231 protein-coding genes, 1 tRNA gene and 2 pseudogenes (2 of these 234 cut by a window edge) are annotated in these 228,865 nt (G+C 60.2%); 90 read left to right on the top strand and 144 right to left on the bottom strand.

Annotated features, from left to right (window positions below):
* Positions 1-400, top strand: partial view of an IS110 family RNA-guided transposase gene (locus NITMOv2_RS13605; protein WP_053380382.1) — the 3' portion only. The gene continues 830 nt to the left of window position 1, outside the view; 400 of the gene's 1,230 nt are visible here — the last part of the coding sequence; its start codon lies off the left edge, out of view; the stop codon is at positions 398-400.
* A 34-nt stretch (positions 401-434) separates the two neighbouring features.
* Here NITMOv2_RS13605 and NITMOv2_RS13610 read toward each other — a convergent pair whose 3' ends face one another.
* From NITMOv2_RS13610 to NITMOv2_RS13740, 27 genes are all read right to left on the bottom strand, one after another.
* Positions 435-746: a hypothetical protein gene (locus tag NITMOv2_RS13610; protein WP_053380383.1), complete on the bottom strand. Its 312-nt coding sequence runs from the start codon at positions 744-746 to the stop codon at positions 435-437.
* A 46-nt stretch (positions 747-792) separates the two neighbouring features.
* Positions 793-1,191, bottom strand: a complete 399-nt coding sequence (locus NITMOv2_RS13615; protein WP_053380384.1) for a response regulator — start codon at positions 1,189-1,191, stop codon at positions 793-795.
* A gap of 109 nt (positions 1,192-1,300) precedes the next feature.
* A complete protein-coding gene (locus NITMOv2_RS13620; protein ID WP_053380385.1) occupies positions 1,301-1,603 on the bottom strand; it encodes a Na-translocating system protein MpsC family protein in 303 nt (100 codons plus the stop codon).
* 59 nt (positions 1,604-1,662) lie between these two features.
* Positions 1,663-2,088 carry a response regulator gene (locus tag NITMOv2_RS13625; RefSeq protein WP_053380386.1) on the bottom strand — a complete coding sequence of 142 codons (426 nt, stop codon included), beginning with the start codon at positions 2,086-2,088 and terminating at the stop codon, positions 1,663-1,665.
* A complete protein-coding gene (locus NITMOv2_RS13630; protein WP_083448020.1) occupies positions 2,039-3,115 on the bottom strand; it encodes an L-threonylcarbamoyladenylate synthase in 1,077 nt (358 codons plus the stop codon). Before NITMOv2_RS13630 ends, NITMOv2_RS13625 begins: the two co-directional genes overlap by 50 nt.
* A gap of 42 nt (positions 3,116-3,157) precedes the next feature.
* Positions 3,158-4,894 (bottom strand): IPT/TIG domain-containing protein, encoded by a 1,737-nt coding sequence (locus NITMOv2_RS13635; RefSeq protein ID WP_187299210.1) that lies wholly within the window; start codon positions 4,892-4,894, stop codon positions 3,158-3,160.
* An 85-nt stretch (positions 4,895-4,979) separates the two neighbouring features.
* Positions 4,980-5,402, bottom strand: coding sequence for a response regulator (locus NITMOv2_RS13640; protein WP_053380388.1), 423 nt, complete (start codon positions 5,400-5,402; stop codon positions 4,980-4,982).
* Positions 5,399-6,802, bottom strand: coding sequence for a bifunctional folylpolyglutamate synthase/dihydrofolate synthase (locus NITMOv2_RS13645; RefSeq protein ID WP_053380389.1), 1,404 nt, complete (start codon positions 6,800-6,802; stop codon positions 5,399-5,401). The genes NITMOv2_RS13640 and NITMOv2_RS13645 overlap by 4 nt, the downstream gene beginning before the upstream one ends.
* Positions 6,786-7,013 carry a DUF2934 domain-containing protein gene (locus NITMOv2_RS13650; protein ID WP_145976336.1) on the bottom strand — a complete coding sequence of 76 codons (228 nt, stop codon included), beginning with the start codon at positions 7,011-7,013 and terminating at the stop codon, positions 6,786-6,788. Before NITMOv2_RS13650 ends, NITMOv2_RS13645 begins: the two co-directional genes overlap by 17 nt.
* Before the next feature lie 82 nt (positions 7,014-7,095).
* On the bottom strand, positions 7,096-7,893 hold the full coding sequence (gene cysD, locus NITMOv2_RS13655) for a sulfate adenylyltransferase subunit CysD (RefSeq protein ID WP_053380391.1): 798 nt from the start codon (positions 7,891-7,893) through the stop codon (positions 7,096-7,098).
* A 40-nt stretch (positions 7,894-7,933) separates the two neighbouring features.
* Complete coding sequence (locus NITMOv2_RS13660) at positions 7,934-8,158, bottom strand: hypothetical protein (protein WP_053380392.1); 225 nt, start codon at positions 8,156-8,158, stop codon at positions 7,934-7,936.
* Positions 8,159-8,273: 115 nt separating this feature from the next.
* Complete coding sequence (locus NITMOv2_RS13665; protein ID WP_053380393.1) at positions 8,274-8,624, bottom strand: hypothetical protein; 351 nt, start codon at positions 8,622-8,624, stop codon at positions 8,274-8,276.
* Positions 8,625-8,662: 38 nt separating this feature from the next.
* Entirely contained in the window at positions 8,663-9,676 is a 1,014-nt protein-coding gene (locus tag NITMOv2_RS13670) for an isocitrate/isopropylmalate dehydrogenase family protein (protein WP_053380394.1), read from the bottom strand.
* Positions 9,677-9,757: 81 nt separating this feature from the next.
* On the bottom strand, positions 9,758-12,145 hold the full coding sequence (locus NITMOv2_RS13675; RefSeq protein WP_053380395.1) for a hypothetical protein: 2,388 nt from the start codon (positions 12,143-12,145) through the stop codon (positions 9,758-9,760).
* Positions 12,146-12,161: 16 nt separating this feature from the next.
* On the bottom strand, positions 12,162-12,632 hold the full coding sequence (locus tag NITMOv2_RS13680; RefSeq protein ID WP_053380396.1) for a hypothetical protein: 471 nt from the start codon (positions 12,630-12,632) through the stop codon (positions 12,162-12,164).
* Between the two features lie 6 nt (positions 12,633-12,638).
* Entirely contained in the window at positions 12,639-13,673 is a 1,035-nt protein-coding gene (locus tag NITMOv2_RS13685) for an alkaline phosphatase family protein (protein WP_053380397.1), read from the bottom strand.
* Positions 13,674-14,045: 372 nt separating this feature from the next.
* The gene (locus tag NITMOv2_RS13690) at positions 14,046-14,345 is read right to left on the bottom strand and encodes a P-II family nitrogen regulator (protein WP_053380398.1); all 300 of its coding nucleotides are present in this window, start codon (positions 14,343-14,345) and stop codon (positions 14,046-14,048) included.
* 24 nt (positions 14,346-14,369) lie between these two features.
* On the bottom strand, positions 14,370-15,374 hold the full coding sequence (locus NITMOv2_RS13695; RefSeq protein ID WP_053380399.1) for a sodium-dependent bicarbonate transport family permease: 1,005 nt from the start codon (positions 15,372-15,374) through the stop codon (positions 14,370-14,372).
* Between the two features lie 56 nt (positions 15,375-15,430).
* Positions 15,431-16,195 carry a hypothetical protein gene (locus tag NITMOv2_RS13700; RefSeq protein WP_053380400.1) on the bottom strand — a complete coding sequence of 255 codons (765 nt, stop codon included), beginning with the start codon at positions 16,193-16,195 and terminating at the stop codon, positions 15,431-15,433.
* Positions 16,196-16,244: 49 nt separating this feature from the next.
* Positions 16,245-17,069 (bottom strand): molybdate ABC transporter substrate-binding protein, encoded by an 825-nt coding sequence (gene modA, locus NITMOv2_RS13705; protein ID WP_053380401.1) that lies wholly within the window; start codon positions 17,067-17,069, stop codon positions 16,245-16,247.
* 19 nt (positions 17,070-17,088) lie between these two features.
* Positions 17,089-18,555 (bottom strand): porin family protein, encoded by a 1,467-nt coding sequence (locus NITMOv2_RS13710; protein ID WP_053380402.1) that lies wholly within the window; start codon positions 18,553-18,555, stop codon positions 17,089-17,091.
* A gap of 559 nt (positions 18,556-19,114) precedes the next feature.
* Complete coding sequence (gene larB, locus NITMOv2_RS13715; protein ID WP_053380403.1) at positions 19,115-19,873, bottom strand: nickel pincer cofactor biosynthesis protein LarB; 759 nt, start codon at positions 19,871-19,873, stop codon at positions 19,115-19,117.
* Positions 19,874-19,875: 2 nt separating this feature from the next.
* Positions 19,876-20,739 carry a DUF6671 family protein gene (locus NITMOv2_RS13720; protein ID WP_053380404.1) on the bottom strand — a complete coding sequence of 288 codons (864 nt, stop codon included), beginning with the start codon at positions 20,737-20,739 and terminating at the stop codon, positions 19,876-19,878.
* Positions 20,736-21,515: a dethiobiotin synthase gene (gene bioD / locus NITMOv2_RS13725; protein WP_083448023.1), complete on the bottom strand. Its 780-nt coding sequence runs from the start codon at positions 21,513-21,515 to the stop codon at positions 20,736-20,738. Before bioD ends, NITMOv2_RS13720 begins: the two co-directional genes overlap by 4 nt.
* A complete protein-coding gene (locus NITMOv2_RS13730; RefSeq protein ID WP_053380405.1) occupies positions 21,512-22,342 on the bottom strand; it encodes a class I SAM-dependent methyltransferase in 831 nt (276 codons plus the stop codon). The genes bioD and NITMOv2_RS13730 overlap by 4 nt, the downstream gene beginning before the upstream one ends.
* Positions 22,343-22,428: 86 nt before the next feature.
* Positions 22,429-24,102 carry a dihydroxy-acid dehydratase gene (gene ilvD, locus NITMOv2_RS13735; RefSeq protein ID WP_053380406.1) on the bottom strand — a complete coding sequence of 558 codons (1,674 nt, stop codon included), beginning with the start codon at positions 24,100-24,102 and terminating at the stop codon, positions 22,429-22,431.
* A gap of 297 nt (positions 24,103-24,399) precedes the next feature.
* Complete coding sequence (locus NITMOv2_RS13740) at positions 24,400-24,765, bottom strand: hypothetical protein (RefSeq protein ID WP_053380407.1); 366 nt, start codon at positions 24,763-24,765, stop codon at positions 24,400-24,402.
* 123 nt (positions 24,766-24,888) lie between these two features.
* Here NITMOv2_RS13740 and nhaR point away from each other — a divergent pair, with 123 nt between their 5' ends.
* The gene (gene nhaR / locus NITMOv2_RS13745; protein ID WP_053380408.1) at positions 24,889-25,788 is read left to right on the top strand and encodes a transcriptional activator NhaR; all 900 of its coding nucleotides are present in this window, start codon (positions 24,889-24,891) and stop codon (positions 25,786-25,788) included.
* A gap of 39 nt (positions 25,789-25,827) precedes the next feature.
* On the opposite strand, the gene NITMOv2_RS13750 is transcribed toward nhaR, so the two are convergent.
* The 21 genes from NITMOv2_RS13750 to NITMOv2_RS13850 form a co-directional block, all read right to left on the bottom strand.
* Complete coding sequence (locus NITMOv2_RS13750) at positions 25,828-26,370, bottom strand: phosphate-starvation-inducible PsiE family protein (protein WP_053380409.1); 543 nt, start codon at positions 26,368-26,370, stop codon at positions 25,828-25,830.
* 44 nt (positions 26,371-26,414) lie between these two features.
* Positions 26,415-27,815, bottom strand: coding sequence for a Si-specific NAD(P)(+) transhydrogenase (sthA, locus tag NITMOv2_RS13755; protein ID WP_053380410.1), 1,401 nt, complete (start codon positions 27,813-27,815; stop codon positions 26,415-26,417).
* Entirely contained in the window at positions 27,812-28,864 is a 1,053-nt protein-coding gene (locus NITMOv2_RS13760; RefSeq protein ID WP_053380411.1) for a cytochrome d ubiquinol oxidase subunit II, read from the bottom strand. Before NITMOv2_RS13760 ends, sthA begins: the two co-directional genes overlap by 4 nt.
* Positions 28,861-30,243: a cytochrome ubiquinol oxidase subunit I gene (locus NITMOv2_RS13765; protein WP_202967230.1), complete on the bottom strand. Its 1,383-nt coding sequence runs from the start codon at positions 30,241-30,243 to the stop codon at positions 28,861-28,863. Before NITMOv2_RS13765 ends, NITMOv2_RS13760 begins: the two co-directional genes overlap by 4 nt.
* A gap of 91 nt (positions 30,244-30,334) precedes the next feature.
* Entirely contained in the window at positions 30,335-30,604 is a 270-nt protein-coding gene (locus tag NITMOv2_RS13770) for a hypothetical protein (protein ID WP_053380412.1), read from the bottom strand.
* Between the two features lie 30 nt (positions 30,605-30,634).
* The gene (htpX, locus tag NITMOv2_RS13775) at positions 30,635-31,519 is read right to left on the bottom strand and encodes a protease HtpX (protein ID WP_053380413.1); all 885 of its coding nucleotides are present in this window, start codon (positions 31,517-31,519) and stop codon (positions 30,635-30,637) included.
* A gap of 212 nt (positions 31,520-31,731) precedes the next feature.
* The gene (locus NITMOv2_RS13780; protein ID WP_053380414.1) at positions 31,732-32,622 is read right to left on the bottom strand and encodes a universal stress protein; all 891 of its coding nucleotides are present in this window, start codon (positions 32,620-32,622) and stop codon (positions 31,732-31,734) included.
* A complete protein-coding gene (locus NITMOv2_RS13785) occupies positions 32,609-33,805 on the bottom strand; it encodes a S1C family serine protease (protein ID WP_053380415.1) in 1,197 nt (398 codons plus the stop codon). Before NITMOv2_RS13785 ends, NITMOv2_RS13780 begins: the two co-directional genes overlap by 14 nt.
* A 29-nt stretch (positions 33,806-33,834) precedes the next feature.
* On the bottom strand, positions 33,835-34,833 hold the full coding sequence (locus tag NITMOv2_RS13790; RefSeq protein ID WP_053380416.1) for a sugar phosphate nucleotidyltransferase: 999 nt from the start codon (positions 34,831-34,833) through the stop codon (positions 33,835-33,837).
* 721 nt (positions 34,834-35,554) lie between these two features.
* Positions 35,555-36,739: a BamA/TamA family outer membrane protein gene (locus NITMOv2_RS13795; protein ID WP_145976337.1), complete on the bottom strand. Its 1,185-nt coding sequence runs from the start codon at positions 36,737-36,739 to the stop codon at positions 35,555-35,557.
* Positions 36,740-36,945: 206 nt separating this feature from the next.
* The gene (locus NITMOv2_RS13800; RefSeq protein ID WP_053380418.1) at positions 36,946-37,296 is read right to left on the bottom strand and encodes a hypothetical protein; all 351 of its coding nucleotides are present in this window, start codon (positions 37,294-37,296) and stop codon (positions 36,946-36,948) included.
* Between the two features lie 287 nt (positions 37,297-37,583).
* Positions 37,584-37,766: a hypothetical protein gene (locus NITMOv2_RS13805; protein ID WP_145976338.1), complete on the bottom strand. Its 183-nt coding sequence runs from the start codon at positions 37,764-37,766 to the stop codon at positions 37,584-37,586.
* Positions 37,767-37,875: 109 nt separating this feature from the next.
* Entirely contained in the window at positions 37,876-38,796 is a 921-nt protein-coding gene (locus NITMOv2_RS13810; protein WP_053380420.1) for a hypothetical protein, read from the bottom strand.
* A gap of 345 nt (positions 38,797-39,141) precedes the next feature.
* Entirely contained in the window at positions 39,142-39,552 is a 411-nt protein-coding gene (locus NITMOv2_RS23540) for a hypothetical protein (protein WP_145976339.1), read from the bottom strand.
* A gap of 76 nt (positions 39,553-39,628) precedes the next feature.
* Positions 39,629-41,041 (bottom strand): sigma-54-dependent transcriptional regulator, encoded by a 1,413-nt coding sequence (locus NITMOv2_RS13820; protein ID WP_053380422.1) that lies wholly within the window; start codon positions 41,039-41,041, stop codon positions 39,629-39,631.
* 1 nt (position 41,042) lies between these two features.
* A complete protein-coding gene (locus NITMOv2_RS13825) occupies positions 41,043-43,046 on the bottom strand; it encodes a PAS domain S-box protein (protein WP_053380423.1) in 2,004 nt (667 codons plus the stop codon).
* A 120-nt stretch (positions 43,047-43,166) separates the two neighbouring features.
* Positions 43,167-43,487, bottom strand: coding sequence for a P-II family nitrogen regulator (locus tag NITMOv2_RS13830; protein ID WP_053380424.1), 321 nt, complete (start codon positions 43,485-43,487; stop codon positions 43,167-43,169).
* Between the two features lie 17 nt (positions 43,488-43,504).
* Positions 43,505-46,786, bottom strand: coding sequence for a DUF2309 domain-containing protein (locus NITMOv2_RS13835; RefSeq protein WP_187299211.1), 3,282 nt, complete (start codon positions 46,784-46,786; stop codon positions 43,505-43,507).
* Between the two features lie 178 nt (positions 46,787-46,964).
* Positions 46,965-50,216, bottom strand: coding sequence for a DUF2309 domain-containing protein (locus tag NITMOv2_RS13840; protein WP_053380426.1), 3,252 nt, complete (start codon positions 50,214-50,216; stop codon positions 46,965-46,967).
* A 4-nt stretch (positions 50,217-50,220) separates the two neighbouring features.
* A complete protein-coding gene (locus NITMOv2_RS13845) occupies positions 50,221-51,360 on the bottom strand; it encodes a proton-conducting transporter transmembrane domain-containing protein (RefSeq protein WP_053380427.1) in 1,140 nt (379 codons plus the stop codon).
* A gap of 78 nt (positions 51,361-51,438) precedes the next feature.
* Positions 51,439-53,154, bottom strand: coding sequence for an NADH-quinone oxidoreductase subunit 5 family protein (locus NITMOv2_RS13850; protein ID WP_053380428.1), 1,716 nt, complete (start codon positions 53,152-53,154; stop codon positions 51,439-51,441).
* Positions 53,155-53,787: 633 nt separating this feature from the next.
* Here NITMOv2_RS13850 and NITMOv2_RS13855 point away from each other — a divergent pair.
* The 3 genes from NITMOv2_RS13855 to NITMOv2_RS13865 all read left to right on the top strand — a co-directional run bounded on the left by NITMOv2_RS13855 (position 53,788) and on the right by NITMOv2_RS13865 (position 54,785).
* A complete protein-coding gene (locus NITMOv2_RS13855; RefSeq protein ID WP_053380429.1) occupies positions 53,788-53,991 on the top strand; it encodes an MPN domain-containing protein in 204 nt (67 codons plus the stop codon).
* 132 nt (positions 53,992-54,123) lie between these two features.
* On the top strand, positions 54,124-54,405 hold the full coding sequence (locus NITMOv2_RS13860; RefSeq protein WP_053380430.1) for an AbrB/MazE/SpoVT family DNA-binding domain-containing protein: 282 nt from the start codon (positions 54,124-54,126) through the stop codon (positions 54,403-54,405).
* A gap of 8 nt (positions 54,406-54,413) precedes the next feature.
* On the top strand, positions 54,414-54,785 hold the full coding sequence (locus NITMOv2_RS13865) for a type II toxin-antitoxin system VapC family toxin (RefSeq protein ID WP_202967231.1): 372 nt from the start codon (positions 54,414-54,416) through the stop codon (positions 54,783-54,785).
* 247 nt (positions 54,786-55,032) lie between these two features.
* On the opposite strand, the pseudogene katG reads toward NITMOv2_RS13865, so the two are convergent.
* The 18 genes and pseudogenes from katG to NITMOv2_RS13955 form a co-directional block, all read right to left on the bottom strand.
* A pseudogene (gene katG, locus NITMOv2_RS25080) lies at positions 55,033-56,769 on the bottom strand (catalase/peroxidase HPI); the annotation flags it as partial.
* Between the two features lie 82 nt (positions 56,770-56,851).
* Positions 56,852-57,433 carry a DUF3501 family protein gene (locus NITMOv2_RS13875; protein ID WP_053380432.1) on the bottom strand — a complete coding sequence of 194 codons (582 nt, stop codon included), beginning with the start codon at positions 57,431-57,433 and terminating at the stop codon, positions 56,852-56,854.
* A 13-nt stretch (positions 57,434-57,446) separates the two neighbouring features.
* A complete protein-coding gene (locus NITMOv2_RS13880; RefSeq protein ID WP_053380433.1) occupies positions 57,447-58,715 on the bottom strand; it encodes a heterodisulfide reductase-related iron-sulfur binding cluster in 1,269 nt (422 codons plus the stop codon).
* A gap of 61 nt (positions 58,716-58,776) precedes the next feature.
* Positions 58,777-59,202 carry a rubrerythrin family protein gene (locus NITMOv2_RS13885; protein WP_053380434.1) on the bottom strand — a complete coding sequence of 142 codons (426 nt, stop codon included), beginning with the start codon at positions 59,200-59,202 and terminating at the stop codon, positions 58,777-58,779.
* Between the two features lie 86 nt (positions 59,203-59,288).
* The gene (locus NITMOv2_RS13890; protein ID WP_053380435.1) at positions 59,289-59,777 is read right to left on the bottom strand and encodes a Fur family transcriptional regulator; all 489 of its coding nucleotides are present in this window, start codon (positions 59,775-59,777) and stop codon (positions 59,289-59,291) included.
* A 1,330-nt stretch (positions 59,778-61,107) separates the two neighbouring features.
* Positions 61,108-61,452 (bottom strand): hypothetical protein, encoded by a 345-nt coding sequence (locus NITMOv2_RS23545; RefSeq protein ID WP_145976341.1) that lies wholly within the window; start codon positions 61,450-61,452, stop codon positions 61,108-61,110.
* A 47-nt stretch (positions 61,453-61,499) separates the two neighbouring features.
* Positions 61,500-62,288 (bottom strand): hypothetical protein, encoded by a 789-nt coding sequence (locus NITMOv2_RS13905; protein ID WP_053380438.1) that lies wholly within the window; start codon positions 62,286-62,288, stop codon positions 61,500-61,502.
* A 380-nt stretch (positions 62,289-62,668) separates the two neighbouring features.
* Positions 62,669-63,580, bottom strand: a complete 912-nt coding sequence (ccsB, locus tag NITMOv2_RS13910) for a c-type cytochrome biogenesis protein CcsB (RefSeq protein WP_053380439.1) — start codon at positions 63,578-63,580, stop codon at positions 62,669-62,671.
* Positions 63,581-63,606: 26 nt separating this feature from the next.
* Positions 63,607-63,966 carry a hypothetical protein gene (locus tag NITMOv2_RS23550; RefSeq protein ID WP_145976342.1) on the bottom strand — a complete coding sequence of 120 codons (360 nt, stop codon included), beginning with the start codon at positions 63,964-63,966 and terminating at the stop codon, positions 63,607-63,609.
* 777 nt (positions 63,967-64,743) lie between these two features.
* Positions 64,744-65,223 (bottom strand): hypothetical protein, encoded by a 480-nt coding sequence (locus NITMOv2_RS13920; RefSeq protein WP_053380441.1) that lies wholly within the window; start codon positions 65,221-65,223, stop codon positions 64,744-64,746.
* Between the two features lie 47 nt (positions 65,224-65,270).
* The gene (locus NITMOv2_RS13925; RefSeq protein ID WP_145976343.1) at positions 65,271-66,887 is read right to left on the bottom strand and encodes a hypothetical protein; all 1,617 of its coding nucleotides are present in this window, start codon (positions 66,885-66,887) and stop codon (positions 65,271-65,273) included.
* A 145-nt stretch (positions 66,888-67,032) separates the two neighbouring features.
* Positions 67,033-67,230: a Com family DNA-binding transcriptional regulator gene (locus tag NITMOv2_RS25085; RefSeq protein ID WP_083448027.1), complete on the bottom strand. Its 198-nt coding sequence runs from the start codon at positions 67,228-67,230 to the stop codon at positions 67,033-67,035.
* A gap of 2 nt (positions 67,231-67,232) precedes the next feature.
* The gene (locus NITMOv2_RS13930; RefSeq protein WP_053380443.1) at positions 67,233-67,496 is read right to left on the bottom strand and encodes a hypothetical protein; all 264 of its coding nucleotides are present in this window, start codon (positions 67,494-67,496) and stop codon (positions 67,233-67,235) included.
* 15 nt (positions 67,497-67,511) lie between these two features.
* Complete coding sequence (locus NITMOv2_RS13935; protein WP_053380444.1) at positions 67,512-68,030, bottom strand: hypothetical protein; 519 nt, start codon at positions 68,028-68,030, stop codon at positions 67,512-67,514.
* 182 nt (positions 68,031-68,212) lie between these two features.
* A complete protein-coding gene (locus NITMOv2_RS24265; RefSeq protein WP_053380445.1) occupies positions 68,213-68,722 on the bottom strand; it encodes a c-type cytochrome in 510 nt (169 codons plus the stop codon).
* A 33-nt stretch (positions 68,723-68,755) separates the two neighbouring features.
* Complete coding sequence (locus NITMOv2_RS13945; protein ID WP_083448028.1) at positions 68,756-69,844, bottom strand: metallophosphoesterase; 1,089 nt, start codon at positions 69,842-69,844, stop codon at positions 68,756-68,758.
* Between the two features lie 310 nt (positions 69,845-70,154).
* Positions 70,155-70,952: an anti-sigma factor family protein gene (locus NITMOv2_RS13950; RefSeq protein WP_187299214.1), complete on the bottom strand. Its 798-nt coding sequence runs from the start codon at positions 70,950-70,952 to the stop codon at positions 70,155-70,157.
* A gap of 10 nt (positions 70,953-70,962) precedes the next feature.
* A complete protein-coding gene (locus NITMOv2_RS13955; RefSeq protein WP_053380448.1) occupies positions 70,963-71,556 on the bottom strand; it encodes a sigma-70 family RNA polymerase sigma factor in 594 nt (197 codons plus the stop codon).
* A gap of 387 nt (positions 71,557-71,943) precedes the next feature.
* Between NITMOv2_RS13955 and NITMOv2_RS24480 the strand changes: the two genes are divergently transcribed.
* From NITMOv2_RS24480 to NITMOv2_RS13970, 5 genes are all read left to right on the top strand, one after another.
* Complete coding sequence (locus tag NITMOv2_RS24480; RefSeq protein ID WP_145976344.1) at positions 71,944-72,186, top strand: hypothetical protein; 243 nt, start codon at positions 71,944-71,946, stop codon at positions 72,184-72,186.
* Between the two features lie 155 nt (positions 72,187-72,341).
* The gene (locus tag NITMOv2_RS13965; protein ID WP_238590355.1) at positions 72,342-72,746 is read left to right on the top strand and encodes a JAB domain-containing protein; all 405 of its coding nucleotides are present in this window, start codon (positions 72,342-72,344) and stop codon (positions 72,744-72,746) included.
* A gap of 309 nt (positions 72,747-73,055) precedes the next feature.
* A complete protein-coding gene (locus NITMOv2_RS24270; RefSeq protein ID WP_202967232.1) occupies positions 73,056-73,298 on the top strand; it encodes a hypothetical protein in 243 nt (80 codons plus the stop codon).
* 72 nt (positions 73,299-73,370) lie between these two features.
* Positions 73,371-73,937 carry a hypothetical protein gene (locus NITMOv2_RS24275; protein WP_202967233.1) on the top strand — a complete coding sequence of 189 codons (567 nt, stop codon included), beginning with the start codon at positions 73,371-73,373 and terminating at the stop codon, positions 73,935-73,937.
* Entirely contained in the window at positions 73,916-76,465 is a 2,550-nt protein-coding gene (locus tag NITMOv2_RS13970) for a type ISP restriction/modification enzyme (protein ID WP_238590356.1), read from the top strand. The genes NITMOv2_RS24275 and NITMOv2_RS13970 overlap by 22 nt, the downstream gene beginning before the upstream one ends.
* A 4-nt stretch (positions 76,466-76,469) precedes the next feature.
* Here the strand turns inward: NITMOv2_RS13970 and NITMOv2_RS25285 are convergent, their stop codons facing one another.
* Genes NITMOv2_RS25285 through NITMOv2_RS13980 form a run of 3 tightly spaced genes read right to left on the bottom strand, consistent with a single transcriptional unit; the run spans position 76,470 to position 78,964 of the window.
* Entirely contained in the window at positions 76,470-76,880 is a 411-nt protein-coding gene (locus NITMOv2_RS25285; RefSeq protein WP_476638858.1) for a type II CBASS E2 protein, read from the bottom strand.
* Positions 76,849-77,997 (bottom strand): nucleotidyltransferase domain-containing protein, encoded by a 1,149-nt coding sequence (locus tag NITMOv2_RS13975; RefSeq protein ID WP_053380451.1) that lies wholly within the window; start codon positions 77,995-77,997, stop codon positions 76,849-76,851. The genes NITMOv2_RS25285 and NITMOv2_RS13975 overlap by 32 nt, the downstream gene beginning before the upstream one ends.
* A 16-nt stretch (positions 77,998-78,013) precedes the next feature.
* On the bottom strand, positions 78,014-78,964 hold the full coding sequence (locus NITMOv2_RS13980; RefSeq protein ID WP_083448379.1) for a CBASS cGAMP-activated phospholipase: 951 nt from the start codon (positions 78,962-78,964) through the stop codon (positions 78,014-78,016).
* 146 nt (positions 78,965-79,110) lie between these two features.
* Here NITMOv2_RS13980 and NITMOv2_RS22855 point away from each other — a divergent pair, with 146 nt between their 5' ends.
* The 13 genes from NITMOv2_RS22855 to NITMOv2_RS14040 all read left to right on the top strand — a co-directional run bounded on the left by NITMOv2_RS22855 (position 79,111) and on the right by NITMOv2_RS14040 (position 88,010).
* Positions 79,111-79,473: a helix-turn-helix domain-containing protein gene (locus tag NITMOv2_RS22855; RefSeq protein ID WP_083448030.1), complete on the top strand. Its 363-nt coding sequence runs from the start codon at positions 79,111-79,113 to the stop codon at positions 79,471-79,473.
* Positions 79,466-80,356 (top strand): ImmA/IrrE family metallo-endopeptidase, encoded by an 891-nt coding sequence (locus NITMOv2_RS13985; RefSeq protein WP_053380452.1) that lies wholly within the window; start codon positions 79,466-79,468, stop codon positions 80,354-80,356. The genes NITMOv2_RS22855 and NITMOv2_RS13985 overlap by 8 nt, the downstream gene beginning before the upstream one ends.
* Before the next feature lie 51 nt (positions 80,357-80,407).
* Positions 80,408-81,142, top strand: a complete 735-nt coding sequence (locus NITMOv2_RS13990) for a DUF5131 family protein (RefSeq protein ID WP_053380453.1) — start codon at positions 80,408-80,410, stop codon at positions 81,140-81,142.
* A 7-nt stretch (positions 81,143-81,149) separates the two neighbouring features.
* The gene (locus tag NITMOv2_RS13995) at positions 81,150-82,244 is read left to right on the top strand and encodes a three-Cys-motif partner protein TcmP (RefSeq protein WP_083448031.1); all 1,095 of its coding nucleotides are present in this window, start codon (positions 81,150-81,152) and stop codon (positions 82,242-82,244) included.
* Between the two features lie 642 nt (positions 82,245-82,886).
* Entirely contained in the window at positions 82,887-83,324 is a 438-nt protein-coding gene (locus tag NITMOv2_RS14000) for a macro domain-containing protein (RefSeq protein WP_053380455.1), read from the top strand.
* Positions 83,325-83,554: 230 nt separating this feature from the next.
* Complete coding sequence (locus tag NITMOv2_RS14005; RefSeq protein ID WP_053380456.1) at positions 83,555-83,836, top strand: hypothetical protein; 282 nt, start codon at positions 83,555-83,557, stop codon at positions 83,834-83,836.
* 139 nt (positions 83,837-83,975) lie between these two features.
* A complete protein-coding gene (locus NITMOv2_RS14010) occupies positions 83,976-84,254 on the top strand; it encodes a ribbon-helix-helix domain-containing protein (protein ID WP_053380457.1) in 279 nt (92 codons plus the stop codon).
* A complete protein-coding gene (locus NITMOv2_RS14015; protein ID WP_053380458.1) occupies positions 84,226-84,684 on the top strand; it encodes a PIN domain-containing protein in 459 nt (152 codons plus the stop codon). The genes NITMOv2_RS14010 and NITMOv2_RS14015 overlap by 29 nt, the downstream gene beginning before the upstream one ends.
* An 81-nt stretch (positions 84,685-84,765) precedes the next feature.
* Positions 84,766-85,050 carry a hypothetical protein gene (locus tag NITMOv2_RS14020; RefSeq protein ID WP_053380459.1) on the top strand — a complete coding sequence of 95 codons (285 nt, stop codon included), beginning with the start codon at positions 84,766-84,768 and terminating at the stop codon, positions 85,048-85,050.
* A 32-nt stretch (positions 85,051-85,082) separates the two neighbouring features.
* Positions 85,083-85,562 carry a hypothetical protein gene (locus NITMOv2_RS14025; protein ID WP_053380460.1) on the top strand — a complete coding sequence of 160 codons (480 nt, stop codon included), beginning with the start codon at positions 85,083-85,085 and terminating at the stop codon, positions 85,560-85,562.
* 112 nt (positions 85,563-85,674) lie between these two features.
* Positions 85,675-86,046, top strand: coding sequence for a single-stranded DNA-binding protein (locus tag NITMOv2_RS14030; protein WP_053380461.1), 372 nt, complete (start codon positions 85,675-85,677; stop codon positions 86,044-86,046).
* A gap of 68 nt (positions 86,047-86,114) precedes the next feature.
* The gene (locus tag NITMOv2_RS14035; RefSeq protein ID WP_053380462.1) at positions 86,115-87,485 is read left to right on the top strand and encodes a hypothetical protein; all 1,371 of its coding nucleotides are present in this window, start codon (positions 86,115-86,117) and stop codon (positions 87,483-87,485) included.
* Positions 87,486-87,662: 177 nt separating this feature from the next.
* On the top strand, positions 87,663-88,010 hold the full coding sequence (locus NITMOv2_RS14040; protein WP_053380463.1) for a single-stranded DNA-binding protein: 348 nt from the start codon (positions 87,663-87,665) through the stop codon (positions 88,008-88,010).
* Between the two features lie 130 nt (positions 88,011-88,140).
* Here NITMOv2_RS14040 and NITMOv2_RS24485 read toward each other — a convergent pair whose 3' ends face one another.
* The 3 genes from NITMOv2_RS24485 to NITMOv2_RS14055 form a co-directional block, all read right to left on the bottom strand.
* Positions 88,141-89,565 (bottom strand): hypothetical protein, encoded by a 1,425-nt coding sequence (locus tag NITMOv2_RS24485; RefSeq protein WP_145976346.1) that lies wholly within the window; start codon positions 89,563-89,565, stop codon positions 88,141-88,143.
* On the bottom strand, positions 89,562-89,981 hold the full coding sequence (locus tag NITMOv2_RS14050; protein WP_053380465.1) for a hypothetical protein: 420 nt from the start codon (positions 89,979-89,981) through the stop codon (positions 89,562-89,564). The genes NITMOv2_RS24485 and NITMOv2_RS14050 overlap by 4 nt, the downstream gene beginning before the upstream one ends.
* A gap of 354 nt (positions 89,982-90,335) precedes the next feature.
* Positions 90,336-90,575 (bottom strand): hypothetical protein, encoded by a 240-nt coding sequence (locus NITMOv2_RS14055; protein WP_053380466.1) that lies wholly within the window; start codon positions 90,573-90,575, stop codon positions 90,336-90,338.
* 858 nt (positions 90,576-91,433) lie between these two features.
* Here NITMOv2_RS14055 and NITMOv2_RS14060 point away from each other — a divergent pair.
* The 7 genes from NITMOv2_RS14060 to NITMOv2_RS23990 all read left to right on the top strand — a co-directional run bounded on the left by NITMOv2_RS14060 (position 91,434) and on the right by NITMOv2_RS23990 (position 97,549).
* Positions 91,434-93,902 carry a DEAD/DEAH box helicase gene (locus tag NITMOv2_RS14060; protein ID WP_187299216.1) on the top strand — a complete coding sequence of 823 codons (2,469 nt, stop codon included), beginning with the start codon at positions 91,434-91,436 and terminating at the stop codon, positions 93,900-93,902.
* 114 nt (positions 93,903-94,016) lie between these two features.
* The gene (locus NITMOv2_RS14065) at positions 94,017-94,586 is read left to right on the top strand and encodes an SLOG family protein (RefSeq protein ID WP_053380468.1); all 570 of its coding nucleotides are present in this window, start codon (positions 94,017-94,019) and stop codon (positions 94,584-94,586) included.
* A 591-nt stretch (positions 94,587-95,177) separates the two neighbouring features.
* Positions 95,178-95,942, top strand: a complete 765-nt coding sequence (locus NITMOv2_RS14075) for an RNase H family protein (RefSeq protein WP_053380470.1) — start codon at positions 95,178-95,180, stop codon at positions 95,940-95,942.
* A gap of 221 nt (positions 95,943-96,163) precedes the next feature.
* Positions 96,164-96,553: a single-stranded DNA-binding protein gene (locus tag NITMOv2_RS14080; protein ID WP_053380471.1), complete on the top strand. Its 390-nt coding sequence runs from the start codon at positions 96,164-96,166 to the stop codon at positions 96,551-96,553.
* Between the two features lie 134 nt (positions 96,554-96,687).
* The gene (locus NITMOv2_RS14085; protein ID WP_053380472.1) at positions 96,688-96,867 is read left to right on the top strand and encodes a hypothetical protein; all 180 of its coding nucleotides are present in this window, start codon (positions 96,688-96,690) and stop codon (positions 96,865-96,867) included.
* Between the two features lie 62 nt (positions 96,868-96,929).
* A complete protein-coding gene (locus NITMOv2_RS14090) occupies positions 96,930-97,259 on the top strand; it encodes a DUF488 family protein, N3 subclade (protein ID WP_053380473.1) in 330 nt (109 codons plus the stop codon).
* A 113-nt stretch (positions 97,260-97,372) separates the two neighbouring features.
* The gene (locus NITMOv2_RS23990) at positions 97,373-97,549 is read left to right on the top strand and encodes a hypothetical protein (protein ID WP_187299217.1); all 177 of its coding nucleotides are present in this window, start codon (positions 97,373-97,375) and stop codon (positions 97,547-97,549) included.
* Between the two features lie 40 nt (positions 97,550-97,589).
* Here the strand turns inward: NITMOv2_RS23990 and NITMOv2_RS23995 are convergent, their stop codons facing one another.
* On the bottom strand, positions 97,590-97,760 hold the full coding sequence (locus NITMOv2_RS23995; RefSeq protein ID WP_187299218.1) for a hypothetical protein: 171 nt from the start codon (positions 97,758-97,760) through the stop codon (positions 97,590-97,592).
* A gap of 66 nt (positions 97,761-97,826) precedes the next feature.
* Entirely contained in the window at positions 97,827-98,348 is a 522-nt protein-coding gene (locus tag NITMOv2_RS14095) for a hypothetical protein (RefSeq protein WP_145976347.1), read from the bottom strand.
* 589 nt (positions 98,349-98,937) lie between these two features.
* On the opposite strand from NITMOv2_RS14095, the gene NITMOv2_RS14100 reads away from it, so the two are divergent.
* Both NITMOv2_RS14100 and NITMOv2_RS14105 read left to right on the top strand, forming a co-directional pair.
* Complete coding sequence (locus NITMOv2_RS14100) at positions 98,938-100,050, top strand: ParM/StbA family protein (protein ID WP_053380475.1); 1,113 nt, start codon at positions 98,938-98,940, stop codon at positions 100,048-100,050.
* Positions 100,047-100,370, top strand: a complete 324-nt coding sequence (locus tag NITMOv2_RS14105; RefSeq protein ID WP_053380476.1) for a hypothetical protein — start codon at positions 100,047-100,049, stop codon at positions 100,368-100,370. The genes NITMOv2_RS14100 and NITMOv2_RS14105 overlap by 4 nt, the downstream gene beginning before the upstream one ends.
* A 14-nt stretch (positions 100,371-100,384) precedes the next feature.
* On the opposite strand, the gene NITMOv2_RS14110 is transcribed toward NITMOv2_RS14105, so the two are convergent.
* From NITMOv2_RS14110 to NITMOv2_RS14175, 14 genes are all read right to left on the bottom strand, one after another.
* The gene (locus NITMOv2_RS14110; RefSeq protein WP_053380477.1) at positions 100,385-100,618 is read right to left on the bottom strand and encodes a heavy-metal-associated domain-containing protein; all 234 of its coding nucleotides are present in this window, start codon (positions 100,616-100,618) and stop codon (positions 100,385-100,387) included.
* On the bottom strand, positions 100,611-103,106 hold the full coding sequence (locus NITMOv2_RS14115) for a heavy metal translocating P-type ATPase (protein ID WP_053380478.1): 2,496 nt from the start codon (positions 103,104-103,106) through the stop codon (positions 100,611-100,613). The genes NITMOv2_RS14110 and NITMOv2_RS14115 overlap by 8 nt, the downstream gene beginning before the upstream one ends.
* Before the next feature lie 12 nt (positions 103,107-103,118).
* On the bottom strand, positions 103,119-103,661 hold the full coding sequence (locus NITMOv2_RS14120; RefSeq protein ID WP_053380479.1) for a cytochrome c biogenesis protein CcdA: 543 nt from the start codon (positions 103,659-103,661) through the stop codon (positions 103,119-103,121).
* Between the two features lie 178 nt (positions 103,662-103,839).
* Positions 103,840-104,142 (bottom strand): metal-sensitive transcriptional regulator, encoded by a 303-nt coding sequence (locus tag NITMOv2_RS14125; protein WP_053380480.1) that lies wholly within the window; start codon positions 104,140-104,142, stop codon positions 103,840-103,842.
* Positions 104,143-104,371: 229 nt separating this feature from the next.
* Entirely contained in the window at positions 104,372-105,064 is a 693-nt protein-coding gene (locus NITMOv2_RS14130) for a hypothetical protein (RefSeq protein ID WP_053380481.1), read from the bottom strand.
* Positions 105,065-105,109: 45 nt separating this feature from the next.
* Positions 105,110-105,361 (bottom strand): hypothetical protein, encoded by a 252-nt coding sequence (locus tag NITMOv2_RS14135; RefSeq protein ID WP_053380482.1) that lies wholly within the window; start codon positions 105,359-105,361, stop codon positions 105,110-105,112.
* A gap of 15 nt (positions 105,362-105,376) precedes the next feature.
* Positions 105,377-106,714, bottom strand: a complete 1,338-nt coding sequence (locus NITMOv2_RS14140) for an HD domain-containing protein (RefSeq protein ID WP_145976348.1) — start codon at positions 106,712-106,714, stop codon at positions 105,377-105,379.
* Between the two features lie 3 nt (positions 106,715-106,717).
* A complete protein-coding gene (locus tag NITMOv2_RS14145) occupies positions 106,718-107,053 on the bottom strand; it encodes a hypothetical protein (protein WP_145976349.1) in 336 nt (111 codons plus the stop codon).
* Positions 107,054-107,331: 278 nt separating this feature from the next.
* Positions 107,332-107,886, bottom strand: a complete 555-nt coding sequence (locus tag NITMOv2_RS14150; protein WP_053380485.1) for a transglycosylase SLT domain-containing protein — start codon at positions 107,884-107,886, stop codon at positions 107,332-107,334.
* A gap of 18 nt (positions 107,887-107,904) precedes the next feature.
* Entirely contained in the window at positions 107,905-108,918 is a 1,014-nt protein-coding gene (traN, locus tag NITMOv2_RS22860; protein ID WP_238590359.1) for a conjugal transfer protein TraN, read from the bottom strand.
* 1,040 nt (positions 108,919-109,958) lie between these two features.
* Entirely contained in the window at positions 109,959-110,438 is a 480-nt protein-coding gene (locus NITMOv2_RS14160; RefSeq protein WP_053380487.1) for a heavy metal-binding domain-containing protein, read from the bottom strand.
* Complete coding sequence (locus NITMOv2_RS14165) at positions 110,422-111,438, bottom strand: prolipoprotein diacylglyceryl transferase (protein WP_145976350.1); 1,017 nt, start codon at positions 111,436-111,438, stop codon at positions 110,422-110,424. Before NITMOv2_RS14165 ends, NITMOv2_RS14160 begins: the two co-directional genes overlap by 17 nt.
* 81 nt (positions 111,439-111,519) lie before the next feature.
* Positions 111,520-112,155 (bottom strand): hypothetical protein, encoded by a 636-nt coding sequence (locus NITMOv2_RS14170; protein WP_053380489.1) that lies wholly within the window; start codon positions 112,153-112,155, stop codon positions 111,520-111,522.
* A 128-nt stretch (positions 112,156-112,283) separates the two neighbouring features.
* Positions 112,284-112,910 carry a hypothetical protein gene (locus tag NITMOv2_RS14175; protein ID WP_053380490.1) on the bottom strand — a complete coding sequence of 209 codons (627 nt, stop codon included), beginning with the start codon at positions 112,908-112,910 and terminating at the stop codon, positions 112,284-112,286.
* 66 nt (positions 112,911-112,976) lie between these two features.
* Between NITMOv2_RS14175 and NITMOv2_RS14180 the strand changes: the two genes are divergently transcribed.
* Together NITMOv2_RS14180 and NITMOv2_RS14185 are read left to right on the top strand one after the other, a co-directional pair.
* Positions 112,977-114,383, top strand: a complete 1,407-nt coding sequence (locus tag NITMOv2_RS14180) for a hypothetical protein (protein WP_145976351.1) — start codon at positions 112,977-112,979, stop codon at positions 114,381-114,383.
* On the top strand, positions 114,365-115,522 hold the full coding sequence (locus NITMOv2_RS14185) for a hypothetical protein (protein WP_145976352.1): 1,158 nt from the start codon (positions 114,365-114,367) through the stop codon (positions 115,520-115,522). Before NITMOv2_RS14180 ends, NITMOv2_RS14185 begins: the two co-directional genes overlap by 19 nt.
* Before the next feature lie 742 nt (positions 115,523-116,264).
* Here NITMOv2_RS14185 and NITMOv2_RS23565 read toward each other — a convergent pair.
* The 24 genes from NITMOv2_RS23565 to recD2 all read right to left on the bottom strand — a co-directional run bounded on the left by NITMOv2_RS23565 (position 116,265) and on the right by recD2 (position 146,256).
* A complete protein-coding gene (locus tag NITMOv2_RS23565) occupies positions 116,265-117,053 on the bottom strand; it encodes a hypothetical protein (protein ID WP_145976353.1) in 789 nt (262 codons plus the stop codon).
* A 361-nt stretch (positions 117,054-117,414) separates the two neighbouring features.
* The gene (locus NITMOv2_RS14200) at positions 117,415-117,645 is read right to left on the bottom strand and encodes a hypothetical protein (RefSeq protein WP_053380495.1); all 231 of its coding nucleotides are present in this window, start codon (positions 117,643-117,645) and stop codon (positions 117,415-117,417) included.
* A 477-nt stretch (positions 117,646-118,122) separates the two neighbouring features.
* Positions 118,123-118,887: an IS21-like element helper ATPase IstB gene (gene istB, locus NITMOv2_RS14205; protein ID WP_053378012.1), complete on the bottom strand. Its 765-nt coding sequence runs from the start codon at positions 118,885-118,887 to the stop codon at positions 118,123-118,125.
* Positions 118,887-120,425: an IS21 family transposase gene (gene istA, locus NITMOv2_RS14210; RefSeq protein WP_145976116.1), complete on the bottom strand. Its 1,539-nt coding sequence runs from the start codon at positions 120,423-120,425 to the stop codon at positions 118,887-118,889. Before istA ends, istB begins: the two co-directional genes overlap by 1 nt.
* Before the next feature lie 188 nt (positions 120,426-120,613).
* The gene (locus NITMOv2_RS14215) at positions 120,614-124,603 is read right to left on the bottom strand and encodes a conjugal transfer protein TraG N-terminal domain-containing protein (RefSeq protein WP_053380496.1); all 3,990 of its coding nucleotides are present in this window, start codon (positions 124,601-124,603) and stop codon (positions 120,614-120,616) included.
* A 25-nt stretch (positions 124,604-124,628) separates the two neighbouring features.
* Positions 124,629-125,966: a conjugal transfer protein TraH gene (locus tag NITMOv2_RS14220; protein WP_053380497.1), complete on the bottom strand. Its 1,338-nt coding sequence runs from the start codon at positions 125,964-125,966 to the stop codon at positions 124,629-124,631.
* 18 nt (positions 125,967-125,984) lie between these two features.
* The gene (locus NITMOv2_RS14225) at positions 125,985-126,890 is read right to left on the bottom strand and encodes a conjugal transfer protein TraF (protein WP_187299220.1); all 906 of its coding nucleotides are present in this window, start codon (positions 126,888-126,890) and stop codon (positions 125,985-125,987) included.
* Between the two features lie 2,473 nt (positions 126,891-129,363).
* Positions 129,364-129,693 (bottom strand): helix-turn-helix domain-containing protein, encoded by a 330-nt coding sequence (locus NITMOv2_RS14235; RefSeq protein ID WP_053380500.1) that lies wholly within the window; start codon positions 129,691-129,693, stop codon positions 129,364-129,366.
* 1 nt (position 129,694) lies between these two features.
* Positions 129,695-130,813: a tyrosine-type recombinase/integrase gene (locus tag NITMOv2_RS14240; protein ID WP_083448037.1), complete on the bottom strand. Its 1,119-nt coding sequence runs from the start codon at positions 130,811-130,813 to the stop codon at positions 129,695-129,697.
* Between the two features lie 161 nt (positions 130,814-130,974).
* Complete coding sequence (locus NITMOv2_RS14245; protein WP_053380502.1) at positions 130,975-132,111, bottom strand: TraU family protein; 1,137 nt, start codon at positions 132,109-132,111, stop codon at positions 130,975-130,977.
* Positions 132,108-133,319 carry a TrbC family F-type conjugative pilus assembly protein gene (locus NITMOv2_RS14250; RefSeq protein ID WP_083448038.1) on the bottom strand — a complete coding sequence of 404 codons (1,212 nt, stop codon included), beginning with the start codon at positions 133,317-133,319 and terminating at the stop codon, positions 132,108-132,110. The genes NITMOv2_RS14245 and NITMOv2_RS14250 overlap by 4 nt, the downstream gene beginning before the upstream one ends.
* Positions 133,320-133,351: 32 nt before the next feature.
* On the bottom strand, positions 133,352-133,897 hold the full coding sequence (gene lepB, locus NITMOv2_RS14255) for a signal peptidase I (RefSeq protein WP_053380504.1): 546 nt from the start codon (positions 133,895-133,897) through the stop codon (positions 133,352-133,354).
* Entirely contained in the window at positions 133,860-136,391 is a 2,532-nt protein-coding gene (gene traC, locus NITMOv2_RS14260) for a type IV secretion system protein TraC (RefSeq protein ID WP_083448039.1), read from the bottom strand. Before traC ends, lepB begins: the two co-directional genes overlap by 38 nt.
* A 48-nt stretch (positions 136,392-136,439) precedes the next feature.
* On the bottom strand, positions 136,440-137,144 hold the full coding sequence (gene traV / locus NITMOv2_RS14265; protein ID WP_053380506.1) for a type IV conjugative transfer system lipoprotein TraV: 705 nt from the start codon (positions 137,142-137,144) through the stop codon (positions 136,440-136,442).
* A gap of 29 nt (positions 137,145-137,173) precedes the next feature.
* Positions 137,174-138,001 (bottom strand): DsbC family protein, encoded by an 828-nt coding sequence (locus NITMOv2_RS14270; RefSeq protein ID WP_083448041.1) that lies wholly within the window; start codon positions 137,999-138,001, stop codon positions 137,174-137,176.
* Positions 138,002-138,021: 20 nt separating this feature from the next.
* Positions 138,022-139,371: a TraB/VirB10 family protein gene (locus NITMOv2_RS14275; RefSeq protein ID WP_053380508.1), complete on the bottom strand. Its 1,350-nt coding sequence runs from the start codon at positions 139,369-139,371 to the stop codon at positions 138,022-138,024.
* A 66-nt stretch (positions 139,372-139,437) separates the two neighbouring features.
* A complete protein-coding gene (locus NITMOv2_RS14280) occupies positions 139,438-140,142 on the bottom strand; it encodes a TraK domain-containing protein (protein WP_187299221.1) in 705 nt (234 codons plus the stop codon).
* Complete coding sequence (locus tag NITMOv2_RS14285) at positions 140,051-140,656, bottom strand: TraE/TraK family type IV conjugative transfer system protein (RefSeq protein ID WP_053380510.1); 606 nt, start codon at positions 140,654-140,656, stop codon at positions 140,051-140,053. The genes NITMOv2_RS14280 and NITMOv2_RS14285 overlap by 92 nt, the downstream gene beginning before the upstream one ends.
* Before the next feature lie 7 nt (positions 140,657-140,663).
* On the bottom strand, positions 140,664-140,942 hold the full coding sequence (gene traL, locus NITMOv2_RS14290) for a type IV conjugative transfer system protein TraL (protein ID WP_053380511.1): 279 nt from the start codon (positions 140,940-140,942) through the stop codon (positions 140,664-140,666).
* Positions 140,943-141,054: 112 nt separating this feature from the next.
* A complete protein-coding gene (locus NITMOv2_RS14295; protein ID WP_053380512.1) occupies positions 141,055-141,363 on the bottom strand; it encodes a hypothetical protein in 309 nt (102 codons plus the stop codon).
* A gap of 300 nt (positions 141,364-141,663) precedes the next feature.
* Positions 141,664-141,975 (bottom strand): hypothetical protein, encoded by a 312-nt coding sequence (locus NITMOv2_RS14300; RefSeq protein ID WP_145976354.1) that lies wholly within the window; start codon positions 141,973-141,975, stop codon positions 141,664-141,666.
* A gap of 414 nt (positions 141,976-142,389) precedes the next feature.
* A complete protein-coding gene (locus tag NITMOv2_RS14305) occupies positions 142,390-143,178 on the bottom strand; it encodes a nucleotidyl transferase AbiEii/AbiGii toxin family protein (RefSeq protein WP_053380514.1) in 789 nt (262 codons plus the stop codon).
* Positions 143,175-143,981, bottom strand: coding sequence for a type IV toxin-antitoxin system AbiEi family antitoxin domain-containing protein (locus NITMOv2_RS14310; RefSeq protein WP_053380515.1), 807 nt, complete (start codon positions 143,979-143,981; stop codon positions 143,175-143,177). The genes NITMOv2_RS14305 and NITMOv2_RS14310 overlap by 4 nt, the downstream gene beginning before the upstream one ends.
* Positions 143,982-144,081: 100 nt before the next feature.
* Positions 144,082-146,256, bottom strand: a complete 2,175-nt coding sequence (gene recD2 / locus NITMOv2_RS14315) for an SF1B family DNA helicase RecD2 (RefSeq protein WP_083448043.1) — start codon at positions 146,254-146,256, stop codon at positions 144,082-144,084.
* Positions 146,257-147,073: 817 nt separating this feature from the next.
* On the opposite strand from recD2, the gene NITMOv2_RS14325 reads away from it, so the two are divergent.
* The 3 genes from NITMOv2_RS14325 to NITMOv2_RS25090 all read left to right on the top strand — a co-directional run bounded on the left by NITMOv2_RS14325 (position 147,074) and on the right by NITMOv2_RS25090 (position 149,940).
* Positions 147,074-148,177 (top strand): PD-(D/E)XK nuclease family protein, encoded by a 1,104-nt coding sequence (locus NITMOv2_RS14325; RefSeq protein WP_053380518.1) that lies wholly within the window; start codon positions 147,074-147,076, stop codon positions 148,175-148,177.
* A gap of 76 nt (positions 148,178-148,253) precedes the next feature.
* Positions 148,254-149,528: a recombination directionality factor gene (locus NITMOv2_RS14330; protein ID WP_053380519.1), complete on the top strand. Its 1,275-nt coding sequence runs from the start codon at positions 148,254-148,256 to the stop codon at positions 149,526-149,528.
* A 190-nt stretch (positions 149,529-149,718) separates the two neighbouring features.
* Positions 149,719-149,940 carry a type II toxin-antitoxin system VapB family antitoxin gene (locus NITMOv2_RS25090; RefSeq protein ID WP_053380520.1) on the top strand — a complete coding sequence of 74 codons (222 nt, stop codon included), beginning with the start codon at positions 149,719-149,721 and terminating at the stop codon, positions 149,938-149,940.
* Between the two features lie 355 nt (positions 149,941-150,295).
* Here the strand turns inward: NITMOv2_RS25090 and NITMOv2_RS14345 are convergent, their stop codons facing one another.
* The gene (locus NITMOv2_RS14345) at positions 150,296-150,973 is read right to left on the bottom strand and encodes a helix-turn-helix domain-containing protein (protein ID WP_053380522.1); all 678 of its coding nucleotides are present in this window, start codon (positions 150,971-150,973) and stop codon (positions 150,296-150,298) included.
* Positions 150,974-151,551: 578 nt separating this feature from the next.
* Here NITMOv2_RS14345 and NITMOv2_RS14350 point away from each other — a divergent pair.
* From NITMOv2_RS14350 to NITMOv2_RS14385, 8 genes are all read left to right on the top strand, one after another.
* Positions 151,552-152,154, top strand: a complete 603-nt coding sequence (locus tag NITMOv2_RS14350) for a hypothetical protein (RefSeq protein WP_053380523.1) — start codon at positions 151,552-151,554, stop codon at positions 152,152-152,154.
* A complete protein-coding gene (locus NITMOv2_RS23570; RefSeq protein WP_145976355.1) occupies positions 152,132-152,755 on the top strand; it encodes a hypothetical protein in 624 nt (207 codons plus the stop codon). The genes NITMOv2_RS14350 and NITMOv2_RS23570 overlap by 23 nt, the downstream gene beginning before the upstream one ends.
* Entirely contained in the window at positions 152,691-153,890 is a 1,200-nt protein-coding gene (locus NITMOv2_RS14360; RefSeq protein ID WP_053380525.1) for a ParB/RepB/Spo0J family partition protein, read from the top strand. Before NITMOv2_RS23570 ends, NITMOv2_RS14360 begins: the two co-directional genes overlap by 65 nt.
* Positions 153,891-154,050: 160 nt before the next feature.
* Positions 154,051-154,722, top strand: coding sequence for a hypothetical protein (locus NITMOv2_RS14365; RefSeq protein ID WP_053380526.1), 672 nt, complete (start codon positions 154,051-154,053; stop codon positions 154,720-154,722).
* A 169-nt stretch (positions 154,723-154,891) separates the two neighbouring features.
* Positions 154,892-155,476: a hypothetical protein gene (locus NITMOv2_RS14370; protein WP_053380527.1), complete on the top strand. Its 585-nt coding sequence runs from the start codon at positions 154,892-154,894 to the stop codon at positions 155,474-155,476.
* Positions 155,477-155,796: 320 nt separating this feature from the next.
* Positions 155,797-156,876 carry a PD-(D/E)XK nuclease family protein gene (locus NITMOv2_RS22865; RefSeq protein WP_083448046.1) on the top strand — a complete coding sequence of 360 codons (1,080 nt, stop codon included), beginning with the start codon at positions 155,797-155,799 and terminating at the stop codon, positions 156,874-156,876.
* 94 nt (positions 156,877-156,970) lie between these two features.
* Positions 156,971-157,633, top strand: coding sequence for a hypothetical protein (locus NITMOv2_RS14380; protein WP_053380529.1), 663 nt, complete (start codon positions 156,971-156,973; stop codon positions 157,631-157,633).
* Complete coding sequence (locus tag NITMOv2_RS14385; protein WP_053380530.1) at positions 157,630-157,953, top strand: hypothetical protein; 324 nt, start codon at positions 157,630-157,632, stop codon at positions 157,951-157,953. Before NITMOv2_RS14380 ends, NITMOv2_RS14385 begins: the two co-directional genes overlap by 4 nt.
* 282 nt (positions 157,954-158,235) lie before the next feature.
* On the opposite strand, the gene NITMOv2_RS14390 is transcribed toward NITMOv2_RS14385, so the two are convergent.
* The 3 genes from NITMOv2_RS14390 to NITMOv2_RS14400 all read right to left on the bottom strand — a co-directional run bounded on the left by NITMOv2_RS14390 (position 158,236) and on the right by NITMOv2_RS14400 (position 160,649).
* Positions 158,236-159,672, bottom strand: coding sequence for a type IV secretory system conjugative DNA transfer family protein (locus NITMOv2_RS14390; protein WP_053380531.1), 1,437 nt, complete (start codon positions 159,670-159,672; stop codon positions 158,236-158,238).
* A 266-nt stretch (positions 159,673-159,938) separates the two neighbouring features.
* The gene (locus tag NITMOv2_RS14395) at positions 159,939-160,349 is read right to left on the bottom strand and encodes a PIN domain-containing protein (RefSeq protein WP_053380532.1); all 411 of its coding nucleotides are present in this window, start codon (positions 160,347-160,349) and stop codon (positions 159,939-159,941) included.
* Between the two features lie 3 nt (positions 160,350-160,352).
* Positions 160,353-160,649, bottom strand: coding sequence for an AbrB/MazE/SpoVT family DNA-binding domain-containing protein (locus tag NITMOv2_RS14400; protein WP_053380533.1), 297 nt, complete (start codon positions 160,647-160,649; stop codon positions 160,353-160,355).
* A gap of 277 nt (positions 160,650-160,926) precedes the next feature.
* On the opposite strand from NITMOv2_RS14400, the gene NITMOv2_RS14405 reads away from it, so the two are divergent.
* The 14 genes from NITMOv2_RS14405 (at position 160,927) to NITMOv2_RS14475 (ending at position 175,974) form a co-directional block, all read left to right on the top strand.
* The gene (locus NITMOv2_RS14405; RefSeq protein ID WP_053380534.1) at positions 160,927-163,182 is read left to right on the top strand and encodes an adenosylcobalamin-dependent ribonucleoside-diphosphate reductase; all 2,256 of its coding nucleotides are present in this window, start codon (positions 160,927-160,929) and stop codon (positions 163,180-163,182) included.
* 79 nt (positions 163,183-163,261) lie between these two features.
* On the top strand, positions 163,262-163,819 hold the full coding sequence (locus NITMOv2_RS14410) for a hypothetical protein (RefSeq protein WP_145976356.1): 558 nt from the start codon (positions 163,262-163,264) through the stop codon (positions 163,817-163,819).
* A 48-nt stretch (positions 163,820-163,867) separates the two neighbouring features.
* Positions 163,868-165,394, top strand: coding sequence for an AAA family ATPase (locus NITMOv2_RS14415; protein ID WP_053380536.1), 1,527 nt, complete (start codon positions 163,868-163,870; stop codon positions 165,392-165,394).
* A gap of 36 nt (positions 165,395-165,430) precedes the next feature.
* Entirely contained in the window at positions 165,431-165,745 is a 315-nt protein-coding gene (locus NITMOv2_RS14420; protein WP_053380537.1) for a hypothetical protein, read from the top strand.
* 24 nt (positions 165,746-165,769) lie between these two features.
* The gene (locus NITMOv2_RS14425; protein WP_053380538.1) at positions 165,770-165,991 is read left to right on the top strand and encodes a hypothetical protein; all 222 of its coding nucleotides are present in this window, start codon (positions 165,770-165,772) and stop codon (positions 165,989-165,991) included.
* A gap of 8 nt (positions 165,992-165,999) precedes the next feature.
* Positions 166,000-166,905: a hypothetical protein gene (locus tag NITMOv2_RS14430; RefSeq protein WP_053380539.1), complete on the top strand. Its 906-nt coding sequence runs from the start codon at positions 166,000-166,002 to the stop codon at positions 166,903-166,905.
* A gap of 98 nt (positions 166,906-167,003) precedes the next feature.
* Positions 167,004-168,026: a CHC2 zinc finger domain-containing protein gene (locus NITMOv2_RS14435; RefSeq protein WP_053380540.1), complete on the top strand. Its 1,023-nt coding sequence runs from the start codon at positions 167,004-167,006 to the stop codon at positions 168,024-168,026.
* Between the two features lie 42 nt (positions 168,027-168,068).
* Complete coding sequence (locus NITMOv2_RS14440; RefSeq protein ID WP_053380541.1) at positions 168,069-170,189, top strand: helicase-related protein; 2,121 nt, start codon at positions 168,069-168,071, stop codon at positions 170,187-170,189.
* Between the two features lie 34 nt (positions 170,190-170,223).
* Positions 170,224-170,817, top strand: a complete 594-nt coding sequence (locus NITMOv2_RS14445) for a hypothetical protein (RefSeq protein ID WP_053380542.1) — start codon at positions 170,224-170,226, stop codon at positions 170,815-170,817.
* A gap of 47 nt (positions 170,818-170,864) precedes the next feature.
* The gene (locus tag NITMOv2_RS14450; protein ID WP_053380543.1) at positions 170,865-171,953 is read left to right on the top strand and encodes a DUF6094 domain-containing protein; all 1,089 of its coding nucleotides are present in this window, start codon (positions 170,865-170,867) and stop codon (positions 171,951-171,953) included.
* A complete protein-coding gene (locus NITMOv2_RS14455) occupies positions 171,950-172,732 on the top strand; it encodes a hypothetical protein (protein ID WP_053380544.1) in 783 nt (260 codons plus the stop codon). The genes NITMOv2_RS14450 and NITMOv2_RS14455 overlap by 4 nt, the downstream gene beginning before the upstream one ends.
* Positions 172,733-172,801: 69 nt before the next feature.
* Positions 172,802-173,926 (top strand): DNA polymerase III subunit beta, encoded by a 1,125-nt coding sequence (dnaN, locus tag NITMOv2_RS14460; RefSeq protein ID WP_053380545.1) that lies wholly within the window; start codon positions 172,802-172,804, stop codon positions 173,924-173,926.
* Between the two features lie 624 nt (positions 173,927-174,550).
* Positions 174,551-174,745 carry a helix-turn-helix domain-containing protein gene (locus NITMOv2_RS14470; RefSeq protein ID WP_053380547.1) on the top strand — a complete coding sequence of 65 codons (195 nt, stop codon included), beginning with the start codon at positions 174,551-174,553 and terminating at the stop codon, positions 174,743-174,745.
* A 35-nt stretch (positions 174,746-174,780) separates the two neighbouring features.
* Positions 174,781-175,974: a tyrosine-type recombinase/integrase gene (locus NITMOv2_RS14475; RefSeq protein WP_053380548.1), complete on the top strand. Its 1,194-nt coding sequence runs from the start codon at positions 174,781-174,783 to the stop codon at positions 175,972-175,974.
* A gap of 313 nt (positions 175,975-176,287) precedes the next feature.
* Here the strand turns inward: NITMOv2_RS14475 and NITMOv2_RS14480 are convergent, their stop codons facing one another.
* Positions 176,288-177,871 (bottom strand): ankyrin repeat domain-containing protein, encoded by a 1,584-nt coding sequence (locus tag NITMOv2_RS14480; protein ID WP_053380549.1) that lies wholly within the window; start codon positions 177,869-177,871, stop codon positions 176,288-176,290.
* Positions 177,872-178,047: 176 nt separating this feature from the next.
* On the opposite strand from NITMOv2_RS14480, the gene NITMOv2_RS14485 reads away from it, so the two are divergent.
* The gene (locus NITMOv2_RS14485; RefSeq protein ID WP_145976357.1) at positions 178,048-178,632 is read left to right on the top strand and encodes a hypothetical protein; all 585 of its coding nucleotides are present in this window, start codon (positions 178,048-178,050) and stop codon (positions 178,630-178,632) included.
* Between the two features lie 67 nt (positions 178,633-178,699).
* Here the strand turns inward: NITMOv2_RS14485 and NITMOv2_RS25095 are convergent, their stop codons facing one another.
* The gene (locus tag NITMOv2_RS25095) at positions 178,700-178,972 is read right to left on the bottom strand and encodes a thermonuclease family protein (protein ID WP_420799875.1); all 273 of its coding nucleotides are present in this window, start codon (positions 178,970-178,972) and stop codon (positions 178,700-178,702) included.
* 835 nt (positions 178,973-179,807) lie between these two features.
* Here NITMOv2_RS25095 and NITMOv2_RS14495 point away from each other — a divergent pair.
* Together NITMOv2_RS14495 and NITMOv2_RS14500 are read left to right on the top strand one after the other, a co-directional pair.
* Positions 179,808-180,961 (top strand): IS3 family transposase gene (locus tag NITMOv2_RS14495; RefSeq protein WP_145976358.1). Its coding sequence is split into 2 segments (ribosomal slippage): positions 179,808-180,057 and positions 180,057-180,961, totalling 1,155 coding nucleotides; the frame shifts between segments, so codons are not numbered across the junction.
* A 296-nt stretch (positions 180,962-181,257) separates the two neighbouring features.
* Positions 181,258-181,333, top strand: a tRNA-Phe gene (locus tag NITMOv2_RS14500).
* Positions 181,334-181,352: 19 nt separating this feature from the next.
* Here the strand turns inward: NITMOv2_RS14500 and NITMOv2_RS14505 are convergent.
* Together NITMOv2_RS14505 and NITMOv2_RS14510 are read right to left on the bottom strand one after the other, a co-directional pair.
* Positions 181,353-182,156, bottom strand: coding sequence for a TrmH family RNA methyltransferase (locus NITMOv2_RS14505; RefSeq protein ID WP_053380552.1), 804 nt, complete (start codon positions 182,154-182,156; stop codon positions 181,353-181,355).
* A 61-nt stretch (positions 182,157-182,217) separates the two neighbouring features.
* Positions 182,218-182,559 carry a hypothetical protein gene (locus NITMOv2_RS14510; protein WP_053380553.1) on the bottom strand — a complete coding sequence of 114 codons (342 nt, stop codon included), beginning with the start codon at positions 182,557-182,559 and terminating at the stop codon, positions 182,218-182,220.
* Between the two features lie 165 nt (positions 182,560-182,724).
* Between NITMOv2_RS14510 and NITMOv2_RS14515 the strand changes: the two genes are divergently transcribed.
* Positions 182,725-183,186 carry a helix-turn-helix domain-containing protein gene (locus NITMOv2_RS14515; RefSeq protein ID WP_053382098.1) on the top strand — a complete coding sequence of 154 codons (462 nt, stop codon included), beginning with the start codon at positions 182,725-182,727 and terminating at the stop codon, positions 183,184-183,186.
* A gap of 41 nt (positions 183,187-183,227) precedes the next feature.
* Here NITMOv2_RS14515 and NITMOv2_RS14520 read toward each other — a convergent pair whose 3' ends face one another.
* Positions 183,228-184,418 (bottom strand): class I SAM-dependent rRNA methyltransferase, encoded by a 1,191-nt coding sequence (locus NITMOv2_RS14520; RefSeq protein WP_202967235.1) that lies wholly within the window; start codon positions 184,416-184,418, stop codon positions 183,228-183,230.
* A gap of 130 nt (positions 184,419-184,548) precedes the next feature.
* On the opposite strand from NITMOv2_RS14520, the gene NITMOv2_RS14525 reads away from it, so the two are divergent.
* Together NITMOv2_RS14525 and NITMOv2_RS14530 are read left to right on the top strand one after the other, a co-directional pair.
* Positions 184,549-186,204: an alpha-keto acid decarboxylase family protein gene (locus NITMOv2_RS14525; protein WP_053380554.1), complete on the top strand. Its 1,656-nt coding sequence runs from the start codon at positions 184,549-184,551 to the stop codon at positions 186,202-186,204.
* A 177-nt stretch (positions 186,205-186,381) separates the two neighbouring features.
* Entirely contained in the window at positions 186,382-187,215 is an 834-nt protein-coding gene (locus NITMOv2_RS14530) for an HAD-IIB family hydrolase (RefSeq protein WP_053380555.1), read from the top strand.
* A 23-nt stretch (positions 187,216-187,238) separates the two neighbouring features.
* On the opposite strand, the gene NITMOv2_RS14535 is transcribed toward NITMOv2_RS14530, so the two are convergent.
* Positions 187,239-187,433, bottom strand: coding sequence for a cupin domain-containing protein (locus NITMOv2_RS14535; protein WP_053380556.1), 195 nt, complete (start codon positions 187,431-187,433; stop codon positions 187,239-187,241).
* A gap of 134 nt (positions 187,434-187,567) precedes the next feature.
* Between NITMOv2_RS14535 and NITMOv2_RS14540 the strand changes: the two genes are divergently transcribed.
* Positions 187,568-188,101 carry a hypothetical protein gene (locus tag NITMOv2_RS14540; RefSeq protein ID WP_145976359.1) on the top strand — a complete coding sequence of 178 codons (534 nt, stop codon included), beginning with the start codon at positions 187,568-187,570 and terminating at the stop codon, positions 188,099-188,101.
* A gap of 27 nt (positions 188,102-188,128) precedes the next feature.
* Here the strand turns inward: NITMOv2_RS14540 and NITMOv2_RS14545 are convergent, their stop codons facing one another.
* Genes NITMOv2_RS14545 through NITMOv2_RS14570 form a run of 6 tightly spaced genes read right to left on the bottom strand, consistent with a single transcriptional unit; the run spans position 188,129 to position 192,726 of the window.
* Positions 188,129-188,572, bottom strand: coding sequence for a type II toxin-antitoxin system VapC family toxin (locus NITMOv2_RS14545; protein ID WP_053380558.1), 444 nt, complete (start codon positions 188,570-188,572; stop codon positions 188,129-188,131).
* A 4-nt stretch (positions 188,573-188,576) separates the two neighbouring features.
* Positions 188,577-188,822, bottom strand: a complete 246-nt coding sequence (locus NITMOv2_RS14550; protein WP_053380559.1) for a hypothetical protein — start codon at positions 188,820-188,822, stop codon at positions 188,577-188,579.
* A 58-nt stretch (positions 188,823-188,880) separates the two neighbouring features.
* Positions 188,881-190,014 carry an LPP20 family lipoprotein gene (locus tag NITMOv2_RS14555; RefSeq protein ID WP_187299223.1) on the bottom strand — a complete coding sequence of 378 codons (1,134 nt, stop codon included), beginning with the start codon at positions 190,012-190,014 and terminating at the stop codon, positions 188,881-188,883.
* Positions 190,011-191,456, bottom strand: coding sequence for a COG3014 family protein (locus tag NITMOv2_RS24000; RefSeq protein WP_187299224.1), 1,446 nt, complete (start codon positions 191,454-191,456; stop codon positions 190,011-190,013). Before NITMOv2_RS24000 ends, NITMOv2_RS14555 begins: the two co-directional genes overlap by 4 nt.
* 54 nt (positions 191,457-191,510) lie before the next feature.
* A complete protein-coding gene (locus tag NITMOv2_RS14565) occupies positions 191,511-192,122 on the bottom strand; it encodes a penicillin-binding protein activator LpoB (RefSeq protein WP_145976360.1) in 612 nt (203 codons plus the stop codon).
* A gap of 37 nt (positions 192,123-192,159) precedes the next feature.
* Complete coding sequence (locus NITMOv2_RS14570) at positions 192,160-192,726, bottom strand: LPP20 family lipoprotein (RefSeq protein WP_053380562.1); 567 nt, start codon at positions 192,724-192,726, stop codon at positions 192,160-192,162.
* Between the two features lie 158 nt (positions 192,727-192,884).
* Here NITMOv2_RS14570 and NITMOv2_RS24005 point away from each other — a divergent pair, with 158 nt between their 5' ends.
* Complete coding sequence (locus NITMOv2_RS24005) at positions 192,885-193,055, top strand: hypothetical protein (protein ID WP_187299225.1); 171 nt, start codon at positions 192,885-192,887, stop codon at positions 193,053-193,055.
* Positions 193,056-193,068: 13 nt separating this feature from the next.
* Here the strand turns inward: NITMOv2_RS24005 and NITMOv2_RS14575 are convergent, their stop codons facing one another.
* On the bottom strand, positions 193,069-194,442 hold the full coding sequence (locus NITMOv2_RS14575) for a caspase family protein (protein ID WP_053380563.1): 1,374 nt from the start codon (positions 194,440-194,442) through the stop codon (positions 193,069-193,071).
* A gap of 197 nt (positions 194,443-194,639) precedes the next feature.
* Between NITMOv2_RS14575 and acs the strand changes: the two genes are divergently transcribed.
* Positions 194,640-196,529 (top strand): acetate--CoA ligase, encoded by a 1,890-nt coding sequence (gene acs, locus NITMOv2_RS14580; RefSeq protein WP_053380564.1) that lies wholly within the window; start codon positions 194,640-194,642, stop codon positions 196,527-196,529.
* A gap of 277 nt (positions 196,530-196,806) precedes the next feature.
* Positions 196,807-197,703, top strand: coding sequence for a hypothetical protein (locus NITMOv2_RS14585; RefSeq protein WP_053380565.1), 897 nt, complete (start codon positions 196,807-196,809; stop codon positions 197,701-197,703).
* 56 nt (positions 197,704-197,759) lie between these two features.
* Here NITMOv2_RS14585 and NITMOv2_RS14590 read toward each other — a convergent pair whose 3' ends face one another.
* Positions 197,760-198,329 (bottom strand): alpha-ketoglutarate-dependent dioxygenase AlkB, encoded by a 570-nt coding sequence (locus NITMOv2_RS14590; protein WP_053380566.1) that lies wholly within the window; start codon positions 198,327-198,329, stop codon positions 197,760-197,762.
* 92 nt (positions 198,330-198,421) lie between these two features.
* On the opposite strand from NITMOv2_RS14590, the gene NITMOv2_RS14595 reads away from it, so the two are divergent.
* On the top strand, positions 198,422-198,634 hold the full coding sequence (locus NITMOv2_RS14595) for a hypothetical protein (protein WP_053380567.1): 213 nt from the start codon (positions 198,422-198,424) through the stop codon (positions 198,632-198,634).
* Here NITMOv2_RS14595 and NITMOv2_RS14600 read toward each other — a convergent pair.
* The 9 genes from NITMOv2_RS14600 to NITMOv2_RS14640 all read right to left on the bottom strand — a co-directional run bounded on the left by NITMOv2_RS14600 (position 198,631) and on the right by NITMOv2_RS14640 (position 210,274).
* Entirely contained in the window at positions 198,631-199,284 is a 654-nt protein-coding gene (locus NITMOv2_RS14600) for a riboflavin synthase (protein WP_053380568.1), read from the bottom strand. The genes NITMOv2_RS14595 and NITMOv2_RS14600 overlap by 4 nt on opposite strands.
* A 112-nt stretch (positions 199,285-199,396) precedes the next feature.
* Positions 199,397-200,596 carry an MFS transporter gene (locus NITMOv2_RS14605; protein WP_053380569.1) on the bottom strand — a complete coding sequence of 400 codons (1,200 nt, stop codon included), beginning with the start codon at positions 200,594-200,596 and terminating at the stop codon, positions 199,397-199,399.
* Complete coding sequence (locus tag NITMOv2_RS14610; RefSeq protein WP_053380570.1) at positions 200,593-201,390, bottom strand: hypothetical protein; 798 nt, start codon at positions 201,388-201,390, stop codon at positions 200,593-200,595. The genes NITMOv2_RS14605 and NITMOv2_RS14610 overlap by 4 nt, the downstream gene beginning before the upstream one ends.
* A complete protein-coding gene (locus tag NITMOv2_RS14615; RefSeq protein WP_145976362.1) occupies positions 201,387-202,676 on the bottom strand; it encodes a carboxylesterase family protein in 1,290 nt (429 codons plus the stop codon). The genes NITMOv2_RS14610 and NITMOv2_RS14615 overlap by 4 nt, the downstream gene beginning before the upstream one ends.
* Positions 202,677-202,687: 11 nt before the next feature.
* Positions 202,688-203,785, bottom strand: a complete 1,098-nt coding sequence (ribD, locus tag NITMOv2_RS14620; RefSeq protein ID WP_053380572.1) for a bifunctional diaminohydroxyphosphoribosylaminopyrimidine deaminase/5-amino-6-(5-phosphoribosylamino)uracil reductase RibD — start codon at positions 203,783-203,785, stop codon at positions 202,688-202,690.
* Positions 203,786-203,811: 26 nt separating this feature from the next.
* Positions 203,812-206,619: a pyruvate, phosphate dikinase gene (gene ppdK, locus NITMOv2_RS14625; protein WP_145976363.1), complete on the bottom strand. Its 2,808-nt coding sequence runs from the start codon at positions 206,617-206,619 to the stop codon at positions 203,812-203,814.
* Between the two features lie 33 nt (positions 206,620-206,652).
* Entirely contained in the window at positions 206,653-207,156 is a 504-nt protein-coding gene (locus NITMOv2_RS14630) for a hypothetical protein (protein ID WP_053380574.1), read from the bottom strand.
* A gap of 15 nt (positions 207,157-207,171) precedes the next feature.
* A complete protein-coding gene (gene glyS, locus NITMOv2_RS14635; protein WP_145976364.1) occupies positions 207,172-209,340 on the bottom strand; it encodes a glycine--tRNA ligase subunit beta in 2,169 nt (722 codons plus the stop codon).
* Between the two features lie 10 nt (positions 209,341-209,350).
* Entirely contained in the window at positions 209,351-210,274 is a 924-nt protein-coding gene (locus NITMOv2_RS14640) for a glycine--tRNA ligase subunit alpha (protein WP_053380576.1), read from the bottom strand.
* 249 nt (positions 210,275-210,523) lie between these two features.
* On the opposite strand from NITMOv2_RS14640, the gene NITMOv2_RS14645 reads away from it, so the two are divergent.
* Positions 210,524-210,958: an RrF2 family transcriptional regulator gene (locus NITMOv2_RS14645; RefSeq protein ID WP_053380577.1), complete on the top strand. Its 435-nt coding sequence runs from the start codon at positions 210,524-210,526 to the stop codon at positions 210,956-210,958.
* Positions 210,959-210,961: 3 nt separating this feature from the next.
* Positions 210,962-211,804, top strand: coding sequence for a sulfite exporter TauE/SafE family protein (locus tag NITMOv2_RS14650; RefSeq protein ID WP_053380578.1), 843 nt, complete (start codon positions 210,962-210,964; stop codon positions 211,802-211,804).
* A gap of 329 nt (positions 211,805-212,133) precedes the next feature.
* Here the strand turns inward: NITMOv2_RS14650 and NITMOv2_RS24710 are convergent, their stop codons facing one another.
* Positions 212,134-212,265, bottom strand: a complete 132-nt coding sequence (locus NITMOv2_RS24710) for a hypothetical protein (RefSeq protein ID WP_274519472.1) — start codon at positions 212,263-212,265, stop codon at positions 212,134-212,136.
* Between NITMOv2_RS24710 and NITMOv2_RS14655 the strand changes: the two genes are divergently transcribed.
* The 7 genes from NITMOv2_RS14655 to NITMOv2_RS14685 all read left to right on the top strand — a co-directional run bounded on the left by NITMOv2_RS14655 (position 212,264) and on the right by NITMOv2_RS14685 (position 218,872).
* Entirely contained in the window at positions 212,264-212,515 is a 252-nt protein-coding gene (locus tag NITMOv2_RS14655) for a fibronectin type III domain-containing protein (protein ID WP_238590361.1), read from the top strand. The genes NITMOv2_RS24710 and NITMOv2_RS14655 overlap by 2 nt on opposite strands.
* A 174-nt stretch (positions 212,516-212,689) precedes the next feature.
* Positions 212,690-214,555 (top strand): transketolase, encoded by a 1,866-nt coding sequence (locus tag NITMOv2_RS14660; RefSeq protein WP_053380580.1) that lies wholly within the window; start codon positions 212,690-212,692, stop codon positions 214,553-214,555.
* A 25-nt stretch (positions 214,556-214,580) separates the two neighbouring features.
* Complete coding sequence (locus NITMOv2_RS14665; protein WP_053380581.1) at positions 214,581-215,255, top strand: Crp/Fnr family transcriptional regulator; 675 nt, start codon at positions 214,581-214,583, stop codon at positions 215,253-215,255.
* Positions 215,256-215,385: 130 nt separating this feature from the next.
* Positions 215,386-216,336 (top strand): multicopper oxidase domain-containing protein, encoded by a 951-nt coding sequence (locus NITMOv2_RS14670; protein ID WP_053380582.1) that lies wholly within the window; start codon positions 215,386-215,388, stop codon positions 216,334-216,336.
* A 74-nt stretch (positions 216,337-216,410) separates the two neighbouring features.
* Positions 216,411-217,037, top strand: coding sequence for a hypothetical protein (locus tag NITMOv2_RS14675; protein WP_053380583.1), 627 nt, complete (start codon positions 216,411-216,413; stop codon positions 217,035-217,037).
* An 8-nt stretch (positions 217,038-217,045) separates the two neighbouring features.
* Complete coding sequence (locus tag NITMOv2_RS14680; protein WP_053380584.1) at positions 217,046-218,095, top strand: substrate-binding periplasmic protein; 1,050 nt, start codon at positions 217,046-217,048, stop codon at positions 218,093-218,095.
* 18 nt (positions 218,096-218,113) lie between these two features.
* Entirely contained in the window at positions 218,114-218,872 is a 759-nt protein-coding gene (locus tag NITMOv2_RS14685; protein WP_053380585.1) for a Tll0287-like domain-containing protein, read from the top strand.
* A gap of 36 nt (positions 218,873-218,908) precedes the next feature.
* Here the strand turns inward: NITMOv2_RS14685 and NITMOv2_RS25100 are convergent, their stop codons facing one another.
* Positions 218,909-219,139 (bottom strand): YgiT-type zinc finger protein, encoded by a 231-nt coding sequence (locus tag NITMOv2_RS25100; RefSeq protein WP_053380586.1) that lies wholly within the window; start codon positions 219,137-219,139, stop codon positions 218,909-218,911.
* A gap of 2 nt (positions 219,140-219,141) precedes the next feature.
* On the bottom strand, positions 219,142-219,294 hold the full coding sequence (locus NITMOv2_RS25105; protein ID WP_420799876.1) for a DUF4258 domain-containing protein: 153 nt from the start codon (positions 219,292-219,294) through the stop codon (positions 219,142-219,144).
* A gap of 251 nt (positions 219,295-219,545) precedes the next feature.
* Between NITMOv2_RS25105 and NITMOv2_RS14695 the strand changes: the two genes are divergently transcribed.
* From NITMOv2_RS14695 to NITMOv2_RS14720, 5 genes and pseudogenes are all read left to right on the top strand, one after another.
* A complete protein-coding gene (locus NITMOv2_RS14695) occupies positions 219,546-219,785 on the top strand; it encodes a hypothetical protein (protein ID WP_053380587.1) in 240 nt (79 codons plus the stop codon).
* Positions 219,782-220,078 (top strand): TA system VapC family ribonuclease toxin, encoded by a 297-nt coding sequence (locus NITMOv2_RS14700; protein ID WP_053380588.1) that lies wholly within the window; start codon positions 219,782-219,784, stop codon positions 220,076-220,078. Before NITMOv2_RS14695 ends, NITMOv2_RS14700 begins: the two co-directional genes overlap by 4 nt.
* 237 nt (positions 220,079-220,315) lie before the next feature.
* Entirely contained in the window at positions 220,316-220,633 is a 318-nt protein-coding gene (locus NITMOv2_RS14705) for a nucleotidyltransferase family protein (protein WP_053380589.1), read from the top strand.
* Positions 220,614-220,958, top strand: a complete 345-nt coding sequence (locus tag NITMOv2_RS14710) for a HepT-like ribonuclease domain-containing protein (protein ID WP_053380590.1) — start codon at positions 220,614-220,616, stop codon at positions 220,956-220,958. Before NITMOv2_RS14705 ends, NITMOv2_RS14710 begins: the two co-directional genes overlap by 20 nt.
* Before the next feature lie 271 nt (positions 220,959-221,229).
* Positions 221,230-222,379 (top strand): annotated as a pseudogene (locus NITMOv2_RS14720) (IS3 family transposase).
* Between the two features lie 830 nt (positions 222,380-223,209).
* Here the strand turns inward: NITMOv2_RS14720 and NITMOv2_RS14725 are convergent.
* Together NITMOv2_RS14725 and NITMOv2_RS14730 are read right to left on the bottom strand one after the other, a co-directional pair.
* Complete coding sequence (locus tag NITMOv2_RS14725; protein WP_053380592.1) at positions 223,210-224,154, bottom strand: class I SAM-dependent methyltransferase; 945 nt, start codon at positions 224,152-224,154, stop codon at positions 223,210-223,212.
* Between the two features lie 25 nt (positions 224,155-224,179).
* On the bottom strand, positions 224,180-224,380 hold the full coding sequence (locus NITMOv2_RS14730; RefSeq protein ID WP_053380593.1) for a response regulator transcription factor: 201 nt from the start codon (positions 224,378-224,380) through the stop codon (positions 224,180-224,182).
* Positions 224,381-224,728: 348 nt separating this feature from the next.
* Here NITMOv2_RS14730 and NITMOv2_RS24280 point away from each other — a divergent pair, with 348 nt between their 5' ends.
* The 6 genes from NITMOv2_RS24280 to NITMOv2_RS14760 all read left to right on the top strand — a co-directional run.
* Positions 224,729-225,820 carry a response regulator transcription factor gene (locus tag NITMOv2_RS24280; RefSeq protein ID WP_053380594.1) on the top strand — a complete coding sequence of 364 codons (1,092 nt, stop codon included), beginning with the start codon at positions 224,729-224,731 and terminating at the stop codon, positions 225,818-225,820.
* A gap of 29 nt (positions 225,821-225,849) precedes the next feature.
* Positions 225,850-226,935 (top strand): helix-turn-helix transcriptional regulator, encoded by a 1,086-nt coding sequence (locus NITMOv2_RS24495; protein ID WP_053380595.1) that lies wholly within the window; start codon positions 225,850-225,852, stop codon positions 226,933-226,935.
* Positions 226,932-227,759 carry an alpha/beta fold hydrolase gene (locus NITMOv2_RS14745; protein ID WP_187299226.1) on the top strand — a complete coding sequence of 276 codons (828 nt, stop codon included), beginning with the start codon at positions 226,932-226,934 and terminating at the stop codon, positions 227,757-227,759. Before NITMOv2_RS24495 ends, NITMOv2_RS14745 begins: the two co-directional genes overlap by 4 nt.
* A 31-nt stretch (positions 227,760-227,790) precedes the next feature.
* Complete coding sequence (locus tag NITMOv2_RS25110; protein WP_053382101.1) at positions 227,791-228,039, top strand: type II toxin-antitoxin system Phd/YefM family antitoxin; 249 nt, start codon at positions 227,791-227,793, stop codon at positions 228,037-228,039.
* Positions 228,040-228,339, top strand: a complete 300-nt coding sequence (locus tag NITMOv2_RS14755; protein WP_053380597.1) for a type II toxin-antitoxin system VapC family toxin — start codon at positions 228,040-228,042, stop codon at positions 228,337-228,339. It begins immediately after the preceding gene.
* Positions 228,340-228,503: 164 nt separating this feature from the next.
* Positions 228,504-228,865, top strand: partial view of an NnrS family protein gene (locus NITMOv2_RS14760; protein WP_187299227.1) — the 5' portion only. Its footprint extends 856 nt past the window's final position; 362 of the gene's 1,218 nt are visible here — the first part of the coding sequence; its start codon is at positions 228,504-228,506; its stop codon lies off the right edge, out of view.

Consider the following 228,865-nt stretch of genomic DNA (forward strand, 5'->3'; position numbering starts at 1 on the left):
GAGCCCTTTCCCGTCGGATCGCCATTTGGTCAGTTGGGCCGGTCTCTGTCCAGGCCACCACGAGAGCGCGGGCAAGCAGACCAGCGGCACGCCTCGAAAGGGCAACCGTTGGCTGCGCGCCACGTTAGTGGAAGCGGCACTGGCCGCGGTTCGGGTCAAAGAGAGTCGGCTCGCTGCCCGTTACCGGCGCATCATGCGCCATCGCGGGCACAAGAAGGCTGTGGTGGCGGTGGCCCACACAATCCTCGTGATTATCTACCATATGCTGACGCGCGGGGTTCCGTACCACGAGCTCGGGGCTGCCTATCTCGATCAGCGTGACCGTGACCAGGCCACGCGTCGGCACGTCAAACACCTAGAACGCTTGGGCCATCGTGTGATCCTTGGGCCTGTCGCTTAAGAGACAGTGGGGGCATTTTCGAAACAGGTTCTAGTTACGCGAGCGGGTCATCCGCGCCATTCCCGGCGTCGAGCCTCATGACGCTCTTGGGCGCCTTTGTCACGGCAAGCGCCCGGCGTTCGAGAATCAAAGGATCCACCACATCGCCGCAGATCACGCACCGCCGCACGGTCAGGTCCCACCCCGGACACCCGGCCGCCCCTCCAGAAAGATCTTCGACGACCGTCAAGCCCCCGCAGCGGGCGCAGCGATCTCCCCAGCCTGTGACCCCATACCGATCATGTCCGGTTCCGATGCGATCTTCGCGAGCAGGACGTTTCGACTCCGTGCGGAGATCGGCACGCACAGTCCAGTCCGCCTGCTCGTCTCTCAGGCAAGCCGCGCAATCCCCGTCACGCCTCCGACGCTCCGGGGAAGCACCACGGAAAGAGCGCCAGGGCGAGGTCCTTCCGGCCCATCGGTTTGGCCAGGCAGCTTTGCGCGCCCATCGCGCACAGATGCCGCCGGAGGTCGGGGGTCATCATCGCGCTCATCATGATGACCGGGAGTTCAGGCACTCGCTGCTTGATTTGGCGCAGTGTCTCCGCTCCATCGATCCCCGGCATCATCACATCACACAGCACCACATCCACACACCGATGATCGAGGATGTCCAACGCCTCCTGGCCCGAGGCCGCCGCGAGCGCCGCACATTTCCACGAGGCGATTGCGTCGCATGTCGCCTCCCGAATGTCCGGATCATCGTCAACGATCAGAATGCACAGCTTACGTCTCGACGATCGGCTCGCCATGGTGTGCTCCTTTTCCGCTCGAACCGGAGACCGTCCATTCCTCACGCTCCGTCGCGCGACGCGAGCAGAAAGACGCCCACCTGCTCACCGGTGGAGACGGCGAAATCCGTCAACACTCGGTCACCGCCATGCCTGTCAGCGCCGCGACCTTGTTCGCCAGGATTCGGCTCTGTTGAGCGAACAGCGTGCGGTACAGCTGTTTCACCAGCGTCCGGCCTTCCTCCGTCCGGATGAGCTGCTGTTCCGCCGCCGGCAGCGCACCCCGCGAGCGGGCAACGATCATGTCCGGAGCGACGAGCACCCGGATGCGCTCGGCGAAGCTCCCTGCCATGAATTCCAACTGAAACTGGCAGACCGCCTTGCGGATCGCCGCTTCCAGGGCCTCTTCGTGCTGCAAGGACTCGCTGTGCATCGTCTTCGGTATCCGCCCGAACGCTACGGACGCCCGAGCCCTACTATCTGATGAAACATTCACGCGTCACCCGAACCCGTCGTTGAGTGATCTGCCCGGCCCGAAAGCGTGGGAACCGACAAGAGCGCGACAGACAGCGCCTCTCGCCGCACCGGCTTCTCCATCCAGTCCTGCGCCCCCTCAGCCAGCAGCTCGCGGCCGAGCTGAGGCGTCATGAGGGCGCTCATCATGATTACCGGCAGATCGCGATAGTGGCGTTTGATCTCATGCAATGTGTCCAAGCCATCCATCGTGGGCATCACCAGATCCAGCAGGACCACATCGACCCGGCTGCACTGGAGCACCTCCAGCGCCTCCCATCCGGACGCGGCCTGCAGCGGTTCGTACCGCCAATGCGCCAGCATATCGCAGAGAAACAGCCGGATATCGGGATCGTCATCGACAACCAGCACCCGGCGCCGGGGCCTCCACTGTTTGCTCGCCATGACGACACCCTCCTTTCCCATTCAAAGGGGTTTCGCCTTCGCATTGAATCGGCGCCGCACAACGGCGGAGCCGGTCCATGATCGCCAATCCCAGGCCTTGTTCGTCGCAGGGCTCGGCGTACAGGTGATCCAGCCCCAGCCCGTCCAGCTTGCGCAACGCGGCAAAGAGGCCCCGTGCGACCTCACGGAGGTTACCCGACGGAGACAACACTTCGACAACGGCGTACCCGCCAAGGTCCACCGGACTGGACATCGCCAGCAGCCCGGCTCGCTCGCCGGGCCCGAGCAGGCGCGCCCGTCCAGCAGGCAAGATGGTCAGCGGCGTGCGCGTCGCATAATGCCGGGCGAGCCGGCCCGGCGCCGGCGGCCGCTGATCGCTCCCGCCCCGGCGCGCGACGGGACCGACGACCGCCTCAATGTCGGCAAGCGGCAGACTGCCGGGGCGAAGCAGCTCCGGCTGAGCCCCGGCCATCGAGATAATGGTGGACTCCACGCCGATCGGGCACGGTCCCCCGTCGAGAATCAGATCAATGCGGTCATCCAACATCTCACGCACATGCTCGGCGGTGGTCGGGCTCACATAGCCGAAGGGATTGGCGCTCGGCGCGGCGATCGGCACGCCCGCTTCCCGGATCAACGCCCGCGCGACCGGATGGACCGGCATCCGGATCGCGACGGTGGAGAGTCCCGCCGTCACGAGATCGGGAACCCGCTCTCGCTTCGGCAGCACCAAGGTCAACGGACCGGGCCAGAAGGCATCCATCAACCGGTGATCGTCGAAACCGATCGCCGCGACCAGATGATCGAGGGACGCCCGTCGCTCGATATGCACGATGAGGGGATCGAACGAGGGGCGTTGCTTCGCCTCGAAGACGCGCGCCACCGCTTCGGGATTCAGCGCATCACAGCCGAGCCCATAGACCGTTTCGGTCGGGAACGCGACGAGGCCGCCGCTCCGGATGACCTCTGCGGCCAACCTGATCGACTCCTCGTCGGCCGCTGGAACTATCCTCCCGGTTGAAACCATGGCCCCTCCCCTGAGACACGAGTCACCGGGCACAACCTTCTGCTACTGATTCGTGCTCGCATCAGGCCGGTTGTTGTCCCAATAGCCCCGGTCGGGCAGTCCCTTCGCCTCGATGGTAAACTGCCCGGCCTCCAGCGTGAGCCACTTTTTCGGCGTGCAGCAGGTGCCATCGGGCAGTATGTCCCACGAGCCGCGCCGGACGACGAGCGGGCCCGTCGCGAGGTTGTCGAAAAACTCGCCCCGCCTGCCGATGCCGTAGAGATTCCGGCGCGGGACTTTCACGACGATCTCGTGGTCGGACCACGACTGCACGAGCGCCGCCGTACCGTTGAACAAGACCTCCGTGCGCGAGACGTTGGAGAGCACGGTCGAGCCGGCATCAGGTTCGTTGATTTCGAAATCCTGGCGGCGTTTGTAGGCTTTCTGATTGATGTCCAACTGGGCATGCTCCGCCGTCTTCAGGAACGTCCCGAATCCCCGGCCCTTGATCGTCACGGTCTCGTCCAGACCGGCCGATGTGGGGTCGTACGATTCGATGACCGGGTTCGCCAGGGTGAACTCGCCCGCTTCCGCCGCCACGACGCCTTTCTCGGTGCAGCACGAGCCGTCCGGATTCGGCTTGTTTGCGCTCCGATACACCACGACCTTCCCGCTCTTCGCGCTGAACGGCACCCAGACGTCGATCCGGTCGTCGTGCCAGCGATAGATCACCGCCGGCACCCCGCCGATCTCGACGCGGTTCTCGCCCGTGTTGAAATCCATGAAGTTATAGGGCGTCGACCCGCTTTCAGAATAGAACCCGAAGTGCTCGCCGCGGATCGTGAGCAACGTACCGATCGGCGCGCTGACCGGGGTGATCGCCGTGGGTTTCGGCACATGAACCGTGAAGGTGGCCACAGTGCGCTCGCGCCCTTGGCTCTTCAGCACCAGCGGGCCGGACTCCGCCCCGAGCGGCACATGGACCACGATGACATCGTCTTTCCATTGTGCCACCGTGGTCGCCTGCCCGCCGATGAGGACCGCGTCATCGGCCCCTTTGCTCGCCCCGAATCCCTGCCCGAACAGCACCACCTTCGTCCCGACCGGCCCGCTCAGCGGATCGACGCGGACCGTCGGGATCAGCGAGAGGGGGACCGCGTTGCTGACGACGTAGTCCACCGGCGCACAGCAGGATCCGTCCGGCAGCGGATCGGACGAGGCCAGACGGACGACGACATCCCCGGAGGTCGCGTTCGCGGGGATCTCGACTTCAATCCGGTCGTCTTTCCACTGACGCGGCCGGGCCACCACACCGCCAATTATCACGTCATTGACACCGAACATGGTATTGGGGTCGCGCGATCCGGCAGTCGGGCCGAAATGACGCCCCGTAATGTGAAGCCGCGTTCCCCGCTCCGCTTCGGGGGGAGTGATGCCGTCGATCTGCGGGCGCACGACCGTGAAGGTTCCCGCCGGCAGCTTCTTCTTACCGGCCACGATTTCGACGGGGCCGGTCGTCGCCTTGAACGGCACCTTCACCTCGATCAAATCCGGTTCCCACCGCTGCACTAACGCCGGCACGCCGTTGAACGTCACTCTATTGCTGTACACCGATGTGAAACGCCCGAAGCCCTTCCCGCTGAGCGAGACGGTGGCCCCCGGCGGAGCCTGGCCCGGCTGGAGAGCGGCGCGAGGAACGGACGCGCCCACCTCCGGCGGAACCATGGCCAGACTCAGGCCGGCAAGAACCAGCGCCGTACCCGACATCTTCTGCATCCACTGCCGAATCGAGTGACTCACCGATCCCCTCTCCTGTTCTTGTATACGGCAACGCATCTCATCCCCTCCTCTGAGTATTTCAAGTCAGGCCTTGCTGCACGCCGCGTCAGCTATCCGCAAATCCAGACGGCGGCACACAGGCAAACAGCAGCGCCGACAGGGTTCGGGAGTCCACCGGCTTGGCCAGACATTCCATCGCCCCTCGACGGCGCCACGTGCGGCGCAACTCCGGCGTCATGGCTGCGCTCATGACGACGACCGGTAGGCCTCGGATGCGTTGCCGGACGGCATCGAGCATCTCAGCGCACTCGGTTCCCTCCAGAGCCGCATCCAACAACACCAGGTTCACAGGCTGACAGTACAGGATGGCCAGCGCCTCGCGACCGGACGAGGCTTCCAGGACATCCCATGGCGAGCCTGCGAGCAGGCCCTTGAGGTTCCCTCGATCGTTCGGATCATCATCGACCAGCAGCAGGCGCCGTGGTGGTCTCCCTGTGGAGCCTGAGGCCATCTGGCCTGAGCCCTTCATGCAAACTTCCTCAGCGTCGCCCCGGCAAGGGCGGTCATCTTCTGTCGAAGTCGGGCGATCGGCCGCAGGCAGCCCGCCAGGTGGATCGAGCCGGTCACCACCACCACGCCCTGGCCTCCCGCCGCCTGCAGAGCCCGCGCAAAGGCCTGCTCCGGCTCTTCGATCAGCTCCGCGGGCGCCGCGCTACGCCGGCGCCAGAGAGAGGCCAGCTCCGCCGGCGGAGCCGCGCGCGTCCCGGGGTAGCGCGTAAAGATCGCTCGCCGGGCGCCGCCATCGGCAAAGTGGGCGATCACCTTCCCCACCTCCTTATCGCGCGGCACACCCACCACCAATACCCGGTCGCGGCCTTCGAACATGGTCCGCACAATGGCCGACAGGCTGGCCGCCGCCATGGCATTGTGCGATCCGTCGATGACGACGGTCGGCTGTCCCGGAAACACCTCGCAACAGGCCGGAAGGGTGACGGCTTCCAGCGTCCGGCGGACCAGATCCTCAGTCAGCTCGGGAATCAGCCTCCGCCGACACAACGCCTGGAAGGCCATCAGCGCATGCGCGGCGTTCGTCGCCATGAAGGCGGCAGGGCAGTTTAAAGTCAGGTTCCGCCACACCATCTGGTCCACCCGAAGCGAGCAGATCCCTCGATAGCCCATACGCACGAAGGCCTGCGCGTCATAATCCTGTCCCAGCAGAAACACCGGCGCATGGAGTTCTGCCGCGCGCCCAAGCACCACCGCGCGGGGTCCATCCCCCATCACGCCGACCACTACCGGCACCCCCGACTTGATGATGCCGGCCTTTTCAGAGGCAATCTGCTCAAGGCTGTCTCCCAGCAGATCCATGTGGTCGTAGTCCACGTTGGTGATGACGCAGACCTCGGGAAGGATCACGTTGGTTGCATCGAGGCGGCCCCCGATACCGACTTCGATGACAGCCCAGTCGACCTGTTCGACTCGGAAGGCACAGAAGGCGGCGGCGGTCAGCAGTTCGAAGTGGGTGAGCGCTCGCCCTTCCCCCTCAAGAAGGGGCCGCAGCTCGTTGAAGGCCGCCACGAAGGCCCGCTCACCGACCGGGGTCCCGTCCATCTCGATCCGTTCGCGCAGGTGCTCAATGTGAGGGCTCGTGTAGAGACCCACGCGGGCGCCGGTCGCACGGAGTAAGGCCGCGAGCATCCGGCTCACACTGCCTTTGCCCTTGGTCCCCGTCACATGGATCGTGCGACACGCCCGATCGGGCCTGCCGAGCGCGTCCACGCAACGGACCATCCGCTCGAGCGTGAAGATCCGCTCAGGTGGAACCCGCCGGTCCAGCTCATAGTTGATACGGCTGTCCAACAGAGCCTGGACGTCGGCCAGCGACCGGAACGGGGCGGCCGGAGGCCGTGGTTCACTCGCCGGTTTCATGGAGCGTCCTCATGACGATCTCTTCGGCCCGCAGCCAATCATCCAGATCCTGCCCGTCTTGCCGTCCCCGTTGCTCGAAGAGCTCGTACGCTGTCTTCGCAATCCGGTCCCTCACCTCGTCCGAATACTTCTGCATGGACGCGGGCTCGGGCGGCAGCTCCTGCGTCACACCGTGGCGGGTGCCCGACGTGCTTGTTTTCCTGATTCTCACGGGCACCCTCCTTTGCCGCCGGAGTCCGCGACGGACTCGCCGGAAGGCTGTCGGAACGACGCAGCCGTCTCTTCAGCGGCGATCACATATGTCCCAGTTTCCGCAGCACTTCCATCCCGCGCCCTTCGTCCTGCGCCCGGCCGGCTCGCTCCGCCACGGTGGTCGTCCGCAGCTCGCCGATGATGTCCTCGACCGTGCAGGCCGTGGACTCCACCGTCGCGGTGCAGGGCACGCAACCGAGACTGCGATAGCGTCGGCCGGTTCCTTGATCGAAATAGAGCGACGGGAGCGGGATCTTCTCGAACTGGAGGTATTCCCAAATGTTGACCTCCGTCCAGTCCAGGAGCGGGTGGATGCGCAGATGGGTCCCATCGGGAAACGATGTCTTGTACTGGTCCCACAGCTCCGGAGGCTGATCCCGGAAGTCCCACTCGCCGTGGTGGTCGCGCGGAGAAAAATAGCGTTCTTTGGCGCGCGTGCCTTCCTCGTCCGCGCGGATCCCGAGGATGATCGCCGTGAATCCCTGCTCGGCGATGGTCTGCTTGAGCGCCTCGATTTTCAGCGCCGAGCAGCAGGTCACGCGGCCCATCGTAGGGTTCATGCCGGCCGCCAGCGCCGTCTGGTTCTGCCCCACGACCAGACGCAGCCGCCATTCCCGGACGATCCGATCCCGATATTCGAGCAGCTCTGGGATTTCGTACCCGGTATCGATGTGGATGAGCGGAAACGGAACGTGGCCGAAGAAGGCTTTGCGCGTCAGCCAGAGCAGGACGGTCGAATCTTTGCCCATCGACCAGAGCATGGCGAGCCGGTCGAAGTGTTTGTAGGCCTCGCGGAGAATGAAGACACTCTGGTCTTCCAATTGGCGCAGATGGTTCATGTCGATGCTCCCGCACACCGATTCGTGTTAGTCAGATGCATCATGTTTCGCGCTCCCACGACTCCTGACGGTCGATCTTACGACCCGTGCGGGGATCCTCCAGCTTGGTACTGAACCGATCCAGAATGAACTCGTCGAGAGATTGAGAGAGGCCGAGATGGAGTTCGCGTGCTTCGGTGAACGATTCAGCCTCACCCTCGTCCCGCTCACGGGCGACATGAGAAGAGGCAGAATCCCTTGCGTGAGCAGCACGATCGTGCTTCATGCGGGCACCGACCCTTTCTCTGATGCAACGATCACAACTCTTAGCCGTTGCCTTAGCACGGAGGCGGTGCACGCTCTTTTGACGAGCGCGCACCGCGCCGGTCTCTTCAAGGCATTCAATAGGCCTTGCTGAATCCCGCCTCGCCGTCGTAGTTCCACAGTTTCTGGGCCGCGGACCACCACCAGCCTTTCTTGGTCAGCGCGTCCAGGAACGCGTTCACCTCCGCATCGGTGATATCCCGCGTCGCCATAAATCGGCAGCGATACCAGTTCACCATCAGCAGGTCGGGACTCACGAACCCCGGCCAGACTTTCGTGCCGCGGTTGGAGATGAACTCGCACGTGAACGGTCCGATGTCGTCGAACTTGGGAATGCCCTCTTCCGTAATGATGTACATGTCGACGCCGACAAGCTTGATGTCCTTTTTCTTCTTCGTGGCCTTGGCCACTTCCGTCAGTGTTGGCATAGGAGTCTCCTCTATCCGTTCAGACGTTCGCCCGGTGATCAGGCCATCGCGTGCATCTTGTCGACGATGGCCTGGGCATACTCATCCGTTTTCGCCGTGCCACCCACGTCGTAGGTGACGTGCTTCCGCTCGTCCAGCACCGCAAACATGGCCTTCTCGATCCGGTCGGCAGCGGCCTTCTCGCCGAGCCACCGGAGCATCATGATCCCCGAGATAAGCACGGCGGACGGGTTGACCTTCTTGAGCCCCGCATACTTCGGCGCGGAGCCGTGCACGGCCTCGAAAATGGCGCAGTTGTCGCCGATGTTGGCGCCAGGCGCGAAGCCCAACCCGCCGACCAGGCCGGCGCAGAGGTCCGTCAGGATGTCGCCGTAGAGATTGGGCAGTACCAGACAGTCGAATTGGTCCGGGTTCTTGACCAGCTGCATGCAGCAGTTGTCCACGATCACGTCCCCGATCTCCATCTCCGGATAGTGCTTCGCCGCCGCCCGGAAGGCTTCGAGGAACAGCCCGTCCGTCATCTTCATGATGTTGGCCTTGTGCACGCAGTACACTTTCTTGCGCCCGTTCGCCTTGGCCCACTTGAAGGCGAAATCCGCGATCCGGTACGACCCCGGCCAGGTAATCACTTTCAAGCACTGCGCGACCTCGTCGGACACCATGTGCTCAATCGCCGCGTAGGAGTCCTCCGTGTTCTCGCGGAAGTTGATGATGTCGATCTTGTCCCACGGCCGCTTCAGGACCGGAATCAGCCTGGCGGGCCGGACGTTGGCATACAGATCGAACACTTTCCGGAGCGTCACATTGGCGCTCTTGTGTCCCGTGCCGATCGGCGTGGTCGTGGGTCCCTTCAAGGCCACCTTGTTCTTGGCGATGGACTGAATGGTTTTGTCCGGCAGGAGCGTCCCGTACTTCTCCAGACAGTCGAGCCCGATGTCCTCGTACTCCCATTTGATATCGACGCCGCTCGCGTCGATGACCATCCGCACCGCTTCGCAGATCTCGGGGCCGGTGCCTTCTCCCGGGATCATGGTGATCACATGTTGCGCCATAGGTCCTCCCTTAAGCAGCAAGGGTTAATAACACGGCCCTCCATCGGGGCCCTTCCTCCACACGATTTCCTAACGCATCCATCAATAGGCCGCTGGTTGGGACAGCGGTCGGTTCGACACGAGGTCCAGCACATGTAAGCCGTCGAACTTGGCTGCGGTCTTCCCGAATGTAATGAGCCCGACGAGTCCTTCTTGCGGGAGCACAGCGTCGGCGACGGCGGCCACCTGCGCGCCATCGACGTACACGCCCAGTCGTCCACGGTCGAGGTGCAGGAAATTGATCCGTTGCACACGCAGAGTGTGCCAGGGGCGCTGAGCCAGCTTGACCGTCGTTTCCCCGAGGACCGTTGCGCGGCCGTCGATCATTCGTTTGGTTGTCAGCTTGCCGGTCGCCGGATTGAGCGTGACCGCATAGAAGTTGCCGTGATCCCGCACCGCCAGCGCGATCCCGGCCTCCCCCACGCCGTCCGGCGACAGGTCCTGCACCTGGACCGTCACATCCGGATAGGTCGTGCGGATGCGATCGGCCAGCAGGAGGTGGGCACAATCATTCGGCCCTGTGGCGCAGGGGCGATCCTGGATAATCAGATGCCCCGGCGTGGGTGCCTGGATATCTGCGACGACACGCCAGGCCGGGGAATCGGCGCCGGGCGTGCTCATGACGATGAACCCCGCAGGCAAAACCCCGGGAACGTCCTGATCGAAATTCCACTGCCACACGATATCCTGCCGCGGCGGTTTGGCATGGACTTCGACGTCGAGCACGTCCGGTGCGCGCACCGGCGTGGGTAACGTCACCTGGACGCCGTCTGGGACTAGGGCTTTCACCACATCGTTGCCGACGAGGTAGGGCCAGACGCCCACAGCGCCGGAAAGGCGATCATGCCAAACCTTGGCGGCCTGCAACCGTACATCAAACCGGGCCGGATCGCGCGGCGCACGGAGCGCTTCCACCAGGACCAGCGCGTAGGCCGCCACGAGCTTATCGACGGGGGCCTCGACCATGCGTAAGGCCTCCTCGGCTTCCTGCCGGGCCTGCTCCAGCCAGGGATGACCATAGCGCCGCTCCCAGGAGAGCCACTGAATCCGGTCCCACGCAAGCTCGGAGAGCACTCGTCCACGAAACGCTTCTCCAAGCGTGAGTTCCTTCAGAAGCGCTTCGTGAACATCGAGCGCGGAGGTGGCGTCGTTGTTCCATCGATAGAGTGCGCCGAGTTGCCGCCGCCGCTCCGGCGTCGTTTGTCGGCCAGCTGCCAGACGTTCGAATGAGTCGATGGCCTGGTAGAACGCCTCGGCCGCCGTGGAGTGGCCCATGGCGACCTCGGTGAGCTCCTGCCGCCAGGTCTGTGCCTGCAGGTTCCAGTACAGCTCCGCCAGCCGTTGCGTCACCGCCTCATTCGGGCCTGAGATGCCGCTCTTGGTCAGACCTTCCCGCAGAAACGTCCGGAGGCGATCGTCGGCAAGCACGGCATGGAGCGCGGGATCGGCCGGATCGATCAGCGTCAACCGGGTCAGCAGCCGCGTCCGCTCGGGAGAGCGTGGCATCTGTTCGGCACGTGTGAGCGCGGCGGCAAAAAGCTGATCGGCATCCTTCCGCTCCCACCAGCGGGCAGACCCTAAGACCAAACCTCCGGCGCCGACTCGCGCCTTCACATCCTCAGCAGCAGATCCCGTCGCGTCACCCCGCTGCGGAAGGTAGCCGTACTGCACGCCGGCAATGACCGGCGCGCCCGGCAAGGCCTCGCTCAGGACCGCCCGATCCACCGGGTATCCCAGCTTTCGCAATCCGGAGAGCACAACAAAGCGAATCGTTACCTCTTTGACCGGACCGTACCGGCGAAGGGCCCCGCTGGCCCACCAGACCTCCTCCGGCCGCAGCGCCAAAGGGGCCGTGAGCGGATCCCGGTACGACACGAGAATTTCGACCGTCTGGCCGGCAACCCCGACGGGCTCCGGCCCCGCAAGGTTGATCAGCGCGAACTGCCTGACCGGCCAGACTTTGAGGACATCGAGGCCCGGGGGTGGCCCCACCTCGGATCCAATCACCACCGGAGAGACGAACACTGCCGGCACATACTCTCTCCAGTAATCCGCGTGGCGATGCGTCTCGGATAGCAACCCCAGGCCGACCCCGCGCCCGAGGGCGCCGAAGATTCCGGTTTCCGGCTGGTCCTGGATCAGATCACGATGGGCCTTCAGCGTCTCCTCCCAACAGGCCTTGTCGGCCTGCTCCGATGCCGCTCGCTGGCGCCGCAGCGTCAAACAGGCGAGATCGAGCGCCGCCCACTCGGCCACCCGGTTCTGGGCCAATGCCTCGGCATACCGCACGACGAATCGGCCGGGCTCACTCTCGTGGGAATGTCCCTGTTTCTTTCCTGCGGCAATCGATTCATCCACGAATATCGGCGCCGCCCAGACTGTCACCAGTATCACCAGGAGCCATTTCGCGTGGCGATATTGCGTTCTCATAGATCCTCTACTCAATTTACGGCGTGGTCGAATAGTCCGGCTGTCCCCCATGCGGGTAGGTCCGTTTGCATCGCACGATCAACGTCTGTGTGCCTCGCCCTCCCACGCACTGATCGAGCGAGGATGAAAACTCCACCGTGCCCTCTTGGGTCACCTCGAAGGGAAAGTCGAAGGTGAAGCTGATGAATTTGTACCGGCCCGGCGGCAACTGCAGCACGCGAGGCTCCGAGGTCCGATAGGCATCGGAGGTTTCCGGATCGGACGTCCAAATCGATGGGGTGATACCCGGCACGGTCCACCAGCTCTGGGACACGATCGAGGTGGCATCAATCGTGACGGGATAGGGTGTCGCCGGTGTCTCCCGCGACTCGGTGACGGCAACGAAGCCGATCAATGCACTCAACGCGACACAGCCGGACGCGAGCATCGCGCGCCGGATGTGAGGAGTGAGACGTGTTCTGGAATTGTTCTTGTTGTCAGAGACCATGAGCGATCACCGTCCCTTCGCCGAAACAGCGGCAACAGTGCCGGTGTTCCGGAACACTTCTTCGACGACCCGGCTGTCCCATTCCGTGTGGGTCTCCAGTCCGAGTGTTCGCATCACCGTCGCGCCGGTGTCGAGAATGGAGACCGGCTGACGGATGATGTGGCCGGCCTTGATTCCGGCCCCCGACGCAATCCATGGGACGAGCGATGAGCCCGTCGTGGGTTGCCCATTGACCGCGACCGGGATTGCCGCGCCGGTTCCGCTCAAGGCGGTGACGAAAACCGTCGTGCGCGCGAGCAGCCCATGTTCCTTGAAGAGATCCAGCACGGCCCCCATGGCATGATCCACCGATTGCAGCGCCTCGCGATATTCCTTCGAGGCCCACCCGTGGGCGGCGCCGGCGCGCCTGGCATCCGGCAAGTGCACGACGAGGAGATGCGGCAGCGCCAGAATGGCGTGGCCATAGCCGTGACCGCTCGACGCTTTCCGCAGGTATTGCCTGATATAGGACACGAGCCGCTCCGGGCTACATTCCGGCCTCAGGGCTCCGCACAGCTGATAATCCGTATAGGGTTCCGGCTTCGCGAGCTGGTAGAGCGATTCGTCCATGAAGAAGATGGCGCTGTCCCGCCCGCCGCTCAGGTCGAGGTAATCGAACAGCGTGGGAGGTCGAGGATACCCGCGGCTGAACTCGAAGGCATCCCAAGTGATGCCGTGCTTGTCGACCGGCAGCCCGGTGAGCAGGCTAGCCATGGCCGGCAGCCGGAGAGGGGGCGCGACGGTTTGAGCCGACCACGTCGCAGCTCCTCCCTTGACCAGTCGGTTGAGCACGGGCATCGGTCCGGCCTTAGGAGAGTCTTGACCGATCCCCTCCAGCACAAACAGAATCACGGACTCGGCATGCGCAGAGTCAGTGGTCGGCTTCACCGGAGACGTCTCGGACTGAACGCCGCGAGGCGAGTCGGCAGAGGCGCTGAGGGAGATCGACCAGGTCAGCAGTACGGCCGTGAGCAGGCAGATGACCCGAGATGTGAAGAGCATGACGTGTGACTCCTTCTGCATCGTCCAGTATACGGGTGCTGTGCAACAACGCATGATGCGCAAACGCAAGGTCTATTCCTGGTGCAATGAGGTTCGGAAACCCGAAAGACGGGAAGAGCCAAACTGCTTAATTGACAAAGGAGAATGCTCTGCTTGTCCGCGAGCAGTGGTTGGATGATCGTGGCATTCCGTAGTCTTCACCGGACCTCCCCGTGTGTGTATGCACGGAGATCTTGTGCGCTCGGTGCATCCGAGCACTTCGCTGCTCGGCTAACGTGCCGCCTCAATGTGTGGCGGCGACAACGGCCGGCACTCCGGGAGGAGCGATACCCTGAGAAGCCTTTCTACGGTTGTCGGAGAGACCTGGTTGGATTATTCGATGGCAAGAACGGCCGCGTCGGACACAAAAGCCTTCAGATGGTGCCCCTTCCGCATCAGGCGCTCGATCTCGTCAAGCAACGCCGGAACTCGCTCTTCCGAAAGGATCACATAAAGCATGATGTTGCTGTCGATATCGAGCATTCCCGTCTGGGGCCCGGAAGTGCCGGCACCGCTGGCCTGCAGGAGCGTATAGCCGCTTATTCCATTCCGGCGAAGCATGTCCGTCAGGGTTTCGGTCAGCGCACTGGGACCGATAATGGCAAGCAGCTTTTCCGGACACAGTCGCTTCATGATACGCCCTCTGTCGGTGGGACGTTACACCCAGGCGCCGACGATCGCTTCCGCGAGGCGATGGTACAATGGAATTCCAACTATAACATTAAATGGGAAGGTAATGCCCAGCGAAAGTGTGATGTACAAGGAGGGATTCGCCTCGGGAACGGCAAGCCGCATGGCCGGAGGCACCGCAATGTACGAGGCGCTCGCCGCGAGCACCGCCACCATGGTCGTTCCACCGACGCCGAAGCTGAGCGCGATACCGCCCACCAGTGCGCCGATCAAGGCGCCGACCAAGGGCATCAGCACACCAAATAGCGCCAGCGCGACCCCCATCCGGCGGAACTCCCCGATGCGGAGCGCCGCCTCCATGCCCATCTCAAGCAGGAACAAACACAACGCGCCCATGAAGATATCGTTCACGAACGGATGAAGCGCCGCCATGCGTGTGGGCGCCACAACGGCGCCGATCACCATCGCGCCGGCCAGCAGCACGACGCTGCCGTTAAGGAAGGCCTCGCGCAGAATGCCGCTCGGATGCCGCCCCTCGGCGGCTGTGCGCGCGTCGTCGGAAGCGATGCCGAGCCGGCGGCGGGACCATCCCGCAAGCAGCAACCCGATGACGATGGCGGGAGATTCCATCACCGCCAGCATGATCACCGGATACATTTCATAGAGGATGCCGTTGCTCTCCAGATAGGCTTTCGCCGTCATAAACGTGCCGGCGCTCACCGAGCCGTAGTGGGCGGCGATCGCGGCGGCGTTCAGCGCATCGACCCTGCGCGAGGAGACCAGCACGACATACGCGAGAACCGGCAGCAGTAACCCCAACATGATAGCCCAAAAGACCGCATGCACTGCCGTGAGGAGATTGGCGCGGCCGAGCTCGACGCCGCCATGGATGCCGATCGCCATCAGCAGATAGATGGAGAGCGCCTTGGCGAGGTCGGGGGGGAAACGGAGGTCTGAACGCACAACCCTGGCGAGAAAGCCGAGGGCGAAGAACAAGACGGCCGGGATCAAAAGATTCGAAAAACCGTGCATGGTCCCCTCTCCTTCCTGACTTCCCTCCAAGCACGCTAGCACCAGCCTCAGGATTCTTACCGAGAGACCGGCTCGCCGCCTTCCAGGATCTTGTAGGGCGGCACGTCGGCCAGTGCTTCCCGGAATCTGATGGCCAGGGCCTCCAAGGGGCTCGGTGCCAGCCAACCGCCCCACGAGAACTTGGTCACCGTGTACGTTTCCGGATCGAACGCCAGGGTGAAGCCGGTCGGGACCTTCGGGACGTTTTGCATCTCGCGAACGTACTGACCAATATCCGGCGCCGGCCCGTGCACGTACTGGACTTCGCTCAGCACAAGATGCAACAACGGCCCTCGAACGAAGATCCATCCGCTTGTGCTTTCTTCCCCGCCTATTATGACGGGGCGCCCGATGGCCACACCGGGCATGCCGGTCTGCGTGGGGGTCGTGCCCTTCTCGCCCGCCCCTGTACCGGGACGGCTCAGATGAAAAAACACCCGTTCGTCCGGTGTGGTTTGCGCCAAGGCCTGGGAGAGTGCAGGAGCCAAAAAGGCGATGTCATCCGAATGGAAAACCCGGCGCTTGAGCGCTTCCCCGATGAGCAGGCGGGACAGGAAGTTACGTCGCTCGCTATGGAGCACCCGGTGGAGCAGGGTGCCGATCTCGGTGGGAGTCAACGTGACGGGGTGGTCGTTCCGTTGCGACTCCTCCTCCGGTACCAGGAGCACATCGTTAAACCCGACGGCCACCACCTCTCTCCCCTTGACCTCGGGAGTCTCGACACATCCGATGAGGGTGAGGCTCAGGAAGAGGAGCACCCCTTGTCGTAGTAAGTTCATCATGCATGCACGAGTCCGCTGACGCTCCTCAACCGGGCTTGAGCACCGGCGCTTACTCCGTTCCCACCGTCCCCGCGGACACGGGCTGGAACCCGTGCTCGCGCAAGGCGCGTTGTACGGCCGGGTCGAGCATAAAATCGAGAAATTCCCGCGCCAGGGGAAGCGCGAACGGCCGACAGGTCCACACGACGGCCGCGCCGAACTCCACGGGAGGATGGAAACCCCTCGGCGCTTCGTCAAGAATCCGGACATTCGCCGCGTGTACCGCGTCGATGCGGTACACGATCCCGATGTCCGCCTCGCCGCTGGAGACGAGATCGATGATCCCGCTGTGATGGCCGTAGACGATCCGGGATCGCAAGTGGTTCAAGAAATCGATATCGATGTTGGACAACAGCTCGGCGGTGATGACTCCCAACGCATCCGTCGCCGGATTCGCAATCGCAATCCGGCCAGTGACGTCCTTGTTCAGTTTCAGGGACCGAAAGGACACCGGAGCCGGAACGGCTTCGGCGGAGGCGATCAAGACCACGGACGTCCTGGCAAAGATCCTCGGCGGCCCATCGATGGTCAGTCTTCGGGCTTGCAGATGGCGCACTTGGTCGAATGAGGCGGGAAGGAACACGTCCAGCGGCGCGCCTTCCTCGATCTGTTCGCGGAGCGTCACGGACGGACCGTAGACGACGCGCACCCTGGCCGACGGATGCCGCGACTCAAAGATCGGGAGCACGTCGCGGAGCACGGGCTTCAGACTGTGCGCGGCGCCGATCGTCAAGGTTTCGCTCCGGGCCGGCTGCGCCGTCGCGCTCAGTGCCGCCACACATGCCGCCACACACCAGATGCTTCTCCGCCGCCATCCCGTGGTATGGTCCATCATGTGTCCTCCAGACTTCGGTCTACCAATAGAACTGATACAGAACGCGGACGCTGTTCGTGACAAGATCCTGCGTACTGACGGCCGGACGACCGGCGGCAAATCCACCGGCGCCCATCGTGAGGTTGGTCAAATCGACGATCATGCGATGATCGTACGTTCCGTCAAAACTATAGTTCAGCGCCACGCCGGCCTCTTTGACCAGATCGTGAGAGTGGGCCGTGCTCGGATCGAAGACGCCATACCGGACCGCCACTTCCAGCTTCCGCGGCACCACATAATGACCGAGCATCGCGTACCAGCCCATGGCGTCTCCCAGGGGAACAATGGCCTCCGTGGGGGCTCCGCGCACCTGCTGCTGGCGATAGTAGCCCTCCGCCTGGAGGGCCCAGCCTCGATACCTGGCGATGAAGTCCAGATTCCACGTCTGGAAGTCGATAATCCCGCTACCGAGCAACCGGCCGTTGCGGGAGACCTCAAGTATTTGGTTCCGGGTTGAGGTATGCGGATGCAACAGATCCACCCCGGGATTGTACGCGTAGGCGGCGGCGACGGCGACTTGGGGGGTCTTTGACCAGAGAATGTCCCCTTCGCCGTAGAGGGGATTCCCCGCCACCCTCCAGAGCAGTCGCGCCGTATACATCAACTCGTTTGCGTTCCTGCCGAAGGGCTGGCTGAGCCGGTCCAGAGTGATCCCCATCCCGTTAAAGACGCCGATCGCATAGTTGAGCCGGTACTTGCTCTCGTCGCTGAGCAGCGTGATGCCGAAGTCACGGCGGTTGATGGCGTTGGCCATGAAGGCATCCTGCACGAACATGCGGTGGGTGAACGTCAGATTGAGGACGGACTGAATCTGCGCTCGATTGAACCAGGTTTTGTACTGACCGACCACGACATTGGCATAGGGCACGTGCCAGGAGGCCACATAAAAGTTGACCAAGGACATGTTGCCCACCGAGAAGGAACTTCCAACCGGGCGATCGGCCCCAATGGTAAAGTCGAAGCGCAAGTTCGGATCAAACGCGTACCCCAGAAACTGTAGCCGCGCGATCCGATTGCTGAGCGCCGCCGCCGACTCCCCGGCCCGTCGTGCAGGGACAAAGCGAGAGTCCTCGACGCGCGGAGTATTGGGATTGCCGATGGTGGTCCAGGCTTGATTATAGGCATCATGGATGAAGGCAAATTGCATCGCGCCGCGCACCTTGAGAAAGAAGTTGTCCTTGGTCTTGATGTTAAGCCCTTGGCCGTAGTTGATATGAAATGGCTGAGCCGACAAGCGCTCCCGCATCTCGATGATGTGGGCGCCCTTGTCGTATTCCCCCTGCGTGATGAGATGTTTTTCCAGGAGATATTTGAGAGCGGGATCCTCCCCGGTGACGTATTCCCACCGCCCGTCTTTCCGCACCAGTTCGCCTTCTTCGACCGCCCACACGACGGGAAGCAAGCCTGTAAGAGAGAAGGCCAGTCCGCCGACCACAGCCCGTAGCATGCATGCGGTATCCATTGCCGTACCATCCGAAGAACGACCCGCAGGCGGTCGGTCATCTGCCGAGTGCTGGATTCCCTCGGTGCAGGAGGCATCGGTGCTCGACCGGATCCCATCAGGAGCTTCCAACCAAAAAGATCGCTGGAACGAGCGTCACACCACCCTGCCGATCGCGACGACCATCAGGGTCAGGGGAGAGCGTGTCACTCAACGTCCGCGCAGCGTCCTGGTTTCAGGAAAGCGTCCAGCAAACGGCGTGCCTTGTGGTGAGGGAAACGGATCCGCGTGGGAAGAAGGTCATAACGTCGCACTGCCGTTGGTCATAATGCGCTCGAAGCAACGCCCTAGGCGGAACGAAGTGGAGAACGCTACCAGGGAGCCTGCTGAGAAACCGGTGCTAACGCGCACCTGGCGCACGGCTCGCCATGCAAAATCGCACGCACACCCTCCTTCGCGTGTTTCGTGCAAAGGGGTCGCAGCATGGAAATGAGTGTGCGGTTGAGGCGGAAAGACAAGGGGGTGGACAAGCGACGAGCACGTGATCACTGTGTCCTGCAAGGCTTCAGCTGCGCGTCATCCGCAGGATGCGCGCCGCGGCGAAGGCGGCGCCGAAGCCGTTATTGATATTGCAGACCGTGACCCCGGACGCACAGCTGGTCAGCATGCAAGCCAGCGCGGTGACTCCGCCGAACGCGGCCCCATATCCCACCGACGTCGGGACCGCGATCACTGGAATCGCCACCAGCCCGCCGACGACGCTGGGCAGCGCACCCTCCATCCCGGCCACCACGATGGCGAGAGAAACGTGGTTGAACAGCTCACGCCGGTTCAGCAGTCGATGAATCCCCGCGACTCCGACGTCGTAGAGCCGTTCGATCCGGATACCCAGCAGGCGCAGCGTCTCGGCGCACTCTTCCGCCACGGGGATATCGGCCGTGCCGGCGCAGACGAGCGCGACGGGGAGCTTGCCGAGCGGTTCGATCGGTGCCTGCTCCCAGGTCGCCGTCCGCGCAAGCTCGTGGTAGCGCAGCAGCGACAGCGCCTGCGTCACCGCGACCGCCTTCTCCGGATCAAGTCTGGTGATCAGCACGTTTTGGCCCGTCCGCGCGAGCTCCTGCGCGATCCCCACGATCTGCTCCGGGGTCTTCCCCAACCCGAAAATCACCTCAGGCGTCCCCTGCCGCAGCGCGCGATGGTGGTCGACCATGGCATAGCCGAGGTCGGCGAAGGGGAGATCCGTCAACTCCCGCAACGCCTCATCGAGGCTCACGCGGCCGGTCTGAACGCCCTCGAGAAGCTGACGCAGTCTAAGAACATCCATGGTCAGGGATTACAGAAGTGGCATTCGCCCGGCGACGCCGGCGCCGTGCCGGTGGCCGGCAGACGTTCTTCGCGGAAACCGCAGCCGGTACAGCCGGCGATCTCCATCCGGACCCGGCGCGTCGGCAGCCCGCACTCGGCGCAGGGCAGTCCCCGGAGGCGCTCTACAATATCGAAGCCCGGCCGTTCACAGCGCGGGCAGCCGCTCAGGGCCACCCGCACCAAATCCTGGGCGGCTCGGCCGATCGCCGTCATCCGCGTGGGATTGACATGCGCGCGCATATCACTCTCAAGATGCGCGGCTCCGTCACGTTCGAGCACGACCCGGACCGCCGCCTCCAGGGCCTCCGTCGTCATCAGGCCTTTGTACAGGCCGTTCGTGACATCCGGTTCCCCCTTCCGCACACCCATCACGACCATAGCATGGGTCGGGAATCCGATGTCCTGAGCGAAGGCCCGAGCTTCGTCCACGCTGCCGACAAGGCGGCTGCCATGATTCGTTTCGGCCGTGAGGTCCGCTCCGACGAGCTCGAGCCCATTATCCCGGCCCACCAGCGTGATGAGCTCGCGCCCGCCGGGAACCCACGGCAGCCACGGATGGGGTCCGAAACTGCCTTCGCTCGCGAGCCCATAGTCGGCTTCCGGGACTGCAGCCAGCGCCGCCTGCGCCTTCAAACGCGCCGTCTCACGTTGCGTGCCGGGGCGCGGGACCTCCCGCGTGAACGTGCCGAAGCGGTCGGTGTCGAAACCCCGCAGGACTTCGACCCGAAGCCCGAGCGCTTCTTCCAGGACGGGGGCGATCGCCTGTTCCTTGCCATGCATCGTCGCCAACACCGCAAGGCGTCCTCTGAACCAGGACTCAGTCATGCGTCTCCGGGAAGCGAGAGGGTCAGGAACCGTTTGCCGGAACGGCCCAAAGGGTGCTGCGCACAAACGGTTCCTGACCCCTTTGGCCTCACAAAAGCGTCCAGTATCGGATATAGCGCCTGCTGATAGGCAGCCAGCCGGCGGGCTGGACTCCGCATATAGGGGACCGGACCTAACACCGGCACGCCATGCCGCTGCTTGAGCCACGCCGCATTGTCCCCCTCGGACGGATCACTCGCGTCCTTAGTCTTCGTCAAGAGGACCGCGCGGACCGGGATGCGGCGACTGGCGAGCGCGTCCAATGACAGACCGGTATGGTTCAGCGTCCCAAGCCCGGCGCGAGCGACCAGAAGGACCGGGATGTTCAAAGTCTCGATCAGGTCGATGATGTCGCGCTGCGCGTCGATGGGCACGAAGAGCCCGCCGGCCCCTTCGATCACCAGCGGGCGTCCGCGAAAAGAGCGGGCAAGGGCGAGGACGCGGGCGAACGATGGGGTTTCCTTGCGCCGCGCCGCCGCCACCCCCGGCGCCAGCGGCGCCCGATACCGATAGAGGCACACACGGTCCAGCCGGTCGTCGCACCGGGCCGCGGCTTTCAAGGCCAGCGCATCGGCAGGCCGGTGCCAGTCGAGACAGCCGCTCTCGTAGGGCTTCATCGCCGCCGGGCGGAGCCCCGCGTCCGCCAACAGGGAGAGCAGCGCGCAGGCCGTTTCGGTCTTGCCCACGGCGGTGTCGGTCCCAGTGATGAAAAGGCAGAATCCGCCGCCCTGTATCATGCGCTGTCCTCGGTCGAGTTCGGCAGCACGGGAAACGGTTTCCGCAGCGCCCAATACAGTTCACCTGGCCAGCCGGGCACCACAGCTCCGAACGCAAGATTCAGACGGATCCACCAGCCATAATTCTCTAGAACTGAGCCGGTGTTGCGCATCAAGTAGGCACCGGACAGGAACTCCACAATCAGGCCATTGCGCGTGGCCAGCGCTTTGACGCGCCTTGGGGAGAACGCGCTGATATGGCCAAATGGTTGCGCGGCCCTTCGTAATTGGCGTTCTCGGTATCGGACCAGCACGTGAGGGATCCCCGGCGAGCCGCCGATGCAAACACCGCCGTCTGTGAGAAACACCAGCGTTCGCGCGAGGCATGCTTCCGGATCACGAAGGTGCTCAAGAACGTGGAGAAACACGATCACGTCGTAGCGCTGTGCGAGCTTCAAAGCTGGCCCCTCGAGATTCTGCTCCACGCATTGGGAATATCCTCTCGCGGCCATCAAGGCCCGATCGATTCCCAGACCAAGTCCATCCCAGCGACCTATGATCGTGGACCACGGCCGACGATCCGTTGCGCCAGCTCTCAGAAACGCCAACATTTCGCCAGTCCCCATTCCGATCTCACAGACAGCTAGCGGACGTTGCCTGGTCTCAAACTCCCGAAGAATCAACTGATACATGAACCAATACCGGAGCGCCCGTAGCGGAAAGCGGGACCCGCCGCCGTTCCCCTTTCGGTCTGCAGGCGAGAGTCCCTTGGCTCCCAGCTCCAACGCCGTCAGGTCCCAGCAGCAGACATACTTCTCCCCCCATGCGTCGTGCTTGGTTCTTGTCATTACCCCCTCCAGGCAAGAAGCGATGCGCCGGTGATGAAGAGACGGAGTTCCTCACCGCCTATCCCTGCTGCTGCGCCCCCATCGGGCTAGTCCGTCACGGCTCCCGTGCTGGCGCTCGAGACCTGCTTGGCGTACTTCGCCAGCACGCCGCGCGCATAGCGCGGCGCGGGCGGTCGCCACGCGGCCCGGCGGCGCGCGAGTTCCTCGTCGGAGATATTGAGCTGAAGCAGACGCCGTTCCGCGTCCAGGGTGATCGAGTCGCCTTCCTGCACCAGCGCGATCGCCCCGCCCACTGCGGCCTCCGGCGCAACATGCCCCACGACCATCCCGTAGGTGCCGCCGGAGAAGCGTCCGTCGGTGATCAGCCCGACGGAGTCGCCCAGGCCCTGGCCGACGAGAGCCGCCGTGGGCGAGAGCATCTCGCGCATGCCGGGGCCGCCCTTGGGACCTTCATAGCGGATCACCACCACGTCGCCCGGCCGGATCCGTCGCGCAAGAATGGCCTCCGTACAGGCCTCTTCCGAGTCAAACACCCGCGCTGGACCGGTGATCTTGGGAATCTTCACTCCACTGGTCTTCGCGACCGCCCCTTCTTCCGCCAGGTTGCCTTTGAGGACGGCCAGATGGCCGCGCGGGTAGAGAGGCTTGCTCCACGGCCGGATGACATCCTGATCGGCGCGCGGTTCCTCCGGCACGTCCTTGAGCGCCTCGGCGATGGTGCGCCCCGTCACGGTCAGCGCGTCGCCGTGCAGCAGGCCGTGGGCCAGCAGCAGTTTCATGACCTGCGGAATGCCGCCTGCGCGATGCAGATCCGTCGCCACATAGTGACCGGATGGTTTCAGATCGCACAGCACCGGCACGCGCCTGCCGATCGCCTCGAAATCATCGAGCGTCAGCGGCACCCCCGCGGCGTGCGCGATCGCCGGCAGGTGCAGGACGGCATTCGTGGAGCCGCCCAGCGCCATTAAGACCGCGATGGCGTTCTCGAACGCCCGGCGGGTGAGAATGTCGCGCGGGAGAATGTGCCGGGTGATGGCCTGCACCAGCACCTCTGCGGACTCCGCCGCGCTGTCGGCCTTTTCCGCATCTTCCGCCGCCATCGTGGAAGAATACGGCAGGCTCATGCCCATGGTCTCGAAGATCGCGGCCATGGTGTTCGCCGTATACATCCCGCCGCAGGAGCCCACGCCCGGGCAGGCGCGGCGCTCGATCTCGCACAACTCCTGTTCGTCGAGGGTCTGCGCGCTGTACTGGCCGACCGCTTCAAACACGCTCACGATGGTGAGATCGCGGTCTTGATATTGCCCCGGCTTGATGGTGCCGCCGTAGACAAAGACGGCGGGGATGTTGACGCGGGCGATGGCGATCATCGCGCCCGGCATGTTCTTGTCGCAGCCGCCCAAGGCGAGCAGGCCGTCCATGCTCTGGCCATTGCAGACGGTTTCGATCGAATCGGCGATCACCTCCCGGGAGACCAGCGAGTACTTCATGCCTTCCGTGCCCATCGCGATGCCGTCGGAGATCGTGATGACGCCGAAGACTTGCGGCATGGCGCCGGCCTCCCGCAACGCGGCCTCGGCGCGGACGGCCAATGCCCCGATCCCCATGTTGCACGGCGTGATGGTGCTGTGTGTGTTGGCCACGCCCACGATCGGCTTGTCGAAGTCGCCGTCGCCGAATCCGACGGCCCTCAACAACGCCCGGTTGGGAGCGCGCTGGAAGCCCTGTGTGACCGCTCGACTCCTGCGATTGTCCGGCATGCCACTCTTTTCACCTCAATGGTTCCTTTGTGTTCTTTCGCGACATCGTTCGACACGTCTTGATTGAGAGCAAGAAGAAGGCCGCGCATGCGTGTCATACCTCTCATAGAAAGAGGTGGCTTAAATGAAAGGAAACATGACGGAAGACCATCATCGTAACCGCGCTATAGCCGTTTCATGCTCGAAAGACCCGTGCGAATGCACACGCCCGTGCTGGCACGCACGGGCTCCACGCGCACGACCGGTCGCAAACTTAAACAGCCTGCTATGCATGGACTCCCTGCTCATCCACCGGGTCTACCAGCGCCAGATCGGAAGGCCGGCGGCGCCTGATTCCGGCTTGAGAATCTCGCTCGGCCTGGTCACATTCGTCGAAGGATATGCCCCGGCCACGGACCTACGATCCGTCCCCGTGCGGACCCCGCCCGTACTGAGATCCCCGTTCTTGTATGAATCCAGCGATACACCGTCACGCATCAGGGACAATGACCCGGGTGCCACCTCCGGCCCATGGGGTTCTCCTCCATCCATCACCACCAGGGGGTCGGCCGGAATCGGCGGAACGTCCCCTTGACGATCTCTATCCGCCCACGCCGGCGCACTGAAGAGGGCCACACCGAGCACCCCTGCCGACACCGCGCGCCGCATCGGTCTCGTCATCATGATGGCACCTCCATTTCGGTTCCGGATTCTCGTGTCGGCATCACGATAGCAACCGATCTGATTATTTAAAAATAGATAAATGGAGCTAGTATCATTGTATATTTCGATGTATGATCCTACATCATGGAATGGTTGAACTATCACCATCTCTTGTATTTCTGGTCGGTCGCCAAACACGGCACTATCGCCAAAGCCTGCGAGGAGTTGCGCTTGGCTCAGCCGACGATCAGCGCGCAGATCCGGGAGCTGGAGAACGCGCTGGGTGAACGACTGTTTGCGCGCGCAGGCCGTCACTTGGCGCTCACGGAAATGGGGCGCATGGTGTTCACGTACGCCGAGGAGATCTTCTCGCTGGGGCACGACCTGATGAACACCGTGAAGGGACGCGGCACGGGGAAACCCTTGCGCCTGGCCGTCGGCATCGCGGACGTGATACCCAAGCTGCTGGCCTCCCAGTTGCTCAAGTCGGCCTTCACGCCGGCGCAACCGACCCGCATCGTGTGCTGGGAAAACAAGCTGGAGCAGCTCCTTGCAGACCTGGCCACTCATGCACTCGATCTCGTCATTGCCGATACCCCGGCGCCGCCGCACATCCGTGTGCAGGTCTACAATCATTTCATGGGGGAATCCGGCGTGACGCTTTTCGGCACCGCGAAATTGGCCTCCCGCTATCGCCGGAATTTTCCGCGCTCGTTGATGGGTGCTCCGGTGCTGCTGCCCACAGTCAGCGCCACGCTCCGCCGATTGCTGGACGCCTGGCTGGTCCGCCATGAGATTCACCCCAACATCGTGGGCGAATTTGAAGACAGCGCGACGTTGAAGACGTTCGGACAGGAGGGATATGGCCTGTTTCCCGGCTCGACCACGATGGAAAAGAGGATCTGCCGGCAGTACCACGTGCAGGTGGTGGGGAGACTCGATTCCGTCACACAGCGGTTTTACGCGATCACGGTGGAGCGGCGGCTCAAGCATCCGGCCGTCCTGGCCATCATCGACAAAGCGCGTCACGAAATACTGACGTGACCGTGGCGTGGCGCCGCAAATAAATCCGGACAAGACGGGCTAGGCGCGGAACGTCGAAGCCGGTTTCAGACCGGCCTCTTGCCTCGGCCCCGCCGCCGGCACGGCGTCGTACTGGTCGGATGGTACGGGGCGCATTCGGAGCAGATAGACGCCGCCGATCAACACGATGACCAACCCCGCGTTCATGACCATGTCCTTGAGATACTTGTCGAAGAACTCATCGGGCACGTGGCGAAGGTCGCCGAGTTCCGCGCTGGCCGTCAACATGCGCCGGATGCACGCGATGATCCCGACGACCAGGTAGGGTTCGACACGCAGAATGTCGGTCTCCAAGAAGCGGACGATCGTGCGGAACAGCTCCAACAGAATGACGATCAGGAGCAGACTATTGACAAGCGTCAAGCTGGTGAACAGAAACGCGTCGGTCCTCTTGAGCGCGTCGAGAAACTCAGCCCAACCATGAAAAAACAGCAGGATGCTGACGGCAAGCAGGCTGAACCCGATCGCGATATACCCCCAGCGGTCCAGGCGCTCCATCCAGACGAAGAGCCGCTTGCCGGATTCCGTCACACGATCATACATACATGCGTCCTTCCCGCCGCGCCGACTGCCTCAGGCCGATTCGTTTACGCGGAAAGTTTATTATGCGCGTCCAGCGCCGCGACCTTGTAACACTCCGCCAGAGTCGGATAGTTGAAGGCCGTCGTCAAAAAATAGTCTAGTCCACCGCCCAGCCCCAACACGGCCTGACCGATGTGGATCAACTCCGTCGCGCTGGTCCCGATCACGTGCACCCCGAGGAGGCGCCGGTCTTCCCGATGAAAGAGCATCTTCAAAAGGCCGCTGTCATCGCCTAGTATATGGCCGCGGGCGATCTCCCGATAGCGGGCGCGCCCCGTCTCATAGGGCACTCGGCGAATCGTGAGCTCATGCTCCGGCTCACCGACCATCGAGATCTCCGGTATCGCATAGATCCCGATGGGAAAATGGGAGGCCATGGGATCGGCCTCGACGCCGAAGGTCACGCAAGCGGCCAACCGCCCCTGTTCCGCGGAGGTGGTCGCCAGACTGGGAAATCCGATCACGTCGCCGGCCGCGACAATATGGGGCACGGCGGTGCGGTACTGCCGATCGACGGTCAGGCGTCCGCGCTCGTCGGGGGTGAGCCCCGCCGCGGGCAGATTGAGTTGAGCGGTCGCCCCTTGCCGCCCGGCGCAGAACAAGACCAGCTCGGACACCAGCCGCTTGCCCGACTGCAGACGCATCACGACGCGCCGGGGTGGTCCCTCGACGATCTCCAGCTGCTCCACCTCCTCGCCCAACCGGAACGTGACGTCGCAATTCCGCATTTGAGAGAGCAGTTCGTCCACGATCTCCCGATCCAGGAACTCCAACGGACGATCCCGCTTGTCGATGACCGTCACGTCGATTCCGAGCGCGGCAAACATGGCGGCGTACTCGATGCCGATGACCCCCGCCCCGACGACGGCCAGCCGGCGCGGCAAGCGCGTCAGGCGCAGCAACTCGTCGCTCGTGACGACCAGGTCCGGCGCCGTCGCCACGCCGGGCGGCGGCGCGGGAATCGTGCCCACCGCGATGAGGATGTGCGCCGCGGTGACGACGGAAGAGGCCTCGTTGCTCGTGACGGCCACCGTGTGCGGATCGATGAACCGGGCCTCGCCCTTGAAAACCGTCACCTCATTCCGCTGGAGTTGGTCCTCGATAATGTCCCTCTGGCGTTGTTCGACTTCCGCGACCCGGGCGAACAACCCCTCCGCGGTCGGCCGGATGACCGGTCCCGCGCCCTGCCCGGCCCGCCCAAACCCGGCTCGTCCATTCAAGGAGAGGACCGCCTCCCTGAAGGTTTTGCTGGGGATCGTGCCGGTCGCCACGCAGACGCCTCCGACGACACGCCCTCGCTCGACCACCGCCGCGCGTTTGCCCAGCTTGGCGGCCTGTACGGCGCCCCGCTGGCCGGCGGGCCCGCTGCCGATGCACAGGAGATCATAGTCGTAGCCATGGCTCATCCGTGACGTCCCTCCGGTGTTCGGTCCCCGCTCGGCGGCGGACCGTCGTGGCTGAACAGCGCTCGCGGCTTGAAGAGGCCGAAGAGATACCAGAGCGACGGGAACAACACCAAGGCGCCGGCGCCCAGCGCAAGCAGCAGCCACCGGAGCGTCAACGCAGGCGCGGCGGCGGTGTAGATGGTCAGGCTCGGCGGCACGAGGTAGGGGAATTGAGCGAACGCCCAGGCCCAGAGCGTCAACGTGACCTGCCCGGCGGCGCAGAGGCGGGCCCAGCGAAAACGCCGTTGCCACAGGCACACCAGGGCGGCAAGACCGGCGGCCGCGGTCGCGAATTGGGCGACCGCTCCCCAAGCGGTGCCGGTCAACGCATCCCATGTGATGGGTGCGCCGTGTCGCGCCGCCAGCAGGACCGTCTCATCCAGCACCGAGACCGCCAATCCGGTTGCGATCGCGCGCCAGCGAAAGTCCTCCCTGAGCCCGTTGTCCTCGGCTTCGACGGCCAGATAGACGGCCGCAAGGTACGCCACCATCATGACGGTCAAGAGGCCGACGAGGAAGGGAAAGACTTGCAGCCAGGGGCTGACGAAGGTCGCGACGAAACCGCCGGAAGCGGCGGAGAGACCGCCGGCGGTCGTCCCGATGACGACGCCGAGCCAGAACGGCGTCAACAGGCTGGCGAGGGCGAACAGCCGCTCCCACTGAGCATGCAGCGCGCCGAACGGGACATCCGAGTAGCGGAAGGCGAACGCGGCGCCACGCATGACGATGCCGACCAGCAGCAACGTTAAAGGAATATGGAGACCGACCACGATGGCGGAGAAGGCCGGGGGAAACGCGGTGAAGAGGAGCACTAGCACCAGGATCAGCCAGACATGGTTGGTTTCCCAAATGGGAGCCAACGCCTGCTCGATGAGCGCCCGGTGTGCGCCGGCTCGCGCGCCGTTCGCGAACAGGTACCACACCCCGGCCCCATAGTCGGCGCCGCCCGTCAATAGATAGACAGTCAGCGCGATCAGCAGCGCGCCGGCGATGATCAGTTCCGGGCTCATTCCGGCTTCTCCGCGACGCCGACGACCGGGACAGCCAATGCGTCACCCCACGCCTCTTCGGTGTTGCGCCGCGCCGATTTTCCCGCAGGACTCGCCCCGATTTGGTGGAACAACACCCAGACCACCACTGCCGCCAGAAACAGATAGAGCGCCCCGAAGAACACCAGCGGCACGACGAGCCCGGGCATGGGCGTCACGGCTTCCGCCGTCCGCATGACGCCCGCGATGATCCACGGTTGCCGGCCGACCTCCGTGACCGTCCATCCCGCTTCAATCGCGAGAAACCCCAGCGGCGCCGTGACAACCATGGCCTGAAGAAAGCGCCGCGAACGGACGAGCGATCCACGCCGCCACCAGAGCCAGCCACCCCAGAGGCTGACGGCCGTCATCGAGACCCCGGCCAGGAGCATGATCTGAAACGCCGTGCGGACCACGCCGACCGGCGGCCACTCCTCGCGCGGCACGGCATCCAGGCCCGTCACTGTCGCATAGGGATCGAGGTACAGCATGAGGCTCAGGGCATAGGGAATCTCCACGGCGTAGCGGAGCCGGCCTTGATCGAGATCCGGAATGCCGCCCAGCCGAAACGGCGCGCCCGATTCGGTGGAGAATTGTCCTTCGAACGCCGCGAGCTTGGACGGCTGATGCTCGGCTGTCGCCTTGGCTAGGAGATCCCCGCTCACTGGCAGGAAGAGCGCGGCGACTCCGCCGACCGCACAGGCGACGGCGAAGGCGCGCTGATGGAACGGATTGTCCGGATCGCGCAGCAACCGGAAGGCATGGATGCCGGCGACGGCGAATCCGGTCGCCGCATAGGCGGCCAGCAACATGTGCGGCACTTGAAACAGTCCCGAAGGATTCAGCATCGCCGTCACCGGATCGATGTCGGTCGGGTGGCCGTCGAGGACGCGAAATCCGCGCGGGGTATTCATCCATCCGTTGGCCAGCACGACAATGACCGCGGAAGCGGCGCCGCTGAGCACGACGACGAAGCCTGCGCCCAAATGCGCCGCGGGAGAAAGCCGCCGCCACCCGTAGAGATAGATGCCGAGAAAAATGGCCTCGGTGAAAAATGCGAAGCCTTCGATGGAAAAAGCCAGGCCGACGATCGGGCCGGCCCAGGCCATGAATCCGGGCCAGAGTAGCCCGAGCTGGAACGACAAGACGGTGCCGGAGACCGCCCCGACCGCGAACAGGACCGCCAATCCTTTCGCCCACCGTTGTGTCAGCGTCAAAGAGACCTCGTCACCGGTTCGCAACCAGCGCCATTCGGCGATGACCATCAGCAGCGGCAGGCCGATGCCCACCACCGCAAAGATGATGTGGAACCCCAGCGACATCGCCATCAACGACCGGGCCGCGAGAAGATCGGTTATCATGTACCGTAACCTCCTGTTCGCCGCCGCGCCGGTCGACGAGACGCAACGGTCTCATCCCCCGCGCGATGCGACATCCGGCGTAGCCGCCGGTTCAGCTCCCCAACAATCGGTTGCAGCAGACGAACCGGTCCCATGTCTTCTCGCGATATCCTTTTCGCTCCATGCAGTCCGCCACATCTTCTTCGGTGCGTGACTCCGATCCGCCCGGAGATTCCATCCCGCGCATCGCGGCGACGCGACACTCGCGATAATCCCTCCGCGCCTGTTCGGGCGTCTTCCCGACCTGTTCCCACCTCGCATCCGGACGGGCCTGACAACCGGCGATGGTTGCCACGATGACGGCGATGACCCATGCGTACATCGGAGACCCCTGGATAACGGTCTCGCAACCTCAGGCACGTTCGAGTGCGTTGATCCGTGCCTCAATGGGAGGATGCGTCGCGAACAGGCTCAGAAACCCGCTTGTTTTTCCCGAAATCTTCATCGTGGCGAGGGCGTCCTGCGTCGCATACTCGCATTGCGCGCGATGGACCCATCTGTCGATTGCCCGCAATGCGGAGATCATGGCGTCTCGGCCGTAGACCTTGGCCGCAAACGCATCGGCGGCGTACTCGCGCCGCCGCGAAAACCAACTGATCGGAATCATGGCGAGGAACGACAAGACGATCTGGAGAAACATATACACGCCGAACGCGAGAGGGGCATTGCGTTCCGCCAGATTCCGGTACACCCAGCGACTGATGAAATAGACGAACGTATTCATCAGGCCGGCCAAGACCGTCGTCGTGAACATGTCTCCGTTGTACACATGCCCCATCTCGTGGGCCAGCACGGCTTTGACTTCCTCTTCGCGCAGGTGCTGCAGTAATCCGGTGGACACGGCCACCATCGAGTTGTTCCTGCTCGGGCCGGTGGCGAAGGCGTTCGGATCGGGTGAGTCATACACCCAGACTTCAGGCATTGCCATATGGAGTCGCTGCGCGATCTCCTGCACGGACCCATAGATCACCTGTTCGGCGTGAGAGCGTGGCTGCGTGATTGGCCGGCAGTCGAGCATGGAGCGGGCCATCTGCTTGGAAAAGGCCAAACTGAGGAATGCGCCGCCGAATCCGATCACCAGGGCCCACACAAGATCCTGCTGGTTGATTGCGCCGCGAACGTCGATCCCGAACGCGGGCAGAATAGAGTGGACCATGATCTGAAACGAGATCGAAAGGGTGACAAAGATCAGCACATTCGCGATCAACAGCAACCCGATGCCTTTCAGCTTGTTCATGCCATGCCTCCCATGAATAGAACCCTGGCCGAATGGCGACTCCAGGTCTCGCGTGTGTACCGCGTGGAAGATGGAGCGCCTCCGTACGGACCCCCTCGCCCACTCTTCCGGTTGAAAGACCGCCGCCCAATCTTCATTGCACAGTGTTCCCATCGAGCCTCGACTGTCAACCAGGCTGAACAGGGAGCCCGATTCATAGAATCTCCTGTCGTTCACGCCGCCGGATGACGATCGACTAACCTCAATGAGTCGTGAACCGGCACCGCCAGCAGCGGGCAGGGAACCTGCCGCAGGACCCGCTCCGTCGTGCTTCCCCACAGCGCATCGAGCAGGCCCTGCCGCCACTCCGTGGCCATCACGATGAGGTCGGCGGCCTGACGGTGCGCCGCCGTCAGAATCTCATCGACGACGACTCCCATTGAACACGCCCGGCTCCAGGTCCACCCGTTCCGCCAAGGGGTCAGGACCTGCGGCAGGTCGTCGGGTGACCCGACATGGAAAAGCTCGAACGACACATCGTGCGCCCCCAACCCATACGCCACGGCGCAGGCCGCCTCGATCGCGGCCTGCGGGAGGGGACGGTGGGCGACCGGAATCAGCACACGTTGCAGCCGGCAGGCGCCGGTCTCCGAAGCGATGAAGCCGGAACAATTCTCTGGGACGAATAAGCTCATGGTGCGGGATTTCCGCGAGAGCGCAGGCGCCATCGGGTGCTTGAGCCATCCGACCAGCTGATCACCTGCGTGGGTCGCCACGACCAGGAGATCGGCCGGTTTGCGCCACAGCAGTTGCACCATCGAGGCGACGGGATCACCCTCCATGGCGCGAATCTTTGAAACGCCGAGCCCCAACTGCAACAACTGCTCCTTGGTGGCGCCTTTCGGCAGCAGACCCCAACGGGACAACGTCGCCCGTACACGCGGAAAGTCCTCGAAATCCGGGTCGGCACGTTGCGGGTCCATATGCATGATGGTGAGGTCCGCCGTCAGCCCCAGGCTCAGCTTGAGCGCATGGTGGAATGCCGCCAGAGCGGCCGGCGAGAAGTCGGTGGGGTGCACCACATGTCGCAACCGAGCCTCCACGAAATCACTATTTGTCGCCATAGAATCCTCCTCCGGAGGCGACCGGCGAGTCGGCATCGGTCGCATCTCCATGCCATGCGCGCGGCAGGAGCGTCGGGCTGGATCGGTCGGGGACTGGAACAATGATGGACAGCGCATGGGGACGTTCGCCCACGACCATCGAGACCCGTTTCCGCAGTCGATCGCGGAGCAGTTCGACCGTCAGGGCGTCGCCGATCTTGAGCGTACCGAGCAATGCGACGAATTCCTCCGTCTTGCGGATCGGCTGTCCCTGCATCGACACGATCAGATCGCCTCCCATCATCCAGGGCTCGCCCGCGACGGTGACATCCACGGTTCCCGGTTGAATACCGGCGTCATCGGCCGGGCTGCCCGGATACACTTCCTCCACGAGCAGGCCGTCGGCCAAGGGTAAGACGAACAACTCCCGTATCTCCTCCGTGACGAACTTGCCGCCGACCCCGACCCAGGGGCGTCGCACCTGTCCTGTCGCCTTCAGTTTCGCCGCCACGTCCTTCACGATGTTCACCGGCACGGCAAATCCGATATTCTGCGTCCCTGAAAGCATCGCCGTCGTGATGCCGATGACGCGGCCGTCGGAGGCCACCAACGGACCACCGCTGTCGCCTGGATTGATCGGAGCGGTCGTTTGAATCAGCGGCACCCGTGCTTCGGTCAAGCTTAACCCCGGAGGCAATCGATCCAGTCCGCTGATAATGCCCGTGGAGAGGCCGAAGCCCAGCCCATAGGGATTGCCAATGACCAAGGTGCGCTGGCCGATACGCAGGGAATCGGATGCTCCGAACCGTAGGAACGGAACCTTGCCCTTGAGCTCATGGAGCCGCAGGACAGCCACATCGCTGTAGGTGTCGATGCCGAGCACCTCCGCTCGGACGCGCTGGCCGTCGTACATTTTTACTGTGACCGTATGAGCGCCGTGCACCACGTGGGCATTCGTGACGATCGTGCCTGCGTCGTCCACCAGGAATCCGGAACCGATCGTCGCTCGGCGGCCACTGCCGGAACTGAACGACGATGTAATAAAAACGGTTGCCGGCACGACCTCGCGATAGACCCGTACGGCTTGCTCCTCGTCGGGCCGGTCGGTCCCGGCGCCGGCGGCCAAGGTAAGCCCGGGCCACCAGAGTACGGCGGCAAGGATCGGGACCAAGCAGTCACGCGCGCTGAACTGTTTTGTGGTCATTGACGATGCTCCTTTCAGTGTCCTGCGCCTTAGACCGGCGTCGGTATCCGTAGTGCCGTCTCCGGAACCGCATGCGGGGCGAACGGCCGGTCGAGGCAGCTCAAGGGAAACGCCGGCGTCTTGCCGATGCGGCGGATCGTCTCCACAATTCGCTCCGGCTTGCCCCAATCGCTCCACAATACACCGGTCAGTTCCATGACCGCTACACGGGTCGGCGCCCGTTGGAGCAGGTGCGCGGAGAAGTTATACGCCGGCATCTCCCGGTAAACCGCCTCCACGGTGGCACGCTCGTCCCGCCCGTCCCAGGCGGACGCCAGCCGTTCAAAGAGAGGCATCATGTCCGGAACACAGGCGTACCCGGCCAACCATAACGTTTCCACTTTGGCCACGAGGACGAGCGTGTTCCATAAGGCTCCGAGCCGGAACGCTGCGTCCGCGATCGCCGCCGAGGGTTTTTCCACAAACGCGGACACCGCGCGGACCGGATGCGCCGGCGATCCGCCCAACGCCGCGCCGCGCATAATCCAGCCGTACTCGGTCTCCAATCGATCAGGCTGGACGCCCAACAAGAGCATCCGGTCCGGCATGGCTTCAACGGATGCGATCGCGCGCCGCACCGTGTCGAGAAATCGCGGTTCCGGCCAAATAAAGTGATCCGACGGATACACGACCACCGTCGCCTCTGGATTGCGCCTCCACACGTACGAGAGCGGCAGGAACACGCCCGCGGCCGTGTCGCGGTTGGCGGGTTGCCACAGAAGTTTGCCGATCGGCCGGCCGCGCAACTGCGATTCCACCTCGGGCCGATGGTGGCGAGCCGCGACCACGACGGTTCGGTCGCCGGGCACGAGCCGTCTCGCGCGGTCCACCGTGTGTTGAAACATCGATCGGGTTCCGACGAAGGCGCAATATTGCTTCGGGCGAGGCAGACCCAGCCATCGCCGCACGAATGGCTGGACCCGTTCCCCTTCCCCTCCGGCCAACACGATGGACCACACCGTCCTCCCCGCCGCACTTCGCTCCAACATAGTCGCCGTCCTTTCTCGGATCTTTCACCGAGTTGCTGTGTGTGATTGCCACGGCCGTCACAGGAGTCGGCCCCGCCCTCGCCGTTGCCGACAAGCAGACTTGCCTCACTGCGTGGCCCGTGTGAGGCACAGCGCCTGTGCCGTCATCGTGGCGGGGCTTCAGACTCACCCGTGGCGGTCCCTCTCATTTCGAGGCTCACGATAGCAACCCAACGCTCAATCGAAAAATAGATAAACTGACTCAGCCTCATTTGTTATTCCGATGGAATGACCCGCACGCTTCAAAACACACGCAAGGTCAATGCTGAATCGACACGTCGGCAACGGACGATTCCGGCCAGCCGCCAACGGGCCTATTCTGTGGAGGAAAGGACAAGCCGGCGACGGTGAGGTCGAACGGGAAACTGCTGCGAGGGTTCCAGAATCTCCTGACAAGCGTTTGTCCGCGCACGAGCTATGCCGCACGCCGTGCGCTCTCGCACCGGCACAAGGTCGCTACGGATGACCCGAGGCGCCACTGGCATCCTTGCGATCACCATTGATCGTGCCGATGATACACAGTGACGCCCCCGGGGCCCTCCCCGCAGCGACGGCTACTTCCCGGCTGTGGCCGCTCTGAGGCTGCCTCGGTTAAACGCCCGTTGCCCGTTTCACTTCGGCAGGGACTCCCCACGATCTTCTCGCCGCAATCAAGATGCACATGACGTCTCCCCACGCCGGCTCAAAAGTACTGGGTGATGCCGATCTGAACCAGGGAATTCGGACTCGGCGAAAACAGATGCGCGACATCCACCCGCAGGAGCGTATTGGCCAGGAACGTCGGCACGATGCGTATCCCGGCCCCCGCGTTGACGGCTCCGAGCCAGTCTCGGGGCCCTCCTTCCTCGGTGAACGATTGGAACGCCCCGAAGTCGGAGAACAACACACCCTGTATCGCCCAGCGGGGCGCCACCTGAACGGCGTGCCGCAGCTCCAGGTTCATATAGGCCTGCGCGCGGTTGCGGTACAGGTTATCGGACAGCCCCCGCACTCCGGCGATACTGCCGATCAAGAGGCTGTGATTCGGATTCCCGCTCGCGTTGACGGCTTCCGCCACCCCGTTGAGCATCACGACCGTAGTCGGCCCCAAAGGAATACCGTGGAGGTACCGCAACTTGGCTTCATGGCGCTGCTGGTTTGCGCCGAAAAAGAAACCCGGCCGAAGCTCCAGCGCGAAGCGGTACCCGGTCGGCACCAGATCGTGCCAGTGGTACTTATCCCATGTCAGCTCGGGAATCACGCCGACGTAGTATCCGTCGGGCTGGCGGCGAGCGCCGTTCACGTCTTCGATCATCTCGCGATACACTCTGACGACGACCTCGTACCGCAACGGCGACCCATATCGGTAGGGTCCTTTGAATTCCAACTCACCGCCCATGCGTTGGCGGTTCCATGTCGAAGCCGAATCGGCAAACCGGATGCTGTTCACGTTGTAGGATCCCTTGATCTCTTTGGCCCATCGGTCGGGCGCAAAGGGATGCTGTGAAAGCCATACGTCGACGTTCGGTCCCCGCTGACTGTAATTGAATTGCCCGCCGAGCTGGGTGCCCGCGCCGAACAGATTGTATTCCACAAGGCCGACGGTGGCGTTGAGATCCTTCACGCTGGTGCCGCTGGTGAAGTTCAGGATGGGCGCCAGGGTGATTTTTTCCTGGACGTCCACTCTGAGCATGGACCCGTCGCGCGTGACCCGCACATAGTCAAACAAACTGAGGTTCCGCACCCGTCGTTCGAATTCTTCAATTTCGGACCGGGTGAATTCGCCCGGAAAGGGGCGGGACAGCAGCCGGGAGACGGTGTCGTGCTTTGTATGAATCAGTCCCTCGATCTGCATGGTATCGAGCCAAGCGGGTTCGCCGTCCGCCATGCCGTTCGCCGCCAGCACGCAGCTCACGGTTGTCGGGAGGCTCGGCGCAAGGGTGACGCAGGCAGTCAGGCATAGTTGAACAAGAAGACATGGACCACGTGAAACAATACTCTCGTGTCGCATCGCAGGCCTCCATCAAAAACAGCAAAAGAACGGCGCTCTCCGATCAACGGGCCGAGCGCATGCAGCGGAGACGCTGGATGAGACTAAACGCGAAGCGGAGTAGAGAAGGAAACGGGCCTGGTTCTGGGGGGCGGATGAAGTCGAAGTACCGCTCTCGGAGCGGCGGCGCCTATGACCGTGACGGTGATGGCGGACGCATCGAGATCCGCAGCCGCCGTGCCGGCGTCTGCGGCTGAACCGCCTGCGCCCTGGCTCGGCATAAGCAGATGCTCGGCGGCATTGTCCGGTTCTTCGGTCGCGGCGCGAGCATCGGCCGCCACGTCAGGCTCTTCAAACACCAGATCGATCACGAAGTCTCCCGTGGTCGAAAGACAAATCACGAGCGCGAGCCAGCTCATGACCACGAGAGGAAACCGCGTCCGAAGATGCATCATGACGGCAAGTATAGAGAGGAGAGTGCATCCCGTCAATTTTCACCCTGGTTGCCAAGATCCCGAACCAAAGAACACGCTCCACACTTATATATTCGCCTGCTCTCCTGCCTGTTCGAGGCCCCGCTCATTCTGATTCACCGTTTCCGCCCCACAGCTGAGTTGGTTCGGGTCTCACACGCAACGAAAGGGCCTCACGGGCGGATGGGTGGAGTGAACACGGTCGGGCTGTTCGCCGCGACAGGACCCGCGGAAAGCCTGATGACAGCAGATTTATTTTCGGATTAGGGCTAGGGCTCGATCTTCTGAATGTACGCCGCGTACCCGTCTTTCGTCACAAAGACCCGCACCTCGTCTCCCGGTATGGCGCCATCCCGGCGGGAGTGCTCATCAACGGAGATCAAAAGCTCTTGACCGCTGAGATCGAGGATCACGTAGCGATTCTCCTCGATGGCGAGCACGGTGCCTCTCATCCCGTCGAGTCCGCATCCCACAAGACAAAGGCTGAGACCTGCTGTCGCCGTCAATCTAAACATGCTGAACACGCTATCCAGTCCCATCGCTACCCTCCTGGCCTCACCATCAGCGAAAAGGAAAGACGTCGTCCATCAAAAACCGTAGGCCGATCTGAAGCGTATAGTTCCACCCTGGGCCCGTCTCGATTCCAGCCCCGACGCCCGAGCCGATCCCTCCGTCGCGAACCCCTCGGAGAACAAGATCCCACTGGAGATTCGGGGTCTTGTACCAGCGGAACCCCACCTGATAGGCGGGGAATTCCTCCTCGAAGCTGAACGGATCACCATTGAAGACCTCGCCCAGAACTCGAAGTTCTCGGCTGATCGGCGTAATCACCTCGAAGCCGGCAGCCCAGTACAGTTTGTTTGTCCACCGTCCTCCGAGCCCGGCATTGTATTGCCCTTTGGTCCCCAGATTGACATGAATCGCCAGGCCATTATCGTAGGGATCGGTGCTGTCTTGCGGGGTGAAGAGGAACCAACTGACGTGCAGCATGTTATACGAGTTCCAGAGCTGTTTGTTTCCACTGAGTGGCGCCAAGACGGCTGCAGCCGCGGACACCGATGGAACGAGGCCGAAGGAACGGTAGAGGACATACTTCGGCTGAAACACGAGATCCTGCGGGGTCATTTTGTTGTTTTCATACTGAAACCCGAAACCTCCTCCAATAATCTCCAACCGGTCCGTTACGGAGCTGCCCTGCAGCGAACGAACCTCGAAACCCGGCGTACGACCCCGGCCCAGGGTGATGCCCCCGAAGTTTTCCACCTCAAGCTGTCCTGGATAGACCACCCGGGCATCGTCGGTCACGAAGGGCCGTACAGCGAACACTTCCGAGGGCGGCAAGAAGGCGACCATCATCGCGAAGAGGCTTCCCAACCAGGGATATCGCAGATATCCTTGGAGCCCCGCCCGGGCCGTAGCGGGAGCTGAGGCGCGACCGTGGGGAGGTGGATTCTTGTGAGAGAGAAGCAGAATGAACGCCATGATAAAGTTCCTATTGCCCGTCCACGCAGGCCGGGCAGGAACTGCCATGACGCTCGTGGATCAGAAAACGAGATGAACAGACCAGCCAGCGCCCCAGGATGCGGTGGCAGGCCTTGAGGTGGTTGGGCCTATGTGAGGCAGAGTACTACCCCCAGGATCCATTCTCATCACTCCGGCAACCTCCCCCTTCTGGCGCTTATCCACGGGATCGCAGAAGAGGAGGCGATTGAGTTGCGAAGCGTCTTGTACAGAAAGCGTGAATGCCTGTCAAGCACAAGCTTCCGCGAAGCGTATCTTTTCTTCAATCCGCCGGGTTGGGCGTCCGACAACGCTGGGTGATGATCGTTATGGATTGGGATTGCAGCCTTCAAAGATCGCTTCACAGTGGTCCAAGGCATCGATACCGCTCGGAACAGATCGATAGCCAATGTCTGTAACCCGATCCCTTTCCAGCAGCACGCTCGCCCAGCAGCCGCGGTGGGCACGTGGAAAACTTCCTTTCGATGTCGGAAAGGATTTTTCCAGCATTGACGTCTCCTTATAGTAGAGAAAGAGGACACTATCATTCTGGACCGCTTCACGGATTGGCTGGCCGGCACAAGACAGGAGAGTTTCTTTGGTCTTGCCGATGGTGGCTTCCCGATTCGGGACCACGCTCACTGGCTCGGGCGTTGCACACCCCTGAAAGCCACCCAGCCCCGTCAGGATGAGGAGGCATGCCGTTGGACCGGGATGGTGCAGCCGATAGAATATCACGGTCTTTTCCCGTTACCGATACACCGGAAACCTGGCCCCTGATACCGGCTTCACTCCTGCCGGGCAAGACGAATCGTCAACTGGCCCCCATATCCTTGCGCCGCCGGTCCAACATCCAGCGGTTGATCCCGAGGTGCTTGGCCGCAAGTGTCTTGTTGCCCCCGGTCCGTTCCAGCGCCTGCTCGATCAGGTCAGCCTCCACATCGAACAAGGATCGCTCCCCGAGACGAAAGGACAGATGGACCATCATCGGATCGGGACGTTGAACTTCAACGGCCGGCGCCGCTGCGGAGAGCGGCTCGGCGGGTCGTCCGGCGTCTCTGAGATCCGAAGGGAAGTGGGACGTCTCCAACGCCGTCCCGCCGCAGAACATCACGGCGCGCTCGATCAAGTTGCTCAATTCGCGGACGTTGCCCGGAAAGCGATACCGCTCAAGGAGCTGTCGCGCCGATTCGCCGAGCGTGCGCACGGGTTTCTTGAGCGCGAGGGCCGACCGCAGCACAAACTGTTCGGCAAGCGGGATGATGTCCTCCGGACGCTCGCGCAACGGGGGCATCGTCAACGTCACCACATTGAGCCGGAAAAACAGATCCTCGCGAAACTCACCTTTGGCTACGGCGTCCTTCAAATCGCGATTCGTGGCCGCCATGAACCGCACATCCACCGGCATGGTGGTGGTGCCCCCGACGCGACGCATCGTCCTCTCCTCGATGACGCGCAACAACTTGGTCTGCAAGGCCAGCGGGAGATCGCCGATCTCGTCAAACAGCAGGGTCCCCCCCTCGGCCAGCTCGATCAATCCGCATTTACGTCCCGCGGCGCCCGTGAAGGAACCCTTCTCATGCCCGAACAGTTCGCTCTCGAACAGCTCGCGTGGAATGGCCGGGCAATCCACCTCGATATACGGATTCGCCGAGCGCGGACTATTGTAGTGGATCACCCGCCCCATGAACTGTTTGCCGGTGCCGGTCTCTCCCTGCAGCAGCACCGTGACGCGGTCATTCCGGGCCACCTCCCGCACTTGCTGGATCAACGCCTGCATGGCGAGGCTCCGGGCGATAACGGCATCGAGGGCGTAGCGCTCGGCGTCCTGGCCGCTCTGCAATTTGACGCGCCGGGCCAGCGCCAGCATCTCCGTGGCCCGCTGGAGCGCGAGCAACAAATCGTCCAGGTCGATCGACTTGGCGATGAAATCGAACGCGCCCAATCGCATCGCCTCGACCGCGTCCTTCACGGTCCCGCGCGCCGTCAGCATGATGACCGGCACGTCCGGATCGACCTGCCGGACACGACCCAGCAGATCGATACCGGACATCTGCGGCATGACGAGATCGAGGACGATCACATCCGGCATCGTCTCGTGGAGCGAGGCCAAGGCCTCCTCGCCGGAGCCCGCGGTCTGCATGAGATACCCGGCATCGCTGAGCCGGAGCGCAAAGGCCTCCCGGACCGACCGCTCATCCTCGACCAGCAAGACCCTCCAAGCCATCTCACTCCTTCTGTCTCACCGGGAGCCAGATTTCGACGATCGCGCCGTGCCCGGGCGGACTCTTGATCGTAAACTGCCCCCCGTGCCGCTCGATGATATCCCGACTGATGGTCAACCCCAATCCCACCCCTTTCGCCTTGCCGCTCGTAAAAAACGGTTCATGAATGTGCGCGAGATCCTCGGGCGCGATGCCGGGCCCGGAGTCTTCGAACACAACTATCACCCCGGGCTCTCCTCTCAGGGTCGCCGGGTGCGCTCGCACCGTCAGTTGCCCGCCTTGCGGCATCACCTCGATCGCATTCATCATGACGTTCAGCCAGACTTGCTGCAGATGACCGCGGGAAGCTTCGACCGACGGCACCGCAGGGCTCAGGTCGGTGACGACCGCGACCCTCGTGGCTTCCAGCTTGTTCTGCAGCAAGGCTCTCGTGTCCTCGAGCAGCGCGGGCAGATCGCAGGGACGAAACTCGAACGACCGCTTCGGCAACTGGCCCAGATGCGATTGGAGAATCGCATCGATCCGGCTCGCCTCCTCCGCGATCAGCCGGCACCGGCCGCGCACGGATTCCGGGAGCGCCGCCTGCTCCGCCAGATGCGTCGCGAGGCTGCCGATCCCGATCAACGGATTCCGAATCTCGTGAAGGATGCCGCCGGCCAACTGTCCCACCAGCTTCACCTGTTCGGTGTGGCGCAGCGCCTCCAACATGCGCTCGCGCTCCGTGAGGTCGGTGAGAATGGCAAGCACGTACCGAATCGTGCCGTCCGGATCCTTGACCGGACTGATGCTTTCCCAGGCAAGAAATTCAGAACCATCCTTGCGCCGGTTGATGATCCGATCCGTGAAGGGCGTCCCTGCTCGCACCGCCTGCCAGATCCGTTCATAAAACTCCGGAGAATGCTTGCCCGATTTCAGGATCGCCGGGGTCCAACCGAGCACTTCAGCACGCGTCCAGCCGGCCATGCGTTCCATGGCCGGATTCCATTCCAGCAACCGGCCGTTCGTGTCCGTCAGCATGACGCCATCCTGGACCAGCTCGAACAATCGGTGATAGAGCTGGATCTGAGTTTCCTCCCGCCGCCAGCGCTCAAGCACGGTGGCGATGGTGTTGGCGACCGAGCAGAGGAACTCCAACTCCTTCGGGGAAAATTCCCGCACGGATTTGCAGTGCGCCCCCATGACCCCATAGACCCGATCTTGCACCATCATCGGGACGCTCATGCCCGCCACCCCGCCGTGCTCGGCGAGGAGCGTGGAGGGCGTAAACCGGGTTTCCGCTCGGAGATCGCGCACCACGACCGGCTGGCGCTCGCGGATCGCGAATCCCGCCTGCGAATGCGTGCCGCCTTCGACGGTGAGGCTGCCGATCAAGCCGTCCCGCCAGCCGATGCCGGCAATCAGGTAGAGATGCTCGTCCGATTCGCGCGGAATCAGGATTTTGACCAGCTCGACGTTCAACGCCTCGGCGGTCAGCCGGACCGCCTCATGCATGATCTCCTGGACCGGCGTCCCGCTCACAGCCAGCGCGCCGATTCTGGCCAACAGCGATTGAAAGCGGCCGACCGTTGCGGCCTCGGCAGCCAGGCAAGTCCGTTCCGTGATGTCCTCCAGCACGACCAAGACGGCGTTCCCCTCCGGCAGCGGCACGACCGTGACGGTGGCTTCGATGAGCCGCCGGAGCTGATCGGTCCCTCGGCTTCGGTATCGACACGTGCGCCTCGTTCCGACCGGCTCCGCGGCGATCTGCAACGCTTCGCGGAGGAGGCCCGCGCGCGTGGCTTGTGGGAGTTCCTCAGCCTCTCCCGCATCGCCCGTCTGCCGGCTGCCTCCCGGCTCGTCACCCACCAGGTCTCGCCATCGCTGATCTTCGAAAACCAGCGCGCCGTTCATCACCACGCCGACGCCGCCCCGCAAGCTCTCGCCGACCCAGACGGCGAGATAGGAGACGAAGGTCTCTTGAAGCGACGGGCGTTCAACCGCTGGTGCGGGGGGCAGTGTCTTGCTCATGGCTCTTTTATATTGTTCACGGGATGTGACATGGGGGACCTGCGTATCCCGACTTTCTACTTCCCCTTGTATGGGGCGGCACGCCAGGCGTACAACCCCGGCCGGCGAGCCCGCGCGCGATTAAAAGCGCTCCCGGCGGCTGACCGCCACATCGGAGACGAACATCACGCCCGAGTGCCGATCAAAAAGCGGCCGCAGTCCGGCAAGAATCGGCTCCACTTTCTCCTCAGGCACCACGGTCATGATCATGACCAGGCTCTCGGTGTCGTTGAACATGTAATGCGCCTCGTGAAACCCATGATGGCCCTTGCCCGAGACGTTGCCGAGAATCGTGTATCCGGTGGCGTTCACTTTCTCCAACAAATCGGTGACAAACGGCCGATTGTCCCCTTCGACGATAATGCGGACCTCTTTCATCGGATGCAATGTCAAGCCTGCCATGATCACTCTCCTTGCAGTCAGTTGACCAACGCCCCGTCCGTGTCGATGTCCTGCCATCCCCCTGCCGGTCGATAGCGATACAACCTTCGCTCCTCCCGCTCCAGCACCATGAGGTGCACCCACTCATTCTGATAAAAACGTCGCAGGACGTCATGGCGCTGGATGAGTCCCTCGACGCGCGCTCGCGGGGCTTCGACGATCGTGAGCAACCGCATCGGCTCATGGTAGGGCTGCTCCCCGTCCATCACGGTCTGCCACGGCAGGCCGATCCGGAGATCGCTCTGCGTGCCGAACATGACGCCCACCCGGCCGACCACGTTGTGATAGACCTTGCTGCCGGCGCCATACACGTCGTGATCGACCGTCGAGAAATAATGCTCCATGTTGATCCATTGCGTGACGACTTGCGGCGCGGTCAGCAGGACCTCCAACAATTTGCCGGCCGGGTCTTCGAGATACTCGTACGAGTGCAGGAACACGCGCCCTTCCAGATCCAGTCCCTGCGTCAGCGCCCGTCGCGCGATGATGAACGCGGCGTTGCGCGAAAGCCCCCATTCCGGGCGCACCTGGCTCCAGTCCGCGCTCCGCCTCCGGACGGCACGGACCGCGCGCTGCTCGCACAGAGTCGCGCTCGCGTCGGGGAAGCGACGGCAGCGTTCCAAGCTGGTGAGCCGACCGGCTTCGCGCAGGTCCGCGACGATACGGGTGAGATCCTTCCGGTGGGTCGGCGGCACGTCTTCGAGGTCGAAGAATTCCACCTCATCGGTGGTCGTATCGATCTGCGCGGCCACGAACTGCGTGTCCGGCGGAATCGCGATCCCGTTCTTGGCCAACCGCTCGCGGACCCTCGGCCTATTCGCCATGGCCGCCAGCAGGCGGGCGTTGGGCGCGCCCTGATTGCCTCCACAGGCCCCACAGTCGAGCGCGGATTCGAACGGGTTGTTGTCCGAGGTGCTGCCGTGGCCGAAGAGCACCACGAACCGGGAAAACCCGGTGGTGAGCCCCATCATCCGAAGCGCGGTTTCCACCGTGAAGACTTGTTCGTCCAGGGTGAACCCGGTCCGCGTGATGCGCTCCTTTTCGGCCGCCGCCCAGCGGCGATCGACACGGTGGACGCGCCGCAGATCGAGCACGAACGCTTCTTCCTCTTCGGCGGAGAGCCCCGGAACGCGAAGGGGCGCGCCGATCGCCGGCTCGGTCGCTCCATCTCCATTCAACGCCCGGAGCCGTAACGCTTCCACGAGCTCGGCCGTGATCGAACCGGCCGGAAGCCCCAGCCGGCTGCGGAGCGCGTGCCGGATCGCCGCACGCTGCTCACCGGCCACCATTTCCTCGGCCTCCTCCTTGGTCAGTTTGTCCACGGTCAAGGTCGTCGACACCGGTGGGGCCACCAAACGCCTGAGCCAGGCCGCGCCCCTCTGAAACCAGAGGGGCACCAATGTCTTGCCGAAGAAGGGCACGGCATAGAACCATCCGAGCGATTCCACCATGACGTACGGCGTGATCACATGTTCTTTGAGATCATGGAGCAGCGCGTGCAACCCGCGGATGATCCGCGTGCCGACGCGATGCCGGTCAAGCGCGCGCTCCTGATACGAACGCGGAATCTCCCTGACCAGATTCCTGGCCTTCATGATGACCGGATACTGGTCCGTGTCATGCTGCGCGCCGAAGGACCGATACCGAACAAAGCAAATAAAAAACCCGGCGAACCCGAAGGTCTCGTAATTTCCGATCGTCTCGAGGTGGCGGCGAAACACCTCGGAGCGCACGTCGATGCAAAAGACGGCCTGGGCTTGGGGGCGCGGGCTTGAGGGTTCCTGAGGGGCGTCACCCGATGCCCGGCGACCGTCGAGGGCGGCCCCGTTGCGCACGTTCGGCAGGAGTTGTCCCACGACACGATCCTGCCAAGTGGCTTCCAAGGCCCGCAGCCAGTACAGCCCGTGTTGCGCCTCCGAAAACATCCGGAGCCACTCGAGGACCCGGCACAATTCGGTCGGCGGCGCCGTGCGAAGGATGGCGGGATCGAGTTCCAACGCATAAGCCACCCGGAGCAGTTGCCAGGCGGCCCGCACGCCGGCCGCTCGTTGCGCGGCAGCGGCCGTCTCGCGCAGATACCGTTCCGCCAATGTGTCCCACTCATCGGCGGAAGCTCCCGGTGTCAGAGCGAGGCGGTCCACGTCGCGCGCGTACGGGTCGGGAAGGTGCCCTGCGACCCGCTCTCGCCGGAGCACATAGGCCAGCGGGTGCCAGTGCATGTAATCGCGCATCGCTGGGAAGGTACCGTCGATGCCGAGCGCCCGGCGGCAGTGCAGGGCGACCAGCTCACGCTCGTAGAACAACCGGATCGCCAAATACTTCACGAGACTCGCCGGGTAGGCCTCTTGCCAGGCATATCCCTGTTGCTCCGAACGCCACCGGATGAAGCCGCTCCACCCGACCAGCGCGCCCAGATGGAGCGCGAAATACTCCTGCCAGCTCTCGCTTGGAATACCCAGCAGCCGGAGATTCTCCAGCAGCGCATCCTCTGGGCGCTCGGGGAGCGCGGCGACTTTCCGTTTCCAGTCGGGGACGCCCCATCGAGCTCCGTTGGGCTCTTCTTGCGCCAACCGCCTCCACGTTCCGTAGAACGTGGCGTCCCGATGCGGCATGGGCCAGGCCGCCTGTCCCTCGTCCAGAAAGGCGGCGCACCACTTGCTCAGCTCGCCATCGATGAGGTCGGTGATCTCCGTGCCCAGCGTCTGATCGCACCACCCTGCCAGGGTCGGGAAGCGGCCCAATCCGGCGAGCTCCTCATCAACCCGGGCGCGCGCGCAGGCTTCCCCGGACCGGTGCCGGACGATATCGCGAAGGGCCGCCGCTAATATGGTGATCAGCAGCCGCTCTGATTCGGAAGACCGGGCCAACCAGGTCTCGGGGCTTTCCTGCGTCGGCAGGCCGATGCCATGGAGGAAGTGCGCCCGCAGCACATCCAGGTGGCTGATCGTCCTCGTTCCCCAGGTCACTGAGCCGTCCTGCGCCAGCGGGCGCAGGACCGCCTCGACATGCCGCGGTGAGATGGTTCCCTGTCGGAAGTACGCGCGATAGGCTTCGTTCGGGAGATAGCCCCGCCCTCGCAGGAATTGGTTGGCTCGCTGGATGGCGTCGTGGAACGGCAGCTCTTCAAGCCCGTGCAGGGGATTGTGATGTATGAACGTCCGCATGGGCCAGTAGGTTCCGGTGATCTCACCGGCCACCCGCACATGCGCTCGCAGTTCCAGCCGTTCGGCTTCGGTGTAGGTGCTCATGTCTGGAGCCATGCCCGCCCTCATGTGACGACGCACGCCGGAGCCTCGCCTGACGCAGCGGGCATTGTACCCAACCGTTCCAAGGCAGTCGAGACGCCGGTCACGAAGAAGGATACCGAGCGGGCCTCGTGGCCATGGTGCCGCTTTGGCGGATGGGCGGTCTGATCGCGGTGAGCACGACCAGCCGGCATCATGAGACGGCCGTCGCAAGCCCGGGCGTAATCACATCCCACTGCTGCGTGGGGCGATACCGGTACCATCGCCGTTCCTCCGGGTCGAGAAGCACCAGATGCACCCACCCGTGGTCATACCACCGCTGGAGGAGCGGATGGCGCTCGATCAAGCCGATCACGCGATCGCGGGGAGCCTCGACGACGGCCAGTAACCGGACCGGTTCGTGATACGGCTGCTCATCGTTCGCCATGACGCTTTGCCAGGGCAATCCGATCCGCAGGTCGCTCTGGGTCCCGACCATGACGCCCAGATGCCCCACGACGTTATGGTAGATCTTGTTTCCGGCGCCATAGGTCTCATTGTCCACCGTGGAGAAGTAGTACCCCAGATTGATCCACTCCATCACCTGACCCGGCGCGGTCAGGATGATCTCCAGCAACTTGCCCGTAGGATCCGCCGTATAGTCATAGGAATGGAGAAAGACCCGTCCGTCGAGATGCAGGCCCCGCGTCAGCCGGCGGCGGCCGACCACGACCGCGGCATTCCGGGCCAATCCCCACTCCGGACGGACTTGACTCCAATCGGCGCTCCGCTGCCGAACCAGCGTCTCGACCGTGGTCCGTGCGATCTCCGGCGCGATGTCCGGGAGCTGCGCCAGGCGCTCCAGCCCAGTCTGCCGACCGGCCGCGGCCAGGTCCTCGATCAAGCGGATCAGGTCTTTCCGGTGCGTCGTCGGGACATCCTCGAGATCGAACAACTGCACGGCGTCGGTGCACGTGTCGTGCCGCCCTCCGATGAAGCAGGTATCTTCGGGAATGTAGATTCCCTTCTTCTCCAATTGCCGGCGCACGTCCGGGTTATTCGCCATCGCGGCCAGGAGGCGCACGTTCGGATTGCCTTCGTTGCCGCCGCAGGCGCCGCACTCCAGAGCCGCCTCGTAGGGATTGTTGTCCACCGTGCTGCCGTGTCCGATGAAGACCACCAGCCGGCCAAAGTTATGGGTCAGGCCCATCATGCGGAGCGCCGTGTCCACCGTGACGACCTGCTCATCGAGCGTCAACCCCGTCATGGTAATCCGGCTGATCTGAGCGCCCATGCGGCGGCGGCTGACGCCATAGTCGGTCCTGAGCGCGGCGATGAACCGGGCGGTGTCCGCCGCCGACAGGCCCGTGAGGGACGCCCCCGTGCCGCCGCTTTCCTCCAGCGCCTCCCGGCGCAAGGTGTCGATCAGCCCAGGGTCGATCTGCGATCCCATCAGGCCGAGCCGTTCGCGCAGGGCCCGACGGATCACCGCGCGATGCTCGGCGGCGAGCATCTCTTCGACCTCGTTCCTGGCCAGTTTATTGACCGTGAGGGTCGTCGCGATCTTGGGTGCCAACAACTGCGTCAAGGCTCCCCCAACCCATCGCCAGCCTCGAGGGATGAGCGTTTTCCCGATGAAGGGAAGGGCGAAGAACCACCCGAGGGACTCGACCATGACATAGGGCGTAATGACATGATACTTGAGGTCGTGGAACAGGACATGAGCGGCCTGAATGAGTCGCGCGCCCGCGCGATAGCGGGACACGGCCAGACCGGACACGGACCGCGGGATTTCGCGCACCACGTTCTTGCTTTTCATGATGACCGGAAAGCTATTGATGTCATGATGGAGCCCGAAGGCCCGGAAGCGGATAAAGCAGAGAAAGAACCCCGCAAACCCCAGCGTCTGATAGTCGCCGATCTCCTCCAGGTGCCGGCGGAACCGCTCCGAACGGGCGTCGATGCAGAAGACCGCCTGCGCGAGCGGGCGCACTTCCTGAACGGGCACAGGGTCCACGGGCGGCTTAACATTGCGCTCCAACCGTTCAATGAGCGACTCCCGGAACCCCGCCTCCAGCGCCGCCAACCAGCGAGGACCATGCGCCTGTTCCGGAAAGGCGTTCAACCATTGCAAGAGCCGTTTCAGCTCCGATGGAGGACCGTCCAGCAGCGCCCTCGGGAGGATCTCCAGATGCGCCGCCAGCCTCGCCAGGCGCCAGGCCGCCGTCTTCACCGTAGCGTCGTCATGGAGGGCGCCGAGATTGGCGACATACCGGTTCGCTAGGGCCTGCCACGCCTCGCTTCGAGCCGATGGTTCCGTACAGGCCAGCCGATCGACTTGCCCCACATCCGCCGATGGGAGCCGGCCTGCGACCCGTTCCCTCCTGAGCAGATAGACCGCCGGGTCCCGATGCATGAATGCGGTGAGGGCCGCAACGGTTCCTTCCGTATCGAGATGGCGGCGGCAGGCCGCCCTCACCAACTCCTGCTCGTACCAGAGCCGCACCGCGAGATATTGCACGAGGTCGCAGGGAAAGGCCTTGGCCCATTCCGCCGAGACCGGATCCGGCTGCTCGGCTCGCCACTTGATGAACCCGGCCCAGCCCGGCAAGGCGGTAAGATGGATCGCCAGATAGTCGGGCCAGGTTGATTCCGGCAGTCCCATGGTGGTGAGGCTATCCAGAAGGGCATCCTCCGCCCGTTCGGGCAACGCCGCCAATGTGGCCTCGCCGTGTTCGAGCAGGCCATCGAGCGAGCCAGAGCGATCGTAGCCTGCAAGCGTCTTCCAGGTCCCGTAAAAGGTTTGTCGCTGCCTCGGCATGGGCCAGGCCGCCTGCCCTTCATCCAAGTAGGCGGCGCACCACTTGATCAGTTCCGAATTGATCGTCGCCCACAGATTGAGTCCAAGTGTCTGATCGCACCACTGGGCCAAGGAGCAGGTATGAGCCAGCACCGCCCGATCCGCTTGGACCTGGGCCTGGACGATCGCTTCCGAGCTTGAACGATCGAGCACGTGACGCAAGCGATCGGCAAGGGCTTCCACGCAGTCCCGCTCCGGCTCGTGGTTGACGACGGCATCGACCATCTCGTGCGCCGGGTCCGGAATGCCGTGGATCAAGTGGGCCCGGAGCACATCCAGATGGGACACCGATTTTCCCCCGATCGTCACGGGCGGCTCGCCGGCCAACGGTGCCAACGCCGCATCGACCTGTTGCCGTGTGATGCGGCCCTCTCGATAATACGCGCGGTAGTGTTCATTTGGCAGGTATCCGCGCCCGCCCCACCAGGCTTGGGCGCGTCGAATCGCGTCATGAAACTCCAACTCTTCCAGGCCTACGAGCGGATTGATGGCGATAGCCGTGCGGAGCGGCCAGAGCGGGGGAATGATGTCGCCGGCCAGTTTGACGAGCGCGCGCAGCTCAGCGCGGCGGGATTCTGTATAGGGGACGGACTCGAGCGCCTGCATCGGATCACCTCCGCGAAAGCCAGGATACCTCCGGCCCATGACCGATCTGGAATCCGTCGGCCGGCATGATGGCGCCGGCCGCCAGAACTACGAGGACGACTGCCAGCGAGCAGGCTTCAGACCAGGTGAGGTCACGATACAGCGCGTCCGTTCGAGGTGGACCAAAGAGAAGTCGTTGCAGGAGGTGTGTCATGAGCCACGACGCCAGGAACCAGAGAACCACCACGCCGGCGAGGCCCGCCGCCCCAAAGGACGAAGGTCCCAGCAGCAGCGCCATGAATCCCGAAAACACCCCGAACAGCGGAAGCCCCATGACCGCCATCATTAATAAAGTCAGCAGTGTGGCGAACCGTGGCATCGGCCGGGCGAGCCCGCGTATCTTGTCGATGTCCAGATGACCGAACCGTGTCAGGAGGAACCCGGCGGCCAGCCGAAGCCCGAGCAGCGCCAGGGCGGTCGCGGTCACATACAGAGCGGCCGGGGCGGCATTGCCCGTGACGGACAGATGCCACCACGGAACGGCGAGCAAGCTCACTCCAAGGTAGGCTGCCTGCTCGCCTACATGATGACCCGCGATCACCTTCATCACTCCATAGAGGGCGCCGAGAAGAGCCGGCACGAAGAGGCCGGTCTGCATCCACGCCGGTAGCGCCGAGCCGACGGAACCGAGTTCGATGAACCCCAAGAACGGGAGGGCGAACCCTGCAAACACCGCCACGCTCGCCGGCAGGTGTGCGACCGCGCCGACAAACAGCCCGTGAAACGGAAATAGCGGGAGGGCGGTCGCGTACCCGATGACCTGCAGCACAGTGGCGGCAGGTGGCGGGGCCCAGAGAGACGCGATCAGGCATGCCATCCCCGCGCTGCCGACGCCCAGCGATCCTCGAACCACAGGACAGGATCCCGCCCTCTTCACGAGCATCAAGCCGGTCATGCCGAAGACCATGGCCAGGAAGACCGCGCGCATCGCACCGCCACTGACAACGACACCCAGGCTCAAGCCGAGCAGGAGCAGTGTCTGAATGGACGCGGGTATCCGCTCTTTCTTGAACCCTTGCCCCATAAGGGCCACGCCTGCGGCAACGACGAGCAGCGCGATCGTCACCCCGACCGAAACATCCAGCGCTACGACCGTGCTTTGCACCACATCCTCCTAGCCTCGCCCATGCCGAACATCTCCTGAGTCACATCACACGCGAGCATCGCCTTGCCATCATGCGCGCTAGGGCAGCCACTCGGGAAGCTTCGCGTTCACCCGAAAGGCCCAGCGAGCCATCGCCTGCACGATCCTCTCGTAGAGGGCGTCGATGAACAGGCGATTCCAGAACCAGACGTACAACCGAGGCATCAGCCCCGCGATCCACCCCGGCATGAAACTGCGCTGCCCCTTGATATTGGTATAGACCACCACCCAGCCCATCACGACGAACAGCGTGACGGTCATGACAAAGAGGTCGAACAGCCAGAGCGGAAACGCGGCCACCTCAAAATAGCGCGCGGCTTCCCCCGGCGACGGGTACAGAAAATGGGTGAAGGCCTCCGCGGCCCAGAGATACGTCGCCACCACCAGCGCGATGGCGATCACCATCAGCCCGGCGACTTTCCATGATCCCACGGCTCTGAGTCGGTACAGGCTTAAGATGGCCTGCGAGGACGTCACCCAGGCGAAGAAGAGGAACACGATCGCGCCCTGCTGGCTCTGGAGCGGGATGTGCAGGAGACCGTGGGCCGCGAGCAGAATGGCCAGCGGCAACACCAAGGTCACGGCTACTCCCGTCAGCCAGGGTAGATGAGGGTGCACATCGACGTCTTCTCGCTCAAACCCCGGTGGGAACTTCGGCTCGCGGCGCGCCTGGTGCACGATATTCCCTGCGTGGAGAAACAGGGTGGCTTTGAAGATGCCGTGCGCGACGAGGTGGAAGATCGCCAAGGCGAAGGCGCCCAAGCCGCATTCCATGGTCATGTACCCCATTTGCCCCATCGTCGAGAAACCCAACATCTTCTTCACATCCGGCTGCGTCAGCATGATGGTGGCCCCCACGATGGCCGTGAGGCCGCCGATGACGAAGGCGACGTGTAACGTGTCCAGCGCCTGCCCGAACAACGGCGCCAGGCGGTTGAAGAGAAACCCGCCGGCATTGACAATGCCGGCATGCATGAGAGCCGATACCGGGGTCGGCGTATCCATGGTATCCGGCAGCCACACGTGCAGCGGGAATTGCGCCGACTTGCTCATGGCCCCGACGAAGAGCAACAACGTCACGGCCGTCACCGCGTCGATTTCAGGGCCTTGAGGCCAGAGCGACACAACCGCGGCATGCTGAGCCGCGCGTTCGAAGAGCTCCGAAAGCTCCAGCGTCCCGTACGTGTGGTAGGCCAGCACGACGCCGGACAAGAACGCCACATCGCCCAGCCGCAGTATGATCCAGGTTTTCATGGCCGACTTCACAGCGGGCCCATAGCCGTAGTTGTGGACCAGCAGCAGATACAAGAGCCAGCTCACCAGTTGCCAGCAGACGAACAGCAGAAACAGATTCGCGCTGGTCACGAGAAACAGAAGCACCGCAGTGATCAGTCCCAGCAACGCGTAAAAGCGGGCATAGCCCCGGTCGCCCTGCATGTAGTTCCGCGAGTAGAGATGAATGGTCAAGCTCACGCCCGTGATCAGCACCATCATCACGGCGCTCAGACGATCGAGTTGCAGTCCGAACCGAAACCACGGGCTCGCGGGCAGCGGCAACGACCAGAACAAGGAGGAGAGCGGCGCCTCTTGCCGGCCGACATTGAACAGCGCCCAGATCGCCACCGCGAACGCCCCTGCCACAGCAGGCACGCCGATTTTGTAGCTCTGGTCCCTGAGACGAGTGCCGAGGAGACCGATCAGCACCCCGGCGACAAGGGGCAAAAGAGGAGCAAGAATCCAGATCGGGAGGGACATGTGCACTCCTATGAGTTCTGCCGCACCTTCGCGCGGGCCAGATGCGCGACCAAAAGACCTATTCCGTATAAGACGGACCAGACTCCTGACTCTTCTTGGGGGAAACGCTCAGCAAGAAGCAGTCCACTCCATGAATGGAGAGAGCCGCCGCCATCTCACTGCCTAACTACACAGGCTCGCGTGACTCCTGAAGACCGCTCCGCAAACGCCATCCATCAACTGCCCACCGAGGGACATGGTCGGAGTGCGACCCCACACGCGACACACGTCGCCGCGTGCACCGATGCACGGCGAACAGGTTCATCCCTTTGCCGGCGCTGGATGAATTGATCCTCCTGACCCGTATAGGACATGAGCCGAGAGACCTAGCTTCTTATTATCTTTCATAGAAAGGTTCTCTTTCGCTCTCGCGACAGGGCCTGCCCACGGCCGATCGGCCATCGAAGCTCAGAGTTATCGAACGGACCGTCAAATCCGGGGAACCGTCAGTGACCACCTGAATCGCAGCCGAGTCAGATACAGGTCCTCTGCATCGCCCCCAAGTGCAACTCATGGCGCTCTCCTTGGTCAACTGCACCGTCACCTCGGGGGATTCCGCAGTGCAGCCTGTTGCTTCGTTTGGTGAGAAGAGACATGCGTTCCTACACCCCTCCCCGCTATCGCGTCATGCTGGTGAAAGAATCAGGAGCAACTGGCGGTGACGTCCGGATCAGCGATTCAAATAAAGCGCACCGGTTTCTCGCTCCGCTCTTCGAGGGACTCGACCGCGAGCATTTCCTGGTCGTGGGCCTCGACGCGAAACATGCCGTCATCGGCATCAACACCGTCAGCATCTGAGCATCGTTAATCCCCGTGAGGTGTTCAAACCGGCGATCCTCATAAACGCCAGCAGGATGAAAGTAATCCTGGCTTGTCTGTCATTGGATGCCATGCTATGATTATTATGCCACATTGATTTAGAGGTGACATATGGCTCCATTCAAGACGCATCTTAGCCAAGGGGGCAGGATTGTCATTCCTGCCGGGTACCGGAAAGCCCTCGGACTGAAGCCGGGAGATGATGTCGTCCTCGTCCTCGAGGAGAATGAAGTGCGGCTTGTCACGCCCCGTCAGGCAGTCAAGCGCGCCCAGTCGCTGGTGCGTCAGTTTGTTCCCAAAGGGCGCGCGCTGGCGGACGAGCTTATGAAAGACCGTCGCCAAGAGGTCCGGCTGGAGAGGAAGAAGCGGGCAGTGACGGTGAGTCGGTCATGAGGAAAACTGTGCTCGATGCCACGGCCGTGCTTGCGCTACTCAATGATGAGCCCGGAGCAGGCACAGTCGCCTCGTTCCTGCCACAGGCCGTCATCAGCACGGTCAACCTCGCAGAAGTGGTCGGCAAACTCGCTGAGGCTGGGATGCCTGAAGGAACGATTAAGACCGTGCTTGGCGAATTAGGGCTCGTGGTGATTCCCTTTGACGAGGATCTCGCTCTTCGCACGGGCCTTTTGCGTCCTGCCACGAGTAACTACGGCCTCTCGTTGGGTGACCGCGCCTGTCTTGCTTTAGGGCAACAGCTGCATCGGCCCGTGCTCACCGCAGACCGGATGTGGAAAACCCTCAAGCTTGACGTTGAGATTCAGATGATCCGATAACGTCTCAACGCCGACTCGGATTGTGGGACTATCCGAGCCATTGAGGCAGCCGCTTGGAAGCAACGGGTTGTCCGTTCGGTTATCCTTCACGAACAGGTCTGATAACTTATCAGTGGTTTCGCTGGATTAGAAGAACGGCTCTGCCTCTGAAAGTCCTTTGCCACTTTGTCGTTCTAGTTCTCCCCTTCTCTATCCCTTTCAATTTATTCTCAGCTTTCGTCAAACGACCTGAACCCTGTTTTCCGCCGCGCAGGCCGCCGATGAGCACGGTCATCTCGGGCGCGGTGAGCGTCAGGAGCTGCGCTCGGTGGATCAGCAACTGCTCAGCGGTGACCGGGAACTTGCCGTTCAGGTAGTTACGGAAGCCGTCGGCCATCGGCTCGAGCACCGCGAAGGACTCCACATCCGTCTGCGCCTGCATGGCGTCCGTGCGCCCGGGCGTGAAAGGAACCGTCACGTCGTGCCCGGCGGCCTGCACGGCCTTTTCGATCGCCGCACAGCCGGCCAGAACGATCAGGTCGGCAAGCGAGACCTTTTTCCCGGCGGACAGCGAAGCGTTGAACCCCTTCTGGATCTCTTCGAGCGTCCGCAGCACCTTCGCCAGCTCGGCTGGCTGGTTGACCTCCCAATCCTTCTGCGGCGCAAGGCGAATGCGCGCACCGTTGGCGCCGCCGCGCCTGTCCGACCCGCGGAAGGTGGACGCCGACGCCCACGCGGTCGAGACGAGCTGCGATACCGTGAGGTCCGAAGCCAGCACCCTGCTCTTGAGCGCGGCGATGTCCTCCTCGCCGATCAGCTTGTGATCGACCGCCGGGATCGGATCCTGCCAGATCAGCTTCTTCCTTCGGCACTTCCGGCCCGAAATAGCGGGTGCGCGGGCCCATGTCACGGTGCGTCAGCTTGAACCAGGCGCGCGCGAAGGAGTTGCTGAAGGCCTGCGGGTCGTCGAGGAAGCGGCGCGAGATCTTGCCGAACTGCGGATCGAAACGTAGCGTCAGGTCTGTGGTCAGCATGGTCGGCTTGTGGAACTTGCCCGGAATATGTGCGTCTGGGATGATCTCCGGCGCGTTCTTGGCCACTCACTGCTTGGCGCCAGCGGGCGACTTGGTCAGCTCCCACTCGTATGTGTAGAGGTTCTCCAGGAAGAGTTGTTGCTCCACAGCGCCGGGGTCTTAGTCCAGGTGACTTCGAGGCCGCTCGAGATGGTATCGGCGCCGCGCCCCGTTCCGTAGTCGCTCATCCAGTCCAGGCCCTGTGCTTCTAGGGGGGCGGCTTCCGGATCCTCGCCCTTGTGGGATTCCGGAGCGACGCCATGGCACTTGCCGAAGGTATGGCCACCGGCGATGAGGGCGACAGTTTCTTCGTCGTTCATCGCCATGCGGCCGAAAGTGGCACGGATGTCCTTGGCGGCGGCCAGGTAGTCGCCGCTCGCGTTCAGACCTTCCGGGTTGACGTAGATGAGTCCCATTTGGGTGGCGCCGAACGGCCCGAGGTCCCGATCGCCACTGAAGCGCTTGTTGTCGCCCAGCCACGCGATCTCCTCGCCCCAGTTCACATCCTCGTCCGGCTCCCACACGTCCTCACGGCCACCGCCGAAGCCGAAGGTCCTGAAGCCCATCGACTCCAGCGCGACGTTGCCGGCAAGGATGATCAGGTCGGCCCAGGAGATCTTTCTGCCGTACTTCTGCTTGATCGGCCACAGGAGGCGGCGCGCCTTGTCGAGGTTGATGTTATCGGGCCAGGCGTCGAGAGGCGCGAAGCGCTGCTGGCCGCGGCCGGCGCCGCCGCGGCCGTCCGTGACACGGTAGGTTCCGGCGCTGTGCCAGGCCATGCGGATAAAGAGCGGGCCATAGTGGCCGAAGTCCGCCGGCCACCAGGCCTGTGACCGGGTCATGAGCTCGCGGAGGTCCTTCTTGAGCTCTCTCCTTTCAGACTCTGGTTCGTGCAGCTTGCGGATTGGTTCTTCGTCGTCGATGACGACCATCGTCGACATCCATTCTTTTTGAAGAAACCGCGGCGCCAAGCCCTGATTCGTTAGAAACCCAGAGACCAGCACGGCGCTGCGGTTAGTCGAGGTCGGTCAAGAGGGCGAACCGCAGATCATCAGGGACAGGAACGACGGCGTGATAGGTCGGATGGGTGATGCCGATCTCGATCCGCGTTTGGAGATTCCTCAGCTCGGTCTTGATGGACTCGGGAACGTGGAATCGCACAAAGTGAACTGCGCTGATCTTGTCCTCCTTGCTATGACCTTCTTCAAACACCCCATAGACCATGTGCGGCCCAATGCGCAGCCAGACGGTCTTCTCCCGATCGAGGCCCCGCAATCGATCGAGGATGTCCTTCACTCTGGACTTGTCCGTGATCTCGATCATCAGGGTGGCACTTAATTCGCCCGGGCCCGGAATCAGCTGGTTATAGGTTTCAACTTCCGCCCGCACCTTCTCACGGTCCACAATTTTCTCGGCTCGGATCATTTCCTGTATCTGAAACCAGAGCGTATCCCGGTTCTCGAACACGACCGTGATGTATTCTCCAATGGAGATCCGCCGGCTGCGCTTGAGCGCGATCGTCCATCGGCGGACTTCTTCACGGGTCTGCTCATATTCATCAAGAGGCTTCAGATCTTCGACCGTCAACGGTTCCATCGACCACTTGCTTTCATAATCCGTACGCTTGTTTGACGATCTGGATCGGATGCAGCGTGGGCCGAATGGCCTGGCTGGCTTGATCGATCTGCAGCGCCGCCAGCGGACAATCGGACACGATGAGATCGGGCTGAGCTTCCTTGACTTGGCTCACCACTTTACGGGCGATCTTCATAGACATGTCGAAGAACTCTGCTTTGACTCCCCAGGTCCCGTCATGCCCCGCACATCGCTCGATCACCTCCACCGTGGCGCCGGTCAGCTCCATCAATTCCTTGGATTTGAAGCCGATGTTTTGATCCCGAAGGTGGCACGGAATCTGATAGGCGATCTTGAGTGGACGCCGTTCGAAGTCCACGTCTAACTTTCCTTGCCGTTTCAAATTCATCAGATATTCGCACACGTCGAACGTATGGGTGCTTACCATGCGGGCGATATCGGTCTTGAGCAGGTCCGGATATTCCCGCTTGAGCATCAGACTGCAACTGGGGACCGGCGCGATCACGTCGTAGCCTCGGCGAACCCATGGCTCCAGCACCTTCAGGTTCGCTTGCGCGTTACGTCTTATGGCCGGCACGTCGCCGGTGTCGAAATACGGCATCCCGCAGCACTGTTGCCCCTCCGGAACGATCACCTCGGCCCCGTTTCTTTCCAGGACCTGCACGGTGGCCCGGCCGATTTCGGTGCAGTGGTAATTCACCGTACAGGTCGGAAACAAGGCGACCTTTGGGCCGGATGCCGAGCGCGAGGGCGCGCCGGTTGCACGGGACCTGGCCCACCAGCGGGCAAACGTTTCAGATTGAAAGGAAAGGAGCTTGCGATCGAGGTGGATCCCCAAGACCACCTGCATCACCCGGCGGATGGAGCTGTTGCGGTTGAGCCAGTTCACGACAGGCGCAAACAGCGTTCCGACTCGTCCAATGAGGTCCGTCCGGATGAGGAGTCGATCCCGCAACGGCGGAGTCCGTTCCTCCGCGTAGAGCCGTTTCCACGTCGCCATCAGCCGGGGAAAGTCGAGGTCGAATTGGTGCGGCGGCGTGTAGGGACAATGATTGAAACAGAGCTTGCAATAATAGCATTCGTCGACGATCCGGCGCGTATCGACGGCCGTTAGCTTGTGGACGTCGCTGTCCACGGCGTCCAACCGGTCCAGCAGCGTGTTGAACGACGGACAGAGGTTGATGCAGCGCCGGCACCCGTCACAGATATCGAAGATGCGGAGTGTATCCTTCTCCACCGCAGCTCGATCTATGCGGTCGTCTGCCAGATCGAACCCTTTCATGCTTTTCTCGTCCGATCAGCGCCGTCGGATTTATGCACTCGACCCTCCGATTGGCTCCCCGCTACGCCTTCAACGTCTCCAGCCCCTTGTTGAATCGGTTGGCATGCGAGCGTTCTGCCTTGGCCAGTGTTTCAAACCATTCGGCCAATTCCTCGAAGCCCTCCTCCCGCGCGGTTCTGGCCATGCCCGGATACATCTGGGTGTATTCGTATGTTTCCCCTTCGATCGCCGATTTCAGGTTGGCTTCCGTATTGCCGATAGGAATGCCGGTGACGGGATCTCCAACTTCCTTGAGGAAATCCAAGTGTCCGAAGGCATGTCCCGTCTCCGCCTCAGAGGTATCCCGGAACAGACCACCGACGTCGGGAAATCCTTCAATATCCGCGCGCCGCGCAAAGTACAGGTAACGTCGGTTGGCCTGCGACTCCCCGGCAAAGGCTTCTTTGAGATTCTCCAAACTCTTGGTCCCCTTGAGACTCTTTCCCATGATTCATTCCTCCTTTGATGGTGAACGGTCCATCGTCACGGTCCGCCGGATAGGATGCCTCCATGCGAACCACCATAGTCGGCCTCTCACGATTGCGACATACTTCTGTTGCTCAACGCGGTATCTTGAGAAGCCCCCTGCTTCGCTCGGCACGCTTCGCAATACCCGCGAAACTCCACCCGATGCATGCGAATATCAAAGCCCCGCTGATTCGCAGTTGGTGGGCGCAGACAAACCAAGCTTTCGTCGTAGAGATCCTCAATCTTTCCACAGTCCAAACACACGAGATGATGGTGTTGATCCATATTGGCATCGTAGCGTGAAGACGCATGCTCGACTGGCACTTCCCAAACCAATCCCGCCTCCTTGAATGCGGTCAAGGTGTAGTAGACGGTGTTGAGCGAGAGCATGGGAAAGGTCGGCTTGACAGCATGATAAATATCATCGGCGGTCGGATGCGCTTCGGTGTTCATCAGCATTTGATAGATGGCCAATCGCTGCGGTGTGAGCTTGAGGCCTTTCTCCTGAAATCGCTGCTGAAGATGTGCAGTCGTCACGTCGCGAGGGGTCTTCATTGGGCACTCCCCGTGTCTTACTGGTTCTTAAACAGTAATCATCCCTGCTTTATTCCCGTCTCACAGGCCCAGGCCGATACGAGAGGTTAGGATTTTGGCCACAATGGCCACATATTCAGGTCTGGTTCAGTACGTTCCGATATCTTGGAACGGTCACGAGTGTCCTCAACGACGAGTGCCTTGTCCGACTCAATCTCTGTGGCTTTAAACGCATAGGGCCACCGGTTCAGAGCTGGTTCTTCGGCCTCCCTCCGGGAACGCGTGGTCTGGAGAAGGACCTGCCCTTGTCTCAGTCCAGCGCATCCGGGCATATCCTGAGTACGCAAAGGCCACCGGTTAAGTTCGGTTGTCTCTGCCGCCCCGCAAGCCACCTGGCGATCAATCTCGGACGAAGCGGCTGTCCCAGAGATTGCTGGAATGCCAAGGGCCATGAGGCCGACGATCATAAAGAAATGACTGGGTCGAATGTGTTGTAAACGTTTCGTTTTTCCAATCTTGGACATACGAGTGTTCTCCCTGTTGCTGGTTCGTTGCTTGCTCCCAAAAGGCGGCTCTATCTCATCGATTCTGACTTCTATGACTGAGGTCGCGCAGGTTGCATGACCGTCGGCCCTTGATGGTTGCCTCGCAACAGCTCATTCTGAGACTCTGCCAAGGCCTCTGAGAGATTCATGATGAGGCGTAGCAAGTCGCTAATCTGATTCGTCAATGTCGCGACACAGTGCTGGAGCCCCGCAGTGTCGGCCTCATTCTCCAGGTCAGGACAGCTACCAGCCAGAGAAGTCTCGTGCGAGTGAGTCAGTTGAAATGGAATGTCCGTTCCCTCCTCGATTTCCTGAAGAGGTTGCTTGGACAAGATGGAGCTACTAGCTGTATTGCGACGTTCCCCATCCTCATGGGCCCAAGCTGAAATACTGAAATGGGCAGGGAAGAGCGCAACCAACATGATCACCATGTTGAGTAAGAGAACAGTAGTCACCCGGCCTTGGTTCACCGATCACCTCCAACGGAATATTTATTATCAAATAGTAACTATTCATATATAGTAATAATAATCGCTATGTCAATACCTCGGCTATAGTTATTCTATCTGTTTGCTTTATAACTGCTTATAAGAGTCTGCTTATCGCGCATCGTTGCACGTGTCTGTTGCTGAACGGCAGTCTGGGTAAGGCTCTCGGCCCAGGTGAGAGGTGAAGTGATCAGGTGAAGTCCGGGTCAGGGTCGATGCGAGGTGTCATTGGAAATTCAGGTCTCAGAGATCGGAGGCACCAACTGCGGACAGGCCGTCTTGTCACCGGGCAGGAGCACATTGAGCGGAGCGAAGGATCTAGCAGGGGCCCTTTATCCAATTGCGCAGGATCTTCTCGGCGTCAAATGTGAGGTAATAGGCGGTGCAATCCTGTCTACCCCGCACACAGTCACTGACGGGAATATCTCGGCAGACCGGAATCGGGCGATTCACTCGATACTCGTAGGTCCATACAGTGACTCCATCTGCTCCTCGCTGTTCCGTCACCGGCGGACCCCACCGAGCCGCAATGTCGCTCTGCGTGGCATGATCGACCGCCTCTCGGAGATATTCCTCGGATCCCAGCGCGCATGACGCCAGTATCGAAGTAGAAAGAACGAGCCGCGCAACGGCGAGCGGCATCATGAGCGGGATCTTGGGCATCGCGGGACAGTACGACGATGGGATGGGAAGAATGCGGCGGTCGATCGCTACGGCGACGAGGATCTTCGCTGCCGGTCTGATGATTTCGTCTGTCCCTTGAGCGTGCGGATCTCTTCATCACGTGCGGTGAGCGCTTTGTTCGACTCAGCCAGTTCTTTGGTCAGCTGTTTGACCACACCCAGCAGATCGTTGACTTGTGTCTCCAGCGTCTTCACGCGCTCGCTCAGCGTCTGCATGTCCCTGGAAGATTCCACGGGAGCTGTGTTGCCGGTAGGGGCCTCAGGGCTGGGCGAAGTCGGACGACGATCGGCAATCTGGGCAGCCGGCCGTGCATCGGCCAGAAACCGGCGGTAATCGATGACGACATGGGCATGAGGATTCCCGAACAATTGCGTCACGAGCGTCGGCTCCAGAGCAACCACGTACTCCGGATAGGAGAATCCCACGGCCAGATCCCCGGGCAAGTCGCGCGTCACGCCCGGACCGCGGGTCGCGCCACCTTGAAGAGCCGACGACAGTTCAGATTGTTGAGGAGCCATGATCAATTGATGGCGTGTGAGCACGACGAATAGATTTCCTCCCTGGCCCCACAGCGCCCATTCAAGTGTTTCCGGCGTCTTGGACGGTGCCATTCGCGAAAGCACGACGGACACCCGATCCTTTGAGGATGCGCGCGACAGCGCTGCGGCAATCTTCGGAACCAGGATGGTCAGCTCTTCCTGAGAGAAGGCGGCTTCATGGAGAGGTCCCAGCACCATCGATACAAGCAATCCCCGTGACCGTTCGACGCCCACTCCACGCAGGATGCGGAAGACCTGATCCGAGGTGACCTGCATAGGATGGTCATACCGGGCCGATGAACGGGAGGCCTCCACGGAGAGGGCGGGCACCACACTCACCCTGAATCTCGAGTCCTCGTAAACCAGGATCTCGCTCGACCCAAGAACAGAGCAGCCCAAGAGCCCTGCGAATAGACACCAGACTGTGATGATCTTCCGCATGGCGGTCACTCCGTTCCGCTCCTTGTGCTTAGCTGTGGCATGCTAGCACACGATTGCTCTGGGATCGAGTAACGAGTCGGACCAGGAGGAAATCCTCTCCTCCGCATTGAAGATCCATACCATGACACTCAGGCGGATGATGAACCAGAGAACGGCAAACGCCAGCAGGAACATCCACATAGCGCATTACCTCTGGTCTTCACGCACCACGATTGCTACGCGTAGGCATGGAGACCTGACAGCAGAAAGTTCACTCCCCAGAAGCAGAAGATGACCATGAGCAGCCCGAAGACGGCGTAGATTGCTGCGCGGCGTCCTTCCCAACCCCGAGTCATCCGAGCATGGATATAGGCGCCGTAAATCAACCAGACGATGAGCGACCACGTTTCCTTGGGATCCCAGCTCCAATAGCCGCCCCACGCATAGTTCGCCCACATGGCTCCGAGAATGATGCCGAAGGCCAGCAGCGGGAACCCCACCATAATCGCCTTGTAGCCGAGCTCGTCGATGGTTTCGAGATCAGGCAGACTCGCCGCGATGCTGGATGGGGTTCCCCTCCTGTCGGCCCGTTCCTTGACGAGGTACATCACCCCGAGGCCGCCTGCCATGGCAAAGGCGGCATAGCTGCTCAGGGTCACGGAAACGTGAATGTAAATCCAATAACTGTTCAGCGCCGGCACGAGCGGCTCGGCGGTCTGATACCGGTAAGGCAGTAGGGAGGCGGCTCCCATCGCGATAAATCCGATCCCGACGACGAACGCGCCGACGGCTTTGAGCTTGTACGTGGACTCAAGCAGCACGTAGCCGAGCATGATCGCCCACGACACGTACGCCATTGCTTCAAACTGATTGGACCAGGGAGCAAAGGTGCCGGAGAGCCGCAGGCGCTCCTGCGCGCGGATCGCGAGGGCGAACGTATTCACGAGCCAGCCGATTGTCGTGACCAGAGTCGCAACCTGCCCGATCTGACCAGCCCATCCTGCCTCGTTCTCTCTCGAGTTGAGTGATGGGCCGGCGACAGCCAGTTCAACGGCGGGACGTTTCATGAAGACATACAAGACGTAGAGGCCAAATGCCGCCAAGTAGAGCCAGAACGTCATATCAAAAAGAAACAAGGACCGCAGCATGGCACCTCCGCAATGACACGGTCCGCTCAGACGACTCCTGCGTGATGGACATCGGCTCGTCCCACGATCCGGAGCCGGTGGCGGAGGACCGCTTCCACCTGCCAAACCACCGCTTCAGGTAGGACGGACCTCACATCCTTGTCCCTGAGAGCTTGAGCGACCCGCACCGTCGGAACTCCCATCGCCTCAGCGAGAAGGAGAGACTCCTCGTCGGCCGAGACCAGCACATCGATCTCAACAAGAACCGCGAGCCACTCGCGCAAGGACAGCTTGGAGAGAAGATCGAGCGCCCCGCGTTCCAGCCACTGTGGAAGAGGAGAACGTTCACAGGGTGCGCGGTCGAGGCCGGCCAGGACGAGGCTCCAGCAGGAACGCAGAAGACCCATCGCACCGCAGAGACAAGAGGGATGAACCAGGACGCGCGGTCTTGACAGGGATCTGACGCGCCGACGAGCGCGCCGCCGTTCTCGCGGCGTCAGAACTACCCATGGCCGTGCCGGCAGGCGGGATGGTAATCCCATGATCCGCAGCGCTTTCAGAACTGAGGTTTCAACCCCACCTTCCTGACACCCGAAGAACCAGGCCAGTGCGCGCTCCATTCGTTCCATGCCAGCACCACAGCAGATCCGGACGGGAACCCGAGCGAGCATTGCGGCAACAAACCATCCGGGGCTGGAAGTCAACAGGAGCACGAGGCCCGATGATTGCCGTCGAAAGAACGCCACCAGATCCCGGAAGCTGAGATCACTGAGAGCCTGGTCGACGGCCGGATGGCGCTCCAGGAGCGGAGCTGCGTCGCCAGTGACCAGACAGGTCACCCGGCACTCCGGCCGATACGTCTTCAATGCGATCGCCGACGAGACGCCGATCACAGCCCCTGTGATGCCAGGCGCGCACATCAGAATGGCATGGGTCCATTGTGGGAGCTTATCCATCTGTGGCCTCTTTTCATCGTCCCCCGTGATGACTGCTAAAGAGGGAGAGCGCGGCCAGCCCATCCGACAGGACAAGAAGGACAGGAGGAACGCCCGAACCTCTCGACTGCCGGAATGCGGGGTGGCCGGCTCTCCCGTTTTCGGAGCCCTCATCGCATCCTGACCCCCATCCGATCCGCTGATCTGTTTGCTGGATTCTCACGATCACAGACCAGTCCAACCTTTTGCTTATTCCACCAGAATGAACCCTCCGAGGTGCAGATCTTTGTGGGTCGGGCAGAAAAACGGATAGCGAGCCCCAAGGTTCTTTGCTCCCTCCAAACCGACCGGCGAGACGCGAATCTTCAATGTCTCACGGGCCTTGACCTTCACCCGGATCGGGGCCAGGACCTGTCCGGTCACCGGCCCGGTAAAGATATCCGTGCGCAGCGACCCCATTTCCTCGTCCGAAAGAATCATGAAGAGCCCCCCTACGGCAAATTCATGTTCGGTCCCGGTGGGATTCTCCAGAACGAAGAATAGCGGCTCCTTGAGATCTTGCCGTTGATCCATCATGACCATACCGGGCTGCCATATGGCCCGATCTTTCGCGAGTTCCTGAGCGATAAATGTGACGTCCCGGGCGGATGCCACACCGGCACTGAGGGTAGCGGCTCCCACCAGAAGAGCCAGCCCGACTTGCATCTTGAGCGATGTCCAGTTATGCATTCGCGACCTCCTTCCAATACACATCGGCCTTCCAGCGAGCGTAGACTCTAAAACCGATAATTCAGCTCGAGCAATCCCACTTGCATGTTGTCGGATTTCTGCGTCACGGGATTGTTGCCGACTCCCACGGTTGCGGCTGACGGGGCTTCAAAATAGTTGCCCGTAATCAGGTACCCATAGGCGAACACCGCCGTGAGATCTTTCAGGAGTTGATAGCGGAGAAAGAAGTCCAGTTCCGTTCCGATGTGGTTCCCTCCCTTGGTAAACTGCGCGCTGCCGGCGGCGGTTTGGATGGGGCGATCGCGAGCGCTCCATACCGGCAACACATCGCCCTCGATGTTCAGCTTCGGCATGGTCGGTGGCGTATAGTTGGCGGTGAATTTGAGCGCCGTCAGTCCGGAGCCGCCGTAACATCCTGGCCGTCCTCCCAGCCCCTGCGCATCAAACCAACTCGGACAGGTTCCGTCGATGGGCGCCGGCGATCGGGCTCCGACGTTCATGGTGATGATACCCATCGTATAGTTGCCGTTGATGCCGTTGATATTCGCCCGCTTACCGCTGCTCAAATCCCCGGCATCCTGGCCGGAGCTATGGAGAAACGTCGCGCCGAGGTTCAATCCGCCTCCCATGTCGAAATCGCCGGTCAAGAGAAGGTTGTAGCCTTGGAGCAACGGCGCTGGACCATTCGGATTTTGCACGACACCACGGATCAAGTCGGCTTCGAACGTGCTGTGGAATCGCCCGTGCGTGACTTCTCCGGCGACGCCATAGATGCCAGCCTGTGCCGTTGCTGCCGGACCGAATCCCGGCAGAACGGGATTCAATTGACTGATGAACGATGGGCCTCGATCTCTATAGAGACCGGCAAAGACATCGACTCGCAGATCCTTGTTCGGACTGTATCGATAGTTGGCGAGATAGAGATCCGTATCACCTCCCGTCCCACCCGCTGATCCGTTCCCGACAAACACACCACCGAAGCCGGCTGCTCGGGTCGAATCCAAGATCTTGAGGTTGGCAAGAGTGATTGTGGAAGAAGGAGTAATCGGGACGTCCAAGCGAAGTGCATCGACGGCATCCTGAACCAACAACGCATTGCCAATTGTGAAGATTTGCCGGCCGGCCCGGAAACTCACCTTGTGTATATTAACCTGCAAATACGCCTGCAGCATCGAGAACGTGTTCTGTGTACAGTTGGTCGCTGTTCCTTCATTGCCCACTCCGGTACAGGTCACGTTGGCCGAGCTGTCCGGTCCAAAGGCGACCTTGCCCAAGCGAGATTGCCCTGTCCCGTTGGAACTGGTCAGAAACGGCGTGACGTGGCCTTCGACGCTGATCGGTCCTTCACCGCTGACGACGCTGACGTCCAAGACGTACCGCTGGATGTTGAAGGCGTTGGAGTCCTTTCGCGCATTGCTCGCATCTGTCAGATTGTTGTTGTAAAAACCCCGGATGCGATAGTCGCCATTGATGGTGAGTTTGGGACTTAAACTAGAGGGGCCAGAAAACTTCGGGCCAGGACGGAAATACCGCTCATATTCCTGTTCAGCTACAGGTGGAGCCAGTATGGGCGGGCCGGCTTCCTGGGCTAGGACGTAGCCGGCAGAGCAGACCAGACCATGCAATCCAAGAGCGAGCATGACAGTGAGTGGAAACCTTTTCATAATCCTCCTTTCATGAGGTCAGCCAGCTACGTGGGACCAAATAAAAAGCCCATCCCGGAGTCACTCCGCGATGGGCTTCTGAGCCTCGATGGGCTTCCGAGTCTCGATATGTCAGCGTCGTGACTGTGTCACGACGACGGCTTCGTTAGCAGCTTGTGGGACCCCGCAAAGTGAACAAGTTCATCTCTTGGCAGCGCGGACATTTGACTTGGACTTGAGACGGTCCGCTCATATCCCACCGCAGCAACAGACGGCCGCATCGCTGACATCTCACTTCTTGGAATGCCAGCGCAGCGGTCTCACCTCTTCTTGCCTCGTGAGCAATCTCCGAACGGCTCGGCATAGTTATTTCTCCCGCGTCTGGTGGAGATCAAACGGATGAGTTCCGATTTGGGGCGTCACGGATGAAGAGCCATACCGATAGACACACCCTAGGTTCTTCGACATCCGCTCTTCGTACCTCTTAATGAGATCATCGAGTTCGCGTTGCATGCGCTTCAGGTCAATCATGTCCCAATCGTAGCCTTTCGCCTCGACTAACTTGCGCATGTCATCGAACCGCCGTTCAGCTTGCTCAATCTGATGCCGTAATTCCAAGATGGTCGTCATAGTGTCACCGCCTTCTCAACTCTTCGTCCGTTGGACGCGGATCCAGAAATTCCCGTCGGGAAATTTGCCGCCATAGTAGGGGTCGCTCGCCGAGGGCGACGGGACGCCGGGGGCTCGAAATGAAAACTCGGCTCTCAGCTTCCCATCCCGAGAGCGCGCTTCATAGAGATCATACGGCGGTTCCTGATGGTGCGTGAGATTGGTGACGGTCCAGCCTTGGTTCAGCGCGACGAGAAACTGTTGAAATTGGTCTGTCGAAAGTGCGGTAAACAGATTTTCGAAATCACTCCGCAAGTCATCCCACATCGCATAGGTCTCGCCTTGCCTAATGCGCCGCAACACCGAGTCCCGGTCGAAGCGGAACGACGCCACCACCCGGCCTTCCAGTTCTAGCGGTAACCCGAGTGGATGATATTTGGTGTTGAACCAGACCACCAAGACGGAGGGAGATTTCCCGGCCCGGAGTACCGCTTTCGACGGAAGCTCCACAGATCCGGGCAAGGATGGGGCACCGTGCTTTGCAATCATCTCCATGGCCGACTCCCCAGGGAAGGCCGCTGCCCTGGAGGGGACCCCCCCCAGGACAGCGATGACCCCCAGGATCCAGAACCAGCCAGCTGCATGTGTGTCGCTCAAGAAATGGGTGAGACTCATGTGGCGATCTCCTTTGGTTTTGGTCAGCCCCTGCGGATGGCTGCCGGTGCACTGGTATTCCGTCATGAATTGGAAGGTGCCGCTCCGATTTCCATGATCTGACCCCGGTTGTTCCAATTCATATAGGCTTCAAGGGCATTCATTTCCTTGCTACCCAGCGGATAGGGCTTGCCTTGGTTCGGAATGGCGATACACCACCCCATCATCTCTTGCACGGTCGCGACATGTCCCAACTGCGGTTTGTATTTCGGATAGGTCTCCGGATGCGTGACCGAGCCATCCGCATGGCACATGTTGCAGGCTTGACCGTTTCCACTCATGGGGAGATCACGGCTGTGCCAGAGCTTGTCCCCCAGGGCAATCATCTCCTGCAATTCCTTCGTGCCGGTTTCGACGGTTTTGCGATCGAGGATTTCCCCGCTTTGAGCATCCTTGCGCTGCACTTCAGAGGTCAGGCCCGGCAAGGTTTGAACATCCATGGCACGCTGTGCATACACCCATACAGGCACCGACACGGCAACCGCACTGATCGCCAGCCACACGATTCGTTTCACGGTTCTCTGCCCCTTCATCGTCAAACCCTCCTTCCACTGAGCCTTAGCCGCTCAGGCCTTGACCCGAGACCATTCTTCATACTTGACGGACACTTCCCCTTGATCGTCGACGCCCATCGTATCCCAACCCAAGCCGCCGAAGATGTTCGCGGGATTGGCCCGTGGCATTTTCGGCGACCCGGCCGGCAATCCGCTGGTGGGATACGGATGCGGCCATCCCGTCGACAGGCTGCTGGCAAATTTGATGCTGCCGATTTGGTTCTTGACGATGTGATGCACATGCCCATGGATCACCTGGACATGTTCGTATCCTTCCAGGAGGAGATGCACCTCCGGCGCGTCCTCCGTCCAGAAGTTCCAGGGCTTGTAGTAGTAGTACAGCGGGGAATGCGAGAAGATGATGATCGGCGTGGTCTTCTTCACCTTTTTCAGATCATCACGGAGCCAGACCAGTTGCTTCTCACCGACATGGAAGGGACCCGGCAGGGGGTGATTCAGCGTACCGGCGATATCCATTCGTTCTTGAGCAGTGAGACCACGCGCCGTCCAGAAATCCCTCAACATCACCGTGTTGAGCGCGATAAAATGGACGCCATTATGGTCCCACGAATAGGTCGTCTTGCCGTAATGTTTGCCGTAGGACTCTCCCATATCGAGATACCAATCGTGCTCCCCAGTGATGTACTTGACCGGGGCTTTCAGCGGCGCGATGAGCTCGTCAAAGAATTTCATTTGCTCATCAGAGCCGTCGTGCACCACGTCGCCGAGCGACATAATGAAGTCCGGCTTCAAGCTCAGGTTGTTGACCTCCTGCACGCACCGCTCGACTCGCATCTTCATATAGTTGTTCTTCGGCCCCATCGTGTGGTGATCGGCCATCACCGCAAAGGTGAACGGCTTCACCGTCCCCATCCCTTGAGCCTGCGCAGGCGATGCGGACAGGAAATCCAGCGATACGAGCCCGCCAAGCGATGCTGCAAGACCGGTAAACGCGGACATCTTCATGAAATCCCGCCGTGAGACTCCTGGCCCCAGAAGAATCCCGTCATTGTCTTTCTTCATAGCTCCCTCCAAGGATGCTCGCCTCAGTTGCACGTGCAATGATTCTGCACCATCGATACGACACGCCATCAATTGCATTCGATGTCTTTTTATTCTTCAGTGACCACCTCCTTCCTGACGTCAGATGCCAGCTTCTTTGCACCTACGTCCCCTTGTAACTGTTGCGTAGTATCTAACCAGTGCATCTAACAGAGGAGCGCCGTGCTTTATTCCCTTAAAAGTTCTTGCGTCTTTCGGCAGCCAACGACAGGCACGTCGGGATGGACGAATAAAACTGCGTGGAGCCCAACTCAGAGCAACGAAGAGGCGAATTGAAAAGCGATTAGACAGAATACCGGGGGAAGGTACGGGGGGCCCAGAAGGTAAACATCTTCTTTAGGCTGAACCCCTAAATGGATTTGACTTGGCGTCCAACTGGCTCCTGCAACCGGCGGGCGCTGCTATGGCAGATTTGACACGCCTGCCTATTGATGTCCTGCGCATCAGACACAAAAACATAAGCCAACCCTTCAAGCGCCCAGCTCAGGGTTTGCAAGCCATGATAGGAGGACTGGTAAAAACGGACGTCTTTATCGATCATTTCCTGGCTGCCGAACAGTCTCACCCCATCTGCGGCCGTCATCACGAGAGATAACGGTCGACCGCCTACGTCATAGGCCAGAAAAACCGCCTTCTTCCCGTCAATCTGAACCAGGCGTCCGCCCATCAGTTTGAGGTTCTTAACCGGCCCCTGAGCGAGAGCGATCGTAAAGCCCGCCTGCTCCCGCACCCATTTCGACACCTGCAGCGGGTCGCTGCTGGTGACTTCTAAAGCGAGATCATGAGCAGCATAGCTCTCATGTGTGGCCACCGCCGCATCTACAAATTCCGGCACCGACGGCTGCCGGACCAAGAAGACACTGGTCGCAAGCACAATCAGTGCAACCGCGAAGGAGGGAACAAGCATCCACTTAAGCCGCACGCCCTGCTTTCGCTCGGTCACCTTGTTCAACGCCTGCTTCACCTTGCCTTCGAGGCCAACAGGCGCATGCGTGCGCGGAAGAGAGACTTTAAGGACATCAAGATACAGTTTTTCATTCCGGTACAGAGCGGCACAGTCCCGGCATCCCTCCAGATGAGACTGGATTTCGATGGCATCCCTCGCGTTCAATTCGCCATCGAGATACGGATGAAGCAATTTCCGCATGGCCTGACAATCAAGCATTGGGACTTAACCCCTTCACGTTTGGTTCATGTTGGTTGTCCACGTTGGCATAGGCCCGGAGCAATTGGCGCAACAGATCTCGGCCTCTCGACAATCGGGACATCACGGTGCCCATTGGACAGTCGAGCATATGAGCAATCTCGGAATAACTGAATCCTTCGATATCCCGCAATACCACGACGACGCGGAATGAATCAGGCAGCAGTTCAAGCGCTTTCACCACGTCTTGCCGAAAGATCTCATCTCGCCCCCCATGAACCGCATTCATTACATTCATGTGGCTATCGAGGGACTCAATCAATTCATCATTATCGCCGTGTTGCGTCTGCTCAGGGCACAGCACCTCTCGGGCCCGTTGCGGAACGCGATTGAGAAAAATGCGCTTCATGATCGTAAACAACCAGGCTTTGCAATTCGTTCCCTGCTCATAACGGTGGAAAAACTGTAGCGCCCGAACGTAGGTATCCTGGACAAGATCCTCGGCCTCGGCCGGGTCTCTGGTCAAGACCAACGCGAAGCCATACAACGCATCGAGGTGCGGGAGAACGATCGCTTCGAAAACATCTCGTTGTTTGTCGAGATCCATAGAGGCCAAACTAATGACCCCGGGCACGATCCTCACAAAGATAGAGCGGCATCGCTGTTCGTCGTTTTCAAGAGGCCGTGGTAGTTTACACTCCGGTGCCACAATTTGTATTGACTACCTTCTACCGGCACAAATTCCTATCTGTGTCGACTGCCGACAGAGGCATACATTGCAGAATCTCCCCCTTCCTGGTTGGTTAACAGGCGAGGGCCACCATTTATTCCGGAGGCAATTACTGTGATGTTTCAAAGTCTTAAATCCGCACATGCCGTTCATGGTTCGGCGGGACAGAACCATGTGAAGAAACGTCGCGCAACACCTGGAGGAGCTTAGAAGTCTCGATTGCGAGCAGCACACTCAGTAAGAGTCAACGACCGCTCGCGCACGATGCGCGACGGCCGCCAGGCCGTCAGAGAAGAGCGTAGAGCCTATGGATTGGTCAACAATCGCGCCGAGGGTAATGCGCCGCTGACGGTTCAAGCGCTGGTGGATCGCTTTCATGGAGACACCGGTGGCGCTGCCACCCGAGCCAACCTTTTCCTCAACCATTGCTGTTCAAGCCAGTTCCCCGAACAAGTCCCTCTCTTGCCCAGTGAAACAGCCGCGATCACTTCAGGAACGGTTGCGTGATCACCACAACCTCTTCCCTGCCCATGACTATGACTCCGACTGCACACGAGACTTCTCAGGCCGACCTGTCTCCTCGTTCGGCGAGGAAAGCCCTCTCTGCCAAGCCACAGCCAAGCCAACATGCCTATGCGATTCCCCGCTACCGAGTGATGCTGGTGAAGGAGAGTCTGGCACACCCCTCGCCCGTCACGATCAGGGATTCCCAGAGCGCATACCGGCTGCTTATGCCGCTCTTCGATGGACTCGATCGCGAACATTTCCTGGTCGTCGGTCTCGACGCGAAACATGCGGTTATCGGCATCAACACCGTGAGCATGGGATCCGTCACCATGAGCATCGTCCATCCCCGCGAAGTCTTCAAGCCACTCATCCTCATGAACGCGAGCGCCGTCATCCTGGCCCACAACCATCCCAGCGGCGATGCGACGCCCAGTCAAGAAGACCGCGCCCTGACTCGGCGCCTCAAAGACGGGGGCGACCTGCTCGGCATCGCCGTGCTTGATCATCTGGTGCTGGGCGAGGACCGGTACTACAGCTTTGCCGACCACGGGGGGCTGTAGGGTTACGCCGCTGTCCCATATCGCACTGTTGCGGAATATCGCAAAGAAGTGTCTAAAGAGAGACCATCGTGACAACCTTCCGATTCTTCCGTTGTCTGAGATAAATCTATATTAAGGCGATTTCTGCCTCTCGACGATCGAGGGACACTATAAGAAATTCTCGAGCAGCAGCCTCGACAAAGTTGCTTGGAGCAATTACTCCGCCAAATGGGGATAATGGATTGATTTATTTAACGGAAAAGTGTATCCCCTCTCTGCAACGATGCCTTCACTGCCTTCTCCCAAATACAAATCAATCCGACGAGGGCAATGAACCCCCTCGAAACCTATCTCAAAGAACTCCGCGACATTCGTTCGTCAGGTGAGGTTGTCAATGAAACCTCCTACTATGGTCCCCTCGCGACCCTCCTGAACGAAGTCGGTAAATCGCTTAAGCCTAAAGTTCGCTGCATCATCAACATCAAGGATCGTGGAGCCGGACTTCCGGACGGCGGACTCTTCACCCAGGATCAGTTCCAGAAAGCGACAGAAGGCAAACCACTTCCCGGGTAAACGCCCTCCCGAGGGGTCATTGAAATTAAATGAACAAAAGACGATGCCTGGCTCGTCGCGGATGGGCAACAGGTGTCAAAGTACTGGGGCAAGTATCGTCAAGTCCTCGTCACGAACTACAGAGACTTCGTGCTGGTTGGGCAAGATGCCGAAGGCAAACCAATCAAGCTAGAAAGCTATCGCCTGGCAGAAACCGAATCCGCTTTCTGGGCTGCGGCTGCGCACCCGAAAGCAGCTGCCGAGCGACATGGCGAGCGATTCATCGAATATTTGACCCGCGTGCTGTTGCACTCCGCGGTACTGACAGACCCAGCCGACGTTGCATGGTTTCTAGCCTCCTACGCTCGAGAGGCACGAGCCAGAATCGAAGGCGCCGACCTGCCACCGTTGACCGCAGTTCGCAAAGCACTACAAGAAGCTCTCGGCCTCACTTTTGAAGACCGCAAAGGGGATCACTTCTTTCGCTCCACCCTCGTCCAAACACTATTTTATGGGCTCTCTCTGCCTGGGTCCTCTGGAGCAAACAGCATCTCCCGTCAGATCGAAAAGCTAGGTTCGATTGGAATACTACCGCGCGCTACCTTCGCGTCCCGGTCCTCCGAAAGCTATTTCATGAAGTGGCCGATCCCGGACAGCTAGAGGCCCTCAATTTGACCGAGGTACTAGACTGGGCGCAGGCCGCACTTCATCGCGTCGATCGCGCATCCTTCGATAAATTTCAAGAAGGCCATGCTGTCCAATACTTCTACGAACCATTCTTACAGGCCTACGATCCTGAACTCCGCAAGGAACTCGGCGTATGGTACACACCCACAGAGATTGTGCAATACATGGTTGCCAGAGTCGACACGGTCTTGCAGGAGGAACTCGGGATTGAAGACGGGTTAGCCGATCCTCGCGTATACGTCCTCGATCCCTGCTGCGGCACCGGAGCCTATCTGGTGGAGGTCTTACGGCGGATAGGCGAGAGACTCAAAGATAAAGGTGGCGATGCACTGGTGGCAAACGACCTGAAACGGGCGGCCATGGAACGCGTCTTCGGCTTCGAGATTCTTCCGGCGCCATTCGTTGTTTCGCATCTGCAATTAGGCCTGTTGCTGCAATTGCTCGGCGCACCACTGTCAGAAAAGAAGTCAGAACGAATCAGAGTCTATCTCACCAACGCATTGACAGGTTGGGACCCACCGGAAGGCCCGAAGACACACCTGCTGTTTCCAGAATTGGAAGAAGAGCGCGACGCAGCCGAGAAGGTGAAGCGAGAGACGCCAATTCTCGTCATCCTCGGCAATCCGCCCTACAACAGCTTCGCCGGCGTCGCTGTAGCCGAAGAACGAGAATTGACCACGGCATATCGAACGACAAAGCGCGCCCCTCCACCGCAAGGCCAAGGATTGAATGACCTCTACATCCGCTTTTTTCGTATGGCTGAACGCCGGATCGTGGAACGAACCGCGAAAGGTATCGTGTGTTTCATCTCCAACTACTCCTGGCTGGACGGACTCTCCTTCACCGGTATGCGGGAGCGCTATCTGGAGGCGTTTGACCACATCTGGATCGATTGCCTAAATGGCGACAAGTATAAAACAGGCAAGCTCACGCCGGATGGGAAACCAGACCCCAGCGTCTTCTCAACGGAGATGAATCCGGAAGGTATTCAAGTCGGCACCGCCATTTCCTTGCTCGTTCGTAAGCATACCCATAAGAATGCGGAGGCCGTGGCTTTCCGTCATTTTTGGGGGAAGACGAAACGAGCAGAGCTTGAAGAAGCGGCCAAGAACGCCGAACAACGAGGCCATGAGGATCTACTGCCCGTCTTGGAGATGGGTCTACCATTTATCCCGTCCAAGTCTGAAGCCACCTACTTCAACTGGCCGTCGTTGCAAGACCTCTTTCCCGTGTCATTTCCAGGGGTAAAAACCAGTCGTGATGACGTTGTTATCGACATCGACAAGGAAAGACTGGTTCAAAGACTGAGCAAATACTTTGATCCCAATATAGGCCACGAAGAGATGCGACGGATCGCACCCGGTGTAATGGAGAGTACTCAGCGCTTCAAGGCTGCCGAAGTACGTGACACACTACGGAAACGGGGGTTCCTCCCAGAGAAGATCGTTCGGTACTGCTATCGGCCATTCGATGTGCGCTGGCTCTACTGGGAACCAGAGACAAAATTACTAGACGAGAAACGGTCAGAGTATTTTCCGCATGTTTTTAACGGCAACATTTGGTTGAGCGCGGGCCAGAGAAATCGCAAAGAAGATTTTTATCAACCACAATTCACGACCCTGCTCGCAGACCATCATATCGTTGAATCCAATGTCGCCATGTTCCCGGCTTACCTCGACGAAAAGACGCTGGCCTCATCGCTGTTTTCCCGCAAGACCCAACAAAAGCACGTGCCAAATATTTCCGACGATGCGATCCACTATCTGACAGCGATCAAGGAAAAGGACTCCAAGCCTCTGTTTTTTCATTCACTGGCCATCCTGCATGCCCCACTTTATAGAAATGAGAATGCTGGCGCGGTGCGTCAGGACTGGCCTCGTGTCCCTCTTCCAACCGCCAAATCCTATCTGGAGAAATCCTCTCATCTGGGAGAATTACTTGCGGGCCTCCTTGATCCCGAAACTGGAGTCAAAGGTGTGACGACGGGTACCATCAGGAAAGAACTGAAAGGCTTAGGATCAATCAGCCGAGTAGGTGGAGGGGCGATCAATCCGAACGCCAGTGAACTAGACCTGACCGCCGGATGGGGTCACGCTGGCAAGGGTGGGGTCACCATGCCCGGTAAAGGGAAGCTGATCGAACGCGAGTATACGGGAGAAGAGAGAACAGCGATCAAAGAAGGGTCTGCTGTCTTAGGCCTAAGTCTCGACGATGCTCTTTCGCATCTGGGATCGACGACTACCGACGTGTACCTCAAAGAAATCGCTTTCTGGAGAAACATTCCGATCAATGTGTGGAACTACACCATCGGCGGCTATGAGGTGATCAAAAAATGGTTGAGCTATCGCGAAAGGCAATTGCTCCATCGGTCCCTAACCACCGAGGAAGCCCGCGAGCTGACCAACATCGCGCGCCGGATCGCCGCAATTCTCCTTCTGGAACCCGCTCTGAATAAGAATTACCAGGACGTCAAACAATCGCCCTACGCATGGTCGAAGTAATAATTCAGCGAGGGTGCAGCCCACCTCCACTCCATTCGCCCGTAGCAAGCCATACCTCGTAATTCAGTAACCACTCGGATGTCCAGGGGATGATGGTCTGGCTCAACATCATGGTCTTGTTCCATTCACCGATTCTAGGCAGATACAAGCAGAGCTTTTTGCCGGGGTATAGATGCGGGGGATTGTCCGATCCTCGTTTTTGAAGAAGAGGCTCCAAGACTTCAACTTCAGGGCTACCGGTTAACTTATAGCGGAGGCGCACACGATAGGTCCTACTGAGTGGAAATGGTGTAATAGTCCCCACCCAAGTCAACTCACTTCGCCGAATCCGAGCCGAGGACGCGGGGAACAGTCTGTGCAATGCTGCCTGCTGAAGTGAGAGACTAAGGCTTCTCTGCTTTGGCCATGCCGCCATAAAATGTGTGGTTCCGCACTTTGGTGATCCCCGTGGCACCTAACGTCCCCGTCCCGGACGCCATCCAGAGCTTCCCCGATTGTCGCTGTTGCGTGAAAACGTCACCGAGGCGCGTCACTGCTTTCCTGGTAACCGGCGAACCAAATGATGCACCAAGTGCTTGAGCGATTTCCGGTATTCCTCGAACATCGCCTACAGTTTTCAGGTCGACATTGACTTTGTTAAGCCAGGTGAGGAGCTTATGCCGTCGCTGAGGATGTTCCTTCCACTTATCAGCAAAATTCTCCTCCTCGTTCACCGGGTTGACGACCCAATAGACCCCTTTTCGGGACTCGATATGATCTGGCATTGTGCAAGCCATGCCGGCCAGTGCATCGAGAAGGTTCGTCTGACCCTCATACGCCCATGCTGCAAGAGTTGTGATGATGATCGATGCCGGCTTGTCATCTTGGTCGTGCTGAAAATGGAGATCGCGATGCCGTTTCAACAATTGGATCGCTCGCTGGAGCGGGGTCTTAATCTTCCAATCCGGTACAGCCTCGACTTCTGCCTGCAACGCCTTGGCAAGCGCCCGTCTCTCCTCTTCGAATATGCTCTTCATCCTCGACCAGAACCAGGCCGCATACCCCTTGGGATTGCTATGCTGCCACCGGGTCAGCTCTCGGTCTGTGATCAAGATGCTTTCAGGTAATCCTTCCTCATCTGGGATAGCCGGCAAGACATCCACATGAAGACCATTTTCAAAATTCAGCGTCCAGCACCGACGCTTCTCCTCCAAGAACACACGATACTCGGGATGTTGTTTCAGGCGGTCTCCGATTCGCTGTTTGAGCTCTTGTTGGGAGATACTCTGCTTCATGACTTGCAGCAGTGCTACGGCGTCGATGTCATACTCATCCCGGTCTGTCACAGGTTTTGTCAGCGTTCCCAGTCGGGCTGATCCTTGAGGATACACATCGGGAGTGTTCCCTTGGAGCGGCGATTCGGTATCTGCGAGCCAACGGCCGACTTCCTGGTACTTCGCGACTGCCTGTTCCTGGAGCTGTTCCGGCATGTCGAGAGAATCGGCAATATAGTGGAGTACCCGGCCCAGCTGCTCTTTCGTTTGTATCAACATCACGCTCCTCCTCTCGTTACTTGTAAAGTGGTTCATATCTTGAAGCCTTGTGCGACAAGAACATCTGTTCGAACATTGGCGACAAGATCCGACTTTCATGAGCGGCCTTGGAAAGCAGCTCCTCTGTGGTGAGGCGATCAAGCGCAAACAATCCTTCAGGCACTCGTGGATCGATCCGGATTACCTTGTCGTCACCCAGAAGATGGACTGCCTGTTTGTGGATCCCAAGGCTCTGCCCCCGCATGACGATATCAACCGCGCTTTTGGCCCAACCCAGCCTCCCGCTCCAATCCAATGAGCGTCGCCGGTATCTCACGGGATCCGATGTCCCCATACTCAGGACAGAGATGTTCTGAAACGGCACTCGCAGCAGACTCACGGCTTCGACAATGCCTACCAGCGTCGGATTGTTGGCCCAGACACCACCATCAATGAGACGGAGTGAATCGAGTTCTTGGAAGGATGAGAAGTAGGTTGGCGCTGCAGTCGTTGCCAGCCCCACTTTCCACAAGGGAACCTTGTAGTCACGTTTGAGTCTCTCGTGGTGCGGAGTCTTGAAGAGATACACGTCATCGTCCCCCAGGTTGTAGGAAGGGATCACGAGTCGAGTTGTACAGTCAGCAAGCCGTTTATCCTGAAAACATTCCTGGAGTGCGTCCCGAAGCGGAGCCTGGGGGAATTTCCGATAGACCCAATGGGTGAATGATCGAAGTCCGAAAGAGCGTTGAAAGATCTTTGGTCCGCTCTCCACATAAAATCTGACGAGTTCACGAGGTCTCATGCCCATTCCGAGTCCCAGTGCGATGAGTCCGCCTGTTGAAGTACCAACTATGAGATCAAAGTGATCCACAATCGAAACGCCAAGATCATCTTCCAACTTCGCAAGTACCGAGGCTGAGAACAGACCCTTGATACCTCCCCCGTCGAGGGACAGAATCTGGAACTTCTCCGCATCTGATTCGCTCATCTCAGCTCCCTGGTTCATTCTCACCAACAGGCTTGAATGTGCCGAACGAGTCATCTATAATTTGACGAGTTCGTCATTCATCTGGACAAAAGAAATGGTCCGCCATCGAATTGCGAACCAGTCAACATTGATCATACGGAATCGTCATGTCGCAGTCAAGCAGAACTTTGGCCAGCTTCCCCGAGAGACTTAGGGAAGCAAGAGAACGGCGAAAACTCACGCAAGGAGAATTGGCCGAGAAAGCGGGCCTGCAGGCTTCAGCTATCTCTCATTTTGAGACCGGGACGAGGAAACCGTCGTTCGATAATCTTCGAAGATTGGCCGATGCACTGGATGTAACCACTGACTACCTGCTCGGCCGTGTTGATCACCCCGAGGAACTCGCAGGCGCTGATCGTTTACATCGTGATATAGAACGTCTCAGTGCCGCCGATCGTGCCTTTGCGAAAGAGATGATTGAGAAGCTCGCCGAACGAAGCAAAGCTAGCCATCGAAAAACCAATGAGTAACGCCTTTGACCGCTATGAAAATGCTACTCGCTGCGCCGAACGATTCCTTTCTGACCACAATCTTACAAGCCTACCTGTCGACCCAGTCATCATTGCAAAGGATCTCGGAATTGAAATCCACGCAAAGCCAGCCAAATCAGAGGGCGCATCGGGTATGCTTCTTCGGGTCGGCGAAGCATACGCAATTGCGTACGCGACACATATTGAGAGTCCAGGTTTTCGAAGATTCAGTATCAGCCATGAATTAGGACATTACCTCCTTCCGGGACACATCGAAGCCGTCTTGGATGCAACCGGTATCCACGAATCCCTCGCCGGGTTTCGATCTGACAACGTATATGAAAAGGAAGCGGATTCATTTGCGGCTGGCCTATTGATGCCAAGTAAACTGTTTTCTGTTGCGGTTATGAACACCGAACCTGGTCTTGAGGCGATTGAGGAGCTTTCATCTCTCTGCATCACCTCCTTCCCGGCCACCGCAATACGCTATGTAAAATTCGCAGATTATCCTGTAGCCGTTGTGGTAAGTACCGGCCAATCAATCGATTTCTGTGCGATGTCTGACGCTTTCAAAGCCCTCCGCGAACTTGAATGGCTCAAAAAAGCACATCCAGTTCCGAGATCCAGCCACACCTATACCTTCAATCAGAACAAGAAAAAGGTTCTTGAAGCCGATCGGATAGAAGGCATATCGAGTATCCATACTTGGTTTGGAGCTGGTCCTGCATGGGAACTCATTGAAGAGGTCATCGGCCTGGGTGCTTATGGAAAGACACTCACTGTACTGAGACCCATCATTCCTGAGCAGGATGAAGTAGATGAAGAAGAGCAGGAGTTTGAACGTGACTTGATCGAGTCCTGGACGCCGCGATTCCACAAGTAGCGCCAGATGATGCTCATTCGAGTGAATATCGGCTTTGGGGGATAAACAATTGTGGGAGACAAGTCGGCTATAGAATGGACTGACGCAACCTGGAATCCGGTTACAGGTTGTTCGAAGGTTAGTCCCGGATGTAAGAACTGCTACGCCGAGCGACTCTCGGCTCGGCTAGAGGCAATGGGAAACCCGCGGTATCGAAACGGGTTTGAGGTGACTCTCCACCCGGATCAGCTGACCCTCCCGCTCAGGTGGAAAGAACCTCGTAAGATTTTTGTCAATAGCATGAGTGATCTCTTTCATGAAGCCATCCCAGATGCTTTTATTAAGCAAGCATTCGACGTCATGGCAAAAGCTCACTGGCATGTGTTTCAAATTCTGACGAAACGAGCTGAGCGCTTGGAGACAATCGCTCCCTCGCTGCCTTGGCCAGACAATATCTGGCAGGGCGTTTCTGTCGAGAGCAGCGAGTACATATGGCGAGTCTGTCATCTCCAAAAAGTTCCCGCGGCCGTCCGGTTTATCTCCGTCGAACCTCTTCTCGGACCAATTGCTCGATTACCTTTAAAGGGCATTTCTTGGGTCATTGTGGGGGGCGAAAGCGGCCCGCGTTATCGCGCGGTCCAGCCCGCTTGGGTACGAGGCATCCGCGACCAATGTCTGAGCGCAAAGGTCCCGTTTTTCTTCAAGCAATGGGGTGGATTCACCTCGAAAGCCGGTGGGCGACGATTGGACGGTAGACTTTGGAGCCAGCTACCAATGGTTCCGGATGCGTATGTGAGTGTGATGTAGGCCATTCATGCCCCCTCGGACCACTTGTTGGGACCTTGAACCTCATACCAGTGCCAAACATCTAATTCTTCGGCGTTATCTCCAAGCCTGGCTTCCCATCATGACTCGATGGAACGGGCGCGTGCTTTACATCGATGGATTCGCCGGTCCAGGGATCTACCGAACAGGCGAAGAGGGATCGCCGATTATTGCTCTCAAAGAAGCGATTCACCACACAGCCCAAATCCGATCGCAAGTGGTGTTTCTATTCATCGAGGCAGATCCGGCTCGTCTCGAAGTCCTGAAGCAACAAATTGCAACCCTTCAGGTTCCTTCCAACTTCAAGGTTCAATGTTTGCTTGGGAGATTTGATGAACACTTGACGCAGGTGCTGGACTTCGTGAAAGAACAAAAACGCAATCTTGCTCCTACATTCGCGTTCGTCGATCCATTCGGGTTTTCACACACACCGTTTTCGTTAATAAAGCGGCTCATGCAGAATGACAAATGTGAGGTACTCATCACATTCATGTATGAAGCGATTAACCGGTTCCTGTCCCATCCCGATCAACCTGCGAATTACGATTCGCTCTTTGGATGCCAAGACTGGAGAGAAGCCAGTTCGGTAGAAGACCCTCAAGCACGTAAGAAATTCGTCCACGATTTGTACCTCCGCCAGTTGCAGGTAAGTGCAGCCGTTACTTATGTCCGATCATTCGAAATGATCGACCCTGGCAACCGTACCGAGTATTTCCTCTTTTTTGGGACCAAGAGCTATGACGCTGTCAAGAAAATGAAAGAGGCCATGTGGAAGGCAGATGAATCAGGCAGGTTCCAATTCGCAGACACCACGGACATGAACCAATCTCTCTTATTTGGAACTACGCCTGACTTCAATGATTTGAAGAGTAGAATCGTCAGCAAATTCAGAGGAAGTCAGGTCACCGTGGATGATGTCGAACGATTTGTAGTGATAGAAACTCCCTATCGCGAAACTCACTTCAAGCAACAGGTCCTGAAACTTATGGAATCAGCTACTCCACCGGAGCTAAGAATTATTACAAGGACCGGGCAAAACCGCCGCGGTACGTTTCCTTCTGGTACCGTCATTGAGGTTTTGTGAGATTGTAATGGATATCGCCACCGACAGGACAGATGTTGGGCACCGCTAAGGCGGTGGACCAAGCGCACCACGCCATGGAAGGCCATGATTATCCTTCTTGCTCCTGGAACTAACTGAGCCTAGAATTTCGTTATCATGTCCCCCGCCGATCTATACATCGCGCTCTGGCTGCTTTCGCACTCTCCGCTAAGCGTGCCCTACAGCGGGTACGTCTGCTCCAACACTTCCATTCCTCCTCTCTGCTCTGCCCAGATCTCGTCCGCAAGCCTTCCCGTGTTCGGCTCTTTGTATGACGGTGACTACCCTTTTCCTGCCGCGCAGGGTTTTCCCGATTGGTTCTTCTCCTACAAAGACACGAAACATGATGCCGTCCCTCCCGTGAGTTGCAGCGACTCAACGAAGTCCTCCCAAGGTGGCGCAACACCGTCCATCTTCACCGTCTACCCAGATCCATCTTCTCGCCAGACCCATTCCACCTTGGAAACCTGCCACGAGAACATGTTCTAGCTCCCTCTGCCCCGAACCACCGCCTGACCTCTCGGTTCCCCGCAGTCGAAGGGTTCGGAGGCAAATCACAGTGGAAGCGGGCCCGCGGCGGGCAGGAATCGCCTCGATTCCGTCTGTCCGAGGAGGTCAACCGCTATGCAAGAGCTCATAGGCAACCTGTGGGACTTTCACGATCAAGGCTTCTGCATCGGTATCCCGGTCAACGGTGATCGCCGGCGGGATGGCCGAGCGGTCATGGGTGCCGGCGTCGCCTTGCCGGCTGCGAACCGCTTCCCGAACCTGCCTACTCTTCTCGGAGAGAAACTGCGCACTTCTGGAAACCATTCCTACTACTGGCATGAATTCCAGCTTGTGACACTGCCCACGAAGGAAGCATGGACGCAACCCTCGAGTCTCGGACTCATCGAACGAACTGCACGAGAAGCTGTTCATCTCGCCGACTACTACAGACCCAACACGATCTACTGCCCTCGCCTGGGCTGTGGGCTCGGTGGACTTTTGTGGAAGGATGTCGCCCCTATCTTGCACGTCTTATGGGATGATCGCTTCCTTATTGTGCATCCAGGTTCGTAACAACATCAGAAGCCTTCCCGAAGAGTTTCCTCGGCCTTACCCAAGTCAGTAGTACAGAAAATGAGCGAAACCAGAATCCCCTGGGCCGCTCTTCGTTCTTTCACCCCTTCACAAGGAGGTCTCCATGCACGGCCCATTTGATGAAGAGGAGGACGATCAGTAGCCCATAACGGCTGGACTGGTCGGTTCACTCAGCCATCCCGGCTTTATCCAAACACTATGGTCACACTATGAATCCGCTGAAAGTCATTGAGCAACACTGTCCAGATCGACCGCTGTGGGACCCTATCCTCAAGGTCCTGCCTGAGAAGACGGTCGCGCAGTTCATGTTCATGGGGGAAGTGCTCTGCGAGAGCGGAACCCGCATTTTTCTGTACAAGCACATCTGGAGCCGGCGCTATATCAATCTGGATCAGCAAGGACAGGCCTACCAGTTCCACGCTTCCGAGAAGGGCTCCCACTACGTGCCGGTCGAACTCTCGGGCGCCGTCCGCCGCGCCTCATCTTTCTAAGCGAGTGGTCCGCTGGGGATTAGCCAACAGGATCAACGATCATGACATGGGAGAATACTTCTTCCCAATGAGCTGGCGAGTGATACGAGGTTGACCTCTACAATAGGTTGATGTATAAACGATGTATAAGGAGCTCAACATGAGCCATATGGTACGAAAGCAAGTCTATCTGGAACCCGACCAGGACCGCCTTCTCAAGCAGCGATCCAAGAAACTTGGTGTGACGGAATCAGATCTTATCCGGCAGGGCATCACCCAGCTCAGCCACCAACCCGCCGCAGTTCCCTTGGACCGACAAGCCTGGCAGACCGAACTGAGATTCATCAAGCGCCGAGCCCGGGTCAAGACACGCGCCCATGAGCGCCGGTGGACCCGCAAGGAGCTCTACGATGAACGGATCGGCCGCTTTTCTCGTTGACACGAACGTTCTGGTCTACGCCTACGACGCTCAGGCGGGTTCCAAGCGTGAACGCGCCATCGCCTTGCTGGACACATTAGCCGCTCGCCAAATCGGCGCACTCACGCCGCAGATCCTGAGCGAATTCTTCGTGGTTGTAACCCAGAAACTCTCACCGCCCTTGACCGCCGCGGAAGCGGAACGCAGTCTCACCAACTATGCCCGTTCCTGGATCATTTATGATCTCACATCGCTGATCGTGCTCGAGGCTGTGCGCGGACACCAACGCCACCGTCTGGCATATTGGGATAGTTTAGTGTGGGCCGCGGCTAAGATACACGGCGTGCCGAACGTGCTGAGTGAGGATTTCAGCGACGGTTCATTGCTCGAAGGCGTGAAGTTCATCAACCCATTCAGCTCTCATTTTGAAATCGCTACCTTGAAAGTGTAGAGACTCATTGCACAACCTGCTGCACGCTCCCAGCCCGACGCTCCCTTGACGATTCAACGCCAGGAGCAGGATACTCGGTCCATGCATCCCACCGCACCCGACCAAGTCGACCTCGAATCGCAGCTCGGAATCCTCCTCCGCTCCGGCCGCGCGGCGGGATTCTCGAGCGAACGCTTCGACCAGTGTCTCCGGCTGATCGCCCAGATTCCGTCCCCCGATTCCCAGAAGGCGTGGTTCGATCTGTTCTACGAACAATGGACGGAGTTTGCCCGGACGCCGGACTGCTTGCAGGGCCCGTTGAAAGAGTCCTTCGAGTCACGGCTGGCTCGCCTTCATGCCCAGATCGAGCAGCAGCGCCGAGATTAACCTTTCCTTCTTCCCCACCAGCAGGAGTCACCATGAACAACACCCGCCCTTGGATCGCCGTTGTCAGTGTCTTTGATTGGACCCGCATTCACGAGTTTTGCCGCGAGCACGATATCGCCAAGGGCAACAGCTCCTGGCACATGTTCGATGCGCCGAGAGGCGGGGCGATCAACTGCTGGACGATCGATGAGTCGCACTGGCAACGGATGGGGGAACTGTGCGGAACCTTCTACCCGGAACGATCCGACGGCCAGCATCCGGGTATCATCATCGAGGACATCATGGCCGGCAAGGTCGCGCCGGAAGCTCTGCTCCAAGGCGGCTTCATGGCGGGGGCCGAGGCTGTGATCGTCCGATTCGCCCCCGCGAACCCAGATCCCAAGATCGAAGCAGAAGCGCGCGCTGCCTGGTCGGTCGATCAAGCCCGTGCGTTCCTCAACAAGTTGCACCTGTGTGTGTTGCAGCGGCCCTTGCCCGCGCCCTCTCCCGCGCCTCAGCCACTCGAACAATAGATCCTCCTTTGTGAACGAGACAATTCTCGGATGGCCCGCAAGCGGGCAGTGCTCCAGCCTGCCTGACATGTCTGTGCGTCCATGATCTTTATCTTTGTTGAAGGAGGTTGCCATGGCTGAGCAGGACATCAAGATTCTGACGCTTTCCGGTCGCATCACGCATAAGCCCGAATTGTTCCAGCACCAGGAAGGATCCTCCCTTGAGTTTTCGATCGCGGTGCACTCCAACGGGTTTTATGCCAAGGCCGACGACCCGGAATACTGGGACATCAAGGTCCTCGGTGCATCGGAGAAGCTAGCCAACACGCTGGAGAAAGGGCAGCACGTGAAACTGACCGGGAATCCCCAGATCCGGACCTATATAAAGGAGGGAGTCCGGCATAAGGCTGTCACCGTGATCGTCATCGATCCGCGATTGCTGATCCTCGGACCCAAAGCCAAGCAACCGAAACCGGCTGAACCTGTCGAGTCGGCTGCGGCTTGACGCGGCAAGCGTGGCCCATCTGCCTGACCGTATTGTGTGACTGATCAACTCTGTTGGAGGAGCATCCTATGGAATGTGCAACGTGCCTTGCAGACTTGTACCCGCCAGAGCTCATTGCCGAGCCAGCCTTCGATCCGGAAGACACCCTTCCCCCTCTCTACGACCGCTATGTGTTGCTCCCGACCGACGACGAAGAGGTCGTGGTCAATTTCCTGGGCGAGTTGCATACCGCCCATCTGGAGCAGTGGGCACGCCGAGACCAGGAACGCCGGCTGTCCGGAGAAACCCGGTTCGCGGACGAGGATCCCAAACCAGAGTTCCCGTTGATCATCAAACGCTCACAGAGGGCTGGCGCGCCCCGGTTCGCCGTGCTCCCCAACGGCCGGCGAGTCCTCATCCTCGACGCTCATCGTGTCTACTTCCTCTGCGGCATCGCGGGCGTCCTCTCCCTCGAAGAGGCGAAAGTCCGGAACCACAGGAGACTCGGCTACAGGCTGTGCCCGGGCTGTCAGGGGAAACATCTGCCTCCAATCGCGGCGACCACCTCTGAGGCTGGAGCAGTCGCAGTTAGCCAGTCCCCCTCGGAAACCTGCCCCAAGTGCCAGGCGCCCAAAGCCTCCTCCTATATTCCTGATGGGCCCGACCACAGCCGGTGCCTTCTCTGTGGCCGGTATGACTACTATGCTGCGGCCGACCAGCTCACCGACGAGGAAATGGACCTTAACGAGGATGCGATCGCCAGCATGCTCTTCGCCCAGGGAGAATTGGAAGTCACATTCCCTTCATCCGAAGACGACCTCAGCGAGGAGAATGTCGAGGGCGATCCCGACAGCCATCTAATGGACGCCCAGGACGGCGAAGACTGCGTCAAAGGGCTCGATCTCCATGAAGAGGAGCTTGCCGACCTCCTCGTCCACACGTCGCAAGACCTCGCCGATCTCGGCGACCGCATGCACAAGCCTGCATTCGACCTTTTCCTGACCAGCCATCCCCTCCGGAAGAAGCTGATCGACCTGGCCCTCCGTGGCGTCGACCATACCGAGTCGCGTATGGCCTTGTGGGCAGCGGCCGGCCGGATCCTTGAGGTGTCTCCGCGCTCCCTCAGCGAGGAAGACTCCAAGGCCATCTCCGAGTGGCTCCTCACGTTATCCGATGAGGACTTGTCCCTACTGGCCGGCGATCCGGACGCGCACCATCCGATGCTGCGGCACCCGAGCCCTGCAGCCTTTCAACCGACAGATCCCCTGCTGCTCCCGCTCATCAAGTATTTTAAAGAGCAGCTCCGACGTTTCCGCTCGAAGGAAGCCGGCTGCCGCCTTCTTTCGAAGGACCATGGATTGAGCGAAGAAGCGCTGCGTTCCGTCGCCGTGCAATGCGGCATGCTGCCTGGGACCACTCCCGCCCCCATACGTTCCTCTCCTCAGGTCTACGCCGCCTGAGCTCCCCAAGCGGCACAGAAGTTCACCGCAACTCTGCTTTCCCGGACCCTGATTGCCATGCGCACGCGTACTTGGGTGCGCACAACGGGTAACCGGGTCAGCCAGGTGACTGGCGTGACGCATTGAGCGTCATGTCTTGTTGTTCACTCACCACTCACATGTTGGAGGTATGTTCACATGCGTACGTTTGCCAAAGGCACCATCAACGGCCGTCTCACCACCGACCCGGTCATCCGCACGGTCGCCGACAAGTCGGTGTGCAACCTGCGCCTCGCGGTCGACGGGCTCCCGTCCAGAAAGACCGGCGAGAAGCGGCCCTCGAGCTATTTCTCGGTCGTCGTCTGGGGCAGGCTTGCCGAGAGCTGCCGCAACCTGGTCAAGGGCCAGGAAGTCTACGTGGAAGGCAACCTTCAAACCCGGACGCGAGAGACTGACGGTCAGGCCTCGGTGACGTACATCGAGCTCAACGCCAGGACGATCAACTTCGGCAACCTGCCGAGGTCGGCGATGCAACGGGCCGCGTAAGCGGACAAAAAAAAGGGAGTGCGATCCCCCGATCCTCACGATCGAGCTGGACGCACTCCCTCACCTGTAGGGAGACCGGAAGGAACTCCGCACCGCCCTGAGTGCAGAATTCCTTCAGTCTCGTCCCCTGTCACCTGCCACAGGCCTTCTGGAACACGGCCTGGGACACTCCAAACTTCGGACCCAGAATCCGGATTCCAGCCTGCGGATAGATGAAGCGCGCGAGTTTGACGCGGCAGGAATACTTCCACCGCTCGATTTTCACCGAAATCGGCGGCAGGACCCGCTGCATTCCCTCGGTTGTGATCTCGGTCAAGAGGTCAGATTCCGGCAATAGCTTCCAGAGGACATCCTCCGGCGCGGCGACCAGCCAATGCGCGACCTCACGCTGCTCCCTCTCTTTCATCCTGACACAGGATTCGGCCGTGGCCGATGCGGCCGCCCACACCAGATCCGTTCGGCTCCCCGACAGGCGGCCGAGTATCGTGGCTTCAAGAAGTCCACAACGCAAGGCCCTGACTGAGAGGCTTTGCCAGAATCGGTTCTGGAGCGCGATGAGCATGTCATCGGCATCCTCCTGCTCGGATACGTCCTCAGCTGCTGATGCTGCTCCGTCGGAGGATTCCTCGATTGGTTCCTCATCGGATCTCTCATCGGTCGAGAGGGGTGCCGCATCCGTCTTCTCTGGGTCTTGATCCTCCTCCCGATCGACCTCCGTCACCTCGCCGAAGCGCAAATCCTCCGCTTCCACTGATCCCAACGCCGCCACCTCGGCAAATTCCCTGGCGACGTCGCTAAACATTGGATCAGGTTCCTGGTCGTCATCCCGCACGGCCGCCCGCGATAACGCCAGCTCGTTCTGAGCTTGGTCTTCCGCTGACAGCAGTGTCGTTGTCTCCCTCCACCCGCACAGACAGCTGCGCTCCAGGATTCCGGATTCTGAAGTCCCGGAGACCACCCGTTCCAGCACCACCGACGCCTTGCATCGCGGGCATGCCGGTTGTGTGGATACCGATGCGCGAGCTAAGAGGTTCTGATTCTCCGGTTGTGGCCTCGGCAGGTGATATCCGAAGCACATCGGACACTGCCGAGGACCAGTGATCCACGTTCCGCCTCGTCGTTCCTCTTCCGACAACACCACCGGCGCTTGAAGGCCGCACAATGGCATCGCCCGTGAGGTATCCAACCGGCGTGCGCGACGTCCGTCGCGCAGCGTGACATACACACTGCGGTATCGACGGCGGAGAACCGGGACTCTGGGTTCGGTCGGTTGATGTTCTTCATCATAGCGATTCTCCAATGGAGTGCGAGCCGTCTGCATCAGCCGGTTTGACCAGTCCACTTCCTCCATCTCTGCCAATCGCTGTTCCAGGTTGTAGAGATTGACAGGGTGGATTCTGTGGTTCCCAGTCCGGCACTCCTCGAGCAACGCCTGCACATCCTCCTTGTCTAGACGTGCGACACGGGTCGCATGCGCTCGTGGAGCCAGAATGGCCTTGCGAAGAATGGTCCGAATCGCTGTGAGCTTCGATGTGGTTGTTGTGGTCATGGTCATGTCTCCTTCGATGGTGTGTGAGGGTGATTGGGGCAACGTTGGCAAATCGGTTCCGCATAGAGGGTCTGCCAGGCAGTCACGACCGCTTCATGAGCTTCCTGCGACAACCTTGGCAGATCCCTTGGGCTGTAACGGGCAAACGTCATCAAGGCTTCGCGCTCGAAGCGCCCAAGCCTTGCCGCCTGTGCGACAACTCTCCGGGCGAAGTCGAACTCCCAGGTTTCCGGAAGCGTCGACTGCCCTCTTGTTTGCTTTTGAATCTGGTCCACGAGCGTGCGGACCTTCACTAGCTTCCCATCGACTTCGCAGAGTACGTCCCCCGCTACCGTGTGAACCCGATCCGGTTCGAACAGCGTCGCGAGGATGAAGGCGCGATGGGACCTGAAGTAGTCGTTCCATTTGTGATGGCTCTCCATGATGGTCTCCTGATGAGTGACAAGGATGGACAATCCGCCTGCGCTGCAGTACATCGTGAATCGATGAGAGCCTACCGAGTCGAAATCCCGCTCAGCGGGCCTCTCCACGATGAAGCTGAGGTCCTGTTGAAGGAGTCACAGAGCAGTGACACCGGACGCGAGGACCTCAAGCGACGCATGCGCGACTGGTTCGATCGAGTGCTGCGCTATTGGAACTTCCAGCCGAAGCCGGTCTTGTGTCCCACATGTCAGACTCGACTCAACACGCTGCTTCCGAAAGGTTCGCGAGAAGATTGTGAGCTGTGGGAACTTGAGATGAACGGGAAGGGACCGACGATCATCTACACCTGTCTCTCATGTCGAGAGCGGGTGCCAATGCCCATTGGCGTCCTGACCTGAGACGACCTGCCGCAGTTTTCCCAACAGGCCATCTCCCAGAATCATCTCGTCATCGAGCGTACTGAGGTACAACCGCACTTTCTCCGGTTCGCTCTGCGCACGTTCCATCAAGTGCCGATAGGTTCGTCGCGCATGCCGAATGTCCCCGAGAAGCATTTCCCACGCCTGTTTTTCGTTCTTGCTCATGCCTGCCATAGGCGTACCTCCGCAATAATGATGTGCTGAGCACAACAAGGGGCCGGAGCCCAGGTTGAGTCATGCGATGTCTGTGATTGCTATGAGGTGACTGGATCTGATGCAGCAGAGAACAAATGGAAGGATGGTTTTGAGGAACTGGAAGGTTGTGAGCGGCGCTGTCCTGCCGGTGACCTGATTATGGCACTGTCATGATATCCTCCTTTCCTGTGGGTGAAGCCGCTGCCTGTGCGATTCGATTAAGGAAACGCATCCATGTGAAGACAGACGACGGGCGTCTGACTCACATGAGCCGGCGGTCAGATGAATGTTGGGGATGATGTTGAACTGTGTGAAGAGTGGAGCTGTTCGTGCGCAGGGCACGCAGTCGCTGCTGAAGGGACCGTGCGCTGTCCACGATGATCAGTCGTGAAACGACAGCGTCACGATGATGAGAAGAATTGAGAAAGGTTCTGCCGCGTGAAGTTCACCGGCAATGAGATGATTCGGCGAGTGCCTACTAAAAAAAGTAAAGTGAACTTATCCTACGGCTCTGCGCGGCCAGTTGCAAGAGTTTGGCGAATGCATCGAGAAATTTTTTCTGGCGGCCACTATGCATAACTGAGACCAACCTCGCGTGACCGGAACTGAACGCTCTTAACTCCAATCACACCTCACCCACCCGGTGCGAACACTCCGCTCACTGGCCTCGGCTGGTTTCAGATCGTTCGTGTACCGACATAGCGGCTTCACGCGACAACGCCACGCGGCTCCACGTTGTTCTTGGTCTTTGTCCGTCCTCCCTATGGCGCTCGTCCCGAGCGCAGATTCAATCACCCGATGCTCTGTGCGTTTATCTTCGGCCTCAAGGGAGATGTCATGCAGACTTCGGCAGGATGGACTGCCCCAGAAGTGCACCATGCGGACCACCACTCCCCGCTTGTCCGCATGATTGAATCCTTTCGCCAGGCCATCGCGGACGAGCTGCAGGCTCGGCAGCCCCTCGGCCATTCGGACAGCTTCACTGTCTTGATTCGCAACGGCCGCCTTCAACACCGTGCCGGGCGGACCTCCTATTTCCTCTTCGACTGCCAGCCAATTCCTGACCACATTCTGGAGGACGCCCATCCCTCTCTCATGCTGAACGACCAGCGTCATCCTTGCCGGATCGTCGGGTTCTCCGTGGACGGCCTCGCACTGGCGGTAGATACCGAGCTGACCCCGGAGATTCCACACGCTCATCTCGCCTTCGACTCCATCAAGCTCTTGCAAGCCCTGGACAAACGACTGGTCCAGATCCTCCGGCAGCCGGCCCACTTCAACACGGCGCTCGCGCTGAAAGCCTTTCAGCCCGATGCCGTGCCCCGACTCGTGTATTCCGCGGGAATTGCCGCACCCCCCTGCCTGAATACAGAACAAACCGCAGCCTTCGCACGCGCGCTACAGGACGATCTCCTGTTCGTGCTCGGTCCCCCGGGAACCGGGAAAAGCGAATTGATCAGTGCCCTTGCCCAGGCTTTCCTGCATCTTGAGCAGCGGATCCTGATCTGCTCTCCGACGAACACCGCCATCGATCACATCCTCGACCTTGTGCTCGATAAGGTGCCGGATTGTCCCACCGGAACGATCGTTCGCGTAGGAACTCCAAGCCCTGACAGCTTCGAGCGAAGCCAACGGGTCAACCTCGAGGCTCTGACGGCGGAGCACACCATGGCCATCGAGGAGACACTTGAGCCCCTCCGCAGCCAGCTCGCTGCGTTGGAAGCCGACCTGCCCGGGGTTGAAAGCCTGCTCCAAAATACTCTGCAGATCAGCACCTGCAAGCGGACCATCACCGAGCTCCAGCAACGGCATGACCTGCTCGTCGCCTATGAGGAGCGGCTCCTCAACACGATCGCAAGGGTTCGAAGCGAGTTGGAGGAGGCCCATCACCGCCTGGCGTCCCTGCGGGCCCTGCCCTTTGTGATCCGGCTACTGAAACGGCGACTGATCGCGCAGACGCAACAATTCATTCTGGAAGAAACTCCTGAGCAAGCCAGGCGGTATGCGGCCCTCCGGATGCTCGAACAAGATCTGCGCCAATCACGGCGACTCATCCAGGACGCTCAGGAACGGGAGCGAGCAACCAGAGAGCACCTCCACTTTTCCGCGGATAACTTCACCCTTGATGAACTCGAACTGCTGGTCCGCGTCACGCAGAACAAAATGCGCGAATTCCGGCAGACCGTCACTGATGGAGAGCGGCGCATTGCGGAGATCGAACGCACGATCATCAACCGAAGCCGGATCATTGCGACAACTTTGACCCGGACCTATGCCTCCACATTGCTTAGTCCCGAACGGTTCGACGTCCTGATCCTGGATGAGGCGAGTATGGGCTTGCCGCCCGCCGTCTTTGCCGCCTCGTGTCTCGCGACCAAGAAGCTGATCATCGTCGGCGACTATCTCCAACTGCCCCCAATCACAGCGGCCAAGACCGCGCACACCAAAGCGTGGCTCGCGAGAGATATTTATCAGATCGCGCAGATCACGTCCGGACAGGATCAGCGGGTCGTATCGCTCGCCACCCAGTACCGGATGCATCCGGATATCGCGCGGGTTGCCGCGCGCCTGTACGCCCGCGCCGGCCTCGCCTATCAGTCGGCCGCCCACATGGCGGCAGCCCGTCGGCCCTTGACGGCCTATGCGCCCGCTCCCGGTCACCCCTTGATCGTCTTGGACACGGCCCGCGCCGATCCCGTGACCAAACGGGACCGCAGAGGGTCGCCTTATAACCTGTACCACGCCATGCTCGCTGTGCGGCTTGCCATGCAAACCGTCTCGACCCCGCGTGAGGCGCCCACCGTCAGCATCATCGCGCCCTATCGCGCCCAGGTCCATCTGATCGAACGATTGCTCCGCCTTCAAAGGCTGGCAGACTTGGTTCAGGCCGGCACCGTCCACCGCTTCCAAGGACGCCAGAGCGATGTCGTCATTTTCGACACGGTCACGACGGCCAACATCGCACGGACCATGCTCGGGTGGGGACGCGAAGATGCGGCGCCGCACAAGCTCATCAACGTCGCGATCACGCGCGCGAAAGGAAAGCTCATCCTCATCGGCCACGCCGGGGCGCTTGAAGAACTCCAACGGAGTCCCGAACCGCTGCTCTGGGACTTTCTTGAACTGGCCCGGGAATACGGCGTCATCGTGCCCGCGACATCGCTGCTCGCGGCGGTCCCGGATATCCGTTTGGATTCCACTGACCAAACCGACCAGCTGCTGACTCAAGCGTTCGGGCGGTCGCAAACGGGAAACCAGAATCTCCGTCTGGTCGAGGCCACGTCTCGGGCCCTTCAAGTCTCCTAGCTTCCACCAGACGGTCGTGATGCCGAGTGCCCCTCAGGGCCGCAGGGCGGCCAAGCCGGTCTGCTGATCACCTCTACAGGCAGAAGCAAGTATCCAGAGAAGGAGGCGATCAGCATGGTCCTCTCCATCATGGTCTCCGGCCACAGACCCGGCAAGTTAGGCGGCTACACCGTCAATCCCATCGCCAGGCGCATCCGTAAAGAGCTCCATGACATTATGGCCAAGGCGCGGCACCGATTCGCCTCCTGTGTGGGCATCACGGGTATGGCCCAAGGCGTCGACCAGTGGTTCGCGGAAGTCTGCCGTGGCCTCTCCATCCCCTACATCGCCTACATCCCTTTCCCCGGACAGGAACGGTTGTGGCCTTCGGATGCTCAACAGCATTACCGCCAGTTGGTAGCCGACGCTTCCGAAGTCCGCGTCGGTCCGTCTGTGAGGACAAAGCCCGACATTATCGCCGCGCTTCAGCGGAGGAATTCCGAGATGGTGAGCGGATGTCATGCGGCCATCGCGGTATGGGATGGATCTTCCGGTGGTACCGCCAATGCTGTGAGAAAACTAACCGACCTAGGCCGGCCACTCCTTCGGTTGGACCCGCGCAAGCCTGTCGATCCCGCAACCGTTGATCACTGGCTCGATACATTGTCGGACTTCGCTTCATCTGCCAGGAGGCATCTTCCATGACTCTTGATCATCCGCCTCTTACCCACGACGAACGGAAAGCGGCGGAAGCTGCTTTTCAAGGACGACCGATCAATCCCATGTGGTCGCAGAAAGCTCAGCACATCTATGACGGCATCCGCGCCGCGCAAGCCAACCGCCCTACCAACAGCCGGGCTGCGGATGTTGTGCCTCCAGTTCGAACCACCATCGCCAGTCTGTCGTCTTATCTCCATTACTCCGATTCGGCCCCCTTCGCTCCTCGGATCGCACAAGTTTGGATCCTCGAATACCAGGACACGAGGGAGCGTCGCCTGGAAGTGTGTCCAGGTGCTACGTCGATCGAGCAACTCCTGAGAGTCTTTCGCCGGAGAGCTCTCGGCCGACCGTTCACGATCCAGATGGTTGATGTCGCCAGCATGCCACTCCCTGCGGACGGCTTATCGTTCTACAGTCACGACGCCCGATGCATCGACCAAGGCGGATTCCTGGCATGAGCACGACCGATGCACCACCTTGTTCACGCTTCTTCAACCGTGGGTCTCGATCTGGCCCGCTGCGCGGGCATTGTCTCCGGCCCGGCGTCTCTGGTAAACGAACAGCAAGGAGGACACCATGACGCTCCAGGATTTGGCAGATGCCATGACCAGCGGACTGAAAGAGCAAGGGATCATCGCCACGCCCGGCCCGTCGATGAATAACCAGTACGCTGCGAAACTACTTGTCCAGATGCAGAACGGACCCAGTCTCGGAGCTATCAAGCTGTATGTCGGCAAACGCGGCCCCACTCTGGTCCCTGATGAATTGCACTCCTGTCCACCGGCGATTCGATCATCCATAACTGAGGTATGGCAGTGCATTTCCGGTGGGAACTCTGCTGCTCCGAGCGGTCACGACACGCTGACCATCGAGCCGTCGGTGATCCAGGTTTGGGTGGACGGCGCCTGTCTCCAGGCACCGCTCGGGTACCGGTTCGGGTGGTCGTTCGTCATCCAGCAAGGTGATCGGGAATTGCACCGTGACTCCGGCAGCCTTCTGCAGAGCGGCGCATTCGAACATCGCAACGTCGGAGCCGAACTCGAGGCCGCCACCCGCGCGCTGACCTGGTGTGTTCTCAACGGGTACAAGCAGGTCACGGTGTACCACGATTACGAAGGTATCGCCGCCTGGCCAACCGGCGCTTGGCGGGCCAATACCCCTCCGACCCGCGAGTATGCCCGGTTCGTCAAAGCCCTACCGCTTGAGATCACCTGGCAGAAGGTTCAAGCACACCGTGGCATTGCGATGAATGAACTGGTTGATCAACTCGCCAACCGCGCGGCAGCCGAGAGTCCTGCTCTTCCTATTCCCGCGAGCTCGACTCCTGATCCCGTCATGTGAAACCCGCCCTTCCGCGCACGTCTTTTTTTCCACCGTCCAACTCCCTGAACGGACATCGGGCCCGCTGCGCGGGCAGCATGTCCGAAGTGATGACAGGGTATCTCACGAATCAGACCACATTGCATGTCGACTTCGGTGAACGGCCGAGGCCCAGGCCTGTCGTTCTCTATTGCTCTGCATTCCTGCAGGGCCTTTGTTCACCCATGAAAAGGAGTGTTGCGATGAGCACTGCTACCGTTGATTCCGGAGCAGACCGGAAACTATTCAAAGATACGAACAAGCTCGAGATGACCGGACGGCTTGCGAGGAACCCGGAGATCCGCTACCGAGCCAACAGCCAGGCTGTGACCACGTTCGACCTCTGCAGCACTGAGGAGTATCCGGTCCAAGGGGAGGTGCGGAAGCGGGAATGCTGGGTCACGGTCGTCATGTATGGCCCCGACGGCGAGAAGTTCGCCGGTGAAGGCCAAAAAGGCGATTGGATCGGCATCATCGGCAAACTCCAACAGCGTCGCTGGGAAACCGAGGATGGCCAGAAGCGCGCGAAGCATGAGATCGTCGCTTTCTCCGCCGAAGTTAAGCGCAAGGCTCGCACGACCACCCAGAGCTGATCCAGCTCAAAGCGGGCGGCTTCAGACCATGGAGCCGCCTGTTGTGTTTCGAGAGCGTGTCTGTCGCTCTCCACCCTGGGCCATGGGGACTAACATGGCCTCCCTCTCGGCACCGATTTATTCAGAGGTTCACAATGAACATCTTCGACTTCGCCTTCGCCGCTATCCTGCAATTCATGGCTGCTTCGGTCACCCTGGGTACCGTCCTCGGCACGATTGCGATCTACGCCTGCCTGGGCCAGGACAGACGAACGGCTCGTCGTACGCTCTTCATCCATATTCCGCCGCACTATCCGCTCGGCCGCTGCCGGTAGACACTGGTCAGACTCGCTGCGCTCGTAGACCACACCTCCTGGGTGATGCAAGGAGGTGCGCCATGACTGTGCTGACCCGCGGACAAATCAGGCCGGGCGTGATCGGCATCGATACGACCGTGAAGTCTGCTACCGGACTGTGGCGATCCTTCGCCCCGACGTGGCCCATGGTGATGGGGTGGAAGCGTGGGGAAGTGACTTGGGTGCAGTACGTCGCACAATACACTGCGATCCTCGCGCGTGTTCCTGATGCTGTCTGGAACACTCTGGCCGCGCAACCGGAAGTCCGATTGCTCTGCTATTGTCGTGATGGCATGCCCTGCCACACGCACCTCATTATCGAGTATGCGGTGGCAACCTGGCCCGACCGCTTTCTCGATGGACGCACGTGACATCGGTCCTTCCACCGCCCTGGATGCTGAATTGCTTCCGACCGAAAAGAAGGCCGCCGCGGACGGCGGCAGGAGATCACGAAGGTGACTATCGTCTCACCAAGGAGGCCACGATGCGGTTCGAGATGCAGATCTCACAGGGGATTCTGGACAAGCTGAAGGGGAAGGCTCATCAGGAGGTCGACTCGTTCGCCCGCCGGCATTTCCGGATCAAGGAAGTGCAGGCACGAGAAGAAGAGCAAGCCCGCACTCACACTTTCAACACTATCCGGGCGGCACTGAGTCGCTAACGCTTCTCAGGCGAGTGGACATGCCTACCATACCACGCTTCTAAGACAACCGGCTTCCCCCGGGCTGCCACAGATCGAGCGGGAGCACGCCGCTCTGTCCCAATGTCGCGGCTTCGCGCCCACGATGCGGGCACTCGCCGCTCTCCGACACGTCCATATCGCGCACATGGACGGCATAGGAGTGGGCCGGCGCTTCGCACCGGCAGGACACATAGCTCGGTGGCGCTCTCTCCGAATCGTCGGATCAGGATCCACTGCTGCCGCAATGCGCTCCCCATCATGGATCCACGTCCCGTCTGCTCACTGCTGTCTGCCCAACATCACATAGTTGCTCTTTCCCGTCGACGACACGGACTTCGATTATTCCCCGATTCCTTCTCATCCGAAACCTGGCCTTGACCTTTCTGGCAAGGTTTATGAGGAACGGTTTCATTCGTGGGTCGATTTTGTGGTAGGCGATGAGATAGTCTGCTATCCGGGTGGGCATCGTGCGGTAATTCTTTCGCAGCCACATTTCTATTTGCTTTTCCGTTTTCACCCAGCGCTGGCTTGCCATCCCGTACCTACAAGCACGCTGATACATGAACGGCACTGCCTCTGGGCACTCCGCCTCTGCCCGGACAAACAAGGTATCCACCTCCTCGCAGTACATCCGAATCCTGATTCGTTTGCCTGTGTCGCTTGAGCTTTCAGAGGGAGGTTGGAGCGCGTTCGACACCTGAGTCCCATCAATAGGCCCTACCGGCAACGCGCCGTCAGAAACAGGAGATGCCTTCACTTCCCCGGACCCGTTCCCCATCCCGATTTACTTTCCCTCCGTCGCCTCGTGAGTTCAGGACAGTATATTCATATCTGTTATGTACGAACGTCTTGAGCACAATCCCGTCAGCAACCTCGACCAGGAAATGCGAACAGCTCGCAACCCCGTACAGCCCCTTAATAAGGGGGTTCACTCTGAAGGGAACCATCGCGGTATCCCTCGGTCTTATGGCAATTCGGATGTAGAGGTATTACTGCTTTGAGACCGACCCTCCAAACTCCTTGATCTCGTGGAGCTTAGAACTGCTCCAGACAGTCGCCCTCAACCGGCTGACCCGGGCATTGAGGCAACCTCGACAGGGAGGGCCCGCCTTATACACCTATATATAAAGGATAGAGCGACCTTCCTTAGACCTTCAGCGTACATCGCTTTCACCATATAACCTATGGATGATATTCATCTTGTATGTCCATTGAACTTGTTCGCACTTCCCTGCTCCCGCTTTGGCTTGGTGACTTTGATGGTTTCCTGGAATCCTGGGAGACTCTCTAGCGTCTGGTCAGTAATACGAGAGGCGAGAAGCCAGATTATCCGTTACTACCAACCAGTCGAACTAAAGGAGCGCTATATGGCAACTCGCACAAGGGCGACCGCCAAGGCAGGAATGACATCAGGCGTTAGACATTCACCGAACCAACCGAACGGAGAGGTGTCGTTCATCGGTCTTGACGTGGGCTATGGGTACACGAAAATTGTCTTCGAAGACGGGCAACGCATCATCTATCCCTCGCTAGTGGCACCGGTTGCCGTCACCTCGATCGACCTGGGTCTCTCGCTCTCAAAGAGCGCCGTTCAGGTCGAGGGAGCCGATTATGTCGTTGGCGAGGAAGCAGTCCAGGCCGGCTGGAGGTTCCGCGAACAATATGACGGGTGGTGGACCTCTCCCACGTTTAAGGCGCTCGTGGCATTTGCCGCACGCCATGTGCCCGAAGGCGCCCACGTGTTCACAGGCCTTCCGCTCCATGTGTATGCGTCTGCAGCGGCCCAGACTCAGGTGGCAGAGGTAGTCCGGAAGGGACTTCGCACGAACCAGGTTACGGTCTTCCCTCAGGGGGTAGGGGCGTTCTTCGCTGCGATCGCTGCGCATCCCGGTTCTGAGGAAGGCCGAAACGCCTTCGTCGATATCGGCATGCGCACGACCGAGTTCGTCGGCATGTCCAATCGCCAATTTCTGAGCGACCTCTCATGCGGCAAGGTCCTGGGCGTCACAGAACTCTTCGCCCGCGTTGCCGAGAGCTTGACTCACCAGCATGAAAGAGCAATCGATCCCTACGAAGTCGATCTCGCGATTCAAGGTCTTCGCCCGATAAAGGTCAAAGGGGACAATCTCGCCCAAAAGGTCATCGATGAGACCATCCAACCCCTTCTCAAACCATTTGCCGAACGCATCCTCGGCGAAATGGCCAGACTCTGGGGACCAGGCGCTCCGTCCTTTGACCGGGTCATTTTCTGCGGCGGAGGAGCATTGATGCTCAAGCCTTATCTATCAGCATTCCGAGGGAAAGTGGAATTTCTCAGAGACTCGCAATACGCGAACGCTTGTGGCTATCTGCACTTCGGCCGTTGGGTCTACCAACGAACGGTCACGAACAATGCGGTCCATCCGACACAGTCCGAGCAGGATCACCAGGGGGAATCAATTCAAGATGAGGATATGCTTCGTGTAGGAGGGACCATATGAGGAAGGAGCCGGAGAAGGGGCATCGCATCTACCGGCTCTATTTCAACGAAGAAGATCCGTCCGACGTTGCCCTCCGGCGTTGGATCTGGTCACTGCCGGCTCGCAAACGGGGTCATATCATCAAAAGCATCTTAAGAAAACAGCTCGCGGACTGGGGAAGAATGAAAGGCCGCCGTGTGACCCGTACACCTCAACCCATCAAGCGGATGGGCTCCCAACGCACCATCCGGGCACATGAAACACCGAAACCAAGCGCCTCCAACAACGATATTCAATCCCTACTCAACCGAGCCTTCGCCTCGAAGGCATCCACCCCTTGATCAGGCCTGTAACTCTAGGTTGAACTCCCAACTCTGGTGTGGTAACCGATCTCACCTAAGCGCTCGGTGATCGCCTTGGCTTCCACCAACGCCGCGTCATACAGCACCTCGATCAGTTGGTTGCGCGCCTGAGCGCGAACCTGCCTTATCCCCTGCAGCGTTTTGAGGAGGCGCTCAACCCGCTGTTCGCACCCCTCACAAGTGAGCCGCTGCCCACCGACGACTTCGAGACCAATGGACTTAAGCATATGTCGCACCTCCCTTTAATGCGGGCACCCTGGACGGCACCTGTGGCGCACGCCCGACCGTCTTGATCGCCTCGAAGAAATAGGTGCCACGACTCCACAGGGAATTCATGAAAATGGAGGTGACGCTGGCCGCCATGGCCACCATGCCCCATATCGGATAGACCAATCCCGTCGCGGCTGCCGGAATGCCCAGCCCGTTGAACGTGAAGGCCAAGATGACGTTTTGCACCATCTTTCTATAGCTGTAACGGCTGATCGCATAAGCATCGAGCACGGCACTGACCCGCCTGTTGAGGATGATGACATTGGCGGACTCGATCGCGATATCAGCTCCGCTTCCGAAGGCAATGCCGACCTCGGCCTGCATCAGCGCCGGAGCATCGTTGATGCCGTCACCGACCATCGCCACGCGCGCGCGCTCCTGAAGCTTGCGGATCATCGCGGCCTTCTCGGCCGGCAGGACGCGGGCATGGACCTCTTCGACCCCCACGGCACGGGCGAAATGCAGTGCCGCCCGCTCGTTATCACCGGTGATCAGGCTCGTGCGGATGCCGAGGGCGTGCAGTTTCCGAACCGTCTCCGCGGCGTCGGGCCGCAGTGCATCGCCAAGCGCCAGCAATCCGAGCAGTTCGCCATCCCGCGCAGCAGCGATGACCGTCAGTCCCTGCGATTCGAGCTCATTGATCCGTGCCTGCTGAGGCGCGAAGTTCACTCCCTCGCTCGCGAGAAATGACGGGCTGCCGACCATCAACCTGGCACCCCCGAGGAAAGCTTTGACGCCGCTACCCGGGATGGCCTCGAAACCCTGGACCTCCGGCAGAGCGATGCCGCGCCTGAACGCTTCTTCGACCACGGCTCTGGCGAGGGGATGTTCGGACCCCGCTTCGACCGCCGCGGCGAGCGTGAGCAGTTCGTGTTCGGAGGCTGCGACTGGAACAAAGTGGCGCACAGCGGGACGGCCCTCTGTGAGCGTGCCGGTCTTGTCGAAGACGACGCGCTGGATGCGCCGGAGCGCCTGAAAGGCCTCGCCGGTGCGCATCAGCACCCCGCGCTCGGCCGCTTCGCCCGCCCCGCGAACAATCGACAGCGGTGCGGAGATCCCCACGGCGCAGGGATACCCCATCACCAGCACGCTCAGGCCGGCGAACATCGCACGCTGCAGATCGAGGGAGGCTCCGACGAGCAGTGGACCGAGGAGCCAGAAGAGAGTCGCGCCGGCCGAGGTGAGCAGCACGAGCGGTGTGTACACGCGCAGCACGCGGTCCACGAGGTGCAACAGGCCGGGTTTGAGGGCTCGCGCATCTTCCACGCTCCGTATGACTTGCCGGAGGAAGCTCTCCTCGCCGACCACGGTCACGCGCACGAGGAGCGAGCCGTGACCGTTCAAGGCGCCACTCAGCGTCCGGTCCCCCGGGCGCTTCTCGACAGATATCGGCTCGCCAGTGATGAGCGATTCATCAACGTCCGACTCCCCCGATTCGACCACGCCGTCTACCGAGACTCGCTCACCTGGGCGGATGCGCACCAGGTCGCCGATGCGCACGTCTTCTAACGGCACCTCGACTTCTTTGCCGTCTCTGACGACATGCGCCACGTCAGGCTGCAGATCGAGAAGCTTTTTGACTGCCTGTGAACTGCGGGTTTTGACGATGAGCGACAGCCACTCGGAAAAAATGTGATAGGTCAGCACCATCACCCCGACCGAGAAAAACGCGGTCGTCGGATAATCCGGCAGGTCGAATGCCAGGCCGATGATCCCGCCGGCAAGCCCCGCGAATGCCCCGAACTCAACCAGCACGTGCTGGTTGAGGATGCCGCGCCGTAGTGCCGCTGCTGCCATGTGTGCGATGTGCCTGCCCACGCCGAAGATGAGAGAGACTGTGAGCGCTCCGGCCAGCCAGGGCGTTGCGGCGCCGAATGCGCCGCTCAGTTGCAGCGCGTAGATGCCGGCCCCAGAGACGGCGAGCAGGGCTGAGCCGGCAAACGCCCAACCTAAGCCATAACTGCGCAACACGACGAAGGAGAAAGCGACAAGGCTCGCGATGGAAAACACGCACAGCCAGAACCAGCCGCTGTTGACTGGGTATCCGGCTAACCCCATCGCAGCAATGCTCATGGTCAATGCGGCGATGAACCGTCCGCGCTCGCGCACCAGGGCACGCTCCTCTTCCTCAAACGGACGAAGCTTGCGCGGATCGGAGACGGTGTAGCCGATGTCCTTGAGCGTCTGCAGCAGGTCGTCGGCCCGGGTCACGCTCGGGTCGAACTCGATCAGCGCCTGCTCATGGGTCAAGCTCACCGCCACTTTGTCGACACCGGGTCGCCTGCCCACCGCCTTTTCAATCGTGCCGGTGCACAACGAGCAGTGGAGCCCTCCGATATGGGCGCGGATGCGGCGCCGGCCCGGCCTTTTGGAAGGTTCCTCGTTCCAGAAGCGTGAAGTCGATTCAACGGTCGTTGTCGATGGTTGCGATCGTCTGTTCGTCATACAGGCCTCCATTTAGCTCAGTCGTAGAAAGATCCAGAGGTAATAGCCCGTGATCAGCAGCAGGAGGCTGCCGGTGGTGACTCGAATCGCGCGCGACCACGACGGCTGACAGCGCAGCCGCGTCGCAATGCCGGAACACAGCCCAAGGAGCAGAAAGGGCAGCCCCCGCCCCACCCCATATCCCAACGCCAACAGCGCGCCATAGGACGGCCGGTGTTCGGCGGCGGCGACAGTGAGCACGAGAAGCAGGGAGACGGCAGGCGTGCCGAGACTGAAAATAAGCCCATAAATGAAGGCACCGAGAACCCCTGGCCATCGTAAGGGTGTGATATCAGGCAGCCTAAGAGACGACGCGAAGAGCACCGCCAGCGCGGCGACGAACGCCAAACCCGCCATGATGAGCATCCACCACTGCCCAACCACCTGGGTGGCGACAAGGCCCAACAGCCCCGCGAGTGCGCCAAGCGCGGTCAGACTCAGGACGAGGCCGGCGAAAAAGGCTGTGGCAATCTTGAAGCCGCTGCCACGGGTTCGACTTTCTGCAGTGCCGACCACCCCGGCGACTCCGAGCCCGACGGGAAACGTGAAGGGACAATAGCGCTACTGAGCAGGCCGGCCACAAAGGCGATGCCGACAACGAGTTCCGAACCATGAAGCAGTAGGTCGCCATAGGTCTTGAGAAATTCCTCGACAATCATCCGATGTCTCGCAATGCGCTGGGCTCCCCCATGATCTATCGGGCAAACTTGAAGATCACGTCCATCAGCTCGTCGTAGATCTCATCTCCTGCTTTCGATCGGATCGCCTCGGTCGCGCACTTCTCCAGATAGTTGCGCATCATCAATTTCGTGAGCCCCCGAAGCGCCTCCTGCGTCGAAGCCAATTGTGTCAATATCTCAACGCAAGGGCGCCCCTGTGAAACCATCTTCTTGATCCCTGTGATCTGCCCTTCGATGCGATTCAATCGGACCGTCGCATCTGCCTTGCGGTCCTCACTAATGATCTGGGTTTTTTCTCCCAGGAAAGGAACTTTCATCGTGCCACCTCCATATAGGGGTACCAGGTACCCCCATTTTATAGCCATAGGGGGTATGGCTGTCAAGGGGGTGACGTGCCGGGTCAAGTCCTGAGACCGGCGCCCAAGTTTCCAGGCAGTGGACTCGAGAACAAACTCAGACCCGGAAAGAGAATAAGAGTCACAGCTAGGCCAAAGTGGGATCAGGCAATGGCTTTGGGGCAAAAGCTCGAAAGGAACCGACGCAGGCTCAGTACCCGTCGTAGAGCATGTTGCGGCGATGCTCGAGCTCGGCGTACTTCGAGCCGCGCACGAAGAAGATACGGGGGATGATGAGCGAGACAGCGGTACTGAACACCACGAACCAACTCGACAGAAGGAGCACTTCGCGGACATTCAGGATCCACGTTTGCACCTCCACTGCCGTAGCCTGATTCATAAGGACCCGCCACGCCGGCCACAACTGATCGGACTTGGCGTCCACCCAGTCCGGCGTGAGTAACCCGTACAATCCATGGAAGAGCAGAAATAGCAGGATCACTTTCAGAATATTGAAGGTGACCATCGCGCTGTAGATGCTATCGATCGCTTGCCGGCAGGCCTTCCCATAGTAGCAGTTGCCCAGATTGACCCCGATCATGACGTTGTAGCCCAATCCATACGCCATCGCGATGAGGACGGAGAAGAGCTGATCAAATAAGCTCGGGGTGAGCGTGCCGAAGATGGGCACGAGATTCGATAACACTCCCATGCTCATCGGCACGAACAAGGCGCTGATCAAACCATCGGCCAGTGCCCCTTTCACGCCCACTTCAAAATACGCGATCCGCCGGTCCAGGAGAAGATAGTTCTCAGGGATCTCCCGCCCCGTCTTGACGACCGTCGCAAGGATCTGAATCTCGGAGATTGCCTCGATGAGGCTCCGGGGCTTGGCCCTAGCCATACCCTCTGCAAACAACGGCCCCGGTCGTCCCCCTTTCTCCACAGCTCACCCCCCGCCGAAGAATCGTGTGACCGAAGTCACATAGGCAAGCAGGATCGTCAGCGCATAGAAGACGATGCCGATTGCCAGCCGTTGTTTGTAGGCTCCGTACCAGAACGCGAATCCGAGACAGGTCACCGCCAACACTTGCGCCACCACACCCTGGAACAAGGTGGTAAAGACCCAGTTCCACCAGGCCAGATATTCTTCCAGCGTGATGTAGGAGAGCGGGTTCAGATAATCGATGAGATTTTCCATTGTTGGCGTGTGCTCCTACGAGAGCGCCCGCAGTTCGACAATGATTTCGAGGATCCCCGACTTGCGGGCCTCAAGGTCCGATGCCGGCACATTGAAGACTTCGAGTTTGATCGGGACAAAGTAATTACGAGGTGGGAGCGTTGTTCTCCGTCTCGGGTTGTTCATGATGATGTGATAGCTGCGCCCATAGAATCCCTCCCCGATCGGTACTGCAAGGACGTCAGCACGCCGTACATCATCGACGATGCGACGCAGGGCCTTCTCTCGATCAGAAAGCCTGATCAAAGAGAGATCCACCACCTTGCGCTCCGCGGATAGGCGCCGGGCACCATCAAGGAGCAGATCGGGATGCACGTAGACCGTATCCTTGATCGAGATGGCGGACCACCTCCCGCCTCGCTGGAGCTGGTTGATTTTCGGCTCCATCAGTTCTAACAGGCGGGGAACCGAGAACCAGCTTTCCCACGGCTGCACTTTCAAGTCTTTGGAGAAGGCTGCCACCTCCAATTCTCGCGCCCGTCCGTCCGCTTGCCGTAGCAGAGCGTCGAACTGATCTTTACTCGCTCGATGATGACCGCGGATCGCATCCAACGACTCCTTCAGCCACGGAATGTCAGAGCCCGCAAAGAGTTCCTGCACCTTCATCGCGCTCACAGCAGGATGGTCACCCATCGTGTAGATCCCGCTTGCGCGGAACACCGGAATCTTTCCCAGATCATGGCCCAGGGCGGCCACCAGCATCTTCGGGATGAGCGGTTCGTAGTCGCGATACGTTTCCTTGAGATTCTTCACCGCCAGTAGTGTGACACGATGGGTGTGCTCCTTCAGCGTCACTTTCACCAATGTGTCGCGGATACTGTACAGATCGCTGTGTTCCTCATCCTTCTCCGGCGCAGTGACAACCACTGACGGACAGTGCCCGTACTGCTCCAGTACCTTCACCATTTCCATGATAGGCACCCACACATGCTGCGCCTCGAGAATGGCCTGATGCGGCACCAGCAGATCCCGCACCAGGGCGGAGGACTGAAGGACTTCCGGTCGGAGAGGCTGGCTCACAGGTCGGGATTGATCCGGAGGCACATTGGACAAAGCGAAGTCCTCCGATCCATGAGGATCAGCACGCTGAGCCGAGTCCGATTCGGCCACCATCGCGTGTTCGTCAGTCCGGTTCTCCTCCGGCGGGACCTCAATCCTCATGAAATCAATGTTCAAAGGTAACCACAGGCCCTTGGCGAGATCGGACAAATCGATTTCAATCGGGTCGGGCCCACGAGGATCTGGCGCCGCCAAGCTGACTGATTCCTTCCATCCCAACCCTGTTACCACCGCACTCAGCCATCGTTTGACCATGGGCTAGGCCCATTGTTCGGGCAACGGAACAGGTTCAATCGCCGGCCGCGTCACACGGACGGGAATCGCTCGCCCGAACAGGGCGACGTCCACCACTCCCTGTTTCCCGTCCCACTCTCGCAAGAACCCGATCACGGGCGTACTCGCCCAATGGGCAATACGCACGAGGTCTCCTGGAGCAAACATTTCCTCACAAGCACTAGGAGGTGCGGCCAACGTCCCCACATCGCACAGATCCTCGATCGGCATCACTCTCCTGACACCAGGAAACTTCGACACCGCCTCGATCTTTGTCCGATCCAGCTCGCACACCACATAGCCCTTCACGAGCTCAGTCATACGGGCGGTATCAAGTTGCTGCAGGTATCGCGTCACCCGAATCTCATGGCCAGGGACCGCCTCGATCCCGACGACCTTCACTCCTGCGTCTTCCACCGACTTGCCTCGACAGCCACCAACCACTATTCAACAATTCCAATTCATTCCCGGATGTATATAAGATGCTCCCCACGACCCGCTGAGATTGGCCAGGGTCCCGGCCACAGGTGCGACCATGCCCTGGAGCTGGTCAAACCCGTTCGGCAAGTGCAGGAGCAAGACCGACCTCTGATCGGAGATCATCGACGCGTCTTCCTCACCTGTTCCAGAAGAACAAGCGCGCGATAGATTTTCCACACATACTGAGTCAGCCGCTTCGAGCCGTTGTACCGTCCGATCGCGACCCAGTTGTGTCCAAACAGATCGAGCTTCTGCCGGAGCACGAAGGCGGCCCACTGCAAATTGACACAGGCATCCAGAAGATAGACGGGATGCACGCGATACTGTTCCAGATTGCGACTGTTGATCTGCCCCAGTCCCACATCAAAATTGGCACCCTGCTGCCATAAGCGACTGACCAGCTCCGCTGCTTGTGTATAGGACAGTCTGCCGCGAGACTCGCCCTCGTTTTGGCGATTGACCCCGACCGCAAGGGGATTCCCTTCGCTCTCCACGTGCACGATCGCTTCGAGAAGAACAGGCGAGACGTGGTATCGGTGCGCAGCCTGCTGAACGCAGCGATGGTTCAGGTACCAGTAGGTGTCCCGGCTGAGGGGTAATCCGCCGATTGCCTCGGCTCCTATTGGAACCAGCGCGATGACCAGGAGCGCACCAACCAGAACTGTGTGCACCATGCCGTTCAGGCCTCCGGACTAGCACTTTCCGCTGTACGCGCAGATCTTCGCATTCATGTCGGAGGCCACAGCCGCTGGATCGATATTCGCGTTGACGTGCACGTACCACTCGGTAAAGTCCATGGCGGCGAAATTCAACGACGAGAATTGCGTGATGCTGAACCCGCTGCAGTCTGGCGCGTCGGCTGACCCCCAGGGCCAACCGATTTGCCCGCGGCCTTGTTCCTGGACTATGCGGGCCAGTTCCGACTTGAAACCACAGTACACCTGCTCCTTCCTGGTGCAGACCTTTCCCAGCCCGAAGCTGATCCACTCGACGCAGCGATCGCCGACATAGTGCGCTTTGTACAACTGCCGATCCTTTGCGAGTTGAATCTCCTCGTCCGAACAGGTTCCCAACAATTTGCTTGGGTCGCTCGCGTCACAACAGTTGATCAGCACGGACGCAATGGTGCTGTAATCGCAGGCCATCCTCGTTCCGTTGAAGACTCGCAAACTGCTCGTATCCCAGTCGTTCTCGACGTCTTTGATCAGCTGGAGATACGTGGCGGACAGAGCCAGAGATTGGTCCGGCGGCGTGGACGTATTCACACAAAACGGTACATAGCTCCCTGGCGTTCCGCATTGATTGCATTGCTTCATCGTGACGGTCTTGTCGCACACGGGCGTCGATGCACAGGAATAGGTGTTGGTGTACATCTCGCAGGTTCCAGTGGCCGTATTGAACTGCGAGCAACTTGATGCGATTTGCGTACATCCCGCCGCTACATACGATTGACAGGTATCCGGAGCCTGGGTCTGAATCTGCCAGGTCTGCTGTTCATTCCAGCACCCGGACTGCGGGCTTACGTTATAGCTCTGCCAGGTGAGCCCACCTGTGATCGTGACGGTATAGGCATGGGCCTCCCACCAAAACGTAAATGGAATCTGAAACGTCGTCGGTCCCGTCCAGGTCGCCGTTCCCAGGACAAACGTCATCCCATTGCCCCAGCAGGCGCACTTGCGGTTGCAGAAGGGCGGCCTACCCACCATCGAGGCGGACCCCCCTTCAGCAACAAGCACAGATCCCGCACTGCCGTTCGCATTGGTGCACCCATACTTGTTTTCTCCCGCGGCATTCCCGGAGAAACTGAATTTCAACGTGTAGCCTCCTGCTCCATTCGGAGTCGGAATCACATAATTGATCCCGTACCACGCCTGCGACATCCCAGGACCATGATCGTGAAGCCCTCCCCAGCTTCCACCTGTCCCGATGGCGGCTCCTGTCGGTTCCGAGCATGTCAGCGTGCGGGTAGCATCATCCAAACAGGTCACCGACTTCTGCGTCGCCTGCCCACTCGCTGCCAACGCTTGGTAGGGAGAACAGCCGTCGAACAAGGTCTCGGTATCCACCGGAAGCGTCCCATTCGGGGGCGCGGAACAGGCTGCCGCCGTCAACGAAGGAAACCAGGTTCTGTAGCACATGGTTTCGGCTATCCCAGGGACTTGGCAGGTCTGGATGGAAGGCGGGCCAGGAACCCATTCCACACAAGTCGGGACATCCACACAGGTCCCGCTGAGTCCAGGTGACGGAGTGATGCTGGTTGCCACCGCCTCGGCGGTCTTGACCGGAGCAGTCGTGCTCACATCCCATCCGTCCTTTGACGATTTCTGGTCCTGGAGCGTCGAATAAGTCGGATCCGTCAACGTCGCGTTAGCGGAATCCGAATTGAGAGGGCCAATATCTCCGGTGTTGCTGAAATAGCCTTCCTCCGGCGCTCCGGAACAGCCGGAGTTCGTACAGCCGGCAGCCCCGCCGTACTGAGGCGTCTGCGTCATATTCGGCGCCAAGTTTCCAGGGCTGACCGAACCAGCAGCTTGCATCTCGCCCAACACGCATTGAGCCCGTGCATACGCATCGGCGACGCTGTCGCATGGCCCCACTGCCGTGGCCGGTTTCACCAAGGCCGCAGCACAGCTTACCGACAGCGCCGCAACAATCATGAGCCATCTCGATCGACTGAGCGGTCTGGCCGCCGACGACGGCATCACTTCGACGAATTGGAACGGAACGCGCGGCATCGACCCCTTCCCTAGCTTTTCAGAATCGGTATCGTCGGTCGCGCCACCGCTCGTCCGGAACGAGCCGTCATCTCACTCACGACTCGTTTGGACTCTTCCGACAGCGGGAGCACACCGTCCCTTCCTTCAAACTCACTTACTTCCTTCCTGAGAAATCGCACTGCCGTTCCAAATCCCACGACCTGGGTCATGGCCATCCCTTTGAAGGGAACCGGTGAGACTTCCACCGCCACCCCGATCACCGCATCAGCACCGAGAGCCCCAGCCTGGTCCTGAAGACTATCGAACACGTTCTCCATGGCCTTGCGAGCCGGCTTATCGTAGGTGTTCACCCGGCCACCCAAGATGTCCATAATCCGCGCGATATAGTCGCGAAACGTGCCCAATCCCACCGTGTGGATCTCCACGACCAGCCCTAACGCCTCGACCTCGCGGCCTGGATAACTCTGCGTACTCAGAAACTCGATGTCCTTCTTATCTCGCTTTGCCATCACCGTTCTTCTCCCCTTTTTCCGGGACGGTGGTGTCGGCAGCCGGCTGAGGCGAGAAGGTCAGTGTCCCAGATGGCGGTGCGGCAAGAGGCTCCGCTGGAGGACCAATCCGTGAACCAGACGTCTCTGTCGGAATCGATATCCCTTCCGCCACAGTGCCCTCTTTCGGACCCAGAGCCCCCTGGGCGCCTGCTTTCCTCTCTGGTTCACCTTTCTCGATCCCCTGATCTCGGACGGCACTCGCGGTGTTTTCCACAGGAGAGCGCGGCCCTTTGCCGTCGACAGTTCCCTGAGGAGTCTTCGACGCCGGTGTGATAGGACCAGTCTTCACGGTCGCAGCGGATTTCCCGGCTCCTCTCCCGACGACCGACGGGTCGGCCTTGACTCCAAGTTGCCGCATGGCCTGCTCCACGGCGGGAGACTGGGTGTTCTTGCCCTTTTTCAGTTCTTCCCCGGTGTCAGACGCAGCCGTGGTGTTCGGGCCCGCCTTCGAGACCCTTTCCTGCAGCGCACCTTCCGGCCGATCTTCGCCGTCCTTCGCGCCAGCCTCCTTGCGCAGTTCGGGGGCTCTGGCTTTGGGATCACTCGAGGCCACCGGCTTCATCCTGACCATCAGGACGCCCATCTTGGTGATCAAGGATTCGACTCGATTCGTGAGCGTCACATTGGTTTCGGCCAGGAAGCTGAGCTGGTCCAGGACCTTGCCGAATTTTTCATCCAGCGCCGCCACCTGAGACTCCTGCGATGCCACTTTGCCTGTGAGCAGCCTGGCGTCATCGCGGGCGCGTGCGACTTCTATCTTGGTCTGGTCCTGTTGCAGACGCAGGGTGCCCTGCTCCTTGCTCACGTTCGAGTAGGCCCGATGAACCGCATCCACGCGCTGCTGCAGATCGTCCTTCTCCATTTCCCACTCGGTTTTCACTTCCTTGAGATGATCATACTGAGTCCGGACTCGCTCATATTCCTCACTGCTCACGCATCCGACCAGCAGCATCGCCATCACACTGCAAATCCAAAGGCGCATCATGCGTTCCTCCCCTTGTTCACCACCACCTGGGCTCGATGTTGACTGCTGTGCGGGTTACGTCGCTATCCGAGGAGGGACAGTTCCTCCCGCCGTCATGGGCGTTTGAGCGCCTCGGTCCGGATGCTCGCGAAACAAGTCCTCCGCTTCGCGTGGCGTTCGGTAGGGCAACTCCACCTGTGCACAGAAATCCGCGATCAATTCGTGGAGGCCCCTGATCAGCTCGTGAATCTTCGTGAACACATGCTCCACCTGTGATAAATCGTCGCAACTCATCCGTGTATGAAGAATCACGCCGTCCAGCTTCTCCGCCACCCGCGACACCTTCTTCGTTTCCTCGGATCGCGGGGTGATCACCCGCGCATTCCGTTGTCCGGCGAGGGTGAGCCGATACTGATAGCTCAGGACCGGTGCTGGTGAGAAATCCTGCTCACTGACCCCCATCGCCTTCAGAAGTTCATATCCCAAGTTGACCCACTCATGGATACGATCCAGCTGCGCCTGCACCTCACCGACGGACATGGAATGCCCTGCGCTGAGCCGAAGCCGATTGACGGCCTTATCCAGGGGGAAGAGCATCCCTACGATGACTCTCCCCTCCGGCGTGCGAGGGAGGAGCAACAGGCTCTGCGGATCCTGCAGCCGTTCGCGGTTGTGCTCGGCCCGTTCCTCTGGGCTGAGCCGTCCGCGCATCGGACGTCGTCCCTGACCAGCTAGACCAGTCCGTCCACTTGCCTCCCGCTCTTCCTTCCTCGCCGAACCTGCTTGTCCATTCTGTTGGGTTGCCGTTGCCATAGAAGCCTCCTCTCCCGGACCGACTGTTACGGTTCCGTCCCCAGCTCGATCGCCATCGACGTCAGCTTGCTCGCGAGCGCGACATTCATGCCGCCCTTGCCCAGGAAATATCCCTTGCACTCGGCCGGCACCAGGACCCGCGCCATCTGCTCCTCCCTGAACACGTCGATCCGTCGGATGCGATCGACCGGAGCCGGCGCCAGCGCATTGCGAATGAATCGGCCCAGGTCCGTCGAGTAGCGGACAAACGACACCAGCAGTCTGGTATAGCTGGCGTAGCTCTGACCGTAGGGCACACACAACCTGACCGGGTCGACTCCCTCTTCACTCTCCACGGCGATCTTGACAAACGGCGACCGAAGGCCCGTGGCGACCCGACGTATCCGGACTTCACCATCCGCCAACACAGGACGGAGGATGGATTCCGAAATACGGCGGATATAATGGGGACACCGCTGGGACAGGACCGGATACATCTCACCAAGTCTGTACACCGCTGCCGAGATCGTGTCCTTGACCCGATAGGGCCGGTCAGCATACTGCTTCGGAAGCACTGCGAAGGGCTGCGTGCCATTGACCAGGATGAGGTAACTGTCCCGGTCCGGTAAGGCCTTCACAACCCGACCCAGCACGAAGTCCCCGATCTTCTCCATCGAGCCGGTTTCCTTCCTCCGTCCTTTGTATTACTCCTTCCGCTCGCGGGGACTTTCCTCAGCACGATGCACGCCTGCCTGCCGACCTGCTCCTTCCGCCCTGGCTTGCGTTTCACCTCCGCTCCTGTATTAGTGCTGCAGGAAGCTCTGTCTCGGCTGGTTGTGATCGAGGCATCAATGGGTCATCAAAAGCGGGCTCCCACTGAAGAACTACGGGTCCCCCAGACATCATTCCCCTGGTTTCTCTTCATTTCGCTGGTGCTGACGCACTGCGCGCCGATTGAAAAACCCGTCAGCCTCGACCACGTTCATCAGGTGCCGGTCATTCACCACACTGAGCCTCTAGGCCCTCCGGAACTCCGGATCTCCGCGCACACGGATGGCCTTGGGTGGTCCGTCCAGCCTGTCCAACGGATCCGACGGTATGTCGACATGACACAGCAGGAAACATGGAAGACCAGGGTCTATCCGGCTGCGAAAACCTGTAGAATTCCAAAACTCGTGGCAGGGTGGGTCACATGTCCGACGTGGGGACTTTTAGGGATGACGGGACTCGCATTCGCTGATCCCAGCGGCCCGATGTGGCGCCGATCGGCCCTCTATGAACCTTGCTCGCTGGCCAGCGGCGGTGAGGCCTACTCCTCCGAAGCAATGCTGATGCGAAACGATGTCACGCTGGATCGCCGGATTGAAGAGGAGGATCAGCCCGTGATCACTGGTTCTCTCGCGCTCGTGTGGCAGCTCCCTGGCAAGGATCCTCTCGGCATCGACATTCCTCTGAGCCCGGAGCAGACCACAATCATGTTCCGGGCTCGCTGGATCGCAGACCTGCTCATTCGGCAGGGCATCGAGGTCACCGATCACCTTTCCGGCCGCGCAGAGGTTCAGCTACGGCAACCAGGAGGCCTTCTCATCTCTCATCCGATCCCGTTGACCACCGCGATGCTCCGCACCGCCATCGAGCAGGAAGCGGCCCGCTCCCCCGCCGACCGGTGGCCATCGGCGATCAGAATCCGAACCGTCGTAGAAGCCGATGAACATGCTGCCGCTCTTGAAACGCGCGCGCTCGCAACGCATCTGCAACGACACGTTGCTCGGTCTGGTCTGGCTGTCGTCGTGCGCGACGATCTTTTCGCGGCAACCGAAAGCCTACAGACGGCTCAACATCAAGGCCGCTATAGGGACTCGGTGCGGAACGGAATCGGGCAATGGTCCGGTGCAACCCTACTCGTCCGCGTGTATGCCCAGGCTCTCCAAGAGCAAGGCTACCTCGCGACGGCGAACATCGCTTCCATCGAGACGGGCGAGGTTCTCGCTCATCTCATCGTGGAAGCCCCGCCCGGGCAGTGGGCCGAGTTTCTCGACACCATGAGCGCGCGGATCCTCGACGCCGTCAGGCCAACAGGTCGCCCACAGGCGGATATGGCGCCCCACAATGATACGAGGCGTGAGGGATGGCTCATCACACAATGACAGCCAGCCGATCCTTCCTCCTCCTTATCAGCCTGGTTCTGGCAGGGTGTGCGGAACTTATCCCCGAGGTCGCAGGCCCTCCCCAGACCCGTACGTTCGAGTTCGACCGCCATCCCACCGGCCACTACCGGATCAGGACAGAAGTGCACCCAGATCATCTGGGCTGGACTCTGGCCATCGAACAAGCGACAGTCATCACTACTGCTATTCAGACAGAAACACAGCAACAATACCGCCGCTACGCCTTCTCGCCCCTCTCGATCGTTCCCGGACTTTTCCAATGTCCCTACGGCGTGATTACGTACGCGCTCACGCTCGGCCACGCTTCGGACGAGCCGATGCGCTACGGCTGCCGCAGGTTTCTCTTGCACGAACCCCTTCAGGGCACCATTTCCCTGCCCAACACCAGTCACCGCACCCTCGAGCTGACGGAACAATGGGAGCCGGTTAAGGGAGGCGTGATCGAGGTGAAATGGGAAGGACAGGCTGGTTTACTCGCTTCGTATCCGATCTCCGTCAGGGCAACAGTTCTCCGACTGGCACATCTCGTGCGGAACGATCAGGGGCCGCTTATATCAGAGAGAATGCAGACAGGCAGATTGGAAGTGTCCTATAGGCAGGGACCACATACCGCCACGACGATATTCGAGGTTTCAGGGAAACAGCTCACGAAAGCTCACAAATCCGTGACCCATTCGATACCGGCCAAGCGCTGGCCTGATCCACTCGTCGTTCAGGTCGGCATGTTGCAAGGATTTCCTCCCGTCCTCGAAGAAGTCACCAAGGCGGCCTTTGCTAGCCACTTCTTACAGACACAGATCTGTTTCATCGCGGATGATCCAATCAAAGCCAGAATTGCTGAGGAACAACGGTTTCAACTCAGCGGCCGGGTTCATGACAGCCAGCAAATCGCGCTCGGACGTTGGATTCCTGCCACGGTTCTGATCACGGGACATCTTGAGACCACTCAGACCGCACCCGAACTTATCCTGCAAGTATCGTCGATCCCCTCCGGAGAAGTCCTCGGAACGATCCGCCTCCCAGTCATTCCTACCACCGCAGTCCCTATAGCCTCAATGCTCGACGAGGACCTGCGCCTCCTCACTACCCATGCCCCGAAAACGCCTTGCGGAAGCTGAGAATCCTTCCCGTGACCTCGCCGTGGAAAATCGTGCGCGTCTAACGCCGGCGCTCAGCGCTCGACGCAGTTGGTCCGCTCCAAGCGAGGGTTAGACGGCCTCTTGTACTACTCCGCGACCGGGGTTGGATGATCCAGGGCACCCTCTAACGAGGTCAGGCTGCGGGCTGTCCACTGCGAATTCGTCTGATCTCCGACTACTCCCGATACAGCGCCCCAACCACCTTCGCGCATATCGAGTCTTCCGCGGTCCGTGATTCGGTCCCGCTTCCACGCGGCAACCGTGCCCGAGTCGAGAGAACGCAGACGCACCTTTTTAGTTGATGTGATGCTGCCGCCGCCCGGCTTAGTGACGGCGAATGCGAGACCTGGCGTCCAGCGTACGCCCTTCTCTGGTTCAGGGGATTGCAGCCTGCGCACGTTCTCCACCGCAGCACGCATCGCATTTTCCGCGACTGCCATCCAAGTTGCCCCGTCAGCGTGGGAAAGGGTCGCCGCGGCCTGCGCCGCGTCCAACGTCGCTGTACAGAGAACTAGATTCCCGGTGTGACGAAAGAAGCCGATGACACGGAGATCGACTCTCTTCTCTACGAGGCTTCGATTGATCCGCTGGCAACGAGCTAGCATGGGTTCGCGTGCCCTTCTCCCGCGGCTGAGGTTACCGATATTCACACCGAGAGCGATGTGTTTCACGGCTTTTGCGGTCGGGTGCAACGACTTGTTTGGCGACGAATCATCCAGTTTCACGGCTTAGGGGGATACGTTACCAGACGTCGCATGTAGTGGCTTGCCACAAGGATTACCAAATGCAGGCGAAAAGTACTGTCCTCTTCATCAGATAATCCTGGGTGTGGTCCACTCGGGTGCAGACGATACCAGAAACCTTGAACAAATCCTTTGCCAGTGGGCTCCCATTCGTTGAGCAATGTCTGTAAAAATGGTGGATCAAGAGTGGTGAGAAATTCCTTACGCCCGTGACTTGTCTGCGGAAGTTTGGTCTTATCGGCACATAGCGTTTCCGCGATAGAATCGAATAAGCTTTCGACAAATGGACGCAGTTGCGAATTTGCCCCGGCCCAATCTCCTCGAGTATGCGCGCTCAATGCCTGTTCAAAATGACCCTTGGCAGTGGTAAATCCGAATCGTTCGACAAGACTTGTTAATTCATCTTCAGCTTTTGCCAATTGGAGCTGTTCTGGAAGGATCGTTTTAAGTTTGCCGTTATCAATGATGTAACCATTTCGTTTGAGCGACCGAACCAATCTGGGAAAGAGCTCATCGAAATCCCTATGGCGATTCTTTTCCACAAGAAATTCGACTATTTCGAAGACGAGATTCGCCCCATATGGCCCCTTCTTATCAGGGTTCTCAATAAGATATTTGACAATGCCCAGCTTTCGAGGGTCTAAGGTACTATGATTGTCCGCTTCTTCAATTTCAAATCGAATTAAGAAGGATTCAATGTCAGCATGTGCAGAGAATCCTAACGCGTCGATTATTTCAAGAATGGTATTCCGTGAGAATTGAGTCATAGTTGTCCTGACCACTCTGTTTCGTCGACGAACTAATAAGGCTGCTGCGGGCTTCCCCTCCACTATAGTGAGGCAACCTCATCTACTTCAAAGTCATACGTTTATCTCTCGCTCCGTCTCGCGCTATTGACCGAGATAGGCTGGGAATCCCACAGCCTATCTGAGAATCGGCCCACCATATATCCAGGCCAAAGATTGGCAGTCACAGGTGATCCGCGAGGTTCTCAGTTCCACCTCCTCCTCGCCCCTCTGTCTTCGTATCTGGGACAGCGGAACCGCCGAAGTTAACACATGCCAAGAGGTGTGACATGGTCCCTGAGCCACAAGAAGAACCGATAACAGGCATCACTTGAGGAGACGGCTAATCATCATCGCAGAGAGAGTCTTCTCCTCTGCCATAGGTGTTGCCGTGCACATCGATGACTTCATCGAGCATCGGGTAACCAGTTCCAGGATTGAGTTCCTCCCCTTTGAACTCAGGATCGGGATCCAACAGACCCAGCTCATCTCCTTTTTGAGACAGATCCCACCCCAGACCGTTCCACCACCTCTTCAACTGCCGCCACAGGACCTCTGCTCGGGTCCACATCATGATGCGTGCACCTACATGTTGTCAGGCAAAAGTTTACCTAAATTGACGAACAGTAGCCATTTTCAATGCTACCCGCGTGACAAGCGATACTGTTCCGATCCCGCTACATGCATCAAGCACTCCTATTGATGCGAGGGGATCACGGTTGAATGTGCTTACCAGCGCCCTTCGCCCCAGTAATATCGATCCCGCTTTTCTTGAGGGCATGCGTAAGATCCTCCTGGAACCTCTGGAGATCCTCCATGCTCTGCGGCGAAGTCCCAGGCCCAGGCTGCATGCCAGGCCGACCAGTGGGACCTCCTCCTGGAAGTGGTCCTCCTTTTGGACCTGCAGCGCCAGTTCCGCTTCCGAATGCCCCACCAAGTCGCCGACCCGTCATGGCCAAATTACCCGCACCCGTTACTGTGTATTCCGCTGAATCCGGCCACCGATTCCGAGCGAATCCGGCCACCCCTCGGAGCCCCGCGACGCAGGGCCTCAGTGGTCTGTCTTCAGTGGCCGACTTCCGTCCGATTTTGCCAGCCGTTTGCGCATCGATTCTCCTTTGAGCGTGATCTTATAGGCGTTGTGCACGAGCCGGTCAAGAATGGCATCGGCCAGCGTCGGCTCCCCGATCGCCGTATGCCAGTGATCGATCGGGAGTTGACTGGCCACGAGGGTGGCCCGCCGCCCGTGGCGATCATCAAGGAGTTCCAACAGATCGCGGCGCTGTTCGTCAGTTAAGGGAGCCAGCCCCCAATCATCGAGGACCACGAGGTCCGTCTTCGCGAGACTCCGGAGCAGGCGCCCATAGCGGCCATCGCCTTTGGCCACCGCCAGCTCCCGGAAGAACCGCGGCAGTCGCAAATACAAGGCGGAGCAGCCCAGCCGGCAAGCCATCTGGGCCAACGCACAGGCCAGATACGTCTTGCCCGCGCCGGTGGGCCCCACAATCAACACATTGTCATGCTGACGAATCCACTGCCCCGTAGCCAGGGACGCGATGACGCTTTTCTCCAGCCCCCGCGGATGGCGATAATCGAGATCTTCCAAGGTGGCACTGCCGGGGAACCGGGCCTGGGCCAGCCGCCGCGCCAACCGGTGATTGTCCCGGACCGTGCACTCGCGATCGACGAGCAGCCCCAGTCGTTCCTCGAAGCTGAGCCGCTGCACCTCAGGCATCTCCAGTTGTTCCGCCAAAGCGGTGGCCATGCCGGTGAGCTTCATCGCCTCCAGCGCCGTGAGTGTGGGATGACGTAACATCAGAACCCTCCTTCCTGTTGATAATAGGTGGTGCCGCGCAGATGGTCGTGCGCATGCGGGAGTGGGACCGTCGGAACCGGCTCGGGGAGCGGCTGCTGGTCGAGGCCGGTCTGTAAAATGGACTGCACGCTCTTATAGGTGAACGCCTCCAGCACCTGCGCCCGCCGACAGGCGGCCTCCAACCGCGCTGCGCTGTACGTCCGCTCCAGGCGGAGAATCCCCAGACAGGAGCGATAGCCTTGTTCGGGATGCGGCCGCCGCGCCAGGAGTTCGGCCACGACGGTGCCGGTCGCGGGCCCGACGGTCTCCGCCCACTGGATCAGCCGGGAGGGCGACCACGCCAGATAGCGTTGGTGCGCCGAGGGGAGATGCGCGGTGACCGTGGTGTGGCGGCCGCGCTCGGCACTCCGCATATGGCTGGCCACCCGCTGCCCCTTGTAGAAACACTCGATGGTGGCCGCCGTGAGCCGGACATCCAGGGCCTGATGGACCAAGGCGGAGGGGACGCTGTAGTAGTGGCCCTCGACCTCAAGATGCGAATCGATATTCACTCGGGCGATCCGCCACTCGGCATAGACGTAGGGCTCGGTCGGCAGCGGCTGCAAGGCCGGCCGATCCACGGCCTCGAACTGGGACTGCCGACAGCCAGGGAGCTTTTTGAAGGGCCGGCGATTCAGCCGGTCCAAACAGGCGGCGATGGCCGTATTGAGCTCCGCCAGACTGAAGAAGGGGTGATGCCGCAGGCAGGCCAGGATCCAGCGTTCGACGAGCAGCACGCCCGCTTCGACCTTGGCCTTGTCCCGCGGTTTGCGCACCCGCGCCGGGATTACCGCGACGCCGTAGTGCCGGGCCAGATCGGCGTAGGTGGGGTTCAGCTCCGGTTCATACCGGCAGGCCTTGGTGACGCCGCTGCGTAAATTATCGGGCACGAGGATTTCCGGCACACCGCCCAAGAAGGCGAAGGCCCGGACATGCGAGCCGGTCCAATCGGGGAGCGTTTGGGTCCAGGTCGCCTCGGCATAGGTGTAGCTCGATGCACCAAGAACCGCGACAAAGATCTGGGCCTGTCGAATCGTCCCGGTCTGCCGATCCTGGACCGGCACGGTCTGGCCGGCATAATCGACGAAGAGTTTCTCGCCCGCCCGATGCTCCTGCCGCAGACACCGATCCAGGGTGGCGCGCCAGGCCCCGTAGAGATCACAAAAGCGGCTGTACTGATAGCCGTCGGGGTGCTGCGCTTTGTATTCCTGCCACAGCAGCGCCAGGGTCACGCCCTTGCGCGTCAATTCCTGATGCACCGTGGCCCAGTCCGGCATGGCCCGCGGCGGGCTGGTCGGCGAGGGGGCCGCCGGATACAGCCGGGTTTCCAGCTGCGCGTCATCCAGCTCTTCCGGCAACGGCCAGGACAGCCCAGCCGCCGTGGCGCGATAGAGCGTTTCCGCCACCGTGCTGCGCGCCACCCCACAACTGGCCGCGACTTGTCGGTTGCTGAGCCCGCAAGCCCATTTGAGTCGCAATAGGTCTTTGATTTTTCGCATGGTCACTCGCTCCGCTGGCATCAGTCCCTCCCCCCTAGTAAATGGAGGGGACACGATACCCAGGTTGAGGAGGACCTGTGTCGCGGGCGGCTCCGACAGGAGCCCGTGGCGGATCGCCGGCTTATTCCGAGGGATGTCGGCCACCGATTCCGAGGAGACTCGAAACAGTGGCCGACTTCCGGTCGGAATCAGTGGCCGCGTTCCGTCGGAATGGGTGGCCGACTTGCGTCGGAATCAGTGGCCGGCTTGGGTCGGAATACGCACGTTACAATGTCAACAGCGGTTTTGCCGGCCCCAATCGCTTTCAAAGTTTGCTTGGCACCGCTATCTTCGTTGGTGAATTCTTTGGCATCCCAGTGCCCAAACACAGGATACTCGGCGCCGATGTTCACCCGTCGGTGGAGTTCCTGCCTGTACACATCCCATTCGATCACCTGTATGCCGCTATCCCCTTTCTCATAGAGCAGCTTTCCATCAGGCCCAATAACCTGGGTTGAAGCTAAGCCACTGGTTTCGACCTCGTTCTTGGAAAGCGAACGGAAATCGGTCAATCCCGGTCCACCATACTCGGGTTGCGCCGTCTCGGCCACACCCCATTGCGCCTTACCATCGACCACCTTGTAGTTCCACGTCTTCCCGTATTGGCCGCTTTGAAATTCAGCGTAGACAACATTCCCTTGTTCATCCATGAAGCCACGCATCTGCACGGGATGATGTTGCCCCTGATGGACGGGATCGGGAATCCACTTGGTCCCGCTGAACATGCGCGTGTTATGCAGTTCGGACAGGGTCCCACCCTGCGTCCGATGGAATTCCTCGAACCGCTCGACAAAATGGCCGCCTGTTTCATGCGTATAGTCATGGAACAGGTCGGTCTTCGTCCCGCCCGTTCCGATATCCGAGAGGACTTCTCTCGTCCCATCACCTGATTGCGGACCGAGCGTCAATGTCCGAGCAGTCCCGTCCCCACCGATCTGTTCTGTGGAGAGCGTCGTGTAGGTCGCCACGGAGGCATGCGAATCGGGATCTTGATGCATGTCGATGAAACCGGTCTCGTATTCTTTCGTCAGCGGATTTTGCTTCATTACGAACGCCTGGCTCCGCAGGTCGTTGACCACGCTTCCCTCAAGGAGACTCCCCTCCTTATCGAACAGGCCGAAGAAATGACCCTTGTGGGTCTGCCCGGTCGTCCCATCCTTCCACTCGATCGGCTTGTCTTTCAGATACTGTTCCTTCTCCTGCCAGCCCATCACATGTGACACATAGTCCCACAGTTCTGTCTTTTGGCCTCCCTCCGCGTGGCTGAAGATTGCTTCTCCCGTCTGATTGCTCTTCACGCCTCGGACGGCAACACTCTGTCCACCCTGTTCGTCAAGAGTGAGAAACTCCACGCCTTCCCTGCTCTGTCCGGCCGCGATGTGAAAATCCCCCTGGTGATCGTAGTTGCCGGTCAAGGACTTCGTCACTCCTGCAGGAATCGAATAGGACAGACTGACCGACGTGGGGACACGCCGCTCGTGGCCGTTGGCAAGCTGGATCACGTTCCCTTCCTCGTGCGTCGCCACCTGCCTGATCACCGCCTCATTCTCAGGAAGAAGCCCAATGATCCTCTGAAGTCTCACGCCATCCGCGGTATAGCTCTTGCCGCCGTTGTCGCCGGTCTTGTAGACATACTCCATCCCCGCATCGACGAAGCGATCCTTGTTGCTCCGCTCCGTGCCACCCGCCGTCGCTTGGAGAGACTTCTTTCCCTCTGCATCGGTATGGATCTCCCCTGAATAGGCAGCCTTGCGGTCGCCCTTCGTGCTTTCAATCTCATACGTGAGGGGATTGTGCTGGAACTTCCCTTCTGGTCCGAGGTTGACGCGGCCGAATTCCCTTGCCCTGCCCTGGACAGTCTCCAACTCCCCGTCCAGCTTCCGAACGTCAATGCTCTCCGCCGCGTCGCGAGTATAAAAGGTGCCGCCGTCCGCGCTGTGGTAGTAGCGGAGATTGCCATCACCTCTCAGCACCTCCCCGACCACGCCCTCTTTATAGCCGCCCTGCGAGACGGCGAAGACCGAGATCCCGTTGATCTTCCGTCCGGTGAGTCGTCCCTTGTATTCACGAGTCGGGCCGTCGCCGGAGGTCACCAGCTGCCCTTCGCCCCAGAAATCCTGCTGGCCGAGTCGCAGCCCCGACCGTGAGAGGGTGCCGGTGACCGGTTCCTGCCGGCCATCGGGATGGACCGCCCAGGCCATGACAGGACCCGTTTCGCTGACCTGTTGCGGCCCCCACTGCGTGCTCGTCTCGACCCGGCTCACGCCATCCTTGATCGATGCATCCACGCGACGGACAGTCTTTCCCGTTTCCTGGTTGTACTCTTCCCGGACCGAGTGGAAGACACCATCCTGCTCGTAACTGAAACTCTTGTCGATCGTGGCCCCTCGGACTTCGAACTGTTTCTGCACCGTCCGGCCGGCTGCATGATCGAACTCCTCGCGACGGAATGCCCCACTGTCATACCAGCCTCCGGTGGGCGATTTCTCGCTCGCTCGCCGCGAGAACCCTCCCGTCGGCCCTTGGTACGTGACCATGCCGTTCGCCCCGATGCGGGTCGTCCCGCCATCAGCGTGATGCAGGGTGGAGACCCCTGTTTGGGCATCGACGCGTAGGCCGCCGGCGCCGACGGGTACCGTGTAACTCTCTTGCACCCCGGAACGCCCTGCGGTCCCCATTCGAACCGGCTCCATCACATAGGACGATGCTTCCGACATGACCTGCCCCTGACCACGAGCGAACTGCCCTGCTTCCTGGCTGGCGGCAGAGAGGGGAGCGGAGAGACTCCCGGTGAGAGAAGACGCGAGATTCCCTCCCGCCCAGACCAGGCCCCAGGCCACGGCCGGCACCGCCAGCGTCAGATCCGCCGCCATGGAATTGATGCCGACGATGTACTCTCTGATCGGATCGAACGAATTGAACGTGATGGCGTCGGCAAACCCCGAATTGATGACGAGGTCCTTGACCTTCGCGTTGGCTTCGAAATACATGACGAAGTTCACGACCGCGTAGAGCGGTCCCCACATGGCGAGCCATGCGAAGCTCCGCCCGTAGAGGCCGAGGACCCGAGTCATGGAGCCCGACAGGGCCATCACGGCGATGAACGGGGTGACCAGATACACCACACCCTCCGCGACCGTTCGGAGCACGGGGAGGAACTTCGCGGCGATGTAGGACTTGGTATAGGCCTGATACTTCAAATCCTGGGTCGTGGCCTCCTGAGCCAGCTTCACTGCCGACGGCACATCGTTCATCGTCTTGGCCCTCTGGGCCCATGCCTCCTTCCAGGCCTTCACGATCACGATATTCCGCAGGACCTGGTCCGAGGTCTGCCCCGGCACACCGAGCAGGGTCGTACGGAGCTGATCGATGAGCGGCAACTCGTCCCCAGGTGTCGCAGGGTCCGCACCGAGCGACGAGCGCAGCTTCTGGGTGGCTTCCAGATATTCCGGAGCCGGTGTCGTAAAACCCGGCGTGATGACGTTCGCGTAGAAGTCCGTGCAGAGCTGCGCAGCCGGCTGGATATTGCCATTCTGATACCAGGGAGAGCTCAGGGCGGGATTCGTCGCAGCGATCGCGCCGAGGGCATCGGTCGCCTTCTCCACAGCCGTGCGGTTCAGTTGGTTGTAGTCGATCTCCTTCAGCGTGCAGTTCATAAGGTACTGGACGAGGTTCTTCCACAGATCGCTGTCAGGGAGCGTGAAGTCGAGCAGCTTCTGCGTCTCGAACAATGGCCGGTTGATCACCGACCCTGTGGAACGATAGCCGGTCGGCAACAAGAGCGCGGTCTCCGTGATGGCGGTCAGGTGATAGCCGACTTGACCAGAGAGGTAGGCCGGAAACGCAATCAGCACCGGCACCCCGGTCACGATCGTGTCGGGCACCGCAGGATTGACCTGATCTTCGATCGAGACGTCGGCCGTCACGAACACAGAGCCGTACAGCAGCCCGACCGCGCCGATCAGCATGGGGCCGAGGAAGCGACGGTTGAAGGTCACATGGAGCAGGGCGAAGACCACCAACCCGAGCAGGCCGAGCCTGAAGAGGCTTTCATAGGCCCCCGTGGTCATCATCAGCTTGAGGCCCGTGATCACCGCCGCGATGACATCCCCGTTCCCGAACGTAAAGATCTGCCACATTGGCTGGCCTCAGCTCACCGGCGCCCTACCGGGCCGTGCGATACTGTCCCTGCTCGATGGCCATCTTCGTGACGTTGTAGATATTCTGGAGGTGGGCCGATCGCTTGGCTGCCTCGGCGTAGGCTTCGGCCAGCACCTCGTGCGCCTCTTTCCGGAATTCGGCCGTATCCACGGCAAAGCTGGGCTTGAGCTGTTTGATCTTGGCCCCCTGCTGGATCGCGTTGTTCACCGCCCACTCCATCCATTGGATCGCCATTTCGATGGCCACCACTTCGCTCGTCATCCGGACCAACTGCGTCGCGACTTCATTCGGATGCCCGTAATCCGTCAGGATCTTGAGCACCGGGATCGGACTCATGTTCACCAGCGTCACATCCGCCGCGCTCATCGCGGTCTTACTATAGATATTGGTCACGATGTTCTGCAGCGCCGTCGCCGTCCGGCTCTTGAACCCTTCCATGGCGGTTTCATTCTGAGGTTGGATCTGGAGGCATTGGGTGGGATCATCGGTGCAGGCATAGACCCGGACGGTCTCCGCCGGGACCACGTCGATCAAGTCCGAGAACTTGATCGTGGGCGGATGATACTCGGACTGGCCCTGGTCATTCACAATGATCGTGCCGGTCGTCGACATGATGATGCGCGCGGTCTGATCGTCCACCCCCGCCTGTTTCAGGACGTTCCAGACGAGATTCCCCGTGATGTCGTATTCCGTGCCCTTCAGCGCCGCTGCCGCATCGGCCGAGGTATTGTCCTGGGCGCTGTCCCGATCTTCCCACGGATCCCCGGTGATGCCGGTTTGGGTCTTGAACTGCTGCCATTTCCTGTACGCAAACTGGTTGAGCTTGTCCGGATCCCTCATGCTCTGGGCGAGCGCTTCCCCCACTTCCTGGCCGGCCTGGCAGGGTTGAATCCGGCCCAGCGCATTCAACGACCGCGACGCGGTCTCGATCATATTCAGGACGTTCGAGCAGGTCTCGCAGAGCTCCTTCATCGCTAACTGGAAGGCATAGCCCAGCACCACGGACCCGCCGAACTGCTGGAGCATATCTACGTACCGGCTCAGCTTGGCGTAGGAGAAGCTGCCCAGGTAGGTGTCGATGCCGGCGCAGCCACGCCGGAACCGTGGCGGGTTGATATTCCAGAGCGAGAAGTTGTCGTTGTTCAGCCGGATCGAGTAGGCGCCCGCGGCGAGATACCCGCGGCTCTGGCTCTCATAGGCTCCTGGTGTCGCCGTGCTGACGACGCCCCAGCTATCGAACATGGTCTGGAGGGAATCGTTGAGGCTCTGAGCCGAGGCGACGGCCGGCATCCAGACCATCGCGCCGGCAATGAACAGGGTCCGCAGTGTGCGCGCTGTCATAGCTACCTCTTCAGGGTGTTACGAATCGCCCGCTTTGGTCATCAAGTGCGGGCGCTGCTTCAGGATCGTCAGCACGCGCTCGCGAAGCTCGTTGAACGTCATGACGCCGGAGCCGATCGCGACCAGGAAGTTCTCCTGGGGAATCGCGAGATAGATCGTCGGGACTTTCTGCAGCGAGACGCGTTCGGCCATGCCGTTGTCCGCTGCAGCCTTCGGGAATTCCTTCAGCCCCTGCCCGTCCAGGGTGACCGGAAAGACCTCGATCCGGTAGGTATCGGAGAAGAGCTTCAGAATCTTCGACTGTTCCTGGCAAAAGCGACAGGTGGACGTGAAGAAGAAGAACAGGCCGACATGGTTCGCCCGAGCGGATGAGAGGAGCCGCTCGTCTACCTCTTGCGTCGCCTGGACCTCCACGTCGTGGCCGAACTGCGAGGTCGGATGCTCGGTCGCAAAATCGAGCTGCGGGTTCGTAAACATCGCCAACTGCCACATGGACGTGAAGTCCTCGGAGCGCTTGAACACGGCGCGTTGCGCGATGATGTACGTCTTCACGGTCTCCGGAGTGGGGGCATCCAAAGCAGCCTCGCGTTTGGCCGAGGCCAACTCCCTCAGCATCCCCGCCGGCAGCGTGCTCAAGTCTTCCTGTTCGATGGGGACCCGCTTGAGGAGGCTCCGATACTTGGCTGGGTCCAGCCAGGCTTCGAGCGGAAGAGTGCCCAACGTCACCGGTGTTTGAACCGCCTCCTCTTCTTCCGTGATCGGATCCTGATACCAGAACCATCCCTCCCTGGCTCGCTCATAAAATGGGTTTGCCAATTGGGAAGAGGACGGATTCTTGTCAGGGAGAGACCCGGCCCACACGACGACCGGCGCGAGCACCGCACAGACCATCACGATGAATCCTCGCAGGATTGGTTTTCTCACAGTCCTACTCCACCTGAAACCAGGCTCCATTCTGAGTCGTCGTTGCACAGTCGCCCATCGCCGGAGAGCCATGGAGCACAACGCCGCGTCCAGCAGGGGACTGGTAAAGGGGTGATTTTCGTAATAGGGGGTATTCTTCCATTCCTAACCCTCTTTCCGGTAAGGGGCTCTCTCTCCATTCGTCCCATGGCCTAATTGAAACCTTGCGGCCCCCAACTTAGTAATACGTCCCCGTCATAGCACGCGGCGGATCGATGGCTGGCAGCAGCTCAGTGCGATCCTGACCGCCTTGGAGAGTACCGCGGCTACCTGAGGGGGGATCTGGAGGTCAGGCCGGATGCCGATCGCCTCGTATAAGGGAAATGTGGAGGTTATTTTGTAGAGTCAATGCGGGGAGAAGCCAATTTCTACGGAAATCGGGGACACGACCCCACGGCCGAGCGTCACGGCCAGAGACGACAGTACAGCTCATTTCTCATCATGCAGAGTGATGGCCGTTCTCGATCCTGGCTGTTCGAGAGGCCACATATCGATTAAAGCCACCGCCAGCATTTTGGGACCACCTGACTGCTACGTTCGGTGACATATGTAAGAGCCGTCCGAGAACTGCCGGATGAAGTTGGCTCGCTAATTGTAACAAGGCACTGTTACGGCCCCTCCGACACTCCACCCCAATGTTGTTAAGGTTCTTCTGCAAGCGGACCACGTTCCGATGACTCCCGTAATGTCGTCCCGGAAACAACCAGTACGTCCCATCGGCTCGACGACCGTTTGGATTTCCACGGCAAGCCACTAATTGCTTGGAGAGCAATCTTGCTATAACGGGTGGCATCACAACTGGTTCCCCTCCAAAGACTATCTTTACGTTCTTCTTCTCGTCGATTTGCACCATAGAATCCAGTAACGTGACGATCCGGCTGACATGTTGGCCAAAAACAAGAACGAATAGGCCGCAGAGGCGAAGTTCGAGTCTCATGGATTCATCGTTGCTTAATCGCTCAATCATTGCCCAGCGCCTGTCCTCGTCAACGAGAACCATTCCGCTCGATTTCAGAAGAGGCACCTCTAGCGGGCGTGAGAACTTGCGGAGCGATGTCCACTGCAAAAAGTCGCGGACGAGATATGGGGTCGTCACCTTACTCTCAGTGAGCCAGCATTCAACATCCTTTTGGGTGCATTGCTGGAGCGTCTTTTCCTGTCTATCTAACCACTCCAAAAACCTGACGGCGATCCGTAACCGCAATTTCATTGAGTGCAAAGCCCAGCGTGTCAGGCGTTGGTGTTGAATTTTCCCACGGAGTCGACGCACTATACGCCATTCAGCAAACATCATAATGAGAAGACGATGCTGGTCGGGCACTTCGGCTCTGAAGACCTCGAGCCAGTGGTCAATGTGGGCGGCCATTCGATTCCTCACTGGCAGTCCACCTGCTTCCACAAGGATTGAGCGCACGAACTCCGCGTGGCCGGGGGACGTATGTTTGTCAAGTGCGGAATGTGAGAGTGCTGTTTGGCCTTGCGCGATGGAGTGGAGCAGAGCCGCGCTTCCTGTTTTCAACCAATTCACCACGGAGATGGGCTTTCGGCTGAGTAAGGTCTCCATTACCCGGTTCAGATGTGGGGTATTTGATGAAGCACCTTGGAGATTCAGTAACTTCGGAAGGGCCACGTGCCGCAGATAACAGTCAACACAATACCCCTTTGCATAGCGCGGTTTTTGCTGCCCGCAGTGCACACAACGGCTTGAATCCTCCCAACCAGCGCACGGCCGGCAAATGATCTGCCGCTTCTCGAATGGGACGGCCATGCCCATATTTCTACATCTTGTACATTCCTTCGGCTTTTGCCTAAATTCTTCGGCACAATGATTACAGACGGGGCCACCTGGCCAATACGCCGTCACAGGTTTCTTTTCACCGCACCACACGCACTGCACGAGTGGACGGCCGGCGCACTCTGCACATAAGGGCGTCGGCCCTAGAAATCCTTGGCACAACTTTCGTTGACCACAGTTCGAACAGATGCGTATGCGTCCGGGTCGCCTTGGCCGCCGGCGCACGTGCAAAGGGTCTTTGCCGTCCCGGATCGCCATATAACAACACATACACAAGGCCCTTCCGTCACGTCGACTCTGGACTGGTCTCTGCTGACCACAGAGCGAACAGGGCTCAGTGTGACGAGGGTAACACGCCCCGCAGATGGGGCTTCCGGCTCTCTTCACCACAACGGGACCGAAGCTCTGACATACTGTGCAGGTAGCCAACTGAGAGGGATGGCATTTCCAACATTGGTGACAAATTGGCTGCCCATTCAAATGCCTTACGACCCTACGGGCATTGCCGCAGGTGCCACAGATTTTCTTTTGGGCCGCACGACACCGGACACACACCCGACGTTGATGAAGGATGCGCTTCAGGAGTCGTTTTTCGTTGCAGATCGGACAGATCCCAACAGGCGCCATGGCTTCCGTCTCTTACTTCGGTCGATGGACACGTGTCTTAATGAGGGACAATCGACCTGATGATTTTGTCTCTCCGGCTGCAGCAAGCTTTTTCCTTTCTTGACGGTCTACCTGTTTGATGGTGATCAGATCATTCGGTGTGCAGGCGAAGATGTCACATAACGCAGCCAGCAGATCCAGTGTGAGACGGAGAGGCGCCTGGGCAACGAGTCGATACACTTGAATGCGAGACAACTGGACTCCCCGTTGCGCCAGCATCGGGACCAGCTCTGTAGTCGAATGAAAATGATGCTGCTCCATCACTTTCTTGAGATTCCATTCAGCGGCCATTTTCTTGGTCACCTTACTCCTCCTTTGGCCGATAGAGGCGTTCAAGCGCCTGTTGCAGTTGGTGGTTTTTGAAATCACTGCTGACATGTGTATAGATGGCTGTTGTCGAGAGAAATGCGTGCCCGAGTTGCTGTTGAATGAACACGGGATCGTACCCATATTCGGCTAGATTGGTGGCGTACGTATGGCGCAGATGATGAAGGGATAATTCGACAGGCAAACCCGCCTCCTCCACGATGTGTTGAAAGCGAGATCCAAAGTCCTTACTCCCAAGGTATTGAACCCGCTCTGTCGGAAATAAGGCAGGATGGGCACCCACATTGAACAGGGTCCTGATGTCTCTGAGATATTGTTCGAGAACCTCCACAATCCAGCTGACCTCCGGCACAGTGAAGACCAACCGCCGTCGTGGCGGCCCCCCGTTCGCGGCCTTCCCAAATCGCACGTGCAGAACACCGAACCGACCAAGATGTTTCATTTTCGGATCAGGATTGCGCCGAAAATCACTGATATCAAGCCTGCACACCTCCGTTCGCCGGAGACCAAAGGCATAGGCGACCTTGACCATCACGGCATCGCGCGCCGCCGCAAGGGAACCTTTTCGGCGCTGGCGAAGCACCTCTGCATGGTGTTGTTCGACATATTCAAACAATCTATCGATCTCGTCGAAGGTAAATGGGCGACGGCTGGGACGGCCCTCGTATTCTGTAGCGTGTGAGACCGTGTTCCATTCATCACAGATTTGAATGATGGAAGATCCAATCTCGCGCTCACAGCGTTCCACCCACCCGTATCTCCGATCGGTGACATACTCCAGAAATAACTGAAGAGTAGTCTGGTATTGGCGAAGAGTTGAGACACTGAGCTTTTGCGAGAGCTCGGCACTGAACTCGACAAGGTCTTCTGGCTTCCACTGCCAGGGAAATGTATCCGTGTACTGTTGAAAGCGCTGGACAAGCCGATGACGCGCTTTAATCGTGGAAGGGTTTAGATGACGACTGTGCTGCTGAAGCCGCCACCCTTCCAGCATCGCGGCATAAAGTTGTTCAGGCGGATCAAGAAATGTAACGTTGGCAGGAAGGACATTCTCCGCGGTTGCGGAAAATGGCCCCATTCGGTCGTTACCTTTCATGTAACGTAGGTTACATGAAACGTAACGACAGCGCAAGCTGGTTTTTTTCGGAAACGATCATGGCATAGGGATGTGAGAATGCCTTGCAGAAAGCCGGTCTTGGCGAAGTTTTCCAGAGGAACGAATGTTACATAAAAGATATTGACCCCCCTTTGGGCTCGCTACAGCAGACAGCAACGCTGCAGCTTCCACAGGAGAAAGACGAAGTCTTCCCCGATCACCGGCACCATCTTGCCCATCCCCCACATCAGCACCGTTCGACCGATCGGCTGACAACAGGGAGCCGGGACATTGGGGATGGGATAGAGCAGCTGGTATTTGTACTGGCTCTTCACGATCAGGCCGGTCGGGAAGTCCGTGCAGATCAACGGCCCGTCACCCGCCGTATAGAACTCGGTGCCGAAGCGGGCCAGCCGAGCGAGCAGGCGCGACATGGCGAGCGCCGCCGGTTTGAGCTGGCCGCTCGACTCCGACACATTGCCCGTCGTCGGGTACAGCAACCCGAGGCTCCCGGCGCACCAGAACAGGGGATCGATGGGAAACCCGGCTGACGCGGCAAGGGAATCGGCGGCACAGGCCGCGACGGTGAGCGGATTCCCCACCAAGAGGGCTTCCGGGAACAGAATCAGCGCTAGCAGGTCATCATTCCAGGAGGGGTCGATCTCAGACAGGTACGCGAGATCAATCTCGTCGCCCACGGCGCTGGGGTTGACACAGGCCCAGTCCACCGCGATCCCGACGATGGCCCACAGGGGAAAGATGTAGAAGTGTGAATGGTAGAAGGTGAAGTCCAGGTCGGAGGAATCCATGTTGGTGTTGGCCGACCCGCGTCCCTCGAACACGAACTCGGGCCCCAGCGTGATCCCGTTGAGAGCAGGAAAGCACAGGGGCGTGCGGACGATTTCGACCAGTCGGACCGGCTCCCAAATACCAAGCGGTATGCCCGGGACACAGAGGTACGGCGTGAGACAGACACAGCCGCAGAGCTGAGGCGGATAGACGGCGGAGATCCCAGGCCCGACGGCGGGACGAGTCGAGTCCTCCCCGACTTCCGTGAGCGTGAACCCGAAGAGACTGATGGGAAACATGCATTCCCAGCAGGTCTTCACCAGGGTGTCGGCCAGGATATTCGTGTTCTTCGGGCAGACGGCTTCCGCGGACTCCGGCATCATTCCGCCCAGGAGCACCGCGAACAGGAGAAGCATCCCGATAAAGGCTGCTCGGCTGGCGCCCCGCTGAACCGATGCCCGCTCCTGCCAATCAGCCGGCCAGAAGCGTTCTGCCAGTTCCTGTCTCATGGCACGATCTCCTGAACCCGGAATCGATTGCCTTCCTGCGTGACCAGACTCGGGGCAGCGACCAGGCCGAACCGGTCATACATGAGCTGATTCGCCCAGTAGACCGGACGGTGCAACAGCCGGCCGAGCGGAGCGATATCCCCTTCCGTCACGAGCAGTTTCAGCGGACGGTCCTCGTGAGCCAGGAGGTAGCGCTGAACCCATTGCACCTGCCCCTGCGAGTGGCCGTTGAAGAAGATGAGCGTATAGGGGAGCTTCACCTTGTCGAGCGGATTCACGGTCGAGCCGGCCCTGATATAGAGGGTGCCGGTCTTCGGATCCGTCACGTCATCAGGGAACTGCACGGTGGCATCCACCAGGAAGCTGCGAGGTTGCTGAGCGTCCGGCAAGGGAAGCTGAGGGCCTCGGTGGATCTTCCGCGCCGTCGCGTCCTCCGCACGGCGCTTGATCGCGTTCCAATCCGTCCTCGCCACTGCGTCGCTCAGCACTTGTTTCATGTCGCGTTCGGCAATCGACCAGGTCGGCACGTCCGTCCGGATCCGCTGATGCCCGCTCGGCATCGGGAGGCTCGGTTGCGGTTCACTCGTCGGTCCTCCCTGCAAGAACCCTCGCTGGCGCCGGTCAAACCACTCCGCGAGCGCGCGATAGACTCTCTCTTCCCGCGCCAGGACCTCCAATAGATGGCGAACGGACGTCGAGCCGATCACCACCGCATCACGGTCCCCTTTCACGATCGCGAGAGCCGGGACTTCCGAGACCCCGAGACGCCCGTAGAGCACCGGGTCGATCGAGACCGCTGCCAGCAACGCCTCATCAGTCCCCATCAACTGCCGGAACCGTTCGCCTGTCGCCTTGAAGGACAATTTGACCGGCCCGTCGCCGGACGAAGGCGCATTGAGCAGACCCCGGATCACGATGCGCGCGCCCAGCAGCTTTGCCTCGGCAAAATATCCTTTCAGCACTTCGTCCGGCATGGACAGGGACAAGAGCAGATAGATCCCATTCCGATTGACTTCGCGAGACTCCCGGCCTTGGGAAGGTTGCAGCACCGTCCGGGAGAAGCGCGCAATCTCTTCCGCCACCTCGCGTGGAGACCGTTCTGGCTCCCGAGCCTGCCTTGAGGACTCCCCCGCACTCGACCAGGATAGGGCTCCCCCGCAGAGTAGCCCCGCGACGACCAGCACCAACAGTCCCTGCCTTCTCATCATGAAACAGACCTCCCCCTCTAAATCACTGCCACCTACCAGATCGGAGTGACCACGCCTCGGAGATCCTCCGCCCTCACATAGCCGTAGTACCGGGAGTCGAAGGATCGCGGATGGGGCAAGGCCATGAAATACTGCCCCGGTGGAATCGGACTCTCGAGCTTCGCCAACCGGATCGGTTGCCCGAGTCGATCGCGCTGCAGGCCTTCTCCGACCACTGTCCCGTTGACCAGCACCTGCCTCCCTCGCACTTCCACCTGATCACCCGGCACACCGACGAGGCGCTTCGTCCAGAGCAGCCCGACCCTCGTGTAGGGCCTGGCCGGGCCAGCCGGCTGCACGCGATCGGCAGAGGCCTGCGCCATCACGAACGCCACGAGATCACCCCGCTGCGGCTCTCGCCCTTTCTCGATCAGGAAGAGCCGGTAGTCCGGCAGGCTTTCATCCGACCGGAGCGCAAGCTGGTACCAGGGACTCGCCAGGGCGAGAACCGGCCAGATCACTCCGATCCCGAGGAGGGCGAGCGCCACCTTGGGATGCCGGTCATGCCACTCGTTCACCCGTTGCAGCAGCCTTTTCACGTTCCTGCTCCAGGATGAGGTCGATGGCCCGGTCGGTCGTCATCTCCGGACCACCCGCCTTCACGATGCGATCGATCAAGGCCAGCTCCTCCGCCTTGGTGGAGTACATCAATTGCGTGCGCCGATCGACGGTCAGCCGGCCGATCCCGCGGCCGTGATTGGCCGTATAGAAGAAGATTTCCGAATAGCCGGCGCCGCGATGGACGGATCGGAGCAGCTGATACTCGAACTCGCTCAGGATCAGCCGGCCCCGCTGCTTGATGGACTCGATGCTCTCCGGCTTTTGTTTGAGCAGGAAGACGAAGTCCGAATTGGCCAGCAAGGCCGCCCCCGTCTGTCCCATCTTGTCGTAGTAATCGTTGATGCCCTGGGTGATCGTCATGATCGATCCCCCATACTTCCTGACCCGCCGGACGCCTTTTTCGAAGAACGCAGCCACGTTGCCTCCCTGGGACAGGAGGTCCCAGGCTTCATCCATCGCGCAGATCTTCCGCCTCGCGCGATCCCCCTGATACATGGCCACCTGGATGTTCATGATCATCTGCAGCAGGATCACCGAGCGCAGGTCCGGGAGCGCGTCGAGGCCGTCCAGCTCCAGCACATAGAAGTCGCGCTCGAAGTGCATGTTGTTCGGGCCGTTGAAGAGATCGCCGTAGTTGCCCGCGGCGGTGTAGGGAAAGAGCTGGGTGCCGAGATCCTTGATCCGCTGATCCTCCCGTTCCTGCCCCATCTTCAGCAGCGCCCCCGCCACATCGGTCGGGGTCGACTCGCCTCCTTTATCAGCGAGCACCTGGATCAAGGCCTGCTCCAGACAGGACAGCTCCAGATCGGTCAGCGCCCGCGACGGGGAGAGCATCTGCGCGAAGATCGCCTTGATCATCGCCAACTCGTCCTTGCGGTCCGCTTCCTCCTCCGGCGACTCGGCTTTCCGGTCGTAGCGGCCGATCACCCGCGACAGGGGGTTCAAGCAGAGTTTCCTCGCCTCGCGCGAGAACTGCATGAACTGCCCCTTGAGGTGCTCGCACAGCTTCATGTAGCTCTTGCCGGCGTCGATGACCCAGGCTTGGCCGCCGGTGGCCAGATAGGACCGGAAGAAGAAATTCGCGAAGAAGCTCTTCCCCGCGCCCGAGTCGGCGGCGATACAGATGTTGAAATTCCCCTCCGTATTGGCGAACACATCCAGACTCATCATCTGGCCGGACCGAGACGTGAGCAGCATCACGGGCTGCCCCATGCCCTTCCAGTCGCCGACGATGGGAGCCAGGTGCGCGGGGACGTCCGAGTGGACCGTCTTGAGCCGGCGCAGATCATCACGCAGCAGTGGGACGTTCGAGGGGAGCCCCATCGGCAGGCCGAACAGGAACACCCGGAACCCGATGAAATGGTCGTCCTGCAGCAACCAGTCGTGCGTGCGATAGATCGCCTTGATGGCCGAGCTGTGCTTCTCCAACTCTTTGGGATCGTCTGCGTACAGCGCGGCCTGGACGTACAGCCCGATGGTCTGCTTGCCTTCCGCGACGAGCGCCATCATGCGGTTGAAGTGCTGGAGTTTCTTCTCGAAGATGGGAATGAGCTTCAGCATGAAGCCCACCGCCTGGTTCGTCACCACGACGTGCTTCTTCCGGAGCGCGGCGACCGAGTTGACCTGGTCCAGCTTCACCGCATTGAGCGTGAGGAAGAACGGACAGGTGATCTGGTCCATGCCTCGCAGGAGACTGCCGATCAGCTCCCGGTTTTTGGATCCGTGCCACTCCTCGGGAAACTGCTGCACCGTCAGGCTCTTGACGAACTTCCCATCGAGCTCGAACATGCGCGCGTGGAGTTTCGCGTAGGTATCCCGCGCTACGACCTGATCGCTGATGAGCTGCGTCGAGTTGTAGGAGGGCGGGCGCTCTCCCCAGGCATGGCCCGGGCTGAGCAGCGTATGGAGCAGCCAGATGAGCTCCAGCGGAGGGACTCTGACCACCGGCAACCCGACGTTGCGCAGCGTCTGTTCCACACCCTCGAGCTGCTCGACAATGTCCTCGAACTCGATCCCGTTCGGATGGTCCTCCTTCAGAGGCATCGTGACGGACACATAGACGTTGAAGTCCCGGGGCCTGATGCCCGACGTCGGGATCAACCGCGTTCCCTGCGACTCCAGGAAAAACTCTCTGGTGCGTGTCGCATCCCGGAGGAACCGGGAGTCCAGATCCCCTCGATCGCTCAATCCCACGTGCGCATCCAGATAGGGCTGGATCACCGGCGAGGCATGGATCATGAGCTGGTAGGTGGTGCCGGTCGGCGCCTGGCTCGATTCGAACAGGTTCGTGAGCTTCTGAATCGTGTCCGGTCCCATGCCCAACAAGGGCGGGCTTTCCCAGACGCAGCCGATCCGGCCGTCAGCCAGCCGGTACACCTGGTTGTCCGGATCATAGGCATGGTGCGGCAGCCACTCGCTGATCGACGTCCGCGCGATCATCTTTCTCGCAAAATACTCAAGCAGGGTAGACATGTAGATCTCTCTCCGAATGACAAGCCGATCGTTTCCGGAAACCGGCGCTCACGGGAAATTCGGCCCGAAGCCATAGGAATCCACGGGCGAAGCCGGCGTTCCATTCATGGGCGATGGGCCCGGATTGCTCGGAGCCCCTGGCACACCGTTGACTCGCGGCTGCGCCATGGAATGACGGCTCTCGTCCTGAAGGTTGAGATCCTGATAGGGGCTGGGACCCGACCCTGTCCCTGAGGCAGCGCCGGTCCCCCCGGACTTGCCGCGACTCGCTCGTTCAACCATCCGTGACGTCTTCGGCAAGAAATCGGCGCCGGGCCGAGCGCCGTGCGGGACGCGACGCATGCCTTGCCGGTGGCCATAGACAAAATGCGCCTCGCTCAGCACGACGTACAGCTGAGCCGAATCGTGCAGCCGGCCCTTCGAATCCTGATAAGGAGCGATCCAGACTCGCAGGACGTCCGCCGGGACCAGGACCGGCTTGCCCAGATAGGAATCGATCGTCCCCGCCAACGGTGGCGCCGGCGGAAACCCCTCCCTGGGGCCGGTCGGATTGCGACCGTGACTCTCCTGCGTGAGATCCTGGGATGGAGGAGACGGCTCAAACCTCCGATCGAAGTTCTCCGAGACCGACCGGCAACTGGCGGATTCAGGATAGCCCTTGCAACTGAATTGCGACTGATAGCCACAGCCCGACAAGAGGACGAGCACCATCGCCATCACGCCGGTCCCAACCTGTCCGCCGATGTGTCGCATTCTCAGTCCTCTTTCTCGACCCGTACTCGTCATTGTCCAACCGGGAGGCCAAGATTCGGCCGAACCTGGCCCAGGATCTCCTCCGCGGAACGATGCCCGAGCACCAGGGTGCCGTTCGGCAAGAAGATCGACGGGGTGCTCGACACATGCAGGTCGTGACCCAGTTTGAGATTCTCGTCGATCGGATGGGCACAGGGCTGCTCCGGAGATGGGACCGGCTGACCCGCCAGGGCGTGATCAAGCATGGCGGCCCGGTCCTCCGCGCACCAGATCGCGACGGACTTGCGATAGGCATCCGGGTGCGGACGCACCAGCGGGTAGAGCACCACCGCGACGGGCACACCGGCCTGAACAATCTTCTTCACTTCAGGATGAAATTTGCGGCAGAAGGGACAATCCGGATCATCGAACACCACAATCGGGCGCAGCGCAGGCTCCCTCTGTGCCTCGGCTTGTGGTTTCAACAGAATGACCTTGGAGAGATCCAAGCCCGAGAGCACCTCCTGCTGCTTGCGCCTCACGTAGTCCCTGGTCAAGTTCCGTCCGGAAGCCAGGTCGAACAGGCCACCCGAGAAGACGTACCGCCCGCTCTCATGGACGTACAGGATGCTCGCCTCCAACGCCGCTCCGTCGGTCTCGACCAGATACCAGCCAGCGATCTCGGTTGGCGAGAGCTGCTTGATCGTCACTCCGGGGAACTTCGCCTCGAATGTTGCTCTGACCGCCCCTTCCGGAAGTCCCTCCGCAACAACGGGCCCTGAGCCACATAGCATCGCGACTCCGACCAGAGTGACCCTCATCGAGAGTCCCAGAAGATCTGCTGTTCGCATGAGCACACTCCAACATGTTCCGGTCATCAACTTGCTCCCTTTGGTTATTATTGGATCGGCACCGCGGATGGGTTAAACGAACCCGGTGGGCTGTACACGCTGCTGTATGGAGCAGACGACAAGAAAAACTCCTCGAGTTCCTTTCCATCCGACACAATGAAGTCCACCTCCCGATCCGCTGAGACCTCGATGATCGGGAAAATCGAGGAGGCCATCACGGCGTAGTGGCGTGCCAGCAACGACGCCGCGTTTCCCGCTCCGCCCGCCACCCCCGCCATTGCGAGTTGGCCCGCCGGCGGAAACGTGAAGGCTTGCGACGGACTGCTGGAGATCACGAAGCCCTGTTGAAACGGCATGAACGCGCGGCTGATGCCCGACACGAAGCCCGCCAGGAGCGAGCGCGCCAACATCGCGCCCTCTTTCATCACCACCGGCCCGCGCATGCCGGCTTTGCCGTCCTCGCCGGCGACGAAGCCTTTGATGCTCATGTCCACCGCTGTGCCGTTCTGCCGGACGCAGGAGATATTGACCCCGCGAATCTGCACGCGCTCCGAGGACAATTCCGCGAGCCCTTCCCCCATTAAGAAGCAGTCGGTGGCATGCACCCGAAAGTCATTGGGGAGCTTCATCAGATTCCGGATCTGCATCAGGATGGGAGAGGGACTGTTCCCCATCGCGCCTCCGCCCCCTCCCGTGGCGCCGGCGGTCCGCGCCGGCGCATCCAAGCCGGAGAGCAATTTGACGGGGACGATCGTGCCCGTGGGCAGCCAGTATTTCTTGGGCTGATTCGTCCGAAGGGACACCGGCTCGACCCGGAAGGTGCGAATGCCATCGGTCGGTGCCACAATGACATCTTTCTTCTCACTGCCGACCTGCCGAGCAGGGATGGGCGCGGAGGCCGTGCCTGGAACCCGCGGCGGAGTGCCGGAGCGCTGGTTGAGGGCATCCGGCCCTTGGGCCCAGGTCGGAGGAAGCGGGGGCGGTAGGACCCCGTTTCTTACGGCTGTCTTGTCCGCTCGCCCGTCGCCCGTCGGCCTGGACTCAGGCTTGAGCGGTTCCTTCTCTTTCGCTTCCATGCGAATACGCAGGCTGTCGATCATCCGCCGCAACTCGTCCTTCTCTTGCGACAGCGCCTCGATCTTCTTCCCTGCCTCCGCCCGCCAGATCTCCTGGTCCGTTTTCGCCGCATCCAACGAGACTGGCTTGGACTGGGCCTGCGCCCGGGCCGCGGGACTGCCGGGTGTCCGGAATTGGTTGAGCCCCACCGTGCCGACGGCGAGCACCACGAGACCGATCAGCCCGATCAGCCATTTCGACGGCGGCGTCTTCGGTTTCCGGATCGGATCACCGCCCGGATTGAGAATTGGGCTTGTTGGTTTCTGCTGCATCGGATTCATGTCGTCATGCTCTTTCGCCTCGGCGCGGACAAGCCCTCCCCCGGAGTACAGCCCGACCGTGCCGCTCTATTTCGCCGCCGGAGACGGAACCAGATCGATCCACAAGACTCGCACCTCCTCGCCCGATTCGATGACGTGGCGATTCAAGGCGATCGCGAGCTCCTTCCCTGTGAAAAACTCCGACTCCCGGAGCGTCTGCGTCCCGGACGTCTTGTTCGCCAGCCGGTATGCCATCACGCGATAGCGTGGACAGCGGGATTCGATCCCCTTGACGACCTCGAGCTCCATCCACCTGGGATACTGCTCCGGGTCGATCGGGGCTGAATGGCAGCCTCGGGGCAAGTCTTCCAACGCCACTCGCCGCATCAACTCGACGAGCCCATCCACGTAGTCCGTCGCCAGCTTGACGGGATCGTCTTCCCCCAGCGCTCCGTCCGCCCGATCGTCCTCGACCGTGATCCGTTGCGTCGATTCCGCGCTGGCCACCAGTTCGAAGACGTAGGCCTGTCTGCCGGCCATCACCACGAGATCCGCCGGGCTCGTGCGGACGCGAACCATGACATACCGGCCCTGCGCCTTCGCCTCCAGATCCGGTTTGGAGCTAGAGACGGACGTCACCTCTTCGGGCAGCTCGATGACATTGATGTCACGAAGCGACACCGCCGCCCGCAGCGTCCGGCTATCCTCGACGGTCAGTCTCTGATCGGCCTGACTGAACGGCGGACTTGCCAGCGCGAGCGCGATCGCGATGCTGGCTGCTGATCGCCACAATCTCAGGCCTGAAGTCTTTGAATCGCAGTGTGAGATGGTATTCACGCTCCTCCTCTGCCACCAGAATCGACCCCGAAAACCGGCGTTCCAACCCGCTGATGATCACGTCGTCACCGACGATCTCCGTCGCGTCCGGGAAAAACACCCGATTGAGGTTATTCCCGACGATGTAGATCCGCTCGGCCCCCAACCCTTCCGACATCATCCCGTACTGCTCCGGCGCCACGTAACGCAGCAGGACCGTGTGGCCGAACTCGACGGATCTCGGCGTGACATTCGTGACGAACGGCAGCAAGGTCAGGGCGATCTGCCGCCGGTACTCATCCGAAACATTCCCGTCGGAGGTCACCAGGTATTCCTGGGAGACCGACGCGGGAACCACGTGGAGAATCTCCACCCGGCGATACAAGCCGTTCGCCATCAAGGCCAGCACCAATCCGATGTTGGCCAGGAGCAGAACGAACGCGATGGCCCGCGTGCTGTAGAGATCCTTCACATAGCGTCCGATATGCATGCGCTCCTCACTCGATCAACTCCCGAACCGTTCCATCCGGCCCCAACGGCAGGTCGAATCCCGGGATCCCGTACCAATACGCGAAGTGGAAGATGAATCCGTCGCTCTTCCCGCTCTTCAGCGTTGAAATCATGAACGTGCACAGGAGGCCAACGACGAGCAGAGAGGTCAGCTGCCGCGTGAGGATGCCGATGAAGCCGCAGAGAATCAGCACGATCAGTTCGTCCAACTCCCACCAGGCGATCTGTGGCGGACTGTCCATATATCTCGGGATGAAGACCTGCATCGTGACGCTCCGCACTGGCACCCACCCGCTGACCCGTGGACCGGGATCTGTCGCCGTGAACCAGAACGGGATGGAGTCGTCTGTGCAACCCCATCCCGATCGAGCCCGTGTCTTACATCAGTCCCGTGGTAATGGTCGGGATCACGGTTGGCAAATAAAAGGACCCGGCTGCGACGCCGAATCCGGTGAACATGTAGCCCCACCGGCCGGCCATCGCAGAACCCAGCCCGATCGCCCCGGCAATCAGGCCCAGCAAGGTGCCGAGCGAACCCTGCATCCAGCCTGTCAACAGGGTGTTCAGCGGACCGAACGTCGCATCCGCGCCCGCGAACGCCGGAACCGCCATGATCACCATGCTGGCGAAGAGCACCATCGCTATCACGCCCAGAACCGCTGTCATCTTCTTCACGAGCTTATACATATGAGATCCCTCCATGTTGTCTCCTCAGGAACAGTGAGAACCGAAGCCCCCGATTGCAGCCATGACGAACGAAGTCAGACAACAGACCGTCTTAGTTCCTCACTGGGTCACCTCTCTTTTCTGCATCGCCGTGGCTGGCCTCAGCCGTTTCATACGGATCGTCGGATCAGCCTGGGAGGTACGGCAGTGCACTGCCTGGCCGATTGGCCTCATTCCCCTTGATCGTTCCGTCGCCCCACGCTTGGTCCAGACTCGAACCGCACCGTCCCATGATGGATTTCTGCTCTTGCTCCATGAGCATCACTGAGTGAGTTCGCGCTGCTGATCGCTGTGGCCGGACTGCCGGACGGTTGTTTTCGGCAAGACCACGGGCAGTGACCGGACCGTCTTCAACAGCGACGACAGTGCTTCTGGAGCCGGATCGAGGATGCGAGCCGATGGGAGAGGCGAGAGCAGATCCGCCTCCGGACAGGTCACCGGCGTCCCAAGCACATACTGAACAGTCTCTGGCACCGTCACGACTCCGCCAGGAAGCTGGTACTTCCGTTCACACAGCTTCACGACCGCTCCCGCGTGGACGGCGACCGAGGACCAGGCAATCATGCCGGCCACGAGACTCATCCTTCTCCACCGCATCGCCAACTCCCTCTGCGCCGGCAGAAGCTCCTAGCTGCGTCACTCCAGACGGAACGACGCTCCGCCGCCTTGACAATTCCACGGAGAGTATTACCGGCTGATTGTGATACGAAGGGAAGTGCCGAAGGCTCTACTGCAGAGACAGTGATTGGTGAGAGACGGACGAAGAGAGCGATGGAGAATGATGCTGAAATAACCGGCTATGGCGAACGGAGGCGTGATCTCGTTCCAGTGCCGTATAAAAGGCCTGAGGACTGCCGGTGTAGACCAGATGCCTCCGTTCGCCCCCCGGGGAACAACACTTCGCGGGACCGCGAACGATCCCGCGAGTCAATCATGACAGAAATGATGTCACAGCACGGACCGGCGCGAGCCGACACCCTTGAACCTTCACAGATGGGCAACGAGCCGATCGCTCACAAGTTTCGCTGCGGCGCGAGCGTCGTACTCGACAATGGGCGCTAGTAAGGGGCGGAGATCTTCGTTGAAGGTCCGGGAGGCAACTTTCGCCGCCAGGTTCTCTTCGAAGTCTGTCACCCTGATCTTTGCCCCCGCTGCCTTCATGTAACGATGAAATGCCTCAATGATGCGCTCGGGGTCGACACCCTCCATGCGCAGTCCGATCCACAGATCGAAGAGATCACGTCCTTTACGGCGCTGGTAGAGTGCCCGCAGCTTGGTGGCGAGCAGCTCTTCAAGCGTATACGTATTCACCGCGGCCTCGCCCTCGAACCACCGAGAACGGACGGCGAATACCCGTGACTTGAAGCCAAACACATCAAAGTGCTCCCGGCTGTTGATCTCGATCTTGAGCCGCAGTGGAACAACCGGCGGAACCTCGGACACCATGCGATAGCGAAGCGTCACATTGTCAGGGTTGTTTTGTCGACGCGGTGTCCCGAGTATTGGATCGAGCCGCGCTCGGAGTTTATCGAGAAGAGGTCCGATTGGGCCCGCCTTGCGCTGAACCAAATCGATATCCTCCGAATATCTGACGGGTCTGGCCACGTACAGTTTGTGCAGAGCAGTCCCACCTCGGAGAATGAGATGATCCGAGATTTCCAAGTCACGAAAGATCTCGACCAGAGCGCGGCAGAGTATCAGATCCTGCTCAACCTGAGCGTCTTGGGGCCAGGGCGCCACGTTTCGCCACTGAGTGATGAAGGCCTGCGGAATCATCCTTCAGGCTCCAACTTGGCATTGACCAGGAGACGCCACTTCCGGCTCTCAGGCCCATCTCCGACCGGTGAGGCCGGATCCAGCGGTCTCAAAGGGGGATCTTTCTTGTCAACCCAATCGGCTAGGCCGCGCGTCAACTTCCTGCGGCTCAGCCGATCAAGCAGATATCCCAACCGTTGCGCAACGAGGATCTCTTCATGTCTCTTCACTATCGCTGTGAGTTTGGCCGCATCCAGACGCTCGGCCAGTTCAGCCAGCACGGTGATCACGTGTTCCAGCCCTCCGGCCGGTCTAGGATAGCGAACAAGGTCCCAGGCCGTTGTCTCAGCTGAGGAGGCCTTCTGGAAGCCGGTCGGGGTCTTGACCTCGACCGTGACTGAACGGTCGAACGGTCCCTTTCCGAAGAAGCGGATGTGCACGTTGCCAACCCGAATTGGTCGTACAGCTCGCGTCGGCACCATGACCTGGAATTCCTGCGGTCTATGGTGTGCCGCACCATGACTCTGAGCCGCGGAGAGCAGCCCCACGTAGTACGGTTTCCCCATATTCTTCATGAGCTCATCGATAAACCACTCCGGAGGCAGAGTGCCGACGGACCGGTGCTGCGGGTCCACGATGACGTAGAACCCGGACCGGGGCATCACCAGACGGCCGGCCTTGACCAGCCGATGCAAAGCCATGTATACGGCTCCCGGTGTTGCCCCGAGCTGCTGTTTCGCCTCCGCTCGCGTGAACGTATAGCGTCCTGTTGCCAGGAGGTTGTCGACAAATTGGCCAGCTGAGATGGTGGGTCTTGCATTCATATCGGTTGCACAATCTAACGAATCTCGTAATATTCCGCAACCTGTTTATTGGTCATGTTCAGGCTGATTATCGCTGCATGCCTTCTGGATACCGCGCACTCTATGCGAGGAACACAGTCTGATGAGAGAAGGGCTCAAGCACAGCTAGGGGAGAATCGCGAAATAACCGGCTATGGCGAACGGACGCGTGATCCCGTTTCAATGCCGTGTAAAAGGCCTGAGGACTTCCGATGTAGACCAGATGCTTCTGCGCCCGGGTCACCGCGGTATACAACACTTCTCGTGTCAGCATCGGGTAGTGGCTCGAGTGCATCACCACAACCGTGCAGGAAAATTCCGATCCCTGGGCCTTATGCACAGTCATGCAATAGGCCAGGGCTAGCTCGTCCCACTCCGTTTCGGCATAAGAAATCTGGCGATCCGGATAAGCGACCTGGAGCACGCGCTCCGTTTCTGACACCTCTGTGATCGACCCAATCTCACCGTTGAACACCTGCTTCTTGTAGTCGTTGTCCAAATGGATCACTCGATCTCCGACGCGAAAGGGAAAGCCATCGACCGAGGTCCCGGGATTCATGACGTCCTGCAGCACTCGATTCAGCTCCACCGTCCCCAACGGCCCCCTTTTCATCGGCGCCAGGACCTGAATCTCCTGTGGTCGAAACGGCAGCCTCGGCAGGACATCGCGCAGCGCCGCGAGCACTTCTTCCGGCTCGTTCCGCAGGTGAAACTCGCATTCGCCCAGCGAGCCTGAGCGCAGAGACGGCACGGCCCCGAAGTGGATGTCGTGAGCCAGACGAACAATCTGCGACCCGGCCGTCTGGCGCTGGATCTCGACGAGCTCCGTGACCGGACAGATGTTGGCCGCGATGACATCGCGGAGAACCTGTCCCGCTCCCACCGCAGGCAGTTGATGGATGTCGCCGACGAACACCAGCCTGGTCCGCGCCGGATCCAGCGCATTGACCATCGCGGCCGCCATTTCAAGATCCATCATCGGCGCTTCATCCACCACCAGCAAATCGATCCGCAGCGGCCGTCGCCGATTGAACCGACAGCCGTCCCGGGGGTGCCATTCCAGCAACCGATGGATGGTCATGCCGTCCAGGCCGGTTCCCTCCCCCGCCCGCTTCGCCGCTTTCCCGGTTGGAGCCGCGAGCGCCACCTTCAATCCCAGGCGCACCGCCTGGCGCAACAGATATCCGACGGCCATCGTCTTTCCCGTTCCAGGCAATCCTGCAATCACCGACAGACCATGATCCAGTGCGCGCGCGACCGCCTCTTGTTGCACTGGGGTCAGCGCCAGGCGTTCCACGGCCCCCAACTCAATCCGGGAGGGGAGAAAGGTCTGCCTGGCCAGGTCCCGCAACCCTGCCTCAAGCGCTCGCTCCGCGTGATAGAGCCGAGGCAGGTACAGCGTGCGCTCCCACTCCTGCAGTGCCCCACGCTCGCTCTCCCTCGCCACCGCGGCCTCCAACTCGGTCACCTCTACCTCGAGCACCTGTTGCGCCTCTTTCGTCAGGACCTCGCGCGGCAGACAGCTATGGCCTCTTCCTGCTTCCCGCTCCAGGACATAGTGTAGGCCGGCAACCAGCCGATGAGGATCGTTCACTGCCATGCCTCGTTCCCTGGCGATGCTGTCGGCCCGCTGAAACCCGACCCCGTGGAGCTCCGCCAAGCAGTAAACATTCGTCCGGATCTGCAGAGCCGCCTCGGGTCCGAACTGCCGGAGGGCCTTGTGCGCCAGACTCACGCTCAAGCCCAAGCTCAACAACTCGGTCAGCGCCGCCGCCCGTCCTTTCTGAATCTGCCAGGACTTGACGATGTGCGCGATCGTGGACTCGCCAATCCCCTGAATCTCGATGAGCTGTTCGGGGTGCAGATCCAACACTGTTAGCGCATCTCTCCCGAAGCGGTCGACGATCCGCTGCGCGAGAACCGGCCCGATGCCAGAGAGCACTCCCGACGCGAGATAGGCCTTGATGCCTTCCGCCGTATGAGGACGCGCGCAGCTCACCGCTGCCACGCGGAACTGTTCTCCCCGGGTGCCATACTCCCAGCGACCCACCAGCAGCAGGCGCTGAGACTGCACCGGCTCCGTCCGCAACTGGCCCACCACTTTGAAGACCCGATGCCCATCGAGCGCGGACGAAACCTTTGCAGCCTCGCGTACGGATAACACGGTAAATCCCGTCTCAGCCTTTCGGTAAAGAGCCCGCAAGACTTCCACCTCGATACAGACATCCGAGCCTGAAGCTACTCGCTCCTGATCCACTGATGCTCCCTATGTACCTGGCTTGTCTCAAACACAGAAACGACCAATCGCGTTCTCCAACCACAAACCGGGTGTGTCACTGATTCAATCCTGACGCGATTCGATCGGCCACATCCAGACGCTGCCATCGCTCCGACCACTAGAGCTCACGGACTTCCATGCCGGAACCGCTCGCCTTGATTCAATTGCCACTCCAGCCAACAGGCCAGAGCTCGATCAACCCCTGATCTCATCAAGAACGGATGGCGAGACATGCGAGCGAGCACGTACTGGAACCACACAGGCGCCCGATGCTTCGGCAGTACTGCCAGCAACGCACTCATCCCGAAGAGCCATGTGATTCGCAGTGTCACCAGCGGGTGCTGATCCATGACCTCCAAGTCATCCAGCAGGAGTTCTTCGAGGCACTCCCGACGACCAGCTACGGTCGGTTCCGGTGGAACGCGCATCTCCTTCACCTTCCTCGCCTCCTCGTGGAGCGGGTCATTCTGTTGCCCCTGTCACGCGTTGTCTTCCGGGATACTCTTTCCAGAGGTCCGTCGCAAATGTTCCGCCCTGCCGTTCAAGACCCGCCGGACGGAACGGTACAGTCCAAACCAGCGAAAGGGCGCCCCGCACCCCACCCCCGGACCCGCTTCTGTTTTCCATTGTGAATATAGAGACCACCGCGCCTCTATTTTCACTCTGGCACATCGAGTTCGTGTTGTTTGCCCTCCTCGACCACGCCCCTCCCCTCATTCTGGCGGCCACGACCGGATAGACCCGCAGCGGTTCTTCTTCTCGGTATTTCCGAATATGAGCCCTCGACAGGTGGTCTATGCTCGCCGAACTGATCCATCCCCTCGCCGCCATGGGAGCACAGGACTGGCCGTATCGGCCCCGTCCCTCCAGCGCCGGTCCCAACCAATGTGTGCGGAAACTGGTCTACCACGCGCGCGAGTTCCCGCGAAGACAGGCCCACGGCCGGTTCCTGGTCGTGCTGGACGACAGTTCCTGGCACGAAGAGCTCACGCTGAATTGGATTGAGCAATCGGCGTTTCAGCTGCGGGATCGCCAGACGGAGGTCGTCTGCGGGGAAACTGTCTTCGCAGGGGAGTCGTACACGATCCTGGGCCACATCGACGGGATCGTCACTGATCTGCTCGGCATCGACCGACTGCTTGAACACAAGGCCATCGAACACTTCACCTTCCAACGGTACGCGGAGGGCGACTACCCCCTCGATTACTTCGCGCAGGTCTGCCTCTATTTACGCGGCATCACCCAACTCAACCCGGACATCGACGAAGCCCTGCTCCTCATCAAAAACAAGAATCAGAGCGCCTACCTCGAATATCGACTGCACTACGACTTGCCCAACGACCGACTCACCGTGTGCGAGATCGTGCATTCGAACGGAGAACGGTCTTTCCCGAAACAGGACGTCATCGGTCTGTACCAGCAAGCGCTTGCCCGATTCGCGCAGATCGAACAGCATCGGGCTGACCAGACCTTGCCGGACCGACCCTACGAAGACGACTCCAATTACCATTGCCAGTACTGCCCTTACTCACGCCTGTGTTGGGAAGGCCACGTGGCTCCGGTCCTCACGAATACGGTACCTCTCTCACCCGACATGGCGGCACTGGCTGCGGAGTACCTTGATCTCGACGCCAGGATCAAACCCCTCAACAAACGATTCGACCATGTGAAGAAGCTGCTGAAAGCCGGCCTCAAGACGCAGCAAGCCAGCGAAGCAGAGGGGCACGGGTTCATCGTCCGCATCAACCAATCCACGCAGACCAGACATGACGTGAAGCTGTTGCCGTCTTATGTCCAGGAGTTGGCTGAGACTTCCCTGTCTATCGAAAAACTGTCGGTGAACAGGATCGCCCAGGAATGGGGGCCTCTCCAAACCGATCCCAACCCTCAGGTCGCCTGATCCAGGCAGGGCCGCCGAACCTCACCAACATCACGTCATCGTTCGTCCCAAGTCCATCACAAGGAGACACATCGTCATGACCACGACCTTCATTCCGTTCACGCGCATCAACGGCCTCTCCAACCGCCGTCGCTATCCGATCATCGGCAAGATTCGCCTGGGCATCCGAGCGCTCGGCAAGAGCGGCAGCTATCCCGTCGAAACCCCCTACTTCGTCGTGCCCAAGGAGGTCCAAGAACTCTATGGGGAGAAACCCACCGAGCTGGACGTCATGTTTCCCTCCAACAATCCGGAGCTGATTTTTCCCCAATCCCTCCGATGGTACGGGAACTCCCATGGGCTGAAATGCATCGGGAACAAGAAACAGGCCCAGCGCCTCGACGAACGCACCTTCCGATTCGAGCCACGCGAATGCCCCTGCGAACTGCTCGAGAAAGGCGAGTGCTCGGAGCGCGCGCAGCTGCTCGTCATGCTTCCCAGGATCAGCATGGCCGGTCTCTACCAGATCGACATCGGCAGCTCGAACAGCATGATCGACATCAACTCCTACTTCGACTGGATGAATACCCACATCGGACGGTTCGCGATGATCCAGCTCAAACTCCGCCGGGTCCCCAGACACATGGTCCACAAGGGCCAGCCCCGTACCCATTACCCGCTCGCCCTCCGCTTCGACGGGTCCGCCGCCGACATCGAAGAGTTGAAAAAGCTAAACGCGGAGATCCTCAGCAAGCTGGGTTCCATCGAAGTCCAGGAACCGGAGGACACGAATCCGGCCATCGACCCGCAGACCACCACAGTCCTCGAACACGACCTCCCGAAGGCGTTGTCCCTGAACGGACCCGGCTCTGAGCAGGCCGAGAGCGCCACATCTGAGGCGCCGGCCACCTCCGATCCGGCACGACCCGTGGAACAGGCTGATCAATCCCCCTCTGCCGCTCCCGACACGCCGGCAGCGCCACAGATGACCGAGCCCCAGAAACGGCGCATTCTGCGAAAAGCCACGGAAGCGGGATTGGCCGAGGACCTCATTCTCGCCAAGATCCACCATCTGACAAAGAAAGAGGCGTCGGCACTGATTTCCCAACTCGACCGGCAGGACCATTCGTTCTTCGACGCCGCTGCTCCGGCCACGGCGCCGGCACTTTCGGGTCCGCGGTCTGAGGTATTGGAACCCCGCGCGAACGCAACGCTAAAGGCCAACGAGCGCCTGACCCCGATGACCCGCGTCCAATTCAAGACGAGCGGCGACGCGACCGCATTCGATCAAGCAGCCGACGGTGAAGCCCCAGTGGCCGATGGCGGAGGGTTACCCCCTTTCCTTCCCACTACGGAAGGAGTCGAATTCTAAGAGGACCATGTCTCGATCACACTCGTGAACACTGATTGCATGAACGCCGTTCAGACCGCGGCAATCGTTGCCAGCACCATCATCTTCCAGTGATTCGTAGTACATATGAACAAAGGAACCGTTTTGGCACCCATATCATCGTCACGTATGATAGAGCCATCATGCTGAAATCATAGATGCATGGGATGACATGAAGACCACTATCGAGATCGATCGGCATCTCCTGCGACAGGCTCAGAAGGCGCTTGGCACAGATACTATCAAAGGGACCGTCGAAGCCAGTCTACGAACGGTCATCCGCCAGGGTCAGTTACAGAAGCTCGCGAATGCGCTCAGGACGATTCCTCTCGACCTGACCTCCGCACAGCTTCGACAACAACGGCGCAAACGGACCCCGCATGTATCTCGTTGACACGTACGTGGGATCCATACCCCGCATCCCGCCGGTCATCCCGAAATCGGTGCACGACTCAAGCCGTTGATCCTCAGCGGAGCCACCGCGATCACCGAGTGGATTCTGCTCGAACTGATGACGAACCTCACGAAGTCCGAACATCCGGATACCTTGCTGCAGTGGTTTGTGTTTTCCCTCGAACGAAAGGCCGCCGTCCTCCAGTGGCTCAGACCGCTTCGCATTTCACACCGCCAGTGCCGTTGAAGGATCAGCGATACGGCAGGCACTTCCATGCGACAAGACTGCAGGGCCTGAAAATACGAAGGGCTGACAGGATCTCACTCCCGTCAGCCCGCATCATTGCAAACCCGGCTTATTTTTTCTCTCCGACCTCGATCTTGGCAGCCTGCAACCCCTGAACCAACTTCATCCAAGCGGGCGGCAGGACGCTGGCGAGTTCCCCCAAGGCCTTCCCTGAAATGTTCCGGAGCGCATCGAAGAGCCCAACCTCCCCCTCCTCTTTTCTCACCAGCGGCAACATCCAATCCGGGAAATATCCCGCTGCAACCAGATAGTCCTCGACCGGCTGGTCCAAGGCCACCGCCAAGGCTCTCACCTCACTCTTCGTCAAGCCCGCCAGTCCCGCCGCCACCAACCCAAGCCGCCCATTGAAGCCCAATTGCGCATCCAACAGCCTGATTTCGGTTTCCGATCGTCCTTTGAGATCAGCCTGAACCCGCCGTTGGAACTCCTCCGGCATGTTCTCTTCCCCCCGAGGCGAAAGATGGGCCGCGACTTCAGGAGAGACGATCAATCGCGCACGCGCCAGGAGGAGGCTATGCGTCACCGCTGCCCGCTCCTGAAGATCCGCACAACAGACCCGTGCGATGGCCCGCAGCGTTTCATCGCTCGGCAATGCCCCGCTCTGTTCATCCTCGATCTGGTACAGGTGCGCAGGAGACATCTTGAGCTGGCGAGCCAACTCTCTCGGGTTCAATCCCGCCCGCGTCCGCACCTCGCGAATCAAAGTCCACAGGGCCGTCTCAGCCATCCTGACTCCTTATCTATAAAGCAACGGATAGACGTATAACAAAGTTGGTCATCCGTGTAAAGACAGGCAATCTCAAAATACCATCAATTTTCACATTGTGTATTTTCCATAACTTACAATCACTATACCTGAATCTGTATTACTCAGGAGACGACACGTTACTGTGGTTCGTATCCCTCTTGATATCTGTTAACTAGTTTACATACAATACCGCTTCAACTCCACGCTGGAGTTCGCTTTGAGCGTAGTCAACATGAACTTTCAGGAATCTACACACGCGCACTCTCGCTCGGCCCACCGTTTTCCGATTCATTCGTGCGGGCTCATCCGGTCATCGGTACGGCTCCATCCGAATTCGTCCGAGCTCAGTCTCCAGAACCCACGTTCCTCCAGCACGCCTCCCTTCCTCGCCGTCTGCCAGCCCTTCTCCATGGGACCAGAAGCCATCCGTGTTTCTCCTCGAGGAATTGGAACATCTTGCGTCGGGGCACCAGTCTTCCATTGCATCCAGTCTCTTCAGTTCATATCGCTGTTCATGTCTGTCACCTTGTTCATCTACATAAGGGAAAGGGGTCATCATGTTGGGGCCTTCAGACGCTTCGTTGCACCTCGCCAATCCTCAGAACGCCATCTTCGAACTTTGGCAGAAGCACGACAGACTCATCGAGGCGGTCATCGACCGCTACCACTGCCTCGATCCGGCCGTCAGCCGAGAAGATCTCAAACAACAATCGTTCATCGCCTTCGTTGAGGGCCTGGCGAACTACGACTTCACGAAAGGGGCGCACTGCCAACTGAGCAGCTATATCTACCGATTCCTCCAAAAGGAGTTCCACCGGCTCGTTCCGGGCAGGGACAAAATCGTGCTCGTCGAGGATCCCAGCGGGACCTTCCTCAAGTTCATCGAATACTCGACCTACGAAAAGCGGAAGCGAGAATTCCAACAGCTTGGCTACCGCACCACCATCCTCTCTCGAATCGAGCGATTCCAGGAGACCTCGTTCAAGGCTGCGCGAGACGAGGCTAGCGAAGATTCTCAGGACGTACCCGCCTCACAGGATGGGCTCGACGATGACATCCACGCGATCGATGTCTCATCTCCGGACGTCGAAGACTCGATCCCGGCATGGATGGACGCACGGCACGCGGAGCGATTCAGTGAAGACCAGCCTGCTCGTTAACACCTCGAAGCAGGAGTTCCACGCGCTGGCCCGAGAACTTGGGATCGCCCATGGCCTGACCTGCCCGCGAATCGACGCGCTCGGGGAGGTCCCATACATCTCGCTGACCACCTTCCGCCAGGTGCTGACGCGGTTCCACATCACGCATACCACCCAGCAACTCCGCCTCTGGCTCCCCCTTCCCCACACGCACCTTCCGGCCCCCCTGCAGTTTCTACTCCGCCATGCGCCAGAGCGATGGTATCTCCTCCGGACCCGCGGCCGGGGCGGGCGCAACGGTCGCCGCTACGCCGTCCCTCTCAGCTTTCTGTCGCCGGAAGCCGAGGACTTCGTCCGGACCCGCCAGCTCGTCCGCAAGGACATCTCCGACGACACGTTGATCCACACCGTTCGCGCCTTGCTCGGAACCAACCCCCGACTGAGGTCGACAGACATCCATCGGCACTTCCTGCGGGAAGGCTTCTCCATTCACTATCAGGCTGTTCGGAAAGCAGTCGGAACCATCAAACTGCGAGGACTGTATGCAACCCTCTGTCATGATCCCAGTCAACCAGTTGATCGTGAACCCCGAGTACAGGGAACTATTTCCCCCGCTCGCTGACCCCGACTTCGACGACCTCTGCCGGAGCGTCGCGGAAGTCGGCATTCTCTGCCATCTGATCGTCGAGCGGACCAGTGACCGGTACACGATTCTCTCCGGTCACCATCGCTACGAGGCAGCCATCCGAGCCAAGTACGGCGAGGTGCCGTGCAGCATCGCCACCACTCTGGAAGAAAAGATCGCCGCCATCTTCGACAACGTCCATCGCCGCCACCTGTCACCCCACGACCAAGAGCGTCTTCGGCAGTGCGAGGCCGATTGGAAACGCAAGGCCCTCCAACGCCTCATCCCGGAACTGCAGGCCCTGATTCCGTATCTTCCCGGCGAGATCAAGCTGACCCTCGCCGCCGCCTCGCCCGAACGGCAGCGCGCCTATCTCACGGAGCTTCAGCAACGGCTCACCGCTCACAGCAGCTCCGCTGCATCAGTCGCCCCGGCTGCCGAGCAGAGCTCGTTGATTCACGATCTCCGGCAGCAACTCCAGGAGAAACAGCTCCAGATCCAATCCCTCAACAACCAGATCACCACACTCCAACAAACGCTCAAGCAGGCGAAGTCCCTCGCCACGACCCTGACCTCGAAACAGAAGGCGACCAACGCGACCGTCGATCATGCCGTGCAGAGCCGTTTCCAGACAGAGCTGGAGGACTTCAGACAACGGCTGGAGGACCTCTCCAAGCAGCTGCAAGCGGCTCACAAGGACAAGGAGACACTGGAGGAGCAACTCCAGCAGGAACGCAACCGGATCAAAGCCATGGAGGCAGAGGTCAAAGCCGCCGCACTCCAACAGCAGCAGGCGGTCGGCCGATTCCAGGACTCGCTCCGCCACAGCCCCGGGCCCGAACTCCTCTCCAACGGACTCGATTGCGCCAGTCAGATCCTCGCCACATTGGCCGCCTATGCCAAGACGATCACGACCTGGAGTCCCGGAACACCGGACCTGGCGGCGAAGACCTTGCGCAAAGTCGAGCACCAGCTCGGACTGCTGCAAGAGGCCGTTTCGGAGGCCTCCCGCAGGGGACAGGACGCTCATCCCCTCGGGAACGGGACGCCCAAACTCAGCGTGGTTGGGGCCGGTGCCTCAAAACTGAACACCGGGCGGCCAAGGGAGAGAGGCAAATCACTGGACGGGTGACCATCAGTTGTTGCCGTTGCTGACAGCGGGCTTCCGGACCTAAGCCAAATGGCTAAGCTGCCCCCTACGAATGTCTAGGTGTGCGAAGGGTCGTCTTGCTGGTATAAAAGCCATGGACCATCACAACCCTGTAAACCCTGACCCAGAGCCACGTTGCTCTATGGACTGTCATGACACGTCAACGCTCTCTCCCTGCCAGGGTGTCGCCAATGCCACGCTGGCGAAGACCACGCTCCTGCAACGCATCCGTGTGGCCCTCACCAGGGTCAGCTTCTATAACCAGGTCGCCAAGGAACCCGAATCCTGCCCCTCTTCGCTGATTGAACAACAAATCCTCACGCTGCTGCTCGCCTCGCAGCTCCACAGCATGTTCCGGAGCAGCCTCGTGCGCGCGCTTGATGTGTGCTGCCCGAGCCTCGACGAAGCCATTCACCAGCTCGTCACCAAGGGTCTCATTCACGTGCAGACCACCGACCTTCCCTCGAAAGACGTGCTGCTGACTCTTGAACCAGGCGGAGCGCTCGCCGCCCATCGCCTCCTCCAATGGCCCCATGTGCTCGACTCCGTCCTTGAATCACTCAGTCCTGCCACCCAGGAGGAATTGTACGCCCACCTGCTCCACACCCTCCTGCAGCTTCAGGAGGCCAAGCAGATCCCCACCAGCCTGATGTGTATCACCTGCCGGCACTTCCGGCCCAGGCAGTACCCGAAGAATCCGGAGAAGCCGCACCATTGCGCCTTCGTCGACGCCCCATTCGGTGACCGGGACGTGCAGATCGACTGTTCTGAACATTCCGACTCCGACCCCCTCCCGCGCGGTCCCATCATCTAACCACTCGTTCTGGCGGAGCCCGGCGCCATCCTCTCGTTCAGGGGCGTCCGTTGAGTGCCGCTCCACCTGCCGTCTGGCTGTAATACATGGGTAGATTGGACTCAGATACCATGATCTCCCGCCTACTCTGCTGGGGGACACGACCCCCCTTTTCCTCGGAGCAGGACCGATGACCGCCGCGGGCAAGAGCCCGACGCGATTCGCGTTCACCTTCCACGCGACCATCTTCAGGAAGGATCCCGCGTTTGTCGCTCGTGTCACCTGGGACTTCACCCAACAGAAGATCCATCGAGACCACGCGCCGCTCGAACGGAAGCCGAAAGGCCGGTTTCATGCGGAGGTCACTGGAACGTTCACCGCGTCGGTTGGGGACATCATCGAGGCACAGCGCGGACGGACGAAAGAGCGCGACAGCCGCGCGTTCTTCCTCGTCGCCCCGTCCGGGACACTGATCCTTGTCGCCTTTGCGGACGAATTGGATGATGTGATTCGAGTCGGAAACTATCTCGCCGGCCGGCTCGCGGTCGAGGACCTTGGGAAGGGAGGCTGGGTCTTCGATAAAGTGCGGAGCGATTGGAACGGCGAGCCGGTCAGTGGGGAACCGCAGAACCTTGAGAGGACGCCATCACCCAGTTCATCCCTGTCGAGAGACAGCATGGATCACCGCAAACCGGATCTCCTTCACGAACTCTCACGGCCGGACGTGATTCCTGAGGCGAAGGGCAGACATCGCCGGCTTCGCCCTCCTGTCTGAGCAGGCACCGCTCACTCCGCACGCTGTGGCAGTCCCCCAAGGGATCAGGAGAACAGCAGCACGGGACAGTAGAAATACAGCGAGTCTGCCGGTCCGCCATCACGTGGATCAGAGCGGCGGTGCCTGAGCCGGACCGTCCTTGGTGGCGTCTAACCTCCACCACACCGCTTTGAATCTCTGAGATCATTCGCTCTGAATGCGCACCGCTCACTGCCATCAGAGTCCCGATCTGCATACCTGGCTTCCTTGTCGATTTCTCAGTGCATTTGGCTTATTCTAGGGCCGGTCCATCAACAAATCTCTTTCGGCGATTTTAAGTTGTGATTAGCGATTCGCTACTCGAAACCCTTGCCTCGCTACGAAGATTTGAAAAACAGATTTTTGTTGCTGAGAATTTTCTCACTGCGGCCTTTGCATTCCTACTTAAAAATGACAGGTCGTTCCTCAGAAATTATCTGAAGCACCTTGGGTATCGTTGCTCAGCACTTCCCGAGGTCCAAACCCAGAAGACTCATGGCACTGAGAGTGGAAACATACCGGATATTGTATTTTCAAACCGTCACACCTATATCGTTCAAGAGAACAAGATTGATGCTCCGCTAGGAAAGAAGAATCAACTTGCACGATATGCGAGACAGGTTAGGGGCAGCAAGAAACGAATTAAGGGATTGGTTTATGTGCGGAGAGCGCACAAGCCGCATCATTCGATTCCCCGTTCTATCGCTGGCATTCGAATCCAGCTGCTGACATGGAATACAGTCGCTTCTCTTATTAGGAGATCACCCCAGGATGTGCATAGTAACTCGAAGTGGCCTAGAGAGGAGTTTTACAGATTTCTGGAGGCTCATCGGATGACATCCCCACCGGCTCTCGATATCTCCAAGTTAACTTCGGCATGGAAACAGTTTGAGCCGCAGCAGAACACTTTGAGACGGCTGATCGAAGGTTCAAGGGATGCTATTGAGAGAAGACTTGGCAACACTACATACAAGATTCGCATTCCCCGCTCAGGAGAGGAGTATCCAGGAATTTACATTTACTACGCAAAAGGCAGACGACTGAAGGGGGCTATGCGATACCAAGACCTGTGGGCGTGGTGTGGTGTCTATCCCTGGGAGGGAACAATTTATGCTGATGCAGAAATTGGCTGGGGGCAAAAATATGAGCTTGCAATCACACCTGCTTTCAGGAATCGCCTAGAGAAGAATGGGTTCGAATACTATGCAGAACCAAATGATCCGGCCTTTCCATATGAAGTGTATTCAATCGAGAAGCCTTTGCGACAAATTATTGGTCCGTCCACAGATTTTGAAAAGCAATCCACCTCCGCCACCCGCTGGTTCACGCGGCAAGCGCAAGTGATTGCGCGCATGCTAGTGTCGCTTGAACGAATAATGTAGCAGTTCCAGACGAAGGTGATTTGTTTTTGCACCAAGTGTAGCAGGATAGATCGATATAAATTAATAACTAGCCCCCAGGAGGGGCGTCGATGGTATGAACACAGAAAGACAAGTGCTTCGGGTCGGCATCGATGGCGAGTGGGAAGCGGGTGAATTTGCGACTTCGCTCAACGCCCTCGATCGTCTGTACATGCTGCGTTTCGCCCTTGCCCTGGAATTAGAAGAACTGCGTGAACTCCGAGACTTTTACACAGATGCTCCGTTCCCGCCGTTCCCACGCTCCATCAAGTGGCTTCGCCGATGGGCAAGATTGGCTCCGCCTTCGTTCTTCCGGCAAGAGCGCGCTCCGCTGCTCAGCGGAGGCTCGCTCACAATCCTGGCTGCAGACCTTCTGGAACCAGAAGAGCGATTGGTCGTGCAACGCGTACTGTACGGGTCCCCAGGCATCAAGGACCTTATAGGGGTCGGGGAGATCATTGGGCACTTGAAAGACCTGCTGATTCGGCTCATCGAGCATTGGTCAACGAGACGGCAACGTTCGTTGGAGAATGAACGCCGAGAGCTAGAGAACCAGCAGCTGCAGGTCGAAATCGCTAGGCAGTTCGTCGGCCTCGCGCAGGAGCTCGGTTACACGAAGAAAGAAATGCGACAGCTTGTCGCCTCCGTTGTACTGGAGCAAAGGCCGCTCGTGCAACTCGTTGCGGTGGGTAAGATCACGTCCGCCGACACGATCAACAACGAGCCGCAATCCTCATGAATCGATTCGACGACCTGCTACAGCGGATCACTCTGCTGAACACTCAACTCCAGCCCGTGAAGGACCATCTCGGGTCGGATACGAGAAAGATGCTATACGTCAAACTCTGGTCCATAGTGGGAGAGCTGAACGCTATGCTCCATCTCGGCCTCGACAACACCGCGTTGGACCTGAAAGTCGACGGACACAGAATCATAATCCACTACTGGTCTGGCGTCGGAGGATCCGTCGAGACCGAGGTCAGCGTTTTCATAGATCGCTCGTTCGCGGTGCAAAGGCACACGAAAAACCTTGCAACGGGAAACGTCACGATGACATGAGGGCTGGGAGCCTAGCAATGGCTTGAAGCGGACAGCGCTTCGCGCCGCCGCTGAAGCCAGAACGAGTTAGGCCCCACACGACGACGCAACACTATTGTGCTCGGCTTGTGAAAAACTCCACTACACTGCACTGCGTTCCGGCCAGCTCCAGCCCAAATACACCCTCACCCAACTCTTTGATGCAATTGGCCTGGTATTCCTGGAGTGAGCCGAGTTGCGTACCGGCAACTGATGCTAAACCGCGTGCCGGAAGTCTACGCCGTCAGAGAAACCCCTTGAATTTCAAGCCGGACGCGAAACCCCAACGGCGGTTTGATCGCTTGGGGCAGGCGCCGGGGACTCGACTGACCTTAGGGGACTGACGACGGGGAACTTCACATTTACGTAGAGCGGCGTCGTATCCATGGTCTGGCCCTTGTACGTCTGCCCGTACGTGCGGAAATAGAACCATCGTTTCGGGAGAGACATCACGCGATCGCGGAGGACCTGGCGCCGTGCCGTCAACTTCATCATCACCCGGCCACCGACCTCAATCATCGGCTCATCTCGAGTGACCAGCGGCGTCGAATCCTCCACGTATTGCGCGGTCTCCGGATGGTTCAGGAGGAAGTAGGCCCAGGAATTGATGTTGTCCATGATGCTCTGCGCCGCGTACGGCCCGACTTCCTCCTGGATCTGCGCGAGCGACTGCGTATACAGATGGATCCAGATATTGGCCCCACCGCCCTTATTGAACAGCTCTTTGATGTCGGGGTAGAGCACGTTATGGCCCTCGTCGATGTGCAGACACAAGGGCGGAGTAAGCGCACGCCCGGAGGCAAACAGGCGTCCCACCAGGCTCTGAATCATGGAGATGAACACCTTCGCGATAATATGAGCCGTCCGGCGCGTCAGTAGACTGCCGGTATTGCAGACCATGATCACGCGTTTCCCGGATTCGAGCCGCCGAATGAATTCATTCGTCTTTGCCTTGCCGATGATCCGTCCGGTCGTGCCGAAGGTCAGTGCCGACAACATCGTCTGGAGCGATGTCGAGACCTTGGCGTAGAAGTCCGCCATATTCGGACCATGCGTGATCTGATCGATCGCCATGCACAGTTCCTCCGTCCCCGGCAACGCCTGAAGCGTATCTCGGAACTGCATCAGGTCCTTATGACCGGCTCGCAGCTTCACATCGTAGAACGAGATCTGAGGAGGGATTCCCTTCGCCTTGGCGAGTATGATCAAGCCTGCTACGATGACTTGAGCCACCTGGGTCGCAATCGCAATATAAAAATCCTCGCGCGCCTTGATCCCTGAGACGATGTGATTCACCAGCTCGTCTTCCATGTAGTAACTCGACAACGGGTCCAGGTAGACCGACTCATCGGGAAAGATCGGCGTGAGCAGCATCAGTTCCCCCAGCCGCCCACACTCGGCTGCTGTTTGCACGACTTTTGAAAACAACTCGATGTCTCCCTTCGGATCGACCACGACCACCGAGTAGCCCTTCCTGATGTCCTGCTCGATGATATTCTCCATCAGGCGCGTCTTGCCCACCCGCGTCGTTCCCAGGCAGCCGAAATGCCCACTTCGATCGGCATCCCGCATCACAAAGACCCCTTCCCGTTGGTTGTCGTCGAGATTGGCGCCGAATCCCAACAACGTCAGGTCCGGATGAATTGGGTGCGGTCGGCCCTTGCTGTTGAGCGCACGGAGCAGTTCCAGTGGAGAAGCCATCGTCCCACCATCCTTGCGCGAAGGCGTCATTCAGTGATCAACCTCATGCGAGTACTACCGGTTGGAGAATGAGAGCACGATTCAGCATGGGGGACCGCTTTGCCAGGTACAATTCGCTCGACTGTGAAACCCGCACCAAATGCAGCTGGGCATCAGGGGCCGCATTCTGAACTTAGAATAGGTGTCGAAGCGAATGAGTGCGGGGAACTTGGGCTAAACCGCAACGCCGGGCAGCAAGGGGTTCCAGTATGAAAGCGAGCTACGTCCTAGCGGCCCTTTCCCCGGCGCATCTGTACATACATGGCCGGCGGCAGGATCAGCACGCCTTCAAGAGTCTGGCCGTAATAACGGCCGAAGTCCTTGACATCGCCGGTCAGCAAATGGGTGGCGCGGGCACCGATGGCGGCCAGAAGGATCGGGCGGTCGCTCTCCGGCAGATCGAACTCAGGCGCGTGACGCGATTCGGACGGAGCGGCAGGGACGATTTCCATGGATGCACAGAGCTGCTCCAGGTCTTTCCGTTGCTGGGCGGTGGAGAGGTTGCGACGGGCTTCTTCCACCGCGTAGGCCGAGGAAATGAAGGTCACGCCACGCAACTTGAAGAGTTGCCTGAGCCGGGAGTCGTGCCGGTAGGCGGCGGAGAACAGGACATTGGCATCCAGGAAGACCCGATCCACGCCCTAAGCCTTGGTCGGGTTGTAGTGAGAAATGGTGTCCGGATCCAAACCCAACTTCCGGACTGCTTTTCGCGCCCGTTCATAGTCTTCCGCATCCACAGCATTGGACAGCAGGAACTCCGCGCGACGTTCCGGGCTATAGATTTCAACCGGGAGGGCTGCAGCCGGACGGATCAGTACACCCTCAGCCCGTTCTTCGGCAATGACGAGAGAGCCTTCTTTGATGCCATACCGGCGGCGGAGTGAGGCAGGGATCACAACGGTTCCCCGTTTGCCGACCTTGCTGGTTTCCGTAGCCATATTACTTCCTCTTTGAGAAAGGTGCCTGAATATCTGACTATCTGATTATCTGGCATATTATGCCGTTTTCCGCGCCGAATAGCAAGAGGGACGCCAACTCCCGTTGGGGCAAGCCGTTTCCCGACAGTCTGATCTCACCCAGAAAGCGGCTCTGGTACCTGTCCTCACTCATGGGTTTTTTCGACATTCGCAGGCTCTCGAACCCGGGAAGTAATTCTCAGGTGAGGCCTTGCGCGTTCAGCTGTTCGACCAGGTCCGACTCATTGAAGGTTCACTCATGACCAACGCCGAAACCGATCCGATTCAAGCCTCCACCTTGGAGTACATTCCGCTGTCGGACAACGCTCTCACCGTCCTCCGCGAACGGTACCTGGCCAAGGATGACCAGGGGAACATCGTCGAAACCGTGGACCAACTCTGGGCGCGGGTCGCTCGCGAGATCGCCATGGTCGAAACCCTGTACGAGGCGACACATGAAGAAGTGGCATCCCTCGAGGAGCAGTTCCGCCGGATGCTGGCCTCTCGAACCTTCCTCCCCAATTCCCCCACCTTGATGAACGCCGGCCGGCCCGGCTCGCACAAGCAGTACTCCGCCTGCTTCGTCATCCCGATTGAGGATGACATGCAGTCGATCGGGAATGCCGTGACCGCGGCCTTGTTGATCCACAAGAGTGGCGGAGGCACTGGGTTTTCATTCTCCAATTTGCGTCCGAAGAGAGACCGTGTGAGGAGCTCAGGCGGCGTGGCATCCGGCCCGGTCTCCTTCATGAAGATCATTGACGGCGCCACCGAACAGGTACGCCAGGGCGGAACCCGTAGGGGCGCGAACATGGGGATTCTCCATGTCCAGCACCCCGACATCCTGGACTTCGTGGGCTGCAAGACGCACGATGGCCAGATCCGGAACTTCAATATCAGCGTGGCCGCCACCGATGAGTTCATGACCGCGGTCAAGGAGGACAGGCTCTACGCCCTCATCAACCCCCGCACGAAGCAGCCCGTCAAACAGATCTCCGCCCGGCTGGTCTTCGATCGCATCGTCGAGGAAGCCTGGAAGACCGGCGATCCCGGTCTCTTCTTCATCAACCGCGCGAACCGGGCCTGTCCTATTCCCGCCATGGGCGAAATCGCCTCGACCAATCCCTGCGGTGAGATCCCTCTGCATGGCTTCGATGCCTGCACGCTCGGCTCCATCGATTTAGCGAAACATCTTCGGATCCAGCCCGGCGATGGGGAGTACGAGCTCGACTGGGAAAGTCTCGACCAGACCATCCGGCTCGCGGTTCGATTCCTGGACAACATCATCGATGCCAACGACCATCCGCTTCCCCAGATCAACGCCATGACGCGGCAGACCCGCCGCATCGGCCTCGGGATCATGGGATACGCACGGCTGTTGATGATGTTGGGCCTTCCCTACGGCAGCGAAGAAGCCCTCCGCTTCACCGAGCGGCTCGCACACCAGATGAAGGCCATGGCGTGGCGCGCGTCAGCGCAACTGGCCCACACGCGAGGTGTCTATCCGGCGTGGAAGGGAAGCAAGCATGAACAGGAAGGGAGAAGGGTCCGCCACAGCTACGTGACGACCGTGGCGCCGACTGGGTCGATCAGCATGATCGCCGACACCAGCGCCGGCTGTGAGCCCGAGTTCGCGCTGGTCTGGTTCAAGCACGTCCTCGAAGGCAGGAAGCTGCCCTACCTCTGCGACCTCTTCGAAGCGACGGCCAGGCGTGAAGGCTGGTGGCATGACGATCTCATCGACAAGATCGCGGCCAATCACGGGTCATGCCGGGGCCTCAAGGACGTGCCCGCCCACCGGCAACCGGTCTTTACCGTGGCCCACGATCTCACCCCTGAGCAGCATGTCCGGGTCCAGGCCGCCTGGCAGCGGTTCAGCGACACAGCGGTCAGCAAGACGATCAACCTGCCCTGCACGGCGACTGTTGAAGACGTCCGCCACGCGTATTTGCTCGCATGGGAACTCGATTGCAGCGGGATCACCGTCTACCGCGATGGGAGCCGTGCCAGTCAGGTGCTCAATCTGGGCAAGGCGGACCGCAATGGGAGCCTGTCCACGAACGGAACAAGCCAGGTGCCAGACGCGGACCTCCCTATTGCCCACCCCTTCGAGCTGCCGGATGTCCTGGACGCGAAGCGGGTGCATGTGAAGACGACGGACGGGCATGTGTACGTCACGATCTCGACTCTCAAGACCAGACCGCTCGAGGTCTTCATCCACACGCCCGTCGAGGCCAGTAACGCGGAAATCTACGAATCCTTTGCCCGGGTGCTCTCCATCTCCTTGCGATCGGGTGTGCCTGTGGAGGCCTTGCTCGAACAACTGGAAAAGGCCAACCAGCGGTACGGATCGGTTGCCAGTATCCCGGCCGCCATCATCCGAGCACTCCGCATGAGCCAGCTGATCAAAGAGAACGGCGAGGGACTCCCTCCCTGCCCGCAATGCAACCAGGGCACCGTTCGACAGGAGAATTGTCTGCTCTGCCGGCACTGCGGCTGGACCAAGTGCAGTTGACGGTTTACCCCATTATATAGAGAGGTCGGCCATGCCTCCCCAGTCGCTTCCACCATCCGTCCCGCTCAACACGGCGACCATGACGCCGACAACGGATCAGAACGTCGGCCTTCAGGTCGGATGGACCGTGGTCTACCGCGATGCCAAAGACCGACTGCAGGACGGCAGGATCATCGAGATCCTCGACCCGAGCGTAAACGGCCGCGTTAATCTCGATTCCGGGGTCACAATCCCCATTGTCAAGATCACTGCCGTCAAAGCCGTCGATCAAGCCGGCCGTTGCCTCGCCGCTTGGACCGTCAACCCGCACGGCTACGATGGCACCAGGTCCGCCACGCTCCCGGTGCTCACCGGTCCGGACCGGTGGCTCAAACGGTTCCGCCGCCTGGCTGAACTCACCGCCGGGATCACTGGCGACGATCCGCGCTTCCCTTCTATCATGCGCCTGCTCGACCAATGCGAAGAGGCTTACGTGCAGGGACATGACGACGCGTTCATTCAGTCCGCGCGCCAGGTTGCCGCACTCGTCAACGCTCCCGGCTCCAGACAAACCTCTTCCACCGAATCCGGCTCGGCCGCTCCCTCCCAACGAGCCGCGCAGCGACCGTCAGGGTCATCCGATCCTTCCCCCACATAAGAATCTCCTCAGTCATCCTTGCAACGAGCCATTACGAAGGAGTGTACGATGCAGACTTCCATGCCCGAACTCGTGGCGCAGTTCGTCCGCGCCCGCAGGGTTTCGGTTCCGCTCCTCGCGATTACCACGCCCGATCCCGCCGCGACGATCGGCCTGATCCGGACCTACGGGTTGCGGAGTCCTGGATCCGATCAGGAAGACCCCGTCTTCTCCTGGGATGTCAGCCGGGGGCTCCTGCCTGTCAACAGCGGGGCCGACAAAGCCCTGGCGGCGCTGCTGGGCAGCGCGAAGTCCAACGTCACGATGAATCCCTCGGAAACCCTCAAGCTCCTCGCGAATGTGCCTCCGAAGAGCGTCGTGTTCTTTCACAACGCCCACCGCTTCATCCGCAACGAGTTCGTCTCCCAAGGCATCTGGAATTTACGCGACCTCTTCAAGGGCAAACCGGCGACTCTCGTCTTGCTGGCTCCCGCGATCGACGTCCCTGCGGAACTCTTCCATGATCTCCTAGTCCTGGAAGAAACCCTGCCGGGGAGGGAGCAACTGGCCGCGATCATCAAGGACCAATGCGTACAGGCACAAATCGACACTCCTGCCGAGGACGCGATGGCTCAGGCCGTCTCCGCGCTGCAGGGGCTCGCGGCCTTTCCGGCCGAACAGGTCGTGGCCCTGTCGCTGAGCAAACGCAACGGCATCAACCTGGCGCGGCTGTGGGAACGGAAGCGGCAGATGATCAACGCCACGCCCGGGCTCTCCGTGTGGGGCGGGAACGAACGGTTCCACGACATCGGCGGGGTGCAAGCCGCCAAAGACTTCCTCGCCAAACTCTTCAAGGGCAACGATCCGCCGAAGGCCGTCGTCTTCCTGGATGAAATCGAGAAAATGTTCAGCGGCTCCCTTTCCTCCAATCAGGACTCGTCGGGCGTCACCGTCTCCATGCTGGGGACCTTGCTCACCTACATGCAGGATCACAAGGCGAGAGGCATCATCTTCGTGGGCCCGCCGGGAACGTGCAAATCCATGGTCGCCAAAGCCAGCGGCACGGAAGCCGGGGTGCCCGCGATTTGCTTCGATCTCGGCGCGATGAAGGCGTCGCTCGTGGGTCAATCGGAAAGCCAGCTGCGCCAAGCGCTCGGCGTCGTTAGCGCCGTGGCCGAAAACAATGTCCTGTTCATTGCCACCAGCAACAACGTCAGCGCGCTCCCGCCGGAGCTGCTCCGGCGCTTCAAGTACGGCGTCATGTTCTTCGATCTCCCCTCGGCAGCCGAGCGAGAAACCATCTGGGCCATCTATCGGAAACAGTTCCAGATCCCTCCAGACATGATCCAGCCGCCAGACCAAGGCTGGACCGGCGACGAGATCCGGACCTGTTGCGAGCTGAGCTGGCAACTCGGGTGCTCCCTGGAAGAAGCGAGCGCCTACATCATCCCGGTCGCGATCCGCGCCGCGGACCAGCTCAAAGAGCTGCGCTCGCAAGCCAATTACCGGTACCTCTCGGCCAGCTACCCCGGCCCGTATCTAATGGACAAGGCCGAGGCGGCCCAAGGACCGAGCGCCCGCATGTACGCGGCGTAGGTGAATCTCGCTCTCTAATTTCTTGACGAGGCCCCCATGCCCTGCTGGATGACCGCCACCACCACGGTCGAACTTAAGGCTGCCGATCAGAGGCTCCTCAAGCAAGCTGCTGAACGGCTCGGCTGGAGGGCGTCCATTGATAAAGAATCTCTTCGTATCCAGACCCCCGACGGGATCACGCTCTTCGTGTCCGCCCAGTCGGTCGTGATTCCCCGCGGCCAGGAAGAACTGGTCCAGGCGCTGCAACGAGCCTACGCCCACCAGATTCTCGACACGGTGGCGTCCCAATTCGGCTGGACGCTCGAGTCCACCGACACGTCGGAATCCAACTTCGTCCTCAGCAAGTTTTAATCGCTCGATGGAAAGGAGCCGGCCATGCACAGGCCCGACGCCATTCGCGTGCACATCGCGCAGGACGGCACCCTGACAGTTACGACGGACGACATCAGCATGCCCAATCACCGGGAAGCAGATGATCTGCTCCAGTTGCTGAACCAACTCGCGGGCGGCCAGACCGAAGTCATCGAGCGGCCTGAACGGCTCCTCCACGAAAAGCACCAAGACCACTCGCATCTCCACGATTCACATCACGCATGAGGTTCTCCATGGACACTCCACAAGCCACTCTCTCCGCACTCTGGAAGAACGCGGTCTGCCTCGTCCTCACCTTGCGGAAGCTCGGCATCAAGCGGACCGTCCGCCAGGATGTGCTCGCGGTCGAGACCGACCGCGCCCTGGTCAAGGTGACCAAGGCGATTCTGGCCTGTCCTGAATACAAGGCCATCACGAAACTGGACGCGCAGATCCGCAAGCGACTCTCCAGCTATACGCTGCCCTCCTCCCTGCGGCCGGGCATTTACCTCGTCTCCAATGCGCTCCTCGAAGAAGTCGATGAGCTGATCACGAACTTCAAAGAGAAACGAGAGAGCCTGATCGACTATTTTGTCCAAGTCTACCCCCAGCGCAGAGAAGAAGCCCAGCTCAAGTTGGCGGACCTCTACAATCCAGCCGATTACCCGGACGTCGATACCGTCAAGGCCGGCTTTCTCTTCGAATGCCAATATCTGACGTTCGACCTTCCCGGAACCCTGAGTACTCTCAGCGAGCGGCTGCTGACGCGTGAGACCGAAAAGGTCTCACAAAAAGTCAGGCAGATGCTCGATGATGCCAAGACCACGCTGCGCGAGGCGATGGCCGAGCTGGTCGATCACCTGATGGAGCGACTCACGCCCAACGCCAATGGCAAGGCCAAGACCTTCAAGGCCGGCACGGTGACCAACCTGATGGACTTCTTGAACCGATTCGATGCGCGCAATCTCAGCCAGGATGTGGACTTACAGAAGCTCGTGAATCAGGCCAAGGGCCTCCTCTCCGGGATGGAACCGAGTCGCATCCGGAAGGACGAATCCGTGGCCACGGTCGTTCGCGAAGGGATGCGAGCGATCAAGTCCCAGCTGGATGAGCTACTGGTCGAGAAGCCGTCGCGCGTCTACGTGCTGGAGGATGAATAGGAGCGAGATGCCGCTTCCCATTCCGGCAGCTTCGTCGCAGTAATACCTTCTCTGCCGGCGTCTCCATCACAGGATCACGGCAAGGATCACGACCCGTCATGAAGCTCTCGCCCGACGACATCCGCCACGCCCGTTCCGTCAACCTCATCGAGCTCCTGATCGGGCTGGGCCACAAGCCCGTGTCCCGCCGCCCAGACCATGCCCTCTTCCACTCTCCCTTGCGTGACGACCGCCACCCGTCGTTTTCTGTCTCCCGTGTCAACGGCGCCTGGGTCTGGTACGACTTTGGCCCGGGCACGCACGGCGATGGCATCGAGTTCATCCAACAGACATTCCACCTCACATTTCCCGAAGCGGTGTGCAAGCTGCTCGGTCATCCCATCGACATCGGCTCTACTGCAAGCCGATCCCGGAAGGACTCGACCCGAGCACAGCGGCAGCGCATCGACCTGGCGCGGCAGGCCTACTGCAGCGCCAGGGCCCGCATGACGCCCGCGAAAGAAAAAGAGCTCCGGCAGTATTTTCTCTCTCGACAGGTCCCGTACTTTCCCCAACTCGGAGCGGTCTGGATGGCCCGCGGCGAGGCCAAGACCCCGTACATCGGCATCCCACTTCCCAGCCCTAACGTCCACTTCATGCACGGAGTGGAATGCCGGGCACTCCATGACGTTCCGAATGAACTCCTGCGCGCCACGATCGGGATCAAATCTCCGTGGATCATGAAGCGCGGGGACGCGGCAGTCCTCGTCACCGAAAGCATCCTCGACTGCTTAGCCGGCGATGCGCTGTTCGGCCCCACGTTTACCCTGTGCGCCCTGAACGGGATCGGCAACGTCGGCAAACTTCCGGAGTACCTGACTCGCCTCAAGGCCAAGATCGTCTACCTCGCGCTGGACAATGATCCAGAGCCCGACAAGGGTCCGAAAGCCCAGCAAGAGGCGATCGTGTTGCTCACCAGGTTGGGAATGCACGTGGTGGATGTCCGAGTCCACCACCAGGCAGGCGTCAAGGACCTCCATAAGCTTCTGCTTCAGGCCCCGACCCGCATCTCGCCGTTCCACCTCACCGAGAGCGGCATTCACCACCAGGCCGCGCCGCGCGCTCCATCTTCCTGTTCGTAACAGCACAGGCATCGCTCAATCCTGATCTCACAAGGAGACGCCATGGACACGCGCCAGGTTCCGATCACTGCGTTCATCGAGACCTTCAGCGCCAGCCTTTGCGAATCGGCCGCCTCACAGCTCAGGCCCATCTTCAGACCCGAGCACCGGATCACGGCGCAGCCCATCCTGAATCAACTCAAGGAACCGCTCTGGCCTCCGCAAGCGGATGTCGCGACGGCCACGGCCCTCGTGCTCCAGCAGCATCGCGGCGCGTTGATCGTCGGAGAAATGGCGACCGGCAAGACCCGCACTGCGGTCGGCGCCTGTCTCATCCACGGCTCCCAACGCGTGCTGGTGATGGCGCCGCCCCATCTCCTCCGCAAATGGGAGCGGGAAATCAAACGCATTCTGCCGGACGCCCCGGTCCACCAGCTGAAGTCGCTCAGCAGCATCGATCGCATCGCGAGGACCCCGCTCCCCAACCATCTCCCCCTCTTTGCGATCATCTCCCGCGAAAAGGCCAAACTCTCGTATGCCACGAAACCAGCCCTGGTCCACCGACGATGGAAGGGTGAGCACGGATCGGTTGACCTCTTTTGCTGCCCCCACTGTGGCGACCAGGTCCGGGACGCCGATGACACGCCCCTCACACCAGAGACGTTGCCGGCGAAATCGAAATGCCGCGCATGTGGCTCTCCACTGTACGACTTCGATCCGAGCGGGCCGCGCCGGTACGCCTTGGCCGATTACATCTGCAAGCAGCACCCGACCGTGTTTGATACGTTCGTGGTTGATGAGATCCACGAACTGAAGGGCAAGGCCACAGCCCAAGGCATCGCCTTCGCGAACCTCATGAAGGTCGCGGACCGGGTCATTGGATTGACGGGTACGCTGTCGAACGGACGCAGCACATCGCTCTTCTACCTCCTCTGGCGTCTCATTCCCAGCCTCAAGTCGGCGTACCGTTTCCACGATGAATCCCGGTGGGTCGATGTCTACGGCATCCGCGAGACGCGCACCACGTGCATCGATGCCGACCAGGTGGTCGAGCGCGGAACTCAGTCCAAACGTAAAGTCTACGTGACGGTCGTGGAGCGGCCGGGGATCTCGCCCCGGCTGATCCCACACCTGGTCGACAAGGCCTGCTTCCTCCGGATGGAAGACCTGGATCTCGCGCTCCCTCCCTATGAGGAGCATGTGCAGACATGCGAACTCGAAGGCCCACTCAAGCAGCAGTACGAGCAGCTCTTCAAAGCGGCCAAACCGCTGATCCGGGAGGCCAGGAAATCCCGCGATGGGCACCTGCTGTCCACGGTCGTTCAGGCCCTGGTGGCTTACCCGGACCGTTGTACAACGCAGGAACGGATCACCAACAAGTTTGGAGAGGTCAAGTTCACTCTTCCCGCATTACCCGAATCCGTCCGATATCCCAAGGAACGCTTGCTCCTACAACACATCGAAGACAACGTGAACCGGCATCGCCGCGTCCTCGTGTACTGCACCCATACGGGGACCCGCGACATCACGCCCCGCCTGCATCGGATCCTGAAGCAAGCGGGGTTTCGCATGGCCGTCCTCACGGCTGCTGTGCAAGCCGAGCGGCGAGAGGAATGGATTGAGGACCGGGTCAAGGCCGGTCTCGATGTGCTGATCTGCAATCCTCGGCTGGTGCAGACCGGGCTCGATCTCCTGGACTTTCCCAGCCTGCGATTCTTCGAGTCGGATTACAACATCCTGACCGTGCGGCAAGCGGCTCGGCGCTCCTGGCGGCCCGGACAGCAGCAGCCCGTCGACGTGCGACCGCTCATCTATGCCGGCACGGCCCAGGAACAGGCCTGGTCGCTCATCGCCAGTGGCATCAAGGCCAGTCTCTATACCGAGGGGGACATTACCAGCCACGCGATGGCGGCCTTCAATCAAGAGGACGACATCACCATTGGCCTGATCCGCTTCATTCTGGACCAGAATCCTCAGCTCCTGAGCGCGGAACAAGCCTTCCGCGACCTCGCTCGCGCCTACAAGGACCAACGGGAACTCATCGGCGAGTCGTCACCTCAGCGCCCATTGCATCTCGTGACCGCCTCCGCGGCAGGGGACCAAGGTGTCACGATGCCGACGGCGGAGCCGGCTCCGGTGCTGCTCCTAGAACTCTCCCAGCAACTCGGTCTTTTCGCCGCGTAACCCATCTCACCTCCGATGCATCCATGAGGCCCTCATGACAGACGACCGCTCCCACACGATGGATGACGACCCGAAGATGCTCCACGTCAACGGCTTCGAAGCCCTGATCGAATCCTATGCCTACCAGGACCAGCAGCCTGGCCTTTCACTGCGAGTGCTGTCACTCATCGCGCGAGAGTCGAGCATGCGAGCGATCCGCGCCAATATGAGCCTCGGCCATGAGGTCGAGATCGACGAGGTCGGACTGTTCTCCTGGCCCAGGCCCTCCGATTTGGAGATCCAGTCCTTTCACCGGCGGCTCCCCTCCGGACTCATCTCCTCCCTCTGGATCCCCAAGACCGCCACGGCCTTTGGGATCGAGCCCAATCAGCCCGCGTATCTCATCAGCCCTCACGGCACCGCCCACACGATTCCGTCCGGCTTCATCACGCTGCTCGACCGGCTGCTGCCCTTTCCGGTTCTCGCGTCCTGGGCGGAGGCCCTCTGGCAATTCGGGCTGGAGGCTGACTGGATCACTCCCCTGATTGGACACAGGCTGCACGCCTGGGAAGTCCATCCTCCGCGTCGCGCCGTGCAGGACTTCCTCACGACCCAGCTGCAAGCCCGCGCGCTACCGGTTCCAGCCTGAGCAGGGCCGGAAGAACCTTCACCATTCTGACAAGCGAGCCACGGACCATGAGAACGATCGCCAGAGCAAAGGCAGGATTCTATCCGACGCCGGAACCCGTCACCCGCGCCATCGCCGAGCTGATTCAAAACCCCTCTGGCCACTCCGGCCGCCTCTGTGATCCTTGTTGCGGGCTCGGCCAACCAGCACGCGCCCTGGCCCAATCGCTTGGGTTGGTCAGTTTTGGGATCGAGCTCGATAGAGACCGATTCCAGGAGTCGAAGATCATCCTTGAGGACACGCTCCGCTCCGACGCCTTCGCCACCAGCATCCAGAAGCAGAGCATGTCCCTCGTCTTCCTCAATCCCCCGTACGATGATTTGGGAAAACGCCAGCGCAGCGAACCTGCTTGGCTCCGCCTGCTCACTCCCGTCCTGCAACCGGGAGGCATTCTCGTCTTCATCATCCCGGAGCCGCGGGTCACGAAGGACCTGCGCCGCTATCTGGCGACCCATTATCGACAGATTGCGTTCTTCAGGTTCCCTCATCCGGAGTACCTCGCCTTCCGGCAGGTCGTCATCTTTGGGGAGAAAACCGCCTCGCCCTTGCGCGATCGGAGACGCATCGATGCACTCGCGACGGAGGAGATTGCCTACCAATCCTTCGAGGGCCGCCTCACCCCGCTGTATGCGATCCCTCCTCAACTGATTCCGGAACCGATCGAGTTCCGCAGCCACTGGGTCTCGCCCGAAGACCAGCTCGCCGAGGCCGCCGCACACGGAATCTGGCGAGACCCCCGCATCCACGATGCCCTCCACTTTCCCGTCACGGGCCCCTGTACTCCCCTCATGCCGCTCAGAAAAGGGCATCTCGCGAGAATGATCGCGGCAGGCATGTTGAACAACCAGACGATCGCGACCGGATCCACTCGCTGGATCATTAAGGGCTTCACCGACAAGACCACCAAGCAACTGCCGCCCGAGGAGGAATACTGCGACACGCCCAAGGGACAGGAGACTCGGACGGTGACACGGGTCATCGAGATGTTCGTGCCCCAGATCCAGGCCTGGGACATCACGGAAGGGCCCAGCTACGGCCAGCACGTCATCGTCAATTGCGTCGACCATCACGGAGCAGTCACGCCCGAGACACCATGACATCCAGGAACGAGCCACCCACCATCCAAGACCTCCAGCCGCACACGCCGGCTTGCCGCATGGCCAAGCGAGCCGGGAAATCGGAGCGATTCTGCAAGGACTGCCGCAAACCGTTCCTGGGCACAGCGGCGGCCCAGTACGGCCCCTGCTGTCGCTGGAAACATCGAGGGCAGGTCGCCAAGAAATACGAGTGGACAGCAGACCGAGATGAGCTGCTCCGTACTCGGTACGATGGCACCATGAAAGGACGCGCGGCTGACATCGCCGCCATGCTTGGATGGCCCACATGGGTGATCAAGCGCCGCGCCGCGGAGCTCGGGCTCACCTATCACCGGGATCCGAAGCCTTGGACCAAGGAAGAGGAAGCGTTCCTCCTCGAGCACGTTGGCAGCCGCCTCCTGCCCTGGATCGCGAGGAAACTGCAACGCTCCGTCACGTCCGTGAAAATGAAATGCCGCCACATGGAGCTGAGCCTGCGGTACCGAGAAGGCTATACGCTGCGCGAGCTGGAGCTGTGTTTCGGCTGCGATCACCGGGTGATCGAAGGATGGGTTCGCGAGGAGAAGCTTCACATCCGACGACGGGGCACCGAGCGCGCCCACGACGCCTGGTACGTGACCGATTCGGACCTGCTCCGGTTCATCAGTGAACATCCCCTCGCCTTCCCACTCCGCAAGGTGGACCAGTTCTGGTTCATGGATCTCGTGACCAGTGGCGGGCTTGTCCGAAAGGCCCTGCAGGCTGCCTCACAGGATGATGCTGATCAACCTGCCGCCTGACCTCTCGAGTTCTTTGGCTGGTCATTCCAGGACATCACTCACGTCTTCTCAGACTCTGTGGAGGCTGTTATGAAGTTCATCTGTATCCGCAACATCCTGCTGAACGCCATCCGGAATCTGCTAGGCCTCACCTCGAACAGATCCACCCTCCCGATCCTCGCCAATGCTCTCCTGGAAACCACTCCCGCGGGCCTCAAGGTCCTGGGCACTGACCTGGAAACTGGGTTCCAAGGTACCTATGACGTCACCGTGCAGAAACCCGGACGCGTCACCGTCAGCGCCCGTGCCCTCTCCGATGTGATCAAGGAACTCGATCCCGAGCATCCCATCACCTGGCAGGCTGATGAGAAACACGTGATCAAGCTCGTGTCGGGAAACAGCCGCTTCACACTCCATGGGATGTCCGCACAAGACTATCCTCAGCTCCCTGCCTTTGACGAGCCCGCTCAGTTCAGCATCCCCAGCAGCGCTCTCCTCACCTGTCTGCAGCAAGTTCTCCCGGCTGTTCCCGATCAGGATCAGCGGTTCGTCCTGCAGTCCGTGCTCATCACCATGAAGCCACCGGACCCGCCTTCGATCGAGGTTGTCGGAACTGACGGGCACCGCTTGGTCATCGCTGAATCAGATGCCGGCACATGGACCACCTCTGCACCCCAGCCGCTCAACGCCCTCATTCCCAAGAAAGCCGCTCAGTTGCTGGCCACATTACTCGCTCAGGAAGATACGTTGGATGTTCCCATCGCTATTTCCAAGAAGCTCTTTTGCGTGACCGTCAAGAACGTCATCCTGACGAGCCGCCTCATCGAAGGGACTTATCCCAATTACCAGCAGGTCATCCCCGTCCTGAACGGCGCGCGTATGGAAATCGACCGCGAGATGTTCGAAGAGGCGCTCCATCGCGTAGCCGTGATTGCTCGCGACCAGACTCAAGCCGTACGTCTGGCTCTGACACCTGACACACTCACCATCCACGCCCAGAGTGCAGACGTGGGGGAAGGAACGGAGAGTATCCCGGCCGTCGTCGCCGGCAAGGAATTCAAAACCGGCTTCAACGCCCGCTATCTGCTGGATGCGCTCCGGACATGCCCAGGCAAGCGCCTTCAACTACATATGAAGGAACCGGTCAGTCCCTGCCTCATCGTGAGCCCAGACAGCCATAACCGGTGGAAGCATGTGATCATGCCGGTCCGCTAATATTGCGGAGGCGATGATGCCCGGTCTGGCTCCGTCACCAAACACAGTCTCATGGGGGTGGACTTCATACCGGCGGGCCGGCTGGCTCAATCAGCAGGGCCAGCGATTGTATGTCGTTCACTTCCAAAGCATCGAGGGTCAAAACGGTTACACCAGGATCACGCTTCACGTCTGGGCTCGCCGGCCGGTCTTGGCCCTTCGGGCTCTGTGCAAGGAGAAGAAAAGCGAGGAAGAACTTCTTCGGTACGACTGGGCAGCGATCGATTGACCTTCGATAGCCGGAGGACTCTCACCTGCTTTCGTGAGTACCCCACCCACTCCAAAACCTGTCGGTACCACATTAGTCCAGAAAAGCCATTGAGCCATTCCTACACTGCCCTCCTCATTCGGTAATACTTCGAAAGAGGCTTTACTGCCCCTAAAAGAGGCCACCAACCTTCAAATCCCAGCAGGGATCTGACAATGTGACCTTATCCGTTCGCACGGCTCGATGGGAGGTCACTGCCGTTTGCAGCAGAACCATCTGAGCTTCGGCAGTCATGTGCGTAACGATACGGCCAGAGATTTCCGGTTGATGTTGTCTGCCAGTCCCCTATGGGAGGTATGTGCAAAGGAGCTCGTTCGATGACTACTTCCGCTCCCGTTCTTCTGACTCTCAAGCAGACCTGTGAATTGCTCCAGCTGAAGCCAAGCCGCCTGTACTACCTCACCAGCACGAAGCAGATCCCATTCATCAAAATCGGCTCCACACTTCGGTTTGACCGCGATGAGATTAACGCGTGGATCAACAAGAATCGGTGCGGCCTGCGTTCAACTTGACACGAGCCACATAGACGCAACTACGTGAGACACTTATGCTGCCCAAAGCGTACGTCTTTAAGCGGAATCGCTCACCCTTTTACCAGGTCAAATTTCGCCTCCGTCCCGGGCAGCCATATGTGTATCTATCCACAGGCGAGACAAACAGGATAGCAGCAGCAAACAAAGCCAAGGCACTCATTGAAGACTATCTGGGGCGTCCCCATGGCGCGTCAAAAGGGGCTAAGCTGACGATAGGAGAATTCTGTCGCTTGCCAGATCCGACAAATCCTGCGGACGAAGGCGGTGAATACCTCCAATATGTGACCGCCAATCGTGCGGGCAACACGCGCTTGCGCTACGTCGATATTCTCAGGACCCAGATCATACCCACCTTCGGACAACTGGCATTCGAAGAAGTGACCCCACTGCTGGTCGAGCAATGGAAGCAAAAGAGACTCAAAGAGGTACAGAAGGCCACCGTCGTAAAAGAGCTGAATACGTGCTCGAACATTTTTAAGATCGCCAGGAAAATCTATCAATACACACGCGGAAACCCCGTATCGGATATTGAAAAGCCAACAGTCCCCAAGAAGAAGAAAAGCATTCCCTCCCCGACTGAAATGCAACGCTTTCTTCGCGCAGCGGCTCGACTCTATCCAAAATACTTTCCCCTCCTCTTGGTACTCTATCAGTGTGGCTTGAGGATAGATGAGTTACGGCATCTGGAACCAGGGGATGTGGACTTAGAACACAATATTCTTCACATTCGAGTGAAGAAGGGCTGGTCACCGAAGGATGCCGAGGATCGGGATGTGCCTATCACCGAGCCTCTTCGGACCGTTCTTCTTGAGCATCTAACGTCCATCGATAGTGCGGGACGATGGGTGTTTCCCAGGTTTGATCGTCGGACTATCCATTGTAAACGCTGTGGCCAGCCTGAAAAGCACGTGGGGAACTTAAGGAAGACAATCATCTCGATCGGCAAAGCAGCCAAAGTACCTCAGCATGTTACACATCACATCCTTCGGCACTGCTACTCCACTCACAGCCGCAAGTTAGGAGCTCTCGACTTCGAAGTCATGGAGATTTTGGGACAAAGGTCGACGAAGGTACACAGGGACTATACCCACGCCGAATGGTCTGGCATGGTGGAAGCATCGAAGCGCCTCGGTAAGTCAGTGGGAAAGGATCTCCTGAAGCTGTGGTCGGCGCAAAGGTTTGCTGCACACGACACCGAAGAGAACTAAATGCAGTGTCACAATGGAGATCATGCTATCGAGATCACCGTCAACAACACCGCTTGAAACTCCTCGCCGCATCTAGCCCACCTCGTCATCCCGTTTCCAGGGGCAATCAGGTGGCGGCTTAAGGATGAGGTCCTCTGCCTGGCTTGCCTGGACCCTCGCCGATAATCAAGCAGCGCGGAACTTTGGGCCACCAGCCTTCTTCAACTTTCAGGCGATCCGCCGCGTGAACCGCATTACAGCAACCTGCATCGAGGGATAGATCACTGAGGCACGATACTACCACTTTAAGAGGTTGGCATTTGACGGGAATGATTCAATGATTTTCTGTAGCCCCGTGACTTTTGAGAAACTTGATCATTGCCGCCGACTCCGCGTAATCCAGTGGTGTTTTTCCTGATTTGTCCCGAGGCATTACCGTGGCACCATGGGCTATCAAAATCTCAGCCGCAACCACGTTGTCATCCTTCGCAGCGATATGAAGCGGCGTTCTGCCAGTGCTATCTCTATGAGCTACCTTCCCGCCATGCTTCAGGAGCTCTTCGATAGCGAGAGTCGCCAGTCTTTTACTGTCACCATAAGGCTTATTAAGAGTAAGCGTATTCATTCCGATTGCTAGGTGAATTGGTATCCCTTCGAGGCCCCTCAACTGGCTCTCTCCTGTAACGTTTGGGTCCGCTCCAAGCTCTAATAGAAGCATGATGGTACGATATCGTTCTTCTTCGTCGATCGGCCATCTCAAGGCAGCTATAAGCGCTGTTTGGTCCCGATCATCTTTAGCGTTAACGTCTATATCTCCCCCACGTGAGAGGCGGATCATCTGCGATGTGTCACTTCTGTCCGCAGCACTGATAAATCGTATGACCGAGGCCTTCCCAGTATCAACCCGTCGGACACCGTGAGCGGTGAGGACCTCCACAATTTTGGGCTGGTTGTAATGAATCGCCCACTCCATCGGAGTTCGCCCGTCCATTTTATTCCGGAAATTAGCGCCATTCTGTATGAGCAACTCAGTCAATTTCGCCCAACCTTCTGAAATCGGGAAAAAAAGTATCTCATTGTCGTAGATGTTTGATACTTTGCCCCCATGTGCGAATAGAGCATTGGCAAGTTCAATTGTAGTTTCTTCGATCTTTTCGTTCTTCTCCTTCTTGCTTCGCGGAAAGGCTCCGAAGGTTATAAGTGTGTCTAGAGCTGACGATTTCCTTTTGTGTGTCATATCAACCGCATTAGGATTGGCGCCATCCTTCAGGGCTTGAATCACCCCTTCCAGATCCAGATCCTTGAGGCGGTCAAACAGAAGACTATCGGCTTCGAGACGCCGAAGTAAGGCTGCCTCGTTCTGTTGGATCCGCGCAAAGTTCTGCTCACTCTCCTTGATCCGATCAAGAGCAGTCTGGCGTTTTGCATCCGCCTTTGCCTCTGCGGCGACTTTCTTCCAGGTCTCCAACTCACGGCTGAGACGAGTATATTCTCCCTGGAGGTTCTTGTACTCCTGAGCCACATTCCTACCTTTGATCCGTTGAGCCATCTCCTCCATCTTGTCCGTCGTCACGGTGGCTTTAATTTTGGTGTAAAAGCGCAGTCCGTCGCCAACCATCGTCCGAGTCTTCTCAAGCACCTCGACGGCGAGCACCCCTCCAGTGAGCACCTGTATCTCGTCCTTTGTCAGATCATAGTTTTGAATCTTGCTATAGGCCTCCACATAGGTTCCGGCCTGTTCTAATGCCGCTTGCTTTGCCTTTTGAAGTACTTGGGCCTCTGCTGATGATGGCGACTCGCCATCTCCCATCGTGTAGAGAGCATCGGCTGTGATGACTTTGGTCTCAGCGAGAGAGAATGGAACGATGGCCACCAGCCCAATTATGACGCCCAGAAAAATGAGGCAGAAGAATTTCATTTTAGTCTAATCTCGTCAGGCAATGCCCCTCATAGGAGAGCGTGCCACAACATCAATATAAGTCCAAGATAATTCCTATGAGTTCCATGTCAGTATCATTATCCTGGAAATTGTAATGTCCATTGTCTAACATGCGACTTCACTGACCCATCCGTAATTTTTAAGCAAGAGCGCTCATGCCTGAATCCCCTGAAGAACGAGAGCGAAGATCATTGCGAGAGTTGGAAAACAAGAATGTCGCCCACTACTCCGTCATGCTGGATGCGTGGGTTCAGACACGGATGGCACGCGATAAAACATTGATTACCCTTTCGGCTGGTGGAGTAGGAGTGCTTGTGACGCTGTTGACCACGAAGGGCATTTCCCAGTTATGGGAGATCGGCCTTTATCTCGTCTCATTTCTTGGGTTCCTCATCACAATCTTTCTCGCCTTGACACTATATCAGAAAAATTCCGAACTCATTGAGAACGGCCTCCGAGGTGAATCGAGCGAGCATTTGAAATTGAAAACCTTCGACAGAGCGACGATTGTAGCGTTCTACTTCGGTGCAGTCTTTGCCGTCGCCGTCGCAGTCAGCTCGGCGCTAAGCCAAACATCTAATGGAGTGCAAACCATGTCAGATCAAGAACCAATGAAGAAGAGTTTAGATGGTATTAACAATCTCAAGCCTCAGCCGCCACAAGAACAACCGCCGATGCAGGCCCCTCCTGAACCGCCAACGGCAACGACTCCTCCAGCAACTGAAAATCCGAAGAAGTAGGAACTTGGCGGAGTCAGAGGTAAGGGATCCGGTTCCGCGGCCTGGTGCCTGCTGCATGAAAGAAGGTCTAGCGAGGCTCGGTAAGTGTGGTTCTTCTATAGACCCAAGGCGGGATAGGAGTAGGATCGGCCCATAGTCCTAGGCCTGATCCTCGTGCCCTTCGTTCCAACTCCTCTAAGATCACATTCCCAGGCGTGTACTTCCGATACCACCAGCACCAGCCGTCTTTGACCAGGATGTGATTGACGTTGGTTCCATCCGGTAGAAGCACATCGGCGATCGTCCGCCCGTACTTGTCCTTTCCGAAGGTTTGCAACCTGACTTCCTTCCCGAAGACCAAGGCCGACGTAGCTTGCTTGGCCTTCTTCCCAAAGGCTTGACCCAGTCGATCCCGTTGAGCCGGATCCGTTCAGCGCGGTTGGAGCGCAGGACCTCGATCGTGTCGCCGTCGAGGACAGAAACGACCGAACCGGAGAATTCGCTTGCTGGAGCCTCACCAGGCAGGATGAGCAAAGCGACGACCGCGATGAGAACGCGCAATTTGCTACAATTCATGGCCATGATACGGCGGAAGTGCGGAAAGGGTTGCTCGTTCGGCTTCTCGTCGATCACGTCACGATCCCCGCAGGAACAACCGGCGAGATCAAGGAAGTTAGCCTATGTGAGAGCCGATGGTGCTTCATTGTTTCCTGGGACCAGTATGTAGAAAAGCCAGTTTTCCGCCACGGGACCAGGATTGTTCAGCCAGGGTCAAAGAGCTTACGGCTGACTGAAGATGACCTTCAGAAATTCGAAGCAATCACACAGGAGGAACGAGCCGCAGTGGCTGCGGCCTTCGATGCCCTTCATGCGAAGAAAAAGCCTGCCCGCCTTTCTCCTGGGAACGTGACTCAATTGCCGTTGCCGCTTGGTCAAGCTGAGATGTTTCGGAATGGCGTCTGGTCTGCCGAATAAGGAACAACAGCCGTTTCTGGTCTTCAATCAATGCGGCGAGTCGTTCGGACGCATCCATGAGATAAGCGTCAGGCGTCATGGCCGTGGAGCCTACCGTATTCAAAGACCTCTCGCAATATGATGGTATTTCACCTCTTCGATGTCCTTTCACTATGATGTGGGTTTTGCCCCGATTTTGCGGACACCTCACTTAAGGTCCATAATGGGCCAGGAGGGGTGTCATGGGAGCACGACGGAAGTTTTCAGCGGAGTACAAGCGAGAAGCGGTGGCCATGCTCGACGCACCGGGAGTGACGGTGAGTCAGATCGCCGCCGACCTGGGCATCGGGGCCAATGTGTTGGGACGGTGGCGGCGTGAGTTGCGCCGTCAGCCCCAGCAGGCTTTTGTGGGCAATGGGCGCTCGCGGGATGAAGAGCTGAGCCACCTGCGGCGGGAGCTGGCTCGCGTCACCAAGGAGCGGGATTTTTTGCGCGAGGCGGCAGCGTTCTTCGCGAAAGCGTCGACGTGAAGTTTCGGATGATCCAACGATGCCGCGATGCGTTTCCCATCCGAGTGATGTGCCGCTGTTTGCGGGTGTCGGCCAGTGGGTATTACGGCTGGGCGACACGCGTGCCAAGTGCGCGAACGGCGGAGAACGCCCGGCTGGTGCGGCGCATGCGTGCGCTGCATGCCGAACACGATGGCGTAATCGGCAGTCCCCGGATGTGGGAGGAACTGCGCTACGCCGGCGAGCGCTGTGGCCGCCACCGAGTGGCCCGCTTAATGCGCCGGGCCGGCTTGCAGGGCGTGCCGCAGCGGCGGCGCTGGCGCCGGAAGACGTCCGGTGTCCCACCCGCTGGCACGCAGAACCATTTGGAACGGGATTTCACCGCCACCGCCCCGAACACCAAATGGGTGACGGACATCACCTACATCCGCACCGCGGAACACTGGTTGTATCTCTGCATCGTGCTGGATTTGTATTCCGGCCTGGTGGTGGGCTGGTCGATGAGTCCGCGCCAAGACCGCCAATTGGTGGTCCAAGCGGTGTTGATGGCGGTGTGGCAGCGGCCCAGCCGCACGCCGGTCATTCTCCATTCCGATCGCGGGTGTCAGTTTACCTCGGACGAATACCAACAGTTCTTGGCGGCGCACTACATTACCAGCAGCATGAGTGCGGTGGGCAGCTGTGCCGACAACGCGGCGGCCGAAAGCTTCTTTGGGGTGCTCAAGCGCGAGCGGGTGAACCGGCGGCAGTACCGGACCAGAGCGGAGGCGCGAGCGGATATCTTTGATTACATCGAACGCTGGCACAATCCCCGACAGCGGCGGAGACTGGCGGTTCAGCAGGAGGGGGAGAAACTCTTAACCCAAGTGTCCGCGGAAACGGGGTAGAACCCTGTACCTTCATCGTCATTTTCGTCTGGAACATCCTTGATGGCTTGGATCAGTTCTCGGAGGCGCTGCCGAGCTTCCAATTCAATGTGGATAGATTCCATTCCAAGCTCCCTCTCGCTCTTGTGAAGCAAACCGAGCGAGAATCCTGCACTGATCTTGACCCAATCGAAGCCCTTGAGGTAAGGTGCACCCTCCACGCCGCGACCAACCAAATAGACCTTGTTGGCACTTTTGTTGGCACTCGGTGTTTATTGAGGGTGTATCGTATCGTAACTCCTTGAAATCCTACGCGTGCCGAGGTAGCTCAGTTGGCAGAGCACAGCCCTGAAAAGGCTGGTGTCGACAGTTCGATTCTGTCCCTCGGCACCACCGACCCCTTCCTCCAGAGTCATTGAGTCGGCAGACCGCTGAAGTAGAACGCCGCGATCGCGGCGGTGGCTGCGACATTGAGTGACTCCACGTTCCTGGCCAACGGGATGGAGAACCGGAGAGTCGAGGCCTTGAGCAGTTGGGGGGCGAGTCCCTGCCCTTCGTTGCCGACTGCCAGGACGAGACGGATGGGCCGCTGCTGAATGGTTCTCAGTGACACGGTACCGGCGTCAGGCAACACGGCCGAATAGATGGCGCAACCGTGCGCTTCAAATGTCCCGAGATCCTTGATGCGGAAGATGGGAAGCGTGAGGACCGACCCGGCTGCCGCGCGCACCACTTTTGGCCCAAAGCAGTCGGCTGAATCGCTGCTGAGCCATACGGCCCTGAGATTCAAGGCAGCGGCCGTTCGGATGATGGCACCCACATTGAGGGGGTCGCGTATCTGATCTCCGTACAAACCAAGCACCGGCTCCGGACGCCAGAGAGGGTCTTCGTCCCATTCCGGCTGCCGGACCGCCGCGAGAATCCCCTGCGGCGTGTCGACGTCCGAGAGTGCGGCAAACGTGTCATCAGAACAGGTAAATTGGCGCGCCGACAACCCGGTACGCAGTACACGGCTCGCCTCGTCCTCGGTACGTAGATACCGGGGAGATACGGTAAGACTGAGAATCGAACCGGGGTGGTGGCGGAAGAGATCCTGGCAAAACTTGGCGCCTTCGACGACGAAGGCGCCTTCCCTGGTGCGGATTTTCTTATCCCTGAGGAGGCCTCTGATGAGGTGAGCCTGCGCGCGAGTCAGAGGCAGGAGAGGAGAACCCACGTGCGGCTTTGCTCCGGCACCTGAATGAGAATCGTCTGCGGTTGGACTGCTGCGCCCGATGCTACCGCCGCTTTCGTTCCGACGCCGCTTCGGCCGCCCGAATGCGCTGCGCTCTGGCTTTCGCACGCTTGAGCGCCGTCAACTTTCCTCTCGTCCGGTTTTGTTCATACTGCAACTGCTCGAGTTGCGACTTCAGGTGAGCTTTCTCCTGTTTGTGCAAATCCGCACACTCCGCCTTGGAGAGTTGCGTCCAGTCACCGCTGCTTCTCGCCCGCTTGATCCGTTCGTCCAGCGATTCCCGCAACTGCTTGGCCCGCATTTGCACCAGTGATTTCAGCGCCTGCTGACGACGTTGCACTTCCTCTTCTTCGGCCATAATGCCGCGAATATCAGTTCCCAACATGGTTCCATAACCTCCTTCTACAAACTGGGGAGTATTGTACCCGATTTCATTTCTAATCTTCCACCGAGCAATCCAACGCACAAGCCATTGAAAGTAATGATATTTTTAAACATCGAGCGCTTCAGATCCCTTGAACCATCCGAAGCGTTTTTGTATCATCACTGCATGCCCATTGGTTCGCTTATCCAAGCCTGGAGAGTCTTCCGTCACCAATCAATTCAGTCGTTATCCGACGCAACCGGCATCGACGCTCAGCTCCTGGTCCAGATCGAGGAGAATCAAACAGATCCTTCGGCCTGCACCATCGAAGCACTCGCGGCAGCACTCCGCGTACCGCCTCCATGGTTGTTCGAACCACCCCAATCCTTCGCAACACTGTTCGATGAGCAGGACGAAGAGGAGGGGCCGTCGCCCACGCAGGCCGATCCGGTTACAGAACGGATTCTCTCGGGATCGCGGATGGACCGTTCGCTCTATGTCCTCTTGACCGCCCTCATGCAGGCCGGCGACCCGAAGTTACTGCGCGCCGCCGAGATGAGTCTCCGCAGCTTGGTGAAGCAGTCCCGCCAGACGACCGTCCCATGGCAACAACGGCCCGCGGGCCACTTCGAGCCGCCCAGCGATTGAGGCGCCTCAATATTTCGCTCATTGCTAAGCCGCGGCTCCGGTCACAGGACTTGCAAGATGAGACATTTGAGATAGCGGGTTTCCGGCATGCCGCCGAGGATGGGATGGTCCGGACTTTGTCCCCGCTGTTCGATCAGGCGAATATCGCGTCCGGCATCCCGAGCGGCCAATCGCACGGCTTTCCAGAAGTCCTCTTCCGTCACCGGATGCGAGCAGGAGCAGGTGACCATGAACCCTTCGGGCTTCACCAGCTTCAGTCCGAGCAGATTCACATCCTTATATCCCGCCAACGCTCGGGACAGCGCTTGCTGGCTCCTGGCAAACGCCGGAGGATCGAGCGTCACAAGATCGTAGCGCCTCCCGAGTTTCACCAGCCGTCGTAATTCGTCGAATGCGTCCGCCCCTCGATACGAGCAGCGGCCCTCGACACCGTTCTGCCGCGCATGGTGCCGGGCCAGTGAAAGCGAGTCTTCGCTCACATCGAGGCCCTCCACGAAAGTCGCGCCAGCCAGCGCCGCCTGGATACCGAACGCGCCGGTATGGCAGAAGACTTCCAGCACCTCGCCGCCGCGAGCCAGCCTCGCCGCCGCCAAGCGATTCTCCCGCTGATCGCAAAACCATCCCGTCTTCTGCCCCCGTTCGATGTCGACGAGGAACCGGGCCGGGCCTTCGCGAATCTCAACTTGCGTCGCTCCACCGCCCCGGATGTACCCCCGTTCGCCCGGCAGTCCTTCCAGTTGCCGGCTTTTGGCGTCATTCCTCAGAAATACCGAGCGGACGCCGGTCGTATTCAGCAGCAGATCCGCCAACAGCTCTTTCCGCTGGTCTATCCCGGCCGACAATGTCTGCATCACCGCGACATCACCGTACCGATCTATGACCAGGCCGGGTAGCAGATCGGCTTCCCCGTACACCAGCCGATAGGCTGTTGTCTCGCTGACGACGCACTGCCGCAATCTGCTAGCCTGATCGATCCGCCGAGCCCAGAACGCCTGGTCGATCGGTTCATCGGCACGGGTCAGCAGCCGGACGCGGATTTTCGAAACGGGATTGAACAGACCGCGCCCATAGAAGCGGCCGTTGGGCGCCACTACGTCCACCACATCACCGGACGCCGGCCGGCCCGTCACCTGTCCGATGTGTCCGGCGTACACCCAGAGATGGCCCGCTCCCTCAATCATCCGCTGCCTGGTGATCCGCACTTGGCCGGTCGGCTTGTCTTCTGACAGCATGTGGCTCTTATCCACTTGCCGCGATGGAAACGTCAAGCGACTTTTTGGCACCTACAAAGGCGCTTGACGGCCTGCGGGCAGTGTGATTTCCTGAAATCGACGCAGGGGCGAGACACAGGAGAGTGGCGTGATGAAAGGTCAAGCGACGATCGGCTCCACAGTGCTGGACCGCCTGCACCGGCTCGGTGTCCGGCATATCTTCGGAATTCCCGGCGATTACGTCCTCTCGCTCTACCAATTGATCGAGGCGTCTCCCATCAAGCACATCGGCACGACGCGGGAAGATTGCGCCGGCTTTGCCGCGGACGCCTATGCCCGGATCAACGGCATCGGCGCGGCCTGCGTCACCTATTGCGTCGGTGGGCTGAACACAGTCAATGCAATCGCCTGCGCCTATGCCGAGCGGTCGCCCGTCGTCCTGTTGACCGGTTCCCCCGGATTGTCAGAGCGCACCCGCACACCGTATCTGCATCACATGGTGAGGGATTTTTCGACGCAGCGCGAAGTATTCGAGCGTATGACCGTGGCGGCCGTGACGCTGGACGATCCGCTGACCGCCGAGCGGGAGATGAACCGGGCCTTCGCGGCGCTCCTGCGCTATCGGCGGCCGATCTACCTGGAAATTCCTCGTGACATGGTGCATACCCCCCTCACGGCGGGCGGGCGCCCCCTCTGTTTGGAGGACGCACCGAGCGATCCGGCCGCATTGGAAGAAGCCCTCGGCGAAGTGCGAACGATGTTGGCAGCCGCGAAGCGCCCCGCCATGCTGGTGGGAGCGGAAGTGGGCCGGTTCGGCTTGCAGGATGATTTGGGCCGCTTGGTCGAGCGGCTGCATATTCCCATCGCCTCCACGCTGCTCGGCAAGTCCATCATCCGCGAAGATCACCCGCTCTATGTCGGCGTCTACGGCGGACTCATCGGCCGGGAAGAGGTCCAGCAATTCATCAACGACTCGGATTGCCTGCTGATCCTGGGCTCGATTTTGTCGGACGTGGAAGATCTGGATGCCAGTTCTCCCTTACTGTCCGAGGGCCGGACGATTCACGCCACCGCGGATCGCGTCGCCATCAAGCATCACCGATATGAGTCCATCAAATTCCAGGATTTCGTGCAGGGATTGGTGCATACACCGCTGCCCTCATTTCCTCTTCGAACCATGCCTGTCCGGAGCGTCATCACGGAAGCCGCGCCTCCGGCGGACAGCTCGGTCACGTTAAAGGGCCTCTTCCGGCACCTCGACACGGTCCTCACCGACAAGACGTTGATCATCGCCGACGTAGGCGAATCGCTGTTTGCAGCCGCGGACCTGCGTGTCCGCCATCGCTTCGAGTTTCTCTCGCCGGCCTATTACACGTCGATGGGGTTCGCGGTGCCCGCCGCCCTCGGCGCCTCCTTTGCCGACCCCACGCTCCGCCCGATTGTGCTGGTCGGAGACGGGGCGTTTCAAATGACCGGAACAGAGCTCGCCAGCTGTGTCCGGTACGGACAGGCTCCGATCGTGGTCCTCCTCAATAACCGCGGGTACTCCACCGAACGGGAGATCCTCGAAGGACCGTTCAACGATGTCCACGAATGGCAGTACGATCGTATCTGCGATCTCATCGGCGGCGGCGTCGGCTCACGAGTTCGGACGCAAGGCGAGTTTGAGCAACGGCTCGCCGCGGCCTTGGCCGATCCCGGCCGACTCCATGTCTTAAACGTGTTGTTGGATCCGGCGGACCGGTCGCCGGGCATGATCCGCCTGGCACGTCGGCTCGGGAAGAAGCTCTCGACAGACAAACCGTAACCCTCACCACTGCTTCCCCTCGCCTACACCAGTGCAGGGGCGCCCCTCTAGCCGATCCTCCAGGTCGGTACCCAACCACGCCGGAATGACCGGTTTTGAATGGCAGCGTGATGGCATGCCGCCTGCACTGCTATCTTGCCGCGCCGTTACGGCGGCCTAGGGGAAGCACAAGTGACTATGCGCCGATTTGTTTTTTTCACCGATCTCGACCACTGCCTGCCCGCGCAGGGCGGGTCTCTCACGGACCATGGGAGATCGGCGCTCGACGCGCTGAAATCGTTCCACATCCCCGTGGTCTTGCTGTCGGGAAAGACGCGGGCGGAGATCGAGCCCCTGCGCGAGCGCCTGCGCCACACGGATCCGTTTATCGTGGAAAACGGAGCGGCCGTCTTCATCCCTCCGCAGACGTTTGATTTCCCGCTGGAACGGTCGCGCCGCCGCGCCGCCTATGACGTCATCGAGCTCGGGACTCCCTACGCGATGCTGCGGGACGTGCTCAAACAGATCGAGGACGCGGTCAACACGCCGCTCCACGGATTCGGCGATCTGTCGCTCGACGACATCATGCGGGCGACCGGCCTTTCGCGGCAAGAAGCGCTTCGCGCCAAGCTGCGTGAGTACGACGAGCCGTTTTTGATGAACGGCCCGGCGTCGCTTCTCGAGGAAATCCGGCGCCAGATCGCCGCCCGTGGACTCCGATGCACCAGAGGGGAGCGGTTCTTCCACTTGACCGGCGGGAACGATGCGTCAAGAGCGGCGGACATCCTCCTGCGCTGCTACCGGCGCAAGTGGCAGGGCCTAGACCGCGCCGCTGACGTCGAGACCGTCGTGATCGGCGACAGCATGAGCCATCTCCCCCTGCGCGCGAACGCCGACCGCCTGGTCCTTCTGCAAAAGCCGGATGGTTCGTACGATACGGATGGCGACCGGCCCGACTGCATTCGCGCGCCCGGCATCGAATGCGCCGGTTGGAGCGAAGCCGTGTTGGACTTGCTCCAAAACGCCGCGTGATGCGCCTTCCGGAGGAAAGGCGTTCAGGAGGGCTTTTTCGTGGCGAACACGGTCGCGTCGCAGGCGAGATACTTGATCTGTTTCATCGGCACGATAATGACTTCACGCGGCGAATCCACTTCCAACACTTCCATGTCGTCGCTGATCGTGTGACGCACCGCGTCTTTCACGATGAGTTCCTGATTGTCCACAAAGACGATCTTCACCCAATATTGCACGCGACGGCTCCTTCCTCCTGTGGCGGCAGGCCCGCATCTCGTTCCCTCTCCGCCGAAGCGGAGGCGATTATACTGGCCTCCTTCCCCCGCCGCAACTTGCCACAGGCCGGCCACTTCAGTACAGTGCGCCCACGATGCCCAGACGTGTGGAAGGCTCAAGCGGCAATTCCGCCGGCATGACGCTTCGCGTGGCGCTCGCCTTCCTGCTGTGCGTTCCCCTGTCCGCCATCGCTCAAGTCATCGGTGAGAAAGCCGAGTTGGACCGGCTCCAGGCCAAGGCGGAAGACGCGATCGCCAATGATGATCCGGAGGGAGCCGCCATGGCGATGGGCCGGGCGGCCCTCATGGCGGCGCAGTTGGCGAAAACCCAGTCGGGATCGAGCGCCCAAACCTATCGGATCCAAGAAGCGCTGTTTCGGTCGCAGGAGCAAACCTACCGCGCCATGGCGCTCTTTAGGCGAGCGGGAGGTCAACTTCCGGCCTCTTCGGGAGTCTGCGGAAACCTAGCCCTCGCTCACAGCGGCCTTCACCGGGCACTCGATGTGATAGCCACCGCCCCCTCAGGCCCCGCCGATCCCGCTGAGTCAGAAACCCGGCGTCTGCGGGAAGCCGCCGACAATTGGCGCACGGTGATCGATTCGATGATCGCCGAGTATCAATGTCCTTGACGGCCTGCCTTGACGGCCCGCAGGGACTCAGTCCTCCTCGGGATTGATGATGTGCAGCCCGGCGGTTTTTGACGCCGCCAACAGCTGCGTATCCGCGCTCACGACGGTGAGCCGCAGCGGTTTCAGCTCCATCGCGAGCGCCAAGTGCATCACCTGAGGCGACCGTAAAAACGGATATTCCAGCACCAGTTCCTTGGTCGCGAGATAGGTGGCCATGGTGGGCGAGATGAATTGATAGAGTCCCTGCCGTGACTCGATTTCGAACTTATACAGTACGGAGTAGCAATCGTCCCGCGTGATGTGCCCCTCTTGCGCGCGGGTCGCCAGGACGGCGTAGAAATCGGTCACCGTCCAGGTCGGCAGGATCGCGACTTTCCCCCGCTTCACCATCAGCTTGTTCACGATGCGCGTCCCGCGTTCCATGCTGTACCGTTTGACGAGCGCGGACGAATCGAAATAGTAGTACGGCATGCTGTCACACCCTCCCCTTCAGGATCACCTCGGCCAACGGCGACTGCAGCTTGGACAGGCGGTCCTGCAATTCATCGAGCGGAAGCTCTTCATAGCCTTGTTTGCGGAGCGTCTCGGCGAGGTTCCCTTGATTGAAGGCCGCCGTGTCGGTTTTCAGCCGCTCGCCGAGGCGCCGTTTCGCAAGGCGGCTCGATACCTTTTGGCCGGTCTTCGTCAGTCCGCGCCCGCGGCTGCGAGGCGCGCGCGACATCGATCTCCCTTCTGATTTTTTCACAATCGTCCATCCTCCTGGTTAAGGTGACAGTGGCTCACCGAATCGGTCTCATCGAGGGATCGTCCCGCGGACAGCCGGCGGGCGGATCGGCGGCTTGCGGCAAGTCGGCCTCCCCATAGATGTGGGCCGCGACGGCTCTCGCCAGGTCCGTCGAAAATTCTTTCTGGATGACGCGCAGCGCCTTCGCCGTAGCTTCACGCTCGGTCAGGTGACCTTCCTTGCCGCCGCGCGAGACGGCGCCCACCACCCGCTGGCTTGCCGGCTCCACCACCTCGAAATCGCTGCACCAGCGCACATACTTGAACTGCGGATCCCGGACCTCGATCGGCCATAGACGGACGGTGCCCCGCACCACCAGCTCGGGCGCCGCCCCTTCCGGCCCCACGGTCCCGGACGCGACGTACAGCCCTTCACGGATGAGCCCCTCGCTCAAGGCCCGCTGGATCGGCTCCGCATGGTCGCCGCTCACCTGCACGGCCAGCGCCAGGTTGGCCGCGAGGAACTGCTCCAACTCGTTCGTCAATTCGTTCACGCGATACGGCGGCAGAAGGCCCTGCCCGCTGGGCCGCACCACGCGCAAGTCGGCATTGTACGCTTCACGCAGCACGAGATTCCTGGCGGCGCGCCGGAGATTTCGGACCTTGAGGAGTTTGTCCGACGCTTGCCGCGCGTCCCGCACATCGGCTTCTACAGTTCGGTCCAGGGTCGTGATGCGCTCCATCAGCGAGGCTTCGGCTTGCGGCCGGTGCATCGCCGCCAAGGCATAGTGCAGTCCCTTGCGCAGGTCGTACCAATTATCCAGAATGCGGACGTTTTCGAGGATTTTGTCCGTGGAAACCTTCGTCACGCTATCGAGTGTCAAGCGCCGTTCATGGTCGGCCGAGCCGCGGTTCTCCACGACCAGATACGACTCCCAATCCTTGGCCTGCGCCGCCACCTCCGCTTTGAAGATCCGCGCCACCGCGGCATAGGCTTGGTCGGCCGCGGCGTTCCGGTTGTCCGCTTGCCCCACGCCGATCAAGTACTGAGCCGGAGGATAGTCGGCGCTTGTCCCCTCCACCCATCCGGGCTTGGCCTTTCCTCCTCCGAACCACCCGCAGCCGGACAGAGACAGCACCAACATCCAACAGCCCAACAGCGCCGTGATTGATGGACGCAGTGACATCATTGCATCACCCGTTGGATCAGGAAGAGGGTCTGGCCCGGCGCCAAATCGAGCATCTGCCGATCGTGCCCGCCGCCCTGCCGCTGCCCGGACGGGTGAATCGAAACCTGGTACGAGCCGGGCGGCACCCATGCCCGCGCCACATGGATTTCATCCGGGAGGGTTTGCCAGCTCCGTTTGTCCGCTTCTTCGGACGCCACCGCCAGCCCTTTGCTCAACAAGCCGACCAGGAGACCGACCCAAGGCCCCGCATCCTTCCCCGCCGCCTGCTGCGCCCCTCTGGTCGCGCCTTCGGCCAAGGCAAACTTGGTGACCGCCCGGGCCAGCGCTTTGACCGTGATGCCGGGCAGACGATCGGACAGGCTCTTCTCAGCCAGCGCGGTGACGTCGTGAGCCAACTCCGATCGTACGGTGATGGCACGGCCTGTCGAGTCGGTCAACGTCATGGTTTCGAAGCGGACCTGGGTTTTCTGCGGCACCAGACGGGGCAGCGCCACCCGTACCACTCTGCCGTTGAGCCCGTAGAGGATGCTGTCCGCGGCGCGATTCCGTTGGGCGGATGGAGAGAACCCGCGGTTGAGCAACACCAATTGCAGCGCATCCAAGCTGATCGGCAAGTCCAAATACCGATCCTCTTTGCGCGGAGCGCGGCCATTATAGCTGATCATCACGACTTGGGCGAGTGGCTCTTGCCTAGAGAAAGTCTCGGAGGAAAGTTCCGGAAACCGGCGGCGATACTCCTCCAATTCGGCCGTCAAATGGAGCGCCTCGGCGGTGCGGAGGAGATCGGACCGGAGCGACGAAGGGCCTGGCGTCCGGGACCAGACCTGGGCCGCCTCATACGCCTCGTAGGCGTTGCGATAGGCGATGAAGGCATTGTTCAGATCGCCGGTGGCTTCATACAAGATGCCGCTGAGGTAGCGGGCGAAGCCGTCATTGCGATAGCTGCCCGCATCCTTGACCCGGTCGCTCAGCACGTTCAGGCGGTGGTCGATCCGCCGGGCTTCGACCAGCGCCTCCCGCAACTCCCCCTGCGCGGCGTAATTGAGCGCTTTGACCACGTTGATCATCACGTGCTCGTAGGGATCTCCTTCATAGGGTAGGGCGTTGTCGTTGCTCAGAAACGCGGCGGTCTCCGAACGGATCGTTCTCGTATACAGCCGTTCCACCTCCTCTTCCGCCCGTTCCAAGGCGAGGCTGCTCAATTGATATTGCCCGGCAAGCTGCAGCGTCATCCCACGATCCATGTCGTACAGGAGTCGACTTTTCCCGCCGTAATCCTTCTCCGCCCGTTCCACGATGGCCGCAGCTTGAGTGAAGTCACCGGCTTGCAGGCTTTGCTCGATCAACAGATAGCGGTTGACCGAAGAGCCGCAGCCGGGCAGAAAGAGGATGGCGATCAGGATGACGAGAACCAACGACTGCGGAGAAACGCTCCACCGCACAGCGCCACCGTGGGCAAAGCGTGAGAGGAAGGGGCTCAACGGAGTCAGCGAAAGCTAAAAAACCGTCCGCTTTTTTTCGATGACCTTCTTGATCTTTTTCTGGCCGTACCAGACCTTGGCATTGCTCTCCAAATCGATCATCTGGAGATCGACCTGGTAGAAGACCGCCTTCGTGCCGTCGGCCTCGTCAAGGATCGTGGCGATGGTGCCCTTCATCATGTAGTCGGCGCCGGTTTCCTTGCCGGGAGCCTTTTGCGTGTCTTCCCGGGCGTACATCGCCTGTTCCTTGCGCTCGGTTCGAAGCTCCTCGCGCTCGCCTTTGCCGGCGACGAAGGTGACTTTCTGAGAATTGGTCAGCTCCCGCTCCAAATCGGTGATGAAGGTTTGCACGTCGATGTGCTCATGACTGCGGTTGAGGACCGTGCCGACCACGACGACCGGCTGGCGCTGCTTGGACTGGGAGAAGTTATTCAACCAAGGATAGCTGAGGGATTCCTTGACCATGGTTTCCGCCACCATGCGGGAATCGGTGTCGTTCCACCGGCCGCTCAGATCCGTGACGACTCCGGCGTCGACACGTGTGACCTTGGTCTCATGTCCGCAGCCCGCGACGATGACCATGGCGCAGGCGACAAGGAACACGGCACGGCGCTTCTGCTCGATCACACTGGTCCTCCTGGAAAGATGACGTTCCCTCGCCCGCTCAGCGATTCAGCCGCTTGTCTTCTTCTTTTTCCAGGCGCTCGAACAGCCGATCGGCGTTCTTTCGCACGAAGTCGCGCACCTGGGCGTTCAGCTCTTTGGCCTGCTCCAGGTTGTTCTTCATCTCTTCGAGGTTCAATTTGGCGAGGACGTAGTAGGTGTTGGTCTTGTCATCCTTATAACGGTCGACCGGTCGGACCCCGCTGAGCGTGGCGGTCGTCACCGTCTTGATCGCCCGCTCCACATTCTGCTCTTCCGTATTGCGGGTAAAGTCGCCGGCGGTGGTGGAAGCGGCATAGTCCCGCATGAGGTAGCCGGTGTAGGTCTCGAACGTCTTGGCAATTTCGGCCCGCGCGCGGTTCTCCGCGGTATCCCAGGCCAGCGGCTCATTCCGCACGCCGACCACCGACCCCACACCATAGAACGCCTTGCTGTCTTTTTCATTGAAGGCGCCGGATCCTTTGTGCACCCACTTCGGCGGACCTCCGCACGCGGTAAGCCCCAGGAGTAGAAGAACGGCCACGGTCATACCGGCCAATTTCATGGACGGCCCTTGCGTCGGGTTCATAGGCTCCTCCTTGTGACGAAACGTGCCGCTCCCCCAAAGTCGAGAAAAACGCGGGTTCATGCTAGCATGCGTTCCCATCTCCGTCAACGCAACCGGTCCGACCCGGTTGACCTTGGAGACGACAGACTGATTCGGACAGATCACAAGGGAGGATGCCTGTGGCAGAAGTGCACATTACAGACGGCACGATCAAAATCGCCGACCTCGACATTCAAGACCCTAAAGCAGCGGCCGTGCTGGCCGCCTACCCGCCCGTCCGATGGGCGGAGATCACCCGGCGCGCAGTCAAAATCGGCTTGGGCTATCTGAAGGGCGGAGAGAAGGACTAAGCTTGTCGGAAGACTACGGGGCGGATTTGGGCTGGCGATCAGCCTGACTCACGGCGTCCCGTGCGCGGGCATGCGCGCCGCCCAATTCGAGATAGCGGCGGAACGCCTCGACCGCTTTGGCCTGATCATTCAGATGGTCGGCGTACAGCGTTCCCAAGGAGAAGTACACATCCTGATAGCCGGGATTGAGCTTCGACGCTTGGACCATGGCCTCCTCGGCCTCCTTGAAGCGGCCGCGCTTTTCTTGGATCAAGCCCAACGTGTAGAACGAATCGGGGTTGTCCGGCGCATGTTTGACCGCCAATTGCCCGGCCGCCAGCGCTTCGTCGAGATTCGGCAGGACTTCCAGACGGACGTAACTCTTCAGCACGTAGGCGTCGCCGAACGTCGGATCATACTCGATCGCCCGATCGAGCCGTTCCAAGGCCTCATCCGCATATTTCCCTTCCTGGAGCAGCGAGAAGGCCTGCTCATACTGAGCCTTGGCGGCCTGCTGACGTTCCGCCGGCGTCTGCGGTCCCGCGCCCAACACGAAGGCTGCCTTGCGGCCTTCCACCAGCACTGTATCGCCGTCTCCGTCGATGCGCAGGCTGACCGGACGCTGCGCCCCCTTGGAGGCCGCCGCCACTTGATCGGCGACATAGGCGCCCAGTTCCGACGCCATCAGCCAGCCGTTCTTGTTCAGGTCGGCGGCCCCCGACAGACCGGTCAAGAGGGTCTGCACAAAGACGCTCTTGCCGTCCGTGCGGACCGGAGCTCCACTCGTGTCGGCGGCGCTGATGACCTGAACCGCGCGCCGCTCCGTGTCCGCTTCCGGTGCCTGCCGGCCCTCGAGCGACAGTTGTTGGGGTGCCGTCGTTTCCCAGCCTCGAATCGGCGCGTCGATGATCAACAAGGTGTGTTTCGACGCAGACCGCCTGGTGAACTCTTTCAAGTGCTCGACCGTCACGGATTTCGCCGCGTTGTTGATTTGCGCGTCCAGCGGAACGAGGTAGCCCATGTCCTTGCCTTGGGCGTCCTGCGTGAGGCCGGTATGGCCGACGAAGAAAATCACGAGCCGATCCATCCGGCCCACTTTCCGCGGCAGCACGTCCGTTAACACCTGGTGCAGCCGGCGGGAGGTCGCTTCTTTGTCATAGATCTCCACTATCTCGTCAAACCCCAACTGTCTGAAGGCTTGGGCGACTTTCTTTCCCTCCTCCACCGCACCTCGAACCGGCGGCGCCAGCAGATAATTCTCGACTGCGATAATGATCGCCCAAGACTTGTAGTACAGGCCCTCAGGCTTTCCGACCTGCGCATGGGTTGAAGAGGGATACCACGGCAGTATGCCGATCCAGGTGAGCAGCAGCGCCAGGACTAACGAAGTGTGCAGGATCGGCCGCATAAGGAGAGATCGCCGATGGTGACCGGTAGAGCCAGCCTACCCTTGCGCTGAGATCACTGTCAAGGAACGCCGCACCGATAGGGGAATCGGGCGCACGATCGACGTCCCATACAAATGTAGGCTTGCGGGCCGCCGATCGCTTTGCCCATAATTGCGCATCGTCGAGCCATCCTCATCGATCGAGAAGGAGTGGACCCATGGGCGACAAAATCGAAACGCTCCTCAAAGAAAGCCGCACCTACCACCCCACCGCCAAGACAAAAGCCGCTGCCTACATTCAAGATTACGAGGCCGAATATAAAAAATCGATCGCCGATCCGGAAGGGTTCTGGAGCGGCATGGCGAAGCAGTTGGAATGGTTTACCCCTTGGCACACCGTTCTGGAATGGAACTATCCCTGGGCCAAATGGTTTGTCGGCGCAACCTGCAACATTACCTACAACTGCCTGGATCGGCATGTCAGGACCTGGCGCAAGAACAAGGTCGCGTTGATCTGGGTCGGGGAAAACGACCAGGAGCGGGTCTTCACCTACGGGGAGCTGGCCCGGCAGGTCAACCGCTGTGCCAATGCGCTGAAACAGCTCGGCCTGCGCAAGGGCGACCGGGTCACCATCTATCTCCCGAAGATTCCTGAACAAGTCGTGGCGATGCTGGCCTGTGCGCGCATCGGTGTCGTCCATAGCGTCGTGTACTCAGGATTCAGCGCGCCGGCGCTCGCCAGCCGGGTCAACGATGCAGAGGCGCGGTTGGTCATCACCGCGGACGTCGGCTACGACCGGGGCAAGACGATTCCTCTGAAGCCGGTCGTCGATGAAGCGCTGAGTCACTGTCCGAGCGTAGAACATGTGGTCGTCGTGCGGCGGCAGAGTCCCGGATGGGAGCTCGCCGCGCCCAAGGAAATCGACTGGACCGACTGGCTCCACAGCCAGCCGGCGGCCTGCGAGGCGGAACAGCTTGACGCCGAAACTCCTCTGTACATCCTCTATACGTCCGGCACCACCGGAAAGCCGAAAGGCGTCGTACACGTACACGGCGGTTACATGGTCGGCACCTATGCGACGACCAAATATGTCTTCGACCTGAAGGACGACGATGTGTATTTCTGCGTGGCCGACCCCGGGTGGGTGACCGGCCACAGTTATATCGTCTATGGCCCGCTGCTGAACGGCGCGACCATCCTGACCGCCGAGGGGAAACCGGACTATCCCAATCCCGGCCGCTGGTGGCACTTGATCGAACGATACGGAGTCTCGATCTTCTACACCACCCCGACCGCCATCCGCCTGCTCATGCGCTATGGAGAAGACTGGCCGAAGAAATTCGATCTTTCGACTCTTCGCATCCTGGGCAGCGTCGGTGAGCCGATCAATCCGGAAGCCTGGGAATGGTTCCACCGTGTCACAGGCGGCGATAAACCGATCATGGACACATGGTGGCAGACGGAAACCGGCGCCATCCTCATCACGCCCCTCCCCACCGTTCCATTGAAGCCGGGCTCGGCTACACGGCCGTTCCTCGGCATCGAGGCCGACGTAGTCGACCGTGAGGGGAACAGTCTGCCGCCGAACGCAGGCGGCTTCGCGGTGATCAAGAAACCCTGGCCCTCGATGATGCGGACCATCTATAAGGACCCGGAACGGTACAAGGTCTATTGGAATACCATCCCGAACTGCTACACGGCCGGCGACGTCTGCCACAAGGACGCGGACGGCTACATGTGGTTCATGGGCCGCGCCGACGACGTGATCAAGGTGGCGGGCAACCGACTCGGGACGGCGGAGGTGGAAAGTGCCCTGGTCAGCCACCCCGCGGTGGCCGAAGCCGCCGTCATCGGGAAGCCGCACAAGACGGTCGGCGAATCGATCAAGGCCTTCATCATTCTCAAGCAGGGCCAGACGGAGAGTCCGGAGTTGATTCAGTCGATCAAGGATCAGGTCAAAGCCGAGCTCGGCAAGATCGCCGTGCCGTCTGAAATCGATATCGTGCCCTCGCTCCCCAAAACCCGCTCAGGGAAAATCATGAGACGGGTGTTGAAAGCGAAGGAATTGGGACAAGACCCGGGCGACATTTCGACGATCGAAGAATAGCCGGCAGGCATACCGGGCGGCTACGTAGAGACCGATTTTTGACGCCGAGCCGGGCCGATCCTGGACGTTCTTTTGTGAGCGATCGAACCGCATTTTTCGTCAATCCGCCCGCGATTTCCTTTCCCGCAAGAGCAGAAACCAGACCACGCTAAGTCGGCCTATCTCCTCGTCGGCATGTCCCTTGCTGATTCGCCGTGCCATAACAGCGCGTCCTGTCTGAAGGTGCGACCGGGCACTCGCTCCTTCAGATACGAGCACCACGAAGGAGGGTACTGTTATGGCACCACGATTTTCGCCTATTCTCGCCGCCGCGCATACGGCAGCGGGCGTAGGTCCGGTTCAACGGGCGCTTGTCGCCGGCTTGCTGTTGCTGTCCGTCGCATCAGCACCGATGCCCGCCTGGGGGGGAGACTCCCATACGAATGGATCCAGCCACCGGCTCATCAACCAACAGCGGGTGGAGCAGCTCAAACAGCGCGTCGCCGAGCTGCGCGAGCGGTTGAAAGAGCACAAACAGCATCAGCACAACACCGGTAACGTGACGACATCCATCGAAGCGTTACAGGCCAAGGTGGCGAGCCTTGAAACCAGTATCACGACGCTGCTCAATGCCGACAGCACGATGCTGACCGCGCTGCAAGCGGCGCAAACGCAGATTGCCGCCCTGCAGGCCAGAATCGTCACCCTGGAAAGCCGGCCGGCCGGCGGAAGCGGCGGCGTGCCGGATCTGGAGAAGTACGTCTCGATCGATCCCAACCCGATCAACGGCGTCAATGGCCCGCACCTGATTTTTCGAGGGGTCAACGTCCACGTCCAAAGCGGATCCGGGACGACCGTGGATACGACCGGGCTGGGCAATCTCATCATCGGGTACAACGAAACGGACCCGGCCGTAGGGATACCTCGCAACGGGTCGCATAATCTCGTAGGCGGCCAGATGAACGCCTTCAGTTCCTCGGGCGGTGTCGTGTTCGGCCTTCGAAACGCGATCCGCGGTCAATACGCCGCCATCCTCGGCGGCGAACGCAACATCGCAAGCGGCGTGATGTCCAGCGTCCTGGGCGGCGGCCAGAATACGGCCAGCGGGCAGTACTCCACCGTCTTCGGCGGCCAAATGAACACGGCTCCGACGCCCTATGCCATCGCGCCGGAATTGCAGGCCGGTGGCGGATAACCTGATTCTCTGCGGCTGGGCTGCATGTGGCAGTCCAGCCGCCTATCATCTCCGTCTCATCTCGACGTGCTCCTCACCGTGCGAAACGTCATCGAATAGCGCAGGGTCTTCGTCGGCGGAATCGAATGCTGCCAGGAAAACCGGGCGCTGCCGGACAGCATATAGGCGCTGCGCGGCTCCAAAATCTGCTCAGCCGTTTCACGCATGCCCTTCACTTCACGTTGAAACCGCATTCGGCACGTCCCCTTCAACGACACACCGACGACTGTAGGCCCGAACATGGGCGCATCGCGGTGCCAGCCGATTCCGGCTCCCGATCCATAGCGCGTGACCAACACTTCCTCCACGGCATCTTCCGGTTTCTGCATCAGTCTCGCCGCACGACCGCGCAGCGGCAGTAACCAATCAGGAATCGGCCGCGTCGGCGTGATGCGCCATGATTCATAGCCGTAATCCCATCCGAAGTGGACGACGGTGCGCTTCGCGACCACCCCGTGCATGCGGACGGGTGCAAACGAGAGCGCCTCGAGATGGGCCAGCAGCTCAGCCTCCTCAGCCGGAGAGATCCAGTTCGGCAGATAGTGAAACCCTGAAGGCGGAACCGGTTCCAGGAAAGGCAGCAGCATGCACTCATTGTACAGGCGATGACGGCGTGTCAGAAGTGACGCCCGGTCGATCTGGCCATCGCATTCCGCTACAATTGACCGGCGGAGGGCCCATGCGGAAGCCGGGGGAACCGATTTACTTGAGGCGGCACATGGTGGGACTGGCGCTTGCGGTGGTGTTGCCGCTGGTGCTGCTCCAGCTCTATAAGATCTATGTGGGCCCCGTCACTTTCGGCTGGCAGCTGCTGGTAGGGCTTCTGATCTCGGTCGGTGCCGGCGTCGCGCTCTACCTCCTCTTCAACGCCTCGGCCAAGAACCAGCCTTAGATGAGCCCGCGCTTTTGGAGATACTCTTTGTCGATGACCGGCGTCGTCTTCGGCAACTGACTCCGTTCCTGCAACAATCGCTCGACGTACTTCCCGATCAGATCCGCCTCGAGGTTCACCGCATCGTTGACTTGCTTCAGCCCAAGCGTCGTGACTTTCGCCGTGTGGGGAATGATCGTCACGGAGAAGCCCCGGTCGGTCACCTCGTTGATCGTCAGGCTGATGCCATCGACCGTGACGGAGCCTTTCACCACGCAGTAGCGCAGGATGTCCGGCGGCGCATCGATGGCGAGAACAATCGCGTTGCCCTCCTGATGCCGGCTGCGAATCGTCCCCACCCCGTCCACATGCCCGGCCACCAGATGGCCGCCGATCCGTTCGTTGATCTTCATGGCCCGTTCGAGATTCACCGGCGCACCGGCGGTCAGCTGTCCCAGCGCCGTCACAGCGAGCGTCTCCGGGGAGACGTCAACGGAGAAATCGCGTTCCGCTTTGGACACCACCGTCAAGCAGGTCCCGTTGACGCTGACGCTGTCCCCGATATGCATGTCCGGCATGATGATCGAAGCCAGAATCGTCATCCTGGTCCCCGCGAGGGTTTTCTCCAGCGCGACGACCGCCCCCATTTCTTCAACGATCCCTGTGAACATCAGTCCTTCCTCGTGAGAATCTGTCTCACCACATAGACAAAAACAACGATCAGCACCACCACGCCGGCCGAAGCGACGACACCGATCACAATGTCTTCGGTCGAAAATTCCTTCATCGCTGTCCCATTATAATCGCTTTGCGCTCCGGAGTCCCCATGCTGAGCCAGAACAGGCCCGCGGCCGCGAGTTGCAGGGCCGCGATGATGCCGAACGATGCGGCATAGCTCATGTGCGCGATCAGCAGTCCGGCCACCAACGGTCCGCTGGCATGGCCGATATCGCCGATCGTCCCTTGCATGCCCATCCCAGCTCCCAGCGTCTTGAACTCCGAACTGTCCGCCACGAACGCCGACGACGAAGAGGACACCACCGCCTCGCCGAATCCGAACCCTGCCGATAGAACGAGCAGCAACCCGAACGCCGAGACGAACGGGATGCAGGCGAACGTGGCGGCGCAGACGACCAGACCGAGCACAATCAACGGCTGGCGGCCGACGCGGTCGGACACCCGTCCCATGATCGGCTTCGACAAGAACGAGGTGAGCGCCTGCACGGTGAACAAGAGCCCCGCTTCGCCGGCATTCAATCCGACCGACAGGCCGTAGAGCGGCAGAAAGGCCATCAGCGCGCCGTTGGCGATCATCTTGGCCGCGTCCATCAGACTCGTGACGAGCACCTTGCGGTTCCTCGCCACGACGACAAAGCCTTTCCACATTTCCGCCAGCACGGGAGCGAGCCCTTTTTCCAGGACTCGCGGCGGTGGAGGCGTCAGCTGCAAGAGATAGAACATGACGACGGCCACGCATCCAAAGAGGCCGGCGGTGACAAAGGCTGATGAAAAGCCGGCGGCATAGGCCAAGTAGCCGCCGATGAAAGGTCCCAATAAGGCGCCCGCCTGGGTACTGGCCGTGTAGGTTCCCAGCGCCGCGCCCCGCCGCTCACGATAGAGATCCGCCACCGTCGCCAGCGCACTGGGGGCAAAAATGGCCGTGGCCAATCCATGGAACATCCTCAGCACCGTCAGTACATTCAGATCCGAGACGAACGGATAGACGAAGGGCGGCAATCCGAACGCGATCACGCCGACCCGCAAGAGGATCCGCCGGCCGTAAATGTCGGACAGGGCGCCGGACGGCAATTTGAGGAACACGCCCGTGAGCGTCGACACGGAGACGATGAGACCGATGCGTTCCGGCCCGGCGCCGAGGTATTCCGCGAACAAGGACAGCACCGGCATGCGGACCATGTTGTAGCTGATGAAGCACAACACGCCGATGACGCAGAGCAAGGCGAAGCTGCGTTGAGTCGTCATGGGCGGGGCCTCGTGCGGGACTGGACGGCCGGAACATGCATCTCTTCCAAGGCCCGTTTCAAGAACGCCACGTCGGCGTCGGCGAACGCCGGGGGATCGGCGGCCTCGAACAGAACCCGATCCGGTTGCTTCCGCATCACGTCACCCAGCCGGTTGACCGTCTCGATGCCTTTGATCAGCTTCCCGCGCACCGTGCCGCCGATGAGCGGACGCAGCAGCGAAACCAGTCCGGACAGCACACGGTTGTCCAAGCGCGTGTAGGCGACCAGCAGAGTGTCCATCGACTCGGTGCCGTCGGCTTCCTTCACCGGCGTCATCCTGACGAACACCACCGCCTTGCCGGTCACCTGGGGCAACATGCGGCTGTCGTGCGAGCCTTCGAGGTAATAGATGCGTGACGTGTCATCGTGATAGACGAGCTCGACGATGCCGGAGGTCCCTTCGCCGTCATGGCCCCAATATCGACCGGGACCCCGCCTCTCCGCCAGATAGAGCCCGAGGTCCAACCGGTTGATCAAGGCCGCGGCGAGCGGCGGCCGGTCCAAGAGATACCGGTACAGGGACTCCGGCAGTTTCGTTCGAATCGGTCCGACCTTGTTCGCCGTCGTATAGTCGGAGAGGAGCGGCTGAAGCCGGCAGGCCCAGCTTCTTCCGACCTGGTCTACCGGAAAGGTCACGCCTGCGTGCTGCGGCGGCAACTGGCAGCGTTCGGATTGCGCCGGGGCAGCGGGGACCATGGCGGCGAGTCCGGCCAGCACCGCCAGCGCCGGGAGCAGCGGGACCGGCTCCTTCATGCCGGCGGCTTTCTCATCGAGATGGTCAGATGGACGGAAAACAGCTGGCGGGAATCCTGCCGGAGCCGCGCCTGCCGCAACATCGTTTCCACGGAGGGTGTCACCGGCCCTTCGAACGAGACCTCCCCGTTCGTGACGACGGTGACCGGTTTCGTCACGTCGATCAACTCGTCGTTCAGGAATAGACTGTAGCGCCGCACTCGTTCGGCCGTCACCTCGATGCGGTTGGCCGCCGCGATCATCGCATCGAGCTTCGCATAATCGCGGCCCTTGATGTGGTCGTCGCGTTTATTGATGAGATCGTCGGAGAAGGCCGCGATCGAATCGGTTGCGTCGATCCGCAGCCAACCGAACGGATAGAACCGGCTCGCTTCGCGCACGAGGGTGAGCCTCGCCGGCATCGGATCGCGGCGTTGACGATGGAACCAGCGGACCAGATCGGGCAATTCTTCCCGGGGAAAATAATGGCCGCCGGCCATCGGATGCTCGCGATCATGCTCGCGGTACGTGTGCGGATAACCCAGCGCCGCCAGCTCCCGCGAGATCGACCGGCTCAGATCGACCGGCATGACTTGATCCTTCGCGCCATGGATCATGTAGACGGGCGTATTGCGCAAATTGGCCAGAAACGGCATGAGCACGTCGTCCAACCCGCTCGCCATCGGCGCGAGGCCGGCAAACAGCGGCGCATGATGCATGCCGATGAGCCAAGTCCCGATGCCTCCGTTCGACATCCCCGTCAGAAACACCCGGTCGGGATCGATGTGATAGCGCGATTGGATACGGTGAATCACCGCCAGGACTAATTCTTCGGCGGCGCGCGTAAACCAGGCCCCGGCAGGATAGGTCGGACAGACGAGGACGTACTCGTCGCCCAATCGGCTCTGCCAGCGATCCAAATAGGCTTGTCCGGTGAACCCGGCTCCGTGCAAACAGACCACCAAGCCGTAGGCCTTCGCCGATTGATAGGCGGCCGGCACGGACAAGGCATAGTGGTAGGGCCGATCGCGGACGAGGATGGATTCGTCGGGCATCGTGCCCACCCGCTCCGCCGAGTAAGAACGCTCGGTCTGGATGATGCGACGGACTTCGTCCACCGCCGTGTCGGCGCGGCGCACGATCCGCTGCAAGCCCTGCTCCGCCAACCCGGCGTCGGGTTCGTCGAGGTAAGCGAAGATTTCCTCGGCCAGCTCCGTGTGCAGCGGCGCGTCGGGCGCGCCGTGCCCCGGATAGACCCAGACCATCGCCGCGCAGCACGCAAGGAGGCAGAACCGAATGAGACGCATGTTCTTCATACTCAATGGGGCTGGAGCTCGCCCTCGATCACGAAATCCGTCCCGAGAGGACGGATGCGGAGATGGTGCAACGGCCGCGCCTGCGCCGGGCTGGCGGGACTGCGGCCGCCGATGACGCCGATGGAGCGAGCGCCGCCCAACAGCGCCGGGGCGACATAGAACCGCACACGATTGACCAGCCCCGCCTTGAGAAACGCCGCGTTCAGCTCGCTGCCGCCTTCGAGCAGGACATGAGTGATGCCGCGCTTCCCGAGTTGCTTCAAGCACGCCGCCAGCCGAACCCGGCCCTTGGTCGCGGGAGCGGTGAGCACGTCGACGCCCTTCCGCGCCAACGCGAGCCGTTTCGCTCTCGGCGCAGCCGCCGTGGTGACCACCAGCGTAGGGGCCTGTTGCTGCCGGGCCAGCACCGCCGCCGAACGTGGAATTCGGAGCCGGCTATCCAGCACCACGCGCAGCGGCTGCTTGGACGCCGGGCGAACGAGCCCCGGCGGCCGCCTCGCCGTCAAGGCCGGATCGTCGGCCAGCACCGTGCCGATCCCGACGAGGACCGCATCGACTTCGCGGCGCAGACGGTGCCCCTCCTGCCGGGACGCCGGTCCCGTGATCCATCGCGACGCTCCCGATTCCGCGGCGATCCGGCCGTCGAGCGTCATCCCGGCCTTCAGGGTCACGTAGGGCCGCCCGGTTCTCACCCAATGGCTGTAGGCTTTATTCATCTCTTCGGCCTCGGCCCGTCCGATCCCCACGGTCACCGGAATTCCGGCCCGGCGGAGTTGCGCGACGCCGCGGCCTCGCACGAGCGGATTCGGATCGACCATCGCCACGACGACGCGATGGATACCGGCGCGGATGATCGCCGGAACACAGGGGGGCGTGCGTTTATTCAGGTGGCTGCAGGGCTCGAGCGTGACGTAGAGCGTCCCGCCTCGGGCTCGGCGTCCGGCTTGGCGGAGAGCGAGGACTTCCGCATGGGGCTGCCCGGCTGCATGATGGTACCCCCGACCGATCACCCGGCCGCGGGACACGACGAGCGCGCCGACCATCGGATTGGGGCTCGTCTTTCCGCAGCCCTTCTCAGCCAGACGAAGAGCTTCGCGCATGTAGCGAGCTGCGTGGCGGTCCGCCTTCACCGTTTCTTGCGCGCCACGCGCGAACGGCTTTTCAAGGCGTGCCGGGACCGCCGCAGGCGTCCGTGCGGCGCCCTCCCCGCGGCCTTTGTCGCCGCGCCCTTGCCATCGTGAACGGACAAGGCCGCCTGCGCCGCAGCCAGACGCGCAATCGGCACGCGGAACGGCGAACAGCTCACATAGTCGAGTCCGAGCCGGTGACAAAACTCGACGGAGCTCGGATCGCCCCCATGCTCGCCGCAGATGCCGAGCTTGATGCCCGGCCGCGTCTTCCGCCCGCCGGCGATCGCCGTGCTCATCAAGGCTCCGACCCCTTCGCGATCGAGCACGGCAAACGGGTCCGTATCCATGATGTTGGCGGTCTTGTAGTAGTCGATGAACTTCGCCGCATCGTCGCGCGAGAAGCCGAACGTCGTCTGCGTCAAATCGTTGGTGCCGAACGAGAAAAATTCCGCCTCGGTGGCGATCCGGTCGGCGGTGACGGCGGCGCGCGGCAGCTCGATCATCGTCCCGACCAGATACGACAGCTTGACGTTGTACCGCTTCATCGTCTCCTGCGCCACTTCGCGGACGAGATCTTTTTGCGACTTCATTTCCGAGACCATGCCGACCAGCGGAATCATGATCTCCGGCACGATTTTCTTCCCTTCCTTCGCCAGCTCGCAGGCCGCCTCCATGATGGCGCGGGCCTGCATGCGGGTGATTTCCGGCATCGTGATGCCCAACCGGCAGCCGCGCAGACCCAGCATCGGATTGAACTCGTGCAATTCTTCGACGCGCGCCAGCAAGCGGCGTTGTTCTTCCAGTTTGGCCCCGTCTTTTCCGGTCAACTCCAGCTGTGCGATTTCCACCATCAGCTCTTCGCGCTTGGGCAAAAATTCGTGCAGCGGCGGATCCAGCAGCCGGATCGTGACCGGGAAACCCTGCATCTCCCGATAGAGGCCGATGAAGTCCTGCTTCTGGAGCGGCAGCAACTGATCCAGGAACTTCTCCCGTTCTTCGGACGTCCGCGCCAGAATCATCTTCTGCATGATGGGAATCCGGTCCTCGGCGAAGAACATGTGCTCCGTGCGGCAGAGGCCGATGCCTTCGGCGCCGAAGCCCCGCGCGATCTTCGCTTGATCGGGCACGTCGGCATTGGCGCGCACGCGCAGTTTGCGGACATCATCGGCCCAGGAGAGCAGCGTCGCGAACAACTGATACTTCTCCGACTTTTTCACATCCAGCTTGCCTTGGACGACTTGGATGATTTCCGATTCGACGACCGGAATGTCGCCGTCGTAGACATTGCCGGTCGATCCGTTCACCGAAATATAGTCGCCTTCGCGGAAGACCTTGGCGCCGATCCGGACTGTCTGGCTGTCGATCACCTCGACCGCTTCGCATCCCGCGACGCAGACCTTGCCCATCTGCCGCGCCACGACCGCCGCATGGGACGTCATCCCGCCGCGGGCCGTCAAAAAGCCCCGCGCCGCGTTCATGCCGTGGATGTCGTCGGGGCTGGTTTCCTCGCGCACGAGTACGACCCGCTCGCCGGCGGCTTTCATGTCGACTGCACGATCCGGCGTGAGGGCGATCTTCCCGGCCGCCGCTCCGGGCCCCGCCGGCAGCCCCTTGCCGAGCGGCGTCGAGCCGCTTTCCACCTTCGTGTCGAAAATCGGATAGAGGTATTGGGCCAGCTGATCGGGGCCGACCCGCTGCACCGCTTCGCGCTTCGAGATCAGCCCTTCCTTCACCATCTCGACGGCGATGCGGACGGCGGCAATGCCCGTCCGTTTCCCGACACGCGTCTGCAGCATGTACAGCTTGCCCTCCTGGATGGTGAACTCCAGGTCGAGCATGTCGCGGTAATGTTTTTCGAGTTTCTTATAGGTGACTTCCAGTTCTTTGTAGGCCTGCGGCACGGTCCGGGCGAGCTCGGTGACGGGCAGCGGGGTGCGAATGCCGGCCACGACGTCTTCGCCCTGCGCGTTCATCAAACATTCCCCGAAGAATTTCCGCTCCCCCGTGTTCGGGTCGCGGGTGAAGGCTACGCCGGTACCGCTCGTATCGCCCATATTGCCGAAGACCATCGCCACGACGTTCACGGCCGTCCCCCAGGAATCGGGAATGCCGTTCAGCCGGCGATAGGTGATCGCCCGCGCGCCGTTCCATGAGGAAAACACCGCATTGATCGCCATCCGCAACTGCTCGTTCGGATCGTCGGGGAACTCCTTCTTCGTTTCTTCTTTCACGAGCGACTTGAAGCTCGCCACCAAATCACGCAGCGCCCGGGCGTCCAGTTGGGTTTCATGGGTCACGCCCATCTCTTCCTTCTTGTGGTCGAGGATGGCTTCGAAGTGGTCGCGGGGGACGCCCATGACGATGTTGCCGAACATCGTGATGAACCGGCGATAGCTGTCCTGGGCGAAGCGTTCGTTGCGGGTCTTGGCGGCCAACCCCTCCACCGTCTTGGTCGTGAGGCCGACATTGAGCACCGTATCCATCATGCCCGGCATCGAGGCCCGCGCGCCGGAGCGCACCGAGACCAGCAGCGGCTTCTCCGGGTCGCCGAAGACCATGCCCATCGACCGCTCCACCCGCTTGAGCGCCGCCAGCGCCGCGTCCCACATGCCGGGCGGATACGACTTGCCACGCTTGTAATACTCGACGCAGGCCTCGGTGGTGATGGTGAAGCCCGGCGGCACGGAGATGCCCAGGTTGGTCATTTCGGCCAAGCCGGCGCCCTTTCCGCCCAGCAATTCTTTCATGTTGGACGCGCCTTCCGCCTTGCCGTCTCCGAAGTAGTACACGTATTTCTTGCCCACGACTGCGTCTCCTTTTGCCATGCGGTCAATGCCCTATTGCCGAAATGCGGCCCGTTCCAACCGCAGCCGATAGCGGGCGACCAAATACCGCCTGATCAGCAGGCCGGACACGAGGACCGCCGCGACGAATCCCACGAATGCCATCAACCGATAATCCGCTTGTACGCCCCGGTCGACATAGTAGCGGCCGTCCGGACCCTGCTTCACTGTGGTGTTGCTGTCGAGGAGGTGGGGCTTGCCCGACGGATCCGAAAGATTGATCCATTCGGAACAGAGTCGGACGGGATCGGGCGCGCCGGCCAGCCGTTGCCATGTGAGCCTCAGGCAGATATCCGACGCCGGATTGAACAGATCCGGCGTCTTGACCAATTCGTCGAGGTTGACGCCGCTGCCCCACACGCCCGCGAGAAACACCGCATTACAGAGGACGATCAGGACCAGGGTGACGCGCAGCGAAAACCGCCGAACCAAGGCGTTCCGCGCCGCCTCGTCCCGCGCCACCGCGGCCCCGCCGCCCACCAGTGGATATGCCCCCATATCGCTCCAAAGAGATCAACTCCCTTGTACCACAATCTGGGAGAAGTCCGCGAACGACATGAACAGGTCGTCGACCTCCTTGAGGAGGGAGAGGCGGTTGCCACGGACCGCCGGATCCTCGGCATTGACCATGACGGCCTCGAAAAAGGCGTCGATCGCCGGCTTGAGCCCGACCAGGACGTCGAGCGCCTGCTCATACCGTCCCGCTTCCAGATGGGCCGCCAGGCGTTCCCGGTCTTGCAAGGACGCGTACAGGCGCCCTTCGGTCGCATCCTGAAACCGATCGGGCTCCACCGGCTTGCGCTCCCATCGTTCTTTTTCCACCAAACGATGCGCGCGCTTGAAGCCGACGATGAGCGGATCGAATTCGGCGCGAGCCGTGATCTTCTGCAGCGCGGTCATGCGCTGGATGAGATCCCGCATGTCGAGCGCCTGCCGGTCCGCCACTTTCAAGACCGCATTCATCACGTCATCCCGCAAGCCATGGACCGTGCGCCCATAATGCCGCAGCCGTTCGAACAAAAACTCGATCAGACGCTGATGCGCGTCCCCGCCGGCTGTCGAGCCCGCCTTGAACCCGGCGACCGCCACGATGGTTTGCGCCTTCTGCACCGCACGGCCGACATCTTTGAACGTGGCTCCTTCCAGGAGAATGCGCACGATGGCGGTCGCGTGGCGCCGCAGCGCGAACGGATCCTCCGAGCCGGTCGGCACGATGCCGACATGGAAGAAGGCCGCGAGCGAATCCAGCCGGTCGGCGAGCGAGAGGACCTGACCTTCGACGGTCTTCGGCAAGTCCCCCTCCAGCGAGCGCGGGAGATACTGCTCGCGGATCGCCTGCGCGACGGCGGCCGATTCCCCGTCATGCTTGGCATATTCGCCCCCCATGATGCCCTGCAGCTCGGGAAACTCCCCGACAATGCCGGTCAGCAAATCCGCTTTGCACAGAGCGGCGGCCCGCTCGCAGGTTTGCTTCAACCCCTCCTGTCGCGGATGGACCAATTCGCTGATGACGCCGGCCAACATCGTCACGCGCTCCTGCTTCTGCGCCATCGTGCCGAGCTTCTGATGGAACGTCACGCCGCCCAGCTTCTTGGCCCGGGTTTCCAGCGCGGTTTTGCGATCTTCGTCGAAAAAGAACTTGGCGTCCGCGAGCCGGGCTGCCAAGACCCGCTCGTTCCCCGCCCGGATCAGCGACATGTCTTTCAATTGGATGTTCGCGACGGCGATGAAGTGCGGCGCCAGCTTGCCCGATTTCTTGTCACGCACCGAAAAAAATCCCTGATGCTCCTTCATGGAGGTGATGAGGATTTCGGGAGGCACGGCGAGATAGTCCTGCTTGAACGTCCCCATGACGGCCCACGGCCACTCCGTCGTGAACACCGCTTGATCCAACAGCTTCTCGTCCGCGTTCAGCCCGACGCCCGCCTTGGCGCAGAGGCGATCTAGCTGCTCTTCGATCAGGCGGCGCCGGCGTTCAGGGTCCACCACGACACCCCGCCGCTCCAGCCCTTCGCCATAGGTTTTGAAGTCCCGCACCGCGATCGGCTTCCCGCCCCCCATCACGCGATGGCCATAGGTGCGATGGCCGGCGACCAGGCCGGCCGCATGCACCGGCACGACGGCGCCGGAAAACAGCGCCGCCAGCCATCGCACCGGCCGGGCAAATCGGACGCCGGCGTCATTCCATTTCATGGCTTTCGGGAACGACAGCGCGCCGATCAACTGCGCCAGGATCCCCGGCAAGAGGGATGTGGCAGGTTGCCCGGCATCCTGCTTGACCGCGAACAGATAGTCTCCCTTCGGCGTCTGGCGGACTTGGAGTTGGTCGACCGCCACACCTTGTCCGGCCGCGAATCCGATCGCCGCCTTCGTGGGCTGGCCGGCTTGGTCGAACCCCACGGCTTTCGAGGGCCCCATGGCTTCCTTCACGACCGCGGTTTGATGCTTCGCGAGGCCGTCCACGACTAAGACCAGCCGGCGGGGCGTGCCGAATGATCGAATGGATTCGAAGGTCAGCCTCGCCTCGCTCAACAGCCGGGCGCCTTGGTCCTTGAGCGCCGCGAGCGCGGGAGCGATGAACTCATAGGGCAGCTCTTCCGTCCCGATCTCCAACAAGAGCTCGCCGGCGGCCGGCCTGTGCGCAGGCTTCTGCTTAGATGTAGTGCGTGCTGTTTTTTTCATGGTGATGGAATCAACGCCCCGCTCGGACCCGGGGCCGGGCACCGGCTGCCGCCGTTTCTCGTTCCAGAAGCGGATGCCCCATGGCGGCGCGCTCGTCGATGTACCGTTCGGCGCACTGCCGGGCCAGGGCGCGGACCCGGGCGATGTAGCCGGTACGCTCCGCGACACTGATGGCGCCGCGGGCGTCCAGCAGATTGAAGACGTGGGACGATTTGATGCAGTAGTCGTACGCCGGCAAGGTCAACCGTGTATCGGTGTGCGCCAGCAACCGTTTGCACTCGGCTTCATAGGATTGGAAGGCTTGCATGAGCATGGTCACGTCGCCCTCTTCAAAGTTGTAGCGGGAGAACTGCACTTCGGTTTCGTGATGAATGTCGCCGTACCGGACCGTGTCGCTCCAGGCCAGGTCGAACACGTTGTTCACTTGCTGCAGATACATGGCGATCCGCTCGGTCCCGTAGGTGATCTCTCCCGTAATAGGGCTCAACTCGATGCCGCCGATTTCCTGGAAATAGGTGAACTGCGTGATCTCCATGCCGTCGAGCCGCACTTCCCATCCCAATCCCCACGCCCCTAAGGTCGGCGATTCCCAGTCGTCCTGAATGAAGCGGATGTCATGCTCCCGTGGATTGATGCCCAACCGGGCCAGACTCTCCAAATACAGTTCCTGGATATCGTCGGGGGACGGCTTCAACACCACCTGGTACTGATAGTAGTGCTGCAGCCGGTTCGGATTCTCGCCATAGCGGCCGTCCGTCGGCCGGCGGCAGGGCTGCGGATAGGCGGCCCGCCAGGGCTCCGGCCCGAGCGAACGCAAAAAGGTGGCAGGATGAAAGGTGCCGGCCCCCATTTCCAAGTCGTACGGCTGGTGAATGACGCATCCCTGGTCGGCCCAGAAACGATGGAGCGTCAAAATGAGATCTTGATAATTCACGGGATCCAATCGGTTGTGCGTAGGGGAAGAGTTGGTTGCCAAGCTAACAAGAATGCTTTTCCACTGTCAAGAAACATTCCCTCACGGATCAATGAGTTGCAACGCTCCAGAGAACGGGCTCTGACTCCGCTCGGCGGTTCGGTCTCATCAGGGAGGCGACCCAGCTAACGACTCCTCTCGCCGTCTCACTTGACGGACCGACAGTCCCTCCACTATTGTCTCGGTTCTTGATTAACTCAGTCGTCTAACATGAAACTCTCAAAGAAAAGTGAATACGGATTGCGCGCCCTGCTTGAATTGACGCTCGCCCATGGGCAGACGACGCTGCAGCGACAGGACATCGCCGCGCGCCAGCATATCCCGGTCGAATTTCTGGAGCAGATCCTCCTGGTTCTGAAACGAGCCGGTCTCCTCTCCAGCCGGCGGGGCATGAAAGGCGGCTATCAACTCATCAAACCTCCCCAGTCGATTACGCTCGGCCAAGTGATTCGAATCCTCGACGGCCCGCTCGCGCCGATCGGCTGCGTGAGCAAGACCGCCTACCAAAAATGCGCGGACTGTCCGTATGCCGACAAAGCGCAATGTCCGGTTCAGCAGGTCATGGGCACGGTCCGTGACGCGATCGCGGGGATCCTCGACCACTACACGTTGGCCGATTTCGCCGCCGGCCGTCCTCAAGGATAAGCCATGGATCAAGTCGTCCTCGTCCTCATCACCTTTGTCGCCGCCACCGTGAACGGGGCGCTGGGGTACGGATTCTCGTCCATTACCGTGCCCGTCGCCCTGTTGTTTTACACCAATCGCATTTTGAATCCCGCCCTCGTGCTGGTCGAACTCGTCATCAACGGCTACGTCCTGTTCATCAATCGGCACAGCATTCCCAACATCTGGTGGCGCGTCGCGCCCATTCTCATCGGCCTTGTCATCGGGATCGGCATCGGCAGCTACGTGCTTTTTCTTGTGCATCCGGCCTGGATCAAATTCGTCACGTATTTTTTTCTGCTGCCGCTGATCCTGCTGCAAGCCGCCGGCATCCGGAGACCCATCCGCGCCGAAAAGGCCATCGCGGTCCCCTTCGGCGTTGGGATCGGGACCCTCTACTCCATTACGACGATCTCCGGCCCGCCGCTCGCGCTGCTCTTCAACAACCAAGGGTATGCCAAGCAGGACTTTCGCGCCGCGCTGGGCGTGATCCGGGTCGCCGAATCCTCGCTCACCGCGATCGCTTACGGCTTCATCGGCTTTTACAGCGCCGGCAGCATCGAGATCATTCCGTATATCGTCCCCAGCGTCCTACTCGGCATTCCCCTGGGCACGTACCTGATTCGCTGGATGGAGCCCGAGACCTTTCGGCGCATCTGTATGGCGTTCGACGCCCTGATCGTCGGATTCGGCTTATCGAGAGTGCTGGTCGAGCTTCATCTCGCCTCGCCCGTGACGACGTACAGCATTCTCTCCATCGTCGTCGCGCTGAACAGCTTCCTGCTCTTCCGGTTTTTCCGGGGACGGGCCAGCCCGGAGCCTCGTTGAGTCAGGAGGAACCTCCTCTGCTCGACCGGCAATAGGAAAGCACCTTGCCATAAACTGTCTCCGCTCGCAGGCCGACGCCTACAGTCTCTATCCCGGCATTTTTTCAGGATTCTGGCTTCACATCTCCACCGTTGAAGGCAAGACCCTTCACATGCCCTGCCATCTTCGTCTCTAAGTATCTGATCCGACAGAAGATCCATAATGGCACCCCCCTTGCTATGCCTGCGGGCAAACGTAGAGGGCGGCCATGATTCTGTTCATCATGTTGATCGTCGTTGCTGTGGCGATGAGCGCGTTGGCGGCCCATAATAATCACTCTTCACTAAAGGTCAGTCCATGAACAACGTTTCTCGCTCGATCGGTTCGCTTGTGCTGAGCGGCATGCTGCTGTCTTTGACCGCTTGTGGTGGAGGCGAAGGAGGTCCGGCCGTGACGACTTCGGCCACTCCGACCGGAGCCATGGCCTCGCTAGAATGGGATCCGGTTGCAGATCCGACCGTCTACGCCTACAACGTGCATTTCGGAAAGCAGTCGAGCGGACAGGCCGGTTCTTGCAACTACGAAGAGTCCGTCTCCGTGTCCTCCCCTTCCGCCACGATCACCGGTCTTGACCCGAACACCACATATTATTTTTCCGTCAGCGCCTATAACGGTCTGGACAGCGCGTGCTCCAACGAAGTGTCGACCGTCACGCCTCCTTCCCAGACTTAGTCTGGCCTCGTCGCGACTCGGCCCACGGCGGCTCCCCGCCGTGGGTTCAATCCCTTCGTTGACTCCCTCCGCACCTTTTGTTAGCCTCAACCCCCGCCGCATTGCTACCGATAGCGTCTACAGGAACGGGGTCGGTAGCATCTTAGTGAGATGCCTGTCCCGAAAGGAGTTTCGATGCCGACTACCACTGCGACACCAGAAGTCCTGGCTGCACTGCACAATAGGGCGACGGCGCTGAGGATCGAGAGCGTCCGCGCGACCAGCGAAGCCGGCAGCGGGCATCCATCCAGCTGCGCGTCGGCGGCCGACATCGTCGCGACCCTCTTCTTTTCGGTGATGCGGTACGATCCGAACAATCCCAAAGCGCCGAACAGCGACCGTTTCGTGCTGTCCAAAGGCCACGCGGCGCCCTTGCTCTACGCCGCCTGGGCGGAAGCGGGGCTGTTTCCGAAAAGCGATCTGCTGAAATTGCGCACGCTCTCGTCGGACCTCGAAGGGCATCCGACGCCGCGGCTTTCGTTTGTCGACATGGCGACCGGATCCCTCGGGCAGGGGCTGGCCGTGGGGGTCGGGCTGGCGCTCAACGCCAAGTTTCTGGACAAGTCGGACTATCGCACCTACGTCCTGATGGGCGACGGCGAGTCGGTGGAAGGGTCGGTGTGGGAAGCGGTCGAAGTCTCCCGGCATTACGGGCTGGACAATCTCTGCGCGATCGTGGATGTGAACCGCTTGGGCCAGAGCGATCCGACGATGTTACAACATGACATGGAGGCCTATCGCTCCCGGTGGGCGGGATTCGGGTGGCACGCGCTGATCGTGGACGGTCATGATCTGTCAGCCTTGCTGGGCGCATTCGACGAAGCCGCGCGCACGAAAGGCAGACCCACCGTCCTGCTGGCGAAGACGTACAAAGGCCGCGGCATCTCGGCGATCGAAAATCACTCCAACTGGCACGGCAAGCCGCTCGCCAAGGGCGAAGAGACCCAGAAGGCGATCGCCGAGTTGACCCAGCAACTCAAGCCTAACGGCGCCATGCCCCAGATTCAAAAACCCGCCGGCCCGACCCAGGCCACACCGACCGTCGGCCAGCTGCCGCCGCCACCCTACAAGCCCGGCGATTCCGCCGCCACCCGCGAAGCGTTCGGGGTCGCGCTGGAAGCGCTCGGCGGTGTGAATCCGGCTGTCGTGGCCCTCGATGCGGACGTGAAGAACTCCACGTATACGGAAAAATTCGCGAAGAAATACCAGAACCGGTTCTTTGAAAATTTTATTGCCGAGCAAAATATGCTCGGCGCCGCCGCCGGCCTGGCCGCCTGCGGCAAGATTCCCTTCGTCGCCACCTTTGCCGCCTTCTTCACCCGGGCGTACGACTTCATCCGCATGGCGGCGATCAGCCAGTCCAATCTGAAGCTGGTCGGTACGCATGTCGGCGTCAGCATCGGCGAGGACGGTCCATCCCAAATGGGCCTCGAAGACATCGCGATGATGGGGGCGCAGCCGGGCGTCGTCGTGCTGTACCCGTCCGACGCCACCAGCACCTATCGCCTGGTCGAATTGGCGGCCAACCACAAGGGGATGGTCTATGTCCGGGCCGGGCGCCCGAAATCGCCCGTGCTCTACGGCGCCGACGAGCGGTTCCATATCGGCGGCAGCAAGGTGGTGCGCCAGAACGCCGGAGACGTCCTGACGATCGTCGCGGCCGGCGTGACCCTCTTTGAAGCGTTGAACGCGCACGAGCAGTTGAAGGCCGCCGGCATTCCGGTCCGGGTCGTCGACCTCTACAGCATCGCGCCGATCGACCGGGCGACCTTGATGGATTGCGCGCGGGCCACGCAGGGGCGTATCCTCACCGTCGAAGATCATTACGCGCACGGCGGACTGGGCGATGCGGTCCTCGGCGCAGTCGGCGCCGAAGGCATCAAAGTCCACAAGCTCGCCGTCCGGACCATTCCGCACAGCGGGAAGCCGGATGAGCTGATCGACCACTACGGAATCGGGGCGCGCTCCATTGTCGACACGGCGAAGCAGATCATCAAATGACCCCGCGACAACCTCGCGGCAGGATGTGCTCGCCGGTATCCCCCTCCTCAATATCCTGAGCGGCCAGGACCGGCAGCGCGTGCTGAACGAGCTGACCGAGTCCCGGTACGGCAAAGGCGACTTCATTTTCCACGAAGGCGACCCGACCGAGTACTTCCACATCCTCAAGGAAGGCACGGTCAAATGCGTGAAATCCACGTCCGCCGGCAAAGAGTGCACGTTGAAAGTGCTCATGCCGGGCGATTTGTTCTGCTGCGACGCCGCGGCCTTCGACGGTGCGGCGCATCCCGGCACCGCCCAGCCGATGGGGGACGTGCGCATCCTCCGCATGCGGAAGAACACCTATTTCGAGATGCTGCGCCGCAGTCCGGACGCCGCGCTGGAAGTCATCAAGTATCTCGGCACCCGGCTGCATGAAGCGCAGGAGAAGGCCAAGGTCCTGGCGCTGGACCGCGCCGATCAACGGCTGGCGGCCCTGCTCGTGGATCTCGCGAGCCGCAACGGCCTGGCCGATCCGCAGGGCATCCGGCTCGGCATCCGGCTCACCCGCCAGGACATGGCCAACATGGTCGGGGCCACCACCGAGACGGTCATCCGCATCATGGGCCGGTTCAAGCGCCAGCAACTGGTCTCCGGCACCGCCAAGCGCCTCGTCATCCGCAATCTCGCCGGATTGAAAGCCCTCGCCTCCGCCTCCTGAACAAAATCCTCAAAACATGATTTACGTCATGTTTTTTTGACAGCGCTCTTCCGTATCCTGCTCCGGTCTTGAACCCTCGTACCGAACGAACACGGGTCCCAGCAGTGGTCGATTAACCAGAAGGAGTTCTATGCGCACTCACCGGTCTTCGTTTCGAGCCTTCACGTGGGCGATCGGAGCGGCGGCTTCCGTCGCCCTTGCCGGAGTCCCGGCCTTGGCCAAAACCCACGAAGTCTCCATGACCGCGGTCGAGACCGACGTGATCATCGACGGCGGCGGAGAAAAATATGCGGCCTGGACCTTCAACGGCACGATGCCGGGGCCGGTCGTCCGCGTCACCGAAGGTGATGTCATCAAGTTCACCTTGACGAATCCCGCCACGAACAAGAATCCGCACGCCATGGATTTCCACGCCGCCGAGATCGATTTCCTGGCGAACTACAAGGCCATCAACGCCGGGGAAACCATCAGCTACACGTTTACGGCCAAGAAGCCGGGCATTTTCTTCTACCATTGCGGCGCGCCACCCATGATCCAGCACGTCGCCCGGGGTATGTTCGGAGCCATTATCGTGGATCCGAAGGACCCGAAGGCGCTTCCCAAAGCGGATCGGGAGTATGTGTTGATCCAATCGGAGCATTACAAAAATCCGAACGACGTGCAGGCGATGTTCGATCGGAAGTTCGACGGCGTGATGTTCAACGGCGGGATCTTCAAGTACCACCCGTTCGTCACGGGCGGCGGCAAGCTGGACGCGAAGCCCGGCGAGCGCGTGCGGATCTATTTCGTCAACGCCGGCCCGAACGAATTCTCGGCGTTCCATCCGATCGGGGAAATCTGGGATAACGTCTACGAGAGCGGGAATCCGGCCAACAACCTCAAGGGCGTCCAGACCTATGTCGTCGGCCCCGGCAGCGCGGCCACGTTCGATGTTGTCGTCGAATCCGCCGGCGCCTATCCGCTGGTGACCCACTCTCTGACCGGCGCGCTCCGTGGAGCGATCGCAGTCCTCTTGGCCTCTCCCGACGCCAAGCCGCAGCCGTTGATGCCGATGGTGCCGTGGGAGCTGCCCGCTAAGTAAGCTCTTCTGAAGGGTGAACCGCTCGCCGGTCGGTATCGCCATACCGGCCGGCGCCGTGTTCCCGGAAGGGCGATATGCCGGTGTCACGCCTGCTAGCTCGGTTCGTTCCGCCCACCTTTCGCGCCCTCCTCTGTCTGATCGGCCTCCTTTCCGCGCTTCCCGCCATGGCGCAAGAGGCCTTGCTTGAAATCCTTCCCCTCCGTCCATTCAACTTCGACATCGCGCTCCGCCAGCAAAGCTTCGCGCCCGACGACCGGGAAATCACGTTGCAAGCCGGCGTCACAGCGCTGCGCTACGGCGACGGCGAAGTGCGGCTCGGCTATCAGTACTTCAGCATCCATACGGACGATTTCAAGACGGACCAGCACGCCGTCTTTCTCAATCCCCGGTGGAACAACGTGGTGGACCTCCTCGACTTTCCCGCCTCCATGCCCATCAATCGGTTGCTCCGCCATATCTTGTTCGGCCCGTTGGAAGACCGGGCGATCCCCTACGTCGGCGCCTTGATCGGCACCGTCCTTTCCGCGCAAGGACGGACCTCCCCTGGTCTGCTGTACGGCGGTCAGGCGGGTGTCCGATTTCCCGTTGGCCGCGGTATCTCGCTGGACCTGAGCCTTCAATTCACGCAGTATGAAGTCAATTTCCGCGGAGAGTCTGGAGAGTCGCAGCAATGGCTCTTCTTAACCGGCATCCGGTACTGAGATTGAGAATGCGCCGCCGATCCCGAGACACCATTCTCATCCTCCGCTTCACGCGTCACATTTCACGCTTCACGGCCGGTCTTTGCCTCCTGTTCTTGCCGGGCTGTGGCTTGGTTTTCGACGCGGTGCAATTGGTGTATCCCGTCAGCACGAATGAGCTGGACGCCATCTGCCGCCGCGGCAAAGCGCAAGTCGGGATGGCCGCCGAGCCGTTCCGCCCGTTCGTGTTTCCGGCGGTCTGGACGGACGAAGGAGCCCGCGTGACGGGCTTCGATGCGGAGCTCGTGCACGAGATCAGCGAAGCCCTGACGAACCGGTGCGGCAGGCCGGTCGCGCCGGTGCTTCACTTGATCAGATTCCGCGACCTGTTTCTGCTGTTGAACGAGGGTCAATTGGACTTCTTCGTCTCAGCCGTCGCCGCCGGCGTGCCGGCCCCGGCGCGCGCGGGCTTCGCCTACTCGTCTCCGTATTTCGAACAGGGGGGGATCGCCGGCATCACCAAACGGCGGGAGGTCCTCGACGTCGTACAAGGCAGACTTCCCCCGGAAGAGGCGATGGGCGGAACCGCACGTCTGCTGGATGGTCTGGCGATCGCCGTGCAAGACGGCACCGCGGCGCAGATGTATGCCGAATCGATCCTGCGTCCGGCCCGTCTCATCCACTGCGACTCGCTGCCCGCGGCCTTCGAGTTGAGCGCCACAACCGATACCACGCCGGTCGATGTCATCCTTGGCGCGAAACCCGTCCTGGACTTCGTCACCAAAACGACCAGGCGTGATTGGGTTCCACTGACAGATCGAACGGGACGGATCCTGCTGTTCACTGAAGCGGAATACAGTGTCGTCATGGCGGAGGAGAGTTACAAGCTGCGCTGGTTCGTCAACGATGTCATTTTTCATCTTCGACAGACCGGCCGCCTCGAGGCCATGCGGCGACGTTGGCTGGACGAATCCTACGCCTACCCGCGCCGGGCCTCGATCGAAGGCCTGTCATTCGACGTGGCGAAGATGCCCGCTCACTACGCGCAAGGAACCTGCCGGGAAACGGCGCCGCGGTAGAATCCGCGAGGAGGTGGTATGAAACGTTGGCTCCTACTGACGGGCTGGTTCATGGTGTTCGCCTTGCCGGTCGCTTGGGGTTCGCTCCCCGAGCAGATCCGGGCGGAAGCGGAAGAAACCGCCCGGCTCCTCGCCAAACTGCTGCAGTCGGGTCGTCTCGTGATCGAGCACAATCAAGCCCTGATCGATGATCCCCATCGAGGCGACAAGGGCTTCACTCCGGAGGTCTTCGAACGGCAGCTGCGCGAGGAATTCCGCCGGCGGACCGGCATCGATCTCTCCACACTCTCCCAGACGTCGACCACCTTCGCCGTGCCTCCCCTCGCCCGCGAGCTGCTGCCGGCTTTGATCGATGCGAGCAGGGACGTGGTGCGCGACGCTCAAGTGGTGATCAATCAGCGCGGCATCGGCTACAAGAACTTCATTCCCGCCACCTACGGCAGCCAAGCCGCGGCGCGATTTTCCAAGCGGTCGCACGTGCAGCTGAAACAAACCACCCTGGAGCCGCGCAATCCCAAGAACGAGCCGGACGATTACGAGCGATCGGTACTGCAATGGCTCGCCGGCCGGCCGAACGGCGAAGCCTACGTGAGCGAGCTCACGGACGCCGGCAAGACCCTGCGCGTCATGATGCCGATCTACTATGTGCGCGAATGTCTCGCCTGCCACGGCGAGCCGAAGGGCGAATGGGACATTTCCGGCTATCCCAAAGAAGGCGCCAAGGAAGGCGACCTCGCCGGCGCCATCAGCGTGCGGATACCGTTGGGTGGGAGATAGAGACGGATCGTGCGGCACACGGACGCAGGACGCGGACTACCGATAAGCGAAGACGTCCATCTGGATAGATTTGATAGGCGTGGCTTCTCCATGGACCATGCGACGAACCCGCTCAGTGGTGTCTCGGCTGAACACTGGCTCGCCGCAATGGGCGCAGACAGTAGCGGGAATTTGTTCCACCCGTACGGGCTTGCCGTCGATGTCGAAAACCTCGTTGACCAGTTCTTGACGACTCTCTGTCTTGCCGCACACATGGCACCGAAACATGGTTACCTCCGTCTGGCGTAATCATACCACTCTGCCGGATCCGGCTCATAGACGGTGATGATTTTCACCATCTCAGAATCGACATAGGAAACTTGAATGTGCAACGGTCGCCTCGTCTCCGTAAATCCAAGCAGTAGCCCGCTGGGCGCGTCCATTCGACGGCGCGCTTAAAAGCATGGCGGCTGGACTTAAATTTGCCAGCGGCCAGTTGGCGACGGATGTCCCCCAGTGTTTTCATCATGCAGCGTGCGGTGCACTATATCGACTGTTTGCCTGCCACGGAGCCGAAAGACGGGTGGGACATCGGGCGCCATCAGCGTGCGGATTCCGCTGGGGACGAGATAGTCGAATCGTAGCGGCTTCGACGTTTGACATCTGATGGGCCACGATATAGCATCAACGCATCATGGCGCGAACGACACTCGATATAGACACTCCTATTCTTAAAGAACTCAAGGCGCTCCAAAAAAAGGAGAAGCGTTCCTTGGGGCGAGTGGCTTCCCATTTGCTGGCCGAAGCCCTGGCTCGCCGAACGCGCCGGCCAGTGAAGGCAGAATTCAAGTGGACGTCTCGTCCCATGCGAGCACGTATTGATCTTGACGACAAAGACAAGCTGTACGCCATCCTCGACGATGAGGAGCAGTGAGCGACTCGATTGACGTCAACGTTCTGTTGTATGCCTCCGACCAAACAAGTCCGCACCACAGAGCCGCTCGCGAATTTCTTGCCCGCCGAACCGCTGACCCGGAACCCTTCTTCCTGACCTGGCCGGTTGTAATGGCCTACCTCCGCATCTCGACCCACCCGCGCATTTTCCGTAATCCCCTCTCGCCCGATCAAGCATTGGGAAACATCGAAGCGCTTCTGGCCTGCGCACAGGTGCGCGTCCTCACGGAAGAGAATGGTTTTCTCTCTGCGCTTCTCGCCCCGAAACGTTAGCCGATGTCGAAGACAGGAAGCGTCACGTTTCAATCTTCACCGACCCCTTTATTTTGAATGTGCAACGGTCACCTCGTTTCCGTGAAGCCCAGGAGAAGCCCGCTGGGCAGGTGCATGTGGTGACCCGCTGGAGAAACTTGGTGCGTGACGGACGCGAGTCCCTCATCGGCCCTATTCGGGCCGCACCCGACTGCCTTCCGTCTGGCATCAGTCGGATGTTTCGTGTATGTTCTCCACATGAGCAAAATTTCTCTCTCCCGTGACGAAGCGATCCGGCGGCTACAAACCGTCGAGTCCGAAATTCGGCGCCTCGGTGTTCGTCGGCTGGCGCTCTTCGGATCTGTGCTTCGCAACGAGGCTCGCCCCGACAGTGATGTTGATGTGCTTGTCGAGTTCACTCCGACCGAGAAGTCGTTCGATCGCTTCATGGCGCTGGCGGATCTGCTCGAAGGCACGTTGGAGCACCGAGTTGAAGTGGTCACCACTGAGTCACTCTCACCGTTTATTGGCCCGCACATTTTGGCCGAGGCGGCGGATGTCCTTCGAGCCGCGTGACTATCTGCGGCATATTCTCGTGGAAGTCGACTACCTCCTCGACAAGAGTCAGACTCTGGCTTATGAGCGTTTCGTAGCGGATGAGACATTGCGGCGCGCGTTCGTACGCAGCTTGGAAATTATCGGCGAAGCGGTAAAGAACCTGCCCGAGGAGTTCCGGATATCGCATCCGGAGGTTGAGTGGCGGCCGATCGCTCAGATGCGCGACCGCCTGATTCACGGTTACTTTGGGGTGGATTATCAGCTCGTCTGGGACGTGGTGTGCAAGAAACTTCCAGAACTGAAACGTAGTATCCAGAGGATTATTGACTCACAGCAGGCCTAACCATCGCGGTTCAGAAGGACGCTGCACTCCGCCCTTCTCACCCGAAACGTTAGCCGATATCGAAGACAGGAAGCGTCACGTTTCAATCTTCACGGTTCTCGTGCTGCTCTTGCTTGGCTGCACGGCAATGCAGTTCTTTCCTCAAGACTGCCAATGTAAAGCCAGCCTGATCGAACCGCCGAACGTCAGGACCGCTGGAAAAAATTATTGAGCTGGCCCGGGTTTGACGGACACCTCAAAAGGGGGCACGATGCCTCCACGGAGGTGGGCAATGGGGCAGCGACGACGGTTCACACCTGAGTTTAAGCGGCAAGCGGTGCAACTCTTGAACGCGGGACAACGGCCGGCAGCCGAGATTGCTCGTGAGTTGGGCATCCCGCGCAATCGTCTCTACAAATGGCAGAAAGAAGTGGCGGCCCATGGCGGCGCCTTCCCAGGGTCGGGGCGTCAGGCGGAACCGGCGGCCGAACTGGCCCGGTTGAGACGTGAACTCGCACGGGTCACGGAAGAGCGGGACATTTTAAAAAAAGCCGCCGCGTACTTTGCGAGGGAGTCCGCGTGAGATACGCGTTTATCCGGACTCAGGAACCGCACCATAGGGTGACGCGGCTCTGTGCGGTTCTGGCCGTCAGTCGCAGCGGCTACTATGCCTGGCGCGATCGCGCGCCCTGCGCCCGCGCGGTGGCCGACCAACAGCTCCTGCCTCTCCTGCGTCAGATTCATCACGAGATGCGAGAGGAGTATGGAGCCATCAAACTCTGGCGGGAAACCCGGCGTCGGGGCATTCAGTGTGGCCGGCATCGAGTGGCCCGGCTCCGCAAGCACGCTGGCCTGGAGACCCGACGAGTGCGCCGCTTCCGCGTCATCGTCGAACACCATCAGGTGCCCCCACCGGCGCCCAACGTGCTTCAGCAACGGTTCGTCACGGCGGCGGTGATCGGGTCTGGGTGGGAGATTTCACGCATGTGCCGACCCGCGCGGGCTGGCTCTATGTCGCGGTGCTCCTGGATCTGTACTCACGGCGGGTGATCGGGTGGGCGATGCGCGAGAAGCCGGATCAACAGCTGACGCTCCAAGCCTTGCACATGGCCGTGCGACAACGCCGTGTCCGCCCTGGCCTCATTCATCACTCCGATCAAGGCGCGCAATACAGCGCGCTGCTATATCAACGGCAGCTCGCCGACGTCGGCATCACGCCGAGTATGAGCCGGAAGGGCAACTGCTATGACAACGCGGTGGCCGAAAGCTTCTTTAGCACGCTGAAGAACGAACTCGTCCATCACCACACGTATCACACGCGGGATGAAGCGAGTCGGGACATCTTTGCGTTTATTGAAGGGTTCTATAATCGCCAGCGGCTCCATCAAAGCTTGGGCTATCTGAGCCCGCTGGCATTCGAGCGACGGGTCGGTGAGTCTTAACCTGGTGTCCACGAAACCCGGGCCAGCTCAGGTTGTCCCTTTTTCTCTTCCCCATCTCGGGCTAGGACGCCAGCATTTTTCTAGAAATTGGTGAGCGGGATGCAGGTTGAGTGACTCTATGTCTCTCATGAGACTGGCGGTCCAGTTCTTCACGTTCTTCACGGAGCGTGAGCAATTGTTTCCGCTCAAAGTCAGTGATCACCACCTCGCGAGGCTGTACTCGCCGCGTGGACGATTACCATTGAGTGAGACCAAGTCCTTCAAGGAGTAAGCAATTGTTTTCTCATTCAGGCCGTCAGTGCTTTATTATTGGCCCAAGCATTCTATCTGCAGCAGTCGATCAGGCCCCAGCCGAGCACGTACCAGTGTTGATCTGTCACTACACCTCGATCGTTCAGGTGTCCAGCCGTTAAAAGCAGATGTTGCCAATTTGACAGACGGGGTAGAACTGCATGGGTAGCTACCTTTTCCGTCATCCGTACATTTAACCGTCACTTGTCCCTGTTCTATGCGCCAAGTCCCAGGGTCGAAAAAGTTCCCTTTCGTAGAATGACACCACCAACGCACGTGACCATTAGGACCTAGCTGGATTTTGATAGGCATCGACCAAGGAGCGTTACCGTTTGAATCGCGCTGAAGAACAACAGTTCCAGGTGAGTCTGGTTTCGCGTCATAGTTGGGAACAATCGCTACTTCGGCCGAGCACCTTTCGGTCATTACCTCCCCTGCAAGCGCGTTGTGCATCGTAACCAATGTCATAAGGGCAATTCCAAGAAAGAAGATCGCCATTTCCTCACCTCCATGTCGATAATGCGAGAACGGTGTCGGCATCACTCACGCGTGGCCTCGACGAGATAGGTCAACTCCGTACCATCGCGGGCCAGACTCATTCTGTCAGCGTTAAACCCTCCATTACTGAGCAGCCTCCGTATATCGTCGTCTGAACGCTCAATGAGCGACCAGTTTGCCAAGTATTCCATCCACACCCTATAGGGATTGCCCGCAGCAATATTGGTAAAACAAAGACTTCCTTCAGGCTTGAGCATTTCATACACATGCTGCAGTAGCCATGACGCATGTCGATCCTCCAAATAATCGAACAAGCCGCCGGCTATAATGACATCGTACGGGCCCCCACGCTTCATAGCACGCACCGTGTGAAAGGCGTCTCCAGCGATCGCTTGTACAGTCCCGCCCAAGAGCGGAAGCGTCGCCAAACTGTATTCCAATGCACCTGAATCCAAATCGTTCAGGACAATGGTTGGCTTCATAGCGGCCAGTTCATGCTGAATCGCTCGGATATCGCGTGAACTGCCGCAAGCCATGGAGAGGATTCGGCAATCACTTCCCCGCTCTCTGCAGGTCTGCAATAGACGCGTGGCTTGCCATGCCACTTTATTTCTGTGCTGCTGCGCAACTCCGGAGCTTAAGGCGTACCGTTCTATGGAGTGTGCAACCGTACCAGTCTCCGCTCGATTCTTTGCCTCGCATAAATATTCGATCGTTTGGAAATCTCCCGCATAGCCCCGAGGCCACGCCTGAAGCCGTGCGACGAAAGGGGACTGCGCATGGAGCGTGCGAGCCGGGCCGAGATAGGTGAGGATCATTGTGCGTCCGAGTCCCTGCAATTCCGCCTCTCGCACTGCTGCACATAGCGCGTGCATTTGGGACACGACCTGGTGAAAAAGGCTTTGGGGATCATTGGACATCGTCGGCAGCTCCGAAAACCGTTCTACGATTTTTGGTAGCTCAAGGAGAATAACGTCCTCGTCCATGATCCCCTACCGCCATGTGACCGGCTCATCGCCCAAAATGGGCGTTTCCCTTGTAGAGCGCCGCAGCCGTACGATTCTCCACTCCGAGTTTCTTAAAAATCCGCTCCAAGTGCTTCGCGACCGTCTTTGGCTCGATGCCGAGAACGACGGCAATCTCCTTATTACTTTTTCCCTGTCGCACCCACTTCAGCACTTCCGTTTCCCGTCGCGTCAGAGGTCCCAACATCCTTTTTCAATTGCGCCAGAAATCGTGGTCGCACTTTAGTTTGGAGGCCAAGGATTTGCCAATACGTCTTTTGCCGTACAAGAAATGAGCGTATTTAATTGTTCGGCGTTTCACTAAGGAGGTATTGAGCCCGGCTTTCGCCTGTGCTATGCGTACCGAGCATTTCTCCGACCTAACGATATAGCGAGGCGGGGCGTCTATGGAGACGTTGGCACAGAAGGATGTACGGCGGCTGTTTGAATCGTTGCTGGAGTTGTACGCCTTTCGGAACCATCAAAACTTCGTCCGCCATCTCCTCACTCACCTCCCATCGCTGCTGCCCTGTTGGAGGAGCAGGCCGCAACTATCATGAGCGAGATGCCCAAACTCAGCTCGAAGGATTTTTACCGGCTCTCCAACTTTCTCGTTGAGATCTACCGCCTCGGCACTCACAACGAATGGGTCAATCATCTGCTGCCGTCGCTGCACACGCTCATTCCCTCAGATAGGGCGTCCTATAACGAGATGCGCTATGGCAAAACCAACCATATCTCAGTAAAGACGTACCCAGACGACAGCGCATTGCGACGGCCGCTTGTTCCTGTGTTTGAGCAATATACACACGAGCATCCGTCAGCAAGCTATGTCCGGAAAACGGGATTGAGACCGGCGCTGCGATGGTCTGACGTCCAGGATCCTAAAGACTTTGAAAAGACTACCTTATACAACGAATATTTCCGGCATTTCGACACGCGACACCAACTTGCTGTCGCGCTGTCGATGAGCCCGTCATTGCTGGTCCCTGTTGCGTTGAATCGTGGGAGTAGGGACTTCAGCGACCGAGAGACACTCATGCTAAATCTCTTGCGCCCTCACCTCATTCAATCGTTTCGGAATAGCCGAACTTTGACGGCGCTTAAGAGCCGCTCGCGTGCGCTCGAACATGCGATGGATGAGCTGAACCGCGGCCTGTTGGAATTTACGCGCCGGCACACCATTCGGTGGGCCAGTCCACAAGCGCTTCGTTGGCTTTCGGTTTATTGGCCTGGTGAAGCGACCGGCGACCAGTTGCCACCCTCCCTTACCGAGTGGATCAAACAACAGGAGGCCTCGTTCAAAAACAACAAGGCCATTCCCGTTCCGCAATCCCCCTTGTCGGTCGACCAAGGGCAGCGGAGAGTTCTTGTTCGACTTCTCCGGGAGGGGCAACAGCGTTTTCTCTTTTTTGAAGAGAGAACCGATGGCCCGAGTCCCGAAGACTTGGTGCAGTTGGGGCTCGGTCACCGAGAGAGCGAAGTCCTCGCGTGGGTGTCCCGCGGCAAGACCAACGAAGAGATCGCCAGCATTATGGGGCTGAGCATTAAGACCGTGAAAAAGCATTTGGAACGGATCTTTGACAAACTCGGCGTCGAATCGCGGACAGCCGCTGCGCGCATGGCGCTCGGCCTCTCGGGCAACTGATCGGCGTGTGGTTTCATGGGGCGGCGAGAATGGGACGACTTCGAGCCAAGGACTTCCATCTCCTGTTTGGCGCCCTGTCGGAGCTCTATCGCCTCGGCACCCACGAGGAGTGGGTGGGGCATCTGCTGCCTACCCTCCGGACATTGATCCCCTCCGACCGGGCCACCTACAACGAGCTTCGGTACGGCGCGCACAACCATTTCGTCGTGCGGGACGATACGTTGGATAGCTCCTTCTTACGATCCATGTTGCCGGTGTTCGAAGCCTATGGCACTCAGCATCCCTCTGCCGAGTATATCCGGAAGACACGGACCAAAGAGGCCGTCCGGTGGTCCGACGTGGTGCCGTTCCACCTGTTTGAACGGACGCCGCTGTACAATGAATACTTCACCCGCCTCCGAACCAAAGCACAGCTCGGCATCCCCTTGTCCGTCGGTCCGTCTTTCCTCATCCCCGTGGCCGTCAACCGGTGCCACGGCGACTTTACCGACCGTGACCGGCTGATGCTCACGCTGCTTGGCCCTCATCTGACGCAATCGTTTCTCAACGCACGGCTCCTGACGCGTCTCAAGAAGCGCTACCACACCATGGAATCCGCGGTCGAAGACGGCCGCCACGGCATCCTGGAGCTGGGGCCGAAAGAGAGCATTCGATGGGCGACGCCTCGCGTTTCTCATTGGCTCGCGCTCTACTGGCCCGAGACCGAGAGGCAGAGGGACCGATTGCCCGAAACCATCGCGCAGTGGCTTCGCCGGGAGGAGGCGGAACTGGGCGGCGCCAAGCATGTGCATGTTCCTCAGCGTCCACTGGTCGTTGAGCGGGGCCCGCACACACTCCGTGTTCGACTCTTGCGTGAGGGAGCGCGTCGCCTCTTGTTCTTCGATGAGACGACCGACGGCGTGGATGTGGAACGCTTGCGGCGAACCGGCCTGGGGCGGCGTGAGAGCGAGGTGCTTCATTGGGTGGCCGGCGGGAAGACAAATCAGGACATCGCGGTGATTATGGACATCAGCGTGAAGACCGTGAAGAAACATTTGGAGCGTATCTTCGAGAAACTCGGCGTGGAATCGCGCACGGCGGCAACGGCGAGGGCATTAGAACTATGCCATTTGTGACCGTCAACGAGACGAAACTATTCTATGAGACCGTAGGACAGGGGGAACCGTGCATCGTGCTGCATGGCGGGTTCGGCTTCGATCACGCCTACCTCAAGCCATGGCTGGACCCGCTGGCAAAGCACTTCCGGCTAATCTATTTGGATCAGCGCGGACACGGGCGGTCGGAACGCACTGAGCCGGATCAGGTTACGTTACACCAACTGGCCGAAGATCTGGAGGCGCTTCGTCTGCAATGGGACATGCCTTCTCTTTCTCTTCTCGGGCAATCGGTCGGCGCGGCGGTCGCGCTTGAATACGCTCTTCGCTGGCCTACCAACCTCTCCCGCTTGATGCTCATCACACCGGTGTGGAAAAGGTTGTTCGGTCCTTCTTCGCTTGAGCATGCCGAACGTAAAGGCGCCACTCCGGAGATGCTCGCCCTGCTCGCCCTGAACGGCCCGCTCACCGACGACCAATTCCGTGAGGGGTTTCGCATGATCGCACCACTCTACTTCCATCGTTTTGACGCCGAGCTATTCGACAAACTCTGTAGCGGGATTCGTTACGATGCTGCGCTCTTAGGCCGCACGGTACCGGCCTTGGCGGACGCGCAGCTCGCACGGCGCCTCCACCGACTGTCCTGCCCGGGCTTGATCCTCGCCGGAGACGACGACTTTGCCTGTCCGGTTTCGGACGCGCAGGAGCTTGCGAAGAAGGCGGGTCTCCCACTCACCATCATTCCCGGCACAGGTCACTTCCCTTACGCCGAGAATCCTTCCGCCTTCTTCCAACGCATCGAAGAGTGGCTGCATCGCTTGCCTTTTTCTAAACTGGTTGAGTAGCCTGGTCGGCATGAGGAAGCAGACGGTCCGGATGAAGGACAGTAAGATCGGAGCGTTCGAGGCCAAAACTCATCTGGCTGACTTGCTGCGCCAGGTGGAGCAAGGACGATCGTTTGAGATTTGCCGCCGTGGGCGGCCTATCGCGCGCCTCGTCCCTCCTGCACCCGATGAGGAATCGGCAAGCCCGGAGGCCGTTCGGGAGGCGTTCCGCAAGATTCGACAACGAATCTCCGGCCCTGTCAACATTCGAGCGCTGATTGAGGCCGGTCGGCGGCGGTAGATGGAATGCGTCGTCGACAGCTCGTTCGCCTTGGCGTGGGCCCTACCTGACGAACGCTCGTCGCGCGCCGATCGTATAATGGATCGGCTGGCGGCCGAGGATCGGTTCTGGGTGCCGGCGCTCTGGTGGTATGAGGTCGCCAACGTGCTTCTGATTCAGTCGCTCGCTCTGGCGCACGGCCTTTCAGCCTACGATGCTTCCTGCCTCGAACTTGCCATACGCAAAGACCTCCCGCTTGCCACACTCGACAAGCCACTCACGAAAGCGGCCAAGGAAGCCGGGCTAACCAGTCCGATCTAACCCGGCTTTCGCTCAGGACACCATTGCCGGTCGTTTGCCGTTGACGATCGCATGAGCCGTTTATGTTTTCAACTCCGGCCGGGATCGCCGTGAGCCCTGCGTTGACAGGTCTTCGACTTGCGCCGAGAATCGCTCTTGTGATGGCCGATGAGATGGAGATAACCGTGAGCCGCCCGGCTGGGACCGCCAGGGACGAGGAGCCGACATTTCCCCGTTACGACGGCCCGGCGTTCTTGTCGTACGGATTCAGGCCGTTCTTTCTCGGCGCCGCGTTGTTCGCCGGCCTGGCCGTGCCCGCCTGGGTCTGGGTGTTTGCCGGCGTGGGTGAGGTGGAGTTCCTCTACAGGCCCCGCGAGTGGCACGTGCATGAGATGCTGTTCGGGTTTCTGCCGGCGGTGATGGCGGGGTTTCTGCTCACGGCCATTCCCAATTGGACCGAGCAGGCTCCGCTGAGAGGCCTGCCGCTGTTGTCCTTGTTCCTCCTATGGCTGGCAGGACGGCTGTTCATGGCTTGGCCCCGGCCCGG

Origin of the sequence: Nitrospira moscoviensis (genome assembly GCF_001273775.1) — a bacterium.
GTDB lineage: Bacteria > Nitrospirota > Nitrospiria > Nitrospirales > Nitrospiraceae > Nitrospira_D > Nitrospira_D moscoviensis.

Coding starts and splice junctions, on each gene's coding strand:
- NITMOv2_RS14605 (WP_053380569.1), bottom strand. CDS start 200,596: ATGACGACTCAACGCAGCTTCGCCTTGCTCTGCGTCATCGGCGTGTTG.
- istB (WP_053378012.1), bottom strand. CDS start 118,887: ATGTTACGTCATCCCACACTCACGGCGCTGGAGGCGATGAAGCTCACC.
- NITMOv2_RS14295 (WP_053380512.1), bottom strand. CDS start 141,363: ATGTATAAGCTCGTGAAGAAGATGACAGCGGTTCTGGGCGTGATAGCG.
- NITMOv2_RS14405 (WP_053380534.1), top strand. CDS start 160,927: ATGACCAACGCCGAAACCGATCCGATTCAAGCCTCCACCTTGGAGTAC.
- NITMOv2_RS13975 (WP_053380451.1), bottom strand. CDS start 77,997: ATGTTGATACAAACGAAAGAGCAGCTGGGCCGGGTACTCCACTATATT.
- NITMOv2_RS14130 (WP_053380481.1), bottom strand. CDS start 105,064: ATGGCTAGGGCCAAGCCCCGGAGCCTCATCGAGGCAATCTCCGAGATT.
- NITMOv2_RS13805 (WP_145976338.1), bottom strand. CDS start 37,766: ATGAGAGGCACCGTGCTCGCCATCGAGGAGAATCGCTACGTGATCCTC.
- NITMOv2_RS14175 (WP_053380490.1), bottom strand. CDS start 112,910: ATGGAGAAGATCGGGGACTTCGTGCTGGGTCGGGTTGTGAAGGCCTTA.
- NITMOv2_RS13820 (WP_053380422.1), bottom strand. CDS start 41,041: ATGGCTTGGAGGGTCTTGCTGGTCGAGGATGAGCGGTCGGTCCGGGAG.
- NITMOv2_RS13950 (WP_187299214.1), bottom strand. CDS start 70,952: ATGCGGAAATTGCTTCATCCGTATCTCGATGGCGAATTGAACGCGAGG.
- NITMOv2_RS13680 (WP_053380396.1), bottom strand. CDS start 12,632: ATGGTCTCTGACAACAAGAACAATTCCAGAACACGTCTCACTCCTCAC.
- NITMOv2_RS14105 (WP_053380476.1), top strand. CDS start 100,047: ATGAGGAAGGAGCCGGAGAAGGGGCATCGCATCTACCGGCTCTATTTC.
- NITMOv2_RS14430 (WP_053380539.1), top strand. CDS start 166,000: ATGGACACTCCACAAGCCACTCTCTCCGCACTCTGGAAGAACGCGGTC.
- NITMOv2_RS14115 (WP_053380478.1), bottom strand. CDS start 103,106: ATGACGAACAGACGATCGCAACCATCGACAACGACCGTTGAATCGACT.
- NITMOv2_RS14680 (WP_053380584.1), top strand. CDS start 217,046: ATGCGCCGCCGATCCCGAGACACCATTCTCATCCTCCGCTTCACGCGT.
- NITMOv2_RS13835 (WP_187299211.1), bottom strand. CDS start 46,786: ATGGCTCCAGACATGAGCACCTACACCGAAGCCGAACGGCTGGAACTG.
- NITMOv2_RS13980 (WP_083448379.1), bottom strand. CDS start 78,964: ATGAGCGAATCAGATGCGGAGAAGTTCCAGATTCTGTCCCTCGACGGG.
- NITMOv2_RS14385 (WP_053380530.1), top strand. CDS start 157,630: ATGAATCGATTCGACGACCTGCTACAGCGGATCACTCTGCTGAACACT.
- NITMOv2_RS24265 (WP_053380445.1), bottom strand. CDS start 68,722: ATGAAGGGGCAGAGAACCGTGAAACGAATCGTGTGGCTGGCGATCAGT.
- NITMOv2_RS14415 (WP_053380536.1), top strand. CDS start 163,868: ATGCAGACTTCCATGCCCGAACTCGTGGCGCAGTTCGTCCGCGCCCGC.
- modA (WP_053380401.1), bottom strand. CDS start 17,069: ATGATGGACCATACCACGGGATGGCGGCGGAGAAGCATCTGGTGTGTG.
- NITMOv2_RS14585 (WP_053380565.1), top strand. CDS start 196,807: ATGGCACCACGATTTTCGCCTATTCTCGCCGCCGCGCATACGGCAGCG.
- NITMOv2_RS14165 (WP_145976350.1), bottom strand. CDS start 111,438: ATGGCGATGCTGCTGGTCGGATGCGTGAGCAGTGAGGAATATGAGCGA.
- NITMOv2_RS14125 (WP_053380480.1), bottom strand. CDS start 104,142: ATGAAAGTTCCTTTCCTGGGAGAAAAAACCCAGATCATTAGTGAGGAC.
- NITMOv2_RS13665 (WP_053380393.1), bottom strand. CDS start 8,624: ATGCCAACACTGACGGAAGTGGCCAAGGCCACGAAGAAGAAAAAGGAC.
- traN (WP_238590359.1), bottom strand. CDS start 108,918: ATGGTGGGTAGGCCGCCCTTCTGCAACCGCAAGTGCGCCTGCTGGGGC.
- NITMOv2_RS14530 (WP_053380555.1), top strand. CDS start 186,382: ATGCGCCGATTTGTTTTTTTCACCGATCTCGACCACTGCCTGCCCGCG.
- NITMOv2_RS13935 (WP_053380444.1), bottom strand. CDS start 68,030: ATGGAGATGATTGCAAAGCACGGTGCCCCATCCTTGCCCGGATCTGTG.
- NITMOv2_RS13930 (WP_053380443.1), bottom strand. CDS start 67,496: ATGACGACCATCTTGGAATTACGGCATCAGATTGAGCAAGCTGAACGG.
- NITMOv2_RS14645 (WP_053380577.1), top strand. CDS start 210,524: ATGAAACTCTCAAAGAAAAGTGAATACGGATTGCGCGCCCTGCTTGAA.
- NITMOv2_RS13625 (WP_053380386.1), bottom strand. CDS start 2,088: ATGGCGAGCAAACAGTGGAGGCCCCGGCGCCGGGTGCTGGTTGTCGAT.
- NITMOv2_RS14710 (WP_053380590.1), top strand. CDS start 220,614: ATGTCCTTCGAGCCGCGTGACTATCTGCGGCATATTCTCGTGGAAGTC.
- NITMOv2_RS14575 (WP_053380563.1), bottom strand. CDS start 194,442: ATGCGGCCGATCCTGCACACTTCGTTAGTCCTGGCGCTGCTGCTCACC.
- NITMOv2_RS14600 (WP_053380568.1), bottom strand. CDS start 199,284: ATGTTCACAGGGATCGTTGAAGAAATGGGGGCGGTCGTCGCGCTGGAG.
- NITMOv2_RS24710 (WP_274519472.1), bottom strand. CDS start 212,265: ATGGCTCCGGTCGGAGTGGCCGAAGTCGTCACGGCCGGACCTCCTTCG.
- NITMOv2_RS14015 (WP_053380458.1), top strand. CDS start 84,226: ATGAACGGATCGGCCGCTTTTCTCGTTGACACGAACGTTCTGGTCTAC.
- NITMOv2_RS23565 (WP_145976353.1), bottom strand. CDS start 117,053: ATGACTCAATTCTCACGGAATACCATTCTTGAAATAATCGACGCGTTA.
- NITMOv2_RS14540 (WP_145976359.1), top strand. CDS start 187,568: ATGCCCAGACGTGTGGAAGGCTCAAGCGGCAATTCCGCCGGCATGACG.
- NITMOv2_RS13630 (WP_083448020.1), bottom strand. CDS start 3,115: ATGGTTTCAACCGGGAGGATAGTTCCAGCGGCCGACGAGGAGTCGATC.
- NITMOv2_RS14270 (WP_083448041.1), bottom strand. CDS start 138,001: ATGACCGGAACATGTTGGAGTGTGCTCATGCGAACAGCAGATCTTCTG.
- NITMOv2_RS13730 (WP_053380405.1), bottom strand. CDS start 22,342: ATGACAAGAACCAAGCACGACGCATGGGGGGAGAAGTATGTCTGCTGC.
- NITMOv2_RS14150 (WP_053380485.1), bottom strand. CDS start 107,886: ATGGTGCACACAGTTCTGGTTGGTGCGCTCCTGGTCATCGCGCTGGTT.
- NITMOv2_RS25105 (WP_420799876.1), bottom strand. CDS start 219,294: ATGGACGCGCCCAGCGGGCTACTGCTTGGATTTACGGAGACGAGGCGA.
- NITMOv2_RS14020 (WP_053380459.1), top strand. CDS start 84,766: ATGCATCCCACCGCACCCGACCAAGTCGACCTCGAATCGCAGCTCGGA.
- NITMOv2_RS13945 (WP_083448028.1), bottom strand. CDS start 69,844: ATGCAATTGATGGCGTGTCGTATCGATGGTGCAGAATCATTGCACGTG.
- NITMOv2_RS14285 (WP_053380510.1), bottom strand. CDS start 140,656: ATGCATATCGGACGCTATGTGAAGGATCTCTACAGCACGCGGGCCATC.
- NITMOv2_RS13690 (WP_053380398.1), bottom strand. CDS start 14,345: ATGAAGCGACTGTGTCCGGAAAAGCTGCTTGCCATTATCGGTCCCAGT.
- NITMOv2_RS14705 (WP_053380589.1), top strand. CDS start 220,316: ATGAGCAAAATTTCTCTCTCCCGTGACGAAGCGATCCGGCGGCTACAA.
- nhaR (WP_053380408.1), top strand. CDS start 24,889: ATGGAATGGTTGAACTATCACCATCTCTTGTATTTCTGGTCGGTCGCC.
- NITMOv2_RS14555 (WP_187299223.1), bottom strand. CDS start 190,014: ATGATGTCACTGCGTCCATCAATCACGGCGCTGTTGGGCTGTTGGATG.
- NITMOv2_RS14000 (WP_053380455.1), top strand. CDS start 82,887: ATGCAAGAGCTCATAGGCAACCTGTGGGACTTTCACGATCAAGGCTTC.
- NITMOv2_RS14420 (WP_053380537.1), top strand. CDS start 165,431: ATGCCCTGCTGGATGACCGCCACCACCACGGTCGAACTTAAGGCTGCC.
- NITMOv2_RS14470 (WP_053380547.1), top strand. CDS start 174,551: ATGACTACTTCCGCTCCCGTTCTTCTGACTCTCAAGCAGACCTGTGAA.
- larB (WP_053380403.1), bottom strand. CDS start 19,873: ATGGATGTTCTTAGACTGCGTCAGCTTCTCGAGGGCGTTCAGACCGGC.
- NITMOv2_RS14475 (WP_053380548.1), top strand. CDS start 174,781: ATGCTGCCCAAAGCGTACGTCTTTAAGCGGAATCGCTCACCCTTTTAC.
- NITMOv2_RS24270 (WP_202967232.1), top strand. CDS start 73,056: ATGAACCCCCTCGAAACCTATCTCAAAGAACTCCGCGACATTCGTTCG.
- NITMOv2_RS14445 (WP_053380542.1), top strand. CDS start 170,224: ATGACAGACGACCGCTCCCACACGATGGATGACGACCCGAAGATGCTC.
- NITMOv2_RS13710 (WP_053380402.1), bottom strand. CDS start 18,555: ATGCTACGGGCTGTGGTCGGCGGACTGGCCTTCTCTCTTACAGGCTTG.
- NITMOv2_RS14730 (WP_053380593.1), bottom strand. CDS start 224,380: ATGTTGGGACCTCTGACGCGACGGGAAACGGAAGTGCTGAAGTGGGTG.
- NITMOv2_RS14135 (WP_053380482.1), bottom strand. CDS start 105,361: ATGGAAAATCTCATCGATTATCTGAACCCGCTCTCCTACATCACGCTG.
- NITMOv2_RS14090 (WP_053380473.1), top strand. CDS start 96,930: ATGACTGTGCTGACCCGCGGACAAATCAGGCCGGGCGTGATCGGCATC.
- NITMOv2_RS13620 (WP_053380385.1), bottom strand. CDS start 1,603: ATGCACAGCGAGTCCTTGCAGCACGAAGAGGCCCTGGAAGCGGCGATC.
- NITMOv2_RS13785 (WP_053380415.1), bottom strand. CDS start 33,805: ATGACCACAAAACAGTTCAGCGCGCGTGACTGCTTGGTCCCGATCCTT.
- NITMOv2_RS14325 (WP_053380518.1), top strand. CDS start 147,074: ATGCTCGCCGAACTGATCCATCCCCTCGCCGCCATGGGAGCACAGGAC.
- NITMOv2_RS14570 (WP_053380562.1), bottom strand. CDS start 192,726: ATGAACCCGACGCAAGGGCCGTCCATGAAATTGGCCGGTATGACCGTG.
- NITMOv2_RS14660 (WP_053380580.1), top strand. CDS start 212,690: ATGCCGACTACCACTGCGACACCAGAAGTCCTGGCTGCACTGCACAAT.
- NITMOv2_RS14400 (WP_053380533.1), bottom strand. CDS start 160,649: ATGGCTACGGAAACCAGCAAGGTCGGCAAACGGGGAACCGTTGTGATC.
- NITMOv2_RS14370 (WP_053380527.1), top strand. CDS start 154,892: ATGACCGCCGCGGGCAAGAGCCCGACGCGATTCGCGTTCACCTTCCAC.
- NITMOv2_RS13695 (WP_053380399.1), bottom strand. CDS start 15,374: ATGCACGGTTTTTCGAATCTTTTGATCCCGGCCGTCTTGTTCTTCGCC.
- NITMOv2_RS14510 (WP_053380553.1), bottom strand. CDS start 182,559: ATGTTGGGAACTGATATTCGCGGCATTATGGCCGAAGAAGAGGAAGTG.
- NITMOv2_RS14005 (WP_053380456.1), top strand. CDS start 83,555: ATGAATCCGCTGAAAGTCATTGAGCAACACTGTCCAGATCGACCGCTG.
- NITMOv2_RS14080 (WP_053380471.1), top strand. CDS start 96,164: ATGAGCACTGCTACCGTTGATTCCGGAGCAGACCGGAAACTATTCAAA.
- NITMOv2_RS14365 (WP_053380526.1), top strand. CDS start 154,051: ATGGACTGTCATGACACGTCAACGCTCTCTCCCTGCCAGGGTGTCGCC.
- NITMOv2_RS14085 (WP_053380472.1), top strand. CDS start 96,688: ATGAACATCTTCGACTTCGCCTTCGCCGCTATCCTGCAATTCATGGCT.
- NITMOv2_RS13850 (WP_053380428.1), bottom strand. CDS start 53,154: ATGTCCCTCCCGATCTGGATTCTTGCTCCTCTTTTGCCCCTTGTCGCC.
- NITMOv2_RS13880 (WP_053380433.1), bottom strand. CDS start 58,715: ATGAAAGGGTTCGATCTGGCAGACGACCGCATAGATCGAGCTGCGGTG.
- NITMOv2_RS14755 (WP_053380597.1), top strand. CDS start 228,040: ATGGAATGCGTCGTCGACAGCTCGTTCGCCTTGGCGTGGGCCCTACCT.
- NITMOv2_RS13670 (WP_053380394.1), bottom strand. CDS start 9,676: ATGGCGCAACATGTGATCACCATGATCCCGGGAGAAGGCACCGGCCCC.
- NITMOv2_RS13645 (WP_053380389.1), bottom strand. CDS start 6,802: ATGAAACCGGCGAGTGAACCACGGCCTCCGGCCGCCCCGTTCCGGTCG.
- NITMOv2_RS13770 (WP_053380412.1), bottom strand. CDS start 30,604: ATGTACGCATGGGTCATCGCCGTCATCGTGGCAACCATCGCCGGTTGT.
- NITMOv2_RS14145 (WP_145976349.1), bottom strand. CDS start 107,053: ATGACTGAGCTCGTGAAGGGCTATGTGGTGTGCGAGCTGGATCGGACA.
- NITMOv2_RS24280 (WP_053380594.1), top strand. CDS start 224,729: ATGAGCGAGATGCCCAAACTCAGCTCGAAGGATTTTTACCGGCTCTCC.
- glyS (WP_145976364.1), bottom strand. CDS start 209,340: ATGAAAAAAACAGCACGCACTACATCTAAGCAGAAGCCTGCGCACAGG.
- NITMOv2_RS14240 (WP_083448037.1), bottom strand. CDS start 130,813: ATGAAAGGTAACGACCGAATGGGGCCATTTTCCGCAACCGCGGAGAAT.
- NITMOv2_RS14140 (WP_145976348.1), bottom strand. CDS start 106,714: ATGGTCAAACGATGGCTGAGTGCGGTGGTAACAGGGTTGGGATGGAAG.
- NITMOv2_RS14435 (WP_053380540.1), top strand. CDS start 167,004: ATGAAGCTCTCGCCCGACGACATCCGCCACGCCCGTTCCGTCAACCTC.
- NITMOv2_RS14030 (WP_053380461.1), top strand. CDS start 85,675: ATGGCTGAGCAGGACATCAAGATTCTGACGCTTTCCGGTCGCATCACG.
- NITMOv2_RS23545 (WP_145976341.1), bottom strand. CDS start 61,452: ATGCCCAAGATCCCGCTCATGATGCCGCTCGCCGTTGCGCGGCTCGTT.
- NITMOv2_RS14440 (WP_053380541.1), top strand. CDS start 168,069: ATGGACACGCGCCAGGTTCCGATCACTGCGTTCATCGAGACCTTCAGC.
- NITMOv2_RS13800 (WP_053380418.1), bottom strand. CDS start 37,296: ATGATGCATCTTCGGACGCGGTTTCCTCTCGTGGTCATGAGCTGGCTC.
- NITMOv2_RS14330 (WP_053380519.1), top strand. CDS start 148,254: ATGACCACGACCTTCATTCCGTTCACGCGCATCAACGGCCTCTCCAAC.
- NITMOv2_RS14360 (WP_053380525.1), top strand. CDS start 152,691: ATGATCCCAGTCAACCAGTTGATCGTGAACCCCGAGTACAGGGAACTA.
- NITMOv2_RS14545 (WP_053380558.1), bottom strand. CDS start 188,572: ATGCCGTACTACTATTTCGATTCGTCCGCGCTCGTCAAACGGTACAGC.
- NITMOv2_RS24480 (WP_145976344.1), top strand. CDS start 71,944: ATGCGCGACGGCCGCCAGGCCGTCAGAGAAGAGCGTAGAGCCTATGGA.
- NITMOv2_RS14425 (WP_053380538.1), top strand. CDS start 165,770: ATGCACAGGCCCGACGCCATTCGCGTGCACATCGCGCAGGACGGCACC.
- NITMOv2_RS14590 (WP_053380566.1), bottom strand. CDS start 198,329: ATGCTGCTGCCTTTCCTGGAACCGGTTCCGCCTTCAGGGTTTCACTAT.
- NITMOv2_RS13720 (WP_053380404.1), bottom strand. CDS start 20,739: ATGACTGAGTCCTGGTTCAGAGGACGCCTTGCGGTGTTGGCGACGATG.
- NITMOv2_RS14250 (WP_083448038.1), bottom strand. CDS start 133,319: ATGATGAGAAGGCAGGGACTGTTGGTGCTGGTCGTCGCGGGGCTACTC.
- NITMOv2_RS14040 (WP_053380463.1), top strand. CDS start 87,663: ATGCGTACGTTTGCCAAAGGCACCATCAACGGCCGTCTCACCACCGAC.
- NITMOv2_RS14215 (WP_053380496.1), bottom strand. CDS start 124,603: ATGTGGCAGATCTTTACGTTCGGGAACGGGGATGTCATCGCGGCGGTG.
- ilvD (WP_053380406.1), bottom strand. CDS start 24,102: ATGCCGGACAATCGCAGGAGTCGAGCGGTCACACAGGGCTTCCAGCGC.
- NITMOv2_RS14725 (WP_053380592.1), bottom strand. CDS start 224,154: ATGGACGAGGACGTTATTCTCCTTGAGCTACCAAAAATCGTAGAACGG.
- ribD (WP_053380572.1), bottom strand. CDS start 203,785: ATGCGCGAAGCTCTTCGTCTGGCTGAGAAGGGCTGCGGAAAGACGAGC.
- sthA (WP_053380410.1), bottom strand. CDS start 27,815: ATGAGCCATGGCTACGACTATGATCTCCTGTGCATCGGCAGCGGGCCC.
- NITMOv2_RS14050 (WP_053380465.1), bottom strand. CDS start 89,981: ATGGAGAGCCATCACAAATGGAACGACTACTTCAGGTCCCATCGCGCC.
- NITMOv2_RS13920 (WP_053380441.1), bottom strand. CDS start 65,223: ATGCATAACTGGACATCGCTCAAGATGCAAGTCGGGCTGGCTCTTCTG.
- NITMOv2_RS14485 (WP_145976357.1), top strand. CDS start 178,048: ATGCCTGAATCCCCTGAAGAACGAGAGCGAAGATCATTGCGAGAGTTG.
- NITMOv2_RS14310 (WP_053380515.1), bottom strand. CDS start 143,981: ATGAATGCAAGACCCACCATCTCAGCTGGCCAATTTGTCGACAACCTC.
- NITMOv2_RS14550 (WP_053380559.1), bottom strand. CDS start 188,822: ATGTCGCGCGCGCCTCGCAGCCGCGGGCGCGGACTGACGAAGACCGGC.
- NITMOv2_RS13885 (WP_053380434.1), bottom strand. CDS start 59,202: ATGGGAAAGAGTCTCAAGGGGACCAAGAGTTTGGAGAATCTCAAAGAA.
- NITMOv2_RS13925 (WP_145976343.1), bottom strand. CDS start 66,887: ATGAAAAGGTTTCCACTCACTGTCATGCTCGCTCTTGGATTGCATGGT.
- NITMOv2_RS25090 (WP_053380520.1), top strand. CDS start 149,719: ATGAAGACCACTATCGAGATCGATCGGCATCTCCTGCGACAGGCTCAG.
- NITMOv2_RS14650 (WP_053380578.1), top strand. CDS start 210,962: ATGGATCAAGTCGTCCTCGTCCTCATCACCTTTGTCGCCGCCACCGTG.
- NITMOv2_RS14515 (WP_053382098.1), top strand. CDS start 182,725: ATGCCCATTGGTTCGCTTATCCAAGCCTGGAGAGTCTTCCGTCACCAA.
- NITMOv2_RS14055 (WP_053380466.1), bottom strand. CDS start 90,575: ATGGCAGGCATGAGCAAGAACGAAAAACAGGCGTGGGAAATGCTTCTC.
- NITMOv2_RS14245 (WP_053380502.1), bottom strand. CDS start 132,111: ATGAGACAGGAACTGGCAGAACGCTTCTGGCCGGCTGATTGGCAGGAG.
- NITMOv2_RS14110 (WP_053380477.1), bottom strand. CDS start 100,618: ATGCTTAAGTCCATTGGTCTCGAAGTCGTCGGTGGGCAGCGGCTCACT.
- NITMOv2_RS24485 (WP_145976346.1), bottom strand. CDS start 89,565: ATGACCATGACCACAACAACCACATCGAAGCTCACAGCGATTCGGACC.
- NITMOv2_RS13985 (WP_053380452.1), top strand. CDS start 79,466: ATGAGTAACGCCTTTGACCGCTATGAAAATGCTACTCGCTGCGCCGAA.
- NITMOv2_RS14160 (WP_053380487.1), bottom strand. CDS start 110,438: ATGGCAAAGCGAGATAAGAAGGACATCGAGTTTCTGAGTACGCAGAGT.
- NITMOv2_RS14695 (WP_053380587.1), top strand. CDS start 219,546: ATGGCGCGAACGACACTCGATATAGACACTCCTATTCTTAAAGAACTC.
- NITMOv2_RS13855 (WP_053380429.1), top strand. CDS start 53,788: ATGCGTTCCTACACCCCTCCCCGCTATCGCGTCATGCTGGTGAAAGAA.
- NITMOv2_RS14670 (WP_053380582.1), top strand. CDS start 215,386: ATGCGCACTCACCGGTCTTCGTTTCGAGCCTTCACGTGGGCGATCGGA.
- NITMOv2_RS14675 (WP_053380583.1), top strand. CDS start 216,411: ATGCCGGTGTCACGCCTGCTAGCTCGGTTCGTTCCGCCCACCTTTCGC.
- ccsB (WP_053380439.1), bottom strand. CDS start 63,580: ATGCTGCGGTCCTTGTTTCTTTTTGATATGACGTTCTGGCTCTACTTG.
- NITMOv2_RS14170 (WP_053380489.1), bottom strand. CDS start 112,155: ATGCGCGGACGGCTCAGCCCAGAGGAACGGGCCGAGCACAACCGCGAA.
- NITMOv2_RS14200 (WP_053380495.1), bottom strand. CDS start 117,645: ATGATGTGGACCCGAGCAGAGGTCCTGTGGCGGCAGTTGAAGAGGTGG.
- NITMOv2_RS14615 (WP_145976362.1), bottom strand. CDS start 202,676: ATGCGTCTCATTCGGTTCTGCCTCCTTGCGTGCTGCGCGGCGATGGTC.
- NITMOv2_RS13825 (WP_053380423.1), bottom strand. CDS start 43,046: ATGAGCAAGACACTGCCCCCCGCACCAGCGGTTGAACGCCCGTCGCTT.
- NITMOv2_RS14035 (WP_053380462.1), top strand. CDS start 86,115: ATGGAATGTGCAACGTGCCTTGCAGACTTGTACCCGCCAGAGCTCATT.
- NITMOv2_RS14520 (WP_202967235.1), bottom strand. CDS start 184,418: ATGCTGTCAGAAGACAAGCCGACCGGCCAAGTGCGGATCACCAGGCAG.
- NITMOv2_RS13790 (WP_053380416.1), bottom strand. CDS start 34,833: ATGTTGGAGCGAAGTGCGGCGGGGAGGACGGTGTGGTCCATCGTGTTG.
- NITMOv2_RS13760 (WP_053380411.1), bottom strand. CDS start 28,864: ATGAGCCCGGAACTGATCATCGCCGGCGCGCTGCTGATCGCGCTGACT.
- NITMOv2_RS24495 (WP_053380595.1), top strand. CDS start 225,850: ATGGGACGACTTCGAGCCAAGGACTTCCATCTCCTGTTTGGCGCCCTG.
- NITMOv2_RS25110 (WP_053382101.1), top strand. CDS start 227,791: ATGAAGGACAGTAAGATCGGAGCGTTCGAGGCCAAAACTCATCTGGCT.
- traV (WP_053380506.1), bottom strand. CDS start 137,144: ATGCGACACATCGGCGGACAGGTTGGGACCGGCGTGATGGCGATGGTG.
- NITMOv2_RS14275 (WP_053380508.1), bottom strand. CDS start 139,371: ATGAATCCGATGCAGCAGAAACCAACAAGCCCAATTCTCAATCCGGGC.
- NITMOv2_RS14455 (WP_053380544.1), top strand. CDS start 171,950: ATGACATCCAGGAACGAGCCACCCACCATCCAAGACCTCCAGCCGCAC.
- NITMOv2_RS14075 (WP_053380470.1), top strand. CDS start 95,178: ATGACGCTCCAGGATTTGGCAGATGCCATGACCAGCGGACTGAAAGAG.
- traL (WP_053380511.1), bottom strand. CDS start 140,942: ATGCAGGTCTTCATCCCGAGATATATGGACAGTCCGCCACAGATCGCC.
- NITMOv2_RS14610 (WP_053380570.1), bottom strand. CDS start 201,390: ATGAAGGAGCCGGTCCCGCTGCTCCCGGCGCTGGCGGTGCTGGCCGGA.
- NITMOv2_RS23990 (WP_187299217.1), top strand. CDS start 97,373: ATGCGGTTCGAGATGCAGATCTCACAGGGGATTCTGGACAAGCTGAAG.
- NITMOv2_RS14480 (WP_053380549.1), bottom strand. CDS start 177,871: ATGAAATTCTTCTGCCTCATTTTTCTGGGCGTCATAATTGGGCTGGTG.
- NITMOv2_RS13660 (WP_053380392.1), bottom strand. CDS start 8,158: ATGAAGCACGATCGTGCTGCTCACGCAAGGGATTCTGCCTCTTCTCAT.
- NITMOv2_RS14450 (WP_053380543.1), top strand. CDS start 170,865: ATGAGAACGATCGCCAGAGCAAAGGCAGGATTCTATCCGACGCCGGAA.
- NITMOv2_RS13675 (WP_053380395.1), bottom strand. CDS start 12,145: ATGAGAACGCAATATCGCCACGCGAAATGGCTCCTGGTGATACTGGTG.
- NITMOv2_RS13840 (WP_053380426.1), bottom strand. CDS start 50,216: ATGCAGGCGCTCGAGTCCGTCCCCTATACAGAATCCCGCCGCGCTGAG.
- NITMOv2_RS13700 (WP_053380400.1), bottom strand. CDS start 16,195: ATGATGAACTTACTACGACAAGGGGTGCTCCTCTTCCTGAGCCTCACC.
- NITMOv2_RS25100 (WP_053380586.1), bottom strand. CDS start 219,139: ATGTTTCGGTGCCATGTGTGCGGCAAGACAGAGAGTCGTCAAGAACTG.
- NITMOv2_RS13995 (WP_083448031.1), top strand. CDS start 81,150: ATGCCCCCTCGGACCACTTGTTGGGACCTTGAACCTCATACCAGTGCC.
- NITMOv2_RS14350 (WP_053380523.1), top strand. CDS start 151,552: ATGTTGGGGCCTTCAGACGCTTCGTTGCACCTCGCCAATCCTCAGAAC.
- NITMOv2_RS13740 (WP_053380407.1), bottom strand. CDS start 24,765: ATGATGACGAGACCGATGCGGCGCGCGGTGTCGGCAGGGGTGCTCGGT.
- NITMOv2_RS14525 (WP_053380554.1), top strand. CDS start 184,549: ATGAAAGGTCAAGCGACGATCGGCTCCACAGTGCTGGACCGCCTGCAC.
- NITMOv2_RS14655 (WP_238590361.1), top strand. CDS start 212,264: ATGGCCTCGCTAGAATGGGATCCGGTTGCAGATCCGACCGTCTACGCC.
- NITMOv2_RS13640 (WP_053380388.1), bottom strand. CDS start 5,402: ATGAAGGGCTCAGGCCAGATGGCCTCAGGCTCCACAGGGAGACCACCA.
- NITMOv2_RS13830 (WP_053380424.1), bottom strand. CDS start 43,487: ATGGCAGGCTTGACATTGCATCCGATGAAAGAGGTCCGCATTATCGTC.
- NITMOv2_RS13905 (WP_053380438.1), bottom strand. CDS start 62,288: ATGCAGGTCACCTCGGATCAGGTCTTCCGCATCCTGCGTGGAGTGGGC.
- istA (WP_145976116.1), bottom strand. CDS start 120,425: ATGCGAAAAATCAAAGACCTATTGCGACTCAAATGGGCTTGCGGGCTC.
- NITMOv2_RS23550 (WP_145976342.1), bottom strand. CDS start 63,966: ATGGGTCTTCTGCGTTCCTGCTGGAGCCTCGTCCTGGCCGGCCTCGAC.
- NITMOv2_RS14380 (WP_053380529.1), top strand. CDS start 156,971: ATGAACACAGAAAGACAAGTGCTTCGGGTCGGCATCGATGGCGAGTGG.
- NITMOv2_RS13795 (WP_145976337.1), bottom strand. CDS start 36,739: ATGGCGGACGGCGAACCCGCTTGGCTCGATACCATGCAGATCGAGGGA.
- dnaN (WP_053380545.1), top strand. CDS start 172,802: ATGAAGTTCATCTGTATCCGCAACATCCTGCTGAACGCCATCCGGAAT.
- NITMOv2_RS14185 (WP_145976352.1), top strand. CDS start 114,365: ATGGCTCATCACACAATGACAGCCAGCCGATCCTTCCTCCTCCTTATC.
- NITMOv2_RS14220 (WP_053380497.1), bottom strand. CDS start 125,966: ATGACAGCGCGCACACTGCGGACCCTGTTCATTGCCGGCGCGATGGTC.
- NITMOv2_RS13810 (WP_053380420.1), bottom strand. CDS start 38,796: ATGGCGTTCATTCTGCTTCTCTCTCACAAGAATCCACCTCCCCACGGT.
- NITMOv2_RS14305 (WP_053380514.1), bottom strand. CDS start 143,178: ATGATTCCGCAGGCCTTCATCACTCAGTGGCGAAACGTGGCGCCCTGG.
- NITMOv2_RS13750 (WP_053380409.1), bottom strand. CDS start 26,370: ATGTATGATCGTGTGACGGAATCCGGCAAGCGGCTCTTCGTCTGGATG.
- NITMOv2_RS13685 (WP_053380397.1), bottom strand. CDS start 13,673: ATGCTCTTCACATCTCGGGTCATCTGCCTGCTCACGGCCGTACTGCTG.
- NITMOv2_RS13615 (WP_053380384.1), bottom strand. CDS start 1,191: ATGGCGAGCCGATCGTCGAGACGTAAGCTGTGCATTCTGATCGTTGAC.
- NITMOv2_RS14410 (WP_145976356.1), top strand. CDS start 163,262: ATGACGCCGACAACGGATCAGAACGTCGGCCTTCAGGTCGGATGGACC.
- NITMOv2_RS14010 (WP_053380457.1), top strand. CDS start 83,976: ATGAGCCATATGGTACGAAAGCAAGTCTATCTGGAACCCGACCAGGAC.
- NITMOv2_RS14060 (WP_187299216.1), top strand. CDS start 91,434: ATGCAGACTTCGGCAGGATGGACTGCCCCAGAAGTGCACCATGCGGAC.
- cysD (WP_053380391.1), bottom strand. CDS start 7,893: ATGAACCATCTGCGCCAATTGGAAGACCAGAGTGTCTTCATTCTCCGC.
- NITMOv2_RS13875 (WP_053380432.1), bottom strand. CDS start 57,433: ATGGAACCGTTGACGGTCGAAGATCTGAAGCCTCTTGATGAATATGAG.
- NITMOv2_RS14630 (WP_053380574.1), bottom strand. CDS start 207,156: ATGGGGGCATATCCACTGGTGGGCGGCGGGGCCGCGGTGGCGCGGGAC.
- NITMOv2_RS13765 (WP_202967230.1), bottom strand. CDS start 30,243: ATGATAACCGATCTTCTCGCGGCCCGGTCGTTGATGGCGATGTCGCTG.
- NITMOv2_RS14345 (WP_053380522.1), bottom strand. CDS start 150,973: ATGGCTGAGACGGCCCTGTGGACTTTGATTCGCGAGGTGCGGACGCGG.
- NITMOv2_RS14095 (WP_145976347.1), bottom strand. CDS start 98,348: ATGGGGAACGGGTCCGGGGAAGTGAAGGCATCTCCTGTTTCTGACGGC.
- NITMOv2_RS22855 (WP_083448030.1), top strand. CDS start 79,111: ATGTCGCAGTCAAGCAGAACTTTGGCCAGCTTCCCCGAGAGACTTAGG.
- htpX (WP_053380413.1), bottom strand. CDS start 31,519: ATGAACAAGCTGAAAGGCATCGGGTTGCTGTTGATCGCGAATGTGCTG.
- NITMOv2_RS14685 (WP_053380585.1), top strand. CDS start 218,114: ATGAAACGTTGGCTCCTACTGACGGGCTGGTTCATGGTGTTCGCCTTG.
- NITMOv2_RS14595 (WP_053380567.1), top strand. CDS start 198,422: ATGCGGAAGCCGGGGGAACCGATTTACTTGAGGCGGCACATGGTGGGA.
- NITMOv2_RS14180 (WP_145976351.1), top strand. CDS start 112,977: ATGCACGCCTGCCTGCCGACCTGCTCCTTCCGCCCTGGCTTGCGTTTC.
- NITMOv2_RS14025 (WP_053380460.1), top strand. CDS start 85,083: ATGAACAACACCCGCCCTTGGATCGCCGTTGTCAGTGTCTTTGATTGG.
- NITMOv2_RS13860 (WP_053380430.1), top strand. CDS start 54,124: ATGGCTCCATTCAAGACGCATCTTAGCCAAGGGGGCAGGATTGTCATT.
- NITMOv2_RS13955 (WP_053380448.1), bottom strand. CDS start 71,556: ATGGATCTCGACAAACAACGAGATGTTTTCGAAGCGATCGTTCTCCCG.
- NITMOv2_RS14390 (WP_053380531.1), bottom strand. CDS start 159,672: ATGGCTTCTCCACTGGAACTGCTCCGTGCGCTCAACAGCAAGGGCCGA.
- NITMOv2_RS25285 (WP_476638858.1), bottom strand. CDS start 76,880: ATGGCGGCATGGCCAAAGCAGAGAAGCCTTAGTCTCTCACTTCAGCAG.
- NITMOv2_RS14065 (WP_053380468.1), top strand. CDS start 94,017: ATGGTCCTCTCCATCATGGTCTCCGGCCACAGACCCGGCAAGTTAGGC.
- traC (WP_083448039.1), bottom strand. CDS start 136,391: ATGTCTACCCTGCTTGAGTATTTTGCGAGAAAGATGATCGCGCGGACG.
- acs (WP_053380564.1), top strand. CDS start 194,640: ATGGGCGACAAAATCGAAACGCTCCTCAAAGAAAGCCGCACCTACCAC.
- NITMOv2_RS13890 (WP_053380435.1), bottom strand. CDS start 59,777: ATGAAGACCCCTCGCGACGTGACGACTGCACATCTTCAGCAGCGATTT.
- NITMOv2_RS13780 (WP_053380414.1), bottom strand. CDS start 32,622: ATGGCGACAAATAGTGATTTCGTGGAGGCTCGGTTGCGACATGTGGTG.
- bioD (WP_083448023.1), bottom strand. CDS start 21,515: ATGATACAGGGCGGCGGATTCTGCCTTTTCATCACTGGGACCGACACC.
- NITMOv2_RS14100 (WP_053380475.1), top strand. CDS start 98,938: ATGGCAACTCGCACAAGGGCGACCGCCAAGGCAGGAATGACATCAGGC.
- NITMOv2_RS25085 (WP_083448027.1), bottom strand. CDS start 67,230: ATGCCGAGCCGTTCGGAGATTGCTCACGAGGCAAGAAGAGGTGAGACC.